This is a genomic window from Actinomadura monticuli (assembly GCF_041463655.1).
GTDB lineage: Bacteria > Actinomycetota > Actinomycetes > Streptosporangiales > Streptosporangiaceae > Spirillospora > Spirillospora monticuli.
The window spans coordinates 339852-561668 of record NZ_JAXCEI010000001.1; the positions used below are offsets into that span (position 1 = coordinate 339852).

At 71.9% G+C, this 221817-nt stretch carries 227 protein-coding genes, 2 tRNA genes and 5 pseudogenes (2 of these 234 running past the window's edge); 99 read left to right on the plus strand and 135 right to left on the minus strand.

What is annotated here, in order from left to right:
• Positions 1-82, plus strand: partial view of a hypothetical protein gene (locus tag SM611_RS01615; RefSeq protein WP_371946955.1) — the final stretch only. It extends 692 nt beyond the left edge of the window; only the last 82 of its 774 coding nucleotides appear in the window; its start codon lies off the left edge, out of view; the stop codon is at positions 80-82.
• A gap of 132 nt (positions 83-214) precedes the next feature.
• Positions 215-1084 (plus strand): hypothetical protein, encoded by an 870-nt coding sequence (locus SM611_RS01620; protein ID WP_371946956.1) that lies wholly within the window; start codon positions 215-217, stop codon positions 1082-1084.
• Positions 1085-1189: 105 nt separating this feature from the next.
• On the opposite strand, the gene SM611_RS01625 is transcribed toward SM611_RS01620, so the two are convergent.
• Both SM611_RS01625 and SM611_RS01630 read right to left on the minus strand, forming a co-directional pair.
• Positions 1190-1861 (minus strand): winged helix-turn-helix domain-containing protein, encoded by a 672-nt coding sequence (locus SM611_RS01625; protein WP_504230275.1) that lies wholly within the window; start codon positions 1859-1861, stop codon positions 1190-1192.
• A 5-nt stretch (positions 1862-1866) separates the two neighbouring features.
• Positions 1867-3078, minus strand: a complete 1212-nt coding sequence (locus SM611_RS01630) for a sensor histidine kinase (RefSeq protein WP_371946958.1) — start codon at positions 3076-3078, stop codon at positions 1867-1869.
• Between the two features lie 179 nt (positions 3079-3257).
• Between SM611_RS01630 and phoU the strand changes: the two genes are divergently transcribed.
• Positions 3258-3920, plus strand: coding sequence for a phosphate signaling complex protein PhoU (gene phoU / locus SM611_RS01635; RefSeq protein WP_371946959.1), 663 nt, complete (start codon positions 3258-3260; stop codon positions 3918-3920).
• 34 nt (positions 3921-3954) lie between these two features.
• Here the strand turns inward: phoU and SM611_RS01640 are convergent, their stop codons facing one another.
• From SM611_RS01640 to SM611_RS01650, 3 genes are all read right to left on the minus strand, one after another.
• Positions 3955-4482 carry a hypothetical protein gene (locus tag SM611_RS01640; protein ID WP_371946960.1) on the minus strand — a complete coding sequence of 176 codons (528 nt, stop codon included), beginning with the start codon at positions 4480-4482 and terminating at the stop codon, positions 3955-3957.
• A gap of 167 nt (positions 4483-4649) precedes the next feature.
• A complete protein-coding gene (locus SM611_RS01645; protein ID WP_371946961.1) occupies positions 4650-4922 on the minus strand; it encodes a DUF397 domain-containing protein in 273 nt (90 codons plus the stop codon).
• 26 nt (positions 4923-4948) lie between these two features.
• A complete protein-coding gene (locus tag SM611_RS01650) occupies positions 4949-5809 on the minus strand; it encodes a helix-turn-helix domain-containing protein (protein WP_371946962.1) in 861 nt (286 codons plus the stop codon).
• 148 nt (positions 5810-5957) lie between these two features.
• Between SM611_RS01650 and SM611_RS01655 the strand changes: the two genes are divergently transcribed.
• Together SM611_RS01655 and SM611_RS01660 are read left to right on the plus strand one after the other, a co-directional pair.
• Positions 5958-6218, plus strand: coding sequence for a hypothetical protein (locus tag SM611_RS01655; RefSeq protein WP_371946963.1), 261 nt, complete (start codon positions 5958-5960; stop codon positions 6216-6218).
• On the plus strand, positions 6215-6622 hold the full coding sequence (locus SM611_RS01660; protein WP_371946964.1) for an ATP-binding protein: 408 nt from the start codon (positions 6215-6217) through the stop codon (positions 6620-6622). The genes SM611_RS01655 and SM611_RS01660 overlap by 4 nt, the downstream gene beginning before the upstream one ends.
• A gap of 13 nt (positions 6623-6635) precedes the next feature.
• On the opposite strand, the gene SM611_RS01665 is transcribed toward SM611_RS01660, so the two are convergent.
• The 4 genes from SM611_RS01665 to mshA form a co-directional block, all read right to left on the minus strand.
• The gene (locus SM611_RS01665; RefSeq protein WP_371946965.1) at positions 6636-6995 is read right to left on the minus strand and encodes a hypothetical protein; all 360 of its coding nucleotides are present in this window, start codon (positions 6993-6995) and stop codon (positions 6636-6638) included.
• Between the two features lie 228 nt (positions 6996-7223).
• Positions 7224-8060 (minus strand): phosphoglyceromutase, encoded by an 837-nt coding sequence (locus SM611_RS01670; protein ID WP_371946966.1) that lies wholly within the window; start codon positions 8058-8060, stop codon positions 7224-7226.
• 29 nt (positions 8061-8089) lie between these two features.
• Positions 8090-8581 carry a type III secretion system chaperone family protein gene (locus tag SM611_RS01675; protein WP_371946967.1) on the minus strand — a complete coding sequence of 164 codons (492 nt, stop codon included), beginning with the start codon at positions 8579-8581 and terminating at the stop codon, positions 8090-8092.
• 49 nt (positions 8582-8630) lie between these two features.
• Positions 8631-9947, minus strand: coding sequence for a D-inositol-3-phosphate glycosyltransferase (gene mshA / locus SM611_RS01680; protein WP_371946968.1), 1317 nt, complete (start codon positions 9945-9947; stop codon positions 8631-8633).
• Positions 9948-10093: 146 nt separating this feature from the next.
• On the opposite strand from mshA, the gene SM611_RS01685 reads away from it, so the two are divergent.
• Positions 10094-10852, plus strand: a complete 759-nt coding sequence (locus SM611_RS01685; protein ID WP_371946969.1) for an SDR family NAD(P)-dependent oxidoreductase — start codon at positions 10094-10096, stop codon at positions 10850-10852.
• On the opposite strand, the gene SM611_RS01690 is transcribed toward SM611_RS01685, so the two are convergent.
• Complete coding sequence (locus SM611_RS01690) at positions 10831-11682, minus strand: class I SAM-dependent methyltransferase (RefSeq protein ID WP_371946970.1); 852 nt, start codon at positions 11680-11682, stop codon at positions 10831-10833. The two genes, SM611_RS01685 and SM611_RS01690, sit on opposite strands and share 22 nt — an antisense overlap.
• A gap of 116 nt (positions 11683-11798) precedes the next feature.
• Here SM611_RS01690 and SM611_RS01695 point away from each other — a divergent pair, with 116 nt between their 5' ends.
• The 3 genes from SM611_RS01695 to SM611_RS01705 all read left to right on the plus strand — a co-directional run bounded on the left by SM611_RS01695 (position 11799) and on the right by SM611_RS01705 (position 14794).
• Entirely contained in the window at positions 11799-13412 is a 1614-nt protein-coding gene (locus tag SM611_RS01695; protein WP_371946971.1) for an AMP-binding protein, read from the plus strand.
• A gap of 68 nt (positions 13413-13480) precedes the next feature.
• Positions 13481-14266, plus strand: coding sequence for a TIGR03084 family metal-binding protein (locus SM611_RS01700; RefSeq protein ID WP_371946972.1), 786 nt, complete (start codon positions 13481-13483; stop codon positions 14264-14266).
• A 63-nt stretch (positions 14267-14329) separates the two neighbouring features.
• Complete coding sequence (locus SM611_RS01705; protein ID WP_371946973.1) at positions 14330-14794, plus strand: universal stress protein; 465 nt, start codon at positions 14330-14332, stop codon at positions 14792-14794.
• Between the two features lie 22 nt (positions 14795-14816).
• Here the strand turns inward: SM611_RS01705 and SM611_RS01710 are convergent, their stop codons facing one another.
• The gene (locus tag SM611_RS01710; protein ID WP_371946974.1) at positions 14817-15338 is read right to left on the minus strand and encodes an O-acetyl-ADP-ribose deacetylase; all 522 of its coding nucleotides are present in this window, start codon (positions 15336-15338) and stop codon (positions 14817-14819) included.
• Positions 15339-15572: 234 nt separating this feature from the next.
• Between SM611_RS01710 and SM611_RS01715 the strand changes: the two genes are divergently transcribed.
• Positions 15573-16421, plus strand: coding sequence for an NAD-dependent epimerase/dehydratase family protein (locus tag SM611_RS01715; RefSeq protein WP_371946975.1), 849 nt, complete (start codon positions 15573-15575; stop codon positions 16419-16421).
• Between the two features lie 37 nt (positions 16422-16458).
• On the opposite strand, the gene SM611_RS01720 is transcribed toward SM611_RS01715, so the two are convergent.
• On the minus strand, positions 16459-17220 hold the full coding sequence (locus SM611_RS01720) for a dioxygenase family protein (protein WP_371946976.1): 762 nt from the start codon (positions 17218-17220) through the stop codon (positions 16459-16461).
• A gap of 94 nt (positions 17221-17314) precedes the next feature.
• On the opposite strand from SM611_RS01720, the gene SM611_RS01725 reads away from it, so the two are divergent.
• On the plus strand, positions 17315-17803 hold the full coding sequence (locus SM611_RS01725; protein ID WP_371946977.1) for a MarR family winged helix-turn-helix transcriptional regulator: 489 nt from the start codon (positions 17315-17317) through the stop codon (positions 17801-17803).
• A 128-nt stretch (positions 17804-17931) separates the two neighbouring features.
• Here the strand turns inward: SM611_RS01725 and SM611_RS01730 are convergent, their stop codons facing one another.
• Positions 17932-19029: a winged helix DNA-binding domain-containing protein gene (locus SM611_RS01730; protein ID WP_371946978.1), complete on the minus strand. Its 1098-nt coding sequence runs from the start codon at positions 19027-19029 to the stop codon at positions 17932-17934.
• Positions 19019-19657 carry a TetR/AcrR family transcriptional regulator gene (locus tag SM611_RS01735; protein WP_371946979.1) on the minus strand — a complete coding sequence of 213 codons (639 nt, stop codon included), beginning with the start codon at positions 19655-19657 and terminating at the stop codon, positions 19019-19021. The genes SM611_RS01730 and SM611_RS01735 overlap by 11 nt, the downstream gene beginning before the upstream one ends.
• A gap of 124 nt (positions 19658-19781) precedes the next feature.
• On the opposite strand from SM611_RS01735, the gene SM611_RS01740 reads away from it, so the two are divergent.
• Genes SM611_RS01740 through SM611_RS01750 form a run of 3 tightly spaced genes read left to right on the plus strand, consistent with a single transcriptional unit; the run spans position 19782 to position 22122 of the window.
• Positions 19782-20594 carry a class I SAM-dependent methyltransferase gene (locus SM611_RS01740; protein ID WP_371946980.1) on the plus strand — a complete coding sequence of 271 codons (813 nt, stop codon included), beginning with the start codon at positions 19782-19784 and terminating at the stop codon, positions 20592-20594.
• Positions 20591-21505, plus strand: coding sequence for a saccharopine dehydrogenase NADP-binding domain-containing protein (locus SM611_RS01745; RefSeq protein WP_371946981.1), 915 nt, complete (start codon positions 20591-20593; stop codon positions 21503-21505). The genes SM611_RS01740 and SM611_RS01745 overlap by 4 nt, the downstream gene beginning before the upstream one ends.
• A complete protein-coding gene (locus SM611_RS01750; protein ID WP_371946982.1) occupies positions 21505-22122 on the plus strand; it encodes a TetR/AcrR family transcriptional regulator in 618 nt (205 codons plus the stop codon). Before SM611_RS01745 ends, SM611_RS01750 begins: the two co-directional genes overlap by 1 nt.
• Before the next feature lie 24 nt (positions 22123-22146).
• Here SM611_RS01750 and trpS read toward each other — a convergent pair whose 3' ends face one another.
• A complete protein-coding gene (trpS, locus tag SM611_RS01755) occupies positions 22147-23181 on the minus strand; it encodes a tryptophan--tRNA ligase (protein WP_371946983.1) in 1035 nt (344 codons plus the stop codon).
• Between the two features lie 224 nt (positions 23182-23405).
• Here trpS and SM611_RS01760 point away from each other — a divergent pair, with 224 nt between their 5' ends.
• From SM611_RS01760 to SM611_RS01770, 3 genes are read left to right on the plus strand one after another with little or no spacing between them, the layout of a single operon-like run.
• On the plus strand, positions 23406-23894 hold the full coding sequence (locus tag SM611_RS01760; protein WP_371946984.1) for a MarR family winged helix-turn-helix transcriptional regulator: 489 nt from the start codon (positions 23406-23408) through the stop codon (positions 23892-23894).
• A gap of 48 nt (positions 23895-23942) precedes the next feature.
• Positions 23943-25409, plus strand: coding sequence for an MFS transporter (locus SM611_RS01765; protein WP_371946985.1), 1467 nt, complete (start codon positions 23943-23945; stop codon positions 25407-25409).
• Positions 25410-25423: 14 nt separating this feature from the next.
• Positions 25424-25891, plus strand: coding sequence for a PPOX class F420-dependent oxidoreductase (locus tag SM611_RS01770; RefSeq protein ID WP_371946986.1), 468 nt, complete (start codon positions 25424-25426; stop codon positions 25889-25891).
• Between the two features lie 49 nt (positions 25892-25940).
• Here SM611_RS01770 and SM611_RS01775 read toward each other — a convergent pair whose 3' ends face one another.
• From SM611_RS01775 to SM611_RS01790, 4 genes are read right to left on the minus strand one after another with little or no spacing between them, the layout of a single operon-like run.
• Positions 25941-26846: a M56 family metallopeptidase gene (locus tag SM611_RS01775; protein ID WP_371946987.1), complete on the minus strand. Its 906-nt coding sequence runs from the start codon at positions 26844-26846 to the stop codon at positions 25941-25943.
• Positions 26843-27226 (minus strand): BlaI/MecI/CopY family transcriptional regulator, encoded by a 384-nt coding sequence (locus tag SM611_RS01780; protein ID WP_371946988.1) that lies wholly within the window; start codon positions 27224-27226, stop codon positions 26843-26845. Before SM611_RS01780 ends, SM611_RS01775 begins: the two co-directional genes overlap by 4 nt.
• A 38-nt stretch (positions 27227-27264) precedes the next feature.
• Positions 27265-27924, minus strand: coding sequence for a response regulator (locus tag SM611_RS01785; protein WP_371946989.1), 660 nt, complete (start codon positions 27922-27924; stop codon positions 27265-27267).
• On the minus strand, positions 27921-29045 hold the full coding sequence (locus tag SM611_RS01790) for a sensor histidine kinase (RefSeq protein WP_371946990.1): 1125 nt from the start codon (positions 29043-29045) through the stop codon (positions 27921-27923). Before SM611_RS01790 ends, SM611_RS01785 begins: the two co-directional genes overlap by 4 nt.
• 134 nt (positions 29046-29179) lie before the next feature.
• On the opposite strand from SM611_RS01790, the gene SM611_RS01795 reads away from it, so the two are divergent.
• Entirely contained in the window at positions 29180-30346 is a 1167-nt protein-coding gene (locus SM611_RS01795; protein ID WP_371946991.1) for a glycosyltransferase 87 family protein, read from the plus strand.
• Positions 30347-30404: 58 nt separating this feature from the next.
• Here the strand turns inward: SM611_RS01795 and SM611_RS01800 are convergent, their stop codons facing one another.
• On the minus strand, positions 30405-31397 hold the full coding sequence (locus SM611_RS01800; RefSeq protein WP_371946992.1) for an aldo/keto reductase: 993 nt from the start codon (positions 31395-31397) through the stop codon (positions 30405-30407).
• Positions 31398-31517: 120 nt separating this feature from the next.
• On the opposite strand from SM611_RS01800, the gene SM611_RS01805 reads away from it, so the two are divergent.
• The 3 genes and pseudogenes from SM611_RS01805 (at position 31518) to SM611_RS01815 (ending at position 33760) form a co-directional block, all read left to right on the plus strand.
• The gene (locus SM611_RS01805; protein ID WP_371946993.1) at positions 31518-32366 is read left to right on the plus strand and encodes a helix-turn-helix transcriptional regulator; all 849 of its coding nucleotides are present in this window, start codon (positions 31518-31520) and stop codon (positions 32364-32366) included.
• 185 nt (positions 32367-32551) lie between these two features.
• Positions 32552-32845, plus strand: a pseudogene (locus tag SM611_RS01810) (carboxymuconolactone decarboxylase family protein); the annotation flags it as partial.
• A gap of 67 nt (positions 32846-32912) precedes the next feature.
• A pseudogene (locus tag SM611_RS01815) lies at positions 32913-33760 on the plus strand (aldo/keto reductase).
• Positions 33761-33841: 81 nt separating this feature from the next.
• Here SM611_RS01815 and SM611_RS01820 read toward each other — a convergent pair.
• On the minus strand, positions 33842-34687 hold the full coding sequence (locus SM611_RS01820; protein WP_371946994.1) for an SMP-30/gluconolactonase/LRE family protein: 846 nt from the start codon (positions 34685-34687) through the stop codon (positions 33842-33844).
• Positions 34688-34769: 82 nt separating this feature from the next.
• Positions 34770-35198 carry an organic hydroperoxide resistance protein gene (locus tag SM611_RS01825; protein ID WP_371946995.1) on the minus strand — a complete coding sequence of 143 codons (429 nt, stop codon included), beginning with the start codon at positions 35196-35198 and terminating at the stop codon, positions 34770-34772.
• A gap of 94 nt (positions 35199-35292) precedes the next feature.
• On the opposite strand from SM611_RS01825, the gene SM611_RS01830 reads away from it, so the two are divergent.
• From SM611_RS01830 to SM611_RS01850, 5 genes are all read left to right on the plus strand, one after another.
• The gene (locus SM611_RS01830) at positions 35293-36225 is read left to right on the plus strand and encodes an LLM class flavin-dependent oxidoreductase (RefSeq protein ID WP_371946996.1); all 933 of its coding nucleotides are present in this window, start codon (positions 35293-35295) and stop codon (positions 36223-36225) included.
• The gene (locus SM611_RS01835) at positions 36222-36908 is read left to right on the plus strand and encodes an alpha/beta fold hydrolase (RefSeq protein ID WP_371946997.1); all 687 of its coding nucleotides are present in this window, start codon (positions 36222-36224) and stop codon (positions 36906-36908) included. The genes SM611_RS01830 and SM611_RS01835 overlap by 4 nt, the downstream gene beginning before the upstream one ends.
• 4 nt (positions 36909-36912) lie before the next feature.
• Positions 36913-37587 (plus strand): winged helix-turn-helix transcriptional regulator, encoded by a 675-nt coding sequence (locus SM611_RS01840; RefSeq protein ID WP_371946998.1) that lies wholly within the window; start codon positions 36913-36915, stop codon positions 37585-37587.
• A 72-nt stretch (positions 37588-37659) separates the two neighbouring features.
• On the plus strand, positions 37660-37899 hold the full coding sequence (locus SM611_RS01845; RefSeq protein WP_067634493.1) for a ribbon-helix-helix domain-containing protein: 240 nt from the start codon (positions 37660-37662) through the stop codon (positions 37897-37899).
• Positions 37896-38285 carry a hypothetical protein gene (locus SM611_RS01850; RefSeq protein ID WP_371946999.1) on the plus strand — a complete coding sequence of 130 codons (390 nt, stop codon included), beginning with the start codon at positions 37896-37898 and terminating at the stop codon, positions 38283-38285. The genes SM611_RS01845 and SM611_RS01850 overlap by 4 nt, the downstream gene beginning before the upstream one ends.
• Here SM611_RS01850 and SM611_RS01855 read toward each other — a convergent pair.
• From SM611_RS01855 to SM611_RS01865, 3 genes are read right to left on the minus strand one after another with little or no spacing between them, the layout of a single operon-like run.
• The gene (locus SM611_RS01855; protein WP_371947000.1) at positions 38243-38776 is read right to left on the minus strand and encodes an isoprenylcysteine carboxyl methyltransferase family protein; all 534 of its coding nucleotides are present in this window, start codon (positions 38774-38776) and stop codon (positions 38243-38245) included. The genes SM611_RS01850 and SM611_RS01855 overlap by 43 nt on opposite strands.
• Complete coding sequence (locus SM611_RS01860; protein WP_371947001.1) at positions 38773-39822, minus strand: type III polyketide synthase; 1050 nt, start codon at positions 39820-39822, stop codon at positions 38773-38775. Before SM611_RS01860 ends, SM611_RS01855 begins: the two co-directional genes overlap by 4 nt.
• A 55-nt stretch (positions 39823-39877) precedes the next feature.
• The gene (locus SM611_RS01865) at positions 39878-42196 is read right to left on the minus strand and encodes an MMPL family transporter (protein ID WP_371947002.1); all 2319 of its coding nucleotides are present in this window, start codon (positions 42194-42196) and stop codon (positions 39878-39880) included.
• 71 nt (positions 42197-42267) lie between these two features.
• Here SM611_RS01865 and SM611_RS01870 point away from each other — a divergent pair, with 71 nt between their 5' ends.
• Positions 42268-42897, plus strand: a complete 630-nt coding sequence (locus SM611_RS01870) for a TetR family transcriptional regulator (RefSeq protein ID WP_371947003.1) — start codon at positions 42268-42270, stop codon at positions 42895-42897.
• Positions 42898-42962: 65 nt separating this feature from the next.
• Here SM611_RS01870 and SM611_RS01875 read toward each other — a convergent pair whose 3' ends face one another.
• From SM611_RS01875 to SM611_RS01895, 5 genes and pseudogenes are all read right to left on the minus strand, one after another.
• The gene (locus SM611_RS01875; RefSeq protein ID WP_371947004.1) at positions 42963-43328 is read right to left on the minus strand and encodes a DUF2516 family protein; all 366 of its coding nucleotides are present in this window, start codon (positions 43326-43328) and stop codon (positions 42963-42965) included.
• Positions 43329-43482: 154 nt separating this feature from the next.
• Positions 43483-43887 carry a hypothetical protein gene (locus SM611_RS01880; RefSeq protein WP_371947005.1) on the minus strand — a complete coding sequence of 135 codons (405 nt, stop codon included), beginning with the start codon at positions 43885-43887 and terminating at the stop codon, positions 43483-43485.
• Positions 43884-44387: a helix-turn-helix domain-containing protein gene (locus tag SM611_RS01885; RefSeq protein WP_371947006.1), complete on the minus strand. Its 504-nt coding sequence runs from the start codon at positions 44385-44387 to the stop codon at positions 43884-43886. The genes SM611_RS01880 and SM611_RS01885 overlap by 4 nt, the downstream gene beginning before the upstream one ends.
• A gap of 148 nt (positions 44388-44535) precedes the next feature.
• A pseudogene (locus SM611_RS01890) lies at positions 44536-44778 on the minus strand (YiaA/YiaB family inner membrane protein); the annotation flags it as partial.
• A 164-nt stretch (positions 44779-44942) separates the two neighbouring features.
• Positions 44943-46004 (minus strand): neutral zinc metallopeptidase, encoded by a 1062-nt coding sequence (locus SM611_RS01895; protein WP_371947007.1) that lies wholly within the window; start codon positions 46002-46004, stop codon positions 44943-44945.
• A gap of 42 nt (positions 46005-46046) precedes the next feature.
• On the opposite strand from SM611_RS01895, the gene SM611_RS01900 reads away from it, so the two are divergent.
• The 5 genes from SM611_RS01900 (at position 46047) to SM611_RS01920 (ending at position 50871) form a co-directional block, all read left to right on the plus strand.
• Positions 46047-47807 (plus strand): DUF2207 domain-containing protein, encoded by a 1761-nt coding sequence (locus SM611_RS01900; RefSeq protein ID WP_371947008.1) that lies wholly within the window; start codon positions 46047-46049, stop codon positions 47805-47807.
• Positions 47808-47880: 73 nt separating this feature from the next.
• The gene (locus SM611_RS01905) at positions 47881-48285 is read left to right on the plus strand and encodes a hypothetical protein (RefSeq protein WP_371947009.1); all 405 of its coding nucleotides are present in this window, start codon (positions 47881-47883) and stop codon (positions 48283-48285) included.
• Positions 48286-48448: 163 nt separating this feature from the next.
• A complete protein-coding gene (locus SM611_RS01910; RefSeq protein WP_371947010.1) occupies positions 48449-49198 on the plus strand; it encodes a FadR/GntR family transcriptional regulator in 750 nt (249 codons plus the stop codon).
• A complete protein-coding gene (locus SM611_RS01915) occupies positions 49195-50442 on the plus strand; it encodes a CynX/NimT family MFS transporter (protein WP_371947011.1) in 1248 nt (415 codons plus the stop codon). The genes SM611_RS01910 and SM611_RS01915 overlap by 4 nt, the downstream gene beginning before the upstream one ends.
• Before the next feature lie 42 nt (positions 50443-50484).
• On the plus strand, positions 50485-50871 hold the full coding sequence (locus SM611_RS01920; protein WP_371947012.1) for a hypothetical protein: 387 nt from the start codon (positions 50485-50487) through the stop codon (positions 50869-50871).
• Here the strand turns inward: SM611_RS01920 and SM611_RS01925 are convergent.
• Both SM611_RS01925 and SM611_RS01930 read right to left on the minus strand, forming a co-directional pair.
• Complete coding sequence (locus SM611_RS01925) at positions 50840-51820, minus strand: asparaginase (protein WP_371947013.1); 981 nt, start codon at positions 51818-51820, stop codon at positions 50840-50842. The two genes, SM611_RS01920 and SM611_RS01925, sit on opposite strands and share 32 nt — an antisense overlap.
• Positions 51821-51974: 154 nt before the next feature.
• A complete protein-coding gene (locus SM611_RS01930; RefSeq protein ID WP_371947014.1) occupies positions 51975-52802 on the minus strand; it encodes a beta-keto acid cleavage family enzyme in 828 nt (275 codons plus the stop codon).
• Between the two features lie 20 nt (positions 52803-52822).
• On the opposite strand from SM611_RS01930, the gene dtd reads away from it, so the two are divergent.
• Positions 52823-53248: a D-aminoacyl-tRNA deacylase gene (dtd, locus tag SM611_RS01935; RefSeq protein WP_371947015.1), complete on the plus strand. Its 426-nt coding sequence runs from the start codon at positions 52823-52825 to the stop codon at positions 53246-53248.
• A gap of 15 nt (positions 53249-53263) precedes the next feature.
• Here dtd and SM611_RS01940 read toward each other — a convergent pair whose 3' ends face one another.
• The 4 genes from SM611_RS01940 to SM611_RS01955 all read right to left on the minus strand — a co-directional run bounded on the left by SM611_RS01940 (position 53264) and on the right by SM611_RS01955 (position 56093).
• On the minus strand, positions 53264-53758 hold the full coding sequence (locus SM611_RS01940; protein WP_371947016.1) for a hypothetical protein: 495 nt from the start codon (positions 53756-53758) through the stop codon (positions 53264-53266).
• A gap of 80 nt (positions 53759-53838) precedes the next feature.
• Complete coding sequence (gene ygfZ / locus SM611_RS01945; protein ID WP_371947017.1) at positions 53839-54819, minus strand: CAF17-like 4Fe-4S cluster assembly/insertion protein YgfZ; 981 nt, start codon at positions 54817-54819, stop codon at positions 53839-53841.
• 10 nt (positions 54820-54829) lie between these two features.
• Positions 54830-55246, minus strand: coding sequence for a Fur family transcriptional regulator (locus SM611_RS01950; protein WP_371947018.1), 417 nt, complete (start codon positions 55244-55246; stop codon positions 54830-54832).
• Between the two features lie 361 nt (positions 55247-55607).
• Positions 55608-56093, minus strand: coding sequence for a heme-binding beta-barrel domain-containing protein (locus SM611_RS01955; RefSeq protein WP_371947019.1), 486 nt, complete (start codon positions 56091-56093; stop codon positions 55608-55610).
• Between the two features lie 203 nt (positions 56094-56296).
• On the opposite strand from SM611_RS01955, the gene SM611_RS01960 reads away from it, so the two are divergent.
• The gene (locus SM611_RS01960; RefSeq protein WP_371947020.1) at positions 56297-56659 is read left to right on the plus strand and encodes a DsrE family protein; all 363 of its coding nucleotides are present in this window, start codon (positions 56297-56299) and stop codon (positions 56657-56659) included.
• Positions 56660-56785: 126 nt separating this feature from the next.
• Here the strand turns inward: SM611_RS01960 and SM611_RS37620 are convergent.
• Positions 56786-57370, minus strand: a pseudogene (locus SM611_RS37620) (DUF2238 domain-containing protein); the annotation flags it as partial.
• A gap of 145 nt (positions 57371-57515) precedes the next feature.
• Between SM611_RS37620 and SM611_RS01965 the strand changes: the two are divergent.
• Positions 57516-58535, plus strand: coding sequence for a TerC family protein (locus SM611_RS01965; protein WP_371947021.1), 1020 nt, complete (start codon positions 57516-57518; stop codon positions 58533-58535).
• Between the two features lie 19 nt (positions 58536-58554).
• Here the strand turns inward: SM611_RS01965 and SM611_RS01970 are convergent, their stop codons facing one another.
• Complete coding sequence (locus tag SM611_RS01970; RefSeq protein WP_371947022.1) at positions 58555-59079, minus strand: DinB family protein; 525 nt, start codon at positions 59077-59079, stop codon at positions 58555-58557.
• Between the two features lie 92 nt (positions 59080-59171).
• On the opposite strand from SM611_RS01970, the gene SM611_RS01975 reads away from it, so the two are divergent.
• Positions 59172-60119: a helix-turn-helix transcriptional regulator gene (locus SM611_RS01975; protein WP_371947023.1), complete on the plus strand. Its 948-nt coding sequence runs from the start codon at positions 59172-59174 to the stop codon at positions 60117-60119.
• A gap of 3 nt (positions 60120-60122) precedes the next feature.
• Here the strand turns inward: SM611_RS01975 and SM611_RS01980 are convergent, their stop codons facing one another.
• The 3 genes from SM611_RS01980 to SM611_RS01990 form a co-directional block, all read right to left on the minus strand.
• Entirely contained in the window at positions 60123-60662 is a 540-nt protein-coding gene (locus SM611_RS01980) for a DUF1707 SHOCT-like domain-containing protein (RefSeq protein ID WP_371947024.1), read from the minus strand.
• Between the two features lie 107 nt (positions 60663-60769).
• On the minus strand, positions 60770-61288 hold the full coding sequence (locus SM611_RS01985; protein WP_371947025.1) for a group II intron maturase-specific domain-containing protein: 519 nt from the start codon (positions 61286-61288) through the stop codon (positions 60770-60772).
• Positions 61281-61556 (minus strand): RNA-dependent RNA polymerase family protein, encoded by a 276-nt coding sequence (locus SM611_RS01990; RefSeq protein WP_371947026.1) that lies wholly within the window; start codon positions 61554-61556, stop codon positions 61281-61283. The genes SM611_RS01985 and SM611_RS01990 overlap by 8 nt, the downstream gene beginning before the upstream one ends.
• A gap of 619 nt (positions 61557-62175) precedes the next feature.
• Between SM611_RS01990 and SM611_RS01995 the strand changes: the two genes are divergently transcribed.
• The 4 genes from SM611_RS01995 (at position 62176) to SM611_RS02010 (ending at position 66436) form a co-directional block, all read left to right on the plus strand.
• Positions 62176-63441 (plus strand): flavin-dependent oxidoreductase, encoded by a 1266-nt coding sequence (locus tag SM611_RS01995; protein ID WP_371947027.1) that lies wholly within the window; start codon positions 62176-62178, stop codon positions 63439-63441.
• A gap of 192 nt (positions 63442-63633) precedes the next feature.
• A complete protein-coding gene (locus tag SM611_RS02000) occupies positions 63634-63834 on the plus strand; it encodes a hypothetical protein (RefSeq protein ID WP_371947028.1) in 201 nt (66 codons plus the stop codon).
• Between the two features lie 512 nt (positions 63835-64346).
• Positions 64347-65369, plus strand: a complete 1023-nt coding sequence (gene xynA, locus SM611_RS02005; protein ID WP_371947029.1) for an endo-1,4-beta-xylanase XynA — start codon at positions 64347-64349, stop codon at positions 65367-65369.
• An 83-nt stretch (positions 65370-65452) separates the two neighbouring features.
• The gene (locus tag SM611_RS02010) at positions 65453-66436 is read left to right on the plus strand and encodes a zinc-binding dehydrogenase (RefSeq protein ID WP_371947030.1); all 984 of its coding nucleotides are present in this window, start codon (positions 65453-65455) and stop codon (positions 66434-66436) included.
• 55 nt (positions 66437-66491) lie between these two features.
• Here the strand turns inward: SM611_RS02010 and SM611_RS02015 are convergent, their stop codons facing one another.
• Complete coding sequence (locus tag SM611_RS02015; protein ID WP_371947031.1) at positions 66492-67823, minus strand: cytochrome P450; 1332 nt, start codon at positions 67821-67823, stop codon at positions 66492-66494.
• 130 nt (positions 67824-67953) lie between these two features.
• Here SM611_RS02015 and SM611_RS02020 point away from each other — a divergent pair, with 130 nt between their 5' ends.
• Positions 67954-68754: an SAM-dependent methyltransferase gene (locus SM611_RS02020; RefSeq protein WP_371947403.1), complete on the plus strand. Its 801-nt coding sequence runs from the start codon at positions 67954-67956 to the stop codon at positions 68752-68754.
• A gap of 4 nt (positions 68755-68758) precedes the next feature.
• On the opposite strand, the gene SM611_RS02025 is transcribed toward SM611_RS02020, so the two are convergent.
• From SM611_RS02025 to SM611_RS02035, 3 genes are all read right to left on the minus strand, one after another.
• Positions 68759-70195, minus strand: a complete 1437-nt coding sequence (locus SM611_RS02025; RefSeq protein ID WP_371947032.1) for a purple acid phosphatase family protein — start codon at positions 70193-70195, stop codon at positions 68759-68761.
• Positions 70196-70270: 75 nt separating this feature from the next.
• The gene (locus tag SM611_RS02030) at positions 70271-70981 is read right to left on the minus strand and encodes a type 1 glutamine amidotransferase (RefSeq protein WP_371947033.1); all 711 of its coding nucleotides are present in this window, start codon (positions 70979-70981) and stop codon (positions 70271-70273) included.
• Positions 70971-72221, minus strand: coding sequence for a Mur ligase family protein (locus tag SM611_RS02035; RefSeq protein WP_371947034.1), 1251 nt, complete (start codon positions 72219-72221; stop codon positions 70971-70973). Before SM611_RS02035 ends, SM611_RS02030 begins: the two co-directional genes overlap by 11 nt.
• A gap of 357 nt (positions 72222-72578) precedes the next feature.
• Here SM611_RS02035 and SM611_RS02040 point away from each other — a divergent pair, with 357 nt between their 5' ends.
• Both SM611_RS02040 and SM611_RS02045 read left to right on the plus strand, forming a co-directional pair.
• Complete coding sequence (locus SM611_RS02040; protein WP_371947035.1) at positions 72579-74261, plus strand: hypothetical protein; 1683 nt, start codon at positions 72579-72581, stop codon at positions 74259-74261.
• A 113-nt stretch (positions 74262-74374) separates the two neighbouring features.
• Positions 74375-75250, plus strand: a complete 876-nt coding sequence (locus SM611_RS02045; protein ID WP_371947036.1) for a flagellar basal body-associated FliL family protein — start codon at positions 74375-74377, stop codon at positions 75248-75250.
• Positions 75251-75271: 21 nt separating this feature from the next.
• Here SM611_RS02045 and SM611_RS02050 read toward each other — a convergent pair whose 3' ends face one another.
• The 12 genes from SM611_RS02050 to glf form a co-directional block, all read right to left on the minus strand.
• Positions 75272-75628 (minus strand): DUF5955 family protein, encoded by a 357-nt coding sequence (locus SM611_RS02050; RefSeq protein WP_371947037.1) that lies wholly within the window; start codon positions 75626-75628, stop codon positions 75272-75274.
• Between the two features lie 31 nt (positions 75629-75659).
• Positions 75660-77516 (minus strand): AbeC-like domain-containing protein, encoded by a 1857-nt coding sequence (locus SM611_RS02055; protein ID WP_371947038.1) that lies wholly within the window; start codon positions 77514-77516, stop codon positions 75660-75662.
• A 74-nt stretch (positions 77517-77590) separates the two neighbouring features.
• Positions 77591-80539 (minus strand): helicase HerA-like domain-containing protein, encoded by a 2949-nt coding sequence (locus SM611_RS02060; protein ID WP_371947039.1) that lies wholly within the window; start codon positions 80537-80539, stop codon positions 77591-77593.
• A gap of 124 nt (positions 80540-80663) precedes the next feature.
• On the minus strand, positions 80664-82685 hold the full coding sequence (locus tag SM611_RS02065) for a coiled-coil domain-containing protein (protein WP_371947040.1): 2022 nt from the start codon (positions 82683-82685) through the stop codon (positions 80664-80666).
• Positions 82686-82917: 232 nt separating this feature from the next.
• Entirely contained in the window at positions 82918-83808 is an 891-nt protein-coding gene (locus SM611_RS02070; protein WP_371947041.1) for a class I SAM-dependent methyltransferase, read from the minus strand.
• Positions 83744-85345 (minus strand): DUF2142 domain-containing protein, encoded by a 1602-nt coding sequence (locus tag SM611_RS02075; protein ID WP_371947042.1) that lies wholly within the window; start codon positions 85343-85345, stop codon positions 83744-83746. Before SM611_RS02075 ends, SM611_RS02070 begins: the two co-directional genes overlap by 65 nt.
• Entirely contained in the window at positions 85342-86442 is a 1101-nt protein-coding gene (locus tag SM611_RS02080; RefSeq protein WP_371947043.1) for a class I SAM-dependent methyltransferase, read from the minus strand. Before SM611_RS02080 ends, SM611_RS02075 begins: the two co-directional genes overlap by 4 nt.
• Entirely contained in the window at positions 86429-89092 is a 2664-nt protein-coding gene (locus tag SM611_RS02085; RefSeq protein WP_371947044.1) for an HAD family hydrolase, read from the minus strand. Before SM611_RS02085 ends, SM611_RS02080 begins: the two co-directional genes overlap by 14 nt.
• A gap of 63 nt (positions 89093-89155) precedes the next feature.
• Positions 89156-90049, minus strand: a complete 894-nt coding sequence (locus SM611_RS02090; protein ID WP_371947045.1) for an ABC transporter ATP-binding protein — start codon at positions 90047-90049, stop codon at positions 89156-89158.
• Between the two features lie 2 nt (positions 90050-90051).
• Complete coding sequence (locus SM611_RS02095) at positions 90052-90918, minus strand: ABC transporter permease (protein WP_371947046.1); 867 nt, start codon at positions 90916-90918, stop codon at positions 90052-90054.
• Positions 90915-92981: a glycosyltransferase gene (locus SM611_RS02100; protein WP_371947047.1), complete on the minus strand. Its 2067-nt coding sequence runs from the start codon at positions 92979-92981 to the stop codon at positions 90915-90917. Before SM611_RS02100 ends, SM611_RS02095 begins: the two co-directional genes overlap by 4 nt.
• Positions 92978-94147, minus strand: coding sequence for a UDP-galactopyranose mutase (gene glf, locus SM611_RS02105; protein ID WP_371947048.1), 1170 nt, complete (start codon positions 94145-94147; stop codon positions 92978-92980). The genes SM611_RS02100 and glf overlap by 4 nt, the downstream gene beginning before the upstream one ends.
• 130 nt (positions 94148-94277) lie before the next feature.
• Here glf and SM611_RS02110 point away from each other — a divergent pair, with 130 nt between their 5' ends.
• The 4 genes from SM611_RS02110 to SM611_RS02125 are packed head-to-tail and all read left to right on the plus strand — an operon-like array spanning position 94278 to position 99290.
• Positions 94278-95615 carry a hypothetical protein gene (locus SM611_RS02110; RefSeq protein WP_371947049.1) on the plus strand — a complete coding sequence of 446 codons (1338 nt, stop codon included), beginning with the start codon at positions 94278-94280 and terminating at the stop codon, positions 95613-95615.
• An 8-nt stretch (positions 95616-95623) separates the two neighbouring features.
• The gene (locus tag SM611_RS02115) at positions 95624-96811 is read left to right on the plus strand and encodes a hypothetical protein (protein WP_371947050.1); all 1188 of its coding nucleotides are present in this window, start codon (positions 95624-95626) and stop codon (positions 96809-96811) included.
• Between the two features lie 32 nt (positions 96812-96843).
• Complete coding sequence (locus SM611_RS02120; RefSeq protein WP_371947051.1) at positions 96844-97761, plus strand: glycosyltransferase; 918 nt, start codon at positions 96844-96846, stop codon at positions 97759-97761.
• Positions 97758-99290, plus strand: a complete 1533-nt coding sequence (locus SM611_RS02125) for a glycosyltransferase family 39 protein (protein WP_371947052.1) — start codon at positions 97758-97760, stop codon at positions 99288-99290. Before SM611_RS02120 ends, SM611_RS02125 begins: the two co-directional genes overlap by 4 nt.
• Here the strand turns inward: SM611_RS02125 and SM611_RS02130 are convergent.
• Positions 99272-100747, minus strand: a complete 1476-nt coding sequence (locus tag SM611_RS02130; RefSeq protein ID WP_371947053.1) for a family 43 glycosylhydrolase — start codon at positions 100745-100747, stop codon at positions 99272-99274. The two genes, SM611_RS02125 and SM611_RS02130, sit on opposite strands and share 19 nt — an antisense overlap.
• 116 nt (positions 100748-100863) lie before the next feature.
• Between SM611_RS02130 and SM611_RS02135 the strand changes: the two genes are divergently transcribed.
• Both SM611_RS02135 and SM611_RS02140 read left to right on the plus strand, forming a co-directional pair.
• Positions 100864-102369, plus strand: coding sequence for a sulfatase family protein (locus SM611_RS02135; protein WP_371947054.1), 1506 nt, complete (start codon positions 100864-100866; stop codon positions 102367-102369).
• 91 nt (positions 102370-102460) lie between these two features.
• Positions 102461-105601, plus strand: coding sequence for a beta propeller repeat protein (locus SM611_RS02140; RefSeq protein ID WP_371947055.1), 3141 nt, complete (start codon positions 102461-102463; stop codon positions 105599-105601).
• Between the two features lie 43 nt (positions 105602-105644).
• Here the strand turns inward: SM611_RS02140 and SM611_RS02145 are convergent, their stop codons facing one another.
• Both SM611_RS02145 and SM611_RS02150 read right to left on the minus strand, forming a co-directional pair.
• The gene (locus tag SM611_RS02145; protein ID WP_371947056.1) at positions 105645-106613 is read right to left on the minus strand and encodes a glycosyltransferase; all 969 of its coding nucleotides are present in this window, start codon (positions 106611-106613) and stop codon (positions 105645-105647) included.
• A 159-nt stretch (positions 106614-106772) separates the two neighbouring features.
• Positions 106773-108215 carry an LCP family protein gene (locus SM611_RS02150; protein WP_371947057.1) on the minus strand — a complete coding sequence of 481 codons (1443 nt, stop codon included), beginning with the start codon at positions 108213-108215 and terminating at the stop codon, positions 106773-106775.
• 125 nt (positions 108216-108340) lie between these two features.
• On the opposite strand from SM611_RS02150, the gene SM611_RS02155 reads away from it, so the two are divergent.
• Positions 108341-109282 carry a DUF6177 family protein gene (locus SM611_RS02155; protein WP_371947058.1) on the plus strand — a complete coding sequence of 314 codons (942 nt, stop codon included), beginning with the start codon at positions 108341-108343 and terminating at the stop codon, positions 109280-109282.
• A gap of 122 nt (positions 109283-109404) precedes the next feature.
• Positions 109405-110829, plus strand: a complete 1425-nt coding sequence (locus tag SM611_RS02160) for a DUF1266 domain-containing protein (RefSeq protein ID WP_371947059.1) — start codon at positions 109405-109407, stop codon at positions 110827-110829.
• A 33-nt stretch (positions 110830-110862) separates the two neighbouring features.
• Here the strand turns inward: SM611_RS02160 and SM611_RS02165 are convergent, their stop codons facing one another.
• Entirely contained in the window at positions 110863-111333 is a 471-nt protein-coding gene (locus SM611_RS02165; protein ID WP_371947060.1) for a hypothetical protein, read from the minus strand.
• A gap of 175 nt (positions 111334-111508) precedes the next feature.
• Here SM611_RS02165 and SM611_RS02170 point away from each other — a divergent pair, with 175 nt between their 5' ends.
• Complete coding sequence (locus tag SM611_RS02170; protein ID WP_371947061.1) at positions 111509-112303, plus strand: hypothetical protein; 795 nt, start codon at positions 111509-111511, stop codon at positions 112301-112303.
• 39 nt (positions 112304-112342) lie between these two features.
• On the opposite strand, the gene SM611_RS02175 is transcribed toward SM611_RS02170, so the two are convergent.
• The 10 genes from SM611_RS02175 to SM611_RS02220 form a co-directional block, all read right to left on the minus strand.
• The gene (locus SM611_RS02175; protein WP_371947062.1) at positions 112343-113920 is read right to left on the minus strand and encodes a MinD/ParA family ATP-binding protein; all 1578 of its coding nucleotides are present in this window, start codon (positions 113918-113920) and stop codon (positions 112343-112345) included.
• Positions 113921-113996: 76 nt separating this feature from the next.
• Positions 113997-114392 (minus strand): hypothetical protein, encoded by a 396-nt coding sequence (locus SM611_RS02180; protein WP_371947063.1) that lies wholly within the window; start codon positions 114390-114392, stop codon positions 113997-113999.
• 236 nt (positions 114393-114628) lie between these two features.
• Positions 114629-115993, minus strand: coding sequence for a S8 family serine peptidase (locus SM611_RS02185; protein WP_371947064.1), 1365 nt, complete (start codon positions 115991-115993; stop codon positions 114629-114631).
• A gap of 103 nt (positions 115994-116096) precedes the next feature.
• Entirely contained in the window at positions 116097-117362 is a 1266-nt protein-coding gene (locus tag SM611_RS02190) for a WXG100 family type VII secretion target (RefSeq protein ID WP_371947065.1), read from the minus strand.
• Positions 117363-117392: 30 nt separating this feature from the next.
• Complete coding sequence (locus SM611_RS02195) at positions 117393-117788, minus strand: hypothetical protein (RefSeq protein ID WP_371947066.1); 396 nt, start codon at positions 117786-117788, stop codon at positions 117393-117395.
• Positions 117789-117950: 162 nt separating this feature from the next.
• Positions 117951-118238 carry a WXG100 family type VII secretion target gene (locus tag SM611_RS02200; protein WP_371945021.1) on the minus strand — a complete coding sequence of 96 codons (288 nt, stop codon included), beginning with the start codon at positions 118236-118238 and terminating at the stop codon, positions 117951-117953.
• A gap of 42 nt (positions 118239-118280) precedes the next feature.
• Positions 118281-118601 carry a WXG100 family type VII secretion target gene (locus SM611_RS02205; RefSeq protein WP_346044929.1) on the minus strand — a complete coding sequence of 107 codons (321 nt, stop codon included), beginning with the start codon at positions 118599-118601 and terminating at the stop codon, positions 118281-118283.
• A 246-nt stretch (positions 118602-118847) separates the two neighbouring features.
• A complete protein-coding gene (gene eccB, locus SM611_RS02210) occupies positions 118848-120257 on the minus strand; it encodes a type VII secretion protein EccB (RefSeq protein WP_371947067.1) in 1410 nt (469 codons plus the stop codon).
• 9 nt (positions 120258-120266) lie between these two features.
• Complete coding sequence (gene eccD, locus SM611_RS02215) at positions 120267-121664, minus strand: type VII secretion integral membrane protein EccD (protein ID WP_371947068.1); 1398 nt, start codon at positions 121662-121664, stop codon at positions 120267-120269.
• Between the two features lie 214 nt (positions 121665-121878).
• On the minus strand, positions 121879-122673 hold the full coding sequence (locus tag SM611_RS02220) for a hypothetical protein (protein ID WP_371947069.1): 795 nt from the start codon (positions 122671-122673) through the stop codon (positions 121879-121881).
• Between the two features lie 350 nt (positions 122674-123023).
• Here SM611_RS02220 and eccCa point away from each other — a divergent pair, with 350 nt between their 5' ends.
• From eccCa to SM611_RS02240, 4 genes are read left to right on the plus strand one after another with little or no spacing between them, the layout of a single operon-like run.
• Positions 123024-127001, plus strand: coding sequence for a type VII secretion protein EccCa (eccCa, locus tag SM611_RS02225; protein WP_371947070.1), 3978 nt, complete (start codon positions 123024-123026; stop codon positions 126999-127001).
• 37 nt (positions 127002-127038) lie between these two features.
• A complete protein-coding gene (locus SM611_RS02230) occupies positions 127039-127344 on the plus strand; it encodes a hypothetical protein (protein ID WP_371947071.1) in 306 nt (101 codons plus the stop codon).
• A 1-nt stretch (position 127345) separates the two neighbouring features.
• Positions 127346-128551, plus strand: coding sequence for a hypothetical protein (locus SM611_RS02235; protein WP_371947072.1), 1206 nt, complete (start codon positions 127346-127348; stop codon positions 128549-128551).
• A gap of 28 nt (positions 128552-128579) precedes the next feature.
• Positions 128580-129548: a hypothetical protein gene (locus SM611_RS02240; protein WP_371947073.1), complete on the plus strand. Its 969-nt coding sequence runs from the start codon at positions 128580-128582 to the stop codon at positions 129546-129548.
• Positions 129549-129625: 77 nt separating this feature from the next.
• Here the strand turns inward: SM611_RS02240 and SM611_RS02245 are convergent, their stop codons facing one another.
• A complete protein-coding gene (locus SM611_RS02245; RefSeq protein WP_371947074.1) occupies positions 129626-130606 on the minus strand; it encodes a YbaB/EbfC family nucleoid-associated protein in 981 nt (326 codons plus the stop codon).
• 62 nt (positions 130607-130668) lie between these two features.
• The gene (locus tag SM611_RS02250; protein ID WP_371947075.1) at positions 130669-131844 is read right to left on the minus strand and encodes a S8 family serine peptidase; all 1176 of its coding nucleotides are present in this window, start codon (positions 131842-131844) and stop codon (positions 130669-130671) included.
• Between the two features lie 155 nt (positions 131845-131999).
• On the opposite strand from SM611_RS02250, the gene SM611_RS02255 reads away from it, so the two are divergent.
• Positions 132000-132488 carry a YbaB/EbfC family nucleoid-associated protein gene (locus SM611_RS02255; RefSeq protein WP_371947076.1) on the plus strand — a complete coding sequence of 163 codons (489 nt, stop codon included), beginning with the start codon at positions 132000-132002 and terminating at the stop codon, positions 132486-132488.
• A gap of 12 nt (positions 132489-132500) precedes the next feature.
• On the opposite strand, the gene SM611_RS02260 is transcribed toward SM611_RS02255, so the two are convergent.
• Positions 132501-133757 (minus strand): hypothetical protein, encoded by a 1257-nt coding sequence (locus SM611_RS02260; RefSeq protein WP_371947077.1) that lies wholly within the window; start codon positions 133755-133757, stop codon positions 132501-132503.
• Positions 133758-133777: 20 nt separating this feature from the next.
• Positions 133778-134080, minus strand: coding sequence for a hypothetical protein (locus tag SM611_RS02265; protein WP_371947078.1), 303 nt, complete (start codon positions 134078-134080; stop codon positions 133778-133780).
• Positions 134081-134163: 83 nt separating this feature from the next.
• On the opposite strand from SM611_RS02265, the gene SM611_RS02270 reads away from it, so the two are divergent.
• Genes SM611_RS02270 through SM611_RS02280 form a run of 3 tightly spaced genes read left to right on the plus strand, consistent with a single transcriptional unit; the run spans position 134164 to position 135991 of the window.
• The gene (locus tag SM611_RS02270) at positions 134164-134775 is read left to right on the plus strand and encodes a hypothetical protein (RefSeq protein WP_371947079.1); all 612 of its coding nucleotides are present in this window, start codon (positions 134164-134166) and stop codon (positions 134773-134775) included.
• Positions 134772-135374, plus strand: coding sequence for a hypothetical protein (locus SM611_RS02275; RefSeq protein WP_371947080.1), 603 nt, complete (start codon positions 134772-134774; stop codon positions 135372-135374). The genes SM611_RS02270 and SM611_RS02275 overlap by 4 nt, the downstream gene beginning before the upstream one ends.
• The gene (locus SM611_RS02280; protein WP_371947081.1) at positions 135371-135991 is read left to right on the plus strand and encodes a hypothetical protein; all 621 of its coding nucleotides are present in this window, start codon (positions 135371-135373) and stop codon (positions 135989-135991) included. The genes SM611_RS02275 and SM611_RS02280 overlap by 4 nt, the downstream gene beginning before the upstream one ends.
• On the opposite strand, the gene SM611_RS02285 is transcribed toward SM611_RS02280, so the two are convergent.
• The 10 genes from SM611_RS02285 to SM611_RS02330 form a co-directional block, all read right to left on the minus strand.
• The gene (locus SM611_RS02285) at positions 135873-137180 is read right to left on the minus strand and encodes a hypothetical protein (RefSeq protein ID WP_371947082.1); all 1308 of its coding nucleotides are present in this window, start codon (positions 137178-137180) and stop codon (positions 135873-135875) included. The two genes, SM611_RS02280 and SM611_RS02285, sit on opposite strands and share 119 nt — an antisense overlap.
• Before the next feature lie 128 nt (positions 137181-137308).
• A complete protein-coding gene (locus SM611_RS02290) occupies positions 137309-137617 on the minus strand; it encodes a DUF1416 domain-containing protein (RefSeq protein ID WP_347636376.1) in 309 nt (102 codons plus the stop codon).
• Positions 137618-137648: 31 nt separating this feature from the next.
• Positions 137649-138488, minus strand: a complete 840-nt coding sequence (locus SM611_RS02295; RefSeq protein WP_371947083.1) for a sulfurtransferase — start codon at positions 138486-138488, stop codon at positions 137649-137651.
• Complete coding sequence (locus tag SM611_RS02300; RefSeq protein ID WP_371947084.1) at positions 138485-138922, minus strand: DUF4395 domain-containing protein; 438 nt, start codon at positions 138920-138922, stop codon at positions 138485-138487. Before SM611_RS02300 ends, SM611_RS02295 begins: the two co-directional genes overlap by 4 nt.
• A gap of 80 nt (positions 138923-139002) precedes the next feature.
• A complete protein-coding gene (locus tag SM611_RS02305; protein WP_353070578.1) occupies positions 139003-139068 on the minus strand; it encodes an Ms5788A family Cys-rich leader peptide in 66 nt (21 codons plus the stop codon).
• Between the two features lie 116 nt (positions 139069-139184).
• The gene (locus SM611_RS02310) at positions 139185-139472 is read right to left on the minus strand and encodes a TlpA family protein disulfide reductase (protein ID WP_371947404.1); all 288 of its coding nucleotides are present in this window, start codon (positions 139470-139472) and stop codon (positions 139185-139187) included.
• 179 nt (positions 139473-139651) lie between these two features.
• On the minus strand, positions 139652-140371 hold the full coding sequence (locus SM611_RS02315) for an anti-sigma factor family protein (RefSeq protein WP_371947085.1): 720 nt from the start codon (positions 140369-140371) through the stop codon (positions 139652-139654).
• A complete protein-coding gene (locus tag SM611_RS02320) occupies positions 140368-140895 on the minus strand; it encodes a sigma-70 family RNA polymerase sigma factor (protein ID WP_443112123.1) in 528 nt (175 codons plus the stop codon). Before SM611_RS02320 ends, SM611_RS02315 begins: the two co-directional genes overlap by 4 nt.
• 35 nt (positions 140896-140930) lie before the next feature.
• Positions 140931-141638 (minus strand): LmeA family phospholipid-binding protein, encoded by a 708-nt coding sequence (locus SM611_RS02325; RefSeq protein WP_371947087.1) that lies wholly within the window; start codon positions 141636-141638, stop codon positions 140931-140933.
• A gap of 86 nt (positions 141639-141724) precedes the next feature.
• Positions 141725-141979, minus strand: coding sequence for a MoaD/ThiS family protein (locus tag SM611_RS02330; RefSeq protein ID WP_371947088.1), 255 nt, complete (start codon positions 141977-141979; stop codon positions 141725-141727).
• A gap of 220 nt (positions 141980-142199) precedes the next feature.
• Here SM611_RS02330 and SM611_RS02335 point away from each other — a divergent pair, with 220 nt between their 5' ends.
• On the plus strand, positions 142200-142916 hold the full coding sequence (locus tag SM611_RS02335) for a winged helix-turn-helix transcriptional regulator (protein ID WP_371947089.1): 717 nt from the start codon (positions 142200-142202) through the stop codon (positions 142914-142916).
• Between the two features lie 37 nt (positions 142917-142953).
• Here the strand turns inward: SM611_RS02335 and pstB are convergent, their stop codons facing one another.
• From pstB to mshD, 5 genes are all read right to left on the minus strand, one after another.
• Positions 142954-143730, minus strand: a complete 777-nt coding sequence (gene pstB / locus SM611_RS02340; protein WP_371947090.1) for a phosphate ABC transporter ATP-binding protein PstB — start codon at positions 143728-143730, stop codon at positions 142954-142956.
• A 19-nt stretch (positions 143731-143749) separates the two neighbouring features.
• Positions 143750-144655 carry a phosphate ABC transporter permease PstA gene (gene pstA, locus SM611_RS02345; protein WP_371947091.1) on the minus strand — a complete coding sequence of 302 codons (906 nt, stop codon included), beginning with the start codon at positions 144653-144655 and terminating at the stop codon, positions 143750-143752.
• Positions 144652-145629 (minus strand): phosphate ABC transporter permease subunit PstC, encoded by a 978-nt coding sequence (gene pstC / locus SM611_RS02350; RefSeq protein WP_371947092.1) that lies wholly within the window; start codon positions 145627-145629, stop codon positions 144652-144654. Before pstC ends, pstA begins: the two co-directional genes overlap by 4 nt.
• Before the next feature lie 89 nt (positions 145630-145718).
• The gene (gene pstS / locus SM611_RS02355; protein ID WP_371947093.1) at positions 145719-146822 is read right to left on the minus strand and encodes a phosphate ABC transporter substrate-binding protein PstS; all 1104 of its coding nucleotides are present in this window, start codon (positions 146820-146822) and stop codon (positions 145719-145721) included.
• Between the two features lie 256 nt (positions 146823-147078).
• Positions 147079-147939, minus strand: a complete 861-nt coding sequence (mshD, locus tag SM611_RS02360) for a mycothiol synthase (protein WP_371947094.1) — start codon at positions 147937-147939, stop codon at positions 147079-147081.
• A gap of 118 nt (positions 147940-148057) precedes the next feature.
• On the opposite strand from mshD, the gene SM611_RS02365 reads away from it, so the two are divergent.
• Complete coding sequence (locus SM611_RS02365; protein WP_371947095.1) at positions 148058-149737, plus strand: bifunctional metallophosphatase/5'-nucleotidase; 1680 nt, start codon at positions 148058-148060, stop codon at positions 149735-149737.
• Positions 149738-149861: 124 nt separating this feature from the next.
• On the opposite strand, the gene SM611_RS02370 is transcribed toward SM611_RS02365, so the two are convergent.
• From SM611_RS02370 to SM611_RS02390, 5 genes are all read right to left on the minus strand, one after another.
• Positions 149862-151028 (minus strand): inorganic phosphate transporter, encoded by a 1167-nt coding sequence (locus SM611_RS02370; protein WP_443112124.1) that lies wholly within the window; start codon positions 151026-151028, stop codon positions 149862-149864.
• Positions 151025-151642, minus strand: a complete 618-nt coding sequence (locus tag SM611_RS02375; RefSeq protein WP_132199943.1) for a DUF47 domain-containing protein — start codon at positions 151640-151642, stop codon at positions 151025-151027. Before SM611_RS02375 ends, SM611_RS02370 begins: the two co-directional genes overlap by 4 nt.
• Before the next feature lie 373 nt (positions 151643-152015).
• On the minus strand, positions 152016-152207 hold the full coding sequence (locus SM611_RS02380; protein WP_371947096.1) for a hypothetical protein: 192 nt from the start codon (positions 152205-152207) through the stop codon (positions 152016-152018).
• Positions 152208-152363: 156 nt separating this feature from the next.
• Positions 152364-156347 carry an EccA family type VII secretion system protein gene (locus SM611_RS02385; protein WP_371947097.1) on the minus strand — a complete coding sequence of 1328 codons (3984 nt, stop codon included), beginning with the start codon at positions 156345-156347 and terminating at the stop codon, positions 152364-152366.
• A gap of 102 nt (positions 156348-156449) precedes the next feature.
• Complete coding sequence (locus SM611_RS02390) at positions 156450-156971, minus strand: gamma carbonic anhydrase family protein (RefSeq protein WP_371947098.1); 522 nt, start codon at positions 156969-156971, stop codon at positions 156450-156452.
• 295 nt (positions 156972-157266) lie between these two features.
• Between SM611_RS02390 and SM611_RS02395 the strand changes: the two genes are divergently transcribed.
• The 5 genes from SM611_RS02395 (at position 157267) to SM611_RS02415 (ending at position 162451) form a co-directional block, all read left to right on the plus strand.
• Positions 157267-158280 carry a hypothetical protein gene (locus SM611_RS02395; protein WP_371947099.1) on the plus strand — a complete coding sequence of 338 codons (1014 nt, stop codon included), beginning with the start codon at positions 157267-157269 and terminating at the stop codon, positions 158278-158280.
• Positions 158281-158377: 97 nt separating this feature from the next.
• Entirely contained in the window at positions 158378-158908 is a 531-nt protein-coding gene (gene def, locus SM611_RS02400) for a peptide deformylase (protein WP_371947100.1), read from the plus strand.
• 95 nt (positions 158909-159003) lie between these two features.
• A complete protein-coding gene (locus SM611_RS02405) occupies positions 159004-159735 on the plus strand; it encodes a response regulator transcription factor (protein WP_371947101.1) in 732 nt (243 codons plus the stop codon).
• Positions 159735-161279 carry a sensor histidine kinase gene (locus SM611_RS02410; RefSeq protein ID WP_371947102.1) on the plus strand — a complete coding sequence of 515 codons (1545 nt, stop codon included), beginning with the start codon at positions 159735-159737 and terminating at the stop codon, positions 161277-161279. The genes SM611_RS02405 and SM611_RS02410 overlap by 1 nt, the downstream gene beginning before the upstream one ends.
• Positions 161280-161665: 386 nt before the next feature.
• Positions 161666-162451: a S1C family serine protease gene (locus SM611_RS02415; protein ID WP_371947103.1), complete on the plus strand. Its 786-nt coding sequence runs from the start codon at positions 161666-161668 to the stop codon at positions 162449-162451.
• Between the two features lie 135 nt (positions 162452-162586).
• Here SM611_RS02415 and SM611_RS02420 read toward each other — a convergent pair whose 3' ends face one another.
• Positions 162587-163423, minus strand: a complete 837-nt coding sequence (locus tag SM611_RS02420) for an oxygenase MpaB family protein (RefSeq protein WP_371947104.1) — start codon at positions 163421-163423, stop codon at positions 162587-162589.
• An 89-nt stretch (positions 163424-163512) separates the two neighbouring features.
• Here SM611_RS02420 and arfB point away from each other — a divergent pair, with 89 nt between their 5' ends.
• Both arfB and SM611_RS02430 read left to right on the plus strand, forming a co-directional pair.
• Positions 163513-163938, plus strand: coding sequence for an alternative ribosome rescue aminoacyl-tRNA hydrolase ArfB (gene arfB, locus SM611_RS02425; protein ID WP_371947105.1), 426 nt, complete (start codon positions 163513-163515; stop codon positions 163936-163938).
• A 232-nt stretch (positions 163939-164170) separates the two neighbouring features.
• A complete protein-coding gene (locus SM611_RS02430) occupies positions 164171-164740 on the plus strand; it encodes a Uma2 family endonuclease (RefSeq protein WP_371947106.1) in 570 nt (189 codons plus the stop codon).
• Position 164741: 1 nt separating this feature from the next.
• On the opposite strand, the gene SM611_RS02435 is transcribed toward SM611_RS02430, so the two are convergent.
• Both SM611_RS02435 and SM611_RS02440 read right to left on the minus strand, forming a co-directional pair.
• Entirely contained in the window at positions 164742-165098 is a 357-nt protein-coding gene (locus SM611_RS02435) for a hypothetical protein (RefSeq protein ID WP_371947107.1), read from the minus strand.
• Positions 165095-165526 carry an ATP-binding protein gene (locus SM611_RS02440; RefSeq protein WP_371947406.1) on the minus strand — a complete coding sequence of 144 codons (432 nt, stop codon included), beginning with the start codon at positions 165524-165526 and terminating at the stop codon, positions 165095-165097. The genes SM611_RS02435 and SM611_RS02440 overlap by 4 nt, the downstream gene beginning before the upstream one ends.
• Before the next feature lie 120 nt (positions 165527-165646).
• Between SM611_RS02440 and SM611_RS02445 the strand changes: the two genes are divergently transcribed.
• The 5 genes from SM611_RS02445 to SM611_RS02465 all read left to right on the plus strand — a co-directional run bounded on the left by SM611_RS02445 (position 165647) and on the right by SM611_RS02465 (position 168802).
• Positions 165647-166477, plus strand: coding sequence for a helix-turn-helix domain-containing protein (locus SM611_RS02445; RefSeq protein ID WP_371947108.1), 831 nt, complete (start codon positions 165647-165649; stop codon positions 166475-166477).
• Positions 166474-166665 (plus strand): DUF397 domain-containing protein, encoded by a 192-nt coding sequence (locus SM611_RS02450; RefSeq protein WP_371947109.1) that lies wholly within the window; start codon positions 166474-166476, stop codon positions 166663-166665. The genes SM611_RS02445 and SM611_RS02450 overlap by 4 nt, the downstream gene beginning before the upstream one ends.
• A gap of 51 nt (positions 166666-166716) precedes the next feature.
• The gene (locus SM611_RS02455; RefSeq protein WP_371947110.1) at positions 166717-167424 is read left to right on the plus strand and encodes a thioredoxin family protein; all 708 of its coding nucleotides are present in this window, start codon (positions 166717-166719) and stop codon (positions 167422-167424) included.
• A complete protein-coding gene (locus tag SM611_RS02460) occupies positions 167421-167888 on the plus strand; it encodes a hypothetical protein (RefSeq protein ID WP_371947111.1) in 468 nt (155 codons plus the stop codon). The genes SM611_RS02455 and SM611_RS02460 overlap by 4 nt, the downstream gene beginning before the upstream one ends.
• 122 nt (positions 167889-168010) lie before the next feature.
• The gene (locus SM611_RS02465) at positions 168011-168802 is read left to right on the plus strand and encodes an SAM-dependent methyltransferase (RefSeq protein ID WP_371947112.1); all 792 of its coding nucleotides are present in this window, start codon (positions 168011-168013) and stop codon (positions 168800-168802) included.
• Positions 168803-168883: 81 nt separating this feature from the next.
• Here the strand turns inward: SM611_RS02465 and SM611_RS02470 are convergent, their stop codons facing one another.
• From SM611_RS02470 to SM611_RS02480, 3 genes are all read right to left on the minus strand, one after another.
• The gene (locus SM611_RS02470) at positions 168884-169960 is read right to left on the minus strand and encodes a hypothetical protein (protein WP_371947113.1); all 1077 of its coding nucleotides are present in this window, start codon (positions 169958-169960) and stop codon (positions 168884-168886) included.
• A gap of 171 nt (positions 169961-170131) precedes the next feature.
• Complete coding sequence (locus SM611_RS02475) at positions 170132-170896, minus strand: crotonase/enoyl-CoA hydratase family protein (protein WP_371947114.1); 765 nt, start codon at positions 170894-170896, stop codon at positions 170132-170134.
• 8 nt (positions 170897-170904) lie between these two features.
• Positions 170905-171678 carry an SDR family NAD(P)-dependent oxidoreductase gene (locus tag SM611_RS02480; RefSeq protein ID WP_371947115.1) on the minus strand — a complete coding sequence of 258 codons (774 nt, stop codon included), beginning with the start codon at positions 171676-171678 and terminating at the stop codon, positions 170905-170907.
• A gap of 162 nt (positions 171679-171840) precedes the next feature.
• Between SM611_RS02480 and SM611_RS02485 the strand changes: the two genes are divergently transcribed.
• The gene (locus SM611_RS02485; protein ID WP_371947116.1) at positions 171841-172689 is read left to right on the plus strand and encodes an SDR family oxidoreductase; all 849 of its coding nucleotides are present in this window, start codon (positions 171841-171843) and stop codon (positions 172687-172689) included.
• 142 nt (positions 172690-172831) lie between these two features.
• Here the strand turns inward: SM611_RS02485 and SM611_RS02490 are convergent, their stop codons facing one another.
• The 4 genes from SM611_RS02490 to SM611_RS02505 all read right to left on the minus strand — a co-directional run bounded on the left by SM611_RS02490 (position 172832) and on the right by SM611_RS02505 (position 175942).
• Positions 172832-173596 carry a metallophosphoesterase family protein gene (locus SM611_RS02490; RefSeq protein WP_371947117.1) on the minus strand — a complete coding sequence of 255 codons (765 nt, stop codon included), beginning with the start codon at positions 173594-173596 and terminating at the stop codon, positions 172832-172834.
• Positions 173593-173838 (minus strand): BON domain-containing protein, encoded by a 246-nt coding sequence (locus SM611_RS02495; RefSeq protein WP_371947118.1) that lies wholly within the window; start codon positions 173836-173838, stop codon positions 173593-173595. Before SM611_RS02495 ends, SM611_RS02490 begins: the two co-directional genes overlap by 4 nt.
• Before the next feature lie 17 nt (positions 173839-173855).
• Complete coding sequence (locus tag SM611_RS02500) at positions 173856-174476, minus strand: nucleotidyltransferase family protein (protein ID WP_371947119.1); 621 nt, start codon at positions 174474-174476, stop codon at positions 173856-173858.
• Between the two features lie 71 nt (positions 174477-174547).
• Complete coding sequence (locus SM611_RS02505; protein ID WP_371947120.1) at positions 174548-175942, minus strand: glycoside hydrolase family 1 protein; 1395 nt, start codon at positions 175940-175942, stop codon at positions 174548-174550.
• Between the two features lie 777 nt (positions 175943-176719).
• On the opposite strand from SM611_RS02505, the gene SM611_RS02510 reads away from it, so the two are divergent.
• On the plus strand, positions 176720-177220 hold the full coding sequence (locus SM611_RS02510) for a C40 family peptidase (RefSeq protein ID WP_371947121.1): 501 nt from the start codon (positions 176720-176722) through the stop codon (positions 177218-177220).
• Positions 177221-177306: 86 nt separating this feature from the next.
• Here SM611_RS02510 and SM611_RS02515 read toward each other — a convergent pair whose 3' ends face one another.
• Entirely contained in the window at positions 177307-178380 is a 1074-nt protein-coding gene (locus tag SM611_RS02515) for an alkene reductase (protein ID WP_371947122.1), read from the minus strand.
• A gap of 101 nt (positions 178381-178481) precedes the next feature.
• Here SM611_RS02515 and SM611_RS02520 point away from each other — a divergent pair, with 101 nt between their 5' ends.
• Entirely contained in the window at positions 178482-181079 is a 2598-nt protein-coding gene (locus SM611_RS02520; RefSeq protein ID WP_371947123.1) for an ATP-binding protein, read from the plus strand.
• Between the two features lie 115 nt (positions 181080-181194).
• A complete protein-coding gene (locus tag SM611_RS02525; RefSeq protein ID WP_371947124.1) occupies positions 181195-181929 on the plus strand; it encodes an ADP-ribosylglycohydrolase family protein in 735 nt (244 codons plus the stop codon).
• Here SM611_RS02525 and SM611_RS02530 read toward each other — a convergent pair.
• Together SM611_RS02530 and SM611_RS02535 are read right to left on the minus strand one after the other, a co-directional pair.
• Positions 181909-182592, minus strand: coding sequence for a dienelactone hydrolase family protein (locus SM611_RS02530; RefSeq protein WP_371947125.1), 684 nt, complete (start codon positions 182590-182592; stop codon positions 181909-181911). The genes SM611_RS02525 and SM611_RS02530 overlap by 21 nt on opposite strands.
• A gap of 1 nt (position 182593) precedes the next feature.
• A complete protein-coding gene (locus tag SM611_RS02535; RefSeq protein ID WP_371947126.1) occupies positions 182594-182992 on the minus strand; it encodes a PaaI family thioesterase in 399 nt (132 codons plus the stop codon).
• Positions 182993-184013: 1021 nt separating this feature from the next.
• On the opposite strand from SM611_RS02535, the gene SM611_RS02540 reads away from it, so the two are divergent.
• Entirely contained in the window at positions 184014-184304 is a 291-nt protein-coding gene (locus SM611_RS02540) for a cytochrome P450 (protein ID WP_371947407.1), read from the plus strand.
• Between the two features lie 43 nt (positions 184305-184347).
• Positions 184348-184423: transfer RNA gene (locus SM611_RS02545), tRNA-Lys, on the plus strand.
• Between the two features lie 82 nt (positions 184424-184505).
• On the opposite strand, the gene SM611_RS02550 is transcribed toward SM611_RS02545, so the two are convergent.
• The 3 genes from SM611_RS02550 to SM611_RS02560 form a co-directional block, all read right to left on the minus strand.
• Complete coding sequence (locus tag SM611_RS02550) at positions 184506-185603, minus strand: integrase core domain-containing protein (protein WP_371947127.1); 1098 nt, start codon at positions 185601-185603, stop codon at positions 184506-184508.
• A gap of 150 nt (positions 185604-185753) precedes the next feature.
• Positions 185754-187298 (minus strand): plasmid pRiA4b ORF-3 family protein, encoded by a 1545-nt coding sequence (locus tag SM611_RS02555; RefSeq protein WP_371947128.1) that lies wholly within the window; start codon positions 187296-187298, stop codon positions 185754-185756.
• Between the two features lie 13 nt (positions 187299-187311).
• A complete protein-coding gene (locus tag SM611_RS02560) occupies positions 187312-189648 on the minus strand; it encodes a 2OG-Fe(II) oxygenase (protein ID WP_371947129.1) in 2337 nt (778 codons plus the stop codon).
• A 227-nt stretch (positions 189649-189875) separates the two neighbouring features.
• On the opposite strand from SM611_RS02560, the gene SM611_RS02565 reads away from it, so the two are divergent.
• A complete protein-coding gene (locus tag SM611_RS02565) occupies positions 189876-190493 on the plus strand; it encodes a Uma2 family endonuclease (RefSeq protein ID WP_371947130.1) in 618 nt (205 codons plus the stop codon).
• A 566-nt stretch (positions 190494-191059) separates the two neighbouring features.
• Here the strand turns inward: SM611_RS02565 and SM611_RS02570 are convergent.
• From SM611_RS02570 to SM611_RS02580, 3 genes are read right to left on the minus strand one after another with little or no spacing between them, the layout of a single operon-like run.
• A complete protein-coding gene (locus tag SM611_RS02570) occupies positions 191060-191794 on the minus strand; it encodes a hypothetical protein (RefSeq protein ID WP_371947131.1) in 735 nt (244 codons plus the stop codon).
• A gap of 18 nt (positions 191795-191812) precedes the next feature.
• Positions 191813-192469 (minus strand): response regulator, encoded by a 657-nt coding sequence (locus SM611_RS02575; RefSeq protein WP_371947132.1) that lies wholly within the window; start codon positions 192467-192469, stop codon positions 191813-191815.
• Positions 192466-193134 (minus strand): sensor histidine kinase, encoded by a 669-nt coding sequence (locus SM611_RS02580; RefSeq protein ID WP_371947133.1) that lies wholly within the window; start codon positions 193132-193134, stop codon positions 192466-192468. Before SM611_RS02580 ends, SM611_RS02575 begins: the two co-directional genes overlap by 4 nt.
• 72 nt (positions 193135-193206) lie before the next feature.
• Between SM611_RS02580 and SM611_RS02585 the strand changes: the two genes are divergently transcribed.
• Positions 193207-193323, plus strand: a tRNA-Ser gene (locus tag SM611_RS02585).
• 304 nt (positions 193324-193627) lie between these two features.
• Here the strand turns inward: SM611_RS02585 and SM611_RS02590 are convergent.
• Positions 193628-194114 (minus strand): annotated as a pseudogene (locus SM611_RS02590) (Dps family protein).
• A gap of 32 nt (positions 194115-194146) precedes the next feature.
• Here SM611_RS02590 and SM611_RS02595 point away from each other — a divergent pair.
• Positions 194147-194740, plus strand: a complete 594-nt coding sequence (locus SM611_RS02595) for a nuclear transport factor 2 family protein (RefSeq protein WP_371947134.1) — start codon at positions 194147-194149, stop codon at positions 194738-194740.
• Between the two features lie 267 nt (positions 194741-195007).
• On the opposite strand, the gene SM611_RS02600 is transcribed toward SM611_RS02595, so the two are convergent.
• Positions 195008-195436, minus strand: a complete 429-nt coding sequence (locus tag SM611_RS02600) for a DUF5997 family protein (RefSeq protein WP_371947135.1) — start codon at positions 195434-195436, stop codon at positions 195008-195010.
• A 55-nt stretch (positions 195437-195491) separates the two neighbouring features.
• On the opposite strand from SM611_RS02600, the gene SM611_RS02605 reads away from it, so the two are divergent.
• Both SM611_RS02605 and SM611_RS02610 read left to right on the plus strand, forming a co-directional pair.
• A complete protein-coding gene (locus SM611_RS02605; protein WP_371947136.1) occupies positions 195492-196181 on the plus strand; it encodes a LysR family transcriptional regulator substrate-binding protein in 690 nt (229 codons plus the stop codon).
• Positions 196182-196943: 762 nt separating this feature from the next.
• A complete protein-coding gene (locus SM611_RS02610; RefSeq protein ID WP_371947137.1) occupies positions 196944-197825 on the plus strand; it encodes an enoyl-CoA hydratase in 882 nt (293 codons plus the stop codon).
• A gap of 869 nt (positions 197826-198694) precedes the next feature.
• Here SM611_RS02610 and SM611_RS02615 read toward each other — a convergent pair.
• Entirely contained in the window at positions 198695-199171 is a 477-nt protein-coding gene (locus tag SM611_RS02615) for a MarR family winged helix-turn-helix transcriptional regulator (protein WP_371947138.1), read from the minus strand.
• A 147-nt stretch (positions 199172-199318) separates the two neighbouring features.
• Here SM611_RS02615 and SM611_RS02620 point away from each other — a divergent pair, with 147 nt between their 5' ends.
• Together SM611_RS02620 and SM611_RS02625 are read left to right on the plus strand one after the other, a co-directional pair.
• Positions 199319-200407 (plus strand): LLM class flavin-dependent oxidoreductase, encoded by a 1089-nt coding sequence (locus tag SM611_RS02620; RefSeq protein WP_371947139.1) that lies wholly within the window; start codon positions 199319-199321, stop codon positions 200405-200407.
• Positions 200404-201051 (plus strand): NAD(P)H-dependent oxidoreductase, encoded by a 648-nt coding sequence (locus SM611_RS02625; protein ID WP_371947140.1) that lies wholly within the window; start codon positions 200404-200406, stop codon positions 201049-201051. The genes SM611_RS02620 and SM611_RS02625 overlap by 4 nt, the downstream gene beginning before the upstream one ends.
• An 11-nt stretch (positions 201052-201062) precedes the next feature.
• Here SM611_RS02625 and SM611_RS02630 read toward each other — a convergent pair whose 3' ends face one another.
• On the minus strand, positions 201063-201566 hold the full coding sequence (locus tag SM611_RS02630) for a cysteine hydrolase family protein (RefSeq protein WP_371947141.1): 504 nt from the start codon (positions 201564-201566) through the stop codon (positions 201063-201065).
• Positions 201567-201642: 76 nt separating this feature from the next.
• Positions 201643-202509: an alpha/beta fold hydrolase gene (locus SM611_RS02635; protein WP_371947142.1), complete on the minus strand. Its 867-nt coding sequence runs from the start codon at positions 202507-202509 to the stop codon at positions 201643-201645.
• A gap of 104 nt (positions 202510-202613) precedes the next feature.
• Between SM611_RS02635 and SM611_RS02640 the strand changes: the two genes are divergently transcribed.
• Entirely contained in the window at positions 202614-203093 is a 480-nt protein-coding gene (locus tag SM611_RS02640) for a CGNR zinc finger domain-containing protein (protein ID WP_371947143.1), read from the plus strand.
• Here the strand turns inward: SM611_RS02640 and SM611_RS02645 are convergent.
• On the minus strand, positions 203075-203293 hold the full coding sequence (locus SM611_RS02645; protein ID WP_371947144.1) for a hypothetical protein: 219 nt from the start codon (positions 203291-203293) through the stop codon (positions 203075-203077). The genes SM611_RS02640 and SM611_RS02645 overlap by 19 nt on opposite strands.
• Positions 203294-203677: 384 nt before the next feature.
• Here SM611_RS02645 and SM611_RS02650 point away from each other — a divergent pair, with 384 nt between their 5' ends.
• The 3 genes from SM611_RS02650 to SM611_RS02660 are packed head-to-tail and all read left to right on the plus strand — an operon-like array spanning position 203678 to position 204688.
• Positions 203678-204007, plus strand: coding sequence for a PadR family transcriptional regulator (locus SM611_RS02650; RefSeq protein ID WP_371947145.1), 330 nt, complete (start codon positions 203678-203680; stop codon positions 204005-204007).
• On the plus strand, positions 204004-204360 hold the full coding sequence (locus SM611_RS02655) for a DUF1048 domain-containing protein (RefSeq protein WP_371947146.1): 357 nt from the start codon (positions 204004-204006) through the stop codon (positions 204358-204360). The genes SM611_RS02650 and SM611_RS02655 overlap by 4 nt, the downstream gene beginning before the upstream one ends.
• Position 204361: 1 nt before the next feature.
• Positions 204362-204688, plus strand: coding sequence for a DUF1048 domain-containing protein (locus tag SM611_RS02660; protein WP_371947147.1), 327 nt, complete (start codon positions 204362-204364; stop codon positions 204686-204688).
• Positions 204689-204946: 258 nt separating this feature from the next.
• On the opposite strand, the gene SM611_RS02665 is transcribed toward SM611_RS02660, so the two are convergent.
• Positions 204947-205084 (minus strand): hypothetical protein, encoded by a 138-nt coding sequence (locus SM611_RS02665; protein WP_371947148.1) that lies wholly within the window; start codon positions 205082-205084, stop codon positions 204947-204949.
• A 224-nt stretch (positions 205085-205308) separates the two neighbouring features.
• On the opposite strand from SM611_RS02665, the gene SM611_RS02670 reads away from it, so the two are divergent.
• Positions 205309-205695: a DUF1622 domain-containing protein gene (locus tag SM611_RS02670; RefSeq protein ID WP_371947149.1), complete on the plus strand. Its 387-nt coding sequence runs from the start codon at positions 205309-205311 to the stop codon at positions 205693-205695.
• Between the two features lie 25 nt (positions 205696-205720).
• Here the strand turns inward: SM611_RS02670 and SM611_RS02675 are convergent, their stop codons facing one another.
• The gene (locus SM611_RS02675) at positions 205721-206431 is read right to left on the minus strand and encodes a TetR/AcrR family transcriptional regulator (protein ID WP_371947150.1); all 711 of its coding nucleotides are present in this window, start codon (positions 206429-206431) and stop codon (positions 205721-205723) included.
• Positions 206432-206489: 58 nt separating this feature from the next.
• Here SM611_RS02675 and SM611_RS02680 point away from each other — a divergent pair, with 58 nt between their 5' ends.
• Positions 206490-206987 carry a cupin domain-containing protein gene (locus SM611_RS02680; RefSeq protein ID WP_371947151.1) on the plus strand — a complete coding sequence of 166 codons (498 nt, stop codon included), beginning with the start codon at positions 206490-206492 and terminating at the stop codon, positions 206985-206987.
• Between the two features lie 231 nt (positions 206988-207218).
• On the opposite strand, the gene SM611_RS02685 is transcribed toward SM611_RS02680, so the two are convergent.
• Positions 207219-207569, minus strand: a complete 351-nt coding sequence (locus tag SM611_RS02685; RefSeq protein WP_371947152.1) for a winged helix-turn-helix transcriptional regulator — start codon at positions 207567-207569, stop codon at positions 207219-207221.
• A gap of 70 nt (positions 207570-207639) precedes the next feature.
• Positions 207640-208068 (minus strand): RrF2 family transcriptional regulator, encoded by a 429-nt coding sequence (locus SM611_RS02690; protein WP_371947153.1) that lies wholly within the window; start codon positions 208066-208068, stop codon positions 207640-207642.
• On the opposite strand from SM611_RS02690, the gene SM611_RS02695 reads away from it, so the two are divergent.
• A complete protein-coding gene (locus SM611_RS02695; protein ID WP_371947154.1) occupies positions 208051-208473 on the plus strand; it encodes a hypothetical protein in 423 nt (140 codons plus the stop codon). The genes SM611_RS02690 and SM611_RS02695 overlap by 18 nt on opposite strands.
• Positions 208474-208594: 121 nt before the next feature.
• On the opposite strand, the gene SM611_RS02700 is transcribed toward SM611_RS02695, so the two are convergent.
• Positions 208595-209068: an RrF2 family transcriptional regulator gene (locus SM611_RS02700; protein WP_371947155.1), complete on the minus strand. Its 474-nt coding sequence runs from the start codon at positions 209066-209068 to the stop codon at positions 208595-208597.
• Positions 209069-209151: 83 nt separating this feature from the next.
• On the opposite strand from SM611_RS02700, the gene SM611_RS02705 reads away from it, so the two are divergent.
• Positions 209152-209895 (plus strand): SDR family oxidoreductase, encoded by a 744-nt coding sequence (locus SM611_RS02705; protein ID WP_371947156.1) that lies wholly within the window; start codon positions 209152-209154, stop codon positions 209893-209895.
• Between the two features lie 121 nt (positions 209896-210016).
• Positions 210017-210469: an NAD(P)H-dependent flavin oxidoreductase gene (locus SM611_RS02710; protein ID WP_371947408.1), complete on the plus strand. Its 453-nt coding sequence runs from the start codon at positions 210017-210019 to the stop codon at positions 210467-210469.
• Here the strand turns inward: SM611_RS02710 and SM611_RS02715 are convergent.
• The 5 genes from SM611_RS02715 to SM611_RS02735 form a co-directional block, all read right to left on the minus strand.
• Complete coding sequence (locus tag SM611_RS02715; protein ID WP_371947157.1) at positions 210385-211041, minus strand: PhzF family phenazine biosynthesis protein; 657 nt, start codon at positions 211039-211041, stop codon at positions 210385-210387. The genes SM611_RS02710 and SM611_RS02715 overlap by 85 nt on opposite strands.
• A 44-nt stretch (positions 211042-211085) precedes the next feature.
• Entirely contained in the window at positions 211086-211700 is a 615-nt protein-coding gene (locus SM611_RS02720; protein ID WP_371947158.1) for a carboxymuconolactone decarboxylase family protein, read from the minus strand.
• 104 nt (positions 211701-211804) lie between these two features.
• Positions 211805-212167, minus strand: a complete 363-nt coding sequence (locus SM611_RS02725) for an STAS domain-containing protein (protein WP_371947159.1) — start codon at positions 212165-212167, stop codon at positions 211805-211807.
• A complete protein-coding gene (locus SM611_RS02730; protein ID WP_371947160.1) occupies positions 212164-213303 on the minus strand; it encodes a cobalamin B12-binding domain-containing protein in 1140 nt (379 codons plus the stop codon). Before SM611_RS02730 ends, SM611_RS02725 begins: the two co-directional genes overlap by 4 nt.
• Entirely contained in the window at positions 213300-214841 is a 1542-nt protein-coding gene (locus SM611_RS02735) for a PP2C family protein-serine/threonine phosphatase (protein WP_371947161.1), read from the minus strand. The genes SM611_RS02730 and SM611_RS02735 overlap by 4 nt, the downstream gene beginning before the upstream one ends.
• Positions 214842-215387: 546 nt before the next feature.
• On the opposite strand from SM611_RS02735, the gene SM611_RS02740 reads away from it, so the two are divergent.
• Positions 215388-215543, plus strand: coding sequence for a hypothetical protein (locus SM611_RS02740; RefSeq protein ID WP_371947162.1), 156 nt, complete (start codon positions 215388-215390; stop codon positions 215541-215543).
• Here the strand turns inward: SM611_RS02740 and SM611_RS02745 are convergent.
• Complete coding sequence (locus SM611_RS02745) at positions 215529-216815, minus strand: MFS transporter (RefSeq protein WP_371947163.1); 1287 nt, start codon at positions 216813-216815, stop codon at positions 215529-215531. The two genes, SM611_RS02740 and SM611_RS02745, sit on opposite strands and share 15 nt — an antisense overlap.
• 150 nt (positions 216816-216965) lie before the next feature.
• On the opposite strand from SM611_RS02745, the gene SM611_RS02750 reads away from it, so the two are divergent.
• Both SM611_RS02750 and SM611_RS02755 read left to right on the plus strand, forming a co-directional pair.
• The gene (locus SM611_RS02750; RefSeq protein WP_371947164.1) at positions 216966-217934 is read left to right on the plus strand and encodes an ArsR/SmtB family transcription factor; all 969 of its coding nucleotides are present in this window, start codon (positions 216966-216968) and stop codon (positions 217932-217934) included.
• Between the two features lie 141 nt (positions 217935-218075).
• The gene (locus SM611_RS02755) at positions 218076-219293 is read left to right on the plus strand and encodes a cytochrome P450 (protein WP_371947165.1); all 1218 of its coding nucleotides are present in this window, start codon (positions 218076-218078) and stop codon (positions 219291-219293) included.
• Here the strand turns inward: SM611_RS02755 and SM611_RS02760 are convergent.
• The 4 genes in view from SM611_RS02760 to SM611_RS02775 are tightly spaced (each overlapping or abutting the next) and all read right to left on the minus strand, a layout consistent with a single transcriptional unit that may run on beyond the window.
• A complete protein-coding gene (locus tag SM611_RS02760) occupies positions 219277-220551 on the minus strand; it encodes a cytochrome P450 (RefSeq protein ID WP_371947166.1) in 1275 nt (424 codons plus the stop codon). The genes SM611_RS02755 and SM611_RS02760 overlap by 17 nt on opposite strands.
• On the minus strand, positions 220548-221192 hold the full coding sequence (locus SM611_RS02765; protein WP_371947167.1) for a GTP-binding protein: 645 nt from the start codon (positions 221190-221192) through the stop codon (positions 220548-220550). The genes SM611_RS02760 and SM611_RS02765 overlap by 4 nt, the downstream gene beginning before the upstream one ends.
• Positions 221173-221538 carry a DUF742 domain-containing protein gene (locus tag SM611_RS02770; protein WP_371947168.1) on the minus strand — a complete coding sequence of 122 codons (366 nt, stop codon included), beginning with the start codon at positions 221536-221538 and terminating at the stop codon, positions 221173-221175. Before SM611_RS02770 ends, SM611_RS02765 begins: the two co-directional genes overlap by 20 nt.
• Positions 221535-221817, minus strand: the 3' portion of a protein-coding gene (locus SM611_RS02775; RefSeq protein WP_371947169.1) for a roadblock/LC7 domain-containing protein. 131 nt of this gene lie beyond the right edge of the window; the window shows 283 of its 414 coding nt (coding positions 132-414); its start codon lies off the right edge, out of view; it ends in the stop codon at positions 221535-221537. Before SM611_RS02775 ends, SM611_RS02770 begins: the two co-directional genes overlap by 4 nt.

A 221817-nucleotide genomic window follows, 5' to 3' on the forward strand; every position in this document is an offset into this window, starting at 1 on the left:
CGGCGTCGTCACCGAGATCGTCCGCGCGCCGCGGCCGGGACCCGAGCTCGCCGGCCGGGTCAAGTCCCTCGGCACCGGCTGACCGGCCCCGCGATACGGCCTCGGGCGTGTCGGCCACCCCGAAGCGGGAAGTGCGCAAGGGTCTCGCTACGCTGCCCCTGGCGTATCTCACGCCACTCTCACTTGATGACACATCGCGAGGAGAACCGACGCCGTGATCCGAAACAGCCGTCGATTGGTCGTGCTCGCCGTCGCGGGTGCCGTCGCGATCGCGCCGGTGATCTCCGGCTGCGGCGCCGGCACGTCACCCCAGTCCGCTGCCCCGACCCGCCTGACCGAGGGCGTCAACGCGACGATCCCGCAGGACGAGAAGGCGGAGACGCAGATCAACCTGCAGAACATGTTCCTGCTGGGCGGCCAGGACGGCCAGCCGCTGAAGCCCGGCGCGGACGTTCCGCTCTACGGCGTGCTGATCAACCAGGTGCAGGGCAGGCAGGACCGGCTCGTCTCGGTCAGCTCGCCGGCCTTCGGCCAGGCGCGGATCGCGGGCGGCGGCCTCGTCCTGCCGCCCGCCTCGCCGGACGGGACGGGCAGCTTCGTGAAGCTGCTCGGCAAGCCGTCCGCAGCGACCCCGGCCGCGACGCCGTCCGGCCAGAAGAAGACCAAGCAGCCGTCCGGCACCGCCAGCCCGACGGCCAGCACCGGGACCGGCGCGACGCCGAACACGTCCACCACCCCGACGTCGGAGAACACGGGCGTCCCGGAGGAGAGCCTCCCGGTGACCCCCGGCACGGGCGACCAGCCGCTCGTGGTCCTCACCGGCCTCACCAAGGAGCTGATCGCCGGGGCGACGGTCCCCGTGCGGATGCAGTTCGAGCACGCCGGCGCCATCGAGTTCCAGGTGCCCGTCGCGCCGTACCAGGGGGACTTCGCCACCTACCCGCTGGCCACGCCGACCCAGCAGGCGCCCACCACGCCCGCGCCCGGGACGACGACGCCCGGGGCCACCGGGAGCCCGTCCCCCGGCGCGTCCGGTGAGCCGACGACGGGTGCGTCCGAGTCGCCCGGCGCCGGCGGCCACTGACCGCCTCACGCACGAGAACGGCCCGCCCCACACGACGGGCCGTTCTCTCGTATCCAGGGCCCCGCCGGAGCAGCGACCCGCATCTACCGAGTCACAGCGGGTCTGTCAGGGCTCGAACTTGTAGCCCAGTCCGCGCACGGTGACGATGTACCGCGGCGTGGACGGCGCCTCCTCGACCTTGGCGCGGAGCCGCTTGATGTGGACGTCCAGCGTCTTCGTGTCGCCCACGTAGTCGGCGCCCCACACACGGTCGATCAGCTGCATCCGGGTCAGGACGCGGCCGGCGTTGCGCAGCAGCACCTCCAGCAGCTCGAACTCCTTCAGCGGCAGCTGGACGGGGTCGCCGCCGACGCTGACCACGTGGCGTTCGACGTCCATCCGGACGGGGCCCGCCTCCAGCGTCGCGGGCGCCGGCTCGTCCACCTCGCCCTGGCGGCGCAGGACGGCCCGCATCCGGGCGATGAGCTCCCGGGTGGAGAACGGCTTGGTGACGTAGTCGTCGGCGCCGAGCTCCAGCCCGACGACCTTGTCGACCTCGCTGTCCTTCGCGGTCAGCATGATCACGGGGACGTTGGACCTGGCGCGCAGCTCCCGGCACACCTCGGTCCCGGGAAGCCCGGGCAGCATCAGGTCGAGGAGCACGAGGTCGGCGCCGTTGCGGTCGAAGACGTCCAGCGCGTCGGGGCCGGTGGCGGCGACCGCCACCTCGAAGCCCTCCTTGCGCAGGTTGTACGACAGCGCGTCGCTGAACGACTCCTCGTCTTCCACGACGAGCACGCGGGTCACTGTTCTGCCTCCCGGGCGGTGTTCTGTGGGGAATTCTCTGCGGTCCCGGCGGGGGGCCGGGGACGGCGCGGGGCGTCGAGCAGCGGGAGCCGGATCGTGAACGTCGACCCGTGCCCCTCCTTGCTCCACACCGTGACGTCGCCGCCGTGCTTGCCGGTGACGTGCTTGACGATGGCGAGGCCGAGCCCGGTTCCGCCGGTCTGCCGGGAGCGGGCGGGGTCGACCCGGTAGAACCGCTCGAAGATCCGGCCGATCTCGCCGTCGGGGATGCCGATGCCCTGGTCGGACACGTTGATCTCGACGTGCAGGTCGTCGGACCGCCGGGTCGACACGACGACCCGGGTGTGGTCGGGACTGTAGGCGACCGCGTTGTCGACCAGGTTGCGCAGCGCGGTGACGAGCAGCTCCTGGTCGGCCCTGACCTCCAGGCCGGCCTCGCCGCCGGACGCGAGCTCGATGTCCTTGGCGGACGCCTTGAACTGGCAGCGCTCCAGCGCCTCCACCATGACCTCGTCCAGGTCGACGGGCTTCAGGTCGGGCAGCGGCTCGGCACCCTGGACGCGCGACAGCGTCATCAGGTCTTGGACGAGGTGGGTGAGCCGCACCGACTCGTACTGCATGCGGCCCGCGAACCTGCGCACGGCCTCCGGGTCGTCGGCGGCGCCCTCGACGGTCTCGGCGAGCAGCGACAGCGCGCCCACCGGCGTCTTCAGCTCGTGGCTGACGTTCGCCACGAAGTCGCGGCGGATCGCCTCGGTGCGGTGCATGTCGGTGAGGTCTTCGGCCAGCACGAGAACGAGCCCGTGCGACCCGAGCGGCGCGACGCGGACGGCGAACCAGCGTCCGTCCGCGCGGCTGCGTACGCCGGACGGCACGACCTGGATCTCGGTCTCCCGGATCTCCCCGTCCCGGCGGACGAGCCGGGCCATGGCGAGCACCTCGTCCACGACCAGCCGGTCGCCGCTGACCAGCCCGTACGCCCGCGCGGCGGAGCTGGCGCGCAGCACCCTGTCCTCGCCGTCCACGACGACGGCCGAGGAGCGCAGGACGCTCAGCACCGAGGCGACCCCCGGCGGCAGCGCCCCCACGGGGACCGCCGGCGCCGGTGTCCGCTGGGCCCGCTCGCTCACACGCACCGCCAATCCCGTCGTGAGCCCGATCACGAGCCCGGCGAGCCCGACGAGGCTCGCCACAATCTCGACCTCCACACCTCGGATCGTAAGCGGCGTTCCCGCCTGCCCTTCCCGGCGGTCCAGGTCAGGAGGGTCTCGTTCCCCCAAAGTTCACCTTGCCATCCGGAAGCGTTCATGCCGGACGGGCAGAGTGTGGCGTGGGCGAGTCCGCCCCTCCCCCGACACCCCGGCCCCCTTTCCGCGAAGGACTTCAATTGCGCGACGCCTACCACGAGGAACTCGACTCCCTCACCGACAGCCTGGTGGAGATGACCCGCCTCGTCCGGTCCGCGATGGCCCGCGCGGTGACCGCCCTGCTGGACGCCGACCTGCGGCTCTCGGAGGAGGTCATCAGCGGTGACGAGCACGTCAACAAGATCGACGCCGACATCGAGGCGACGGTCTTCGACCTGATGGCGCGGCAGCAGCCCGTCGCGGGCGACCTGCGCACGCTGATCACGGCGCTGCGCATGAGCGGCGACCTGGAGCGGATGGGCGACCTCGCCGTGCACATCGCCAAGACCGCGCGCCGCCGGCACCCCGAGTCGGCCGTCCCGCCGGAGCTGCAGGCCACCGTCCTGGAGATGGGGCAGATCGCCGAACGCATGATCGCCAAGACGGGCAGCGTGATCGCGTCCCAGGACGTGGAGATGGGTCTGGAACTGGACGCCGACGACGACCAGATGGACCGGCTGCACCGCCGCCTGTTCGACATCCTGCTGTCCCCGAAGTGGACGCACGGCGTCGAGCCCGCCGTGGACATCACCCTCGCCGGCCGCTACTTCGAACGCTTCGCCGACCACGCCGTCCACGTCGCGGAGAACGTCGTCTACCTGGTGACCGGCCAGCGCCCCGAAGAGATCACCGACCTCCCCTGAGCGCGCCGCGAACGACCCTCGAGGACCGGACGGTCTACGACGACTGATCTTTCGGGAGCGCGTCCGGATGCCGGAAACACGGAGAGGAGACGTTCACGCCTATACGGTGCTCGCTCCCCCCTCCGGCGATGGGCGCTTCGAGAACCGCGCCATACCCTTTCTCCGGCGCGGCGACCCGCAACTGCCACGTCCCGCCGGGCGGCCGGCTGAACGCCGCGACCCGCCACCCCGCCCCCCGAAGATGCCCGCTGAGCCGAGTCAACGCCGCCGTGGCCTCCTCTTCGCTCCGCACGCTCATCCAGGTGTTCACGGTCATCAGATAGGGGCTGTAGTCGACATACCAGGGTTTCAGGTAGGGGTTGGCGTCAGGCGGGCCGGTTCTCCGCACACCTCTGCGGTCGGCTTCGTTTCCGCAAGGCAGTGGATTGACGCCGGCCGTTCTGCCGTCCGCGGGCGGTCCGACCCCGAGCCCCTTCTGTATCTGGCCGGTAAGAGCCTCGACCTTGCCGGCGACGTCCTTCGGATGCGCCACCGGCAGACCGTCGTTCCCTCGAACCTCCATGCCCCGCCCTCCGGGACCACCCGTCCCGCACCCGCCCAGAACCCCCGCGAATAGCGCTACAGCGACCACAGTGCATCGACGCAAGAATCCCGCCCCTCTCCGCGCACATACGCTCAAGAGCGAACCTGAGAGTCAGGTGGGCCTTGCTGAATACCGCACTTGCGAACTCAGGAAACGGGGGCGGCGAAGTCCGCGATCAGGCGCGCCGAGTCGAACTCGCGCTTGCCCACGCCGTCCAGGAACGCATCCCACTCGGCCACCGTGAACACCTGCGGCTCCCGCTCCGGATTCTTGCTGTCCCGGACCAGGACGACGAACTCCTCCCCCGCCTTGTTCGCAACCCCGCAGTCACACCCGCGCACCACAGCCACCTCGACACAGGCACCACCGTTGTTGCCGCTGAAGGAGCTCTTGCGCCACTTCCGAACGGTCGCGTCCATCCTCGACACCCCTTGCTAGATCCTGCCTACGCCAACTCGGTCGCCACCTGGCGCAACATCGCGATCGTCTCCTCGGGGCCGAGTGCTTGAGCGCGCAAGTGGTCGAATATCAGCCTATACCGGTCAACCTCGTGCGGCTTTTGGGTGTAGAGCCCACCGATCTGCTGCTCCATGTAGACCTTGTCGGGATCATCGGACGCAGGAAACTTCAGCAGGTAGAACATGCCGTGCATTGCGCCGTGTTCACCGACGGCGAGAGGAAGCACCTGAAGCGTCACGTTCTGGAGCCGAGCAACCTTGATCAGGTGCTCGATCTGATCGCGCATGATCTCGCGCCCACCGACCGTGCGACGAATCACCGCCTCATTCAGCACGAACCAGACCTCAAGGGGATCCTTTTCGGACAGCCGCGCTTGCCGCGTGCCCCGGACAGCGACCTTGCCGTCGATCCCCTCCTCACTGTCCGGGGACGGCGCCGTGGACAGGATTGCCCGCGTGTAGCCCTCGGTCTGCAAGATTCCGGGTACGAGCTCGGCCTCGTAGCCGAACACATGCGAAGCGGACGCTTCCAAGACGACGTAGACCTGGAACCACTCTGGAATCGCACCGGAGTACTGGTGCCACCAGTCGGGTTCCCGGGCCAGCCGGGCGAGTTCGAGGATCGCGTCCGCCGCCTCGTCCTCAACCTCGTACAGGGCCAGCAGGCGCTTCACGTCCCGGACCAGTACTCGGCTCTTGTCGTTCTCGATACGGGTCAGTTTGCTCTCGTTCCATCCCATCTGCTCGGCCACGGCCTCCTGACTCAGGCCGGTCCTCCCGCGGAGGCTTCGGAGTTCCCGGGCGAGACGGGTGCTGGCCACGGTCGGAACGTGCCTGCCTGGCGCCATCTGAGCCTCTCAATCCATCGAGCTATTTAGCGGCCTACAAATAGGCTCTTGCGTTCATGCTCCTCCGCGTGCATCCTAACGACGACAGATCGAACGCGCAGCGTGATTGCAAAATCACCCAAAGTGGTCACTGTGAGGAGAATGCCCGATGACGGGGCGCGAGGTGCAGTTGCTTCACCTGGTGGTGCTCGCCGTCGAGTTGGACGTCCTCGGGCGGTCCTGCGCGATCGCGCTCAACCGGTACGACGTGCCGGTCCTGTACGTGCCGAGGGGCACGGAGACATTGAAGATCAAAGCAGAACTGCGAGGCGACCAATGGTTCTACGCGTGGGGGCGGAGTCCCTCGAACCGGATTCCGGTGGACGGGCGGGCGGCACGAGGGATCGCCGCGACGACGGCGGCGCCGTGAGGGGACGCTTCCTCGGGCTCATCGTCTTCCCCGGGGCGGTCGAGGAGGTGCCGGACGCCCGGCATTACGTGCGGAGCCTGCTCGTCCGCAACGGGTCGCCCGCCATCGCCGACGACGCGGAGTTGCTGGCGTGCGAGTGCGTCAGCAACGCGATCCGCTTCACTCGCAGCGGCGCCGGCGGCGGCAGGGTGGCGGTCAAGCTGCTGGGGCTGGACGACGCTCTCCGGGTCGAGATCCTGGACGAGGGCGGGGCGACGTCCGTCCCGGCTCCGCGCGGCAGGCCCGACTCCGCCGAGGCGGAGAGCGGCCGTGGCCTGCACCTGCTCGACGCGCTCGCGAAGGAGTGGGGCAGCCTGCCTTACGGTCCCGGGGCCCTCACCTGGTTCACGATCGCCCGCACCTGACCGGCCGGTTCCGTCAGGCGAACCAGTCGGGGGCGGCGGAGAACGTGATGAGGTCCGCCAGGACCGGGACCGCGAGGGCGGTGGCGATCAGCGCGCAGCGGATGCCGAAGCGCGAGGGCCGCAGGGTGAACACGGTCGCGATCGACGCCACCACCGGGACGATGGCGATGCCCACGAAGATCTTGGCGAACAGCGGGCTGCCCGAGCAGGAGACCTCACCGCAGGAGTCCGGGCCCGTGAGCACCAGGGCTGACATCAGCAGGTTGAACAGCACCAGGACCCCGGCCAGCACGAACAGCACGGGCAGCGTGAGCGCGGCCCCCAGCGAGATCTTGTCGCTCTGGTCCGCGGGCGTCGCGGTCTGGTAAGCCATCCTCGTGCTCCTCGATGTCCGTGTGCGATCACGTTCATCGTCGCCCGGACAGCCGTAGCCGAGACAGGGCGCAAGTACTCAGTCCAGACGCCACACCTACTCAGCCGCCCCCAGGTGCGTTGACCTGCGGCGTGTTGTTGTTATCCGGCTATCCATAACAACAACACGCCGCAGGTCAACGGAGGGGGCGGGCGCGGGTGTGGGGGCTCGCTCGGCAGGCCCCGCGCGTTACTTTTTGCGGCCGCGCCTTGTTCTGCCCTTGGGCTTGGCGTCCTTCGCGTCCTTGGCGTCCTTCGCGGGGGGCTTCGGGGCGCCGGGCTTGGCTGCGCCCTGGTTCTTGACGGCCTCGATGGCGGCCTTGGCGGCGGCCGGGTCGAGGTACTCGCCGCCGCGCTTGAGGGGGGCGAAGTCGTCGTCCAGCTCGTAGACGAGGGGGATGCCGGTCGGGATGTTGAGGCCGACGATCGCCTCGTCGGAGATGTCGTCCAGGTGCTTGACCAGCGCGCGGAGCGAGTTGCCGTGCGCGGCGACCAGGACGGTCTTGCCGACGGCCAGGTCGGGGACGATCGCGTCGTACCAGTAGGGCAGCATGCGGTCGACGACGTCGGCGAGGCACTCCGAGCGGGGGATCAGCTCGGACGGCAGCTCGGCGTAGCGGAGGTCGTTGACCTGGGAGAGCGGGTCGTCGTCCTTGATGGGCGGCGGCGGCGTGTCGTAGGACCGGCGCCACGTCATGAACTGCTCTTCGCCGAACTCCTCGCGCGTCTGCGCCTTGTTCTTGCCCTGGAGGGCGCCGTAGTGGCGCTCGTTCAACCGCCAGGAGCGCTGGACGGGGATCCAGAGGAGGTCGGCGACGTCCAGGGCGATGTTGGCGGTGCGGATGGCCCGCTTCAGCAGGGAGGTGTGCACCACGTCGGGGGTGATGTCGGCGTCGAGCAGCAGGTCGCCGCCGCGGGTCGCCTCACTTTCGCCCTTCGCGGACAGGTCGACGTCCACCCAGCCGGTGAACAGCCCTTCCGCGTTCCAGACGCTTTCGCCATGCCGGAGCAATACCAAGGTCGCCATGGCATCAGAGCCTAGCGGCCTCGTGCGGGTCACTCGCGGTTGGCCGGGTCCGCGAAGGAGGCGAACGCCTGGAGGTTGGCGAGGCTCTCGCCGCGCTTGACGCGCCAGTCCCATTCGCGCTGGATGGACGTCTTGAACCCGCGTTCGAGGGCCTTGTCGAAGTTCTCGTCGGAGTAGGTGAGGACGCAGCCGAGGACGCGGTCGATCTCATCCGGCGAGATGCCCTCAAGGGGGAGCTTTCCGACGAGGTGGACGTCGCCCACGTCGTCCAGGGCGAACGCCACCCCGTACATTCGGCCGTTCTTCTCCAGGAGGAAGCGGTAGAACTCGGCGTGGTTCTCGTCGGGCCGCCGGCAGAAGAACGCCTCGACGTGCAGGGAGTGGTCACCGACGATCAGCCACGTCATGGTGGCCAGCTTGTGCTGCCCGGGGAGCCTGACGAAGAACGCCTTGTCGCGCGGCTCCTCGAACTCCAGCTCGGCCGCCTTGAGCGTCTCCCGGATGGTCTCGACGTGACTCATGCCTGCCTCCCGCGGGGGACGACCCCCCGCACCCCCCGGTTCGCTTCGCTCATGCCGTGGCCTCCGCGGTCATAGGGGCGGCGGGGATCGTCATGGCACCGGTATACACGTCGAGGAGGCGGTCGACGGTGGCGTCCCAGCCGAAGCCGTCCGCATGTCGGACGGCGCCGCGCGCGAGGCGGGCGTGCAGGCCCGGCTCGGCGTGCAGGCGGCGCAGGACGGCGGCGTAGTCGGCCGGGTCGTGGCCGGGGATCAGCACGCCGGACTCGCCGTCCGCGACGGCCGTGCAGAGGCCGCCGACGCGGGAGGCGACGACGGGCGTCCCGCACGCCTGCGACTCGACGGCGACGAGCCCGAAGGACTCGCTGTGGGACGGGACGACGGTGACGTCCGCGGCCCGGTACCAGTCGGCCAGCTCGCTCTGGGGGCTCGGCGGCTCGAAGCGCATGACGTCGGAGATGCCGAGCCGCGCGGCCAGCGACTGGAGGCCCTCGGGGCGGCAGCGGCCGGAGCCCGACGGGCCGCCGACGACGGCGACGACGAGCTTGGAGCGCAGTGCCGGGTCGTCGGCGAGCATGCGGGCGACGGCGCGGAGCAGGACGTCCGGCGCCTTGAGCGGCTGGATGCGGCCGACGAACAGCAGGACGTAGGCGTCGCGGGGCAGGCCGAGGCGGCGCCGGGCGGGGCCGGTGCGGTGCGGGAGGAGCCCGGTGCTGCGGGCGAGGATCGGCGACTCGGGGCGGAACAGGGACAGGTCGACGCCGGGGCTGACGGTCGCGACGCGCGCGGGGTCGGCCTCGTACAGGCCGACGAGTTCGTGGGCCTCCTTGGCGGTGTTCGCGACGAGCTGGTCGGACGAGGCCACGACCTGCTCCTCGCCGAGGACGCGCTCGGCGGGCTCGGGCTTGTCGTCGTCCGCGAGGGCCGCGTTCTTGACCTTGGCCATCGTGTGCATGGAGTGGACGAGCGGGATGCCCCAGCGCTGCTTGATCGCCCAGCCCGCCTGCCCGGACAGCCAGTAGTGCGTGTGGAGGAGGTCGTAGTGGCCGGGGTCGTGGGACGCCTCGACGCGCAGCACCCCGGACGTGAAGCCGCACAGGTGCCGGGGGAGTTCGGTCTTGTCCAGCTCCTCGAACGGCCCGGCGACGACGTTCCGGACGAGGACGCCCGGGGCGAGTTCGACGACCGGGGGCAGGGCCCGCGACGTCGCGCGGGTGAAGATGTCGACTTCCACGCCCCTCGCGGCCAGCCGCTTGGCCACCTCGACGATGTAGACGTTCATACCGCCCGCGTCGCCCGTACCAGGTTGGTCAAGGGGGGAAGTATGAACACTGACCGTCGCAACCCGGTTGATACGACGCGACACTGCACACCACCTCCGGTAGTGCAACCTATCGACCGCGTTGGGTGTTCCCTCAGCAAGGGGGACATTCGTGACTTGCCGCCACAGTGACCGACCTCACCGCGGCCCGCCCGCCGCCCCGTCCGCCCCCACCTGGGACCCTGGTAGGCATGCGTAAGACCGCGATAGTGACCGGAGCAAGCAGCGGGATCGGGGCGGCCACGGCGAAGCGCCTGGCCGCGGAGGGGTTCAACGTCGTCCTCGCCGCGCGGCGCCGCGACCGCCTCGACGCCCTCGCCAAGGAGATCGCCGAGTCCGTGCCGGGCGCCGGGCGGGTCGCGCCCGTCACGCTGGACGTGACGTCGCAGGAGTCGGTGGACGCGCTCGCGGCGGCGGTCGACGCCTGCCACGTCCTGGTCAACAACGCGGGCGGCGCCATCGGACTCGAGAGCGTCGCGACCGCCGACCTCGCCGACTGGCAGGCGATGTACGACACCAACGTGCTGGGGCTCGTGCGGGTGACCAAGGCGATCCTGCCGAAGCTGATCGAGAGCGGCGCCGGCCACGTGGTGAACATCACCTCGCTCGCCGCGCACGTCCCGTACGAGGGCGGCGGCGGGTACAACGCGGCCAAGCACGCCGCCTACGCGGTCAACGACGTGATGCGCCTGGAACTGGTCGCCGAGCCGGTCCGGATCACCGAGGTCGCGCCGGGGCTGGTGAAGACGGAGGAGTTCTCGCTGGTCCGGTTCCGCGGGGACGAGGAGCGGGCCGCGAAGCCGTACGAGGGCGTCCCGGAACCGCTGGTCGCCGAGGACGTCGCCGACTGCGTCGCCTGGGCCGTCACCCGTCCGCCGCACGTGAACATCGACCGGATCGACGTCCAGCCGCGCGTGCAGGCGGCTCCCTACAAGCTGCACCGCGAGTAGGGCGCGACCGCCGTCCAGGGGAGGGTGACCTCGCCGAGGCGCCACCGGGTCCGCCCACCGAACGGGGGACGTGTAAGGACCGGATGGGTCCGCGCCAGCAGCGACACCGCCTCGACCCAGCGCGCGCGGGGGCCGAACGCCGAGTGCGGCGCGGCCGTCGCCCAGCAGCGGTCGAACGCGGTCAGCAGCTCGTGGACGGGCTCGCCGGGCACGTTCCGGTGGATCAGCGTCTTCGGCAGCCGTTCGGCCAGCGCGGACGGACGTTCCAGCGACCGCAGATGGGCCGCGAAAGTGATGGTCTGGGGGCCGTCTTTGGTGAGGGTCACCCAGACCGCGCGCCGCCCGATCTCGTCGCACGTCCCTTCGACGAGGACGCCCGATGGCGCCAGGCGGGCGCGCAGGTCGTCCCATGCGCGCCAGGCGGCCGGCTCGTCGTACTGCCGCAGCACGTTGAACGCCCTGACCAGGACGGGCGGTCGCGGAACGGGCAGTTCGAACCCGCCGCGCCGGAAGGACAACCCTCCATAGAGGGCCGCGGGTTCGGGGGCCTTCCTCAGGGTCGCCAGCAGGGCGAGGCCGGCGGCGACCCGCTCCGGCTCTATCTCGATGCCGGTGACCTCCAGGTCCGGGGAGACGGCGCGGAGCCTGGCGTACAGCTCGAACGTCGTGATCGGGGAGGCGCCGTAGCCGAGGTCGACGGCCAGGGGGCGCGCGCCCGAGCGCAGCGGGCGGGCCTGGGTCGCGGCGATCCAGCGGTCGACGCGGCGCAGGCGGTTGGGGGCGGTGGTGCCGCGGGTCACCTCCCCCCGCGGCTTCCGGGCTGGGGGCACCCGGCAATTGTTCCTTCTCGTCCGCTATGCCTCGTACGTCCGACCACCCCACCGAACGAGGTTCGGTAAGTTATCGGTTACGGTGCTGCCGACGCCGTCCCCTGAGGAGAGTGCCGATGCTCGACCTGGCGACCCTGCACGAGGCCATCGCCGCCGCGGTCCCCGACCGCGAGTGCCTGGTGTGGCGCGACCGCCGCGCCACCTGGCGGGAGAACGCCGAGCGGACGCGGCGGCTGGCGAACGTCCTGCACGGGCACGGACTCGGCCTGCGCGGCACGGCGTCCCACCCGTGGGAGTCGCCGCACGACCACCTCGCGCTCTACCTGCACAACGGGCCCGAGTACCTGGAGGGCCTGGTCGGCGCCCACAAGGCACGGGTCGCGCCGTTCAACGTCAACTACCGCTACGTGGACGACGAGCTCGCCCACCTGTTCGGCGACGCCCGCCCGGCCGCGGTGCTCTACCACGCGCGGTTCGCGGACGCGATCGGGCGCGTCATCGACCGGCTCGGCGGAGGCGAGGGCGGGCGCCCGCTGCTGCTCCAGGTGGCGGACGAGTCCGGCGCCGCCCTCCTGCCCGGCGCGCTCGACTACGAGGAGGCCCTCGCCAAGGCGTCCCCGGACCCGCTGCCGGTGCGGCCCCACGCGCACGACCTGCACATCCTCTACACCGGCGGCACGACGGGCATGCCGAAGGGCGTGCTGTGGCGGATCGGCGACCTGATGCTCGGCCCGCTCGGCCTGCGGCGCCGCGACGGCGCGCCGGTCACCGACCTCGGCGAGGCCGTGGAGCGGGCCGTCCGCGGCGACGTGCGGGTCCTGGTCGGCCCGCCGCTCATGCACGGCGCGGGCACGTGGTCCTCGCTCGGCGCCTGGTGCGGCGGCGGCTGCGTGGTGTTCCCCGACCGGGTGGACGGCCTGGACGCCGCCGACCTGATGGCCACCGCCGAGCGCGAGCGCGTCACCCGGATGCCGCTGGTCGGGGACGCGTTCGCGCGCCCGATCGTCGAGGCGCTGGAGGCCCGCCCCCACGACCTGTCCGCGCTCCGCTCGTTCGTGAACTCCGCCGCCGCGATCAGCCCCGGTGTGAAGGCGCGGATGCTCGAACTCCTCCCCCACTCCCGGATCGTGGACGTCCTCGGGTCGTCGGAGTCCGGGTTCCAGGTGACCCGGAGCGGCGCGTCGGCGCGGACCTTCGCGGCGCAGCCGGGGACGGCCGTGCTGTCGGCCGACCGGTCCCGGCGCCTCGCGCCCGGCGAGGACGAGACGGGCTGGCTGGCCAAGGGCGGCGACTCGATCCCGCTCGGCTACCTCGGCGACCCGGAGAAGACGGCGGCCACGTTCCTGACGCTGGACGGCGAGCGGCTGGTGGTGGCGGGCGACCGGGCGCGGCTGCTCGCGGACGGCACCGTCGAGGTGCACGGGCGGGAGGCCACGACGATCAACACCGGCGGCGAGAAGGTGTTCGCGGAGGAGGTCGAGTCCGTGCTGCGCGGGCTGCCCGGCGTCGCGGACGCGCTGGTCGTCGGCCGCCCGAGCGAGCGCTGGGGGACGGAGATCGTCGCGGTGGTGAGCCCGGCCGGCGGCCCGTCCGACGACGAGCTGCGCGCGGGCTGCGCCGAGCACCTGGCCCGCTACAAGATCCCGAAGGCGTTCGTCCGCACGGACGGCGGCCTCCGGCTCCCCAACGGCAAGGCGGACTACGCCGCCGCCCGTGCGCTCCTCGACTAAAGAACCTCGTTCGGTTTTGTAGGCGGGGGTCCTGTACCGGCGGGGCCGCGGCGGGCGATCCTGGCGCAATGCCGGATCTGCACTCCCTGCTCGCCGACCTCGCCGCCGAGGGCGACTCCGTCGACGCCCTCGTCGCGCCGCTTCCGCCCGCCCGCTGGGCGGACCCGACCCCCGCCGAGGGCTGGACGATCGCGCACCAGATCGCCCACCTCGCCTGGACCGACGACCAGGCGATCGTCTCCGCGACCGATCCCGAGGCGTTCGCGGGACTGCTCGAACAGGCCCTCGCCGACCCGGAGGGCTTCGTCGAGGCGGGCGCGCGGGAGGGGGCCAAGGATCCGGCGGAGCTGCTCGCCCGCTGGCGCGACGGGCGCCGCCGCATGGTGGACGCCCTCGCCGCCGTCCCGTCCGGCACCCGGCTCCCCTGGTTCGGCCCGCCGATGGGCGCCGCGACGCTGGCGACCGCGCGGCTGATGGAGACGTGGGCGCACGGCGAGGACGTCGCCGACGCGGTCGGCGTCCGGCGCGAGCCCACCCATCGCCTCCGCCATGTCGCGCACATCGGCGTCCGCACCCGCGACTTCTCGTACCGGAACCGGGGGCTGGAGCCGCCCGCCGAGGAGTTCCGCGTCGCGCTGGAGGGGCCCGGCGGCGAGGTGTGGACGTGGGGTCCGGCGGACGCGCGCCAGTCCGTGACCGGCCCGGCGCTCGACTTCTGCCACGCCGTCAGCCAGCGCCGCCACCGCGCCGACCTCGCTCTCGTCGCGACCGGCCCGGACGCCGACCGCTGGCTGGACATCGCCCAGGCGTTCGCCGGCCCGCCCGGCGAAGGCCGCGCCCCGGCGTCCGGCTGAGAGATCCGCCACTGTGCGCGGCGTTCGGGTTCGAGCGCGAGTGATCTTGGACATGTCACCTATATGACAGTTCTCATCGCCTATGACGGTTCTGACGACGCGCAGGCCGCCGTCGAATACGCGGCGCGCCACCTCAAGTCCGAGCCGACCGTGATCATGACGGTGTGGGAGCCGCTGCTGACCCAGCTCAGCTGGGCGCCGCTCGCCGCCGCGGTGCCGGTCGCCGCCGAGGCTCCCGGCGACAAGTACGAGGAGGAGAAGCAGGCCGAGGAGCTCGCCCGCAAGGGCGCCGACCTCGCCCGCGCCGCGGGGCTGGCCGACGTGACGGTCCGGGCCGAGCGCGGCGGCGGGCCCGTGTGGGCCGCCATCGTGGACGTCGCGGACGAGTTGAACGCCTCCCTCGTCGTCACGGGCTCGCGCGGCCTCGCGGGCGCCCGGTCGGTCATCCTGGGCAGCGTCTCGACCCGCGTCCTGCACCACGCCCACCGCCCCGTCCTGGTCGTGCCCCCGCCCAAGGAGGACGACTAGCGACGGCGACCGGCGACGGCGCCTAAGGGCGGCTGGGGCTGGCCGCCGCCTCCTCGAAGGCCGCGTAGGCGTCGTCCCCGAAGAGGACGAAGCGGGCCTCGGCGACCAGGGTGGAGGTGGCGCGGACGGTGCCGACGGCGATGCGGGCGGCGTCGTCCAGGGGCCAGCCGTAGATGCCCGCCGACAGGGCCGGGAACGCGATCGACCCGACCCCCAGCTCGTCGGCGACGCGCAGGGACTCGCGGTAGCAGGAGACCAGCTGGTCGGAGCGGTCCTCGGTGGCGGAGTAGACCGGGCCGACGGTGTGGATCACCCAGCGGGCGGGCAGCCGGCCGGCCGCGGTGGCGACCGCCTGCCCGGTCGGCAGGCCGCCGCCGTAGTGGGAGGCGCGCAGCCGGCGGCACTCGTCCAGGATCTCCGGCCCGCCCCGGCGGTGGATCGCGCCGTCCACGCCGCTGCCTCCCAGCAGGGACGAGTTGGCCGCGTTCACGATCGCGTCGACCTTCTCCTCGGTGATGTCGCCGCGGACCAGAGTGATCTTCATGTGCGCTTCCTCCGCTGTGGCCGGACCCGTCCGAAACATGAATTCTCGCCCGCGCCGGAGGTGAAACGCGTTCGGGCGGTTCCCGGCGGTACGCTCAAGGCGGACGAGGTTCCGGTGGCGGGTGCGGCTCGTCCGACTTCGTCCGGCCGGACGCGGGGGCACTACCATGCCGAACGCCGGGCCCAGTGTTGACAGACGCTCTCACAAAGGCGTGACAGTCGCGGAGGTACCCCCTTGAAGATTCTCCTCGCCGGAGCGACCGGAGTCGTCGGTCGCCGGCTGATCCCGCTGCTCGTCCAGGCGGGCCACGAGGTCGCGGGGACGACGCGCCGTACCGAACGCGCCGGCCTGCTCCGCGATCTCGGCGCCGCGCCGGTCGTCGTGGACATGCTGGACGGCCCTGCGGTGCGCGACGCCGTCGCCGCCGAGCGCCCGGACGCGGTGATCCACCAGCTCACCGACCTCAGCGAGGAGGACTTCGACGCCAACTCGCAGCTGCGGATCACCGGCACCCGCCACCTGGTGGACGCCGCGCGGGCCGCCGGTGTCGAGACGATGATCGCGCAGAGCATCGCCTGGCTGTACGTGCCGGGCGACGCGGCGGCCGTCGAGACCGACCCGCTGGACTCGTCCCTGCCCCCGTACGCGGGGGTCGCGGCGCTGGAGGACGCGGTGGGCGAGATGGCGCACGGCGTAGTGCTGCGGTACGGCGCGCTCTACGGGCCCGGCACCTGGTACGCCCCGGACGGCGCGATCGCCGAGCGGGTACGCGCGGGCACCCTGCGCCCGGCGCCGTCGTGGACGTCCTTCGTCCATGCCGACGACGCGGCGTCGGCGGCGCTCGCGGCGCTGGACTGGCCCGCCGGGGCGGTCAACATCGTGGACGACGAGCCCGCGACCACGGCGGACTGGCTGCCCGTCTACAGCGCGGCCATCGGCGCCCCGCATCCGGGCAGCGCCGGGAAGCACGCCGCGTCGACGGGCCGCCCGGTGTCGAACGCGAAGGCGCTGAGCCTCGGCTGGAAGCCGCGGGTCACCTCGTGGCGCACGGGCTTCGCCCGGATGGACGCCGCGTCCGACTAGCCCCGACGGGCCCGCCCTACCGGCCCGCCATGGCCGGTCAGCCGAACTGGAACGAGCGCTTCGCCAGCCCGAGCCAGTAGCCGTCGATCACCGACCGGCGGTCCGACGCGTCGTCCGCGTCCGCGCCCAGCGCCATGAACAGCGGCGCGAAATGCTCCGTCCGCGGGTGCGCGATGCGCGCCGCGGGGGCCTTGGCGCGGAAGTCGAGCAGGGCGTCGATGTCGCCGCCCTTCACCGCGCGGTCGGTCCACTCGTCGAACTCCGCCGACCAGGCGGGCGGCGCCGCGTCCGGCTCCGGGCGGAGCTCCCGCAGGTTGTGCGTGGTGAATCCGCTCCCGACGATCAGGACGCCCTGGTCGCGCAGCGGCGCGAGGCTCCGCCCGATCTCGAACAGCCGCTCCGGTTCCAGCGTGGGCATCGACATCTGCAGCACCGGGACGTCGGCGTCCGGGTACATCTCCACGAGCGGGACGTAGGCGCCGTGGTCCAGGCCGCGCTCCTCGTCCTGACGCACTCCGGGAATCAGTTTCCGCACGTCGGCGGCCAAGCCGGCGGCGCCGGGCGCGTCGTAGCGGACGCGGTAGTAGTGCTCGGGGAAGCCCCAGAAGTCGTACACGAGCGGCACCGGGCGGGTGGCGCCGACGCTCAGCGGTGCCTCCTCCCAGTGCGCCGACACCATGAGGATCGACTCCGGCTTCGGCAGTCCGGCCGACCAGCGGGCGAGCTGACCGGTCCACAGGGCGTCGTCGGCGAGCGGCGGCGCGCCGTGGCTGAGGTAGAGCACGGGCATCCGGGCCATGTCATCATCCCCTTTATTTGAGGGTTCAACCATAACTCGCAAGTACTTGAACATTCAAGTCTTGAGTGTTCAAGCTTTTCGGTAGGATGGCGCCATGACCGAGACGCGTTGGCTGGACGACGAGGAGCAGGAGACCTGGCGCGCCTTCCTGTGGACGTCGCGGCTGCTCAACGAGGCCCTCGACCGGCAGCTGCAGCGCGACTCGGGCATGCCGCACGCCTACTACATGATCCTGGCGATGCTGTCGGAGGCGCCCGGCCGCGCGCTGACGATGACCGCGCTCGCCGAGATCGTCCACTCGTCCCCGAGCCGCCTCTCGCACGCCGTCAACCGGCTGGAGGAGGCCGGCTGGGTGAGCCGGTGCAAGCACGAGCACGACCGCCGCACCACGATCGCGCGGCTGACCGACGCGGGGTTCGCGGCCCTCGCCGAGGCGGCGCCCGGCCACGTCGCCGAGGTCAGGCGCCACCTGTTCGACCCCCTGACCCGCGACCAGATGCTCGAGTTCCGCGCGACCCTGCACGCCCTCCTCGCCTCCCTGGACCCGGCGCAGGAGGCCCCCTGCGCGCGCGGGGACGGCTGACCCCCCGGCGCCCCGCGGCGAGCGCCAAGGTTCACCGGGTGCGTTGACCTGCGGCGTGTTGTTGGTATGAGCGCGTCGGAAGCAACAACACGCCGCAGCTCAACGACGTGGTGACGCGGAAAACGAGGCTAGCCGAACTCCACCGCGTGCGACTTCGCCTCCGGGTGGGCGGCCGCGAGAAGGCGCAGGCCCTCCTCCTCAAGGGCGGCGCGGTCCCGGCGCGGGACCGGGGCGAACGGGCCGACGCGCAGCGTCGCCTCGCCCCGCTTCTTCTCGATCTTCCACATGCCGTGGACGAAGCCGTCCACGAGGAACGTCGCGCGGATGATGCCGTTGACCGTGAAGACCCGCTTGCGATGCTCCTCGCTGATGACGCGGGCGCGGTCGGCGTGCGAGAGCAGCAGGTTGTCGAAGTCCGGGACGAACCGGACGGGCGCCGGCGTATCGGGATCGGGGCGCGGCGCCTCCGGGAGGTCGTAGAGGGTGCGTCCGTTCCCGTCCCGGAACGTCACGAGCTTCGGCAGGAGGCGCTCGACGACCTCGCCGAGCCGCGTCAGGCCCGACCAGTGCTGGACGTCCTGGACGCTCGCCGGCCCGAACGCGGCCAGGTAGCGCAGCACCACGTCGTCCAGGGTGGTCGCCGAGACCGCCTGGCCGTCCAGCCACGTGTCGAGGGTCGTGTGCCGCGCGAGCCCCGACGCGCCCCAGACGCCGCGCGGCGGGACCTGCACCAGCGGCAGCCGGGTGCGGACGGCCCAGCCGAGCAGGGCGACGTCATGCTGCGGCCACCGTTCGGTCAGCAGTGCCCGGAGGTCCTTGTCGGAGCGCGGCTCCTTCTCCAGCAGCGCGCGGGCGTGTGCGGTGACCGCGTCCAGGTCGACGGCGGCGAGGTCGGCGGCCCGCGACTTCAGGTAGTTGTCGAGGATGATCTGGGTGTGCGGCCGCAGCGCGCCGGCGTCGCGGGCGCTGACCAGGTGCAGCGTGCCGCGCATCAGCACGATCCGCAGCGCGCGGCGCTCGGTCAGCAGCGCGCCGACGTCGTCGAACGAGAAGTCCGCGAGCCGGCTCCACAGCCCGACGTGCGGCGGGTTCGGCGCCTGCGCCTGCATCCCGACCAGATGCTCGATGGCGTCCAGGGCGGGCATGTCGTGCCGTTCGAGCAGCATCTGCCGCGCCAGCAGCGCCCGGTTCAGCGCCCTCGTGCCCAGTTCGCCGTCAGTCGTCATAGCGGCCCCGCAGCTCCTGCCAGGTGGGGGGCGGCCCGGGAAGCTCCTCTTCGCCCGTCAGGTGGAGGGCGTCCAGCATCAATTCGAGATAGCGGTGCTGGAGCCGGTTCATCCGCTCGTCGTCCCCGATGCGGACGCCGTGCAGGTATTCGAGCATGACCGAGACGTCGCCGACCTCGATCTCGGGACGCAGCGCGCCCGCCTCCCGCGTCCGCTCCAGCAGCCGCTCCGTCGCCTGGTGGATCTCCCTGCCCTTGCGGGCCATCTCCTCGGTGACCTCGAAGCCGCCCGCGAGCCGCATGGTGAGGGAGCCGGCGCCGATGTCCAGGCAGCGGCGCATGAACCCGGCGAACGCCTCCCACGCGTCGCCGTCGTCGTCCAGCGCCCGCTCGACCTCGGCGAGGTAGCGGTCCATCCCGTCGTCGGCGAGCTTCTGGAGCAGGTCCTCCTTGCTCTTGTACCGGCGGTAGAGGGCGCTGATCCCCACCCCCGCGTGCTCGGCCACCGCCGAGATCGGCGCCCCGGGATCCGCGGTGAACACCGCCCGCGCCGCCTCCCGGATCAGCTCGTCGTTCCGCGCCGCCTGCGCCTTGCGCCCGCTCAAGGGCGCCTGTGCCGTCGACTCCATGCCCGCATACTACCGGAACAGACAATTCCGTTCTAACGGTCCGGGTACGAGGTTCCCCGGCGCCCTTGACGGGGGCCACGATATGAACGTATGTTCATGAACAAGCGTTCATAAGGAGGGGGCCATGGCGGGCATCGTCAACACTCATCAGGCCGAGGCGTGGAACGGGTACGAGGGCGAGCACTGGGCCGGCCACTACGACCGGTACGACGCCGTGAACAGCGGCTTCAACGACGCCCTGCTGGACGCCGCGGCGATCGGCCCGCGCGACCGCGTTATCGACATCGGCTGCGGGAACGGGCAGGTCACCCGGCTCGCGGCGCGGCGCGCACGGCTCGGCGGCGCGACGGGCGTGGACCTGTCCGGGCCGATGCTCGCCCGCGCCCGCTCCCTCGCGCAGGAGGAGGACGTCGCGAACGTGGCGTTCGAGCAGGGCGACGCCCAGATCCACCCCTTCCCGGACGGCGCCTTCGACGTCGCCGTGAGCCGGTTCGGAGTCATGTTCTTCGCCGATCCGGTCGCCGCGTTCGGCAACGTCCAGCGGGCGCTGCGCGACGGCGGCCGGGTCGCGTTCCTGGTGATGACGCCGCCCGGCCAGTCCGACCTCGGGGCGGTGTTCGAGGCGCTGCCGCCGCGGGCGGAGCCCCCGATCGGGCACCGGGGGCCGCTGTCGCTGGCCGATCCCGACCACGTCCGCGAGGTCCTGGAGGGCGCCGGATTCCGGGACGTCGGCACGCACCTGGTGGACGCCGAGCAGATCTGGGGACGGGACGCCCGCGACGCGGCGGAGTTCTTCGCCGGCTGGGGCCCGATCCGCTTCAACTACGGCGCGGACGGCGAGCTGGTCGACACGCTCACCGAGGCGATGGCCCGGTTCGAGCGGGACGGCGCCGTCCGCCTGCGCAGCACCGCCCGGCTGATCCGCGCACGCCGGTGAATCGGGTCGTGGTACTCGGCGGGTACGGGGCGGTCGGCCGCGAGGTGGCGGCGGGTCTGCTCGGACACGTCCCGGAGGTGGTCGTCGCCGGACGCGACCTCGCCAAGGCCCGCACGGTCGACGGCGCGATCCCGATGCGCGTCGATCTGCGGAGCGACGACCCCGGCCGCATCGAAGCCGACGCCGTCGTCATGTGCGCGGAGACCGGCAACGCGCGGGTCGCGCGGGCGTGCCTGTCCCGGGGCGTCCACTACGTCGACGTGTCCGCGTCCTACGCGGTGCTCGCCGGGATCGAGGAGCTGGACGGACTCGCCACCGAGCGGGGCGCGGCGGCGGTGCTCAGCGTGGGGCTCGCGCCCGGCGTCACCAACCTGCTGGCCCGCGAGTTCGACGGCGCGGACGTCGACATCGGCGTCCTGATCGGCGCCGGCGAGCGGCACGGGCCGTCCGCCGTGGAGTGGACCCTCGATTCGCTCGCCGACCTGGGCGAATCGTGGCGGATGCGGTTCCCCGCCCCCTACGGCGTCCGGACGGTCCACCACTTCCCGTTCTCCGACCAGCACACCCTGCCCGGACGCGTCCGGACGGGACTGTGCCTGGACTCCCGCGCCATGACCGCCCTCCTCCCCCGCCTCGTGCGGTTCCGGGACGCGCCCCCGCTGCGGGCGTTGTTCCGCCGCGTGCACATCGGCGGGGACGGTTTCGCGGTGGCGGCGGCGTCCGGCGGGACGGTCCGGTCGTTCTCGGGGCGGCGGCAGAGCCGCGCGACGGGCCTGGTCGCCGCGATGGTCGTCCGGCGGCTGGACGGGCTGCCGCCCGGCGTCCGGCACATCGAGGACACCGCCGAGCCGGGCTTCCTCCCCGAACTCGCCGCCCACGGGTTCGAGCTCGCTCATTACCATTCGGGGTGATGACACCTCGAAGAGCGGCCGCGCTGCGCGCCGGCGACCGGACCCTGCGCGAACACCTCATCGCCACGGCCGAGCGGATGATGGCCGAGCGCGGGACGGCCGGGCTGACCGTCCGGGCGATCGCGCGGGAGGCCGGCGTGTCCGACGGCGTCCTCTACAACCACTTCGCCGACAAGGAGGAGCTGCTCGCGCACGCGCTGCGCGCACGCGCGGAGGCGGTGGCGGGCTCGCTCGGGGCGCTCCCCGAACCCGGCACCGGGACGGTCGAGGAGAACCTGCGGGCGTACGTCGCGCACGGCATGGCCGCGCACACCGCGCTGCTGCCCGCGCTGGCCGGCCTGATCGCGCAGCCCGAGGTCCTCGCCCGGTTCTCCGCGCTGAGCGGCGGGGAGGCGGACTGGCGGTCGCGGCTCGCCGGGTACCTGCGCGCCGAGCGCGACCTCGGTCGGCTCGCGGCGGGCGCGCCGGTCGACGCCGCCACCTCCATGATCGTCGGCGCCTGCCACGAGCCGGTCCTGTCGACGCTGTTCCAGGGCGAGGAGCTCGCGCGGCGCGCGTCCCCGGACGCGGTGGACGACCTGGTGGCCGTCGTCCTGCGGGGCATCGGCGCGCGCTGACGGTTCGCGCCGGACGTTCGGGCGCTAGGAGTTCATCGCCGTCCTGACCTCCTCAAGCGTGCGGTCGGCTACGGCGTTGGCGCGGGCGTTGCCCTCGGCGAGGACGCCGCGCAGGTACGCCCGGTCGGCGACGAGTTCGGCGCGGCGGGCGCGGATCGGGCGGAGGAACTCGTTGACCGAGTCCGTGACGACCTTCTTGAGCGCGGCGGCGCCGCCGTCCCCGATCTCGGCGGCCACGGCGTGCGGGTCGCGGCCCTGGCAGAGCGCGGCGAGCAGCACGAGGTTCGACACCTGCGGGCGGGTCTCGGGCTCGTAGGCGATCCGGCGTTCGGCGTCGGTCACCGCGCGCCTGATCAGCCGGGCGGTCTCGTCCGGTCCGGCGGACAGGGCGACGGCGTTTCCGCGGCTCTTGCTCATCTTCTGGCCGTCGGTGCCGAGGAGGCTCGGCGCGGCGGACAGCAGCGCGTCCGGCACCGGGAAGACCGGCGCGTAGCGCTCGTTGAAGCGGCGCGCGATCGTCCGGGTGATCTCCTGGTGCGGGAGCTGGTCCTTGCCGACGGGGACGAGGTTCGCCTTGCAGAACAGGATGTCGGCGGCCTGGTGGACGGGGTAGGTGAACATCAGCCCGCTGACCGCCGCCTGCCGGGACGCCGCGATCTCGTCCTTCACGGTGGGGTTGCGGCTCAGCTCGGCGACCGACACCAGCGACAGGAACGGCAGCATGAGCTGGTTCAGGGCGGGGACGGCGCTGTGCCGGAAGATCGTCGCCGCGGACGGGTCGATCCCGGCGGCGAGGTAGTCGGCGACGAGCCCCTCGACGTGCTCGGACAGGCGCTCGGCGACGTCCCGGTCGGTGAGCACCTGGTAGTCGGCCACGAGGACGAACAGCTCGACGCCCGCGCGCTGGAGCCGCACGCGGTTGGCGAGGGTGCCGAAGTAGTGGCCGAGGTGCAGCGGCCCGGTGGGCCGGTCGCCGGTCAGGATCCGGAACGCCGCGGGTTCGGCGGCGATGCGTTCTTCCAGTTCGCGGCTTCGTGCTTCGGGGGTGGTGGTCTCCATGGTCTCTCTCCTCGGTTCTGTCCGGGGCCCCCGCCGGACCGGCCGCGTCATCGGGAAAGAGAAAGGGCCGTCCGAGGGGACGGCCCGATGGCGTGCATGGTGTCGGCCGTCCTAGGACGGCCACCAGCTCGTGCACGCGGTGCGGTTCATGGGGCCAGCATAGACGACGCAATGCAGGTGATCATAGATAATCCGGAACGGAACCAGTTGGGTAGGCTGGGGGCATGACCTCGATGGCACCCGGGCGGACGAAACCGGACCTGTCGTTCCTGCTCGACCGCACCAGCTATGTCCTGCGCACCCGGATGACGGCGGCGCTCGCCGAAATCGGCCTGACGCCGCGTATGCACTGCGTCCTCGTCCACGCCCTGGAGGAGGAGCGCACCCAGATCCAGCTCGCCGAGATCGGCGACATGGACAAGACGACGATGGTCGTCACGGTGGACGCCCTGGAGAAGGCCGGCCTCGCCGAGCGGCGGCCGTCGTCCACGGACCGCCGGGCCCGGATCATCGCGGTCACCGAGGAGGGGGCGCGGGTCGCCGCCCGCAGCCAGCAGCTCGTGGACGGGGTCCACGCGGCGGCACTCGACTCGCTGCCCGAGGACGAGCGCGACGTCCTCGTGCGGGCCCTGAGCAGGCTGGTCGACGACCATCTCGCAACCCCGGTGGAGAGCCCGCAGCCGGCCCGCCGCGTCCGGCAGCGCACCAAATAAGTCCGTCAAGGATCGTCTCTAACAAAACTATCTGCTACGGTCTCTCCCATGAACGAGGAGACGACCACCCTTCCCTCCCTGCTCCGGTCCCGCTGGGCGGCGCTCGGCGTGCTGTCCGCGACGATGCTGATGACGATCCTGGACGGCAGCATCGTGACCGTCGCGGCGCCCGCCATCCAGCACGACCTCGGCTTCTCGCCCGCCGGGCTCAGCTGGATCATGAACGCCTACCTGATCCCGCTCGGCGGCCTGCTGCTCCTCGCCGGGCGGCTCGGCGACCTCGTCGGGCGCCGCACGCTCTTCCTCGCCGGCAACGCGGTCTTCACGGCCGCCTCGGTGCTGGCGGGCGCGGCCACCACGTCCGGCGTGCTGATCGCGGCCCGCCTCCTGCAGGGGATCGGCAGCGCGCTGGCCTCGGCCGTCGTGCTCGGCATCCTCGTGACGCTGTTCACCGACGCCCGCGAGCGCACCAAGGCCATCGGCGTCTTCAGCTTCACCGGCGCCGCCGGCGCGTCCATCGGGCAGGTGCTCGGCGGCGTGCTCACCGACGCGCTGAGCTGGCACTGGATCTTCCTGATCAACCTGCCGATCGGCCTCGCCACCATCCTGCTGGCCCTCCCGGCGCTGCCGCGCGACCGGGGCATCGGCCTCGCGGCCGGCGCGGACGTCGCCGGCGCCGTGCTCGTCACGTCCGGGCTCATGCTCGGCATCTACACCGTCGTCAAGGTCGAGGCCCACGGCTGGATCTCCCCGCACACGCTGGGCCTGGGCGCGGTGTCGCTGCTCCTGCTCGCCGGGTTCACCGCCCGGCAGGCGCGCGCCGCCACCCCGCTGATGCCGCTGCGCATCCTCCGCTCCCGCAACGTGTCGGGCGCCTACACCGTCCAGCTGCTCACCCTGTCGGCGATGTTCTCCTTCCAGGTGATCGTCGCCCTCTACATGCAGCAGGTCCTCGGCTACAGCGCCCTCGACACCGGCCTGGCGATGCTTCCGGCGGCCGTGGCGATCGGCGCGGTGTCGCTGTTCGTGTCCGCGCGGCTGTCGAACCGGCTCGGTGAGCGCTTCGTGCTGATGACCGGCCTCGTGTTCCTGATCGGCGCGATGGCCTGGCTCACGACCGTCCCCGTGGACGCCGACTACGTCACCGACCTGCTCCCGGTGTTCGTGCTGGTCGCCGGGGCCGGGCTCGTCCTGCCGTCGCTCACCGGGCTCGGCATGTCCAGCGCCCGCCCGGAGGACGCGGGGCTCGCGTCCGGCCTGTTCAACACCGTCCAGCAGGTCGGCATGGCGCTGGGCGTCGCCGTCCTGACCACCCTCGCCGCGTCCCGCACCGAGGCGTTCCGGGCGGACGGCCGGACGGACGCCGCCGCGCTCACCGCCGGCTACCACCTGGCCTTCGCGGTGTCCGCCGGCCTCCTGGTCGCCGCGCTCGCCGTGTCGCTCCTGGTCCTGCGGCGCCCGCGCCCTCCGGCCCCCGCCGAGGCGCCGGCCGAGTCCGTTCCCACCGACGTCTGAAGGAGAGATCGAAAATGACCGAGTACGGCCCCGGACAGGGACCCGGCCCCAAGCCCGTCAGCGAGGACGACCTGGTCCGCCTGCTCGGCGAGGGGCAGTTCGCCGTCCTCGCCACCAACAAGGAGAACGGCCACCCGCACGTGTCGACCGTCGTCTACGCGTGGGACCCGGACGAGCGCGTCGTGCGGATCTCCACGACCGCCGGGCGGGCGAAGGTCAAGCAGCTCCGGCGCGACCCGCGGGCGGCGCTGCACGCGTCCAGCGCCGACCACCTGTCGTTCGCGGTCGCCGAGGGCACCGCCGAACTGTCGGACGTGACCGAGGAGCCCGGTGACGCGACCGGGCGGGAGCTGCTCGCGATGACGCCGGGCTTCGCCGGCCGGGCGGACGAGCAGGCGTTCCTGGAGCAGATGGTCAAGGACCGGCGCCTCGTGATCCGCCTGCGCGTCACCCGCCTGTACGGCACCGTCCTCGCGGACTAGCGGGCAGGACGGGCCGGTGGAACAGGACGGGTCGGTCGGGCGGGACGACTCAGTGGGGCAGGACGAGCAGGAGCAGCGGCAGCCCGGCGACGACCGGCACCGCGACGGAGGCGGCGATGCGGCTCTTGCGGGACGCCGGCTGCGGCTCCAGCAGCCGGTTCACCCGCGCCATCACCGGGATGTCGCCGTGCGCGACCCCGAGGGTGCCGGACGGGACGGCGGCCGGGCGGGCGGCGGCGAAGCGCAGCAGCGCGGTCGCCAGCTCGCGCGGCGGCCGGCCGTGCCGGGCCCGGTCGTCGGCGGCCATCTCGATCAGCAGCTCCACCGCGTCCAGGCACCGTCCGACCAGCCGGAACTGCGGGAACACCTGGCGCAGCGACGCGAACGGCAGCAGCACCAGGTCGTGCCGCTCGCGGGCGTGGGCGCGCTCGTGCGCGAGGACCGCGGCCAGCTCGCCGCGGTCGAGCAGTTCGAGGGTTCCGGCGCTGACGACGACCTTGTGCGAGCGGACGCCCGGCACGCAGTACGCGGCGGCGCCGGGATGGTCGAGGACGAGGGTGCCGGGCACCGACGAGTCGCGGCGCGACACGAGCGCGAGCAGCGCCCGGTGCCGGTGCCGGGCCCGCACGACCCGCACCACCGCGAACATCAGCATGACCAGCAGCACGGCCGTCAGGCTGATCGCGCCGAGCAGCGCCGCGACCTGGACGGCGCCCAGCCGGGCGGCCTGGTCGTCGTAGAGGCCGGGCAGCCCGCCGAGGACGCCCTTGCGGTACGGGAGGAGGGCGAGGCCGAGGAGGGCGCCGATCGTGGCGACGCCCCAGCACAGCCCGAGGGCCTGCCAGAGCGCGATGCCGATGCGCGGCGTCCGCCATGTCCACCGGGCGCGGGACAGGAAGTGCGCCCCGCCGACGGCTCCGAGGGAGATCAATGCGAGCAGGGCGGTGCCGGTCATGCCGGCGGTTCCTTGCTCGTGAGGCCCGCGAGGGTCTCCCGGATGACGTCGATCTCGTCCCGCGAGACGGACCGGACGAAGTGCGCGAGCGCCGCGTCCCGGTCGCCGGTCTCGTTCAGGGCGCCCAGCATCAGCTCGGTCACGTACATCTCGCGGCTCGCGACGGGGTGGTAGCGCCAGGCGCGGCCGTCGCGCTCGCGCTCCAGGAAGCCCTTCTTGGCGAGCCTGTCCAGGACGGTCATGACCGTGGTGTGGGCGAGGTCCCGGTCGCCGGCGAGGGCGCGGCTCACGTCACGGGCGGTCGCCGCCTCGTGGCCGGCGTCCTCCCGCGCCCACAGAACCTCCATGACCGTGCGTTCAAGCTCTCCCAGACCCTTCACGCCCCCAAGGTTATCCGACCGAGACCAAGGTCACCACGTCAGGTAGTACTACCGCCTGTAGGAGGTGCGACGAGGCCCAGCTCGTAGGCGATGATGACGAGCTGGACGCGGTCGCGGGCGTCCAGCTTGGCGAGCAGCCTCGCGACGTGGGCCTTGGCGGTCGCGACGCTGATGTAGAGGTCGTCGGCGATCTCCCGGTTGGACAGGCCGCGTCCCACCAGGGTCAGGACCTCGCGCTCGCGCTCGGTGACGCCGGTCACGGACCGCGGCTCCGGGGCCGGTTCGGGACGGGCGGCGAACTCCTCGATCAGGCGTTTCGTGACGCTCGGGGCGATGAGGCCGTCGCCGTCCGCGACGACGCGGATCGCGGCGAGGATCTCCTCCAGGGCCATGTCCTTGACGAGGAAGCCGCTGGCGCCCGCCTTGAGCGAGCCGTAGACGTACTCGTCGTCGTCGAACGTCGTCAGCATCAGGACGTGGGCGGTGGTGATGCGCCGGGTGGCCTCGATGCCGTCCATGTCGGGCATGCGGATGTCCATGACGACCACGTCGGGCCGGACGTCCTCGACCAGTGCGACGGCCTCTCTGCCCGTCCCGGCCTCCCCGACGATCTCCAGGTCGGGGGTGTCGGCGATCAGCACGCGCAGCCCGGCGCGGATCAGCGGCTGGTCGTCGGCGAGGACGACGCGGACCGTCACCGGCCCGCCAGCGGGATGCGCGCCGCCACCCGGAACCCGCCCTCGGGACGCGGCCCGGCGCTGAACGCGCCGCGCAGGAGCGTGACCCGCTCGCGCATCCCGACGAGGCCGTACCCGGTGCCGACCATGCCGCCGGTCCCGTCGTCCGCCACCTCGATGGCCAGTACGCCGTCGCCGTAATGGAGGGTCACACGGCAATGGTCCGTGCCCGCGTGGCGGACGACGTTCGTGACCGCCTCCTGGACGATCCGGTACGCGGAGAGATCCACGTCCGGGGGCAGCGGGCGGCGCTCACCCTCAGTGCGGACGTCGACCCGGACGCCGGCGTCCAACGCGGCGGCGGCCAGGCCCGGCAGCTCGTCCAGGCCGGGGGCCGGGCCGAGCGGCGCCGCGCCCGGGTCGTCCTTGCGGAGCGCGGTGAGCATGCGCCGCAGCCCGGACAGGGCCTCGCGGCTGGTCGTCTCGATGGCGTCCAGCGCGTTCCTGGCCTCGGCCGGCTGCGTGTCGATCACCCGTCCGCCCACGCCCGCCTGGATCGCGATGATCCCGATGCTGTGGGCGACCATGTCGTGCAGCTCACGCGCGATCCGCAGCCGCTCCGCCGCGACGGCCTGCGCGGTGGCCTGCGCGTGCATCGCCTCCGCGTGCGTCCGCCGCACCCGGACCGAGTTGCCCGCCATCCAGGTGATGCCCATCGCCAGGACGGTCGTCATGAGGAGCTGGTCGTTCGCGGCACCGAACGCGAGGACGGTCAGCACCTGCACGACGAACGTCGCCGCGGCGACGGGAATCGAGATCTTCCGCGGACGGCTGCTCGCGATGTAGGCGACGGAGAGGTCGGTGAGCAGGATCAGCCCGCCGACGACGGTCCCGTTCTGCCTTTCGAGGGCGGCGAGGGTCCAGGCGACGACCAGGATCGCGTGGGCAGGCAGCGGACGCCGCCGCAGCAGGGCCAGGACCAGGACGGTGAGAAGGACCACGAGGAGGACGTCCGGCTCCCGGAAGCCCACCCGTCCGCTGGACAGCGTGACGAACAGCACGCCGGGATAGAGGACGGCGCCGCACCAGGCCAGCACCACCCCCGTGACGCGACCCACTCGGCTCAGCGGCAAGGCGGACATGCGGCGATCGTAACCGCGGGCCCTTACCCGGCACATTGGCCCGGAGGCGTAATCCCACGGGCTACAAACGCCCTTTCCCAATGTGTCCGGCGGCCCGATGACCGCCGGGCGGCGCCACCTGCACCTTTGTCAGCATGAAACGCTGGGCGTCATTGCTCCTGATTCTCGAAATCCTGGGAGTCGCCGTCTTCTCCATTGCCTACGACTCGCTCGACTTCCGCATCTACTGGCTGGGAGGGCGGGCGATAACGGACGGCGACGACCTCTACCAGGTACAGCTCGCCGACCACTGGTTCACCAACACGCCCTTTATGGCGGCCCTGTTCACCCCTCTTGCCGAGATGCCACTCGTTCTCGCGCGCCTGCTGTGGCAGTCGGCCTCGCTGGCGGCCTTCATCTGGGCATGCCGGACGGCGTTTCAACTGACCGGCCGCAGCATTCCTTTCGTGGTCGTGCTCGCGAGCGGTCTTCTTCTCGAACCGGTCTGGCACACATTCTTCCTGGGGCAGGTCAACCTTTTCCTTCTGGCCCTCGTCCTGGCCGACATGCACCGGGTGGCCCAGGGCCGTCCCGCCGGGATCGGGATCGGCATCGCGACCGCGATCAAGCTGACCCCGGCCGTCTTCGTCGTGCTGCTCCTGCTGACGAGGCGCACCAGGGACGCCGCCACGGCCACCGCGACCTTCGCCGTCTGCACGCTGCTCGCCCACGCCATCGCGCCGGACGCGTCCCGCCTCTACTGGCTGCACACCTTCTATGACACGTCCCGGGTGGGCGTCCCGTACATCAGCAACCAATCGCCGCTGGGCGCGCTGACCCGCATACTGCGCGGAACGACAGAGGTCGGCGACTGGTACGCCGCCATTCCGCTGACCATCGGCATTCTCGGTCTCGCGCTCGCGGCGGCCTGGGCACACCGGGGCGACTGGCCTGTGGCAATAGCGGTCACGGGCGTGACCGGGCTCCTGGTCTCCCCCGTCTCCTGGGCGCACCACTGGGTGTGGATCGTCCCCGCGCTGGCGGTTCTGCTCCGCGACGGCAACCGGAGAACGGCCCTGGCCGCGTACGTCCTGTTCGTGCTCTCGCCGCTCTGGTGGACGCCCCACAACGGCCACCCGCTCCAATACGGCTTCCACCTCTTCCTGACGCCCATCGCCAATTGCTACCTGCTGGCGGGCGTGGGCTTCCTCGTCCATATGGCCGTCCGGCTTCGCGGTCAGGACGACGCGTCCACGACCACGAAGGACCCGAGCATCCGCCGCAGCCGGCCGAGCGCGCCCGACTCGACCGGCCGGCGTTGATCTGCGGCATGTCGTTGTTATAGATACGCTCATAACAACGACATGCCGCAGGTCAACGTCAGTTGCCTACGCCGAGGCCGGACATGAACGCCGACGGGTAGCGGTCGCCTCGGGCCGCCCCCGGTGGCACCGCCTTCTCGATCTCGGCCAGGTCGTCCGGGGTCAGGTGGACGTCCAGCGCGGGCAGGGCCTCGGCCAGGCGTTCGCGGGTGCGGGCCCCCACCAGCGGGACGATGTCCGGGCCCTGGGCGGCGACCCAGGCGATCGCGAGCTGCGCGACCGTGCACCCCTTCGCCTCGGCGACGCGGCGCAGGGCGTCCACCAGGGCGAGGTTGTGTTCCACGTTGCCGTCCGAGAAGCGCGGGCTGTGGGCCCGGCTGTCGCCGGGGGCGGGGCGGCCGGCCGTCCAGTGCCCGGAGATCAGGCCGCGGCCGAGGACGCCGTAGGCGGTCAGGCCGATCCCCAGCTCGCGCAGCGTGGGCAGGACGTCCGCCTCCACCGCGCGGGAGATCAGCGAGTACTCGATCTGCAGGTCGGCGACCGGGTGGACGGCGTGCGCCCGGCGGATCGTCGCGGCGTCGACCTCCGAGAGGCCGAGATGCCGGACGTACCCGGCGTCGATCATCTCCTTGATCGCGCCCACCGTCTCCTCGATGGGCACCGCGGGGTCCAGCCGGGCCGGACGGTAGATGTCAATGTGGTCGGTGCCCAGCCGGGTCAGCGTGTACGCCAGGAAGTTCTTCACCGCCTCGGGACGGCCGTCGATCCCGCCGAATCCGGGGCCCGGCCCCCGCAGCATGCCGAACTTGACGCTGAGCCGGTGGCCGTCGCGGTTCCGGCCGCGCAGGGCTTCGGCGAGCAGCAGCTCGTTGTCGCCCATGCCGTAGAAGTCGCCGGTGTCGATCAGCGTCACGCCGGCGTCCAGCGCGGCGTGCACGGTGGCGATGCTCTCGGCCCGGTCGGCGCGGCCGTAGGCGCCCGACATGCCCATCGCGCCCAGGCCCAGCGCGGAAACGGACGGGCCGGTCGTGCCCAGGGTTCGCGTCTGCATGTGTCCTCCCGTTGTCGATGCCCCTACCCTGCGTCCGGGTCGGGGCGCTCGAAAGCGGAGCGTTCATCATGGGAGCGCCGCTCCCTGGCCGGCCCCGCCGCCGCGAGGAACGATGGAGTCATGCAACGCGAGCAGCTCGCCGACTTCCTGCGCCGCCGCCGCGAGGCGATCCGTCCGGCGGAGGTGGGCCTCACCGGCGGGCCACGCCGCCGCACCGCCGGCCTGCGCCGGGAGGAGGTCGCGATGCTCGCCGGCATGTCGGTGGACTACGTCGTCCGCCTTGAGCAGGGCCGCAGCAGCCAGCCGTCCGTGCAGCTGCTCGGCGCGCTGGCCCGGGCGCTGCGGCTGTCCGACGACGAGCGCGACCACCTGTTCCACCTGGCGGGCCACCGGCCGCCGCCCGCCGACGGGACGGCCCGCCTGGCCCGCGCCGGCCTGGTGCGCGTGCTGGACCTGCTCGGCGACGCCCCGGCCCTGGTGCTGTCCGACCTCGGCGAGATCCTCGCCCAGAACCGGGCGGCCGTCCTGCTGACGGGCGACCACACCGGCTTCTCCGGCGACCGCCGATACCCGGTGTACCGGTGGTTCACCGAGCCCGCCGCCCGCGCCACCGCCCCGCCCGAGGAGCGGGACCGGCACGCCCGCGAGCTCGTGGCCGACCTGCGCGCCACCGCCGGGCGCCGCTCCGGCGACCCCGCCGTCACCGGGCTCGTCGAGCGGTTGCGGGCCGCGAGCACCGACTTCCGCAGGCTGTGGGACGAGCATGAAGTGGCGGTCCGGCGCACCGACCAAAAGACCCTGCTGCATCCGCGCGTGGGCCGCCTGCTGATGAACTGCGAGACCCTGGTCACGCCCGACCAGGGCCAGCAGCTGCTGGTGCTCACCCCGGCGGACGCCAAGACCCGCGAACGGCTGGAGCTGCTCCGGGTGCTCGGCACCCAGGAGTTCCCGGCCGGGGCCCCGGACTGACGTTCACCCGCTGGACGGGTCCGGCAGGTCCATCGCCGCGAGCATGGCGGGGTCGCCCACGACCGTGATGGCGGCGATGCGGCCGCCGTCGACGGTGAACGCCATGACCGAGAGCGGGGAGCCGTCCTCGCGCCACGAGACCAACCCGGGAAGCCCGTTGACGAGACACCGGCCGGTGCAGCCCGTGCGTGTTCGCCGGGGTCCGCGCGGCGAAGAAGCACGGCGAGACCGACGAGCGGCTGCACAGTGTCGCCGCGTGGCGCGAGACGCCCTTCTTCACCGACGAGGAGCGCGCGGCGCTCGCGCTGGCCGAGGCCGCCACCCGGATCCAGGACGGCGCGCCCGGCGTGACGGACGAGATCTGGGAGGACGCGGCCGCCTGCTTCGACGAGAAGCAGCTGTCCGCGATCATCCTGGAGATCGCGATGACCAACTTCTTCAACCACACGATCCGGGAGCAGGCGGGCAAGACCTGGTGATCCGCGCACGGGCGTGATCTTGGATGGAGTGGGCTGTTACGGTTTCCGGCGAGGGGGACATCTGCCTATGACGTCCGGTACGTTCCGCATCGGGAAGGCGATCGAGGCACGGCGGCTCGGGTTCGGAGCCATGAAGCTGCCGACCGACGCCGGTTCCCGCGAAGGCTCCATCGCGGTGGCCCGGCGGGCCGTCGAGCTGGGCGTGACGCTCATCGACACCGCCTACCTGTACGGGTGGGGAGCCAACGAGGAACTGCTCGTCGAGGCCCTGCACCCCTTTCCGGACGACGTGCTCGCACGACGAAAGTGGGCGTGGTGCCGCCGGACCCGCCGCGCGACGCGGCACTGTGCGGACGGCCCGAGGTGCTGCGGGAACAGGTCGAGCGGGCCCGCCGCCGGCTCCGCGTCGACCGGCTCGACCTGCTTCAGCTGCACCGCGTCGACCCGGAGGTACCCCTGGCCGACCAAGTCGGGACGCTGGCCGAGCTGCGAGACGCGGGCAAGATCGCCCACATCGGGCTATCCGAAGTCACCGTCGCCCAGCTCGACCAGGCGCGGGAGATCGTCGACATCGCCAGCGTCCAGAACCGCTACAACGTGCTCGACCGCGAGCATGAGGCGGTGCTCGACGCCTGCACCGCGGCCGGGATCGGCTTCCTGCCGTGGCGGCCCGTCCATCCCGCGGCCTCGGAGCCGGTGGGCGAGATCGGAGCGGTGGCCGCCGAACTGGACGCCACCCCGGCGCAGGTGGCCCTCGCCTGGCTGCTCGCCCGTTCGCCGGTCATCCTGCCCATCCCGGGAACGGCGTCGATCGCGCACCTGGAGGAGAACGTCGCCGCCGCGAACCTGCGGCTGAGCGACACCCAGCGAAGCCGCCTCGACGCCGTAACGTCCCCGCCCGCCCCTGAACGTTGACCTGCGGCGTGTTGTTGATATGAGCGCCTCCATAACAACAACACGCCGCAGGTCAACGGAGCCCGGGGGGGCGTCGGCAGGTTAGGGCCGGCCGGCGCCTGGGACGTCGACCTCGGTGGCTAGCACTTGGCCGGAGGCGGGGGTGACCATCTCGGCGTCGGTCATGCCGCGCCACTCGGCGGCGGTGATGAACAGCGTCGTTCCGTCCGCGCCGCCGAGGGCGCACGCGAACGCTCCTCGGTCGAGGTCGACGGTCCGCAGGATCTCGCCGCCCTCCGCGACGCGCACGCAGTGCCGGTTGGGGACGTCGGCGTACCAGACGGCGCCTTCCGCGTCAACGCAGATGCCGTCCGGGGCGGCGGCCTCCCCCAGATCGGCCCACAGGCGGCGGTTCGCGAGAGTGCCGTCCGCACCGATGTCGAAGGCCACGAGGCTGTGGCCGTAGGAGTCGGCGACGATCAGGGTGGAGTTGTCGGACGTCACCGCCATCCCGTTGGGGAAGGCGATGTCGTCCGCCACCTGGCGCACCGTGCCGTCGGCGACCAGCCAGACCGCCCCGGGCCCCGCCACCTCTCCGGACATCGGGTCGAAGCCGACGGCGTTGACGTAGACGTTGCCGCGCCCGTCGGCCACGATGTCGTTCCAGGCGGCGGGGCCGAGGTCGGCGTGGGTGACCAGCGTGCCGTCCGGTTCGCGGCGCAGCAGCAGGCCGTCCGCCGACGAGACGATCACGAGCCGGCCGTCCGGCAGCCACGCCGTGCACAGCGGCAGCGACGTCACCCGCGCTACGACCTCCGCCGCGCCCGTCGCCGGGTCGACGGCGACCACCTCGCCCGCGGACCAGTCGGAGAAGTACAGCCGGTCGCCGTGCCAGCGCGGCGACTCGACCAGCCCGCGGCCGTCCAGCAGTGTCCTGACCTCGGTCATCGGTACCGCCCCTTCCCGGACGCCGGCCGGGCGCCGGCCGTCCTCACCCTCTACACGAACGGGCGGCGGGCGGATCGACACCTCAGAGGGATTCTCCGTTGACCACCAGCGCCACCTCGATGTTGCCGCGCGTGGCGTTGGAGTAGGGGCAGGCCCGGTGCGCGGCCCTGGCCAGGCCGGCCGCCTCGGCGGCGGTGAGCGACGGCAGCGAGATCCGCAGTTCGACGCCGAGCCGGAAGCCCCCGGCGCCGTTCGGGATCAGCGAGACGGCCGCGTCGATCTCCGCGTCGTCCGCCCGGCGGCCGGTGCTCTGGCCGAGCAGGTCGAGGGTGGTGCCGAAACAGGCCGCGTAGCCGATCGCGAAGAGCTGCTCGGGATTGCTCCCCTCCCCGTCCCCGCCCATCTCCTTGGGCATCCGCAGCTTCAGGTCGAGCGCCCCGTCGGTGGTGGTCGCCCGGCCGTTCCTGCCCCCGGTGACGTGCGCCTCCGCGGTGTACCGCGCCTCTGTCATCGTCGACACTCCCGTCATCGCTACTGGTATCAGAATCTTGCACTTCAAAAATAAGAAGTCAACAGTTAAGATCCTGCACTTACAAGGAGGCGGGATGGACATCGGCTACCTGCTGCCCACGCGCGACCAGAGCGCCGCGGGCGAGCACGACCTCGGGCGGCTCGTCGCCCGCGCGCGGCGGGCGGAGGAGCTCGGGCTCGACTCGGTCTGGGCGGGCGACAGCCCCGTGACCAGGCCCCGCGCCGATCCGCTGCTGCTGCTCGCCGCCGTGGCGGCGGCCACCGAGCGGGTCGCGGTCGGCACGGCGGTGCTGCTGCCCGCGCTGCGCCACCCGATCCTGCTGGCGCACCAGCTCGCCACCCTGGACCGGCTGTCGGACGGACGGCTCATCGCCGGCATGGGCGCCGGATACCCGATGCCCGCCACCGAGGCGCAGTTCGCGGCGGTCGGCGTCGGGTTCGCCCGCCGTGGCGCCCGGCTGGAGGAGGCGATCGAGGTCATGCGGCGGCTCTGGTCGGGCGAGGCGGTCTCCCACCGGGGCGAGCACTTCGCGTTCGAGGACGTCCGGATCGCGCCGCCGCCGTCCCGTCCGGGCGGGCCGCCGGTCTGGCTCGCGGGCGGCGGGCCCGCGCTGGCGCGCGTGGCCCGCCTCGCCGACGGCTGGCTGCCCTACCCGCCCGAGGCGGCCGCCTACGCGGCGGAGCGCACGGCCATCGAGGCGGACGCGGTCCGTCCGGTCACGCCCGCCCTGTACGCGACGCTCTGCGTGGACGACGACCCCGAGAAGGCGCACCACCGGATGCGGAGCAGCATCGAGCGGTACTACAACGCGCCGCTGGAGTTCGTCGCGTCCGTCCAGGCGATGTTCGCGGGCACCCCGCGCGACGCCGCCCGCTGGCTGGACGGCTACGTCGCGGCCGGCGCCCGCCACCTCGTGATCCGGCTGGCGACCGACGACCACGACACGGGCCTGGAGGAGTTCGCCGACCGGGTCCTGCCCCTCGTGCACAAGGAGAACGACCGATGACCACGTTCATGCTCGTCCACGGCGCCTGGCACGGGCCCTCGGCCTGGGACCGGGTCGTCCCGCTGCTGGAGGCCGCCGGGGCCCGCGCGGTGACCGTCGACCTGACCGGAGACCACGGGCTGCACGAGCACGCCGCGCTGGTCGCCGCCGCCCTCGACGGCGCCGGGGAGCGGGTCGTGCTCGTCGGGCACAGCTACGCGGGCCTGGTGGTCCGGGAGGCGGCCGACATGCGGCCCGGCTCCGTCCGCCACATCGTCCTGGTGGACGGATGGGCCGGGCCCGACGGCGCGAGCCTGTTCGGCCTCGCCCCCGCCGCCTTCGTCGAGGTCGTCCAGGCGCTGGCCGACACGAGCGAGGACGGGCGGTGGATCCCGGCGCCGCCCCCGGCGGCGTACGGCGTCACCGACCCCGGCGACGCCGAGTGGCTGGCCGCGCGGCTGGTCCCGCAGCCGCTGCGCACGTTCACCGAGCCCACACTGCTGGCCGGGGCCGTCAACCTGATTCCCGGAACGGCCATCTGCTGCACGCCGCTGACCTACCCCTTCGACCGGTTCGGCGAATCCGCCGGATACCGGACGCTCACCCTGGACGCACCGCACGACGTGATGCTGACCCACCCCGAGGCGCTCACCGGGATGCTGCTGGACGCGGTTCAGGAACAGGAAGCGCGAAGCCTACAGTGATGAAGTGGAACAGCGAACCTACAACCAGTACTGCGCGACCGCCCGCACCCTCGACCTCGTCGGCGAGCGCTGGACGCTGCTGCTGGTCCGCGAGCTGCTCACCGGCCCGAAGCGGTTCGGCGACCTGCGGGCCAGCCTGCGCGGCCTCGGCACCGGGCTGCTGGCCGCCCGGCTGAAGCACCTGGAGCGGGAGGGCCTCGCCCGCAAGACGACGCTCCCGCCGCCCGCCCGCACCCCCGTCTACGCGCTCACCGAGGCCGGCGAGGAACTGGCCCCGGCGATCCTGGAACTGGCCCGGTGGGGGATGAAGTGGGCGATGGGCGAGCGGCGCCCGGCCGAGACGTTCCATCCCGGCTGGACGGTCCTCGGCCTGCGCGCCTGCTTCGTCCCCGAGGCCGCCGCCGGGCTGCGCGCCGTCTACGAGTTCCGCGTCGGCGACGAGGTGTTCCACGCCCGCGTCGACGACGGGACGATCGAGGCGCTGCACGGCCCGGCCCAGCACCCGGACGCGACCATCACGATCGACGAGGACGCCTTCGTCGCCCTGACCGGCCAGGGCGGGACGTTCGCCGAGGCGATCGCGACCGGCGCCGCGTCGGTGTCCGGGGACGCGGAGGCGCTGAACAGGCTGAAGGGCCTGTTCCGGCTGCCGCCCGCACGGCCGCGGACGTCGTTCTGACCGTCGCGGGGGCCGACCCGGAGACCCGGCCAGTACACACTGGGAGGGCTTGGAGTGTGTATTCTGTGCGCCATGGCGAGACTCAACATCACGCTCCCTGATGAGCTTGCCGCCACGTTGCAGGGCCTCGCCGAGGACAAGAAGATCGCCTCGGTGTCCGGGTTCCTCGCGGACGGGGCGCGGCTCAAGCTGGCCTTCCTGCGGGACTCCTCGACCATCGACGACCTGTTCGGCCCGCCGAGTCCGGATGAGCAGGCCATGGTGGACCGGCTCGTCGAACGCGGCGCGCCGGACCGCCGGGACGTCGCGTGATCACCGGTCACGTCTTCGACGCGACCGCACTCCTGGACCTGGCGACCGGCAAGACGATCTACGTCCGCGCCCGGTTGCGCGCGTCCATCGCCCAGCACGCGACCATCGTGATCCCCGCCACCGCGCTCGCCCGCGCCTGGCAGATCGTCCCGGACCACGGCCGCACCGTCCTGGAGCGGCTGCCCGGCATGCAGGTCGTCCACGTCGACGACCTCGACGACGTGATCGCCCAGCAGACCGGGCTGCTCGTCACCACGATCCCCAACCTGGGGATGGACGCCGCGCAGGCCGCGTGGTCGGCCCGCTGGCGGCGCTGGCCGCTGATCACCGCCGACCCGGAGGTCTACGCGGCCGTCCCCGGCGTCCGGGTGGAGCAGATCCCGTAGCCGAGGGCCTCGTTCTCGATCCTGACGCGCATCCGCAGCAGGGAGAGGTTGGCCGCCGTGAACAGCAGCGCCGTCCGCCACCCGGTGTGGACGAGCGGCAGCGCGACCCCTTCGGCGACGACGGCCACATAGTTGGGGTGCCGGACGCGGCGGTAGGGGCCGCGCTCGACGAGCGGCATGCCCGGCACGACGATGACCCGGGTGTTCCACCGCTTCCCCAGGCTGGCGATGCACCACCAGCGCAGCGCCTGGGACGAGACCGCCAGCGCCAGCATCGGCCACCCGAGGGCCGGGACGAACCGGGTCCTGCGCGCCTCCAGCAGCGCCCCGCCCAGCAGCCCCGCGTGCGCGGCGGCGATCAGCGGGTAGTGCCGCCGGCCGTGCTCGACCCCGCCGTGCCGCATCGCCCAGGCCCGGTTGCGGCGCGCCACGGCCAGCTCGGCGAGCCGCTCGGCGGCGACGAGCGCGATCAGCCCCGCGTACCGGTTCACCAGCGCAGCAGGAGCAGCTCGGAGGAGAACCCCGGGCCGAGCGCCATCAGCAGGCCGGGTTCGCCGTCCGGCGGGCGGCGCCGCGCGATCGTCTCCTCCAGCACGTTGAGCACCGACACCGAGGAGATGTTCCCCATCGTGCGCAGCGAGTCCCAGGTGACGTCCAGGGCGTCCGGTTCCAGGTCGAGGCGCCGCTGGATGGTCTCGATCACCTTCGGGCCGCCGGGGTGGCAGACCCACGAGCCGACCCGGTCCGGGCTGAGCCCGTGGTCGCCGAGGAAGGCGGTCACGTCGCCGGCCAGCGTCGCGTCGACGTGGTCCACCAGGTCGGCGGCGAGGACGACGCGCAGGCCGTGGTCGCCGACGTCCCAGCCCATGAGCCGCTCGGTGGCGGGATAGAGCCGGCTGCGGGTCGCGACCACCCGCGGCCCCCGGTGGGCGCCGGTGTCGCGCCGGTCCCCGACCGCGACCACCGCGGCGGCCCCGTCGCCGAACAGCCCGCTGGCGACCAGGTTCGCCACCGAGCCGTCGTCGCGCTGGACGGTCAGCGAGCACAGCTCGACGCAGACCAGCACCGCCACCCGTTCGGGCCAGCCGCGCAGGTAGTCGTACAGGCGGGACAGCCCGGCGGCGCCCGCCGCGCAGCCCAGCCCGAACATCGGCACGCGCGTGACGTCCTCGCGCAGGCCGGCGCGCTGCGCCACGCGGGCGTCCAGCGAGGGCGTCGCGACACCGGTCGACGAGCAGAAGACCAGGTGGTCGACGTCGCGCGGGCTGCATCCGGCCCGGTCGAGCGCGTCCCCCACCGCGCGGGTCGCCAGCTCGACGGCCGTCTCGATGTAGACGTCGTTGGCGCCCGTGAAGCCGTCCAGCTTCACGTACTCGTCGATCGGCAGCGCCAGGTTGCGGCCGGTGACCTGGGTAGCGGCGTGGAAGCGGCGGACGAGTTCCTCCTTCGCGTCCGTGCGGCGCACGACCGCCTGCGTGATCTGGTCCTGGTCGTAGTGGTGATCCGGCACGACCGTCCGTACTGAAGCGACGCGCATGGGCCCCCCAAGTGTCCGCCCACGCAATACCCGTCACGGAGAAGAACACTCTGTGTCAGGTCGTCAGCTCCAGTTCGAGTTGCTCGGCGGCCGGTTCGGGCTCCGGTTCCGGGGGCGGCGGCACCGGACGGGACCGGCCGGGCCACCACCAGTTCGCGTGGCCGAGCAGGCTCATCAGCGCCGGGACGAGGACGAGCCGGACGATCGTGGCGTCCATCGCGACGGCGACCGCGAGGCCGAGCGCCATCATCTTGACCATCGGGTCGGGCTGCGGGACGAAGCTCGCGAACACGAAGATCATGATGAGCGCGGCGGAGGTGATGAGCCGCGCGGTGGCCCCGATGCCGGTCACCACCGACTCGTGCGGGTCGCCCGTCCGCTCGTACTCCTCCTTGATCCGCGACAGCAGGAAGACCTCGTAGTCCATGGACAGCCCGAAGATCAGGGCGAACATGAACAGCGGGATGAACGACATGATCGGGATGGCCTGGTCGACGCCGAGCAGCTCGATGCCCCAGCCCCACTGGAACACGGCGGTGACGACGCCGAACGAGGCCCCGATCGACAGCAGGTTCATGAGCGCGGCCTTCACCGGGACGACCACCGAGCGGAAGGCGATGACGAGCAGCAGCAGCGCGACGACGACGACCGCGACGACGACGGTGAGCATGCGATCCCCGACCGTCGCCGCGATGTCGATGATGGCGGGGTTCTCGCCGCCCAGGTAGATCTCCGTGCCCGGATTGGCGTCCCGCACGGCGCGGATCTCCACGTCCCGCAGATGGTGGACGAGGTCGGTCGTCGATTCCGCGTGCGGGGCGTCCCGGGGGACGACCTGCAGGATCGCCGTCTTCCCGGTCACCACGGGCTCCCCGACGGAGACGACGCCGGGCACCTCGGAAACGCGCGTCTGCAGTTCCTGTGCGACGAGGACGGCGTCCTTGTCGGGCTTCTTGTCCGGGTCCGGCGCGCCCTTGGGAAGGGCCTGCCGCGGCGGCGGGCTGGGCTCGGCCACGGCCGGGCCGGTCAGGCCGGTCAGCCCTTCGCGGCCGTCGACCGTGGGCACCACGCGCTTCGGCTTGACGCGCTTCTCCTCGCCGGGCACCTTCGCGACGATGACGAACGGGCTGTAGTGGCCGGCGCCGAACTCGCGGGCGACGATCTCGTAGGCCTGCCGCGCCTCCATCTTCGGCGACGACATGCTGTCCGCCATCACGCCGAACCGCAGGCTGAGCGTCGGCACGGACAGCGCCAGCAGGACGAGCGTCGCGACGATCGCGTAGGGCCAGGCGTGCCGGTCGACGTGCCTTCCCCAGGCCGTCCAGCGCCGCGAACTCCGGTCGGGACGGACGCGCGGCAGCCGGTACCGGTCGATGCGGTCCCCGAGCGCGCCCAGGATGGCGGGCAGCAGCGTCAGCGCGGCGGCGACCATGATGGCGACGGCGAGCGCGGTCGCGATGCCGATGCGTCCGATGAACTCGATCCCGGAGAGGAACAGCCCGCAGATCGCGAACACGACGGTGCCGCCGGCGAAGACGACGGCGTGCCCGGAATGGGCCATCGCGTGCCCGACCGCGGTCTCCACGTCGTCGCCCTCGGCGAGTTGCTGCCGGTACCGGGTGACGATGAACAGCGCGTAGTCGATCCCGGCGCCGATGCCGAGCATCGCCGCGACCATCGGCGCCGTCGGCGCGATCTGGAACAGCGACGCCGAGAAATGGATCAGCGAGTAGGCGACGGCCATCCCGCACATCGACACCAGGATCGGGATGCCCGCCGCGAGGTAGGACCCGAACGCCAGCAGCAGCACGACCAGCGCCAGCGCGATCCCGACGCCCTCCTGCGGCCCGCCCTTCGGCTGGTTGAGGATCATCGCGACGATGCCGCCGAACTTCACCTCCACCCCGGCCATCCGCGCGGGCTCGACGGCGCGGTTCAGCGCGTCGAGGTCGGCGTGGCCCACCTCGCTCATCGTCCCGGTGAAGTTGAGCCGGACGACCACCGCGTTGTCGTCCTTCAAGCCGCCCATGCCGGGCACGTACGGGTTCTCGACGAACGCGACCCGCTTCATCTTCCCGATGTTCTCGATCGACCGTCCGATCGTGAGCGCGACCCGCCAGTCGGCGGGGGCGGCCTGCGGCGTCTCGTGGAAGACGACGGTCGCGGTCGGGCCGGTCATCGCGGGGAAGTCCTGGCTCAGCGTGTCGATGGCGCGCTGCGTCTCGGTGCCGGGCAGCGTGCTCTGCTGGACGAACATGCCCCCGTACACGATGCCGAGGACGCCCGCGCCCAGCATGACGACGGCCCACAGTTCGAAGACCGCGCGCCGCCGCCGCACGCAGAGACGCCCCAGTGCGTCCAGAAATCGCGCCATGCTGGCAGAGAACACCGATCGCTCTAGTTTTGCAATAGATGCAACTTTGCAGTCATGGTAATGTCCGTCACATGGACGAGGAGCGGGCCAGGCCGGGCCTGCGGGAGCGTAAGAAGCAGCGCACCCGGCAGGCGATCGCGACCGCCGCGCTGCGCCTGTTCGCCGAGCGCGGCTACGAGGAGACGACGATCGCCGACATCGCCGCCGCCGCCGACATCGCGCCCCGCACGTTCTTCGGCTACTTCCCGTCGAAGGAGGACGTGGTCTTCGCCGAGATCGACGACCGGCTCGCCGAGGTGTCCGAGCGGCTGCGCCGCACCCCCGGCGAGACGCCGATGGAGACGATACGGCGCAGCATCGTGGACGTCCTCAACGCGGTCGTCGCCGAGCACGCCGAGTACGGGGCGATCCAGGTCGCCCTCGTCCTCGAACGGCCCGCCCTCCGCGCCCGCGCCCTCCAGCGCCTCACCGACGCCCAGGACGCGATCGAGGCCCTGCTCCGCGACCTCTGCCCCGGCATCCCGGAGATCGACGCCGTCGCCGCGTCCGGCATAGCGGTCGGCGGGATGCAGGCGGTCGTCGCGCACTGCCGCCGCGAGGGCTACGACCCCGTCTCCATGCGCACCGCCCTCGACCGCGCCGTCCACGTCGTCGAACACGGCCTGGTCTCGGTCGAGGCCCTCTCCCGTCCGTCCCCCTAGGACGCCCGGCACCGGGCGGCGGAGGCGCCCGCCCCCGGTGCCCGGCTCACCCGTAGGCGGTGGGCCTACCAGGGGCCGTAGGGGCCCTGCCGGGAACCGCCGCGGCCGCCGTTCTTCTTCCGGTACGGGCCGACCGCGGGACGGACGTCCGCCAGGTAGACGGCGGACGCGATGAAGGCCGCGACCGGGAGGATGCCGATCAGCAGCGCGATCGGGCTGGCCCCCAGGGCCGCGGGCGCGACCGCGTAGGCGGCGCCGACGACCGCCGCGACGATCAGGACGATCATCCAGAGCTTCTTGCGCCACTTGCCCGCCGCGGCGAACGCGCTCTCCGGCACGGTCAGCGAGTCGATCAGCGCCCACGCCTCCATGACGAACGCGATGATCAGCAGCAGCCAGAAGAAGTAGTCCACCACGTTGAAGTCCGGCATCAGCGCTCCTGCTCGTCTCGGACGGCGACTCCCTGCCGCGCACCCGGCGTACGTCTGCCCCAACCCTATGCGCACCGTCCAGCGGGACAGCCTGTTGGAACAGACGAAGAAGCCCGGCCGGGTGTTCCCGGCCGGGCATTCTACGGCGGTGCCGTTACTTCTTCGTGGTGGAGCGGCCCTGCCGGCCCGTCCCGGTGCCGCGCTGGGCGGTGCGGGTCCGCGTGGCGGGCTTCGCGTCGGCCTCGGTGATCTCGGCGACCTGGACGGCCTCGCGGTTGACGACCTTCTTGCCCCGCTCGGCGAGCTCGTCGATCAGCTCGACGGCGCGGGTGCCGAAGTGCGTCGCGTACGCGACCGCGGCGCCCGGCAGGTCCTTGGCGTCCACGCGCCGCTGGTACCGGGAGACCTCGCCGCGGTAGCGGTCGACGGTGCCGCGGACCTGCTCGCGGTAGCGGTCCACCTGGCCGGGGACCTCACGGAGCTTCTCCACCGCGAAGTCGCCGGCGCCGGCCACGGCGTAGACGGCCTTGTTCTCTCGAATGTTGCTGGCCAGCGTCATCCGACCTCTTCCTTTCCGTTGCGTGCGATGCGTTCGTTGCGTTCACTGCGTTCGTACGGCTCCGCTGGTTCCTGCGCCGCGCGGTCGGGCGCCGGTGCGTCCGGTGCGGGGCGGTCCGGGGCCGCGGCGCCGGCGAAATCGGCGCCGAGCACGCCCGTGGCCTCGTTCTCCTTGAGGAACGACGCGTAGATGTCGAGCAGGACCTGCTTCTGCCGCTCGGTGAGCAGGAGGTCGGCCCGGACGGCGGCCTGGACGTCGGTGTCGGCCTCGCGGTCCTCAAGGATGCCCGCCTGCACGTACAGCGCCTCGGCGGAGATCCGCAGCCCCTTGGCGATCTGCTGCAGGATCTCGGCGCTCGGCTTGCGCAGGCCGCGCTCGATCTGGCTCAGGTACGGGTTGGAGATCCCGGAGACGTCCGCGAGCTGGCGCAGCGAGATCTTCGCCCGCGTGCGCTGCTCCCGGATGTACTCCCCGATGGAGCCGACCTTGGAACTTGCCATGACTCCAGCCTGCGTCATGGTGCTTGCAATTGCAAGCGGGCCAGCTAGCACTTCGTGGTGAATCGCCTCACATGCCGGAAACGTCAGAAAAGACGGAAATGACGGAGCCCGGCGCCGTCCGGGCGACGGCGCCGGGCTCGGCGGGAGGTCACAGGTTGGAGGTCGAGTAGGGGTCGTGCTCGGCGAGCGGCTTGTCCAGCCGCGCCTGGTCGACGCGGTTGCTGATGGCCTCGTTCTCCTCCTTGTCGCGGACGCACTTGGCCAGCGTGAACGTCGACGTGATCACGTACAGCAGGCCCAGCGCGAGGAACGCGCGGACCCACGCGCTGACGGGCAGGTACGCGACGCCCACGGCGACGGCGGTGCTGGAGACGGCGAACGAGATCGCGGCCTGGACGAAGAACGCGGTGGTGCCGGCGGCTTCGGGGTCGTCATGGCACGAGTCTGCGGCCCGCCCGCGCCCCGGGCATGAGTACCGGTGCTCAGCCGCGCGTACGCGAACGACTCAGCTCACCGTGGAGGTCGACTCGCCTGGAGGTCGGCTCGCCCTGGAGGTCAGCTCACCGTGGAGGGCGGCGCGATCCAGGTGTTGCACACGGTCAGGTCGCGGCCGTTGAAGCCGGTGACCACCCAGCCCGCGTAGTGGCGGCCGAGGCCGTGGTCGCGCTCGTCCGGCGGCTTGCGGTCCTCGCCCCGGCCCCGGACGTCCACGATCATCGCGACGTACTGCTCGCGCGTCATCGGCAGCGTGGCCCGCTCGGAGCCGAGGAACGAGCCCGCGAAGCACTGCGCCTGCAGCTCGATGCGGCGGCCGGCCGCGTTGGCGGTAGCCCGGTCGCCGCTCTCGATCTGCCGGTCCCCGTACAGGAGGATCCCGGCCCGGTCCTGGACGTGGTGGCCGTACTCGTGCGCGATCACCCGCGCGTACACGGCGTAGTGCGACAGCGGCTCGCCGCCCGACGTCTCGACGACGTGCTCCAGGCCGACGTACATCGTGTTGTTCGCCGGGCAGTAGAACGCGGACGCGCCGGGAGCCGGGTAGGTGCCGCACGGGCTGCGTCCCGGCTCCACCCAGAACACGCGGTTCGGCTTGTCGAAGGCGATCCCGGCCTTCTGGAACTGCCGGGCCCACGCGGAGTCGAGGCAGTCGCTCAGCGTGTTCATGAACTGCCGCATGGACTCGGCGGACGGCAGGATGCCCGGCAGCCGGCAGCTCACCGACGTCAGCGCCCCGCTCTTGTACAGCTTGTTGTCGGTGGCCTTCTCCTTCGCCGACTGGGCCCCGCCGCCGGACGATGCGGGCGTCCGGGCGTCGGCGGTCGAGCCCCGGGTCGTCCCGCCGAGCAGGGACAGCCCCAGGATCGCGAAGACGACGAGGGCGGTCAGGCCGCCGAAGATGCCCGCGATCGTCCCGCCGGCGCTGCGCCGCGGCGGCGGGCGCATCGGGACGTACCGGTACTGCGGCGGTCCGTAGGCGGGCGGCCCGTACCCCGGCCCGCGCGGGGGCGGTGCGCCGTACGGCGGCCCCCCGTACGGGGGCCCTCCGTGCGGAGGCCGGCCGTACGGCGGCGCCGGTGGCCGCGGCGGTGGTGGCGGCGGGGGGTAGTGACCTGCCATAGCGCAGAATCATCGCACGCGTTGCCGATACTATTTGCGGCCATGTCTGCTCTTGCGGCGTTGTGCCGGTTCCGGCCGGTGGCTCTGACGGTGTCGGCCGCGGCCCTGATCCCCCTGCTGACCTCCTCTCCCGCGACGGCCGCCGCCGCCGGGACCGGGTCCGGGACGATCGCGGCGTCGGAGCGGGTGCTCAAGGACGAGGTCGTCCTCACCGCCGGCGAGGGCGGCGCCGTCAAGGTGAAGGAGACGATCGTCTACCGGTTCGCCGGTCACAAGGGATTCCGGCGGACGTTCCGCACCCGCGCCCACGAGAGCCTCAGCGAGGACCGCGTCTGGAAGCTCGGCAACCTGCGGGCGAGCAGCCCGGACGGCGGCCCGACGAAGGTCGACGCGTCCAGCGGCGACCTGACGACGACCGTCGAGGTGAGCGGCGCGAAGAACCTGACCGGTGACCGCACGGTCGTGCTGGAGTACGACCTGCGCGGCGCGATCACCCCGATGGGCGCGGCGGAGGAGCTGCGCTGGCCGGTGATCGGCGGCTGGAAGGTGCCCCTCGACGAGGCGAAGGCGACCGTCGACGGCGGCGCGATGATCCGCAGCGTCAACTGCTTCACCGGCCCGATCGGCAGCACGATCGGCTGCACGCAGTACTACACGAACCACGCGCACACGCAGGGCGTCTACGCGCAGCAGGGGATGCTGCCGGGCGAGTACATGACGGTCGTCGCCGGGCTGCCCGCGGGCACGACCGGCGGCCGCGCGGTCTACGAGCGCCGGCACACGGTCGCGACCGCGTTCTCGGTGAACGCCGTGACGCTCGGCGCGCTCGCCGGGCTGCTGGTCCTGCTGGTCGGCGGCGTCGCCGCCCTCTACCTGCTGCGCGGGCGGGACGCGCGGGTCGTCGGCAGGAAGGCCGCCGAGGGCGACCAGGCGCCGCTCGCCGGGGCCGAGTTCGAGCCGCCGGACGGGGTGCGCCCCGGCCAGATCGGCACGCTGATCGACGAGCAGGCCGACGTGATCGACGTGACCGCGACGATCGTCGACCTCGCGGTGCGCGGCTACCTGCTGATCGAGGAGGAGGACCGGGCCGTGACGGGGCGCCTCGACTGGACGCTGCGCCGCCTCGACCGCCCCCAGGTCGACCTCCTCCCCTACGAGCGGATCCTGCTGGACGCGCTGCTCACCGCCCCGGACGGGTCCGGCCGCGACGCCGTCAAGCTGTCGGAGCTCGGCGGGACGTTCGCGACGAAGCTGGCGCAGGTCAGGTCCGCGATGTACGACGACGTGGTGAAGCAGGGCTGGTTCGCGCGGCGGCCCGACACCGTCCGGTCCCGCTGGACGGTCGCGGGCATTCTCGTCACGCTGCTCGGCATCGCCGCGACGGTGGCGCTGGCCCTCACCACCGAGTGGGCGCTCGCGGGACTCGCGCTGATCATCGCGGGCGCGGCGCTGGCCTATGGCGGCCAGTACATGCCGGCGAAGACCGCGCGCGGCGCGACGGTGCTCGCGCACACGATCGGCTTCCGCGCGTTCCTGGAGCGCGGCGCCGTCCCGGACGGCGACGCCGCGGCGTCCCGGCAGCGGATCGCGCTGTTCTCCCGCTTCCTGCCGTACGCGGTCGTGTTCGACACCGTCCAGAAGTGGGCGGAGACGGTCAAGGACGCGGGCGAGCGGGCCGAGGGCGCCGACAACCTCTACTGGTACGAGGGCCCGGCCGAATGGGACCTGTCGAAGTTCGCGGAGTCGATGCGGACGTTCACGCTGGCCACGTCGGGTTCCATCTCGCAGTCGCGCGGCATGTGACCGGCGCCGGGCGGTGACCGGACGGTTAGCCGCCTGACGCCGGGTAAGGGCCGGGGCGAGGAGGTGGCGCCCCATGCTCGCCGGCGACGTGAATCCGACGGCTCCCCCCGGCGGCGTCGGAGACGCCTGGTTCCTCTACATCGGGCCCGCCGTGATCTTCCTCGCGGTCATCCTGTGGGTCGTGGTCACGCTGACGGCGTCCCGGATCCGGCCGCGCGGCCGGACGCCGCGGGGCGGTCTGCCGGGCCGCGGGCCCGTGCAGGGCGGCATCATCCAGGGCAGCCCGTCCCAGCGGTCGCGCCGCGACCCGGCGCCGTCGGTGACGCGCCGCGCGGTCATGGCCCACATCGAGGAGGAGCGCGCCCGCGAGGAGGCCGCGCGCGAGGAGGCCGCGCGCGACGAGCGGCGGGCGAGGACACGCGGCCGCAGGCGCCGGAAGAGGCGCCCGGGGCTGTTCGGCTCGCGCAGGGCCCGCTGACCTCGGCCCGGGCATCCGGACACGGCGTCCGCCGGTACCCACCCCGCACCCCGGCGGGCGCCGCCCGCGCCCGCGGTGGCCGCCGAGACCCCTCCCGGCGGTCATCGCGGGTCGTCCCGATCGCCTCTCGTAAGATGTCTGACGTCTTACTTTGGGAGGGTTCGTGGGGTTGAGTCCTATCGCCGGCGGATCGACGGTCGACGCCGTGCTCGAACAGCTCCAGGCACAGGTCAGCGACGGGTCCTGGGCGGTCGGCGAGCGGATCCCGGCCGAGCTGGACCTGGCCGCGCAGCTCGGCGTGAGCCGCCCGGCCGTGCGGGAGGCGATCCGGGCGCTGTCGCACGTCGGGGTGCTGGAGGTGCGGCGCGGCGACGGCACCTACGTGCGCAGCGGCTGCGACCCGCGCCCGCTGCTGCGCCGGGTGGCGCGGGCGTCGGCCCGGGACGTGTTCGAAGTACAGCTCGCCTACGACGTCCAGGCGGCCCGGCTCGCGGCCCGCCGCCGCACCACCGCCGACATCGCGCGGCTGGAGGAGCTGCTCCGCGCCCGCGACGAGGCCACCGAGCCGGACGCGTTCGGCGCCGCCGACGCGCGGTTCCACCTCGGCGTCGCGGAGGCGTCCCGGAACCCGGTGCTCATCGAGGCGATGCGGTTCTTCATCGGGCGGCTGCACGAGTCGATGCGCGCCGTCCGGCTGGACCGCGAGGTCCCGGAGGCGGGCCCGGCCCGGCACCGCGCCGTGCTGGACGCGATCATCGCGGCGGACCCGCAGGCGGCGGCCTCCGCCGCGGCGGCCGTCGTCGAGCCGACCCTCGCCGTCCTGGAAACCCTGCTGGACGGGGACGGGGACGCGGTGCCGGGCGCGGCCACGACGGTCGGCGCGGACGCCGCGGCCGACGGGGAGGGGCGGTGAGCGCGCGGCGCGCCGGGACGGCCGGTGCGCTGCTGATGATCGTCCTGGTGGCGGTCAACCTGCGGCCGGCGGTCGCGGCGGTCGGGCCGGTGCTGACCGAGATCAGCGACGAGTTCGGGCTGTCCGGGACGGCGGCGGGCGCGCTGACCACGCTGCCGCTCGTCTTCTTCGGCTCCTACGGGCTGGTCGCGGCGTTCCTGCCGCGCGCCCCGCGCGGCGAGACGCTGCTGGTCAGCGCGATGGCGCTGCTGGTCGGCGGGCTGGTGCTGCGGCTGCTGGACGGCCCGGTCGCGCTGTTCGCCGGGTCGCTGGTCGCCGGGATCGCGATCAGCATCGGCAACATCGCGATGCCCGGCATCATCAAGCGGGACCATCCCGCCCGGATCACCACCGTCACGTCCGTCTACACGGTCGCGGTGACGGCCGGGGCGGCGGTGTCGTCCGGGCTGTCCGTGCCGGTCGAGGACGCCTTCGATTCGACGTGGCGGCTGCCGCTCGGCCTGCTCGCGATCCCGGCGGCGCTCGCCGGGCTGCTGTGGGTGCCGCGGGCGCGGCGGGCGGCGCACGCCGCGCGGTCGGCGCCGCCGGCGGCCGCGTCGCGCGGCGTCGCGGCGCTCGTGTGGCGGTCGGGGCTGGCGTGGAACGTCACGGTGTTCATGGGCATGCAGTCGCTGCTCGCGTACGTCGTGCTCGGCTGGCTGCCGACGATCTGCCAGGACCGCGGGATGGGCGAGGCGCCCGCCGGCTACGTGCTGGCCCTGTCGGCGGCGATGCAGGCGGCCGGGTCGCTGGCCGTCCCGGTGCTCGCCCGCCGGGCCCGCGACCAGCGCCCGCTCGTGCTCGGGACGGTGGCGCTCACGCTGGTCGGGTTCGCGGGAGTGACCTGGGCGCCGATCGGGTCGGTCTGGGGCTGGACGGTGGTGCTGGGCTTCGGCCAGGGCCTCGGGTTCGCGACCGCGCTGTCGTTCATCGGGCTGCGCGCCCACGACGCGCACATCGCGGCGCAGCTGTCCGGGATGGCGCAGGGCACCGGCTACCTCATCGCGGCGACCGGCCCGCTCGCGGTCGGCGCGCTGCACGACGCCACCGGCGGTTGGAGCGTTCCGATGATCGGTGTGCTGGCCGTGACCGCCGCCATGGCGGTGCCCGGGGTGGCGGCGGGACGCCTCCGGGCGGTGGGTGCGCCCGCCCGCCCCACCCCCGACGGGGTTAACTCGGAAATCAGCGGACACATCCCTAATTGACCCCTCGTGGGGCCGATACACCATTCGGGAGGTGGACCGACGATGCTCTCCACGATCCTTGCCGACCCCACCCAGACCGTTGCCTTCAGATGGGCGTGGATCATCATCGTGGTGGCCACCGTCGGGATGCTCGCCTGGCTCTACCTGACCATCGCGGCCTCGTCCCGGAAGGTGCACCCGGAGCGCCGGAACGACCAGGACAACCACCGCGGCATGGAACAGGGCGGCCTGTACAGCTACCGGCCGGGGATGTTCTCCCACAGCTACCCGCCCGCGCGGCAAAGCCAGTGGGAGGAGTTCCGCAAGGACAACCCCCAGCCGGGACGCGAGCCGCGCAAGCCGTGGCCGGACGGCGTCCTGTACGAGCAGACGGTCTTCAAGGAGGAGTTCGAGGGGCTCAGACAGGAGAGCGGGATCCGCCGGGCGTGAACACGCCGGGCACGGGACGGACGGCGCCCACGACGCCGTCCCCGCCGCGCACCTCGACTACGGCCAGCTCGTCCAGCCCCGCCGCGTCGAGACCGAGCGCCCGCAGGAGCGCCACGGTGACGGGAGTCCGTGCCCGCATCGCGCCGTCGTCGATCTTGACGGCGCCGGCCCGCCCGTCGGCGAACGCGAACGCGTCCACGCCCTCGGCACCGCACTTGACGAGCAGCCCCGGGACCGCCTCCATGAGCTGCCGCTCCTCGCGCCGCGTACCGGACGTCCACTGCGGGTGCGTCCGCATCGCGTCGGCGACGCGCCGCTCGGGCGTGCCGCGCCCGGCCAGGACGAGCGCCCGGAACGCCCGCGCGACGCCGACCGTGGGCACCGCGAACAGCGGCGCCCCGCACCCGTCGACGCCGACGGCGGTCACCGGCGCGCCGGCCAGCTCCTCGATGACGTCCCGCACCGCGACCTGCAGCGGATGCCCGGGGTCGAGGTAGGAGTCGATCGGCCACCCGGCCGAGACGCAGGTCGCGAGCATCGCGGCGTGCTTGCCGGAGCAGTTCATCCGCACCCGGGACGGCCCACCGCCCGACCGCGCGACCGCCTGTTGCGCCTGCGGGTCGATCGGCCAGCTCTCCGGGCAGCGCAGGTCGCCCGCCACCAGCCCCGCCCCCGCGAGGATCTTCTCGGCCCCCTCGACGTGGAAGTCCTCGCCCGAGTGGCTGCCGGCCGCCAGCGCGAGGAGCTCGTCGTCCAGGTCGAGCCCGCAGCGCAGCATCGCGACCGCCTGCATCGGCTTGTTCGCCGAGCGGGGGAAGATCGGCTCCGTCGGCTCCCCGGTGCGCACCGCGACCGTCCCGGACGCGGCGATCCCGACGGCCGCGCCGCGGTGCCACGACTCCACGAACCCGGACCGCTCGACCTCGACCAGCACAGGATTGTTCTCCACAGCCCCACCTCGTCCGCACCCGCCACGAAGGGCCCGCCCGCCCGGCGGGCCCGCTGACTCCAGGATCAACTACCCCGCGGATCTCACGGGAGCCACATCGGAGTCTGTGGATAACGGCCGGTTTTCGTTGATCATCATCGACGACCGGGGCGCGTCAGCGGGGTTTGGTGTTCAGCAGCGTGCGGGCGTCCGCCGCGGACATGGGGGGACGCTGCGCCAGGGTCGCGGCCTGGGCGGCGCGCACCACGAGCTGGGCGTTCGCCGTCACCGGCTGGCCCTTCGCCAGGGTGACCGTGTCCTCCATGCCCACCCGCAGGTGGCCGCCCGCCGACAGGGCCGCGAACATGACGGGCAGGGACGTCCGGCCGATGCCGGTCGCCGACCAGGTGGCTCCGGGCGGGAGCGCCTCGACCGCCGCGACGAGCGTCCTGGCGTCGCCCGGCATGCCGCCCGGGACGCCCATCACCAGGTCGCAGTGGACGTGCCCGCCGTACGGGAGGCCGTACTTGTCCAGGAGGCGGTGCAGCGCCGTCACCTGACCGAGGTCGAACAGTTCGAACTCCGGGACGACCTCCAGTTCCTGGGCGCGCTTGTGCAGTTTCACCATGAACGGCCAGGGGTTCATGAAGACGTCGTCGCCGAAGTTGACCGTGCCGCAGGTGAGCGAGCACATGTCCGGCAAGGCGTCCAGGACGCGGAGGCGGTCCTCGTACGGATCGGTGACCGCGCCACCGGTCGACAGTTGGACGATGAGTCCCGTGCTCTCCCGCAGCGCCGTCACCGTGTCCCGCAACCGGGACAGGTCGAGCGTGGGCCGCGCGTCGTCGTCGCGGATGTGCACGTGGATGACGGCCGCGCCGGCCGCCTCGCACTCCTTGGCCGTCTGGACCAGTTCATCCAGGGTGACGGGCAGGGCCGGGACGTCCGCCTTGGCGGACTCCGCACCCGTGGGCGCCACCGTGATGAGCGTCGTTGCTCCCATAGGCGGCAGAATGCATGGTCATGCGTGCTGTAGTCCAGAGGGTGAGCCGGGCCAGCGTGTCCGTGGCGGGGCGTGTCGTCGGCGAGATCGAGGGGCCGGGGCTCCTGGTCCTCGTCGGCGTGACGCATGACGACGGCCCGGACAAGGCCCGCAGGCTGGCCGCGAAGCTGTGGGGCCTGCGCGTCCTGCGGGACGAGAAGTCGTGCTCGGACGTGAACGCGCCGCTCCTCGTCGTGAGCCAATTCACCCTCTACGGCGACGCGCGGAAGGGCCGCCGCCCGACGTGGACGGCCGCCGCCCCCGGCCCGGTCGCCGAGCCCCTGGTGGACGCGGTCGTCCATGAGCTGAGAGTTCTGGGCGCCAAGGTCGAGACCGGCGAGTTCGGCGCGGACATGGAGGTCGCGCTGGTCAACGACGGCCCCATCACCCTGGTCGTCGACGTCTAGAGGCGGCGCGGCGTCCTAGCGGAAGCCGTAGACCGTGCCGACCAGCACGCCCACCGTCCCCGCGGCGGCCAGCAGGATGAGCGCGCGGTCGGTCAGGGTGAGGCGGCCGCGGACGTCCGAGGAGACGACCACGACACCGGTCTCGTTCTCGTTCTCGTCCAGCGCGGGCGCCTTCTGGAACGGGTTGCGCAGGCCGGCGAGCCGCCACAGCGCGTCGTTGCGGAGCCGCTGGTGCTCGGGCCCGCAGGCGAACAGCCGTCCCCGGGTGCGCTCGGTGCAGGCGGCGCCCTGCTGGCTCAGGATGCGGCACATCGTCGGGACGAGCATGAACTGGTACAGGCACCAGGCGAGCAGGCCCAGCAGCGCCACCCGCCACGACTGCAGCCACCACGCGGCGCCGGCGAGCGCCGCGAACAGCGCCCACCACACCAGCGCCGACTCCCGGCGCGGGCGGCGCCGGCTCCCCCTCCTGGCCGCGGGAGGCTCCCGCTTCCCCAGGTTAGCGACCATCGGTAGGAATCCACCTTCCCCGGGCGGCGGCCGGTTAGAAATAGTCTATATCCGACGATATTCGCCCAGAGTGCCCGGTGCTACCCGTGTTTCGCCGGTCGGCGGCGCAGCGCGATCTGCGCGTTCGCGCCGGTGTCCGGGGAGACGACGACCTCCTGCGCCGCCGCGACCCCGCCGGCCAGCAGCTCCGCGTCCACCGGGACGTTCCGCTTGACCAGCGCCAGCGCCACCGGGCCCAGCTCGTGGTGCCGGGCCGCCGACCCCACGAACCCGATGGCGCGGCCGCCCGGGACCTCCACCGGGTCGCCGTGCGCGGGCAGCCGGTCGACGCTGCCGTCCAGGTGCAGGAACACGAGGCGGCGCGGCGGCCGGCCGAGGTTGTGGACGCGCGCCACCGTCTCCTGCCCCCGGTAGCAGCCCTTGTTCAAATGGACGGCCGTCTCCACGTAGCCCGCCTCGTGCGGGATCGTCCGCTCGTCGGTGTCGAGGCCGAACCGGGGCCGGTGCTCGGCGATCCGCAGCGCCTCGTACGCCCAGACGCCGGCCGGCGCGAGCCCCTCCGGGAACGCGCCGCGCGGGACGATCCGCGTCGTCGTCCCGGCGACGTCGGGCCAGGCGAGACGGTCGGAGGACGGCGGCCCGGTGACGACCATGTACGCGTCCGACACGTCGGCGACCGCGACGCGGAGCATGAACCGCATCCGGTCGAGGAACTCCACCAGGGACGGCGCCTCCCCCGGCTCGACGTGCGCCCACGTGGCCTCACCGTCGTCGATCACGAAGAGGTGGTGCTCGACGTGGCCCTTGGGGCCGAGCAGCAGCGCCTCGGTCGGCTCGAACGGCGCCAGCGCCTCCAGGTGCTGGCTGAGGAGGCTGTGCAGCCACTTCAGCCGGTCCGGCCCGGAGACCTTGACGACGTCCCGGTTGCTCCGGTCGACGAACGCCGTCCCGTCTTCGAGCGCGCGTTGCTCCCGGGACGGGTCCCCGTAGTGGGCGGCGACCTCCTGGTCGGGCGCATCGGCGGCGACGGCTCCGGGCGACTGCAGCAGCGGGCTCTCCATGCCGTCCAGACTATGTCGCGCCGCAGTCCTTGCACCGCCCGTAGACGGTGAGGTGGTGCACGTCGGTCTCGAAGCCGAAGTCGCGCGCCAGGACGTCGGCGAGCCCCGCCGCCGCGCGCGGGTCGACGTCCTCCACCGTGTGGCAGCCCCGGCAGACGAGGTGGATGTGCTCGGCCTCGGCGGCGATGTGGTAGTTCGGCGGGCCGTGCCCGAGATGGGCGTGCTTGACGAGCCCGAGCTCCTCGAGGAGTTCGAGCGTCCGGTACACGGTGGAGATGTTCACGCCGCGGGCGGTGCGCTGCACCTCGGTGCAGATCTCCTCGGGGGTCCCGTGCTCCAGGTTGGTGACCGCTTCGAGGACCAGCTGGCGCTGAGGGGTGACCCGGTACCCCTTGGCCCGCAGCTCCTCCTGCCACGACTCGCCCATGCCCCGAGTCTAGGTCCCGCCGGGCGGACGGCGCCCGCCCGCGGATTCAGCCGTGGGAAAACCTGTTTGCCTCGCCGCGGGAGCCTCACATAGCGTGCTGGGTACGCGCGAAAGGAGGTGGTCCAAGCAATGGTTGATTGTAGGACTCGCGAGGTGGCTGTCCGTTAGTCGCCGTTCCGCCTCGGAGCCGCCGTCCACTGGGCGGCGGTAGCCGGTCGCGACGGTGACCGGCGAATACCAGGCAGTTACCCGGTCCCCGGACCGATGGACCCGTCCTGTCCGTCGCCCCGCCACCCGGCGGGAGGTCCGGGGATCGTTCATTTCCGGGGGCCGTTCGTTTCGGGGGCTCGGCCGCGACCCGCTACGACACCTTCTTGAGCTGCGCCGACAGGTGCGACTGGAGCGGCTGCCCGACGGCCGCCATGTCGTACGCCCAGCCGAGGTCCTCGCCGATCAGCCCGTACAGGCGGTGTCCGGCGGTGACCTCCTTGGCCGACTCGGTCCGCGCGACGACGTCGGTCTGGAGCTCCACCCGGTTGAACGCGACGTTCCCGACGTAGATCTCGACGATGCCGGTGGGGTGCGCCAGCGTCACCTCCACCTGGTGGTCGGGACGCGGCCGCCAGTAGCCCGTCTCCACGGCCAGCGGACGCCCGAGCGTGCCGTCCGGCTCGATCAGCCAGGTGCGGCTCGCATAGCTCAGGAACGGCTTCCCGATGTGGGTGAAGGACAGCTCCTGACCGAAGTTGAACGACTCGATCGTCGGGTAGCCGCCGACGCCGGCGCCCTCCCAGGTGCCGAGCAGGAACTTCAGGGGCTCGCAGTCCGGGTGCAGCTCGAAATCCATGGACACCGAGGGTAGCGGCGCGCGCCGCCGCCCGCGTCCCCCGGAACGGGGCGGCCGGCGTCCTACTTCAGCCGGCCCAGCCGGATCACGAGGAGGACGGCGGCGACCGCCATGAGCCCGAGGGCGAGGACGAGGATCCCCGCGTTCACCATGCCACCCACACCGCAGGATGCTACGCGGGCCGCCCGCACTAGAGTGCCGTTATGGCGAGACCACTGGTGATCAAGGTCACGGCGGGGGCGGACGCCCCCGAGCGCTGCAACCAGGCGTTCACGGTGGCGGCCGCCGCCGCGGCGAGCGGCGTCCCTGTCTCCCTGTGGCTGACCGGGGAGTCGGCGTGGTTCGCGCTGCCCGGCCGGGCCGCCGGGTTCTCACTGCCGCACGCCACCGCCCTGGACGACCTCCTCGCCGTCGTCCTGTCCGCCGGACGCGTCACCCTCTGCACCCAGTGCGCGGCCCGCCGCGACATCGGCCCGGACGACGTCCTGCCCGGCATCCGCATCGCCGGCGCCCCGACCTTCGTCGAGGAGATCACCCTGGACGACGTCCAGGCGCTCGTCTACTGACCCGTCCCACGCCAGGTACACGGTCGTGTCGAGGCTCAGGGCCCGCATGGCGTCCCGCCGCCCGCCGGCCACCGGACGCCCGCCGGCCACCAGGCGTGCGGGAGCACCGTCGCGGCGGGTCACGGCGGCGGCGAGGACGCCCGCGAGGGCGGAGCCGGCGAGGCCGAGCATCATGTCGCCGATCGTGTCCCGGTAGATCGTGACGGTCTCGGGGGTGTCGAGGATGAAGACGGCGTACTCGAAGAACTCCCACAGGATGGCCGCGATCGCGCCGGCTCCCGTGCAGGTCAGCGCCAGCGTCCACGAGCTGAGGCCGCCCCAGCGGCGCAGGCCGACACCGGCGGCGGCGCTCAGCAGGGCCCAGTTCCCGAAGTGGCAGGCGTCGTCGAACCAGCCGACCGTGTCGTAGAGGTCGGCGGCGTTCCCGGCGACGTCCACCAGGAACGGGAGGGTGAGGAGCAGGTCGACGTCCCACGGGAAGGGCCGGCGCCGCGCGCCGCGCAGCGCCCAGACGAGGGTGACGAGCATGACGGCGGCGGGGTAGGCAGCGACGCGGACGCCCATCGCCTTGTCGGCGAACCGGTCCCATCCGGGGAAGGCGACGGCGAGGCCCAGCAGGGCCGCGAGGGCGGCCTTGGCGGCGAGGGCGGGCGGGCGCCAGCGGGAAGTGTCCATGCCGCGAGCCTGGCCTTCCACGGCGTCCCGCCACATCGGTGCGAGTACTCAGATGCTCCTAGGGCGGAAGCGCACCCCCGGCCCGCGCGTCCGACCGGGGGCGCCCTCCGCATCCCGTGCGGTAGAAGGGCCGCAGAACGGATATAGGTCTGCGGACACCCCGTCCAGGAGGAGCCGCCGGATGCTCGACGTACCCCTGTGGGCCTGGGGCGCGACGATCGGCCTGATCATCGCCCTGTTCGTCCTCGACTTCTTCGTCGCGGTCCGGCGGCCGCACGCGGTCCACATCAAGGAGGCCACGTTCTGGTCGGTCTTCTACATCGGCCTCGCGGTCGTGTTCGGCCTCGCCGTGTGGGCGCTCGGCGGATCCACGGCGGGCACCGAGTACTTCTCCGGCTGGCTCGTCGAGAAGAGCCTGTCGGTCGACAACCTCTTCGTCTTCGTGATCATCATGAGCCGGTTCGCGGTGCCGGACGAGTACCAGCAGAAGACGCTGCTGTTCGGCATCGCCGCCGCGCTGCTCCTGCGCGCGGTCCTGATCGCGGTCGGCGCCGCCGCGATCAGCCTGTTCTCCTTCACCTTCCTGATCTTCGGGCTGATCCTGATCTGGACGGCGGTGCAGCTCGTCCGGCACCGCAACGAGGAACCCGACGTGGAGGACACGTTCCTCGTCCGGCGGGCGCGCAAGATCCTGCCGGTGAGCGAGAGCTTCCACGGCGGGCGGATGCTCGCCCACGAGGACGGGCAGCGCGTCATGACGCCGCTGCTCATCGTCTTCGTCGCCATCGGCAGCACGGACGTGCTGTTCGCGCTGGACTCCATCCCGGCCGTGTTCGGCGTCACCAAGGACCCGTTCCTCGTCTTCTCCGCCAACGCGTTCGCGCTGCTCGGCCTGCGCGCCCTCTACTTCCTCATCGAGGGGCTGCTGGAACGGCTCGTCTACCTGTCGATCGGGCTGTCGGTGATCCTCGCGTTCATCGGCGTCAAGCTGATCCTGCAGTTCCTGCACGAGGACGTCACCGAGTCGATCCCGAAGGTGCCGACCACGCTCTCGCTGGGCGTCATCCTGGCGATCCTCCTGTTCACGACCGCCGCCAGCCTGGTCCGCGTCCACGCCCATCCGGAGGAGAAGGCGAAGGCGGGTTCCCTCCGCAAGCGCCGCGAGAAGAAGCCGCGCGAAGAGGAACCCGCCCGCAGCTGACGGTCGGCGACCCCGCGGGTCAGCCCATGCTCTTGGCGCCGTCCAGGGACTCACGGATGATGTCGGCGTGGCCGGCGTGCTGGGCGGTCTCGGCGACGATGTGCAGGAGGACGCGCCGGACCGACCAGTGGGTGTCGGTGAACCACGGGGCCTTGGGCAGCTCCTGGACGGCGTCCAGGTCGGGCAGGGTCGCGACCAGCTCGTCGGTGCGGCGGGCGACCTCCGCGTAGGCGTCGAGCACCCCGGAGAGGGTGTCGCCGGGCAGCATGCGGAACTCGTCCGCCCGCCGCTGCCAGTCCTCCTCGGTCATCTGGGTGAAGTCGCCCATCGCGGACGGGCCCTCCACGATGAAGTCGCCCCAGCCCCGCTCGACCGCGGCGACGTGCTTGATGAGGCCGCCGAGGCACAGCTCGCTCGCCGTCGTCCGCAGCCCGGCCTGCTCGTCGGTGAGGTCGCGGACGGTGAAGCGCAGGAAGTGCCGGTGCTTGGCCAGCATCGCCAGCACGTCGGCCCGCTCGCCGGTGAGCTGCTCGGTCATCGTCATGTCCTCCGCCTTTCGCCGTTCCTTCGGTCAGGAACCACGCTAGGAGCCTTTGCGGCCACTTCTTGACCTGAATTACGGCCAGAATCGAGAACATGGCGAACACGAGTTCCCGGACGCTGCGTCTGCTGTCCCTGCTGCAGACCCACCGGTACTGGCCGGGCCCCGAACTGGCCGAGCGGCTGGAGGTCTCCGTGCGGACCCTGCGCCGGGACGTCGACCGGCTGCGCGAGCTCGGCTACCCGGTCGAGGCGTCGCGCGGCGTCGACGGCGGCTACCAGCTGGCGGCGGGTGCGGCGCTGCCGCCGCTGGTGATCGACGACGAGGAGGCCGTCGCGCTGGCCGTGGGGTTGCAGGCCGCGACGCGGGTCGAGGGCATCGCCGAGGCGTCGGTGCGGGTCCTGGCCAAGGTGGCGCAGGTCATGCCGGCCCGGTTGCGCCGCCAGGTGGACGCGCTGCGCTCCATGACCGTGCCCGCCGGGTGGGGAGGGCCCGCCCCGAGCGGCATCGAACCGTCCGTCCTCACCGCGATCGCGCTCGCCTGCCGGGACGCCGAGCGGCTCCGCTTCGGCTACACCGCCGCCGACGGCCGGGAGAGCGACCGGCAGGTCGAGCCGCACCGCCTCGTCCCGCTGGGCCGCCACTGGTACCTGGTCGCCTACGACCTGGACCGGCAGGACTGGCGCAGCTTCCGGGTCGACCGGCTCACCGGCCCCGCCTCGACCGGCGCCCGGTTCCGCCCTCGCGAGCTGCCCGCCGCCGACGCGGCCGAGTTCGTCCGCAGCGGGCTGAAGGAGATGCCGCGCCCCCACCGGGTCGAGGTGCTGGTGGACGCCCCGTCCGCGACCGTCCGCGCGCGGATCGGCCGCTGGTGCACGGTCGAGGAGGTGGACGCCGGCCGCTGCCGCGTCCGCCTGACCACCGACGACCTGAACTGGACGGTCCTGGCCCTGGCCGTCGCGGCGGCCGACTTCCACGTCGTGGAACCGCCCGAGCTGCGCGACCGGCTGCACGTCCTGGCCGCCCGCTTCGCCCGAGCCTGACGTTCACCGGCGCGCGTGGCGGATCTTCACGCGGCCGAAGCCCATGGTGCCGGTGATCCGGATCTTCGGGCCGCCGGGGCGGGCGGGGCGCCGGGGCTTGTAGAGCGAGTCCTTCCACACGGTGCGCAGCCCCTCGATGTCGACGACCGCGTCGCGCGGGACCGTGATCTTCGCCCGGCCGGTCCCGAGCTGCAGCTCGATGTCGACGACCGGGTGCTCGATGACCGCCCGGGACAGGTCCAGGCGGACCCGCCCGAACGCGGACTCGACCTTGAGGATCCGGGGCACCCGCCACGCGCCGCGCCGCCGGATCCGCCCGCTGAGGGCGCCGATCGTGGACGCGTCAGGCTTCTCCTCCGGCAGGGAGGCGAGCGCCTCCGCGAGTTCTCCGTGCGTCTTCGCGGTGAGCGCCCGCTGGAGGAGCTCGTCCATCTCCTCGTGCGCGAACTGACCTCGGGCGTACGCCTGCTGCAGGCGCTCCACGGCCGCGTCGCGTTCTTCTTCGCCGATCCGTCGCGATGGGTCGTCCGGAAGGGGGCTCATTGGTAGTCAGGGGCGCGGTGCCGTGGAGGCCCGATTCCCCGTCCCCCTTTCAAGCTCGTACGTGCGGTTTTCCCGCATACGGCTTACCGATGATCTTCTTGACATGGCTACGCAGCTCCTGGGTAGCGGATGGTGCCTCGCAGGCGGTACAGGCCGTGCCCGTTGAACCACTCCTCGTTCCACTCAGCGGCTCCTCCGGCGCGCAGATTACGACCCCGTTTCCTGACCATCAGGTGGTGGAGCCAATAAACGACATACCGGTCGATCTGGCAGAACTTGGCGGCGGCGTTCCCGGTTCGGAAGTAGTTGCCCCAGCCGCGCAGGATCGGATTCAAGTCCGCGATCACCGCGCGGACATCCGTTCCCGACCGGCGGCAGTCGGTCAGCTCATGGACCCTGGACCAGAGTTTCTTCATCGCCGCCTGGCTCGGCCATCGGTGCAGGTAGTAGCGGATCTTCCCGTACTTCTCCCACACCCGGCCCGAGAAGCGGGCTCTGAAGTGGCAGCCGAGGAAGTCGAGTCCTTCCCGGCCCTCTCTGAGCTCAACGACCTTCGTCGTCCGTGCCTGTGCCATGCTGCGGCACAGCACCACGCCGTCGTCGGCATAGCGCACCAGCTCACCCACCCTGCGTCGCCGACCGCTTCGGCCCGAACCCATACGACACCGGCAAGAAGCCGGCCTCGAAGATAGGTTCCAGCACCAGCTTGACGGCTTGCTGAACCACACGATCGCGGACCGTGGGAACACCCAGTGGCCGTTTGCCACCCTGTGATTTCGGGACCTCCACACGCCTGGCAGGCGCGGGGCGATAACAACCTGCGCGAAGGTCATGCTGAAGCTCGGCGAGCATACGCTGGACGCCGTACTCCTCCTCCACCAACGCCAGGGTCACCCGATCAACCCCGGCGGCCCCTCTGTTGGCCCGGACACGCTGCCACGCCTCCCACAGCACGTCACCCCTGTGGACACGGTCATACAGGGCGTGAAAGCGCCGCCCCGGAGACTGCTTGGCCGCAGCCCATAGCTTGCGTTGAAGTCGTCTTCCGGCCCGATCCGTGCACACGTCCGCCCCCCATACCCCGGAAGAACCCGACGGGCTGACCCCGGAACAGAGCCCGCCGAACGTGGCCGTCGCCGTGAAGTGAACGGCTCGGCTTCTCCGCTGTAGTTGCGACGAGGCTGCAGGACTCACCGCAAAACGGCTACGGCCCGCGTGCTTGCTCCCTCCAAAGAGGCTCTCGACGCCCCCCTCAGCCCGCCGGATCTCTCCAACGAACCGGGGCCTGCTACCGGGCACTCCGGTGTCCACCCGGACGGGACTTCCACCCGCAGGATCGGACCAGCTTCCAGGACGCACCACCGGTTCACCCTACTGCCGCGTCTGCGATCCGGACGCCCGCGCCAAGTGGGGACAGTATGATGCCACGCCTTTCGCGGTTCCTCCTTTGATGACAGGCTCGGAATGAACTCGACGCGGGGTCGCCCGTCACCATTGGACGAGGGAATCGGTCATGCCAGTGATCATCGTGGGAGCCGGAATCGGCGGTCTGGTAACGGCTCTCCGGCTGCACCATAAGGGCATAGGCTGCGAGATATACGAGCAGAGCGAGCAGATCGGCGAGCTGGGCGTCGGAATCAACGCGCTGCCGAACGCGGTCAAGGAACTGGCCGAGCTGGGGCTGCTGGAGCGGCTGGAGACCGCGGGCATCGCGACCCGCGAACTCGTCTACACCCACCGGCGCGGGCAGGAGATCATGCGCAGGGCCTGCGGGCGGGACGCCGGATTCGCCTATCCGCAGATAAGCCTGCACCGCGGCCGGCTCCAAGGCGTGCTGCTGCGGGCGGTGCTCGAACGGCTCGGCCCCGGCGCGGTGCGGACCGGGCACCGGCTGACCGGTTTCGACGAGGACGCGGCGGGCGTCCGCGCGCACTTCGCCGACCGGGACGGCGGGGCGCTGCCCTCGGCGCGCGGCGACGTGCTGGTGGGGGCCGACGGAATCCATTCCACGGTCCGGTCGGTCCTCTTCCCCGGGGAGGGCCCGCCCCGCTGGAACGGCATCATGATGGCCCGGGGAGCGACCGAATGGCCGGAGTTCGGCACCGGCGGCACGATGGTCATCGCCGGCGGCACCGAGGCCAAGCTGGTCGTCTACCCCATCGCACCCGGCCGGCGTCCGGGCACCAGGCTGACGAACTGGGCGATCTGCCGGCGCACCGGGCGGCCCGGTGATCCGCCGCCCCAGCGCCAGGACTGGTCCCGCCGCGCCGACCCGGCCGGTCTGACCGAGCCGGTCGCCCGCTTCCGCCTCCCGATCCTCGACCACGCCGCGCTCATCGGGGCCTCCGCGGAGTGCTTCGAGTTCCCCATGTGCGACCGCGACCCGCTGCCCTACTGGACGCGGGGACGCGTGACCCTGCTCGGCGACGCCGCCCACCCGATGTATCCGATGGGCTCGAACGGCGCCGGGCAGGCCATCCTGGACGCCACCAGCCTCAGCGACCACCTGGCGAGCCGCACCGACCCCGCCGGGGCGCTGCTGGCCTACCAGAACGAGCGGCTGCCCGTCACCGGCGAGGTGGTGCTCCGCAACCGGGACGGCGGGCCGGAGAACGTGATCGACGAGGTGGAACGCCGCGCACCCGACGGTTTCACCCGTATCGAGGACGTCATCGACCGCGCGGAAATGGAGGCCATCGTGAACGGATACGCCCGGCTCTCCGGCGCCGCCAAGGACCAGGTGAACCGCGTGGGCGCGCCGACGACCGAATACCGGTAGACCGCCCAAGGAAAAGGAGACACCGGCCCGGTATTCCCGTTTGACACTCCTTTCGCATTGCTCTGATTCCCCCTGGGAGCCGGCAATGGACAATGCGCGGCGGCTCACCGTGGCGGTGGCCATCGCTCGACGGTGCGCGGCGGCGGGACGCGGGACGGGAAGACGGCGGACACATGCCGGGCTCGTGCACTGGTGGGCCGGCTCGATCCGGAGGCGGCCTACTTCGGCCCCGGCGACGGCGGGCGCCGCTGCGTCCTCGTCTTCGACATGCAGGACAGCTCCACGCTGCCCACTATCGCCGAGCCGCTCTTCCAGGAACTGGGGGCGAAGCTCAAGGTGCACCCGGTGATGAACAGGGAGGACCTGCGGAAGGGCCTCGCCTCCTTGCGGTGACGCGGAGCGAGCAGAGCCGCCGGGCAGCCCGCACCGCGGGTCGCCCAGTGCCTTCGAAAGCTCGGATTGAAGCACAGAAAGTTTCGAAGACAGGAACCTTCACCATGATCGCTTTTCCGGCACCACGTCCCAAAGTTCTGGACTTGGCGAAGCAGAACTCCAATTGACCAGGCGAAAAGCCCTCGCAAGATGATCAATGGTTTCGAAATATTTCCGAAACCATTGACAGCCCGGAGTCGGCGGACGAACACTGTCGCCATCGGCGGAGTCGGTCACCCCCGATCCCCGCCGAGCCGGGTCACCCGCCCGGCGCCCGCCCCTCCGGCCGTCCGCCCACACGGGCGGCCGGACCGCCCCCGCTCCCCCGCTCCCGAGACCGACCCCCGCCATCCACCCCCGCCGCGTTGTGCGACGCCGACGCGCGCCGGCCGCCACCCGGGCCGCCGACACGCCCGCCGGGTCGCAGCACGCCGCCTGGCCGCCCCGCCAGCGTTCACGAGTGAGGAACCCCCATGAGCAGTACCCGCACGCCCGACACCGCCGTCCCTCCCGAGAGCCGCCGACACCGCCGGACGCTCCTTCGCACCAGGCCGGTCATCGGCGCCTGCGCCGTGGCACTGGCCACCGCCACCGCGCTCCTCCCCGGCACCGCCAACGCCGACACGACGATCAGCTCGAACCAGACCGGCAGCGAAGGCGGCTACTACTACTCCTTCTGGTCGGACGGCGGCGGATCGTCGTCCATGACGCTGAAGGGCGGCGGCAGCTACAGCACCCAGTGGAGCAACGTCGGGAACTTCGTCGCCGGCAAGGGCTGGAGCAACGGCGGGCGCCGCTCCGTGAACTACTCGGGCAGCTTCAACCCGTCCGGCAACGCCTACCTGGCCCTGTACGGGTGGACGTCCAACCCGCTCATCGAGTACTACATCGTCGACAACTGGGGCACCTACCGTCCCACCGGGTCGTACAAGGGCACCGTCACCAGCGACGGCGGCACCTACGACATCTACGAGACCACCCGCACGAACGCGCCGTCCGTCGAGGGCACCAAGACCTTCCAGCAGTACTGGAGCGTCCGGCAGTCGAAGCGCACGGGCGGCACCATCACCACCGGCAACCACTTCGACGCCTGGGCGAGCAAGGGCATGCGCCTCGGCAGCTTCAACTACTACATGATCCTCGCGACCGAGGGCTACCAGAGCAGCGGCAACTCCAACATCACGGTAGGCGGCTCCGGCGGCGGAGGCGGCGACAACGGCGGAGGCGGGGGCGGATGCTCCGCGACGCTGTCCGCGGGCCAGCAGTGGGGCGACCGGTACAACCTCAACGTGTCGGTGTCCGGCTCCAGCAACTGGACGGTCACGATGAACGTCCCGTCCCCCGAGAAGATCATCGCCACCTGGAACACCAGCGCGAGCTGGGACTCCAGCGGCCAGGTCATGACCGCGCGCCCGAACGGCAACGGCAACAACTTCGGTGTCACCATCCAGACCAACGGCACCTGGACGTGGCCGACCGTCTCCTGCAGCGCCTGACCCCGGACCGCCGGCACTTGACCTCAACTATTGTCGAGGTTGTCTCCTGATGAGGACGCTGTCCCGGGAGAAAGGTGTTGCTCATGCGCGCGATCCAGGTGGCCTCGTTCGGCGGGCCGGAAGTGCTGTCTCCGGTGGAACTGCCCGATCCGGCCCCCGGGCCCGGGCAGGTGGTGGTGGGGATGGCCGTCTCGGACGTCATCTTCCTCGACACCCTGCTGCGCGGCGGCTGGGGCCAGGACTTCTTCCCCCGCACGCTCCCCTACCTGCCGGGCGGCGGCGGGGCCGGCACGGTGCTGCGGGTCGGCGAAGGGGTCGATCCGGCATGGATCGGCCGCCGCGTGGTCGTGCGGACGGACACCGGCTACGCCGAGCAGATCGTCGCCGGCGAGCAGGAGATCCTGCCCGTGCCGGACGGGGTGGCGGACGAGACGGCGGCGGCGCTCGTCCACGACGGGGTGACCGCCCTGAGCATGGACCGGCTCGGCCGGCCGGAGAAAGGCGAATGGGTGCTGGTCTCGGCCGCCGCGGGCGGGGCCGGATCGCTCCTGGTGCAGCTGGCCGCCGACGCCGGAGCGCGGGTGGTGGCCGCGGCGTCCAGCGAGGCCAAGCGCGAACTCGCCCGGACGCTGGGCGCCGAGGTCGCCGTCGACTACACGCGCCCTGACTGGACCGAGCGGGTGCGCGAGGCCACCGGCGGCGGTGCCGCGCTGGTCTACGACGGCGCCGGCGGGCAACTCGGCACGGCGGCCTTGAACGCGACGTCCGTCGGGGGCAGGTTCGTCACCTACGGCACGTCCGAGGGCTTCACCGTCCTCGACCCGGACGTGGTCGAGCGCCGCCGCATCCGCGTGTTCAGCCCGCTGCTGGACGGCCCGCCGGACCAGGACACCGTCCACGAGCTGCTGACCCTGGCCCTGGACAGGGCCGCGGCGGGACTGCTGCGGCCGGCGATCGGCGCCGTCTACCCGCTGGAGCGGGCCGGAGACGCCCACCGCGCGCTGGCCGCGCGCGCCACGGTGGGCAAATCGCTATTGCTGGCCGGCGCCGAACCGTCCGCGGACTAGTGCGGCGGCGGCGTGACCGCGCCATTCTCCGCACCGGACGCCGACGGTTGAGATTTCAATTTCCAGATGTGCGCGGGGTCAGGTCCATCAGGATGTCGTCGGCGGCCCATAGGACGAAACGTTCGATGGGCGTGACCGTTTGCCCGGGTGCCAGATCGAAATGGAACCGCTTCAGCAGGACGGCGAGGACGAGTTCGGCCTCGACCATTGCCAGCGTCGCGCCTTCGCAGCTGCGCGGGCCGAGCCCGAAAGGAATGTAGGCGAGCCTGGGACGTCCGGCCGACGCCTCCGGAGTGAACCGCTCGGGGTCGAAGACCCGCGGGTCGGGCCAGTACTCGGGGTTCATGTGGACGGCCCAGAACGGATAGAAGATCGTCGTCCCGGCGGGGACCGTGTACTCGCCGAGGACGACGTCCTCCGTGGCCTCCCGCGCCCCGTACGGGCCGGGCGGGTACAGGCGCATCGCCTCCTTGACCGCCGTCTCCAGGCAGGTGAGGTCCTTCAGGTCGCCGTAGCCGGGCGCGGCGCGGTCGCCCAGCACCCGGTCCAGCTCCCCGGTGACGCGCTCGGCCACGTCAGGGTGCGTCGCCAGCAGGTAGAGCGTCCAGGAGACGGCCACGCCGGTGGTGTGGTGGGCGGCGAGCATCGTCATCAGCACCGTGTCGCGGATCCGCGCCGGGGACTCGCCCGCGGCGGCCAGCGCAGCGATCATGTCGGCCCGGTCGGCGTCGTCCCCGGCGGGACGGCCGCGGTGCGCGTCGAGCACCCGGTCGACCGTCGCGCGCAGGTAGGCCAGGGCCTCCCGCGCCCGCGGGCCCGCCGGCTCCGCCTGCCCCATGTACTCGGTCAGGACGGTCTCGAACGCGGAGACGACCCGTCCCGCGGAATCCGCGTCCTCCAGACCGCCGCCGAGCGCGTACCGGCAGATCATGCGCAGCGACAGCTCGCTCAGGTCCCGCTGCAGGACGACCGGCCCCCCGGCGGCGGCCCAGCGGTCGGCCAGCTCGGTCGCCAGCTCCGTGAAGTGCGCGAAGTGCGCCTCGTGCGAGGGACGTCCCGCCAGGACGGACAGCATCGTCCGCCGCCACGGGCCGTGCTCCTCGGCCGGGATCGTCTGCAGATTGCCCGCCTCCTGCAGCGGCGCCAGGAACTCGAACAGTTTCTCCGGCCGTTTGTCGATCTTCGCGGTCGCCTCCAGCAGGACGGGATCGGCGACCGACACCGCCAGGCCCCCGCCGGGCAGCGGAAACCGCACCACCGGCCCGTACTCGGCGTGCAGTTCCAGCTGGTAGTTGTGCAGCCCGCCGGCCGCCGCGATGGCCTCGGCGCCGTCATTTCCGGTGGCCGGTCCGGGGATCTGAGATGGGGTGCCGCCGTCGCCTCGCATTTGCGCTCTCCCGCGTCAGCATCGTCGATTAGGTTGTTCCGGAGTTGATCACAATGCTTACATGTTCTCGGATACTTCGCGATAAGACCGGGCAGAAAAGCGCCCGCCATGAGAGGCCGGGAGAAGAGCACTGGACACCGTCGATCCGACGACGCCGAACGTCCCGCGGATGTACGACTACCTCCTCGGCGGCAAGGACAACTACGCCGTCGACCGGGAGGCGGTGGAGGAGGTCGTCCGGCACGCCCCGGACACGCCCTACCTGGCACGGGAGAACCGCGCCTTCCTGCGGCGCGCGGTGCGCTTCCTGGCCGGGTCCGGGATCCGGCAGTTCGTCGACATCGGGTCGGGCCTGCCCACCCAGGGCAACGTCCACGAGATCGCGCACGAGGTCGCCCCGGACGCCCGCGTCGTCTACGTGGACGTGGAGCCGGTCGTCCTGGCCCACGGGCGGGCGCTGCTGGCCGGCACCCCCGAGGTCACCGTCATCCAGGGCGACGCCCGCCGCACCGACGACATCCTCGGCGACCCCGGGCTCAACGAGCTCATCGACTTCGACCGGCCGGTCGCCGTGCTGATGCTGGCGGTGCTGCATTTCATCGGCGACGAGGACGACCCGCACGGCATCGTGGCGCGGCTCCGCTCCGCCATGGCGCCCGGCAGCTACCTCGCGGTGTCGCATGTGACGGCCGACTTCGACGCCGACCGCCGCGTCCGCGACGCGGGCGCCGTGTACGAGAAGGCCACCTACCAGATCACGCTGCGCAGCCGCGAGCAGATCACGCGGCTGTTCGACGGCTTCGACCTCGTGGATCCGGGCCTCACCACCCTGTCGATGTGGCGCCCCGACCCCGGCTCGACGATCCCGCCGCACGCCGACCGCCAATGGTGCTACGCCGGCGTGGCCCGCAAGAACGGCGGCCGCGGCTAGGCCCTCAACGCGCGGCCAGGCCGGAGAGGTCCCGGGTCATCACCGAGTTGCGGTCGGCGGGGCGGTTGCCCAGGGAGAGCTGGGGCCACTGGCCGGAGAGCTCCTGGCGGCTGCGCTCGCTCCAGGCCCGGGCCTCGGCGCCGCGCGTCTTGTAGAAGTTGAGCGCGTAGCCGCCCGTGTGGACGCGGAGGAGGGTGAATCCGCCCGGGTACTCCTTGACCGCCCCGACCTCCTGCTGGACGACGCGGGGAGCGAGCGGGAAGACCGAGCGCTGGTTGCGGTGGGTGTGGCCGGCGTGGTGGAGGAAGACGCCGGGCGTGCGGTTGTAGGCCGTGAGGATCCGCAGGGACTGGCCGGCGTCCAGGGAGTGGGTCCCGGTGATGGCGAGCGGGTCGTTCTCGGTGAAGAGCGGGTGGTGGCCGAACACGATGGTGGGACGGTCCGGGTCCTTCGCCAGCTCGGATTCGAACCATGCCGACTGGTCCGCGGAGAGGCCGCCGGAGTCGCCGCCGTCGCCCGGCTTGTCGTAGGTGTCGAGGCCGATGACGCGGAGACCCTGCAGCTCCTGGCTGAAGTACGTCCGTCCGGACGGGAAGAACGCGTCCTTGAAACAGTCGTTCCCCTGCCACGAGCCGGGACCGCACGACGCGTAGGGCTCCCCCGCGTGGGCGCGGTCATGGTTGCCGCGCGCCACCAGGTAGTCGGTGCCCAGGGCGCCGAACGTGTCGAGTATCCCCTTGGCGTCGCGGAGGTCGGCGGGCGCGGCCTCGCTGGAGACGTCCCCGGCGGCCAGGAGGTAGGCGGCGCCCCGGCTGCGGGCGTCCGCCATCAGCGCCTCCGCCATCACCTCGGGATAGGGCGGGTGGCCCGGCACCTGCTCGATGCCCTTGATCCACGGCAGCCGGCCGACGAGACCCGCGACCGTCTCACCCAGGTGGAGGTCGTTGCAGAGGGCGATGGAGAAGAGGTGGCGGCCCGGCGGCGGCTGCGGGGTCGTGAACGCGAACACGTCGCCTTCGGGACGGCCCGCCGCCGATCCGAAGGCCAGCCACGTCGGCGCCGCCGGTCGTCCCGCCGAGCGCGCCGTGTAGTAGTACGTGCGGCCCGGTTCGAGGTCCGTCAGTTCGACGTAGTGGTACGGGGTGCCCGCGGGGCCGTGCGCCACCGAGGTCAGCCGTGCCGGGTCCGTCCCGTACAGCACCTCGGCGTCAGAGGGGGCGGGCTCCATCCGGCCCAGCCCGTCGTCCGTGCCCGGAATGCCGGTGTACCAGGTCAGCACGGCCGTCGTCTCGGTGACGGTGACCAGTTCGAGGTTCACCGGCAGGACGGCGTCCGCCGCGCGGGCGGCCCCGGGCGGCGCCGTGGTCTCCAGCAGGGACGCGCCCGCGACGATCGCACTCCAGCGGAGCAGGGCCCGGCGGCTCGGACGGCAGCAGATCATGATCGCTACGGTGGCACCCGCGCCGCCGTCCGGCCAGACCCAAACTCGGCCGGCCGCCGCTCGGCCCGCGCCGGTTCAGCCGGCGACGGCACGGAGGCGCTCCTCGCGGAGGCGGCCGGCCCAGGAGTCGTCCAGCGGAGCCAGGGCCGTGCCGGTCGCCCAGTGCAGCAGCAGGTCGGCGAGGCCCGGGTTGCGGACGAGCGCCGGGCCGTGCATGTAGGTGCCGAGGACGCGCCCGCTGTAGGCGCCCTCGAACCCGTCGCCGTTGCCGATGCCGTGCACGACCTTCGCGAACGGCTGCGCGCCCGGCCCGAGGTGCGTGACGCCCTGGTGGTTCTCGAAGCCGGTGATGCGCGGGACGTTCAGCTCGGCCGCCACGTCCCCGACGATCTCGCCGACCGCCCGCTGCTCGCCGCGCCCGGACCGGATGTCGAGGAGGCCGAGGCCCGCGACGGGCTGGCCCTCCTCGCCGCCGAACTCGTGGCCGAGCAGCTGGTACCCGGCGCAGACCGCGAACACGACCGCGCCCGACTGGACGGCGCGGGCGAGCCCGCCGTCGCCGCGCAGCCGCTGCGCCGCGAGGATCTGCGGCCGGTCCTCGCCGCCGCCGAGCAGGTAGATGTCGCCGTCGGCGGGGACGGGCTCGTCCGAGCGCAGGTTGACGGTCTCGGTCGGGATGCCGCGCAGCGCCGCCCGCCGCTCCAGGACGATCGTGTTGCCCTGGTCGCCGTAGGTGCTGAGCAGGTCCGGGTAGATCCAGACGATCTTGATGCGGTCAGACGACACGGCCGTACCTCGTTCGGATGTTCTGGAAGGCGGTGTAGTTGGCGATCACGTCGAGGTGCCCCGGCGGGACGGCCATGACCGCCTGGTCGATGTCGTCCACGACGGTGAAGGACACGTCGGCGGCCTCCAGCCGGGCGGCGAGGTCGATGCGGCGCTCGCCGCTGACCCACACGGGGCGCCCGCGAAGGATGCGGTAGTCGACGTCCCACAGCCAGGACGTGTCGCGGCCGTCCGGGCCCTGCGCGTTGATCGACAGGGCGACGGGACCGGGCGCGGGCTGCAGGACGTCGAACGCCTCCAGCCACCCGGCCGGGTTCTTCGACAGCAGCAGCCGGATCGAGCGGCCCTCGTGCTCGACCGTCGTGTACCGCCCGGCGACCGAGGTGACCTGCGACAGCAGCGGCAGCGCCTGCTCGGGCGGGACGCCGAACTGGGCGACGACCGCCAGCGCGATCAGCGCGTTCGACCGGTTCGCGCGGCCCGGCAGTGACAGCCCGGTGAGGGGGTAGGACCGGCCGTCGGGCGCGGTGATCGTGTCGCCGCGCAGCGCCCAGTCGGGCCGGGGGCGGCGGAAGTGGCACTGGCGGCAGGCCCAGTCGCTGTCCTCGTCGGTGTCCTGCCGGTCGAGGGGGCCGCCGCACTCGGGGCAGCACCAGGAGTCCTCGCGCCAGTGCTGGCCGGCGGCGACCCACGTGACGCTCTTGGCGGTGGACGCGCCCCAGGTGACGAGGGGGTCGTCGCAGTTGGCGATGACGTGGCTGGTCGGGGACGCCTCCAGCGCGCGGCGCCACTTGCCGGCCAGCAGCCAGATCTCGGCGGCGCGGTCCATCTGGTCGCGGCTCAGGTTCATCAGCGCGACGAGGTTCGCCCCGGTCTCCTTCAGGACCATCGGGACGTACTTCTCGTCGCACTCCAGCACGCCGTAGCGCGCGGACGGCGCGGACGCGAGCGCCGACACGTGCCCCGTCGGCATGTTCGCGCCGAACGCGTTGGTGGCGACCTCTCCCAGCGGCGTCATCGCCGAGGTGATCAGCCGGGTCGTCGTCGTCTTGCCGTTGGTGGCGCTGACGAGGACGAGCTTGCGGTCCTTCGCGAGCCTGGTCAGCAGCTCGGGGTCGAGGCGGAGGCCGACCCGTCCGCCGATCACCGAGCCGTCCCCGCGGCCCGCCATTCGGGACATCTTGGCGGCCGTACGACCGAGCGCGACGGCCAGCTGCGAACGCAGCGGAAGATCGCTCATGGACTCCGTCTTCTCTGGATGCGCCGGGAAACCGCTCCGAGCCTAGCCGCTGCGCGCGGCGCTCGCGGCGCGCCGCCGCGGTTCGCGGACGCGGTCCGGGGTCAGGGTGCACAATGTGAGGATCATCACAGCCGGGCGGGTAAACCGGTCCGGACAATCTTGACCAGTACCGACATGTCATGATTCGGTGCGACCTCCGACTGCGGTGTGCCAGATTTCCATCCACGCGTCCGAGAACATCGGCACCCACTACTTTTGTCGGGAGCCCTGCTGGTTTCGCGGGGAGGCGGTGCCCGTCCCGGTCGGCGGGCCAGGACCGCAAGCGTGGCAAAGCGGCGATAAGGCGAGGTCTGAGCGATGCAGTGTCCGACGTGCGGTAATGACACGCCCGGGACGCTCGGCAAGTGTTCGCACTGCGCGGCGCCGATCGACGTGTACTCGGTCGGGCCCGCCGTTCCGCTGGGCGCGCCGGTCACGGACACGCCCCCGGCCGGCGGAGCCCTCGGGAGCGCCGACGTGCTCGGCGACCGGACGATGATGGTGCCGCCGCCCCAGCCGGCCTGGGCGCCGAGCTCGCAGCCGCCCGCCGTGCCCGACTTCTCGATGCCGGGCGAGCCCCTCGCGTCCCCGTCGCCCGCGTCCCACTCGCCCGCCGCGCCCGACTTCTCGTTGCCGGCCGAGCCCCTCGCGGCCCCGTCGCCCGCCTCCCCGTCGTGGACCGCGCCGGAACCGCCGGCGCAGCCGCCCCTGCGGCTGACGGCGGAGGCGTCGGCGGAGGCGTCGGCGGTGACGCCCGCGGCCGCGTCCCCGCTGCCGTCCGTCGACCCCGAGGACACCGCCGCCTGGACGTTCAACCCCGACGAGGACTCGGGCGCCTACGGCACCGTCCCGCCGCCGCCCGCCTGGGGCGCCGGCCGGTCCGCGCCGCCCGCGAGCGAGCCCGCCGCGTCCGGTGGCGCGGGCGCGAACCCGTTCGGCCTCGCCGACCACCCCGAGCCGACCGAGTCGATCGTCCCGGACTCGTGGTTCGCGCAGCCGCGCCGGCCCGAGGTCCCGGACGCGGACGCCACCCAGGTGTGGGGCCAGCAGGGCGGCGCGCAGCAGCCCGCCCTTCCGTCCGCCATGCCGCCGGCGCTGCCGGACGCGGAGGCGACGCAGATCGCCCCCGCGTCGATGAACCCCGGCCCGATGAGTCCGGGCCCGATGAACCCCGGCCCGATGAACCCGGGCGGCCAGCAGTTCGGCGGCCCGCAGTTCGGCGGGAACCTCGACCAGACGCGGATGGATCCGGGCGCTCTGGGCGGCCCTCCCATGAACCCGATGGGCCCGATGGGGCAGCCCGGCATGGCCCCGATGGGGCCGATGGGTCCGGGCGGCGACCCCGGGTACGGCGGCTTCCCGCCGCCGCGGGGAGGCAAGGCGGGCGGGACGAGCAAGCCGCTCATCGCCGCCGTCGCCGCACTCGTCACGGTCGCGGCGGGCGCCGTGATCTTCGTGGCGTGGCCGTCGGGTGACGGCTCGTCCGCGAGCACGAACCCGACCTCGGCGCCGTCCAGCAAGCAGGTCGCGCAGAAGAACGCGATCCCGCCCGAGACGAAGCAGCAGGCCGCGACCCTGAACAAGATCCTGGACGACAGCGTCGCCACCCGCCGGGTGCTCGCCGGGGCGCTCGGCCGGGCCGGCAAGTGCAAGACGCTGCCGCAGGCGATCCAGGGGTTCCAGACGGTCGCGCAGCGCCGGCAGGACCAGCTGCAGCGCACCCGTGACCTCAGGGTCGACAAGCTCGCCAACGGGGAGCGGCTGCGCGGCTCGCTGTCCGAGGCGCTGACGGCGTCGCTGCGCGTCGACCAGGTCCTGCTCCAGTGGGCGCAGGCGAACCAGTCCGGCTGCCGCGGCAAGCCGAAGCCGAGCGCGGCGCAGGTTCCCGGACGCGCGGTCCAGGAGCGGCGCGCCACGTCGGCGAAGAAGCAGTTCGTCGTCCTGTGGAACCCGGTCGCGAAGAAGACGGGCCAGCCGCAACGCAGCTGGAAGCGCGTGTAGCGGTCGCTTACGGCCGGTTACGGCCTGATTTCGACCCGGGACGAACTCGACGAACCCGCCGGGTCGCGCGTTATCTTGTGACCGTTCGAATTCACGGGGGCAGGGGAGCCGTCATGCGGTGTCCGAACTGCGGGACCGACACCACGTCGTCGTCGCCCGCCTGCATGCGGTGCAACGCGCCCCTGCCGCCGGACGGCGACGCGACGGCCCGCGACCCGTTCGGCGAGATCCCCGTCCCGCGCGAGCCGGTGCCGCCGCCGTGGGCCGGGCAGGGCCCCACGCCGTGGCCGTCGCAGGACGACTACACGACCCCGATGCCGCCGTCGGAGGAGCGGTCGATCTCGCTCTCCCCCGAGCCGTGGGCCGAGCCGGCGATCTGGCAGCCGCCGGCGCCGCGGGGCAAGAGCAGGCTTCCGTACTTCCTGGGCGCGGCGGGCGTCGTCCTCCTCATCGGGGTGGCGCTCGGGATCGTGTTCTGGCCGAGCGGATCGAACACGCCCGAGAATCCGGCCGCGGCGGTGCAGTCCGGGGCGCCGTCGGGGGACGCGTCCGCGGAGCCGAGCTCGGGCGCCGTGTCCGAGACCGGCGACTCCGGCGACCGCGACGCGCAGGCCGGTGCCGTCGACGAGCTGCTGCAGCGGATGGGCGCGACACGCTCCTCGCTCGGCACGGTCGTCGAGGAGGGCTGCACGACGAGCGGCCTGCAGCGCATACTGGACGAGCGGCGCGGCCAGCTGGAGTCGGCGCGCGAACTGGAGGTCGGCGCGCTCACCGACGGCACCCAGATGAAGGACGCGCTCATCCGCGCGCTGGAGGCGTCGACCGCGTCGAACCAGCGCTACCTGGACGTCGCGCCCGGCTGCCCGTCCGACGGCGAGGTCGCGGACGTCAACCAGCGGGCGAGCAGCGCCAAGAGCGAGTTCATCGGCTACTGGACCCCGATCGCCGAGCAGGCCGGCCTGCCGTCCCGCAGCGAGAGCGACATCTGACCGGCGTCAGCCCACTCGGCGTCAGCCCACTCCGAGGGCCGTACCGAGCGCCGCGACGGCCTCGGCGAGCACCGCCACCCCGGCGACGCGCCGCCCGAGGCGTCCGAGCGCGCCGCCCATGCGCTCGGGGTCGGGGTCGTCGGATTCGGCCTCCTCACCGATGTCGGCGAGGTCGCGGCGGGCGCGTCCCGGCTCGTCGAGGTCGCCGGCATGCGCCTCCAGAAGCCGCTCGACGCGGGCGAGGGCGTCCCGCACCTCCCGGTCCGGCTCGGATGCGATGATCTGCTGGTTCTGCGTCACGTTGTCGCCCGACGCGATCTGCCCCGAGACGTTGGCGTTGCCGCCGATCGTGATGCGCCGGTCGCCCTGCTCGCTCATAACGCCTGCCTTCCTGGGGTGGACCCCATGCCTAGGGGGTGGCGCGGCGGGCCTCGCCCTGCCGCTGGTCGATGCGCCCGCCCACGGCGACCTGCCCGCTGACGGTGCCGCCCGTCATGATCACGCCCTCGTTCATGATGACGCCGGCCTGCGCCCGGTACGCCGACACGTCGAGGCCGCACTCGTTGCCCAGGTAGTCGAGCAGCGCCTCGTTGACGCGCCACTCGATCAGCCGCGTGTACTTCTCGGCGTCCATCTCCTGGACGTAGGTGTCGAACTCGTCGGCGGCGCACAGCTCCCGGACGCTGATCCGCGCGCCGAAGTCGTGCAGCAGCAGCCGCGCGGACGTCTGCGCGGCGGTCGCCACGATCAGGCTGCGCACCACCGCCCAGCCGGTCGCGGCCACCCGGAAGCCGGGCAGCGCCATCGCGCCGAACGCGCCGCGCCGCCCGTGCGTGAAGGCCCGCAGCACCAGGCCCCCGGCGCCCCAGGCGGGCAGCAGGTCCACGACGCGGAACTCCCGCCGGACGGGCGGCAGGACGGTCGCGGCGAAGTGCCCGGACAGCATCCGGCCCTCGACGGCCAGGTGCACGAAGGCCGTGAGGGAGATGTCCTGCTCCTCGGCGGGCGCGACGACGCGCCCGTCGCGGCCGACGACCGCCTGCCCGTGCGCGCCGACGGTGATGCGCTGGAAGCAGCGGATGTGCGACTGCGGGTGCCTGATCAGCGCCTCGGCGGCGTCCTCCGTCGCCATCGAGAACGGGATCCCGTGCGCCGGGTCGATCAGCGGGTGCGGGGGCATCGCGACGGAGTTCGCCGGGTCGGCGGGACGGGTCCGCCGCACGCTCTCCCCGCGTCCGGCGATGTGCATGCCGGTGAGCAGCGCGGTGATCCGCTCGTTCAGCGGCAGCGGGTCGGCGCCCGCCTCGCCGGGCGGCCGCTCGTCCCGCATGGCGTGCAGCCGGTCGCGCACCCGCAGATGCATGATCATCGGGTCGACGGCGGCCGGTGCTCCGGCGCCGTCCCCGCGCTTGGCGAGGTCGACGAGGCCGGTGGCGGGACGGTCCAGTTCCAGCACGATCGACCAGGCGCGCGCCCACGGCGAGGTGATGTCGCCCGCGCCGATGAACGGGTTCGGGCCCGAGTGCAGGGTGATGTTGCCGCGCTGGGCGGACCGGACCCGGGCGAGGACGCCGGACACGCGCTGGCTGAACGTGCGCGGCCACGGCCGGGCGGCGCCGGGCGCCAGGTCGCGGGCGAGGACGGCGTAGACGGCGGCCTGATGCCCGACGACCGCCAGCCACAGCACCAGGACGAGGAGGAGGATGGCGGGGACGGCCAGGTCGGTCTGGAGCAGGTCCGTGATCCCCCTGCTCGGCTCCTGGTCGTAGGTGCTCAGGCCCGACTCCTCGATCTTCCGCTCGCCCGAGATGGCCAGTCGGACGCCGAGGACCGCCCACGAGACGAGGAGGAACGCCCCCCATCCGGCGGCCAGCCGCCACCCCCAGGCGAGCCGACGCCACGGGATCGCGAACAGGCCGGCGAGGACCAGGAGCAGGAAGAAGCATCCGACGGCGACGAACTGAAGGAAGACCAGCGCGCCCAGCCAGATCCCGCAGAGGACCAGGTCGCGGATGAGCCGGTAGCGGCGCGCCCGCAGCGCGTGCAGGAGCACCGGCTCCACGTCGAATCCGAAGGACGGGACGACGGCGCGGTTCTCGTCGTCGAGGAACTCGGAGATGACGCGGTCGCCGATCCGCCGGTCGAGGTAGACGGCGGCGCACAGGTAGCGGGTGGTGTTCTGCAGCGGCTGCCGCGACGTCTCCGCGGACGTCTGCGCGTGATGGAAGAACGGCGCGGCGCGGGAGGTCGCCTCGTCGACGGTCATGGCGACGAAATTATCCGCATCATGACCATGACACGTGACAAAGAACCGAGTCGTGACCTACTGGCCGCACTCGGTCACGGCGCGGCGGGCTCCTCGGGCGCGCGGGCCTGGCCGAGGAAGGGCAGGCCCTTGGACGGGTCGGCGAACGGGTCGATGAACCGCTCGAACCAGCTCAGCACCGGTTCGAGCCATTCGGTGACGCGCATCGTCTCGGCGACGTGGTCGATCTGCTCGTCCTCCTCGAAGCCGATCGCGACGACCGCCAGGTCCTGGTAGAAGCCGGCCTGGTCGTCGTCGCCGTAGAGGGCGGTGAGGGCGATCGGGCGGTTGCGCGCCAGCTCCATCGACAGCGGGTGGCGGCGCAGGGCGCGCAGCCGGTGACCGAGCTTGGCGTCCGGCGGCTGCTTGAGCCCGGCGAGCGGGTAGTCCAGCGGCGGCGCGAGGGTGTGCTTGTCGGGGACGGCGCCGCCGTAGGGGAACAGCCGGTCGAGCTCGTGCAGCCACTTGAGCTGCGGGATCATCCACTGCGGGCCGGGGGCGGTGCCGGGCGCGGCGCCGCCGAGCAGGCGTCCGGCGACCTCGGCGGCGGCGGCCGTGAGGTCGGCGGGCGGGTAGGCGGCGCGCAGCGACCGCGACCGCCGCGTCACGGCCCGTTCCAGGACGGTCGCCAGCGCGCACTCCCGCAGCCGCGGCGCCAGCCGGGACCACGCCCGCCCCAGCTCGGCCGGGACGGCGGGCAGCGGGCGGTTCACGACGTGCGCCAGCACCAGCGTGTCGGCCCACAGCCGCAGCCAGGCCCAGTCGGGGCCGCCCGCGACGAGGTCGGCCTCGCGCAGCTCGAACAGCGTGCAGGCGCGTCCCGACCGGCATTCGCAGCCGCAGGCCGCGGAGCGGCGGCCGTCCACGGGCGGCGGCGGGCCCGGCAGCTCGGCCTCCCGCCCCTCGCCGAGCGGAACGCGGACGCGGAGCGGGCGGTCCATGCCGTCCGCGAACACGGCCGCGACGCCCGGCCGCAGCGACACCACCTCGCGGGACTGGTCGCCGTCCAGGTTCATGGCCGCGCCGACCTGGTGCCGGTCGTCGTAGGCGGGCAGCCGGTGGACGACCTTCAGCGCCGTGTTCTTGATGACGTCCGGGACGAGCTTGGTCGGGATCTGCTCGGCGACGATGATGCCCTCGCCGTACGCGCGGATCTCGGCGAGCATCCCGGCGAACAGCTCGACCGCATGGGAGCTGCCGCGTTCGGGGCCGCGGTTGCGCAGCAGCCGGTGCGCCTCCTCGATGACGATGACGTGCCGCAGCGCGGGCCCGGTGGTCCGGTCGCGCTTGCGCTCCCGCATGCGCAGGTGCTCGACGATGCGGATGATGAGCGTCCCCATGAGGAACGCCTTGTCCTCGTCGTTCGCGACGTCCTCGATGGCGAGGACGATGTTGTCGCGGAGCATGCCGCCGATGTCGGCCGGGTGCCCGCCTTCGAAGAACCTTCCGGCGGAACCGATGCGCAACGACCTCAGCCGCACATCGACGAAGCCCTGCACGTCGGCCATCAGCTCGCGCCCGTACCCGACGTCCTGGATGACCTGGAGGGCCGCTTTCTGCAGTTGCTCCAGCGTCGGCACGGCGGGCTCGATGAGCGACCCCGGGACGCCGCCGCCCGTCACCACGTCCCACCCGTTGTTCTCGTACACCCGCTGCAGCGCCTGCGCCATGATCTGCGGGAACGGCTCCTCGGCGTCGAAGGCGGCCTGGAACAGGGCCCGCACCATGTCGATGTGCGCCTGCACCGGATACCCCGGCTCGGGCGCCAGCGGATTCACCGACAACGGCACCGAGTCCGGGTCGGACGGATTGACGACCGTGACCGGCCCGCCCAGGTCCTGGATGCGTCCCGCCATGGCCGCGTACTCCGACTTCGCGGGCTCGATCGCCAGCCACGGGATGCCGGCCCGCGTCAGCTGCTCCAGCAGGTGCCGGACGGTCTGCGACTTGCCTGCACCGGTCGCCCCCGTCACGAACACGTGCCGGTTGATGGTGGACCGGGGGACGGTGAGGCTGCCGACCTGCCTGTCCTGGCCGTCCAGGATGGCGCCCAGCTCGATCTGCGGCTCCCCCGCCTGCGGCGTGGTCTCGGACGTGACGTCGAAGTACCCGGCGTCCAGCACCCGCAGTCCGGGGACCTCCCGGCGCGGCAGCCCGGCCAGCGCCGCCAGCGCCCCCGCCGTCGCGACGAACGGGAACCGCTGGTCCGGCTCCGCCGCCGGCCGCGCCGGGACGGGATCGGTCCCGGGGCTCAGCATCTCGGCGAACGACCCGCTCCCGTGCCCCGACCGCAGCCGGTAGGGATGGTGCCCCAGCTCCATCGACCCGACGAGCACCGGCGCGATCTGCCCGAGCTCGTCCTGCGAGGCGGCCCCCGCGACGACCCGCACCCGCCACAGCCCGGCCTCGCGGAACGCGTCCAGCTCGGCGAGCCGCTGATCGGCCCGCGCGACCGCCAGCCGCGCGTTCTCGTCCTCGCCCCTGCGCAGCATGCGCAGCTCGTGGTGCAGCTCCCGCATCTCCGCGTCGAGCAGCCGCTCCTCGCACGGGTCGGCGACGACGAACCATCCGAACGGCCGCTCCATCAGCGTGACGAGCGTCGCCTCGAACAGCCCGGGGCCGCCGCCGGCCCCCTGCGGCGCGAGCCGTCCCGGACAGCGCGTCCACGCCATCCGCTCCGCCTGCCGCAGCCACCCGTCCCCGACCGGGACGCCCCGCGCCCCGCTCGGGAACAGCAGCCCGTGCGTCTCGGCGCCCGGCTCCGGCGTCCCGATCGGCCCGGCGTTGGTGATCAGCTCCAGCGGCGCCCCGCCGCCCGCCGACAACCACCCGACCACGAACGGCCGGCGCGACCGCGCGGCCGACAGCGCCGCGGGCAGCACGCTCACGAAGTCCCACTCGGCCGACGCCTCCCGCTGCGGCGCCGGGATCGCCTGGATCCGGTACCAGGGCCCCGGCAGCGCGAACCGCTCCGGAGTCCGCATGGCGGCCGGCGGCCCACCCGGCGGAACACCGGTCCCCCCGCGGTAGGGCGGCATCGGGGGCATACCAGGCGGCGAAGTCACCCCAGCATCCTTCCGCGCGCCCGCGCTCCGCGCCAATGCGCCATCAGGAAGAGGGGTCGGCCTTGTGGCGGCCGTTGGGCTTCAGCGGCGGGACGATCCGGGCCGGGCGGGAGGCGCCGCGCGGGAGGGCGTGGCGGGCGGCGCGCCGGGGCGCGGGGACGTCCGGAGGCTCCGGCGCGGGGCTCTCGGGGACGTCCTCCTCCGGCTGGACGAGGGACTCCTGCTCGCGCAGGTACTCCTCGAACTCCATCGAGTGCGCGGTCGGAAGCGTGATGATGCCGGGGTTGGCGTCCACGAGCAGGGTGCGGCGGCCGGTCGCTCCCGAATGGGTGAACACCATCGCGGTCGGCGGCAGTTCCTGGAGCTGCGGCGGTTCGACCAGCAGTTCCCGGAAGCGCTGCTTGTCGGTGCGGCGGTCGGCGACCGTCCGGCCCCAGGCGGTCGCGGAGCTGATGCCCTCCACCAGGACGGAATCGTCGGCGGCGGGCGCGGGCAGCGGCGACCAGACCGGGTCGGTGAGGCCGTCGCCGCGCGGGCGCGCGAACGCGACCGTGCTGGCGTAGCTCTCCCCCGCGACGTCGAACAGGGTCTCCCCCGCCGCGTCGGTGATCTCCGCGACCAGCAGCGGCTGCCCGGCGCCGATGTGCTCGGCGGCGACGCGGGCGTCCTCGGGGTTGCCGAGCCGCATGAACCCGACGGCGGCGTGCCCGCGCCGTCCGAGCCGCTCGCGGACGTGGTCCGGGATCGACCGGTACATCAGCACGAGGCCCGTGCCGGTGGCCTCGCACGCGTCGATGAGCCGGTCGAGGACGTCCCCGCGCAGCTTCTCGGCCCCGCACAGGAAGAGGGTGTGATCCCAGCGTCCGCCGGGCGGCGCCGCACGGACGCGGTGGGTGAGGGCGGTGGTGACGTACGTGCCGAGGATGCGGTTGGTGAGGACGCCGGCGCGCCGGTCCATCGACACGACGTGGAGCCTGGACGGCGGCAGCCCGACGGGCTCGGTCGCGAGCTTGTCCAGCTTGCGGAGCTGCGCCTCCAGCGCCCACGCCCGCCGGACGACGATCCGGTCCGTGGCGTCGCGCCCGAACAGCGTCGCGATGCGCTCCAGCTGCTCGTCCGTCAGCAGGCCCTTCCGCAGGTCGTCGCGGGGGTCGCCGACCTGGGCGAGGACGCGGAGCGCCGCCGTGATGCGCGGGATGGTGGCGTCCGGCCCGAGCACCTCGATGATCCGCTCCAGGATCGAGTTGTCGAACGACAGGTCGCGGGTGCCGCCCTCCTCCTCGCCCGCGCTGACGACGAGCGAGAGCACGTCGGCGAGGGCCTCGCGGTTCAGGCCCCGCGTGACGTCCAGCCGGGGCAGGTCGTTGGGCAGCACCCAGACGAGCGGGTCGTCGCCGCGGTCGGCCGCGAGGCGCAGCAGATCGTGCGCGACCGCGCCCTCGGACAGGTCGATGACGGTGAGCCGCGCGCCCACCGCCAGCCGCGCCGCCCCCATCGTCGTGACGGCCGCGGACCACCCGGCGAGCGTCCCGCCCACGACGTCGACCCGGTCCACTCCGGGCGGTACGGCGACCGGGTACCACTCGCGCTGGCTCTCGTAGGCGGCCCGGCGGCGCTCCCACTCGGCCCTCGCCTTCGCGTACGCCTTCTCGGCGGACTCGCGCTCGCGCTCGCGCTCGGCCCGCAGCCGCTCCTCCTGGAACCGCTCCTGCGCGAGCCGCTCCCGGACGCCCCGCTCGTCCCGCCAGAGCCCGCCGCCGACGATGACGAGGACGACCAGGCACGCGAGCAGCGCGACGCCGGCGAACGCCCACGGGATCACCCCGAACAGGCCGCAGACCAGGAACAGGACGACGAACACGATCGTGCCGCCGACCGCGATCCGCAGCGGCCGGCCGGCCATGTGCTCGCCGGGCCGCCGCACGGGCGGCGCCAGCGGCACCCGGTCAGGCCGCGCGGGCGCGTCCGGGGGCGGCCCCGGATCGGGGTGCACCTGCGCGTAGCGCCAGCCCACGTGGACGCGGTCGGCCTGTGTGAGCCGCGCCATCGCGGACCCGCTCGCCATGTCCGTCACGTCGAGAGACCCCTGGGAGTCGCGGGAATAGGGGGAACGCCTCGGGGTTGCCGGTTCGGTTGCCTACACAGCCCAGGGTAAAGACCTTCCCACCTCCCCGCGCCACGTTCAACGGAACAGTCATGTGATGACTCACTACGTCCGACATTTCGGACACCACACCCAGCTACGACAAGATCAGACACCCCACCCCTGACCACACCCGGCCACCGGCGCGCCGGACTCAGCCGGCCGGGCCGGTTTTCACCGGCAGGAAGGCCTCCAGCTCCATGGTGGGGTGCGGGTACTTCCACTCCAGGCCGTCGAACGGGATGTACATGCCCTCGGGCTGGCCGGCCAGGAAGTAGTTGCCGTTCCACTCGTTGGGGAACGTCACCGGCGCGTCCGGCGGGAAGTTCGCGCCGATGGGCTCGTATTTCACTCCGACGCCGAACATGGCGTGCACGGCGGCGTCCACGAAGTTGAGGTACCTGATGTCGCCGCGGAGATGGGTGGCCTGGATCGCCAGGGAGTGGACGCGGTCCCGGGCGAAGTAGAGCGAGCTGAGGTCCTTGACGACCTGGTCGAACCTGTGGGCCCCGTCGTGGTGGACCAGCGCGCGCGTCTGGGCCTCGCCGGTGAGCACCCGCTCCACGTAGGTCGCCAGGTCGCCGTGGAACATGCGGACCCGGGCCATGGCGCGCGGGAAGGCGCGCCGCAGCCGCTCGTGCGTGAACCGCAGATAGGCGTCGTTGACGTCGACGAGGTCGAGTTCGAGCCCCATCGGCTCGACGCAGCCGGCGAGGACGGCGGCGGAGCCGCCCATGAAGACGCCGACGTCGACGAGCCTGGACAGGTCCCCGTGGCAGCGCTCGACCCGGGTGAACAGGTCGAAGTAGTGGTAGGCGCTGCACTGGTCCTCGTAGGCGAGGTCCACGCCCTCGATCCTGGCGATCGTCCGGTCGAAGACCGCGTTCTTGCCCGCGAAGACCCCGAAGTTCGCGTGGTGCCCGCCCTGGATCGGGATGTTCAGGACCTCGTGGGGGGCGCGGGCCTCGGCCAGGGCGGGGTCAGGGTCCAGGAACGTCCCCCACGTGCTCTGGTGCATCGCCACGGTCGCGACGTAGTCGGTCATCTCCAGTTCCCTCTCTGAGAGGCGTGTCCCCGGACGGTGCGGACGTGGCCAGCCAGGCCACCGTCCCCAGCGCGACGAGCCCGGCGACCGCCGTCCCGAGCGCCGTGGCCGGGCCGAGGGACGGCTGCCAGACGCCGTTCAGCGGGTTCACCGCCGGGACGGGGGCGTAGAGCCCGTGCTGGTACCGGATCATCGTGTACGCCAGCCCGACCAGCTGGGCCGGAAGCACCAGCACGGCGAGCCAGCGGGTGGCCGAGCGCGCGAACCGCGGCGAGAAAGGGGCCCGGTCGTCGACGATGTGCGCGGCCAGGATCGCGGCGCCGACCGCGCTCGGCAGGATGTAGCGGCCCTGCGCCATCATCCCGTTCTCCTTGGCGCCGGTGACGTCCATCCACAGCGGCAGCGCGAAGGCCCCGCCGACCACCAGGGCGAGCCGCAGCCGGTCGGCGCGGCCGCCGGCGGCCAGCGCGGCGAGGACGAGGAAGCCGGCCGCGGCGAACCAGACCGCGTAGTAGGCGTCGGGCATCTCGACGTCCACCCAGCCGAACTGCCCGACCATCGACTTCAGGTAGAAGGACGTCCGCTCCACGATCACCAGCCGGAGGGCGTCGGCGGCGCCGAGCCCCGCCCCGCCGGGGACGGGAACGAGCTCGGTGGCCTCCATGGCGAGCGTCCAGGCCGCCGAGAGGCCGCACGCCACCACCGCGACGCTCCCCAGGATCCAGGCGCCCCGGTCGCGGACCAGCGTGCCGAGCCGCGCCCGCCCGGCGGTGGCGGCCAGGATCGTCAGCGCGAGCGCGACGCTCAAGGGCCCGTCCGGCCGGGTCCACGCGACCGTCACCGCGGCCACCCCGGCCAGGATCAGCAGCCGCCGGTCGGGCGGCCCGTCCGCGCGGACGAGCGGGACCAGCGCCGCCCACATCGCGATCGCCGCCGTGACCTCCAGGCCGTTGGCGTTGATCACACCGGCGAGATGCAGCGCCATCGGAGTGGCGGCGATCAGCAGGCCGGCGAGCAGGAACGGCCGCCGGGACCAGGCCAGCACGGCGTGCACCGCGGCGGCCAGGAAGCCGGCCGACAGCGCGGCGCTGATCAGCCGGGCGGCCAGCAGCCCGCCCTCGCCGGGCCACCACCTGAGCGGCCAGCCGACCAGGGCGTAGTACGTGGGCTGGTACCGGCCCGCGCCCGCGGTGAACTGCTCCACCGGCTTGTGCGGCGACGCGGAGCCCTCGTGCACGCAGTCCGCGGGCTGCTGCGGCTTGAACGCGAAACATGGCGGCGACGGGTGCGCGACACCGTCCGGGATGGTCTGGTACGTCCCGGCCAGCGGCCGCTCGATCTCCGGGACGGACAGGTGGATCGGCGGTGCGGCGAAGTCCCCGCCGACGACGCCCGCCGCACGGGTGATGTGCGACTGCTCGTCGGGCCCGCCGTCCCAGGGCATGGCGATGGCCCACCCGGCGCCGACCGCGAAGAAGCCGAGGAACGCGAGGATCGTGATCAGCCGAAGCCGTTTCGGGGAGTCCGCGACGGTCATCTCGGCGCGCCCGGCGTCCTGCGGATGCGTGCGGAGAGTGCGCGCCCGAGCCGGGACACGGCCACGCCCAGCTCCTGGTCCGGGCCGGGCGGGGCCTGCGACCCGGCTGACTCCGCGCGCAGCGCCTGCAACTCCTGGCGCCGGGCGGCGTTCTCGGACCGCGACCGGTTGAGCTCCGAACGCAGCTCGGCGAGTTCGCGCTGCTGCGCGGTGACGGTCTCCGCCAGGCGGTTCGCGTCGTCCGCGCGGGCCGTCGCCTCGTACTGGAGCTGCAGGATGCGGGTGTAGAGCGCGATGCGGTTGTTCTCCATGGCCGCGAGGAGCTCCGAGGACGTGTACGGCCGCAGCGCCTCGAAGACCTCGGCCGCGGCGGGCGCCTCCGCCCGCATCAGCACGCCGAACCCGAAGACCGCCGGGACGATCGCGAACCGCCAGCCGACGGCGTCGCCGAGCGCGTCCTCGACGGCGGTGAGGACGCCGTTGCGTTCGCCGCCCGCGTGCGCCGCCACCGTGAACGCGCCGTCGCCGACGAACCCCGCCGGGGTGACGACGTCGTGCCAGACGGTCGGACCGTCCGCCGTGGCCGGGTGGACGTCCTCGGGCGCCAGCGGGGACGGTTGGTAGTAGAAGTCGCGCCGCCCGCACGGCCACAGCACGTCGTTCATGACGACCACCGCGTCCGGGGCGTGCTCCATGATCCACGCGAGTTCGGCGCGGACCACGGCGTAGTTGTGGTCCCCGTCGAGGACGTACATGTCGGCCACCGGCAGGTCGCCGAGCACCGCCGGGGACAGGCCCTCGACCAGGTTCAGCCGCGGGTCGCCGCCGAGCACGGCCCGCAGCTCCTCGCCGGGGGCGGGCTCGACGCAGTGGACGGCGGTCGCGCCGAGATCGGCGTACAGGGAGCTGACCTGCCCCGACTCCACCCCGACCTCGACCACGGTGCGGATCTCCCGGCACTCGAAGATCGCGGCGAAGAGCTCGCGGAACGCCGACATCGAATGCAGCAGCGGCGGCAGCTCCCGCGCGGCGCGGGCCTGGGCGTGCGGGTCGTCGCGGGAACCGGTCGCACCGGCCCCGAAGTCAGCGGGTGTCACCGAGCTTCCTCCTCGCCACGCGCCTGGCCCCTTCCGCGACGCCCTTGACGCCGGCCGTCCGGTACTCCTCGCGCATCCGCTCGGTGAGCCGCGCCGCGCGCGCGGCCCGCTCGGCCCGCCGGTCGACCGGCATCCGCGGCGCCATGCCGGTCGCCGACTGCGGCAGCATCGCGAACGCGATCGTGACCTGGCCGGACGACACCGTGGGCGTCCCCGCGCGGCGGGCGAGCGGCAGCCACACCGCCGCGTAGGACGTGTCGAACTCCATGAGGTTCCCGCCGAGGTAGCGGCAGTCCGCGTAGTGGAGTCCGACGAAGTCCTCGGGTTTGTCCCAGCGCAGCACCCGCTCGCGCCGGCGGCCGCCGGCGATCACCTTGGCCTCGATCCAGTCGACCCGGACGATCGCCGGGCGGCCCGGGATCGCGAGGGAGATGTCGACCGTGTCGTGGTGCTCGAAGTCGATCCGGGCGAACGACAGCCCGTTGTGGTTGATCCGCACGCGGCGGCGGACGGGCTCGTGCCATCGGTCGTCGGCCGTCCGGTACCGCAGTCGCGTCTCGTACGGCTCGCCGGCCGGGTCGAACGCCTCCGCGTCGATGGCGCCGTCCGCGATCGCCCGGGCCATGGCCCCGAGCCCGGTGTCGGACGCGGCGATCAGCGCGGGCCAGAAGGAGTCCCGCATGTTCAGGTCGCCGAGGTCGCCCGGCGACAGGTACGGCACGGCGGGCTTCAGGTCGGCGGGCAGCAGGGTCGTGACGAGGGACGAGCCGAAGTTGTCCTCGTGGGTCCAGTTGCCGAAGACGGCCGCCTCGTCGGCGGTGGGCGACTCCAGCGCGGCCACGAGGATCCGCGCCAGCCGGTCGCGCGCCGCCTGCGGGCGGGCGAGGTCCGGCCAGGTGCCGCCGGACGCGGCGACGTACCTGTTCCACATGTGCTGGAACGCGAGGATGCCGTCCTGCACGGTGCGGCGCTCCGCGTTCTGGGACGGCGCGTCGGAGGTGTCCGCGAGGATCGGCTCGGCGTCCTCGGAGAACCCGATCAGGGAGCCGCACAGCGCGTTGACGCACTGCTCCACGATCTCCGGGCTGCGGGTCACGGTCGCGGCGACGTGCGCCGGATGCCCCGCCTGCGCCAGGTAGCCCTCGGCGCGCAGCCCGGCCAGGTACACCCGCTCGGACCGGTGGTCGGTGGCCAGGTAGAGCCCGGACACCGGGACGTCGATGCGCGCGATCTCCAGCGCGCGGGCGAGCTGCCGCTGGATCGTGCCGCCCCAGCCCAGGTCGACGAGGGTCAGTTCGGGGCCGTCGAGGGCGCCGGTGTCCCGCAGCGACTTGATCATGCGTTCCCGGGCGGCGGTGACGGTCACCGCGAGCCGGTTGCACAGATGCGGCGTCTCGGTCAGCGCCCGCGCCACCCGGTCGGCGATGTCGCCGTTGTCGATGACGGTGTCCAGCTCGGTGGCGAGTCCGGGCACGTCGCCGGGCCGCAGGTCGAGGACGGACAGGGCCTGCCGGACGGTCAGCCGGTACCCGGTGCGGATGAAGGCGTGCACGGCGTCGGTGTCGTGCGGGTCGAGCCCGGCGAGCGACGTCACGAACCGCGACAGCCACACGGGCCGGGCCTCGACGTCCCATCCGCGCGCCGCGGCGGCCTCGTTGATCAGGGTGGAGAGCAGCTCCCCTTCGCGCATCGAGCACCACAGCCTGCGGGTGCCGGCCTCCTGCGCCTTCCACGCCGCCCACTCGGCGAACCCGGTCAGCACGGGCCCGAAGACGCCGGCGCCGTACCGCCACGCGACGTCCAGCGCGGACGTGGTGAACGGGACGCCCGAGTGGACGGCCTTGGCGCGCAGGCTGGTGAGGCCGAAGTCGCCGTGCCGGTCGTCCAGGTCGGGGGCGTGGTCGCCGGAGGGGCCGACGGGCTCCTTCTCCCGGCGCAGGACGTCCAGGTAGGCGTCGTCCAGCCGGCGGTAGTGCACGGTGCGGACGCCCAGCTCGGACGGCACCCGGTGGTCGGCGACCTCGTGGTCCCCCACGTGCACGATCTGCTCCGGGCTGCGGCCCAGCTCGCGCAGCACGATCTCCCAGAGGCCGGACGCCTTGTCGGCGCCGTGCTGGTTCGACCGGAAGATCCGCACGGTGTCCATCGGGCCCAGCTCGGGGCGGTCGAGGAGCCGCGACAGCTGGTCGCCGGTGAAGTAGGTGTCGGACACCAGGACGATCTCGATGTCCTGCTTCCTGGCGGCCTTCACGACGTCGGCGACGTCCAGGTCCACGATGGTGAGCTCGCGTTCGAGCCGCAGTTCGGCCTCGACGAGCTGTTCGAGGGGCGCCGGCCCGAAGACGCCGTCCGGCATGGCGCGCCAGATGTCGAACAGCGAGACCTCGGTGCCGAGGGTGTCGCGCCCGTGGCGGGCCGCGTCCTCGGCGGCGATCCGCATCCGGCGGAACGTCGCGTCGGTCACCCACGCCGGGGCCAGCCCCGCCTCCCGCAGCCGGGAGCCGAGCAGGCCGAACGCGTCCGCGGGACGCGGGACGCGGCGCCACAGCACGGTGTCGAAGACGTCCAGGGACAGCACGGCGCAGGCCTTGTCGGCGATGATGCGGTGGACGTTGTCGAGCAACGGGCAACCGGCTTCCTGCTTCGTCAACGCCGCACCTCTCCCCTGGAACCGGACCGGCTCGCGCGGCCCCCGGCCGCGGCTCGGGACACCCTATCCACCGGTATCTCCCGCCGTGGACCGCGTCCGAGCCGCGCCGCTCGGGCCGCTCGGGCCGCTCGGGTCGCTCGGGCCGGTCGGGTCTGTCGGGCCGGTCGGGTCTGTCGGGCCGGTCGCGGCGGCGCGGCGGGCCGCGCGGTCCTCGCGGACGAGCCGGCCGGCCTCCTCGGTCGCCCCGTCGAAGATCACCCGGCCCTGGCGCATCGTGATGCCGCGTTCGCAGAGCCCGACGAGCATCCTGATGTCGTGCGCGACGACGACCATCGTGCGGCCCTCGCCGCGCAGCTCCCGGATGCGCTCCAGGCACTTCTCCCGGAACGGCGGGTCGCCCACGGCCAGCACCTCGTCGATCAGGAACACGTCCGGCTCGGTGTGCGCGGCGATGGAGAACGCCAGCCGCATGAACATGCCGGACGAGTAGAACTTCACCTGGTCGTCCAGGAAGCGCTCGACGCCGGAGAACTCGGCGATCGCGTCGAACTTCCGGACGATCTCCGCGCGGGACATGCCGAGGATCGCCCCGTTGAGGAAGACGTTCTCCCGGCCCGTCAGCTCGGGATGCAGCCCGGCGCCCACGTCGATCAGCCCGGCGACGCGGCCCCGGACGCGTACCGACCCCTCGTCCGGCTGCATGACCCCGGAGATGAGCTTGAGGAGGGTGCTCTTGCCCGACCCGTTCAGCCCCATCAGCGCGACGGTCTCGCCCTGGTCGATGGTGAGGCTCACCTCGTCCAGCGCCCGGAAGCGGTCCGACAGGCTCTGCCGGCGCAGCGCGCGGACGCTCATCTCCTTGATCGAGCGCGCGTGCCGCAGCGTGAAGTTCTTCGTCACGCGGTCGATGACGATGGACGGGGTCGGCCGGGCGGGGGGCGGCGGCGAGGGGGTCACGGCTACAGCTCCTGCGCGAAGCGCTTCTGCATGCGGGCGAACGCCGCGTGCCCGGCGGCGAACACCAGCGCGCTCACGGCGAGGGAGACGCCGGCGCGGGCGTACAGATCGGGCGGGAAGGCGAAGTCGCCGGCCGTCCCCGGGTACCAGAAGGCCCGCTGGAACAGGGAGACCGCGCTGACGAGCGGGTTGGCGAGGTACACGTCCAGCACCCAGCCGGGCGCGTGCGTCCGGACGTGCGTCCACGGATAGATCATCGGCACCGACCAGGTGATGACGATCATCGAGATGTCCACGACCTGCTCCAGGTCGCGGAAGAACACGTTCACGGCCGCGCACAGCAGGCCGATGCCGAACCCGAGCACGACGATGATCGTGAACCCGAGGACGGCCGCGCCCAGCCCGGCCGGCGAGGGGCGCCAGCCGGCGGCCGCCGCACCGCCGAGCAGGATCAGCAGCCCGGGCAGGAAATGGACGAGCGAGACCAGGGCCGACGCCGTCGGGAACAGCTCCCGGGGCAGGAAGACCTTGCGGACGAGCGGCGCGTTCCCGGTGACCGACCGGGTCGTCGAGTGCAGCGTCTCGGTGAACAGGTTGACCAGGACCATCCCGGCGAACAGGTAGACGGGGAAGTGGTCGACCTGGCGGTCCATGCCGAGGAACACGCCGATGACATAGAAGTAGACGGCGAAGTGCACGGCGGGCCGCACGTACGACCAGCCGAGTCCCAGCAGCGAGCCCTTGTAGCGGGCGCGCAGCTCGCGGCGCACCAGCAGCCGCAGCAGGTACTTGCTCCGGAGCGTCTGGCGGAGCCCGCCGTCGGCCCCGGGCGCCCGGAGACCGTCCACCGGGATCCGCGTGGCGGTCATTCCCGTCCGCCTTCGGATCCCCCGGGCCCGGCCGCCTCGAACGTGGCGCGCCACGCCTCCGGCGACGCGAGGTCGGCCATGGCCGACCGGTACCGCCGGCTCAGCTCGGGCCACTCCCGGCTGAGCCGGGCGTGCAGCAGCGAGGTGCGCTTGAGCAGCGTCCGGAAACGCTCGGGGTCGCGCTGGTACCAGGCCACCTTGGTGCCGTCGGCGGAGGAGACCAGCGCGCTGTCGATCTGCGCCAGCAGGCTCCAGTGCCGGTCGATGTGCGGCACGACGAGCTGCGGGTTACCGCGCGCGGCCGGGTCCACCGGACGCAGCTGCTTGACGGTGCCGAGCATCGCGCTCGCCAGCACGTTCACCTTGCCGCGCGGCGGCTTGAACCCGCGGCCGCGCTTGGGCGGCCTGGTCCGCCGCACGCGCGGGAACTCCTCGTGGCTGACGCGGTTCTGCGCGTCCGGGAAGGCGGCCCGGAACGCCATGATCTCCGGCAGCTTGGCGGCGATCCCGGCGTGCATGTGCTCCGGCCCGCTCAGCACGTCCTCGATCGCCGACAGCATCAGCTCGGCGGTCGAGTACTGCATGGCGAGCGCGTGCTTCACCGAGATGATGAAGCTCTCCTTGACGAGGTTGCCGCCCCGCTCGTAGGGCGAGTGCATCAGCGCGGTGACCAGCCGGTTGCGCTCATGGAAGTAGGCCTGCCAGTCGATGCCGTCGTCCTTGTCCTGCCACGGGACGTGCCACGCGGCCATGCCGGGCAGCGACACGGTCGGGAAGCCGGCCTCACCGGCGCGGACGCAGTACTCGGCGTCGTCCCACTTGATGAACATCGGCATGGACAGGCCGACCTTGCGCACCACGTCGACGGGGATCAGGCACATCCACCAGCCGTTGTAGTCGACGTCGACCCGGCGGTGCAGCCACTTCGTCTTGCGCAGGCTTCCCGAACTGGGCCGCGTCCGCGGATTCGCGGCCGTCGACGGGACCTGGACCTGGACCTGGCTCGGCGGCAGCGCGAAGTCGTGCTCGCGCCTGGTGTGCGGGGCCTCCTCCCACCACCAGCGGTACCGCCCGATGGTCTCGCCGTAGGCGTGCAACTGCGAGCGGACGAACAGGTTGAACATGTGCCCGCCCACGATCGTCGGCGTGCGGGCGTGGTCGGCGAACGCGACGGCGCGCAGGACGCCTTCGGTCTCGGTGACCACGTCGTCGTCGAGGAGCAGGACGTAGTCGCTCGCACCGGCCCGGACCGTCTCGTCCATCGCCCGGGAGAAGCCTCCGGACCCGCCCAGGTTGGCCTGCTCGATGACGTGCAGCCTGGCGCCGAGCGCCTCGGCGGCCCGCGCGAAGCCCGCGTCGTCGCGGACCCGGTCGGTGCCCTGGTCGACGACGTAGACGGCGTCCACCACGTCCAGGACCTCGGGCGCCGCGCCCAGCGCGATGAGCTGGTCGACGCAGAAGCCCGGCCGGTTGAAGGTGGTGATGCCCAGACTGACCCGGCCCTGCCGGACGTCGCCGGACGCTTCCCGGTCCGCGCACCAGTCGGCCCGTTCCAGGACGGCGCTGCCCTCGCCGGCCTGAACGTCCATCCAGTACCAGCCGCCGTCGATGAACGGGCGCAGCGGCAGCCGGAACGTCTCCTCGCGCGAGGCCGCCGAGTCGATCCGGACGGAGTCGACGCGCTGGATGTGGCCCTTCGCGCTGGACCGGTAGACGATCACGGTGGCCTGGCCGCGCATCCGCACCCGCAGGACGACCTCCTCCACCGACGTCCAGCGCCGCCAGTAACTCGCCGGGAAGGCGTTGAAGTAGGTGGCGAACGAGACCCGCCGCCCGACCGGGACGACCACGGTGCGCCGGCCCACGACGTCGGCGGGGCCCGCGCCGGCGGCGGCCTCGGCGGCGGCCTCGGCCGCGAGCGCCTCGGCGCCCCGGGCGATGTCGCCCTCGACGTACAGCTTGAGGACGTCGAGGTCGCGGTCCACGGGCATCACGACGCGCTGGAGAACGCGCAGGTCTGCGGGGGCCTCGTTCCCGGGGGCCGTCCCGGCGGTTTCGCTCACTCGTCCACACCTCCGCTTATGAGACGCGAACCCAGGGCGAAATGGGGACGCAGCTTGTTGTCGAACATGCTGAGGGCGCTCGCGATCGCCATGTGCATGTCGAGGTACCGGTAGGTTCCGAGCCGCCCGCCGAACAGCACGCCGTCCTCGCGCGCGGCCAGGTCGCGGTAGGCGAGCAGGCGGGCGCGGTCGGCCGCGGTGTTGATCGGGTAGTAGGGCTCGTCGCCGCGGGCGGCGGCCCGCGAGTACTCCCGGACGACCACCGTCTTGTCGGGCGGGTAGTCCTCGCGCTCGGGATGGAAGTGCCGGAACTCGTGGATCCGCGTGTACGGGACGTCCTCGTCGGCGTAGTTCATGACCGGGGTGCCCTGAAAATCGCCGGTCGGCTCGACGCGCATGTCGAAGTCGAGCGTCCGCCAGCCCAGCTCGCCCTCGGCGTAGCCGAAGTAGCGATCGAGCGGCCCGGTGTAGACGACGGGGACGTTGCCGACGACGTCGTCGCGCAGGTCGAAGAAGTCGGTGTTCAGCCGGACCTCGATGTTCGGATGGCCGGCCATCCGCTCCAGCCAGGCGGTGTAGCCGTCGACCGGCAGGCCCTCGTGGGTGTCGCTGAAGTAGCGGTTGTCGAAGGTGTACCGCACCGGCAGCCTGGTGATGATCTCGGCGGGCAGGTCGCGGGGGTCGGTCTGCCATTGCTTGGCGGTGTAGCCGCGGATGAACGCCTCGTACAGCGGGCGCCCGATCAGCGAGATCGCCTTCTCCTCCAGGTTGGCCGGGTCGGACACCTCGGCGGCCTGCTCGGCGACCAGCGCGCGCGCCTCGTCCGGGGTGAAGGCCCGGCCGAAGAACTCGCAGATCGTGCCGAGGTTGATCGGCATCGAGTAGACCCGGCCCTTGAACGTGGAGTACACGCGGTGCCGGTAGCCGGTGAAGGCGGTGAACCGGTTCGCGTACTCCCACACCCGCTCGTTGGACGTGTGGAACAGGTGCGCGCCGTAGCGGTGGACCTCGATGCCCGTCTCCGGCTCGGGCTCGCTGTAGGCGTTCCCGCCGATGTGGCCGCGCCGGTCGAGGACCAGCACGCGCAGGCCGAGCTCGGCCGCGCAGCGTTCGGCGACCGTGAGCCCGAAGAACCCGGAGCCGGCCACCACGAGATCAACGTTCAACGGTGTCCATCCCGTGCGGGGGGAGCGGAGGACCGGGCCGCGCGTCGGCACCAACCGGTCCGTACGTATGGATTCCGGCTAAGATACCCGGGGTTTCATCGGTACCAAGGCAGGAATCCCAAGGATCGCGGTGGTCTCCCCCACGCTCGGCGGCACGGCGCACGGCGCGCGCCCAGCGGTCTTCCTGCACGTCGGAGCCGCGAAAAGCGGGACGACGTTCCTCCAGCAGGTGCTGTGGCACAACCGCGAACGGCTGCGCGCGAACGGCGTCCTGTATCCGGGCTCCGACTTCTCCGCCCATGTCAGGGCCGCCTTCGACCTGCGCCGGACGTTCTTCCGCGAGGCGTCCGACCCGCGCACGCGGGGGGCCTGGCGGGACCTGGTGGACGAGGTCCGCGACTGGTCCGGGAACGCGATCATCTCGCAGGAGCTCTTCGCCCCGGCCCGGCCGGAGTGGATCCGGCAGGCCATGGCCGACCTCGACTTCGCCGACGTGCACGTGGTCTTCACCGTGCGCGACCTCGGCCGGCAGATCCCGGCGCACTGGCAGGAGGACGTCAAGAACCGGTTCACCACCCCGTTCACCGAGTTCGTGACCGCCCTCCGGCGGCGCAACTGGCGGACGTTCGAGACCGCGCGGCTGTTCTGGGGCCTCCAGGACCCGGTCGCGGTGCTCGGGCGGTGGGGAGCGGGCCTGCCGCCGGAACGCGTCCACGTCGTCACGCTGCCCCGGCCGGGCGCGCCCCGCGACCTGCTCTGGCGGCGGTTCTGCACGGCGACCGGGCTCGGCCCGGACGACTACGACCTCTCCGGCACGTTCGCCAACCCTTCGCTCGGCCTGGCCGAGACCCAGTTCCTGCTCCGTCTCAACACCGCGCTCGGCGAGCGGGTCGGCTGGGACGTCTACAACGACGACGTCAAGCTCTTCCTCGCCCAGCACGTCCTGGCCGGGCGGCCGTCGCCGGTCCGGATCGAGCTGCCGGCCGAGCATGTGCCGTGGGCGACCGAGCGGGCCGTCGAGACGGCCGAGGAACTGCGCGCGGCCGGGTACCACGTGGTGGGCGACCTGTACGAGCTGATGCCGATGGCCGCATCCGGCCCCGCGCTCGGGACGCCGCCCGCGCCCGACCCCGACGATCCGCGCTGGGCGGAGATGGCGGATGTCGGCCTCGATGCCATCGCGGTGCTGCTGCGGCGCGTCCAGCAGAAGGAGGACGACGCCTCCGCCGTCCCCGGCGCCGAGGTGCCCGTCCGCGACCGGATCGCGATGCTGCGGCGGGACTCGGCCGACCTGGTGGAGACCACCGGCCGGCTGGCCCACGACGCCGCGCCGCTCGTCGAGCGGGCGGTGCGGACCGCGGGCGACCGCTACCCGGCCGTCCGCCGCCTCCGGGGCGCCTACCGGAGGGTGCAGGGCGGGGCGGCGCCGCCGGCGCCCGGAACCGAGACCGAGACGAGAACGGGGTGAGCGCGCTCATGGGCGAACGTCGGTCCGGCAAGGCGGTCTACCTGCACGTCGGTGCGCCCACCGCCGGGACGGCCTTCCTGCACCGGGTGCTGTGGGACAACCGGCGGCGCCTCGCCGACGCCGGCGTCTGCTATCCGATCGCGGGGCCGCAGGAGCACTTCGGCGCCGTGATGGACCTGCGCGAGATGAGCTGGGGCGGACGCCGCGACCCGAGCTGGGACGGCGCGTGGCGGCGGATGGCCGAACGCGCGCTCGACTGGGACGGGCCCACCGTGGTGTTCTCCCAAGGGCTGCTGGGCGGCGCGACCGAGCAGCAGGTCAAGCGTGCGGTGGCGGCGCTGGAACCGGCCGAGGTGCACGTGGTGTTCGCCACCCGCGACCTGGGCTGGCAGCTGATCCTCGACTGGCAGGAGCAGATCCGCCATGCGCACATGATCCCGTTCGAGCGCTTCGTGGACGACCTCGTCAGGCTGGGCATCAAGGCCCCCGAACCGTACGGCGAGATGTTCTGGGGGCTGCACGACCCGGTGCGGGTGCTGGCCGCCTGGGAGTCGGCCGTGCCGCAGGAGCGCGTCCACGTCCTCACCGTCCCCGGCCCCGGCGGGGAGGCCGGCGTGTTGTGGGACCGGTTCCGCGACCTGACGGGCATCGGTGCCGGCGTGTGCGACATCGGCGGGATCCCGGCGGACGAGCCGCTGACGGCGGTCGACGCGGAACTGCTGCGCCGGCTGAACGAGCGGATCGGTCCCGCGCTGGGCGAGGACTACGAGCACGCCGTCCGCGAGCACCTCCTCGGGCACGGCCGCACCGGCGGAGCCGCCCGCGCCCGGATGGTCCTGCCCGCCCGGCACGCGCAGTGGGCGGCGGCGCGCACCCGGGAGACCGTGGCGTCGCTGCGCGCCTCCGGCTACCACGTGGCCGGCGACCTCGCCGAACTGGCGGCGTCCCCGGACCCCGCGCCGGGCCTCCTCCCGGGCGAGGTCCCGGACGAGCTGATCGCGACCGTGTCCGTCGAGGTCGTGGCGCACCTGCTGGAGGAGCTGACGATGGCGCGCGAACGCATCGGGCTGGCCCATCTCCACAGCGAGCTGGCCGACGTCCGGGAGAACCTGCGGGAGCTCATCGAGGCCGCCGCGGACCCGTCCCCGGCGCTGCAGCGCGCGGCCCGCCGCGCCGCCGGGAGGCGCGGCCGGTGACGGCCGGCCCCGGGCCGCGGGCGGATGCGTCGGTGACCGCCGTGGTCGTCACCTACAACCGGCGCGACCTCCTGGCCGTGGCGCTGACCGCGCTCGGCGCCCAGACGCGCCCGCCGGACCGGGTCGTCGTGGTGGACAACGCCTCGGCGGACGGCACCGCCGCGATGGTCGCCGAGCGCTTCCCCGGCGCGGACCTGCTCACGCTTCCCCGCAACATGGGCGGGGCGGGCGGGTTCGGCGCCGGCATGGCTCGCGCGCTCGGCGGCGGAGCCGACCTCCTCTGGCTCATGGACGACGACACCGATCCCGAGCCCGCCGCCCTGGAAGAGCTGCTCGCCGCGCGCGACGCGGCGACGACCGCCGAGGACGGGCCGCCCGCGCTGGTGGCCGGACGGGTCGTGTGGACGGACGGCCGCGCCCATCCCATGAACACACCGCGCCCGAAGCCCCGCGCCACGGCCGCCGAGACGCGGGTCGCCCAGGCGGCCGGGTGCGTGCCGATCCGGTCCGCGTCCTTCGTGTCCGTGCTGGTGGACGCGGCCCTGGTCCGGGAGCGCGGGCTTCCGGTCGCCGACTACTTCCTGTGGAACGACGACTTCGAGTTCACGACCCGGCTGCTGCGCGGACGGCGCGGGCTGCTCTGCCCGCGCAGCGTCGCCGTCCACCGCACGAAGGAGTTCGGAGGCGCCGACGCCGACCCCGGCGACCGCTTCTACTACGAGGTCCGCAACAAGATCTGGCTGTTCACCGGCAGTCCCGGGCTGGCGCCGGCGGAGCGCGTCCTGTACGCGGGTTCCACGCTCCGCCGCTGGTCCCGCACCTTCGCCGGATCCTCGGACCGGTCGGTGCTGCGCCGCGCGATGGCGCGCGGGATCAAGGACGGGCTGACCGGCCGCCCGCGGCCCACGGCGGCACTGCTCCGGGACGTGGGAGTCGAGATCCCGCCATGACCACGAGGCCCCATGACCTCCCGGAGACCGCCGAGGACGCGGACGCCCCGGCCGAGCGCCGGCGCGCCTTACGGTGGCTGCCGCTCGTCCCCGCCGCGGTGACGCTCGGCGTCACCCTCACCGGGATCCGCGGGCCCTCCTTCTGGCTGGACGAGGCCGCGACGGTCAGCATGACGACGCGGCCGGCCGGCGACATGGTCCGGGTCTTCGACCATCTCGACCTCGTGCACGCCCTCTACTACCTGATGATGCGGCCGTGGGTGCTGGTTTTCGGTCCGGGCGAGCTCGCGATGCGGGCGCCCAGCGCGCTCGCGATGGCGGCCGCGGCCGGGGGCGTCGCGGTCATCGGCCGGAGATGCCTCGGCGCCGTCCCGGGGTTGCTGGGCGGCCTGGCGTTCGCCGTCTCCGTCCCCGTCACCCGGTTCGCGCAGGAGGCCCGCTCCTACGCGATGGTCACGGCGGTCGCCGTCCTCGCGACGTATCTGCTCGTCCGGGCGGCCGGTGACGACGAGCGGCGCCCCTGGCGCTGGTTCGCCGGGTACGCCCCGGTCGTCGTCCTGCTGGGGCTGCTGCATCTGAACGCCGTCCTGCTGCTGGCGGCGCATGGCGTCACGCTGCTGACCGCGCGCGCCCGCGCCGGTCTGCTCGCGCGCTGGCTGGTCTCCGCCGGACTCGCCGCGGCACCGCTGACGATGTTCGCGCTGGCCGCGCAGGACCAGAAGTTCCAGGTGGAGTGGCTGCCCGAACCGTCGTGGACCACGGTGCGGGTGCTGGCCGAGTTCGTCGCGGGCGGCCGATGGGCGGTCCTTCCCCTGCTGGCGCTCGCCGCCGCCGGCGCCGCCGCGGGCATCCGGTCGCGCGGCACCGCGTCCCTCACCGCCGTCGCACTGCCCTGGCTCGTCGTCCCGCCCGCGCTCATGCTCGTCATGTCGGTCCTGGCCGACCCCGTGTTCATGTACCGGTACACGGTGTTCTGCGTGCCCGGGGCGGCGCTGCTCGCCGGGGCGGGGCTCGCCCGGCTCGCCGCCCTGGGCCGTCCGGCGGCCGGCGCGGCGGTGCTGGCGGCGGCCGCGGCCGCGCTGGTCGTCCCGACGCTGCCGGAGCACGCGCACGCCCGGCGGCAGGACAGCCGGCCGGACGACACGCGCGCCGCCGCGGACGCCGTCCGGGCCCGCGCCCGCCCCGGCGACGCCGTCGTCTACCTCGCGGGCGCCGCCCGCTGGAGCGCCTCCGCCTATCCGGACGCCTTCGGCGGGCTCGACGACGTCGGCGCGCGCCGGTCGCCGGTGGCCGCCGCGAATCTCAAGGGACGCGACCTCCTCCCCCGCGAGCTGGGCCCGCGGCTGGCCGGAGCCGGGCGCGTGTGGGTGATGGACCACCGGGCCCTCTACCCGCACGAGCCGGTCGTCGACCGGCGGGAGGCCGCCGTGCGGGCCGCCGGGCCCTGGCGCATCGCCGGGACCTGGACGTTCCGGGGCGGGCGGCTCGTCCTGTACGAGCGGACGGGCCCCTACCGGACCTCGAAGTAGTCGATCTGCCCCTGGCCCTGCCCGTCCAGCCGGCGCAGGCTGAGCGTGTTCCAACCTTCGGCCAGCTCGGCCTGCGCGGTGACAGAGGCCCAGCCGGCGCCCTTCGCCGCGCTCAGCCGCACGGGCGGCGCGGCGGACCCGTTGACGAAGAACTCCAGGAAGGCGTCGCCCCCCGAACCGTTCGCGTACCGCGTCCGGACCGTGTACTTCCCGGCCGCCGGCGCGAAGACCGGCACGTCCACGCGGCAGTCGGCCGAGGCGAACGGGCCGATCACACTCCCCCCGGACGCGTCCCGCCGCCCGACCGCGGACACGCAGCCGTTCAGCCGCGCTCGCTCCGCCTCGTAGCGGACCGGGACGCCCCGGGCGACGGGGCGCGCACCGTCCCAGCCGAGCCGGGCGACGTACATGCCGCGCGTCACCCGGGAGCCGCCGTGGTGGTCGAGGATGCCGTGGAAGACCAGGTAGTCGCCCGTCCCGTCGCTGAGGACGTCCGCGCTCCCCGGCCCCTCGACCGCCCCGCCGTACTGGCCGGTCGACTGGATGGGCCCGCCCTTGGTGTACGGCCCCTCGATGGACGGCGCCGTCGCGTACCGCGTCTGGTAGTTCGACTTGAAGTACCAGCCCGCCGCGTAGAGCAGCACGTACCGGTTCCCGCGCCGGACGAGGTCGGGCGCCTCCACCAGGACGGGCTCGTCCGCGCCGCGGCCCATGATCTGCTTCGCCGGGCCGGCCAGGCGCAGCCCGTCCGGGCTCAGCCGGACCAGGTAGATCGCCGCCGTCGCCCGCGCGTCGCTCTTGTAGAGCAGGTAGCGCGTGCCGTCCGCCTCGATGTGGGAGGCCGGGTCGATGGCTCCGCCCAGATCCAGCGGGCACACCAGCGGCCCGCCCTCCAGCGGGACGAACGGGCCGGCGGGCGAGGAGGCCGTCGCGACGCCGATGCACTGGTGGTCACTGTCCTTGCGGCGCGCGGAGAAGTACAGCACGTAGGACCGCGAACCCCCCTGCGGCGGGACGACCTCGGGCGCCCACGTCCAGCCCGCGGCGGCCCAGCCGGGGAGCCGCGCGAGGCCGTCGCCCGGGGACGGCGTCCACGGCCCGGTCGGGGACGGAGCCGTCGCGACGGGCATCGTCGCGTCCGCGTTGTTGGTGCCGTAGGCGAAGTACCTCCCGGCCACCTTGATCACGGTCGGGTCGGCGAACGACCCGTCGATCACCGGCTTGACCGGCGAGTAGCCGGGCGGGTCGAGCGGCGCCGGGGATCCGGCCGGGCTGGGGATCGGGGGCCTGGACGCCCCGGCGGGCCCCCGCGAGGGCCGCGTGGCCGTCCCGTCGGCGGACGGCAGGCAGGAGACGGCCAGCCCGATGACCAGCGCGATCACGGCGCTGATCGCGGCCCCCGCCACCAGCGGCGTCAGGGCCGCGAGCGTCGGCAGTTCCCCGTCCGTTCTCCTCATCTCAACCGGCATCATGCCAACAACCCGTGCGGCCCGGCGAACCTCGCCGGATGCGCGCTCCCGCGTCCGGATCGTTACGCTTGCCCGGCGAGTGCATCGTGGAGGGGGCGCGAACGGTGATCCGACATCGGCGGCTGGCGGCCGTCCTGTGCCTGATCGCCGCGGTCGGGCTGGGCGGTTGCAGCCTCCAGGACGACGGCCCCTCCGGCGACGCGAAGAACGGGAGGGCGACGAAGGCGCCGAAGAAGCCGAACATCGTCTTCGTCCTCACCGACGACCTCTCCTGGAACCTGGTGGCGCACATGCCGCAGGTGCTCCAGATGCAGCGGGACGGGCTCACGCTCGGCAACTTCATCGTCGCGGACTCGCTGTGCTGCACCTCCCGCGCCACGATCTTCACCGGCCGGTACCCGCACAACACCGGGGTCCGGACCAACTTCCCGCCCCTCGGCGGCTACGAGGTGTTCAAGAGGAACGGCGGCGAGCAGGCGTCGTTCGCGCCGTCCCTGCAGAAGTCCGGATACCGCACCGCGCTGCTCGGCAAGTACATGAACGGCTACCAGCCCGACGACACCGGGGGCGGCACGAAGCCCTACGTGCCGCCGGGCTGGAGCGAGTGGTACGTCAGCGGCAACGGCTACCCGGAGTACGACTACAACCTGAACGAGAACGGCCGGCTCGTCCACTACGGCGCCCGGCCGCAGGACTACCTGACCGATGTGCTGGCGGGCAAGGGCGTGGACTTCATCAAGCGGTCCCGGGGGTCCGCGCAGCCGTTCTTCATGGAGATAGCGACGTTCGCGCCGCACGGGCCGTTCGTCCCGGCGCCGCGGCACGCCGGGCAGTTCGCCGGGCTTCGGGCACCCCGCTCGCCGTCGTTCAACGAGCCGGACATCCGCGACAAGCCGTCCTGGCTGCGATCGCATCCGAAGCTGCGCAGGCCGGGGATCGGCCGCATCGACGCGGGCTTCCGCGACCGGGTCCGGATGGTCCAGTCGGTGGACGAGATGGTCGGCCGGATCCGGACAACACTGAAGGAACTCGGCATCGATCGCGAGACCTACGTGGTGTTCGGCTCCGACAACGGCTTCCACATGGGCGAGCACCGGCTCGCCGGCGGCAAGATGACCGCGTTCGACACCGACGTCCGGGTGCCGTTCGTCTTCACCGGGCCGGACGTCCCGGCCGGCCGCACCGCCGGGCAGATCGCGCAGAACACCGACCTCGCGCCCACGTTCCAGGAGATCGCCGGCGTGCGCCCGCCCGCCGAGACCGATGGCCGGTCGCTCGTGCCGCTGCTGCGCGGCGGCACCCCGCCGGACTGGCGCGAGACGGCGCTCATCGAGCACGTCAAGCCCGCGCCGTCCCCGCAGGACCCCGACCGACAGGACTCCGCGCCCGGCGCGCCCACCACCTACAACGCGCTCCGCACGCACGACATGCTCTACGTGGAGTACGCCGACGGAGAGCGCGAGTACTACGACCGCGCCCACGACCCGCACGAGCTGACGAACATCGCCGGATCGCTGCCGGAGCAGCGCCGGCGCCATCTGTCCGATCTGCTGTACGCGCTGACGCACTGCACGGGCGCGAAATGCGCCGACGCCGGCCGGAGCCGGTGAAGGCTCGCGTCCCTTATGCGCCGCTATCATCGCTGACGACTGCGGCGACGCAGGCGGACGTACAGGGTGAGCGGATACGGGGAGAACGGGCGTGACTCCAACCGGAAAGCCGGACGACGGCCACGAGGCGGAACGTCCCGACCCCGGGCAGCCGGCTCAGCTCCCGCCTCCACCGCCGCGCTGGCTGGACGACCAGGGCGCCCCCGCCGGGCCGCTCCTTCCCGGGGACGACGAGCCGGTCCGGGGACGTCCGGCCGAACCGCCCGCCGCCGAGGCCGAGGCCCCCGCCGACGACGCCGGCGAGGCGGAGGTCGCCGACCGCACCATGCTCGAGTTCAGGTTCGAGCAGGACGGCGGCGCTCAGGCCGCTCCGCAGGCGCCCGCCGAGATCCCCGCGCCGCCGCCCTTCCCGTTCGCGCAGGAGATGCCCGACGCGACGCAGGTGCAGCCCGCCCCGCAGGCACCCGCACAGCCGCCGGCACCGCGGCCGCCGACGCCGCCGCCTCCCGCGCCCCAAGCCCCCGCGCCCCAGCCACCGGCGCCGCTGCCACCGGCCCCGCAGCCGCCCGCCCCGCCGGCACCCCCCGCGCAGGCACCCCCCGCGCAGGCACCCCCCGCGCAGGCTCCGCACGCGCCGGTGCCGGCTGCGCGGCCGCCGGCCGCGCAGCCCCCGCCCGCGCAGAGCCCTCCGGCCCACGAGCCGTTCCCGTGGGCGCAGGAGATCCCCGCCGCGCCGGCGCGTCCCGCCCCGGAGCCGTTCCCGTTCGCGCAGGAGATCCCCGGTGCGCCGAGCACGCCCCCGGCGGCCGAGCCGTTCCCCTGGGCGCAGCAGGTGCCCGCCGCGCCCGCGGCCCCGCACGAGAGCGCCCAGCCCGCCGCACCGCCGCCGGTGATCGACGAACCGTGGCGGACGGCGCAGGGCAAGCCGAAGAAGCCCCGCAGGAGCCTCAAGAAGCCTCTGCTCATCGGCACGGCGGGACTCGCGGTCGTGGCGCTGGTCGCCGCCGCCGCGGTCGTGGTGCCGGGCCTGCTCGACTCCGACCCGGACGGCGGCGGCGAGGGCGCCAAGCTGGCCGGGGCGATGTTCCCCGTCGACGGCGCGGCGGGCACCGACGGCCGCGACCAGCAGCTCACCGGTGCCGCGGCGATCGGCTCCACCGTGGTCGCGGTCGGCGGAGAGACCGACCCGCAGAACGCCCGCGGCCTCTTCCTCGTCTCCGTCGACGGCGGCCGCACCTTCGAGAACGTCCCGCAGCAGGGCACCGACGGCGGTGTCGCGCCGCCCGGCGGGGTGCCGGCGGCGGTCGGCGGCTCGTCCCGCGGCTGGGTCGCCATCGGCAGCAGCGCCGGAGGCGGCGGCGCCGTGTGGACCAGCGACGACGGACGCGAGTGGCGCAGGCAGCCCGACGCCGTCGGCGACGTCTTCGGAGCGAACGACCGGGTAAGCCGGATCGTCGGTACCGGCAAGGGGTTCATGGCCATCGGCGAGCATTCGCCGAAGGGCGACTTCAGCGACGCCCAGCCGGGCGTGTGGCTGTCCGCCGACGGCCGCCGGTGGGAGGCGCGCATCGGCGACCAGACCGGCCTGGACGTCCAGGAGGCCGGGCTCTCCCTGGTCGAGGCCGCCGCGAGCGGCGACGTGATCCTGCTGGAGGGCCTCGTCACGCCCGACTCCAAGAAGCCCGGCCCGTACCGGAAGGTGTGGCGCTCCGACGACGGCGGCCGGACCTGGGCGACGTCGGAGGTCCCGGTGCCGAAGGGCAGCCGCGGGCTGATGATCGGCGGCGGCGCGGCCGGCTTCGTCGCGATGCGCGAGATCAAGGCGTCCGGCAAGCTCTACGGCCGGGCGTTCCTGTCCAAGGACGGCAAGAGCTGGTCCGAGGCCGGAAATCTGACCACGTCCGGATACCGCAGGACCAGCGGGATCGCCGTCGACGACCAGGGCTTCACCGCCCTGGTCGTCCGGGGCGGCGACACGCTGCTCTCGCGGAGCACGGACGGCCGGAGCTGGCAGGACGCCGGTACGGCGGAGTCGAAGCCGGGCCGGGAGATCGCGGGCGCGGCGGTGTCCGGCGGCCTGGCGGTCGTCGTCGGGCACGAGCCGGGCGGCGGCGACACCAACGCGGTGCTCGGCGCCTGGGACGCGGGCGGCACCGCGGTCCCCCTCGACCTCGCGAAGATCCCCGGCGCGGTCCGGCCCGACCACTCGCTCCGCTCCGTCGGCGCGACCGGGAGCCTCGCCGTCGCGGTGGGCAGCGCGAGCGGCGACGCCGCCGTGTGGACGTCGCAGGACGGCGGCACGTGGAAGCAGGCGCAGGGGCTCGGCGCCGCGTTCACCCGGCCGGGGCCGCAGCAGTTGAACGACGTCGCCGCCGGCACGTCGGGGTGGGTCGCGGTCGGCTACGACCAGGCCGCGCCGCGCCGCCCGCTCGTCGTCACCTCGAACGACGGCGCGACGTGGCAGGCCGCCGACGCGGCCGCCGCGTTCGGCGCCGACAAGTCCGGCCAGCCCGTCACCTACGCGGCGGCGGCCGGCGCGAGCGGCTACGTGGTCGTCGGAGTGCAGGGCTACTCGGTGGCCACCTGGTTCTCGTCCGACCTCAAGAACTGGGCGCACGGCACCGGCGCGGACCCCGAGATGATGACGGGGGGCAAGGGCACCCCGCGCTGGATGCTGGACGTCGCGTCCGGCCCGTTCGGGTTCGCCGCCGTCGGCGGCAGCCGCGACGGCCAGGGCAACCACCCGTCCGTGTGGATGTCGCCCGACGGCAAGCGGTGGACGCTGCAGCAGCTCGATCTGCCGTCCGGGGTGACCGAGGCCCACTTCACGCACGTCGCCGCCCGCGAGAGCACGATCGTCGCGGCGGGCATCGCCGCGACGTCGAAGGGACTGGACTGGCTCGGCTACGTCTCCACCGACGCCGGCCGGACGTGGCGCCCGATCACGTCCCCGAGCGCCGGGACGCTCGTCAACGTCACCGCGCTCGCGGCGACTCCCAAGGGGTTCGCGGCGACCGGCACGACCGGGCGTCCCGGGGCCACGGACGTCGTGTCGTGGACGTCCCCGGACGGCGTCGCGTGGAAGGCCGAGACGCCCGGCGGCACGGGTCTGGAGGGTGTCGGCGACCAGCAGATCACCGGTCTGGCGTCCTTCGGGAACACACTGCTCGGGGTGGGGCGCAGCGCCGACGCGAACGGCGACCAGCCCGTCCTGTGGTCGCGGCCGAACTGACCCGCCCGGCCCGGCCGCTCGCTCAGCGGCGGCGGCCGGGCGCTCAGCCGCCGGGCTGAACCGGCGGCTGGGTCGGCGGCTCCACGAGCGTGGACGGGGGCTGGTCGGGGCGGCGGGCGTGGCGGGGGATGTAGCTGAGGGCGCCCGCCGGGGTGCCGTCGCGGTCGCGGGAGCGGTTGCGGCGGGCGCCGTAGGGGGCGACGACGGCGCGGTAGAAGGGCTTGCGGATCGCCGTGGGGACGAGCCGGTAGCCGCCGCGGACCATGACGTTGCGCCAGTACTGCGGCTGGGAGATGAAGCCCTCGCGGAGCATCTCGCGCTGCAGCCGCAGCTCGGAGCGGAGCAGGTCGCGGCCGCCGCGGCGCTCGTAGGCGCCCTCGCCGACGCGGTAGTAGACGAGGGGCTCGGCGACGTTCACCATCCGGGCGCCGTTCGCGATCATGCGGACGAACAGCCAGTAGTCCTCCATCAGCGGGAGGTCGCCGTAGCCGCCGGCGGCGACGACGGCGCTGCGCCGGTAGACGACGGTCGGGTGGTTGAACGGGTCGTGGAGGCGCGAGTAGCGGGCGATGTCGGCGGGGTCGCTCGGCGGGATGCGCTGGCCGACGATGTCGGTGACGTCGGTGCCGAACTCCAGGAGGCCGGCGCCCACGAGGTCGGCGCCCGCGCGCACGAGCGGGACCTGGGTCTGGAAGCGGTGCGGCATGGAGACGTCGTCGGCGTCCATGCGGGCGACGATGTCGTGCTGGGCGGCGTGCAGGCCGGCGTCGAGGGCGGGACCGAGGCCGCGGTTGTGCCGCAGGTGGACGAACTCGACCTTCACCGAGCTCCCGGCGACGAGCTCGGTCAGGCAGTCCGCCAGTTCGGGCGGGACGGGACCGTCCTGGACGAGGACTACCTGGTCAGGACGCAGGGTCTGCAGCTGCACGGCGCTGCGGAACGCGTCCCGGACATGCTCCGCCTGGTCGCCGCCGTAGACGGTCATCAACAGGGTGAATGGTTCGGGCTGCATGCGTCCGTTCCGGGGAGCTGTGCGGCCGGCGGAGCACGGTGCGGGGAGGGCGGCTCGTCGGACCAGGGTCGGGGGGTAAGAGCTTGGCCGTCCTAGTAGGGACGCTTTGGTCGCGTTAATGGTTGGCGCGGGCCAAGATACCGGTGTTGCGCGGCCACATCAGGTCCGAGCGCAGATGTCGCGGTCCGCCCGGATCTCGCCGGCCAGTTTCGGCACGGCCGCCTTCAGCCCGCGCAGCCGGGCGCCGTCATTGCCGATGACGAGGTACACGTAGCCGGGCCGTGCGGACCGCCAGGGACGCGGCGGGTGCCCCGGGACCGCGATCGCCAGCCGCGCGGCCTGCCGCTCGGCGCCCGCGCCGTAGAGGATCATGGTGCGGGAGTACTTCTTCTTGCTGCTGCCGACCTTGACGACGCGGTAGCCGCGCTCGCCGAGCTGGTCGGCGGTCCGCTGGGCGAGGCCGGTCTCGCCGGAGGCGTTGAACACGCCGACCCTCACCTGCTCGGGCGGGACGGGCTGCACCGCGTTCTGCGCGGGCACCGGCGTGGCGGGGGCCGGGTCGGGGAGCTTGTTGTCCTCCCGGACGGCCTTGAACAGCGGCTCCGCGAGCGCCTGGTCGAACTGGACGCGGTTCTTGTCCTGCGGGTACGCCTGCACCGGCACGGTGACGAACCGGACCTTCCCGGCGCTCATCCCGCGCAGGGACCCGGCGAGCTTCTGCATCACCGACAGCGTGAGCCGGTCGTCGGCCTTGATGGACTTGGTGGCGGCGGAGAGGAAGTCGTAGGTCCGTCCCGGGTCGGTGAGCATGCCCTTGTCGGTGGCCTTCTTGACGACCGAGGCCATGAACGCCTGCTGCCGCTTGATCCGGTCGAGGTCGGAGCCGTCGCCGAGCACGTAGCGGGTGCGGACGTAGCCGAGCGCCTGGTCGCCGTGCACGACCTGCCTGCCCGCCCTGAGGTGCAGTTCGGCCTTGGGGTCGTCGATGCGGCGCGGCACGCAGATCTCGACGCCGCCGAGCGCGTCCACGACCCGTTTGAAGCCGGCGAAGTCGACCTCGACGTAGTGGTCGATGTGGATCTTGGTGAGCGACTCGATCGTGCGCCAGGTGCAGGCCGGGCCGCCGTTGGAGAACGCCGCGTTGATCATCCCGAACTGGGCGGGGACCGTCGTCCCGTTCTTCCTCTTGCACGGCGGCATCTGCACCATCGAGTCGCGCGGGAAGCTGATGCCGATGGCGCTCTCCCCGCCGGGCGAGATGTGCAGCAGGATCGTCGTGTCGGAGCGCTGCCCGGCCTCCTCGCCGTAGCGGGCGTTCTCCCCGGCGCGGCTGTCGGACCCCATCAGCAGGATGTTCAGGGAGCTGTTCAGCTTGGGCGGACGGTTCTCGCCGAGCCTGCCCTCCACGTGCTCGCGGTCGATCTGGCCGTCCAGCCGCCGCCAGAACCCGTACGCGGTGAGGCTGCCCGCCACGAGGGCGACCGACAGCACGACCGAGAGGCCGCCGAGCACGCGCCACAGACGCCCCCGCACCGGCGGCTCCGGTGGCGGCGGGGCGTTGTCCGCGTAGTACACGCGGGAGGGCGCGGCGGCTCGCTGCATCCGTAACATTTCAGCACAGAATGGACAGGGGTCACGGGGGCCACGGAAAACTCCGCGGCCCCGGCGATCCGGCCGCCCGGCCGACCGGCCGCGGACCCGCTCCGGTGACTAGACTCCCGGTCGAGATGAGCACCGTAGACGCGCTGACCGACCAAGCGATGGTCGTCCTCCAGGACCGGCCGGTCGTACCGCTGAGCGCCTGGCTGAACCGGGCCCTCGGCGAGTGCGCCGAGTCCGGCCGAACCCTGCAGCTCGTCACGCCGCTGGAGTCCCGGCTGACGCTCCCGATGCGCACCGCCGCGTCCGGCGACGACGTGCAGTGGATCGTGCGCAACGGCGACGGCTACTACGAGGGCCTGACCGGACGGCCGATGAAGTGGGGCGGGCGGACGTTCGTCCCCGTCCCTGAGGCCCGCGACTACGCGCCCGGGTTCACCACCCGCCCGACCGCGCCGATCGGCTCGCAGCTCACCCTCGTCTACCGGGTCAGGCACGGCGCCGAGGGCGACCTCGCCGGGACGGTCGAGCGCCTCCTGCAGCTGCTCACCGGCAAGTACCCGGCCGGGCTCGGCCCCGCCGAGCCGCTGGAGCACCCGTGGCGCCGCGACCGGCTCACCGAGTACGCGCGCGGACGCTCCACCGTCCGCCTCGTCGTCGGCGGCGACGGCCCGCGCCCCGCGCAGGCGATCTGCGACTACACGGCGGGCGAGGGCGGCGCGGTCGCCGAGGTCAGCACCGTCACCGTCGGCTACGCGCCCGAGGACCCGCCGCCCCTGCAGCACCTTCCCTCGCTCGTCGGCGCACTGGCCGCCGACCAGCCGATCTCGTCGCTGTTCGTGCAGGTCACCCCCGGCCGCGCCGACCTGACCACCGAGCCGCGCTGGACGGGCGCGCCCGCCCCGATCGCGCTGGCCGTCGCGGGCGCCGCGACCGGCCCGAACGGCATCCCCGGCCAGCAGGTCGGCCCGCCGCGCGCCCCGCTGACGTTCTTCCCGCTCGGCGACGGCCGCTCCCCGGACGGCTGGCAGCGGCACAGCATGCTCATGCAGCATCTCCAGGCGTCGTGATCCCGCGTCTCCGGGCGTCCTGAACCGGCCACCGGTGCCGGTCACCCTCAGAGGAGACAAACGCCGCACATACCTCGGCGGGCCGATGATCTACCCGGAAGTGATGATGTACGGTCCTGCCCATGGGGATGCCCGGTGGGCTCGACGCGCTTGAGCAGGCCGTCGAGGGGACGCTCGCCGAAGGGTCCTTCGAGTTCGACGACGACGAGGCCGTCCTTCGCATCGAGGGGTCCCTCGTCATCACCACCGGCTGGTTCCTCGGCTTCGTCATCGGCGGCGTGGCGCTGCTGCTCGGCGGCGCCGTGCTGTCCCTCGCCGGGCTCCAGGACGAGGCGCGCTGGGCGCTCGCGCCCGGCGCCGCGCTGCTCGGCGTGGTGGGCTGCTTCCTGCTGCTGTGGCGCTTCACTCCGTTCGCCGAGCTGTGGTCGTACCTGGAGCTGCGGTTCGACGAGCAGGCCCTCGTCCACCGGCGGACCCGCATCCCGTTCGGCGACCTACGGCCAGAGCACCTGGTGTGGAAGAACGGGCCGTTCTTCCGGCGCCTCTACGTCCGGCACCCGTCGCTGCGCAAACAGGTCGCCGGGTTCTTCGACAGCGAGGAGCGGCAGGCCGCGGAGTTCCAGCGGCGGCTCTGGGCGCTGATCGCCGGCACCGGCCCGACCGGCGTCCCGCCGCACGGCGGCCTCACCCCGGTGCAGCGCTGGATCATCGGGGCGGGCGCGCCCTACGGCGCCGTCAACGGGTTCCGCGTCGACCGGCTCGGCACCGCGCCCGGCGAGTCCGGCACCGCCGCCGACCGCCGCACCGCCCACGAGCTGCTGCAGGACCCGTGGGGCGCCTACGACCTCGAACAGCTCCTCGCCGCGGTCAACTGGCTCGTCCAGGACGGGCACCGCGCCGGCTTCGCACACGACGCCCACCTCGCCGACCGGTCGCCCGCCGCGCAGGAGGAGTACGGCGCGCTGCTGCGCGAGGTCGACGACCTCATCGCCGGCGACCGGCTCGAACCGCCGTTCGTCGAGCGGCTCATCGAGCTGGTCCGCGTCCGGTACGGGGACGAGGGCGGCTCGTACGCGCGGCTCGTCCCGGCGCTGCTGCGCGACGAGCCCGGCGCGGACGCCAGCGAGGAGGGCGCCGAGCTGGCCCAGTTCCTCCACCAGCTCTTCAACGACCGCAGCCACGCGACCGAGGAGCTGCACCGGCTGGAGGCCCTCGCCGACCCGGCGCTGCGCGCCAACGTGGACCGCCTCCTCATCTGGGACTACGGTCGCGCCCTGATGCTCTACCGCTGGGGCCACATGGTGGGGTGGCTGACCGAGGAGTACTGCTGGGAGCGGATGCTCCCGCTGGCGATCGACATCCAGCGGCGGTACTCGTCCTGGCGGGACATGGGCACCTGCTACCTGCAGGGCCGGATGCTCTGGTCGGGCAGCGCCGCGGGCGGGCAGGCCGACTACGAACGGCTCGTCGACGACCTCGCCACCGAGCCGCGCAGCCCCTGGAACCTCGTCCCGTGGGACCTGGACCTGACCCGCGACTGGACCTGACCCGCGACTGGACGTGACCTCGCGGAGGCGCGGTCAGCCGATCACGCCGCCCTGGTAGGCGTCCCCGGGCAGGCCGCCGGGCGACGGGGCGCTGCCGACGGGGTCGTCGCCGTGGTCGGACGCCCGCCAGCTGCGCGCCGGGGCGTCGCTCGCGCCGTCCGGGTAGACGGTCCCGCCGCACCAGCGGACGAGGGAGTCGGCGAAGGCGCGGGCGACCCGCATCGCGTCCGGCAGGTCGGCGACCGCGCGGACGTCCACCCACCACACCGGCACGCCGACCCGGTCGGCGAACTCGGCGCCGAGCAGGCGGCGGATCTCGCTCTGCGCGGAGACCTGCACCGCGTCCTCGATCGAGACGAGCAGCCGGCCTCCGGCGTCGTACAGCAGGGTCGGCTCGGGCTCCCCGCCGCGCAGCTCCAGCGGCTCCCCCATGGCGATCATGCCGTCGGCCACGGCGTGCACGTCCGGGCTGCGGCGTACCAGCGCCACCAGGTCACTGCTCATCGGTCACCTGCCTCCCCTCTCCCCCGCAACTTTATGAGAGATCCGGACGCACTGCCCACGGGACGAGGGTGCCTCCCGCGACATAACTACCATTCATCGCGATAAAGCCATGTTCCGCCCGGTACTCTGGGCCGATCTTTCCGCCACCCCGCATGAGTACCGGCACGGAGCGACCATGTACCCCCCTCAGCACCCGGGCCCGCCGCCCGGCGGACCGGGCTTCCCACCCGGCCCGCCCGGCCCGCCCGGCCCCTACGGCGCCCCGGGGTTCCCGCCGCCACCGCGCCGCGGCGGCGGAGGCGCCCTGGTCCCCCTGCTGATCATCGGCGTGGTGGTGGTCCTCGCCGTGATCGGCGTCGGGACGTTCCTCATCGTGAGCGGTGACGACGACGGCCGGACGACCGCGTTCCCCAGCTACACGCCCTACTCGCCGCCGACGCCCACCTACTCCCCCGCGCCGACGCCCACCCGCTCGGCAGGGACGACCGGGGACCTGTCCGAGGTCCTGTCGACGACCATCGAGACGGCGAAGGGCAACACGTTCACCCGGGCCGGTACCCGCACCGCATCGTGCACCGGCCGCGCCAACGCCCGGCTGCGCACGGAGTTGCGCTCGCACCCCTGCACGGGGCCGATGTACTCGGCCGTGTACGCCGACCCGGCCAAGAAGATCATCACGTCGGTGTCGATCCTGACGCTGTCCAGCCCGTCGGCGGCGAGCAGCGTCAGCCGGGCCACCGAGGACAAGGGCTGGCCGCTGCTGCTCACCCCGTCCGACGCGAGCGGCCTGCCGCAGCCCCGGCCCGACCCGGCGTACTGGACGCGGTCGTGGACGCAGGGCTCGCGCGTGATCTACGCCCAGTCCTACTGGGCGACGGGCGCCGCGACCGGCGGCCGCACCGGCAGCGTCTTCGCCACCGCCGGCGAACTCGGCGTGGAGGTCACCAACGTCCTCATCTGGACCGGCTGAACGGGCGGGAGCGGCGGGAGCGGCGGGAGCGCGCTCAGGTCAGCGTCCCGCGCCGGCGGTCAGCACCCGAGCGAACACCTCGTGCACGACGCGGGTCACCGAGGCGCGGGCGGCGGCGGACACCTTCGTCATGTCGACCGAACTGCCGGTGGCCAGGTGCCGGTCGTACGGCACGAACACCACGGGCAGGCCCCACGCGGCGAGCATCTGGTGCGCCCGGTGCAGGTCGGCGCCCACCTGCGGGGCGTGCGAGACCATCGCGATGACCGTCCGGCGCAGCAGGTCCTGCTGGTCGTTGGCGGCGTACCATTCGAGCGCGCCGCGCGCGCTGAGGGCGCCGTCCACCGTGCCCGGCGTGACGAGGACCAGGCCGTGCGAGTGGGCGACGACGCCGCGGTTCAGCTCGGTGAGGATGCCGGCGCCGCAGTCGATCACCACGGAGCCGACGTAGCGGGTCACCACGTTGAGGGCGTTCTGGAACGTCTCCAGGGTGAACTCGCCCGCGATGCGCCCGCCCCGCGTCGACGACAGCACGAACAGGCCCTCGGGGGTGCGCGTGAGGTACCGCGCCGCCTCCTCGAAGGTGCGCGGGTTCTGCCCCGCGAGGTCGAACAGCGACAGCTGCGTGCGGACGCCGAGGCGCAGCGGCAGCGAGCCCAGCTCGGCGTCGGCGTCGGCGGCGAGCACCCGGTCCTGGCGGTGCCGGGCCAGCTCGGTCGCGACCAGCGCCGCCATCGTCGTCTTGCCCGCGCCGCCGCGCACGCTCGCCACCGCGATCTGCCGGGTGCCCGGCACCGGCTGCCGCATGAGCTCCTGGAACGCGGACATCTCCCGCGCCTCGCGGGACCCGCCGCCGACGGCCCTGCGGACGTTGCGGCCCATCCGGCGCGCCAGCGGGTCGCCGTGCTGGTTCTTGCGGACCAGCTCCTCCGCCGGGACGGCCGGCGCCGCACCCGCGGGGCCCTGCGCCTGCGGCAGCGGGTCGGCGGGCGCCGGCACGGCCGGGCTCGCGGCGTCCTGCTCACCGGCCGGGCCGACGGGGACGTCCGTGGTGTCCACTCCGATGAGCGGGTTCACCGCCGCCGCCCAGTCGAAGTCGAAATGCGTCGGCGGCGCGACCGCCGGCGGCTGTTCCGGCTGGAGCTGCTCGGGCTGGGGTGGCTCGGGCTGGGGTGGCTCGGGCCGGGGCTGCTCGGGCGGCGCGTCCACGGGCGGCTGCGGAGGGGCCTCGGGCATGATCGGGGCCGGCGGCGGGGGCTCGACGTCCTCGTGGCCCGGCGGGGAGAACGAGGGCGGGGGAGGCGGCGGAGGCGGGATCTCGGCACCCGCCTGGGAGGGCGCCTCGGCCTGCGGAGGGAACGAGGGCGGCGGAGGCGGCGGGGGCGGCTCGGGGGCCGCCTGGACCGGCGCGGGCTGCGGCTGAGGGGCCATCTGAACCGGTTCCGGCATCACGCCGGGGGCCACGGCGGGCTGCGGCTCCGGAACCGGCAGAGGCGGCGACTCGGCGCCCCAGGCGGGCTGCCCGGACACGGCCGTCACCGCGTCCGGTACCTGCAGTCCCCGCTGCGCGAAGCCCAGATCGCGCAGGACGGCCTGCTGCCAACTAGAGTCCGGCACCCGGCCTCCTTTCCTCGCACGACAGCCTACGAGGTCCGGGGGTCACCGCGGCCTCCCGGCGTTCGGGGAATGCGCGTCAGCCTCCCGCCGGGAGCGTCGGCCGGTTCTGCGCGAAGCACTGGGCCGCGTCCTTGTTGACCTGCTCGTCACTCTTGCCGTTCTTGTCCGTCGGCGCCATGACGGGGTTCCCCGGCGTCACCTCGGGCATACCGTAGCCCTTCTTGACCATGCAGTCCCGGAGCTTCGTCAGCATCTCCCGCTGCACCGGGGTGAGCGTCGCACCGTCCTTCGGCGTCCCGCCGCCGTTGTCGGTCGCGCTGGGAGCGGGGGTGGCGCCGCCCGTCTGGGTCGCCGACGTGCTCGCGGCGGTCGGGGGCGCCGCGTCGCCCGCATCGTCGTCGGAGCCCCCGCACGCACTGACGCCCAACGCCAGCGCGGCCGCGGCGACCGGAACGAACAGGACCTTCTTCATGGCCTCTCCCCTGCCGACTTGACTGCACATCCATGTGGTGGACGACCGCGTTGGAAAGGCGAATTCAACAGGACGACCAGAACCGCCCGCCCCCGGTCAATGAGCGCTCATGATGTCACGAACCAGGAAGACTGCGCGGTAAATCGTGACAATTAACGAAACCGCCTTTGACGAACGCCGTCATCCCGCCCACAGGCGCCGTCCGCCGGTGCCGGTGGGCTGCTCTGCCGCCTGCGCTACCGGGGCGGCGCCGGCGGGCCGCCCTGGCCCGGGTGCTGTCCCGGCGCAGGCGGATGCGGCTGGAACTGGGGCTGCCCGCCCGGCGGGGGGCCTTGCGGCTGGCCGCCCGGAGGCGGTCCCGGCGGATACTGCCCGCCCGGTGGCTGCTGCTGCCCGAATCCCGGCGGAGCCCCATAACCGGGGCCGGGACCCATCGGGGGCGGCGGCGGCCCGCCACGCTTACGCCGGGTGAAGAAGAACACGACAACGCACATCACCAGAAGGCCCGCGGCGATCGCGCCCCACACGATGAAGACGGACGAGGAGGACGAGTCGTCTTCCTTCGACGCCGCCGGAGCACCCGACTTGCCGCCCACCGGGTGGTGGACCTTCATCCACCGGTCGAACTCGTCGAACACCGGATTCGCGCCGCTCTTCGGCGCCTTCCCCGCGAGCGGACGGTACGGGCGGATGATCCCGTACCCGGTCTCGTCGTCCTTGCCCTTCTCATGGACGTCCATCGCCGAGGCGATGAGCTGCCGCACGACCTCGCGGTTCTTCATATCGGGATGCTTCGCCCGAATGATCGCCACGGCCCCCGACGTCACGGCCGCCGCGTCACTCGTGCCACGACCTCGATAAAGCTTCCCGTCCCTGAGGACGACGCGCATGTCGACGCCGGGGGCGGCGACTTTCACGTACGGCTGTCGTTGCGTCTTCTCCCACGGCTTGAAACTCGCGTCAACCGCGCCCACCGAAAGAACGCCCGCACAGTTGGCGGGAGAAGTACTCGAATTAGCCCCGTTGCCATCGTTGCCCGCCGACGCGACGATCACCGCATCCTTGCCCAACGCGTAAGCAATGGACTCCTGCACGGCCGTCGGGCAGGAGCCGGGAAGCCCCTGCGAGATGTTGATCACCTGTGCGTCATGGTCCACCGCGTACCGGATGCCCTTGGCGTAGGCGGCCTGGCTCTGCGCGACGATCGGAAGGATCTTCGCGTCCGGCGCTACTCCGACGAGTCCAGTACCGCTTCCTTGGGCGGCGATCAGGGACGCCATCGCCGTACCGTGGCCGGGAGACTCTTTGAACGGGTCCACGTCCTGCCGGCCGTCGCCGCTGCCGTCCTCCGCGTTCGTGCCGGGCAACACGACGCCCTGCAGATCCGGCAAGTTCGCCTGGACGCCCGTATCGATCAACGCGACCGTAACGCCCTTGCCCGTGGACAGCGGCCATAGGTGGCTCTGAACCCCCCAGGACTTGAACCACCATTCGTCCGACCGCGGCTGGGGAGCTGCTGCCGCTACGCCAGGCCAGGCGACCGCACCCAAGATGAACACGGCCACGGTCGAAGCGGCCATCTTCCGAGCCCGTCGCAGCATCAGCACTCCTCGCCCACTGCCTTCCGTTTACAAACGCATCGGCAGACCAGGTTAGACCTGGCCTGCCGATGCGTCATGCTCGTCACCTGACGTCTCTACCGCGTCAGCCGATCACCGGTGGTGCGGTGTCGTCGTCGCCGCCCCAGACGTCCTCGTCCTCGGTCAGCCACGTGCTGCGCTCGTGCTCGTTGCCGTCGCCGCCACCGCGAGCACCGGCACCGCCCATCGGCATTCCCATTCCGGCCATGCCGCCCTTGCCCGCGAGCGCGTTCTTGCCGAACGCGCCGGGGCCCGCGCCGAAGGCGCCCGGGCCGGCGCCGAGGCCGCCGCCCAGGCCACCTGGGCCGGCGCCTGGACCCCCACCGAGGCCGCCGCCACCGAGGCCGGGGCCACCGCCGGGCATCCCGCCGCCGCCGAGGCCGGGACCGCCGCCCGGGCCGCCGCCCGGAGGCAGGCTGGCCAGGTCGGTGCCGGGGATACCACCGCCGGGCCCACCGGGCCCGCCAGGCAGGTCCGGACCGCCCGGGCCGCCCGGGAGGCCGGGTCCGTTCGGTCCACCGGGGATGTCCGAACCAGGGCCACCTGGAGGGCCACCTGGGATGTCACCCGGACCACCGGGCCCACCGGGGCCGCTGGGAAGGTCGGGGCCGCCAGGCCCACCCGGAACGTCGCCGGGGCCGCCGGGGCTGCCCGGGCCGCCCGGCATCTTCGGGGAACCGGGAGGCTTGCCGGTCCCCGGGGGAGTTATGGGGTCCGTCTCCCCGAGCCGGGGGTCGGCCTGCGGCATGTCCTGCACGATGCCGCGGGGGAAGTTGTTGTTGGAGTCGACCGTGCCGTTGTTGATGGCGTTCATCGCGTCTTCGGCACCGTAGTTGTTCCCGATGAGGCTGCCGATCGCGGCGGGTGCGGTGGTCGGGTTGAGGGCGAGCGCCCGCTCGCCCCAGTTGACCGCGTCCTTGACCCAGCTGTCCATGGCGCTGCCGCTGCCGTACGCCTGCTGCCAGCCCCGCTGGGACTTGGCGTGCGCCGCCAGCGCCTGGCTGGTGGTGCTGGACTTGGTCTGGATCTCCTGGGCCTGACGGTAGGCCTTGTTCATCTGGTCCATGGCCTTCTCGGCGTCCTTGCCGCCCCAGGCCTCGACCATCCGCGTCGCCTGGTTGTAGATCAGGCCTACGGAGTCGTCCATTCTTTTGGCGACAGCGCCATAGGTCGTCGCGGCAGTGTCCACCTTGGCGGGCTGCATGCTGTCGACGACCTTCTTGACCTTGTCAAAATGGTCTTCCCAGACCTTGAGCTTGTTGAAGAAGCCGCCAGTGCCCTCGTCACCGGTCTGGATCCGATCGAGTCTGATCTTCTGTTCTTGGCCCACTGGTGATCACCCTCTCCCGTCGTGTGTCGATCAGATCGCCGTGTGCGGGGAGCCGGCCGCTCTCACACCCTGCTCGGAAGCGTCGTCGGCCTTCTTGTGGGTCTTGTCCGACGCCCGGATGGCCTCGATCACCTGCTCGTAGGCGGTGATGAACTGGTTGAACGTGCCCCCGATGGAGTCGCGGGCCGCCGTCACGGTGCCGTAGATACCGCGGCCGGCGTCATAGTCGCCCATCGCCGCCTCCGGCGGCGTGTCGTCCTCGATCTTGTCGCTGTAGCGCTTCGACTTCAGATCGTGCAGGTCCTTCTCAAGCTTCTTCACGATGTCGTTGAGCGTGTCGTGGTTGATCTTGATCTCTGCGCCGCCGGTCGTGGGCAGGCTCTTCGGGTAGGAACCGCCGCCACCGCCTGGTGCCTTGGGTGCCATGTGCGCTTACCTCCTGTCAGTCTCGTGCTCTTCGACTGTCCGGGACACAGGACGGCACTTCTCCCCCGTCGGGCCCGGTGCGGCGAAGCAGGCCCTGGCCGCGTGCACGGCCAGGGCCATCTCACCCAGGAGTTACAGGGTGAGCCATCGTCGAACGTCCGATCAGCCCCAGATGCCCTGGTTGCTGCGCTCGGCCTGCTGGTAGTTGTCGTGGGCGTCACGGATGGCCAGACCCAGCTGCGCCACGACGTTCTGCATGTCCTTGGCGGCGCCGTCCCACTGCTTCTGAAAGACCCAGTAGGCCTCCTGGGCGGAGCCCTCCCACTGGTTGAGCTTCGTCCGGAGCTTGCCCTCCAGGTCGTTCAGCTCGTCCATCAGGGCGCGCGCGGCCTGGCTGAACTGGGCCTCACCCTCGCTGAGGCCGCCGAAATTGGCTCTCGTGTAGCTCATGTTTCTCCTTCTCCAGCCTTTGTCACCTAATTACAAGCCCGGTCAGGTCGTGCCGTTGAGCAAGGACTGGACCTTGTTCACGGCCTGCTCCGACATCTCTTCCTTGGACTCGTAGGTGATCTTCGTCTGGACGAGGCTCTGATGCATGCCCTCCAGCGCCCGAAGGACCTTGCCGAAGTCCTCGTTGAACCGGTTGAACACCGACTCGAAGGCCATGGAGGCGTTACCCTCCCAGGCCGAGCGGACCTGCTGCTTGTGTCCCTCGAGCTGCGTCTGCAGCCCCTTGATGATGTTCGCGGATGCGTCGATGTCGTCCGCGGCCTGCTTCATTGCCGCTCTGTCGACGGCAGACTGCTGCCCCATCAGTCACCTCCAGTGACTCGTATCGTCCTGACCCGCGAGGCGGTCCGGAACAGAGGCGCCGGGCCAACACCAACTGCCCCCGTTTCGGCAGCGCTTTCCAACCCTGTGGCCCATGAAGGCGGGGGGTCGCACCGCAGAGTGCCTCCTACCATAGGATCATCCTCGCCGGGTGTCCATCCGTTCTTCCTCAGTCACAGACGCATTAGCGCCCATTCCGGTTTCATTGAATGTGAAATCACCGGCCGTTCAGTTCCCTGCCTGGGCATTCGTGGTCTGGGTCGAGGAAACCGCCGCCGGATCGAGCACCGGGCCCTGGACGATCAGGTCGAGCACCCCGGCCGGCACCTTGGACGCGTCCCCGGGCAGCGAGTAGCCGAGCTTCTCCGCCGTCTCGTTGTCCTTGATCGGGAACCGCTTGCCCTCGGCGACGAGGTAGTAGGTGTTGACCTGGTCGGCCTGCCCGGGGCTCGGCACCCGCCCCGCCAGCGCGGCGCTGCCCGGCGGGAAGGCGAGCTGGTCGGCGCCGCTCGCGCTCGCCGTCTCCGGAGGCGCGGGGAGCGAGCCGTTCAGGGTCAGGGTGGCGTCCTCGTTGCCGCTCGGGTCGGCGTAGAGGGCGCACAGCGGACTCGTCCCGGTGAAGGGGACGATCTGCGGGGCCTTCCCCTCAAGTTTCTGGTCCCGGATCTGCTGCGCGGACCGCGGGACGGCGTTGACCTGGCCCGCGTTGATGTCGATGGCCTGGACGCCGCCCGAGCCGTACGCCTTCCGGATCTCCGGGTCGGCGACCAGCAGGTCCCGCTGGATCGGGGTGATGGGCGCGAGCCCGTCCGCGAGCAGCACGAACGAGGAGGAGACGCCGGACGCGGTGCTCAGGTTGAAGACCTGCCCGACCCGCGCGTTGCCGGCCGGCCCCTGCGCGGACTGCCCCACGCCCTGGATCTTCGGCGCGGCGAAGTCCGGGCCCTGGGTGACGGAGTTCAGCCACTTCCCGGCGATCTGGACGGGCGTCGCGCCGAGCGTGGTCAGCGCGTACTGGGGCATCCGCATCCGCGCGTTGCGCCACAGCAGCCAGTTCTGCCCGTCCGCCTTCACGGCGATCGCCTGGCCGTCCGCCAGCGGTGTGCCGCCGACCTTGCGCCCGGCGGTGAGCGTGACGAGCGACCTGCGGCCGAGCGAGGTCCCCTCGACCGTCCGCACGCAGACGGCCCACGGCGCCTTCGTCAGGTCGCCCGCGTCGGGGAGCGTGTTCGGCGCGCCCGGGATGCCGATGGCGGGGCCGCGCTCGAACTCCTTGAGGGACGAGCTCGACACGGTCCGGCGGCTCTTGGCGTCGGTGCCGGCGACCAGGCGCGCCGACACGTAGTTGCTGACGGGGCAGAGCTTGCCGTTCTCGCACCACACGTAGCGGGCGCCGGTCTCCTTCTCGACGATGAGCATCCCGGCCTTCTCCAGGCCCGTGGCGCCGCCCGGCCGGATGATGCCGTAGATGCCGAACCCCGCCATGCACAGGATGCCGATCATGATGCCGCTGAACGCGGCGATGTTCATCCGCCGCATCGGCAGTTCGGGGTTGTCCGGCTCACCGGAGATGAGCGCCAGCGACGCGCGCTGGCTCATCAGGCGGTGGGCCTGCAGCAGGTCCTTGCGAGTCTGCACGCGGGACTCCTAACCGGCGAGCCCGCGCATGTACGCGAACAGACCGCACTCTCCGAGGGCCAGCGGGATCAGCGCGATCAGCATGAACATCTCCAGGATGTCCCCGGCGCGGCTCCAGAACGGCGACGGCCGGTGGCCGGGCAGCCAGAGCCCGACGCCCACCACGGTGGCCGTCACGGCGACCAGCGGGAGCAGCGCGCCGCCCGCGAGAGCCGCCGGCGAGGCGTCCCAGGCCCGGGCGACCACCAGCGCGCCGATGCCGAGCATCCCGGGCACCAGCAGGTTCAGCCGCTGCGCCCGGCTGCGGAACAGCCGCGACCGCAGCAGCAGCAGGACCGAGATGACCCCGGCCGTGGTCGGGCCGAGCCAGCCGTCGTCGAACGCGGACGGGACGAGCCCGATGAACGCGATGACACCGAGCCCGGCGGTGAACCCGGTGATGAAGCGGTTGGCGCGGCCGGTGCGGGTCAGCACCTGCTGCCCGTCCACCATGATCGTGTCGCGGCGCAGGTCCTCGGCGCTCTGCGGCACCGGCGGAAGTGTCACCTTGGAGAAACGGAAGGCCAGCGTCGGGGTGAGCGGGGTGAGCATCATCGCGACCACGACCGTGACCGCCGCGATCCCGCCCGCGGACAGGTCCTCGAACAGCAGCGCGACGAGCGAGCCGACCGCGCCGAGCAGCCCGCCGACGACCATTCCCCAGAAGACCGACGCGCCGCCGGTGACGCCCACGACGAGGATCACCGCGGCCAGCACCAGGGTGCCGAAGCCGGCCAGCGCGTTGAGCGCGTCCAGGCCGGAGAACGCGGTGTCGCGTGCGGGGGCGAGCAGGCCCGCGAGGAACGCGTGCGGCAGCGCGGCGAAGCCGAGCACGGTGCCCGCGCGCTCGTCGTTCGCGGCGCGCGATACCGACACCGCCGCGGCGACGTACAGCAGGCAGATGACGCCGGCCGCGGCGGCCGGGACGATCCAGGACGGCCCGGCGAGCAGCACCACGGCGGCCGCGACCGCGGAGGCGCCGCCGCCGACCGACAGGGAGAACTGCCGCGTCCACTCGGGCCGCCAGCGGTCGCGCCGGTCGTTGATCGCGGTCGCCACCACGTCCGCGACGTCGTCGAACGCCAGCTCGGGCAGCTGGGACATGCCGGGCCGCAGATAGAGGACCTCACCGTCGCGGAGCCCCGCCTGCGCCGGCGTCATCCCCCCGTCGAACGGCGCCTCGTCCAGCCGCTGCAGGACCCATCCGCCGTGCGCGAGACCGGCATCGGCCATCTGCGCGCCGGAGTAATGCAGGATCGCCGGGAAGAACTGGGCGAACGGCACGTGCGCGGGAAGCGAGATATCGATGCGGCGCTTCGGGGCCACCACAGTGACCCTGCACAGCTCCGCCCCGGTGACTGAAGCCACTGTTCTTCCTCACCTGTAAGCATGGCTCCTGGGGAGCGTCCGGACACCGGCGAAACCATAACCGCGATAATTGTTACATCGCGCGCCTACGGGGTCGTTCCACCGTCGAGGACGGTATCAGCATCATCCGTCCCGCAGCAGCGAACGCCTCCCGCCGATCGTCCCGTCACGATGTGGAACGGGCGACCGCGAGACGCAGCCGGAGCGCTGAGGGTCAGGGCGAGGCGGCGGCCGTCCGCTTCCTTCTGGCGGCCCGGTCCCGGTGGAAGAGGTACCCGCCGCCCGCGAAGAGGAGCACGATGATCGCGGGAGGGAGGATGAGCCGGAACGTGAAGGTCGCGGCATGCGTCTCGGACACGCGTACCTCTACGGTCTTGCCGGCGTCGCCTTCGCCGGCACCTGCGATCTTGCCATGACCCGTGGTCCCGTCCGGGAGCGTCCAGTCCCCCCGGCAGACGGTGTTTCTGCTCCCCCGTTCAGGGCCGCAGTCCTCCACCGTCGCCGTGGTCGCCGCGCCGGTCGCGTACCACCACAGGGGACGTCCCATGTAGAAGAGGGCCACTGGCAGTGCCACGCACAGGAACGCGGCCAAGAGCCATTTTCGCAGAGAGTTCCGTCCCCATCTCGACGTCCACCTCGACACGACGTCGTCCACAGCCGGCTGGGCGCGGGCTTCAGGGCCGAGGGGTTCGTCGTCAATGGCCCGGATCCACCTCGGGAGCATGCGGCGCGGCGGGTGGATGGCGTAGACGGCGGTGATGACGATCCCGACCATGGCGAGCACCACCCCCAGCACCGTCAGCAGAGGCGGTGCCGGATCGAGCAGGAGATCGAACCCCACCAGTGCGGCCACCAGCAGGAGGGTGCCCGCGAACCACGGTGCGGCGAGGGGCTTGTAGTTCGCCTCCCAACTGCCCGTGTACCACGAGCGCCAGTGACCGGTGAAGGCCAGCGTGCCCGCGACGAGGATTCCCACCAGGACGAGCAGCGCGACGATGAGCAGGGCCACGCGACCGCCGGACAGGTTCAACGAGTCCTGCCGTGTCGGCGTCGCGGCCACCGCGAAGGCGAGTGCGGTCATTCGCCGGTGTCGCGGAGGCCGAGCTTGCGGTGCAGCTCGTCCATCATCTGCTGGGACTGGCGCAGCGGGTCCCCGAGGTCGAGTCCGTCCGGTCCGAACATCGTGGTCTCCGAATTCCCTCAGATTGCATTCGGATGGAAGATGGGCGTCTCTCGCGGCCGAGGCACCGCGCCGACCGTCCGATTCGCCATAGCCTGCTGTCCGGAAAGCCGCGGGGAGCGCTTTATCCGTATGATGTCGGGCTGCGACGACTGACGGCCAGAGGGGAGCCCGGTCCAGTGAGCACGGTACTGGTGCGGCGCAAGGAACGCCGGAAGCCGCCGGAGATGCCACGGGGCGAGGTCCTGCTGGAATCGCCGCCCGAACTGCCGGAGATCAGCAACGACGGGTTCCGCAGCGTGCTGACGTACCTGCCGATGGCGGCGGGGTCGGGCGCGATGGCGTTCATGTTCCTGAACCCCAACTCCAACCCGCTGCAGATGGTCGCGGGCGGGATGATGGGCCTGTCGATGTTCGGCATGATGTTCAGCCAGGTCGGCCAGAAGTCCGGCGAGCGCAAGTCCAAGCTGAACAGCGAGCGGCGCGACTACCTGCGCTACCTCGGGCAGGTCCGGTCGAAGGTGCGCAAGGCCGCCTCCCAGCAGCGCGAGGCGCTGGAGTGGTACAACCCGGACCCGACGCGGCTGTGGTCGATCGCGATGAGCTCCCGGCTGTGGGAGCGGCGCCCCGAGGACGGCGACTTCGGCCAGGTGCGGGTCGGCGCCGGGCCGCAGCGGCTCGCAGTCCAGCTGATCGCGCCGGAGACCAAGCCCGTCGAGGACCTGGAGCCGATGAGCGCGGGCGCCCTGCGGCGCTTCGTCCGGACGCACTCGACCGTCCCCGCGCTGCCCGTCGCGATCAACCTGCGGTCGTTCTCGCGGATCTTCCTGTCCGGTGACGTGGAGGCGGGCCGGGCCATGGTCCGCGCCATGATCATGCAGGTCGCGGCCTTCCACTCCCCCGACGACCTCCAGGTCAGCATCTGCACGTCCCAGGAGCAGCTCCCGCACTGGGACTGGACGAAGTGGCTGCCGCACGCGCTGCACCCCACCGAGCACGACGCCGCCGGGCAGGTCCGCCGGATCGCGCCGACGATGTCGGAGCTGGAGGTGCTGCTCGGCCCGGAGGTCAAGGACCGGTCCCGGTTCGTGGCGGGGCGCCCGTCCGGTGAGCTGCCGCTGCACGTGGTCATCGTGGACGGCGGCATGGCGTCCTACGACTCGCAGCTCGCCGCCGACGGCATCGAGGGCGTCTGCGTCATCGACCTCGGGCAGACCGTCGGCCACACCACCGAGGGCGGCACGCTGCGGCTGAACGTCGCCCCCGGCAAGGTCCACATGCTGAAGAAGGACCGGACCGGCAAGGACGTCCCGTCCTCCATCGGCGCCCCCGACAGGGTGAGCATCCCGCAGGCGGAGAGCCTCGCCCGGCAGCTGTCGCCGTTCCGCAGCAGCGCCAGCGACACCACCGAGGAGGAGGACGTCCTGTCGGGCAACATGACGCTGACGTCCCTCCTCGGCGTCGACAATCCGTACGAGGTCGACCCGGCGCGGGTGTGGCGGCCGCGCGCGCAGCGCAACCGGTTCCGGGTGCCGATCGGGCTGGATTCGGACGGCCGTCCGATCGAACTCGACATCAAGGAGTCGGCGCAGGGCGGCATGGGGCCGCACGGCCTGTGCATCGGCGCGACCGGTTCCGGCAAGTCGGAGCTGCTGCGCACGCTGGTGCTGGGCCTCGCCATGACGCACGCGCCCGACATCCTCAACTTCGTCCTCGTCGACTTCAAGGGCGGCGCGACATTCCTCGGGATGGACGGCCTGGAGCACGTCTCCGCCATCATCACCAACCTGGAGGACGAGCTCCCCCTCGTCGACCGCATGTACGACGCGCTGCACGGCGAGATGGTGCGGCGGCAGGAGTACCTCCGGTCGATGGGCAACTACGCCTCGCTGCGCGACTACGAGAAGGCCCGGCTGGACGGCGCCGACCTGCCGCCGATGCCGACGCTGTTCCTCGTCCTGGACGAGTTCTCCGAGTTGCTGTCCGCCAAGCCCGACTTCGCCGAGCTGTTCGTCATGATCGGACGCCTCGGACGGTCGCTCGGCGTGCACCTGCTCCTCGCCTCGCAGCGCCTGGAGGAGGGCAAGCTGCGCGGCCTGGACACCCACCTGTCCTACCGGATCGGCCTGCGGACGTTCTCCGCGATGGAGTCCCGCGTCGTCCTCGGCGTCCCCGACGCCTACGAGCTGCCCCCCGCGCCCGGTAACGGGTACCTGAAGTTCGCGACCGAGCCGATGGTGCGGTTCAAGGCGGCGTACGTGTCGGGTCCCGTCGACGAGCAGCCGAACAAGCAGAGCAGCGGCCAGCAGACCGGGCAGGTCGCCGCCCGGGTCGTCCCGTACCTGCCGGGGTACATGCAGCCGCAGGTCATCGAGCAGCCGTCCGAGCAGCAGCCCGAGCCGGCGGAGAACAAGAACAAGGACGCGCTGTTCGACGTGGTGGTCCGGCAGCTCGCCGGCCACGGCGGGAAGGCGCACCAGATCTGGCTGCCGCCGCTGGACGACCCGCCCGCGCTGAACGAGATGCTCCCGCCGCTGCAGGTGACCCGCGAGTACGGGCTCACGACGGCCGGCTGGGAGGGCCGCGGGAAGCTGTACGCCATGGCCGGCATCGTGGACAAGCCGTTCCACCAGCGCCGCGACCCGTACTGGCTGGAGCTGTCCGGCGGCGCCGGGCACGTCGGCATCGCGGGCGGCCCGCAGAGCGGCAAGTCGACCACGATCCGGACGCTGATCGCGTCCCTCGCGCTCACCCACACCCCCGCCGAGGTGCAGTTCTACTGCCTCGACTTCGGTGGCGGCGCGCTCGCATCGCTGGGCGAGCTGCCGCACGTCGGCGGCATCGCCACCCGCCTGGACGCCGACCGCGTCCGCCGGACGGTCGCCGAGGTCAGCGGCCTGCTGGAGCAGCGGGAGCGGGAGTTCGCCGAGCGCGGCATCGACGGCATCGCCACCTACCGGCGGATGCGCGCCTCCGGCGAGCACCCCGGCGACGGCTACGGCGACGTGTTCCTCGTCGTCGACAACTGGCTCACCCTCCGCCAGGACTACGAGGCCATGCAGGACACCATCACCCAGCTCGCCGCGCGCGGCCTGGGGTACGGGATCCACGTCATCGCCTCGTCCAACAAGTGGACCGAGTTCCGCAGCAACGTCCGCGACCTGTTCGGGACCAAGCTGGAGCTGCGGCTCGGCGACCCGTACGAGTCGGAGATCGACCGCAAGCTCGCCGACAACGTCCCCGAGGGACGTCCCGGCCGCGGCCTGTCCCGCGACGGGTACCACTTCCTCACCGCCGTCCCGCGGATCGACGGCGGCGCCGCCGACGAGTCGCTGAACGACGGCGTCCTGAAGATGGTGCAGGCGGTCAACGAGTCGTGGACCGGGCCGCGCGCCCCGCAGGTCCGGATGCTCCCGGACGTCCTGCCCGTGTCGCAGCTGCCGACCCCGTCCGAGACCGGGATGCGCATCCCGATCGGCATCGACGAGGAGTCCCTCTCCCCCGTCTACCTCGACTTCACCCAGGATCCGCACTTCCTGATGCTCGGGGACGCCGAGTGCGGCAAGTCGAACCTGCTGCGGCACATCGCGACCGGCATCACCAGCCGCTACACGCCCGAGCAGGCCCGCATCATCTTCATCGACTACGGCCGCTCGCTGCTGGACGTCGCCAACACCGAGCACCAGATCGGCTTCGGCGCGTCCGCACCGGCGGCGACCTCGCTGGTCAACGACGTCCGCGGCGCGATGATGCAGCGGCTCCCACCGGCGGACCTGACGCCCGACCAGCTCCGCTCCCGCTCCTGGTGGACGGGCGCCGACCTGTTCCTCATCATCGACGACTACGAGATGGTCGCCACGTCCGACAACCCGCTGCGGCCCCTCGTGGAACTGCTGCCGCAGGCCCGCGATATCGGCCTGCACATCATCCTCGCCCGCGCCATGGGCGGCGCCGGACGCGGCATGTTCGACCCGGCCATCACCCGCATCAAGGAGATGGCGTCCCCGGGCCTGCTCATGTCCGGCAACAAGGACGAGGGCATCCTGCTCGGCAACATCAAGCCCCACAAGCTCCCGCCGGGCCGCGGGTACCACATCGACCGCCGCACCGGCACCCGACTGATCCAGACCGCCTACCGCGACGACCCCGTCCACTGACGCATCGACGGCATGACGACCAGAAGGAGCGCCCGGCTTGGGACAGGACGACTTCCAGCACCGGACCGACACCATCCGTGCCCTCGCGGACAAGCATGAGGCGAAATGCGGTGACCTGCTCAAGGAAGCCCGCTATGCCTTGAACGGGGCTCCGCGCGAGGTCAGCACGGGCGCCTTCACCATGTACGGCTTCGAGCTGGCGACCGCGCACGCCATCGCCACCGAGTGGGCGGACCAGGACCTCAAGACCAAGGCCCAGGAGCTCGGCGAGTTCCGGCAGAAGCTCCACGTGGTCGCCAAGTGCCGTGACGCCGCGGAGGCGGCGAGCACGATGAAGGCCTGAGGTGCCGCAGTTCGCGGCGCTCGCCACCCTGGCCGCCGCCGTCGCCTGCGCGGTGGCGGCCCGGGTCTGGTGGCGCAGGCGATGGGCGGGCCGGGCGGGCGTCCCCCGGCGGACGCCCGGCGCGAAGGGCGCATCGGAACTCCGGCTCACGCTGGGGCCGCGCGCCTACCGGTGGCCGTTCGCACTGGCGGTGGCCGGCCCGGTGGTCGGCCTGGCCCTCTGCGCGAGCACCTTGCCGAACGAGGAGGCGTGGGAGTCCGGCGCGGTCGCCGGGACCCTCGTCTTCTACGGCGGCGGCGGGCTGCTGGTCGGCCTGGCCGGCGCCGTCTGGGCACTCGCCGTGCACCGGGGTCGCCTGATCGTCACCATCAGCGGGGACGGCATCGCGCTGCGCCGCCGGGACGGCGAGGCGACGATCCCGTCCGGCGCGGTGCGCGCGGTCGGGCTCACCTGGCCGATCAGCGACCCGGTCTGGACGACCTGGTACGACCCCGCGGCGGCGCCGGGCGTCGACGCCGTCACCAAGGTCGGCCGGCGGGCCCCGGAGGAGTCGGCGGCCACGCTGCTGCGGGACCGGTCGCTTCCCGCCGGCTGGCTGGAGGAGGTGCGCGCCGCGACGACCGAGATCCTCGGCGGCGCCTGGCGCGTCCTGGACGAGCGGGGCCAGGAGGTGCCGGGGCCGCCGCCGCGCGCCCTCTTCGACGCCGACCGTGTTCTCGTGGACGGCGAAGGTCGCTACCGCAACGAACGCGGAGGCGCCCTTCTCGCCCAAGCCTGCGGAACCCTGGAGAGGAAGTCGACGCAGGGAGCGAGCTTCTTCGCCGTCAACCCCAACAAGAAGCGCAGGAGCATCGTCCTGCGCGACCCCCACGCGCGCACCGTGCTCGTCCTCAACAGGTCGTCCCGGACGCTCGGCGGGGAGCGGATGACCGTCCTCGACGCGGACGGGAACCGCCTCGGCGAACTCGGCGGGCGGGGGCGGATGTCGCTGCGCTCGGCCGACGGCACGCCGCTCGGCACCGTCCGGCAGGACGGCGGCCGCTATGTCCTCACCGACGCGACCGGCCGCGAGGCCGCGTCGCTGCGGACCAAGAGCGGCGCCGACAACAGCCGCATGTGGCTGGAGTTCGCGCCGGGATGCCCGGAACCGCTCCGCCCGCTGGCGCTCGCGCTGCCGATCGCGGTGCGCATCACCCGCCAAGTCTGACCAGTCCGTCACCACCGAGGGGGCCGTCATGTGTGGAATCCTGTACTTCAAGACCGCAGCCCAGATCGCTTACTTCAGCTCGTCCGCGTCCGCCCTGCTGATCCCGAACGCGTGGCCCGCGGTCTCGGTGATCTACGAGGGGCAGGGCGACCCCGACCAGGTCTTCCACGCCGCGATGGACTGGTGGAAGGTCAACGAAAAACTCGGCGAGGCCGGCACCGCCAGCCAGCAGCTGCGCAACGAGCCCACCCCGGAGGACTGGACGGGCGGCGACCGCGAGGCCTACAACGAGAAGCTCGACCCCTACGAGCGGCGCTGCATGTACTCGAGCATGCACGCGGCGGCGATCAGCATGTCGATGTACGGGGTCATGGCCATGCTCATGATCTTCATCACGCTGATGTGCATCGTCGCCGCCATCCTGTTCGCGCTGGCCGTCTACCTCATCTATGTGGCCGCCAGCACCATGGGCACCGGCTTCGCGGCCGCGCAGGCGCAGGCCAACATCCACGCCGGCCGCTGCTACCAGGTGCTGAAGAACGTCAGCAACGTCTACGAACAGATCATGAAGGTGGCGGCGGCCGTGGTCGGCGGGTTCTCCGGCCTCGCCGCCGTCGGCAACGTGGCGGACGGCGGCGGATGGCGCGCGCTCGGCGACATCGGCGAAGGGCTCTTCCACTCCGTGGACGACATCGTCGCGGGCGCCCTTGGCAAGCTCGACCAGTCCATCAACGCGGGCCTGATGAAGGGGCGGATGGGCGGCCAGAACCTCTTCGGCTGGACCGTGCCGACCCGGTCCCTTCCCCGCGACATGCGTCCGTTCATCGCGCCGCTGGTCGGCATCAAGGGCATCCCCGAGGTGGGTTTCACCAGCCCCTGGAAGCCCGAGGACCAGCAGGAGTGGGGAGCCGGCGCCCCGATCGGGCTCGGCAGCATGTACCCGCAGCGCCAGTACGGCAACGAATACGTCGACAAGACGCACCCGGAGACGCCCTGAGCGGCGTCCTGACGGCCCTCGCGTAACGGCGAGGTGGTGCCCGGCTCGGTGCGGGCGCCACCTCGCCGTTTGACGAGTCAGCGGTACCGCGGGCCCTCGTACGGGTCCTCGTCGTCCCGGTCATCCGGCGTCGCGCGAGGCCCCGGGCCGCCGCCCTCGATGTGACCGCCCGGCGACCAGCCCGGCGCGGGGGGAGCGCCCTGCACGTGACCGCCCGGCGTCCACTCGGGCGCGGACGCGGCACCGCCCTCCACGTGACCGCCCGGCGACCAGCTGGGCGCGGGGGGACCGCTCGGGGCCTGCCCGCCCGGCGACCAGCTGGGCGCGGGCGGGCCGCCCTGCACATGCCCGCCCGGCGTCCAGCCGGGCGCCGACGGAGGACCGCTCGGGGCCTGCCCGCCGGGCGCCCAGCTGGGCGGCGGGGGCGGGCCGGGCGGCGGGGGCGGAGCGGGGCTCGGGTTCGGGTTCGGCGTGCTCGCCGGACGTCCACCCGAATACGCGCCACCCGGATACGCGCCACCCGAGTGCGCGCCACCCGAGTGCGCGCCGCCTCCCTGCGAAGCACCGGACTGCGGGCCGGCGGGCGCCGGACCGCCCGCCATGCCCTGCATGGCCCGCCGGACCTGGTCGAGCATCCCCTCGACCTCCTTGGTGGCGCCCTGGAAGATCTTCCCCATGTCGCCCAGCGTCTGGGTGATGCCCTGCGGGTCCTCGACGAGGTCCTTCAGGTCGGCGGGGCTGAAGTCCTGCTGGGCGAACGACTCCTCGGTGACCTCCTTGACCTGCCGTTCGAGATCGCGCTTGGCCTCGTAGGAGACGGTCAGGATGGTCTCCTGCAGCTCCGCGGCGTTCATCCGCAGCGCGCGCGGGTCGAGCTGGAGGTCGGCGAGCCCCCGGTCCTGGTCGTAGACGGCCTTGACCCTGCCGTCGGAAGACTCCGCGCGGCCCTTCAGCTCGGCCAGCCGGCGCTGCAGCTCGGCGACCTGGTCGAACTGGGCGCGCGCGTCGCGGAACATCAGCTCCGGGTCGAGGGCGTCATCGGCTCCGAAGTCCGGCATCGGCGCTCTCCGTTATCTCCCGCTGAGGGGGTCGTGCTGGCTGGTGGTCAGGGGCCGGGACGTCAGGGGCGGCGGCGGGCGGCGGGGACCACGACGGCCGTCACGCCGACGATGGCGGCTAGGGCCAGGGCCAGCGCGGCGATCGCCAAGGCCATGGTGCGGCCGAACCGGTCCTCGGGGACCGGCTGGTCGATGGACACCCGCTGGACGCCCGCCGCGGGGGCGGCGCTCGCACCGCCGCCGCCCGTGCCGACGGTCGTGACGGCGCGGAGCGGGTTGACGACGCCGGAGCCGGTGCCCTGGGCCTGGGCGCCGTCGGCGGTGGTTTCGATGCGCTGCTTGACCTGCTGGTAGTTCAGCGTCGGGTTGAAGGCGCGGATGAGCGCGGCGGTGCCCGCGACATAGGGGGCCGCGAGGCTCGTGCCGTCGTCGAGCTTGTAGGAGTCGCGCGGCCAGGTGCTCACGACGGACTGGCCCGGCGCGGTCACGGTGACGGGTGTGACCGTGTTGGAGAAGTTGGCGAGTGTGCCGTCCTTGGAGAGGGCGCCGACCGAGATGACGCCGGGGTAGCTCGCCGGGTACGCCTTCTGCGGGGTCTGCCGGGTCTGGTCGGTGAGGTTGCCCGCCACCGAGACGATCACCACGTCGCGCTGCTGAGCGTAGTGCACGGCCTGCCGCAGGTCGGGCAGGTCGGGCGACTGGGATGAGATGTTGATGACCTTCGCGCCGAGGTCGACCGCCTTCCTGATCGCCTGCGCGGCCCATCCGGACTGGTTGCCGCTGGCCTTCACGGCCATCTTGACCGAGATGATCTCGGCCTCGGGGGCGACGCCGACGAACGGGATGCCCCGGTCGCGCATGTCGGCGGCGCCGATGACCCCGGCCACCGCGGTGCCGTGGCCGACGCAGTCCGTGAGGCCGCTCTTCGTCACGTCGTAGGCCCTGACGTGGCCCCTTAGCTGCGGGTGGCTGGTGTCCACGCCGCTGTCGACGACGGCGACGCGCACGCCCTTGCCGCGGGTGTGCTCCCACACGTCGGTGAAGTTCAGCCGCTCCTGCGGCCAGAGCTGCTTGGGCAGCTCCTTCGCGGGGCTGCCGTAGACCAGTTCCTGCTCGCAGGGCGCGGCCTTGGCGGGCGCCTTCGCGGCGGCCCTCGCCGGCGCCTCCTGGAGCGGAGGGGCGAAGACGGCGCCCAGCGCGATGACCGACGCGAGAGCGAGTGTCGACGAACGCCGCACCACCGTTCCTCCAGAGCCCGAATCGCGGCATGAGCACCATGCACCTTACCGGGATGCGCCGGGACCGACATGTCGGCGTATTAGCATCTGGCGGACGCCGTCCACGGCACCGGTCCGTCACCAGCCGTGTCGTCCCCCAGTGAACAGGAGCAATGATGCCCGAGTTCAGCCTCGGACCGGAGTTCGAGCGCTTCCAGCGCGATCTGCAGGAGCAGATGGGCGACTTCACCAAGGTGCGGGAGTCCGTCCGGGACGCCGTGGGCCGCGGTGAGGCCGCGGGAGGCCGCATCGTCGCCGAGTACGCGGCGGAGGGCGGCGTGACCAAGCTGGAGATCGACCCGCGTGCGCTGCGGCTGCCGGCCGCGGAACTCGCCGAGGAGATCCGCGCAGCGGTCAACGGCGCCGCGGGCGACTTCCAGCGCAAGGCCCGCGAGGCGAGTACCGCCCTGTTCGGCCTGCCGGACGACCCGCGGGACGGTCTGGACCCGGCCAAGGCCCTCGCGTCCCTCGACAAGATCGCCAACGGCTTCGCCGGGCAGATGCGGGATCTGGCGCGCGAGCTGAACGTCCAGCAGCAGCGCGTGGCCGACGCCATGAACGACCCTCGGGGCCCGGGAGCCGCCGGCTCGCCCGGCCCCCGCTGAAACGTCCGGTGGTCAGGCCTCGGGCGTTCCGTAGGTGCCGACCGGCGTGTCCACCGAGCCGGACGTCGTCGTCCCGTCGTCGCCGCCGTACTCGACGTTCCCGGTGCCCTTGACGACGTCGCCGCCGTTGGCCTGGACGCCCGCGGAGCCGGAGACGTTGCCCTCGCCGGTCTCGAAGTCGTGGCTCCCCTCGATGCCGACGGAGGCGCCGGCGTTCGGCAGGGGCACGTCGGCGCCCGTCCCCCCGGTGGGCGCCGACCCGGGCGTCTCCACGCTGACCCCGGCCCCGTAGTCGATGCTGCCGGCGTCGCCGCGGAAGACGCCGTCCTCGTCGGTGTAGCCGACGCTGCCGTTGACGCCGACGCCGGCGGGGGTCTTGACGCCGCCGGACAGGTCGCCGCCGGCGAATCCGTGGTCGCCGTACTTGACGTGGCCGCCGCCGGTGATCTCCGTCCCGCCGGGGGTCTCGTAGGTCGCGCCGCCGCCGATCGTCCACGTGTGGTCGGCGTTCCGGTCGGCGTCGAGGTCGACCCCGGAGACGGACAGGCCCTTCCCGGCGCGCGCCCCGGCGACCGCGAGGCCGCCGTTGATGACGTTCTGCCCGAGGTTGGCGAGGGCGGCGGCGGAGCCGGTGACCTGGGCGGTGGCGAAGTCCGACAGCGCCTGGTCATTGCCCTTCGCGGTCTCGGCGACCGCGGCGAGCATCGAGCCGGCCTGGAACACGACGGCGGCGAGCTGCGCGGTGGCGGCGAGGACGCCGGTGGCGACGATGGTGATGGTCAGGCAGGTCGCGGCGATCGCCTCACAGGCCGCGGTGATCTCCGCGGTGACGATCCCGGCGAGCGCGGCGGCGGCGACGGCGGCCAGCGCGGCGAGGAAGGTGCCCATCGCGACCGCGAAGATCGCGTAGATCATCAGCGCCCACGCGAGGACCGTCAGCGCGATGGCGACCGCCTGGCAGTAGACGAGCAGGATGTCGAGCTGGGCCGCGAACTCCCCGGCCTTGCGCTCGTAGGCGTCCCGGTCGTCCGCCGTCCAGTCCTTGGCCGGGATCGCGGACACGCGCTCCCGCAGCAGCGTCCTCGTCCGCTCGACGGACGCGGCGGCGTCGTTCCACGCCTGCGCCGCCTTCTCCAGGTTGGCGGGGCTGCCCTTGCTGAGCTTGAACTGCAGCGCGACCATCGCGGCCGGCGGAAGGATGAACTGGGCGGCGCCGGCCTCGACGGCGGCGGTCCCCATGAGGGTGTCGTAGGAGTTGAAGGCGCTCATCTGGGCTGTCCCGCTCCGCTTCAGACGTAGGTGATCGTGCTGGCGGTCTCCGCGGCGCCGTAGGTGCCCGCCGTGGTCGTCAGGTTCTGCGCGAACCCGTCGAGCATCTCCAGGTGGGTGTTCAGGTCCTCGTAGACGAACTGCAGGCCCATCGGGTAGGCCATGGACGCCATCGTGCCGGTGACGCTGAAGTCGCCGCCCTCGATCGTCCCGTTCTCGTTCAGCGCCGTCCGCGCCTTCTCCAGGGCCGGACGGACCGTGCTCCTGATCTCCTTGGCATGCTGGCCGATCCGCTCCGGGGTCACCGAGATCTCGCTGCCCACACCGCCGCCCTTCGTTCGTTCGGTCGGGTACGGCAGGATAGATCATCACATCGGACCGGTGTCGGCGTATTACCATCTGGCGAATGCAGTCGACGGCGCCGGTCCCGCCAGCGTCCCAGCAGCGAGCGGGGGCTGGGCGGCGGTGGGTCGTGCCGGTGGGCGTGTCCGCGGTGGTGGCCGTGCTGGTGCCGGTGGTGTGGGTGCTGGGCGGGTTCAAGGAGACGCCCGAGCAGCCCGCCAAGAAGGCCGGGGAGGCGCTCGACCTCGGGTTGTTCACGGTGACCGTCCGCGACGCGCGGATCGGGCTGGCCGGTGAGACGTTCGGCAGCGGCCGGAAGCGGTTCCTCATCGTGCGGATGCGGGTGCTCAACAAGGGCAAGGAGACCAGGTCGCTGGGCGGCGCCGGGCTGTCGAAGGGCGTCGTCGCGCTGACCAGGACCGGCAAGTGGATCGAGCCCGAGCGGATCGACGGGGTCGCCGGCGGCGCGCGGACCGACGTGGTGCAGCCGGGGCTGCCGGTCGAGGCGTCCGCGATGTGGGAGATGGGCCCGGCGGATTCGCCGACGAAACTGACCGTGGGCCTGCGCGAGTGGAAGTACGAGCACGGGTTCACCGACGCCTCCTACAACTGGATCGTGTCGCCCGGCGACGACACGCTGGTCGGCCGCATGACGCTGCCGGTGAGCCCGTCGTGAACGTCCGTCAGGTGCTCCTGCGAGGCGGCGCCGGGGTCGGCGGGACGGTCCTGCTCGCCGGCGCCATGTGGCTGCACTCCGTCCGGCCGGAGGTCAGGGCGGGGGCGCTGGACCCGATCCGGACCGGCGGGACGGTCGGCGAGAAGGTCATGACCCGCGACTTCGGCGTCCGGGTGGAGAAGATCACCGCGGCGCGGTCGCTGGAGCCGACCTTCTCGCTCGGCGGCAAGCCCCCCGTCGGGACGGACGGGGTGTACCTCGTCGTCCAGCTCAGCGCGACGGCGCGGCGGGAACCGCTGCAGCTCAGGTCCGCCGAGCTGGAGACGCCGGGCGGCTACACCTTCCGGGAGGATCCGCGCACCTCGGACGTGTCCATCAACCAGCCGACGTTCCAGCCGCTGCTCTGGTCGTCCACGAAGCTCGTGTTCGAGCTGCCGAAGGAGCGGGTGGAGGGCGCGCACCTCGTCGTCGGGACCGGCGGGCTGCTGCCGCAACTGTCGTCGGCGGCCGACATCGACCTCGGCCTCACCAAGGACGGGACGGCCGCGCTCATGCGGGCCGCGACGGACCGGTACCAGGTCAGGGAGAACGCTCCGTGACGGCCTCCGACACCCGTCCCGACGGGATCCCGCTGCCTGGCCAAGCCGAGCCCGAGCCGTCCGGACGGGCCGGGACCGGGATACGTCCCCGCGACCGGCGGATCGTGCAGGCCATCGCGCTCGTGTGCGCCATGGCGGCGATGCTCGTCCTGCCGTGGACGGACGAGACCGCCAACGTCCGGAAGTCCCTGAAGCCGCCGGAGAAGGTGACGACCGTCCCCGAGGGCCGGATCGGCGAGCTGGTCGGCGCGAAGTGGAAGGTCTACGACCGGCGGACGGCGGCGCCACTGGGCGTCGCACAGGCGGGCGGGCAGGCAGGCGGGCAGGGCGACGTGGTCGAGTTGCGGTTGCAGGTCGCCGTCCTTCCGTCGGACGCCGCGAGCGCCAAGGCGGTCGGCTCCTACGGCCTCCTGTACCGGCTCCACGACGACGACGGCCACGTGTGGTTCGCGAGCGGGGTCCGGACGGCCGAGCCCAGGGCGGGCGCCGCGATGCGCATCACCGTCCGGGGGACGGTGCCTCGCTCCAAAGCGGAGGCGCTGGAACTGCGGATCCAGGCGCCGAAGGAGTCGCGGAAGCCGGAGGACCCGCTGGTTTCGCTGCGTTTCGCGCGCTGACCCGCGCCATCACGAGGTTGAACGCCGCCGCGAGCAGGCACACGCGCAGGATCTCGAACACGAGGCCCGTCCCGTAGCCGATGGCCGGGAGCCACTGCATCCACCACGCCACCTCGTGCGGGCCGATCAGCTCGTACACCAGGCGGCGGAACGCGTCCTCGCCGACGTGCAGCCCGGCGAACAGCAGGGCGAAAGTGGCGAACGGCATCATCCCGGACCTACGGACGAGCCGCAGCCCGTACCAGGCGGGCAGCCACATCTCCCGGAGCCCGCGGGTGAGCAGCTCGCGGGGGCTGTTCGTCCGGTCGATCCCGCCGGCCCGCGCGAGCCGCCGCGCCGCCCGGCCGCCGCCGAGCACGACCCGCTCGTCGCCCGCGTCCAGCCCCAGGATCACCCCGGCGATGACCAGCCAGATCAGCGCGCCGAGCACGGCGTCCTTGAACGGCCCCCACAGGTCGAACGCGGGCCCGGCGACGCCGTTCAGCCAGGCCCACGCCTCCCGCCCGGTGAACCAGTCGACGCCGAGGCCGCGCAGGTGGTCGATGGTGAAGATGCCGAACAGTGCGAAGTTGATCTCCAGGAAGGCGACGAGCGCGCCGATGGCGCGGGGCAGCCGCTGCTCCAGCCGCCACTCCGCCAGCACCTTCAGCACGAACAGCCCGGCGGTGAGGCCGATCGCAAGGCCGATGTGCTTCTCCAGCGAGAGCAGCATCCCGGCGCCCTCGATCTGCCCCTCGATGCCGCCCTCGGCGAACCCGCGGCTCGCGGCGCTGGACGCGAACTCGCGGGCGTCCTCGCTCTGCAGCCCCCACGCCAGGTAGAAGATGACGAACGGGAGCGCGGCGCGGCCGATCGCGCCGATCACCGGCTCCTCGTTGCCGACCGCCCATGGCGTCAGATCGCCGTCCGATTCGCGGGCGTGCACGACGTCCAGGCCCTCCCGGACGCTGTGCACCATCAGCACCGTGACCGTCAGCGTGATCACCACGAGCAGGCCGATGGTGACGATCGGCGCGACGGACGCCGCCGTGCCCTTCATCGTGCCGAGCTTGTAGCCCCCGTACATGGCGCCGTAGCGGAGCAGCTCCCCCACGGTGAACCACAGGGACAGCGGCAGGACGAACCGTCCCGCGAGTTTCAGCGCGGCCCACGGGAGGATCAGCGGCGAACGCGCGGACGGCCAGGCCATGGCGCCCGATCGTAAACGATCCGCGGACCGGCGGCGGCTCGCGCCGCCCGCCGGGAACCCCCTGCGGGAACGCCGAACCCCGCCGTCCCGGATGGGCGGGACGGCGGGGTTCGGCGGCCGTGCTCAGGTCAGATCGCGACCTGCAGGCCGGCGACCTCGCCGGTCTTCGCGGTGACGGTGTTGTCGACGCTCACGCCGCCGGCCGCGAGGACGCGCACGGTCCAGTCGCCGTCGGCGGCGAAGAACCGGAACACGCCCTCGTCGCCCGTGACGACCTCGGCGGTGAACTCACCGGACGAGTCGAGCAGGCGGGCGTAGGCGCTGGACACCGGGGCGCCGTCACGGGTGACGGTGCCCTGGATGACGGCCTCGTTGGTCAGGTCGACGGTCGCGGGCAGATGGGCGGTCTGCTCGGGCGCTGCGCAGCCCTGGGTCATTGCTCCTCCTACGGTGGGAAGGTCGGCCGGGTTACTTGGGGGCGCCGAGCTCGATCGGCACGCCGATCAGCGAGCCGTACTCGGTCCAGGAACCGTCGTAGTTCTTCACGTTCTCGATGCCGAGCAGCTCGCGCAGCGCGAACCAGGTGTGCGAGGAGCGCTCGCCGATGCGGCAGTAGGCGATCGTGTCCTTGTTCAGGTCGACGCCGGCCTCGGTGTAGAGCTCGCGCAGCTCGTCGTCGGACTTGAACGTGCCGTCGTCGTTGGCCGCCTTCGACCACGGGATGCTGCGCGCGGTCGGGATGTGCCCGGCCCGCTGCGACTGCTCCTGCGGCAGGTGCGCCGGGGCGAGCAGCTTGCCGCTGAACTCGTCCGGCGACCGGACGTCCACCAGGTTCTGCTTGCCGATCGCGTCCACGACCTCGTCGCGGAAGGCGCGGATGCTGAGGTCCTGGTCCTTGGCCTTGTAGTCGGTCGCGGGACGGGTCGGGACGTCGGTGACGAGCTCGCGGGAGTCCAGCTCCCACTTCTTGCGGCCGCCGTCGAGCAGCTTCACCTTGTCGTGGCCGTACAGCTTGAAGTACCAGTACGCGTAGGCCGCGAACCAGTTGTTGTTGCCGCCGTACAGGATCACCAGGTCGTCGTTGGCGATGCCCTTGGCGGACAGCAGCTGCTCGAACCCGGTCTTGTCCACGAAGTCGCGGCGGACCGGGTCCTGCAGCTCGGTCTTCCAGTCGATCTTCACGGCGCCACGGATGTGGCCCTTGTCGTAGGCGGACACGTCCTCGTCGACCTCGACGAGAACCAGGCCGGGCGCGTCCAGGTTGGACTCAACCCAGTCGGTGTCCACCAGGACGTCTGAGCGGCTCATGCGGGAACCTCCCTCTCGGAGCGAACTTTCGCGGTGACACGTCGGATTAGTAGGTACATCTCGCAGCCGAGGCAGAACCCGAACACCGCGTTCAGGAACGCCGCCGCCAGCGCGAGGGCGGTGGCACCGATGCCGAGCCAGGTGGTCCCCGTCACATATCCGACCGTTCCCACCAGGGCGAACACGAGTCCGACACCCTGCGCGAAGCGGGGCGCGGCGGCGTCCTCCAGTTCCCTGGGCGGAGCGAGCCGAGGACGGATCAGCACTTTGTACGCCAGTCCGTACGGGGCGAACCGTAGGCCGAGGAAGGTCGCGAGAGCGAACACGACGGCCTGAGCGGCGAGCAGTGCCCAGCTTCCGGTCACCAGGACCACGATGAGGACGGCGGTCGTGACGGCCGCACCGAAGCGCGGCCCACGCGGATCAACCTGCATCGGGGTGCTCCTGGCGGAGTGGAAGCGTGCGTACGAGCTGGAAAATCGGAAAGTGCTCGGGGGCGGACGGGCTCGATGCCTCAGGCCGGGCGACAGAGCGAGGCGGCCACGCGGCAGAAGTCCACCGCGCGGCGCTTCGTGAGCATCTGCTCTGTCCAGTAACGCACGGACTCGATGTTAAGCGGCAATCCACGCGGTGTCACATCCGTCTCGCCTTCCGAGACGGTGACATTCGTCTTAGCGCAGGTCGCGCGCGTGCGCCTCACGGGATGACCTCGCCGAGAGCCGCGATGACGTCGGGCTTGCGGGGCGCTCCGGTGGCGCGCCGGACGACGCGCCCGGCACCGTCCAGGACGAGGACGGTCGGGGTCCGCACGATGTTCAGCCGGCGGACGAGGTCCAGGTGGGCCTCGGCGTCGAGTTCGACGTGCGCGACGCCGTCCACCATCCCGGTCACCTCGCCGAGGACGCGGCGGGTGGCGCGGCACGGCGCGCAGAACGCGCTGGAGAACTGCAGGAGGGTGGCCTTCTCGCCGAGGTCGGCGCCCATCTCGTCCGGCCCGACGGTCTCGGCCACGTCGTCACTCCCGTTCCGCCGCCGGGCGCGCAGCACTCCGTCACGGTGCCGCCGCACGAGGCCGAACACCGTGGCCGCGAGGAGGACCGCCGCGGCGATCAAAGCTCCGTTCATCGTCATGGGGAACCCGGGAGGGCCGTGTTTTCTTCCGCTCAGGTGGGGATCGTGAGGAGCGGCCGCCCGTCCAGTCCGACGATCTCGAACGAGAAGAGCTGGCCGCGCGGGAACATCGTCGACCCGCGGTACTCACCGTAGCCCTCGTCGTAGGGGACGTACCAGCTGCCCAGCGCGTCGCGGCGGCCGTCCCGCGCGATCACCAGCAGCCGGCAGTGCGACCCCTTCGGCACGCCGGCCAGGTGCAGCTCGACCTCGGTCCCCCACTCCTTCTTGCGGAGCACCACGTAGCCCTTGATGTCGCTCGCGGGGTTCGCGGCGCTGATCCGCTCGGCGGTCGCCGTTGGGGACGCCGTCGCGGACGGCGGGGGCTTCGCCGTCGCGCCGTCCGGCCCGATCGGGAGGACGAACCCGCCGAACAGGCCGCCGACGACGAGGAGCAGGCAGGCGGCGGCGGCGAGCGGGGCCCATCCCCCGGGGCCCCGCCGGCCGGCGAGGCGGCCGAGCCATCCCCTCCGTCGCTCGGCCGCCCTCGCCAGCAGCCCGTCGAGCAGCTCGGGCGGCGGCCCGGTCATCCGTTCGAGCTGCTCCGCCTCGACCCGCCCGAGCATCGCGGGCAGGCCGGCGAGCCCCGCGAGCTCGTCCCGGCAGGCGGGGCAGCGCTCCAGGTGGCCCTCCAGCCGGCTCCGCTCGCCGGGGTCGAGCGCGCCGAGCACGTACACGCCGAGGGACGTGCGCACGTCCGTGCAGTCGTTCATGGCGCCAACCCCCGCTCCTCCAATGCGAGCTTGAGCGCCCGCAGCGCGTAGAAGGTGCGGGACTTCACGGTGCCGGGCGGTATGCCGAGGGTCTGCGACGCCTCCGCCACCGACCGGCCCTTGTAGTAGGTCTCGACCAGGACCGCCCGATGCGACGGGCTGAGCCCGGCCAGCGCCTCCGCCACCGTCCAGGACTCCAGGGCCCGGTCGATGTCGTCGGAGCCGTCCGCGGTCATCATGACGTGCTCGTCGATGCCGGTCTCCGGCGGACGGGCGCGCTTGGCGCGGTGCGCGTCCACGACCAGGTTCCGCGCGACCGTGAACAGCCACGGCCGCACGGGACGCCCCGCGAGCGCCTGGGGGTGCCGCCAGGCGCGCAGCAGGGTCTCCTGCACGACGTCCTCGGCCTGGGCCCGGTCGCCGCCCGTCAGCCGCAGGACGTACCCCAGCAGGGGACCCCCGTGCTCGCTGTACAGGGCGCGAAGCAAACCCTCATCCGCGGTCGGACCCACATCACCTGACACGTACGGTCACGCGGACCGGTTCACGCCCTGCGGATTCATTTCTGCGTCGACTGGAGGTCGTTCAGCCGGACGTTCTCGGCGGTCGCGGCGACGCGCAGCCCGTCCGGCGTCGGCTGGATCTGGCTGATCCGCGACCCGACGGGCAGGTCGGTGACCGGCACGACCCAGGTCAGCTGCTGCTTCACCAGCGCCAGCGGGATCTGCCGGGCGCCGTCCGACCCGACCGACACCGGCGTCACGGCGATGCCCTTCGCGGTCGGCTTGACCTCCACGACCGCGGTGCCGGTGACGGCGAAGCCGAGGAGGTTGCCGGTCATCTCCACCGAGAGGTCGTCGCCCTTCGGCTTGATGGACGTGACCTCCTTCGGCGCCTCCTTCTGGATCACGTCGTAGGGGACGACGGCGGACGCGGTCGCCGTCCGCGCGGTGACGTTCGCGGCGCTGCCCTTTTGGACCTCCGACAGCGGCGCCTGCACGCCCCGCATGTCGACCTTGACGCCGGTGACGGTGACGCCCTGCTCCGTCCAGTCGCCGATGCCCACCTCGATGTGCTTGTACTCGCCGCCGACCGCCTGCGTCAGGAACGGGATGCCGTGAATGGTGACGTCCGGCTGCTGCCGCAGGTCGTACTGCGCGGCCACCTGCTCGCCGATCTTGTCCTCCGCGATCCGGACCCCGATCCGGTCCGCGGCGACCAGCACCACGGCCGCGAGCATCAGCAGCACCAGCAGTACTTTCCGCATGTCTCTCCTTCGGGCTGCGGCATGCGATCGCCACACCTTAATGGGCATTCACCCCATACCGAGTCGCGCTGGAGGATGACCTCGCGTCACCCGCCCGCGAACGGCGGCAGCACCTCCACGACGCCTCCGTCCGGCAGCGCGACGGACTCGTGCGGCCGGCTCCCCACCGGATCCCCGTCGACGAGGAACGAGCTGCGCCGGACGACCCGCGCGAACTCCTCGTCCCGCGTCCCGGCCGCCGCCGCCAGCGCCTCCGCCAGCGTCCCCGCCTCGTAAGGCTCCTCGTGGGTCCCCGCGGCGGCCTTGGCCGCCGCCCAGTACCGCATCGTCCCCTTGGCCATGCGTCCAGTATTCATCGCCGCGCCCCATGCCCCGGACGCCGACCGAGGCCGCGGCCGAGACCTGCGGAGACGGTTCCGTTATGCTCTGGGGTGAGGGATCCGGGCGACGAGGCCATGGAGTTCATCCGAAAGACTCTGGCCGCCTTCTCCTCGAGCCGGTGGTCACGGGCTGGGGGATGAGCCGCCTGGGTCCTAGGTCATTTCGGACGGGAGGCGGCACTTGAGCAGCCTGCTCTTGCTGACCAACGCGTTGGAGCCCTCGGACGAGGTTCTTCCCGCGCTCGGACTTCTGCTGCACTCCGTGCGCGTCGCGCCCGCCGAGGCGTCCGCCCTCATCGACGCGCCGCCCGCCGAGATCCTGCTGGTGGACGCGCGCCGCGACCTCGTCCAGGCCAAGAGCCTCTGCCGGCTGCTGCGCACCACCGGCCTCGACTGCCCACTCCTCGCCATCGTGACCGAGGGCGGCCTCGCCGCCCTCAGCCCCGAATGGGGCCTCGACGACGTCCTGCTCCAGACCGCCGGTCCCGCCGAGGTCGAGGCCCGCCTCCGCCTCGCCACCGGGCGCGCGGCCGCCGCCGGCGGCGAGGACGAGGTCCCGGGCGAGATCCGCAGCGGCGACCTCACGATCGACGAGGCCACCTACACCGCCCGCCTGCGGGGCCGCGTCCTCGACCTGACCTTCAAGGAGTTCGAGCTGCTGAAGTACCTGGCCCAGCACCCGGGCCGCGTCTTCACCCGCGCGCAGCTCCTCCAGGAGGTGTGGGGCTACGACTACTTCGGCGGCACCCGCACCGTGGACGTCCACGTCCGCCGCCTGCGCGCCAAGCTCGGCGCCGAGTACGAGTCCCTGATCGGCACCGTCCGCAACGTGGGGTACCGCTTCGTTCCCGACCACCGGCCCGGCGACGCGGAGGAGAAGGCCCCCGCCCGCACCTGACGCCGAGGGGCGGCGCGATGAACGAGCAGGACACCGCTCACCCGAAGCGGCCGGTGATGTAGTCCTCGGTGGCCTTCTGCTCCGGGTTCGCGAAGATCTTGCTGGTGTCGTCGATCTCGATGAGCCTGCCCGGCTGGCCCGTCCCGGCGATGTTGAAGAAGGCCGTGCGGTCGCTGACGCGGGCGGCCTGCTGCATGTTGTGGGTGACGATCACGATCGTGTACTGGGTCTTCAGCTTGTCGATCAGGTCCTCGATCGCGAGGGTGGAGATGGGGTCGAGCGCGGAGCACGGCTCGTCCATCAGCAGGACCTGCGGCTGGACGGCGATGGCGCGGGCGATGCACAGGCGCTGCTGCTGGCCGCCGGACAGGCCCGCGCCGGGCTTGCCGAGGCGGTCCTTGACCTCGTTCCACAGGTTGGCGCCGCGCAGCGACTCCTCGACGATCTCGTCCAGCCGGGACTTGCGGCGCACGCCGTTCAGTTTGAGGCCGGCGGCGACGTTGTCGTAGATCGACATGGTGGGGAACGGGTTGGGCCGCTGGAAGACCATGCCGACGACGCGCCGCACCGCGACGGGGTCGACGGACGAGTCGTACAGGTCCTCGTCGTCCAGCATGACCTTGCCCTCGACGCGGGCGCCCGGGATGACCTCGTGCATCCGGTTCAGCGTGCGCAGGAACGTCGACTTTCCGCAGCCCGACGGGCCGATGAACGCCGTCACCGAGCGCGGCTCGATCGTCATCGAGATGTCCTCGATGGCGTGGACGCCGCCGTAGTAGGCGTGCAGCCCGGAGACGTCGATCCGCTTGGCCATGGGGTTTCCTTTCTGAGGGTCAGCGGTGCGCGGGCGCGGTGCGCCGGGCGACGAGGCGGGCCACCAGGTTGAGCAGCATGATGATCCCGATCAGCACGAGCGCGCCGGTCCAGGCGCGGTCGATCGAGTGCTGGTTCGGGTCGGCGGCCTGCTCCCAGATGAAGGTGGGCAGGGACGCCTGCGGCCCGTTGAACGGGTCGTTGTTGATCGCCTTGGTGAAGAAGATCGTGAGCAGCAGCGGCGCGGTCTCGCCCATGACGCGGGCGACGGCGAGCATCACGCCGGTGATGACCCCGGTCATCGCGGTGGGCAGGACGACGAAGCAGACCGTCCGCCAGCGCGGCACGCCGAGCGCGTAGGACGCCTCCCGCAGGTCGTTCGGGACGAGTTTCAGCATCTCCTCCGCGGACCGCACCACGGTCGGGATCATCAGGATCGTCAGGGACAGCGCCCCGGCGAACCCGGAGAAGCCGAACTCGAACGTCAGCAGCCACAGCGCCAGCACGAACAGGCCCGCGACGATGGACGGGATGCCCGTCATCACGTCCACGGTGAAGCTGATGATCTTGCCGAGCCGCCCGTTGCCGGCGTACTCGACCAGGTAGATCGCGGTGAGGATGGCGAGCGGGACGGCGATCACGGTGGTGATGGCGACCTGCTCCAGGGTGCCGATGATGGCGTGGTAGGCGCCGCCGCCCGGGTCGCTGCCGCTGACCGCGTTCATCGAGAACTGGAAGAACGTGAGGTCGAACCGTTCGGCGCCGTTGACGGCGACCGTCCACAGCACCGACACGAGCGGGACGACCGCGAGCGCGAACGCCAGATAGACCAGCCCCTGGGCGAGCCGGTCCTTGATCTTGCGGGCGGGCGACACCGAGGTCAGGCTCCCGCCCCCCGGCCCGGCGGCCTTGGCCGGCGTGCTCACGCGAACTCCTTCCGGCGCGCGACGACCGCGCGGGCGACCATGTTGACGACCAGGGTGATCACGAACAGCACGAGGCCGGAGGCGATCAGCGCGCCGCGTCCGGTGACGGACGCCTCGGCGAAGCTGTTGGCGATGTTCGCGGCGAACGTGGCGCCGCCGTTCTCCAGGATGTGCCAGTTGATGCCGGGCACGAAGGTCAGCACCATCGCGACGGCGATCGTCTCGCCCATGGCCCGGCCGAGGCCGAGCATCGAGGCGCCGATCATGCCGGACCGCCCGTAGGGCAGCACCGACATCCGGATCATCTCCCAGCGGGTGGCGCCGATCGCGAGGGCCGCCTCCACGTTGGCGCGCGGCACCTGCAGGAACACCTCCCGGGAGATCGACGAGATGATCGGCAGGATCATGATCGCCAGCACCACCGAGGCGGTGAAGATCGAGTTCTTGCCGGGGCTGTCGCCGCCGAACAGCGGGATCCAGCCGAGCGTCCCGTTGAGGAAGGAGCTGATCCCCTCCATGTGCCGCGACAGGAACGCGAGGCCCCACAGCCCGTAGACGATGCTGGGGACGGCCGCGAGCAGGTCGACGATGTAGCCGAGCCCGGATGCCAGCCGCCGCGGCGAGTAGAACGAGATGAACAGCGCGATCCCGATCGCGACGGGCGTCGCGATGAGCATGGCGAGCAGCGACGAGATCACCGTGCCGAACGCCAGCTGCGCGATGCCGAACTCGGGCGGCGTCGCGTTGGGGTTCCACTCCTCGCTGGTGAGGAAGTTGGCGTCGTTGGCCTGGAGCGCCGGGATCGCCTTCCAGACGAGGAACGCGGCGATCGCGGCGACGATCGCCAGCACGGCGATGCCGGAGCCGCGGGCGGCCCCGGCGAAGACGCGGTCGCCGGCCCGTCCGGTGCCCATGGATCCGGAGGCGCCGCGCCGGGTGGCGGCACGCGCCCCGACACCGGTCTCGGTGGTCATGGGGGAACCTCCTTCGGTCACGCCGGAACCCGCGCGGGCCCCGCCGCCGAGGTCGTCGGCGACGGGGCTGCGGGTCTCGACTTCGTCGGTCAGGACAGTGCCTTCACGGACGTCTGGACCTTGGTGAGCACGCTCTGCGGCAGCGGCGCGTACCCGTGCTCGGTGAGGATCTTCTGGCCGTCCGCGCTGGAGGTGTACGTCAGGAAGGACTTGACGAATTCGGCCTGCTCGGTGGGCAGCCCCTTCTCGCACGCGATCTCATAGGTGACCAGGACGATCGGGTAGGCGCCCGGCTCCTTGGTCGCGTAGTCGATCTTCAGTGCGACGTCGTTGCCGGTGCCGACGACCTCGGCCCCCGCGACGGCCTTGGAGGCGCTCTCCGGCGACAGCCGCGTGAACTCGCCGGCGCCGTTCTTCACCTGCGCGGTCTGCAGCTTGTTGTTGGTCGCGTACGACATCTCCACGTAGGAGACCGCGCCCTCGGTGCTCTTCACCTGGCTGGTGACGCCGTCGGACTTGGCGGCGCCCTGGCCGGTGGAGTTCGGCCACTTCTTGGCCTTCTCCCACGTCCAGACGTCGGGCGCGACCGTGTGCAGGTAGTTCGTGAAGTTGTCGGTGGTGCCGGACTCGTCCGAGCGGTACACCGGCTTGATGGCGGACGCGGGGAGCGTGGCCCCCTCGTTCTCCTTGGCGATCGCCGGATCGTTCCACTTTGTGATCTTGCCGGAGAAGATCTTGGCGATGTTCTCGGGCGACAGCTTCAGCCCGTCCGCGCCCGGCAGGTTGTAGACGACCGCGACGGGGCCGACGACCATCGGCAGGTTCAGCGCGGCGCCCCCCTGGCAGCGCTGCTTGGCGGCGGTGGCCTCCTCGGGCTTGAGCGCCGAGTCCGAGCCCGCGAACGCCACCTGGCCGCCTGTGAACGCCTGGATGCCGGCGCCCGAGCCGCTCGGGTTGTAGTTCAGGTTGGCGCCCGCGCACTTGCTCGCGTAGACCTTCGTCCACTCCTCGATCGCGTTCTTCTGCGCGCTGGAGCCGGCCGCGTTGACGCTGGCCTTGGCGCAGTCGATGTCGCCGGACGGGGCGCTGCCTGAGCTCGCCGTCGTATTGTCGTCGCTCCCGCAGGCGGACAGGGCCAGCACGCCCGCGACGACCACGCCGCCAAGGGCGGCGAGTCGGGAACCGTTCTTCACCGGAGGGTCTCCTCTTAGTTTCGGGGGCGGGTCCCCCCGTCCCGTGCCTCGGCCGGACGGTGGGTTCGCCGTCGAATGCGACGCTAGGCAGGCGAGGTGACCAGCCGCCCCGATCCAGGTGAACGACAGATGAACGGAGACGCGCAGAGTCGCGAAGAATGCCCCGATTTGCCATGGACGCCGGGTTAACAGCGCAGCTCAGACAGCCGAAAACCCGGTCGAGACTTGCTCAACCGGGTTTGGGGACGGCTCGGCCTCAGGCGTACATGACGTCCACGGCGTACCTGGTGAAACCCAGGTTCTCGTACAGCCGGACGGCCGCGACGTTCGATTCGTCCACGTAAAGCATGATCTGCTCCATGCCGATGTCACGCAGGTGGTGCAGGCCCCTCAACGTGAGGGCCCGGCCCAGCCCGAGGCCCTGCGCGTCCGGGTCGACGCCCACGACGTAGACCTCGCCGATCTTCTCCGGATGGACCTTCGTCCAGTGGAAGCCGACGAGCCGGCCGTCGCGCTCGGCGAGGAAGAAGCCCGCCGGGTCGAACCACTCCTCGGCCTCGCGCTCGCGGACGTCGTCCAACGTCCAGGCGCCCTGCTCGGGGTGGTCGGCGAACGCGCGGGCGTTGACGTCCAGCCACGCCCGCTCGTCCCGTCCCGGCTCGAAGGCGCGGACGGTCACCCCGGCGGCGACGCGCACCTCCGGTAGCGGATCGGACGCCGGGCGCCGCATCTGGAACAGCGCGCGGACCCGCGCCATCCCCTCCGAGGCCGCCAGCGCGGCGGCCGCCGGAAGATCACCGTGCGCCCACACCCGTAGCGGGGCCTCGTCCCGCAGCGCCCGCAGCAGCGCACGCCCATGCCCGCGCCGCCGATGATCCGGATGGACGACCAGCTCACCCGCCGCCGGCTCCTCCTCGGTCGCGGGATCGAAGTGCGCGTAGGCCACGATCGTCCCGCCATCGAAGATCGCCAGACCGGACCGTCCGCCCCGCAGCGCCAGCAGGGCGTGCTCGGACAGCGGCCCCACCCCGTCCGCCCGCTCCGCCGCGCCGGCCAGCGCCAGCGCCTCCGCGGCCTCGGCGTCCCCCAGCGTCCCGCGCGCCCGCAGCTCACTCACATCCGCAACCCTATGCGGCCGGACGGACGCGAAGATCACTTGAGTCCTGATCGATTTGTCACAGAAACGTCATCATGCCGCCGGAATCCGTATGCCGGGCGAACCTACCGTCCACAGAATGACTCGACGACGCACCATCCTGGCCTGCGCCGCGGCGGGGCTGACGGTCGTGGGCCTGGCCGCGCAACCCGCCGCCGCACGGCCCGTACCGACCGCGTCCGTGCGCCTGCTCGCGCTGAACGACTTCCACGGCAACCTGGAGCCGCCGTCCGGAAGCTCGGGCAGGGCCATCGACGAGAACGGCGACACCGTCCTCGCCGGCGGTGCCGCCTACATCGCCGCCCACCTCAAGCAGCTGCGGAACCGAGACACGCTCACCGTCGCTCAGGGCGACCTGGTCGGCGCCTCGCCGCTGATCTCCGCCGCCTACCACGACGAGCCGTCCGTGCAGTTCTTAGGCGACATGGGCGTCACGGCGTCCGCCGTCGGCAACCACGAGTTCGACGAGGGCTACCAGGAGCTGCTGCGCCTGCAGAACGGCGGCTGCCACCCCGTCGACGGCTGCTCGCCCGCCGGCCCGTGGCGCGGCGCGAAGTTCGACTACCTCGGCGCGAACGTCCTGCTGAAGCAGGAGGACCGGCCCGCCATCAGGCCGTGGACGATCCGGCGCGTCAACGGCGTCCGCGTCGGGTTCATCGGCATCGTCACCAAGACCACGCCGAGCATCGTCACCCCCGAGGGTGTCAAGGACCTCCGGTTCGACGACGAGGTCGCCGCCGCGAACCGCGCCGCGCGCGAGCTGAAGCGCCGGCACGTCCGCGCGATGGTGCTGCTCGTCCACGAGGGTGACCAGGCCAAGGCCGACGAGCGGCCGGACGAGTGCGGCATCGCCCCCGGCGCCGGCTCCCGCATCGCGCAGGAGGCCGACCCGGAGATCGACATGGTCCTCTCGGGCCACACCCACCAGCAGTACCTCTGCTCGGTGAAGGACCCGGACGGCGACTCCCGCCTCTTCGCCTCCGGCTCGTCCTTCGGCCGCGTGATCACCGAGGTGAACCTCAAGGTGAACCGCCGCACCGGCGACATCGTCCGCTCCTCGGTGCAGGCGGACAACCACGTCGTCACCCGCGACATCGCGCCGGACCCGGCGACGGGGGCGTTCGTCCAGACCTGGAAGGACCGCGTCTCCGCCATCGCCGACAAGCCCATCGGCAAGATCACCGCCGACCTGACCCGCACCCCGTCCGCCGCGGGCGAGACGGCGCTCGGCGACGTCATCGCCGACGCCCAGCTCGCCGGCACGCAGGACCTCGGCGCGCAGGTCGCGCTGATGAACCCCGGCGGCGTCCGCACCGACCTCACCTACGCGGCGAGCGGCTCGGAGGGCGACGGCGTCGTCACCTACGGCGAGGCGTTCGCCGTCCAGCCGTTCAACAACGTGATGGGCGTGACGTCCCTGACGGGCGCGCAGCTCGACGCCCTCCTCGAACAGCAGTGGACGTCCGCGGGCGAGAAGATCCTCCAGCCCTCCGCGAACCTGCACTTCACCATCGACCGCGCCAACCCGGTCGGCGACCGCGTCTCCGCCATCACGATCGGCGGCGCCCCCGTCGACCCGTCCACCACCTACAAGGTCGCGGCGAACAACTTCCTCCTAGGCGGCGGCGACGGCTTCACCGTCTTCACCGAGGGCACGGGCCAGGTCCTAGGCGCCATCGACCTGGACACCTTCGTCACCTACTTCAACGCCCAGGGCACCATCACCCCCCCACCCCTCAACCGCATCTCCGGCCAGTAAGCCAAGCGTGGCCCGGCTCCCAATCAGCCGGGCCACGCTCACCACACTGGCACCAGCGACACGATGAAAGATCGCCTGGCTCGCGAAAGGGGTTCCAGAGGTCGCCCCCTGGGCCAACACAGCCTCACGCCCCGAAGAAGTGCACCACGTAGTAGACGACGGCGGCGACCGCGGCGGCGGCGGGCATGGTGAGGACCCAAGCCACGAGGATGTTGCCGGCGACGCCCCAGCGGACGGCGGAGAGGCGCTTGGTGGCGCCCGCTCCCATGATCGCGGACGTGATCGTGTGGGTGGTGGAGATTGGAGCGTGCCAGATGAACGCGGTGGTGTAGAGGACGACGGAGGCCGTCGCTTCGGCGGCGAAGCCCTTCGGCGGGTCGACCTCGATGACCTTGCGGCCGAGGGTGCGCATGATGCGCCAGCCGCCCGCGTACGTCCCGGCGGACAGGGCGCCCGCGCACGAGATGACCACCCACCATGGCACGGTGCTGCCGTCCGCGTGCCCGGTGGTGACGAGCGCGAGGACGATGATGCCCATCGTCTTCTGGGCGTCCTGCAGGCCGTGCCCGAGCGCCAGGGAGGCGGCGGACATGGTCTGCGCGATGCGGAACCGGCGGCCGACCCGGGACGGGTTGGCGCGGCGGAAGATCCACAGGATCGCGACCATCACCAGGTAGGCGAAGCAGAAGCCGACGACGGGCGAGGCCACCATCGGGATCGCGACCTTGTCGATGACGGTGGCCCAGTTCACCGAGGACAGCGACGCCAGTCCGGCGCCGACGACGCCGCCGATGAGGGCGTGCGAGGACGACGACGGCAGCCCGAAGTACCAGGTGATGAGGTTCCAGGTGATGGCGCCGAGCACGCCGGCGGCGACCACGGTGAGCCCGTGCAGGCCGGACGGCGGGGTGATGACGTCGCTGACGGTCTTGGCGACGCCCACGCCGAGGAGGGCGCCGATCATGTTCATGGCGGCGGCCATGCCGAGCGCGACGCGCGGTGTCAGGGCGCGGGTCGACACGGCCGTGGCGATCGCGTTGGCCGCGTCGTGGAAGCCGTTGGTGTAGTCGAAGACGAGCGCCACGATGACGACGAGGACGAGGACGGCCATCTGCGCGTCGGACCGGAGCCCGAGCGCGCCGCCCGCCATGACCAGGAGGATGCCGGCCAGCAGCAGCAGCCAGGCGCGACCGGTGACCCGGCGCGTGGCCTGCTCGCCAAGGGAGGCGGCATCGTCCTCCGCGGACGGGTCCCGGGTGAGGGTCCCGCCGGGGTCCTTGACCGGGCTCATGATTCCTTGACCGCGATGGTCTCGACCGTGTTGGCGACGTGCTCGAAGGCGTCGGCCGCGTCCTCCAGCCGGTCGATGACCTGCTTCAGCTTCAGCACCGTCAGGGTGTCGTACTCACCGCTGAACAGCTGCGCGAGGAGCTTGCGGTACACCTGGTCGCCCTGGTTCTCGAGCCGGTTGATCTCGATCCAGTACTCGTTGAGCTCCTTCATCGAGCGCAGCCGCGGCATGGCCTCGGCGGTCAGCTCGGCGGCGCGCTCCAGCACCTCCACCATGTGGACGATGCCCTTGGGGAACTCGTCGATCTTGTAGAGGACGACGAGGTCCGCGGCCTCCTCCATCTCGTCCATCACGTCGTCTATGGTCGACGCCAGCCGGTAGATGTCCTCGCGATCGAAGGGCGTGATGAACGTTTCGTTCAACCGGCGCATGATCGCATGGGTGCATTCGTCGCCCGCATGCTCGCAGGCGCGCATCTTCTCCGCGATCGCCGCCCGGTCGGCGCCGTCGCTGATGAGTTCCACGAGCAACCTGGCGCCGGTGACCAGGTTGTTCGCCGAGTCGGCGAACATGTCGTAGAAGCTGTCCTCACGCGGCGTGAGACGCAAGCGCACGTCGTTCTCCTGATGTGCCGGAACAGTCCGCAGAGGATCGTAGGCGCTACCCGCCGTAAAAAGAACCTTTGCCCCAGCTTCGACTGGTGTCACCCATCCTCTCACCTACAAGATTGCCCTAGATCACCAGGTACATACCCCTTGCAGGGGCCCCTATCTGGAGGAACGCCCGCCGGTTCGGCGCCCACAGCCGTCACCTGCGGCGGGACACCTGGCCGGGAAGTGACATTCGTTACACCACTCAGCGTGGTCACACGTCCGGGCAAGGCTCGTGTAGCCGCTCGGGCACGCCGTCCACCAGGCTCTGACCGGCAGAAATGACGAACCGGGGACGCCCGAATCGGCGTCCCCGGCACCTGCGAGCCCGCGGGAACTAGTCCTGCGGCGTCAGCTCGCGACGACCGGCAGCGTCGGAACGTACCCCGAGCACCATGTCGATTTCCGCGATGGTCAGCGGCCGCTCCGCCGCCGCCACCGCGCTGAGCATCTCGGCATAGAGTTCGATCTCGTCCAGCGCAACACGGTCGTGGACGCGCAGATCGAGATTCTGGCGCACCGCGTCCACCTCCGTTCCTCCCCACACCCAAGTCGAGGCTACGCGCCCCGCCCCGGCGGGCACATGACCCAAGAGGGCCATTCGCGGGCCACCTTGACGACTGGTCTTCCCGGGTGGTGCCCATCTGACGCCCCACCAGCCCGACCGGGGGCGTCCGACGGGATCTCACCCCCCGGCGCGGAAGTCGCCGAGGAGCTGCTCCAGCGGCGTTTCGGGCAGGTCGCGGGCCGTCAGGCGGGCCACGGTCGCGGCGTTGACGTCGGCGCCCGCCAGCCGGGCCGCCTGCCGCGCGACCGTCTGCTCGAACAGCGCGCGGACGGTGCGGGCGTAGGCGAACCGGGGGTCTTCGCGCATCGTGGCCAGCCGGGACAGCAGCTCGACGCGCAGCTCCTCGTCCAGCATGTAGAGGTCGCGTTCGGCGTAGCTCTGGAAGAGCCGCACCATGTCGCGGTCGCCCATCCCGGTGAACTCCAGGATCCGGCCGAACTCGGCGCGGAACGCGGGGTTGCCGGAGAGGAAGCCCTCCATCTCCGCCGCCGGGCTGGAGCAGACCACGATGAACCGGCCCTCGCCCATGCGGCGCAGCAGCTCGTCCACGACGGCGGGCGTCCGGTCGAGCCGGAACGCCTCCTGGATGAGCAGCACCCCGCCGAGCGCCTGGTCGACCATGCCCGCGACGCGGTTGCGGGTGTCGACCTGGTCGCGTCCCGCCAGGTGGACGGGACGGCACGCCACCACATGCCCGGACCGCAGCAGCCCCAGCGCGGCGTAGACGCCGCCCACGAGCCCCGCCACGGTCGTCTTGCCGGTGCCGGGCGGGCCGGTGAAGACCAGATGGCGCGGGTCGCCGCCGGACACCCCGAACCGCGCCCGGTCGGCGGCGAGCGCCGCCTCGTCGGCCAGTTCGCGCACCGCCGTCTTGACGTCCTCCAGGCCGGTGAGCTGGTCGAGCTGCCGCAGGTAGCCGGCGATATCGCCGGGCGGGCGCAGCGCGGGCTCGATGCCCTCCGCGACGCCCGCGAGGTCGTCCGGGGTGAGGACGAGCCGGTCGTGGGACGCCCCGGCGCGCTCCATGTTCCGCTGGGCCGCCTGGTCGAGGTACGCCTCGACGAGGCGGGCGTTGACCAGGTCGCCGGGCCCGCGGAGCCGTTCCAGGTCGGCCCGGACGGTCTCCAGTGCGGACGCGCCGATCGTGACGCGCCGCTCGTCGGCGAGCAGGTGCAGCAGCGTCATCCGGTTGTCGAGGTCGCTGAAGTCCGGCAGCCGGTGGACGCGGAACGCCTGCACGAGCTTCGGATGCTCCTGCAGGAGGCGCCGGTAGGCGCGCGGCTCGCACGTCGCGATCACCGGCGTCGTGTTCACCGGGTCGCGGCGGGCGCGGCGCACCGCCCCGACGACCGCGCCCGGGTCGGCGGCGTCGGCGATGGCCACGTCCAGCCGCTCGAAGAGGATCACCGGACCGGGCCGGCCGAGCAGCTGCCCGATCCGCTCCGGCGGCGCGTCGCGGACGTCCTCGGCGTCGTGCGCGCGGATCGACCCGTCGCCGAGGCCCGCGTTCGCCAGCGTCAGCGCGATCATCCGGGACAGCCGGCGCTGCCCCGAGTGCGGGTCGCCGACCAGCAGCACGCCCGGCACGCCCGACTTGATCGCGCTCGGCGCGCCGTCCACCCGGGTGGCCTCGATCTCGTCGCCGGCCGGTGCGTTCCACTCGTCGGCCTGCGCGCGGACGTCGCCGAGCAGCACGGACGCGTCGTACTCGCCGTAGACGAACCCGAACCCGAACCGCTCCAGGACGCGGCGGGTGCTGCGGTCGCTCGGCGGCGGGATCTCGTCGACGGGACGTTCCGGGGACGGCGTGTCGTCCAGGAAGTCGAAGTCGCCGACCATCGTTTTGGACATGACCTTCGTTCCCGGGCCCCCGGCGGGGACGGGCGACGGCGGGGGCGCGGCGGGCTCGTCCTCGATGTCGCCGGGCCCCAGGATGCGCGTGCCGGGCGGCTGGTTCGGCGCCGCAGGCGGTGCGGGCGACGCGGCGCGCCCCTCGACGCGGGTCGCGGGCGCGTCGAACGTCGTCGCGTGCGGCTCCGGCGCTCCGGCCGGGGCCGGCGCGGCGGGCACGGGCGGCGGCACGGGCGGCCCCTGCCGGGCGCCCTGCCGGGGCGACGGCGGAGGCGGTGCCGGGGAAGGGGAAGGAGGGGCGCCGGCCGGCTGGTAGCCCAGCTGCGTGTAGGGCGGCGCGAAGTTGTCGTCCTGCGTCTCCTCCTCTGGCGGGGAGAACCCGCCGAGCTGCGGCTCCGGCTGAGGCGGTGCCTGCGGTTCGGGCGGCGCCGGAGCAAGGTTCGCCTGCACCGGCTCCGGCTGGGGCTGGGGCGGCGCGGGGCTCTGCATCGGCGCGGGCTGCGCGGAAGCGGCGGGCTGGAAACCGAGTTCGGTGTAGGGCGGCGCGGCGCTCGCCTGGTCGTCCTCGCCGGAGGGCCCGCTGATCAGCGGGTCCGGCGGGGCGAACGCGGCCTGCTGGCCGGGTCCCGGCATCTGGTTCTGCGCCTGCGCGGCGGCGGGCCCGGGCGCGTTCTCCAGCCCCGGCTGCGCGGGCGGCTGGACGAACGGGCGGTCGGGCCCGGACGGCGCCCCCTGCTGCTGCGGCGGCGTCCCCGGGGCGACGCCGGGCTGGCTCTGCATGTGGAAGGGCGCCGGCTGGGCGGGCGCGGGGTTCGGCGGCGGCGTGGCCGTCGGGGCGGCGGCCGTGGCGCGGGCCCGGTTCCGCCCGATGATCCCGGCGATGATCGCGGTCGGCACGGGGAAGCCGCGGGGACGGGCCGGCATCCCGCCGAGCCGGCACCACGCGAGGTCGACCTCGTACATCGCGGCCAGCAGCGACTCGGCGCCCGCCCCGGACCCGGCCGCGGACCGCAGCGGCTCCGGGAGGCGCATGTCCTCGGGCCAGAGGCGGCGCAGCGGGTGCCCCTTCTGCTCCGCCACCGCCTGCACCGTGTAGCGGATCTCGGGGTCCAGCCAGGGGACGATGGTGCCGACCATGTCCTTGCGGACGACGTTCAGGTCGGCGGCGAGCAGCGCCGCGGCCACCAGGCGGGGCTCCAGGTAGGCGGGGTCGGCCGGATCCCCGGACAGGTCGGCTATCAGCTCGCTGAGCGTGTAGAAGGCGTGCCGGAAGTTGTCCCCCGGCGAACTCTCGTTCCGCAGCGACGGGACCAGGTTCGGCGGGCACCGCGTGAGCCACTGCTGGACGATCGCCTGGTCCCCGTACGGCAGCGCGCCGTAGTCGACCGTCGGGTTCGCGAGCGTGGTGCCGAGGATGGACAGCAGCGCGTCCGCCCGGATCTGGAATCGGACGTCCTCGCGGAGCGCGCTGGCGACGGCCCACATCGTCCGCAGCACGACGACCGCCGCGTCCACCCGGCTGGCGCGCAGCCGTTCGGCGTAGAGGGCGACGAGCGATTCGAGGGTGGGCGGGGTGAGCCAGCGCGGGCCGTCGACGTCGGGCAGGGGCCTGGCCCGGTAGGGCTTCCAGAGGTCGAGCATCTGCGCGTCGAGGCGCGCGTCGTAGGCGGGGGCGGCCGAGCACCACAGCATCACGCCCCAGGCGGCGGCGACCGTGGACGGCGTCTCGCTCGTGAACTCGGGCCACCAGTGCGGGTAGTCGGGCGCCGGGAGCGCGGCGGCCGACTCCAGGGTCTGCCGGACGCGCGACGTCAGCTCGGTCGCGAACCCGTGCCCGACGAACGGCAGCCCCGCCGGGGGGTCGTAGGCGAAGTCGGGCCCCGCCGGGACCACGTGCGGCGGCAGGTTCGGCACCTGCCCGGCGCCCTGCTGCGCGGGCCGCGCCGCCATCCGGACGGCGGGCGTGCGGGGCGGCGGGCACAGGTACCACTGGCCGTCGGACGGGTGCAGCCGGTACCAGCGGGCCCACGCGCCGAACAGCCACCACGTCCCGTCGGGGAGCACGAGCATGCGGCCGCCGATGGCGTGGTGGCGCTGCTGCGGAGGCGCGGAGGGCCACCACGCGGCGGCCACCATCGCCCGCGTGTCGCGCTCCGCCTCCGCGAAGGGATCCGCGAACGGCCCCCGCCCCCGCTGCGGGCCGGCCGGCGGAGCACTGCCATAGCCCGGTCCCCACACCACGATGGTCATCGTAGTCAGCAGAAATCGCCCGGGGCGTCCCTGACCGGCGCAGAAGCCGCGTCACCCCAGGTCAGCGAGCTCCTAAACCGACCTTGACGGCATGCCGGGGCGCTACTGCCAGTCGGCGGCGCGGTGTTTCGCGGCCTTCTCCACGTACACCGAGGGCGTGTACTCCAGGACGAGCCGGTCGTCGTCGTTCAGCTCGCGGACGACCTTGCCCGGCGTCCCGGCGACGAGCACCCCGGACGGGATCTTCTTGCCGGGCGGCACCAGCGCGCCTGCGGCGATCAGCGTCCCAGCCCCGATCCGGGCGCCGTTCAGCACGATCGCGCCGATGCCGATGAGCGCGCCGGCCTCCACGTGCGCGCCGTGCACCATCGCCTTGTGGCCGAGGCTGACGCGGTCCTCCAGGACGGCGGGCATGCCCGGGTCGCAGTGCAGGCAGCTGAGGTCCTGGATGTTGCACTCGTCGCCGACGACGATCTCCTCGTCCTCGCCGCGCAGCACCGAGCCGTACCAGACGCTGGAGGCCCGGCCCAGCGTCACCCGCCCGACGACGACCGCGCCCGGCGCGACCCACGCCTCCGGGTGGATCTTCGGCCGGTCCTCTCCCAACGCTCCCAGGTAGCTCATGGCGCCGAGCCTAGGACCCGCCCCCGGCGCGCGGCGGACGGCCCCCGTCCGGGCGGGTCCGGTCCCGGTTCGCGACACGGCCCCGCCGAGGGCGCGGATTTCGCCCGGATTGGATAGTTTGTCGAGTCCATCCAGATGAAGAAACGGCAGCAAGAACCGCGTTCCGGTTGCGCGAATGGGTGGACCGGACAAGAGTCGTCCTGACGTTTCCATGTGGGCCCGCTCAGGCGGGTGAGGCTTATCGCAACCGACCCTGACGGGGTGATGACCCCCGCCAACGACCCCCCAAGGCATCATGAGCAACGAAGCCGAGATCCTGCCGAACCTCCTCCAAGACGAGTCCTTCGAGATCGTCATGCGCGGCTACAACCGCCGCCAGGTCGACGACTACATCGCCCGCGCCCAGCAGAAGCACCGCGAACTGGAGGCGCGGCTCGCCCGCGCCCAGGACGACGGCGAGCGCCTCCGCCGCGAGATGGCCGAGCTCCGGGAGGCGCGCAAGCCCACCGGCGACGACCTGAGCGACCGGCTCCGGCAGATCATCAACCTCGCCGAGGACGAGGCCCAGGACAAGGTCGCCGAGGCCGAGGCCAAGGGCGCCGAGATCCGCGAGGACGCCGAGCACGAGTCCAAGCGGATCATCGACGAGGCCCGCGCGCACGCCGACAAGAACCTCGCCCAGGCGCAGGAGAAGGCCGACCACGTCCTCGCCTCCGCGAAGAAGGAGTCCGACAGCGTCCTGTCGTCGGCGAAGCAGGAGGCCGAGCAGACGGTGACGAGCGCGCGGCTGGAGGCCGAGCGCACCCTCACCGCGTCCGAGCGCCGCGCCAGTGTGATCAACGAGGGCGCGACGCAGCGGCTCACCGCGCTGACCAAGAACCACACGCAGGCCCTGCAGCGTCTCACCGAGATCAGCGACACGCTGCACCGGCTGCTCAGCGCCGAGAACGAGGCCGGGCCGCTGGAGAAGATGGTCGAGGACGCCGTCCGGCAGAGCGCCCCGCGCAAGCAGGCCCCGCCCGCGCAGCCGTCGCCCGCCCAGTCCGGCCCGTCCGCGCCGTCCCGGCCGGCCGCCGCGAAGCCGATGCCGGCCGCGGCGCCCAAGCCCGCCCAGGCCCCCGGGCCGAAGCCGGTCCCGGCCGCCGGCCCGCCGGCCGCGCCGTCGCTGAGCAAGCCCGAGCCCCCCTCCGCCGAGCCCCCGGTCCCGCCCGCGCCGCCGCAGCCCAAGCCCGCCCGGCCGGCCGAGGACACCGCCCCGGCGCACCCCCCGGTGCCGCCGCAGCAGCCGCGCGGCCCGATCGAGCTGTAGGGCCCGCCTTTTCACCAGGCTCCGGGAACGTCAGGCGGGGCGTTCCGGCCTTCACGGCCGGAACACCCCGCCTTTCCGCCTTTATAGGATTTCGCGGGTGAGGAAGCGGAGACATGCGCGGGGCGGCACGGTCCGCCCGGTCAGGCTGCTCGGCGATCCGGTGCTGCGGACCGAGTGCGACCCGGTCCGGGCGTTCGACGCCTCCCTGGAGCGGCTCGTCGACGACATGTTCGTCACGATGTACGACGAGGACGGCGCCGGGCTGGCCGCGAACCAGATCGGGGTCGGCCTGCGGCTGTTCGTCTACGACTGCGAGGACGACGAGGGGCGCCGGCACATCGGCCACGTCGCCAACCCGGTGCTGGTGGCCGCCGACGGCGAGCAGCTCGTCGAGTCGGAGGGCTGCCTGTCGGTCCCCGGCCTGCGCTTCGAGACCCCGCGGTACGCGCACGCCGTCGTCGAGGGCGTCGACATGAAGGGCCGGCCCGTCCGCGTGGAGGGCACCGGGTACTTCGCGCGCTGCCTCCAGCACGAGTGCGGCCACCTGGAGGGCGGCGTCTACATCGACGTCCTGTCCGGGGACGCCCGGCGCGAGGCCATGCGTGCCATCCGCGCACTCCAGCGCTAGCCCCGGCCGCACTCGCCGGATCCTCCGCGGGCATTCAGGGGACGTTCAGGTTCGGCTGTCATCCTCTGCGATGATGTGGAGGGGGACTGTGCAAATTGTCTGAACGTACGGCGAACGGCGGCGGCAGGGCGGCGGAGGCGACCCTCCTGGTCGTCGAGGACGAGCCCAACATCCTGGAGCTTCTCGCCGGCAGCCTGCGCTTCACCGGGTTCGACGTGGTCACGGCGACCAACGGGGCGGACGCGGTGCGGTCGGCGCGGCGGCACCGCCCGGACCTGATCGTCCTGGACGTGATGCTGCCCGACATCGACGGGTTCGACGTCGCGCGGCGGCTGCGCTCCGGCGGCGACCACACCCCCGTGCTGTTCCTCACCGCGCGGGACGGCGTGCAGGACCGGATCAAGGGGCTGACGATCGGCGGCGACGACTACGTCACCAAGCCGTTCAGCCTGGAGGAGGTCATCGCCCGCATCCGGGCGGTGCTGCGCCGGTTCCGCGGCGGCGTGAGCGAGCCCCCGCCCCGGCTGGTGTTCGCGGACGTCGAGCTCGACGAGGACAGCCACGAGGTGTGGCGCGGCGGGCGCGCCATCCAGCTGTCGCCGACCGAGTTCAAGCTGCTGCGCTACTTCATGGCCAACGCGGGACGGGTCGTGTCGAAGGCGCAGATCCTCGACCACGTGTGGAACTACGACTTCCGCGGCGACGCGGGGATCGTCGAGTCGTACGTGTCGGCGCTGCGCCGCAAGGTCGACAACGCCGAGCCGCGCCTCATCCACACGCTGCGCGGTGTGGGGTACGTCCTGCGCGAGCCGTCGAGATCGGGCTGATGGCCACGCGCGCCCCGGCGTCCGTCCCGGCCCGTCCGGGAGTGCCGGCCCGGGAGGACGTCCCGGCCGGCGCGCCGTCCCGGCCGCGGCACGGCACGCTGTCGCGGGTGTGGGGGCGGGCGTCGCTGCGCGTCAAGCTGCTGGCCGGGATGCTCGTCCTCGTCACGCTCGGGATGACGGTGATGAGCGCGGCGGGCGCGTCGGTGCTGCGCCAGTACCTGGTCGGACGGGCCGACGACCAGCTGCGCGGCTCGGTGGGGCGGGCGATCGAGCAGGTCATCCCGCAGTTGCGGCGCGGCGAGGAGAAGATCGAGGTCCGCATCCCGAGCGAGATGTACGGGCAGGTCCGCACGAACGACGGCCAGGCGCTGGGGCAGAACCCGGCGTGGAGCGAGACCGGCCATCCGCGGCTCCCCGCGGATCTGAGCGAGCACATCGACCGCCCGTTCACGGTGCGCGGGACGGGCGGCTCGCAGTGGCGGATCCTGGCCGAGCCGATCCCCGGCGGCATGATCGTCCTCGCGTTCAGCCTGGACGAGGTGGACCGCACCGTCCAGCGGCTGGTGGTGATCGACGCGATCGTCGGGCTGCTGGTGCTCGGGGTCCTGATCGTGCTCGGGGTGTGGGTCGTCCGGGCGAGCCTGCGCCCGCTCGCCGCCGTGGAGGAGACGGCGGGCGCGATCGCGGCCGGCGACCTGTCCCGCCGCGTGCCGGAGGGCGATCCGCGGACCGAGATGGGGCGGCTCGGCCGGTCGCTGAACACGATGCTGGGGCAGATCGAGGCGGCGTTCGGCGCGCGCGCCGAGTCGGAGGCGGCGGCGCGGCGCTCGGAGGAGACGGCGCTGCGGTCGGAGGAGCGGATGCGGCGCTTCGTCGCCGACGCCAGCCACGAACTGCGCACCCCGCTGACCGCGATCCGCGGGTTCGCCGAGTTCTACCGGCAGGGCGCGGCGCGCAGCCCGGCGGAGCTGGACCGGCTGATCGGCCGGATCGAGGAGACCGCGTCCCGGATGGGGCTGCTCGTCGAGGACCTGCTGCTGCTCGCCCGGCTGGACCGGCAGCGTCCGATCGAGCGGCGCCCGGTCGATCTGCTCGCCGTCGCCGCCGACTCTGTCCAGGAGGCAAGGGTTCTCGCACCTGACCGCAAGATAGACCTCTCTGTCGAGGGCGGGCTGGCGTACCAGGTGCGGGGGGACGAGCCGCGGCTGCGCCAGGTGCTCGGGAACCTGCTGGCCAACGCGATCGCGCACACCCCCGAAGGCACGCCGGTCGAGGTGCGGCTCGCGCCGGGCACGCTGCGCGGCGCTCCCGCGGCGATCGCCGCGGTCGCCGACCAGGGCCCCGGCCTCTCCCCTGAGCAGGCCGAACGCGTCTTCGAGCGGTTCTACCGGGCGGACGACGCCCGTTCCCGCGACTACGGCGGCGCCGGGCTCGGGCTCGCCATCGTCGCCGCGCTCGTCGCCGCCCACGACGGCGTGGTGGAGGCCGACTCCACCCCGGGCGAGGGCGCCACGTTCCGCGTCGTCCTCCCCTTGGACGACTAGTGCGTTGACCTGCGGCGTGTTGTTGGTATGAGCGCGCCGGAAGCAACAACACGCCGCAGATCAACGACTTGGCGCCTTCGGTCGCGGTTTTCTCTGCCATGTCGGCTTTCAGCACACTTTCAGGTTGGATCCAGGCGGCCTGCAGTCCTGCGGCGCATTCTCGGCGGTGAGTGAGCGACAGGGGGATCCGAATGAACACCGACCGGCCGCGGCCGCCATGGGAATCGCAGAGACCGGACTTCGCCCCGCGGGGGGCCGCGCATGGAGCTCCGCACGGGGCCGCGTACGAGGGTGCGCGGGGGCAGTGGTCCTGGGAGGGCGCACCGCCGCCCGGGCAGCCCGTCCGTCCGGGTCCGTTCGGCACGGCGCGGGCGCGGCTCGCGGCGGTGGGGGCCGCCACGGCGCTGGCCCTCGGGGCGGGCGGCGCGGGCGCTGCGGCGACGCTGGCGCTGACGCACGAGAAGACCGTCTACGCGAGCCCGACGGCGGTCTCGGGGGCCTCGGCCGGCGGCACGACCGCGCAGGTGGCGGCCGCCGTCCAGCCGAGTGTGGTGTCGATCCAGGCACGGACGCCGTCCGGCACCGCCGGCGGGTCGGGGGTGATCCTCCGCTCGGACGGGGTGATCCTGACCAACGCGCACGTGGTGTCGGGGGCTCGGGAGACCGCGGTGAAGTTCAGCGACGGCAGGACCGCGGCGGCGGAGGTGCTCGGAGCCGACACGGGCGACGACATCGCCGTGCTCAAGGCGCAGGGCGTGTCGGGCCTCAAGCCCGCGACGCTCGGCGACAGCGGCGGGCTCGCCGTGGGCGACGAGGTCCTCGCCGTGGGCAGCCCGCTCGGCCTGGACGGCTCGGTGACGTCCGGCATCGTCAGCGCGCTCGGCCGCCGGATCCAGGAGGGCGACTCCGAGGAGCAGCCGCCGCCCGGCCTGCGCGGGCGGCTGTCCGAGCAGCGGCAGACCGTGATCAAGAACGCCATCCAGACGGACGCCGCGATCAACCCGGGGAACTCCGGCGGCGCCCTGGTGAACGCCTCGGGCCAGGTGATCGGCATCAACACCGCCATCGCCACGTCCGGCGGCAGTGACGGGAACATCGGGGTCGGCTTCGCGATCCCGATCGACTCCGCCAAGAAGACCGCCGACACGATCATCGCCGGCGCCTCGGTCTGACCCGGGATCGCCGTCCGGCCAGGGCTCTGGGGGGAGCGGGCGGACGGGCGGCGGAACCGGGCAGAAGGTCCTCCCGGCCGGGCCGGGTGCGGGAGGACCGGCAAGGGAGAACGGCCGCGCGACCCGCCTGTGGGGTCACGCGGCCGTTCTGCCGCGCACGCTGATCGCCGGCCGGCGCTTCACCTTCGACAGCATCTTCCGCGTCGAGCGCAGGTAGTACTCCCTCGGCAGCGTCCGGACCCGCAGCGGCAGCCGCGGGTACACCGCGGCCAGCACGCCCCCCAGCATCCGGAACCGCAGCTCCCGGCCCCTGCTCCACTCCCACCCGTACTGGACGCGGATCGGCTCGGGCATCAGCCCGGCGGTGAGCAGCCGCATCAGCGCCATTCCGGGCGCGTTCAGCACCCCGCCCGGCATCTTCGGGTTCAGCACCTGCTCCGCGACCGCGCGCGACGCGTCGCTGATCTCCAGGCTGTTGAGCATGTCGGCGTAGTACTCGCGGAACTCGCGGTAGGTCGCCGGCATCCGCTCCTCCGGGCACCCCAGGATCGTCGCGTAGATCTTGGTCTGCTGGTAGAACTCCGCGAGCTCGGCCTCGCTGAACGTCCGGCGGAAGAGCAGCTGGTAGAACTGCGTCGCCACCGCGAACAGCGTCGCCGCCACCCACACCTGCAGCTCGGGGTCGTTCGCCTCGTAGTCGGGGCCGGTGACGGCCTCGTGCCCCTTCGTGACGAGCGCGCTGACGGTCTCGGCCTCGTCCCGCGTCCCGAACTGGACGACGTAGAGCCACCCCATGGTGTTGCGCAGCCGGCGGAGCGGATCGTCCGCGGTGTAGCTGTGGTCGTACACGCCCTGCGCCACCTTGGGATGCGCCGTCTGCAGCAGCGACGCCGCCCCGCCCGCCGCGATGAGCGCGCCCTCCTGCGTGATGACGCGGATCAGGTCGCCGTCCTTGAAGATGCCATCGGTCATGGCGATCAGTGTAAGTAAGTACTTGCAGTTGACGCTACCGGAGGGTAATCCAGACGACAGAGATCACACGCCCCTGCGACAATGGGGGCATGTCCGCCGAGATCCATGTCCGCGGCTCGGTCTCCATCCCGGAGTCCGAGCTCAGCTGGCGCTTCTCCCGCTCCTCGGGTCCGGGCGGGCAGCACGTCAACACCAGCGCCACCGCCGCCGAACTCTCCTTCGACGTCGCGAACTCCCCGTCCCTCCCCGAGCACCTGCGCGCCCGCGCCCTCGACCGCCTGGCCGGACGCCTCGTCCGCGGCGTCCTCACGATCCGCGCGGAGGAGTACCGCTCCCAGCAGCGCAACCGCGACGCCGCCCGCACCCGCCTCGCGACCCTCCTCGCCGACGCCACGGCCCCGCCCCCGAAGAAGCGCATCCCGAAGAAGGTCCCCCGCGGCATCAACGAGCGCCGCCTGGAGAACAAGAAGCGCCGCTCCGCCGTGAAACGCCAACGCTCGTCCCGCTGGGACTGACCGCACGCGGAAGCGCACCCCAAGAAGCGATGATCCGGGTTCTGGAGACCTCGTCGCCAGGCCCGGAGGTGTGTTGCCGAGCAGTGGCTCACAGTCACCGAGCAATCGGACGAGCGAGTGTCATATGGCCTAGGCTGGCGCTCAACCCCACAGGGATCGTTAACAGAAGACTGTGTCGACGAGGTCGTGGAAGCACGGCTCCTCGATACCAACTGACTGTCGAGGACGGAGCATGAGGGCATATGACCGGCTGCGCCCCACGGCGATCGCCATCATGGAGCGCCTGGACGCGTACGGCGTGGAACTGGACGACCAAGGCGTGCACGTCATGATGAGCCCGGTCAACCGGCACGAGTTGGCGATCGCACATCTGCGGTGGCAGTTGGAGCGTCAGCTCAGTCCGGGCCTGATGGCCCATGCCGGTACGCCCGAAATCGATGATCCGGCTACGGGCAGGTTGCGGAGGCCCGATCTGGTGGTGATCCCCCTGGCTGCGCTAGAGCGCCCCGGTCGGGCCTACCTCCGGCCCGATGACGTCGAACTGGTCGCCGAGGTCGTCTCTGCGCCCAACCCCGAGAACGACTATGAGCGCAAGACGGTCGACTACCCCGCCATGGGAATCCCGACGTACGTCATCATCGACCCGCGCAAATCGACGGTGACGGTGCTCAGCGATCCCGGCTCGGGACCGGAAGGCGCCCGCTACCGCACGCGGCACGACTACATGTTCGGTGACCAGATCGCCGCCGGCGGATACACCATCGACTCTGACGCCTTCCTGCCCTACGAAGGCGACGACTGACCTACCAGGTTCCCGGGAACATGCGGCGCTTGAGGACGCGGGCGACCGCCTCGGCCGCCGCCCCGGCGTCCCCGCACTCCGAGAGGAATGCGGCCCGTCCACGCTGAGCCTCGTGGTAGCCCCACGCTCCGCCGGGGATGGCCAGCACACTCACCGCGAGCCCTACATCGCGCACGTACACCCATAGCAGCGGCACCGGAATCGGGAACTCCTCCGGCCGGTAGAGCCGGACGAGCCGCCACCCGTCCACCTGGAGGTCGGCCGCGAGCGCCTCCAGGTACCGCACCGCCACCTCGGGCCGCCGCCGCGTCCGCCACCGAAGGACGCTCCGCTGGACCGCCTGCCGCGAGAGCGTCATCGGACGTCCGCCTTGAGCGCCGCGCACACCCACTTGCCGCGCGGAGGCGTCGGATCGACCCAGCACCGGGCGGCCAGACTCTCCACGATCGAGAGCCCCCACCCGCCGTTGTCGTCGAAGCGCTCCGGGCACAGGTCGAGCGTCTCCAGCGACAGCTCGACCCGGCGCGGGACGGGCCGGGCGGCGCACCCGTCCCACACCGCCAGGACGATTTCGCCGGGCCCGCACCCGACATGCACCTTGATCACGTCCGCCGCCCGGGACACCTCCACCGCATTCGCCATGAGTTCCCCCACGACCAGCACCGCGTCCGAGACGAGGAATGACAGCCCCCATCCGCGCAGCGCCCCCGCAACCAGATCCCGAGCCAATCCGGCAACGACCGAAGAAGCAGCAAATTGCCGGGACACGCCCGTTTCATCCTCCATCAACACGGCGACCTCGCCTTTTTGTGTTTCCTGTGAACGAGGTCACACGCTGCCTCAAGGTTTGCCCTGTGTCGTGCATACGCTGCGCCCTAGAGACATCAGGAGACAAAGGAGGTGGCAATGGGCCGGAAACGATCACCTGACGAACTACCGAAGCCGCAGACGAACATGTGGGACTTCGCCGCCTACTACGTGCGGTTCCAGCGAACGCAGCGGGGGATGTCAGGGGAAGCGCTCGGGCGGGTCATCAACGTCAGCAAGGCCCAGGTGTCCCGCATCGAAACGGGTGTCCAAAGACTGGACGCGAAACAGGCGATCGCGCTCGACAAGCTCTGGAACACCGGCAGGCTCTTCTACCTGCTCGTGTGGTATGCCTCGATCGGCCACGACCCCCAGTGGTTTGCACAGCACCTCAAGATCGAGCAGCGATCGGCAATGCTGAGGATCTACGAGGCGAACGTCATCCCAGGGCTGCTCCAGACGCCTGAATACGCCGAAGCACTGCTGCGCTCAAGCATCGAGGTGGATCCCGACCAGGTGCTCGCCGACCGCCTCCAGCGACAGGACCTGCTCCTACGGGACGCTCCCCCGCATCTCACCGTCCTGCTCTCCCAGAACGCACTGGACTGGCCAGTCGGCTCTCCCGAAATCATGTGCGGGCAACTCACCCGGCTTCTGGAAGAGGCGCAGCGGGACAACGTCATACTGAGGGCGCTTCCGAGGACGTGGGCGACCGGGGCACACGCCGGCCTCGGCGGCTCCTTCAAGCTCATGAGCGGCGACGACTTCGGAGAGGTTGCCTACACCGAATCACCAGGAGCAGGACGTTTGGTGTCATCTCCAGCAGACGTGAGAACGTACGGAATACGGTTCGAGCGGATCAGCGCGAAGGCACTCGACGAGGGCACGTCCTTCGAGCTGATCCGGAAGATTATGGAGGAGATGCGATGATCCGTCCGTCATGGCGGAAGTCCAGCCACAGCGGTCCCGAGCAGGGCGATTGCGTCGAAGTCGCCAACCTATCTTCCGGCGTGGCGATCCGGGACAGCAAGAACCCCTGCCTCGCCCACCTCACCCTCACCCCCCGAGCGTTCGCCGCCCTCCTGGCCCGCGCCAAGCGGGACGAACTCGACCTCTGAACCCGCCCCCTCGCGAGCCCCGGCCACAACCGCCGGGGCTACGCCACGTCCATGCCGAAGGTCGAGGCGCTGTGCGATGAACTCGCGCTGATGCCCGCACCGTCTGCTCCGGCGAGCAGGTCCGGCTTCTTGCGGCGGGGTGAACGGGGTTCTACCGGAGTGGTCGGATCGGTATTCTTGGGCGGTTCCTTGATCGACAGGAGTTCGCCCCCCATGCGTGTCAAGCCATTTCTCGTGCTCGCCTGCGGTTTGTTCGTCCTGGCGGGCTGCGGTGACGCTGGTTCCCCCGTGTCGGCGACACCGGCCGCTACCCCGGCGGACGGGGCGTCAACTGCTCCTTCTCCCTCAAGGTCCGCGAGCAGCGAGCCTCTGCCGGACGGCTATGACCCGACGCGCAATCCCAAGGCCGATATCGTCGCCGCACTGAAGAAGGCGAAACTCGATGGGCGGCCCGTGCTGCTCGACTTCGGCGCGGATTGGTGCCCGGACTGCGTCGTCCTGGGGCGCACTTTCCGGACCAAGACGGTCCGGCCGGTCATCGCGGGCTACCACGTCGTCTCGATCGACGTCGGGCAGTTCGACCGCAATCTCGGCGTCGCCCGCAAGTACGGCCTCGATCTGCAGAGAAGCGGGATTCCGGGGCTGGTCGTCCTTTCGAGCAGCGGCAAGGTCAAGACCAGGACGAACGACGGGTCGTTCGCCAGCGCGCGCACGATGAAACCGGCGCAGGTGGCCGCCTTCCTGAAGCGCTGGCGATGAGGTGGGCGGTACTGGGAGGGCTTCTGCTGCTGGCCTGCGGGTGCGGGCGGCAGAGCGCTCCGCCGGCCTCGGCCGGCTTCACCGAGGGCGGCGTCGAGGTCTCGATCAGCGTGTCGGAATCGGAGGTCACGGCCGTCTTCCGGCCGGAGCGGGCCGGGTTTCACGTATACAGCGTCGACCTGCCGGCGGGCGGCGTCGACGGGCTGGGCATTCCGACCAGGCTCGGTGTGCGCGGTGGCTTGGCGGCGGCGGGACGGGCGAGTGCCGATGAATCCGTGCGGATGCTCGACCTTCCGTCCCTCGGGGTGAAGTTGCCGGTCTATCCGGACGGTCCTGTGGCGGTGTCCCTGCCGGTGAAGAGGACGGGGAATTCCGCCGAGGTAGTGGTCTCCTATGGCGCGTGCAGCGCCGGGACGTGCCTTCCGCCCGTCATCGACCACGTCACCCGCGTCACGCTCGATTGAATGCGGCGTCCTCCGGGTGCGTCGGCCACCCGGGGGCGTCGCGGGCCAGGCATGGCCAAAGTGCCCGGGAAGGAGTGGAGAGCCGGGAGGATGGGGTTCTCCTCCTGAAACGGGTGGTTTTCATGGCCAATGGTGTACCGGCGGAGATCGACACGAGCGTGCCGCATTCCGCGCGGATCTGGAATTACTGGCTGGGCGGCAAGGACAATTACGCGGTCGACCGGGAGGTCGGCGCGCAGGTCGCGGAGGTGTTCCCGGGCATCGTGCTCGCGGCGCGGACGTCCCGGATGTTCCTCGGACGGGCCGTCCGCTACCTGGCGGCGGAGGCCGGTGTGCGCCAGTTCCTCGACGTCGGCACCGGGCTGCCGACGGTGGACAACACCCACGAGGTCGCGCAGCGCGCCGCCCCCGACGCGAGGATCGTCTATGTCGACAACGACCCGCTGGTGCTGGCGCACGCGCACGCCTTGCTCACGTCCACCGAGGAGGGCGCGACCCGCTACGTCGAGGCCGACCTGTACGACCCCGGCTCGATCCTCGCGCTGGCGCGCGGGCACCTCGACTTCGAGCGTCCGGTGGCGCTGATCCTCAACGGGATCGTAGGGCACGTGGCGGACGACGGGCAGGCGCGCGCCATCATCGGCACCCTGCTGGACGCGCTGCCGTCCGGCAGCTACCTCTCGCTGTCGGACGGGACGGACACCGACGCCGCCTCGGTGGAGGCGCACCGCCAGTACAACGAGTCCGGCGCGATCCCCTACAACCTGAGGTCGCCCGAGCGGATCGCGGCGTTCTTCGAGGGGCTGGAGCCCGTCCCGCCGGGCCTGGTGACGTTCACCGAGTGGCGGCCGGAGCCGTCGCCGTGGCACGAGCAGAAGGTGCCCGGCCTGTGCGGCGTGGCCCGCAAGCCGTGAGGCGGGTCCCGGCGCGGTAGGCGGTCGAACGCGGACGCCCGCCCCGCCGGTGCGGCGGGACGGGCGTCCGTGGGGTCCGGGTCAGCTGAAGTACTCGATGAAGGGGACCCTCTTGCTGGGCTCGGACGCGGTGCCGGTGCTCACGATGGCGGTCGTGCCGGGGCGGGCGTCGGCGTCGGACGCCTGGACGGTGCCGGTGCGGGCGGGGCCGTTCAGGGTCGTCCAGGACGAGCCGTTGTAGTGCATGTACTGGCTCTTCGTGCCGGTCGTGATCGGGAGCATGACCACGCCGCCCTGGCCGTCCGACGACAGGCCGATGCCGGCCGCGTTCAGCGGGGTGTTGATCGTCTTCCAGGAGGTGCCGTCGTAGCGCTGGATCGCGTTGGTGATCTGGGCGTTCTGGCGGACGCGCAGCACGTAGACGTTCGTCGGCGAGTTGGCGACGATGCGGTGCAGGGTGCCCTGGTAGCCGGGGACGCCCAGGGAGCCGGGGACGTCGATCTTCTTCCAGGACGTGCCGTTGAAGTGCATCACCAGCCCGGTGACGGACGTGCCGCTGGCGGACGTGGTGCCGGCGAGCCACACGTCGTTCGCGGAGCGGACGTCCACCGCGGTGATGGACGAGGACGCCGGCAGCGGGACCTTGGGGTCGACCCAGGCGCTGCCCGTCCAGCGCAGGATGGCGGACGGTCCGCCGGCGGCGGCGTCGACCCCGGCGACGGAGTAGGCGGTGCCGTCGGGGGCGGCGGACACGGCGGTCGGGAAGCCCACCATCGGGTAGGCGACCTGGCTCCACTTGGTGCCGTTCCAGTAGAGGCCGAGGGTGCCGCCCAGGTTGTAGCCGATGATCCAGGCCTTGGACGCGCTGGAGACGGCCACGTCGGTCGGGGTGAAGCCGACCGGGCTCGCGTCGGCGGCCCACGCGGAGCCCGTCCAGCGGACGATCTTGGCCTGCGGGCTGAAGAAGGAGCCGGCGGCGCCGACGGCCCAGCCGGCGTTCTTGGCGCCGAAGTCGACCCGGTCGAGGCTGCCGTCGTAGCTCAGCGCCCCGCTGGAGATGTTCTTCCAGCCGGCGGCGTTCGCCGGTGCGGCCACCGCGACCGTCCCGGCGCCACAGGCCAGGACGGTGGCGACCACCAGCGCCGCGTTGCGTCTCATATGCTCCCACTCCCAAGATCACAGGCAAGCGTGCGCAAAAGAGTACGGCATTACTTACCGCACGGTAAGAGGAACCCCTGACCCGACCAGATCAGGACGCATCAGGCACATCAGTCACAGACGTCAAGACGCCCGGAACCAACCGGTTCCGGGCGTCTCGCGACGGTCGGGCTACTCGCCCTTCCAGTTCGGCTTGCGCTTCTCGGCGAAGGCCGCCGGGCCCTCCTGGGCGTCCTTGGACGTGAAGACCGGCAGCGTGATCTCCTGCTGCTTCTTCCACGCCACGTCGTCCGTCCAGTCCGCGGACTCGACGATGACCTTCTTGGTCGCCGCGAGCGCCAGCGGGGCGTTCTCGGCGACCTTCAGGGCCAGCTCCTTGGCCGCGGCGAGCGCGCCGCCGGGCTCGGTGAGCCGGTTGACGAACCCGAGCTCGGCCATCCGCTCCGCCGGGTACTTGTCGCCGGTGAGGGCGATCTCCATGGCGATGTGGAACGGGATGCGCTGCGGGAGGCGGAGCAGGCCGCCGCCCGCGGCGACCAGGCCGCGCTTCGGCTCGGGCAGCCCGAACTGGGCGTCCCGGGCCGCGACGATCATGTCGCAGGACAGCGCCACCTCGCAGCCGCCGGCGAGCGCGTAGCCCTCGATCGCGGCGATCAGCGGCTTGGCCGCCGGGCGCTCGACGATACCGGCGAACCCGCGCCCCTCGACGATCGGGTTGTCACCCGTGAGGAAGCCCTTGAGGTCCATGCCGGAGCAGAACGTGCCGCCGGCGCCGGTCAGCACGCCGATGGAGAGGTCCTTGCGGGAGTCGAGCTCCTCGATGGCCGCCGCGATCCCCCGCGCCACCTCGCCGTTGACCGCGTTGCGGGCCTCGGGACGGTTGATGGTGATGATGAGGACGGCGCCGTCTTCTTCCGTCAGAACAGCGTCGGACATTCAGGGCCTCACTTCGGCTGGAAGCGGATACCGCCGTCGAAGCGGATGGTCTCGCCGTTCATGTAGTCGTTCTCGATCAGGGACTTGACGAGGTGCGCGAACTCCGCCGCCGTGCCCATCCGCTTCGGGAACGGGACGGGCGCGGCGAGCTTGGCCTTGAACGCCTCCGCCTGCTCGCCCGAGCCGTAGATCGGGGTGTCGATGATCCCCGGGCAGATGGTGTTGACGCGGACGCCGATCGCGGCGAGGTCGCGCGCCGCCGGCAGCGTCATGCCGACGATGCCGCCCTTGGACGCGGAGTAGGCGATCTGCCCGGTCTGGCCCTCCAGCGCGGCGACGGACGCGGTGTTGATCACAACGCCGCGGGCGCCGTCGGCGTCGGCGGGCTCGGTCTTGGAGATGGCCGAGGCGCCGATCCGCATCAGGTTGAAGGTGCCGACGAGGTTGATCCGGATGACGGTCTCGAAGGAGGCCAGGTCGTGCGGGCTGCCGTCGCGGTTCACGGTCCGCGACGCCCAGCCGATCCCGGCGCTGTTGACGATGACGCGCAGCGGGGCGCCGGTGTCGACGGCGGCCTGGACGGCGGCCTGCACCTGCTCCTCGCTGGACACGTCGGTCTTGACGAAGACGCCGCCGACCTCGTCGGCGAGGGCCTTGCCCTTGTCCTCGTTCAGGTCGGCGACGACCACCTTGGCGCCTGCGGCGGCCAGCGCGCGGACGGTGGCCTCACCGAGGCCGCTCGCGCCACCGGATACGACGGCGGAAACTCCGTTCAGGTCCATAAGCGACACCTTACGTGAGGGACCGAATGTGGTTCGGGGTGATGCTATCCAGACGTCGTCACGCGCTCCGCTCACACCCCGGCGGAGCGCGGAGCGCGTTATTACTCACCAGTTACAATAGGGGCAGCGTTTGCTTCCCGCAGCTACGGGCACCCGCCGAACATGAACGAGCGCCCGCCCCAGAGCCAGTCCTACCCCGGTCGGACGGCGGAGATGGCACCCGAACCGCGCGACGAGATGCGCGACTACACCGGCGGCGACCTGCTGCACGGCCGCCGCGCCCTGATCACCGGCGGCGACTCCGGCATCGGCCGCGCCGTCGCCGTGGCGTTCGCCAAGGAGGGCGCGGACGTCGCGATCACCTACCTGGAGGAGGACGACGACGCCCGGCACACCGCGAGCCTCGTCGAGGCCGAGGGCCGCCGCTGCGTCACCCTCGGCGGCGACATGGCCGAGGCGCGGCACTGCCGCGAGGTCGTCGAGCACACCGTCCGCCAACTGGGCGGGATGGACGTGCTCGTCCTGCACCACGGCACGCAGACTCCGGTGAAGGACGTCCGGGAGATCGACGACGGGCAGCTCCGCCGGACGTTCGAGGTGAACGTGTTCTCGGTGTTCTGGACGATCCAGGAGGCCCTCGACCACATGGGGCCGGGGTCGTCCATCGTCGTCACGGGGTCCATCAACGGGCTGCGCGGCAACAAGTCGCTCATCGACTACTCCGCCAGCAAGGGCGCCGTGATGTCGCTCACGGCGAGCCTCGCCCAGAACCTCATGGAGCGCGAGATCCGCGTCAACTGCGTCGCGCCGGGGCCGGTGTGGACGCCGCTGATCCCCGCGACGTTCGACGAGGAGCGCGTGGAGGGCTTCGGCAAGAACGCGCCCATGGGACGTGCCGCCGATCCCGACGAGATCGCGCCGTCCTATGTGTTCTTCGCGTCCAACCGCCAGTCGTCGTACTACACCGGGCAGACGCTGGTACCCGCCGGTGGGGAGATACATCCGGGCTGATGGAGCCGCAACGCAGCGACACCGGAGAGCCGGGCTACGGGCGGTGGTGGGACGACCGGGAGATCACTCCCCTCCTCGCGATCTCTCGATCGTCCACCGGCCCATCCTCGGAGCCGAACGCGATCGGCCCCCCTGGCGAACGTCACCAGGCCGACACCCGTTCCCGGTCGCGCCGGCCGTCCGCGCTTTCCTGCGCCTCCAGGCGGTACACGGCGTAGGCGTGCTGGATCACCGGCAGCGCCACGTTCCTGACCCGCACCCCGCCGGACGTGAGGCCCTTCTCCGTCCCCTTGTGCGCGTGGCCGTGGATCGCGAGGTCGGCGCCGGCCGAGTCGATCGCCTCCCCCAGCAGGTAGCTGCCGAGGAACGGGTAGATCTCCGGCGGCTCCCCTTCGAGCGTGTCGGCGCACGGCGAGTAGTGCGTGAGGGCGATCCTGACGTCGGTGTCCAGGTCCATGAGGGACGCGTGGAGCCGTCCGGAGAAGTCCCTGGTGTGCCGGATGAACGCCTTCATCTCGGGCTCGCCGAAGTCGCTGGCGCAGCGGCCCTCGAACCCGCCGCCGAACCCCTTGCCGCCCGCGACGCCGAGGCTCGTCCCGGCGCAGTCGAGGACCGTCGCGTCGCCTTCGAGGACGGTCACGCCGGCCTCCCGCAGCACGCCCCCGATCTCGTCCTCGGCGTCGGAGTGGTAGTCGTGGTTGCCGAGCACGGCGACCACCGGGAGCCCCAGGTCGCGCAGCTCGCCGGCCGCGGCCAGGCCCTCCTCGACCGTCCCGTGCCGGGTCAGGTCGCCGGCCACCAGCAGCACGTCCGCCTGGTCGGCGAGCGCCGCCAGCCGGGCCCGGTACGTCCCGGCCGCCGCCTCCGGCCCGACGTGCAGGTCCCCCGCCGCCGCGACACGGATCATGAGATGCGCTCCTCTCCGTCCGGTTCGGGCACCGCGACGACGTGCAGCTCGTTGCAGATCTCGCGGCCCTCGGCGGCGACGCGGGCGGCCTCCTCGACGGCCCGGCTCCGCTCCTCGCTCACGACCTCGCCGCGCAGGTGGACGACGTCGCCGCGGACGTCCACCCGGATGCCGAGCTCGTAGGCGTCGGCCGCGAGCCGCTCCTGGATGTGCGCGGCCAGATACCCGGACATGTCGGTCATGGCCCGCCCCCTTTCGGTCACAGCACGTTCCCCTCGATCACGTCCAGCCGGGCCAGCAGCGCCAGGAAGGCGTACGCGTACGGGGACCCGGCGGTCTCCGCCGCCACCCGCCGCCAGTCCACCTGCTCTCGCAGCGCCCGGCCGACGTGCAGGAACCCGCTGAAGTCGCAGGCGGTCTCGGTGAACGCCAGCAGCCGCATGACCATCAGGTCGGTGGCGGGCAGGACCGGCATGAGCACCGCCCCGACCGTCATCTCCTCGGCGCGGCCCAGCAGCTCCGCGTCCACCGGACGGCCGGACGGGGTGTGGATCAGGTCGATGACGTGCTCGCCGTCGTACGCCTTCTCCAGCCAGTTCTCCGGGCTCTCCAGATGCGTCATGCCGGCCGCGCGGAGCGCGTCCAGGGCGGCCTGGAGATCGCCCACACGCACCACGAAGTCGACATCGTGCGTGGACACGGCCGCGCCATGCGCGTACGCCGCGAAACCGCCCGCGAGCGCGTACCCGATGCCGGCGTCGCGGAACGCGGCGGCGGCGCGCTTCAGGGCGTTCAGGAGGCCGTCGGCGACGCCGCCCGAGCCCGGCCCCGCTCCAGTGGTGCCGGACCCGCGCGTCGCGATCCTCGGCTCCGTCTGCACGTCCCCCCACGCGTTTCCCCTGGCCGATTGCGGTCGCGGTGGCGGTACCCGGGGACGCGCGGGTCATTCCCTCACGCGGGGGCGCGGTAGGCGGCGGGCGGTGTCGGAGTCGTCCCGAGACAGGTGGCGACGGGGTCCTCGATCGAGCACCAGCCCGGCTTGCGCACCGGCACGTACCCGGACCGCACGCCCCGGTTCGCGATGATCGATCGATACGTGGGGACGGCGTCGGTCGGACGCCGTTCGAGCGTCGGGTCCGTCAGCGCGTCGACCGTGTAGAGGCCGAACCGCGGCCGGTAACTGCCCCACTCGTAGTTGTCGGTGAGGCTCCAGTAGTTGTAGCCCATCATCTTCACGCCGTCGGCCATCGCGCGCTGGATCCAGTAGATGTGGTCGCGGAGATGGTCCGAACGCGTATAGCCGTCCTTGCGCGGCTTGCCGTCGTCGGTCGGCATACCGCTCTCGACGACGTAGACGGGCAGGTGCGGTAGGCGCCGCTGGTAGTTCTTCAGGACGTAGTACAGCCCCTCCGGCTCGGGGTCGATCTTCCAGAACTCCCCGGTGATCGCGTACACCGCGGTGAAGTTCTGCAGGTTGGCGCCGTAGTAGTAGTCGATGCCGATGAAGTCGAGCTTGTCGGCGGCGTCGTTGAACAGGGCCGCGTCGAAGATGCCGTTGATGGCCGTCCCGTAGGCGACGTTGCTCGACACGGGGGCGCCCGGGTCGACCTTGTGGATCATGTCGTAGGCGGCGCGGTGCGTCTTGAGGAGGGCGTCGCGCATCTCCAGCATCTGCCCGAGATCCATCGGACGGGTGGTGAGCTCCTTGTAGATGTAGGCGCTGGCCTCGTTGAACGTGATCCAGATGACGCCCTGGTCCTTGTAGCGGTCGACGACGAACCGGGCGTTGCGGAGCCAGTCGTCCTGCGTGCGGGGGTTGTCCCAGGCGCCCTGGTCGGCGACCCATCCCGGGTACACCCAGTGGTCGAGCGTGAGCATGGGCCGCATCCCGTTCGCCTTGATGCGGCGGATGAGGTCGTCGTAGTAGGCGAGCGCCTTCGGGTCGCGGTAACCCTTGCGGGGCTCGACGCGGGCCCACTCGATGGACGTCCGGAAGACGTTCACCCCGAGCCCCTTGGCGAGCTTGAGGTCGGACGGGTAGCGGTGCCGGAAGTCGACTGAGTTGCCGTACGGGTCGGTGACGCCGTTCGCCCTGCGGTCGGCGTACCTCGTCCAGTTGCTGTCGGGGAAGTACCCCTCGCTCTGGAAGCCGGACGTGGACACGCCCCACAGGAAGCCCGGCGGGAACTGGAGTGTGGCGGGCCCGCTCGCGGCGTACGCCGACGGCGCGGCCAGCAGCCCGGCGATGAGGACGGCGACCGACAGCAGCCGGACCGCCAGGGAGCGGACGAGTCGGGGGACGCGGACGGGCCTTGGTCTGCGGGGTCTGCCTGGCCAGCCGGACACGGATCTCCCTCCGGGAGCGGAACCTGCCTGTCCCTCGGACTACAGGCGGCCGGACCCGGCCAGTCAACCCCTCGACCTGGCCGGATCCGGCGATCTTTCTCGTCCGCTGACCCGTAACACACACGGACGATTCGAGACATAGCCCACATTTATCGATACGTGATACACGCCACAAGCGCGCGCTCGCGGCGGCCGAGTTTTCCACAGAACGCGGTTCCGGCTCCCGTCCGGCCCGGGGCGCGCCACCATGGAATCGATCTTCTTTCGGCAATTCGTGACCCAGTTCACACTTTCTTCGAGCTGCCCGGAATAAGCGCAGGCCAAGCGAGGGGCGAACGTCGGCTCATCGGCGTCCGCCGCTCCCGGAACGAACGGATGGATTTGCCATGGTCACCCGAGTCTGCATACGTTCCTGCCCGGTTCATGCGGCACAGAAGCCGCTCAGAAAACAGAACACGCACCCCGACGCGCGGCGGCGGCGCGCACGGCCGTCAACGACCGGCCGGGCGCGGCCCCACGGCCGTCCCCCCGCGGACCCCGCTCGAATGCCGCCGTCGGAAGCCGAATCCGTGCCGCCGATAGGCACGGAACCGGAAAGCGGCCACGATTTCCCCGGCACCCCGTCGAATGGCGTCGCGGAATGGCCGCCGCATCCCGATCCCGCTGTGCGGACCACCGCGGGTGACGGCTGCCCGGTAGGCATCACCCGCAAGATCTGGAGTCATTCTGCATACCCCCCGAAACACTCTGAAGGCTGGAATCACCACCGGTGGCCTCGTGCTCACCACGACCGCGGCGCTCGGCGCGTCCGTCCTCGCGGCGGGCTCGGCCGAGGCGGCGGCGCCACCGCGGCAGGCCGCCGTCGTGACGGCGGCGAAGGTCTCCGCCACGCAGTCCCGGGCCGCCGAGCAGAAGAAGCGCGCCGCCTACGCGGTGAAGTACGCGGCGAAGCAGATCGGCGACCCGTACCGCTACGGCGGCACCGGTCCCGGCTCGTGGGACTGCTCCGGCCTCGCCGGCGGCGCCTGGCGCAAGGCCGGGGTGAAGCTCCCCCGCACCAGCCAGCAGATCTACCGGGCCGTCAAGAAGAAGGTCTCCTGGAAGGGCGCCGTCAAGGGCGACCTCCTCTTCTTCTACGGCGGACGCACCCACATGGGCGTCTACGCCGGCCACGGCTACATGATCCACGCGCCCAGCTCCGGCAAGCGCGTCAAGAAGATCAAGTTGACCAAGTACTACAAGCGCAACTTCAGCGGCGGCGTCCGCCCCGGCCTCTGACCCCGCGCGAACACGACCCGTGGGCCCGCACGGCTCCCCCGTCCCGTGCGGGCCCACGTCCGCGCGGGACGGAGCGGGCGTCCGGGTCACGGGAGGGGCGGGTAGTCGGTGTAGCCGCGGTGGTCGCCGCCGTAGAACGTCGCGCGGTCGGCCTCGTTGTAGGGGCCGCCCGCCTTGACGCGGGCGGGCAGGTCGGGGTTGGCCAGCCACAGCTCGCCCAGCGCGATCGCGTCGGCCACTCCGTCCCGCAGCGCCTGCGCGCCGAGCTCGGGCGTCGCGGGGAAGGAGTCCGCGGTCGGGTGCGGGTTCAGGATCAGCGTCCCCGGCCACGCGGCCCGGATGCGGCGGGTCATCTCCCGGTTCAGCTCCTCCATGACGTGCAGGTAGGCGAGGTCCAGCGGGGCGAGCGCCGCGATCAGCGCGGAGTACAGCTCCGGCGTGTCGCTCTCGCTGACGCCGCTCGACGTGCCGCCTGGCGAGACGCGGAGGGCGACGCGTTCCGGCCCGATCGCGTCCGCCGCCGCCTGCACGGCCTCCACGGCGAACCTGATGCGGTTCGCGACCGTCCCGCCGTAGGCGTCGGTCCGCACGTTGCTGCCGTCGGCGAGGAACTGCTGGATCAGGTAGCCGTTCGCGCCGTGCAGCTCCACCCCGTCGAAACCGGCCGCGACCGCGTTGCGCGCGGCGACGGCGAAGTCCTCCACGGTCCGCGCGATGTCGGCCGTGGTCATCTCCTGCGGGACGGGGTGGTCGAGCATCCCGTCCGGCGTGTACAGCCGGTCGCCGGACGCGATCGGCGACGGCCCGAGCGGCAGGCCCCCGTCCGGGTACAGCACGGGGTGGCCGACGCGCCCGGAGTGCATCAGCTGCGCGAAGATCCGCCCGCCCTCCTCGTGCACGGCCCCGGTCACCGCGCGCCACGCCGCCACCTGCGCCTCGGAGTGCAGGCCCGGCGTGTCGACGTACCCCTGGCCCCGGACGCTCGGCTGCGTCCCCTCGGTGATGATCAGCCCGGCGCCCGCGCGCTGCCGGTAGTACTCCGCGGTGAGGCCGGTGACGGTGCCGTCCGCGCCGGCCCTGCTGCGGGTCATCGGCGCCATCACGAGGCGGTTGGGCAGTTCCAGCTTCCCGGCCGAAAGGGGCTCGAACAGTTCCTTCATGGCGTCCTCCTAGGGCGTCGTCGCTGGTCAAGAACGTACGAGCCGCCGGGTACGGGGCGAATCCGTAAGGTTTCGGTACTTGGACCCGTAGGTTGGGATCCGTGCTCTACGGGCGGAACGACGAACAGGCGCGGCTCACCTCGCTGGTCGACGCCGCGCGCGACCACCGCCGCAGCGCCGCGCTCGTCCTGCGCGGCGAGGCCGGCATCGGCAAGTCGGCGCTGCTCGCGGAGGCCGCCGCCGGGGCCGCGCGGGTCCTGCGCGCCACCGGGGTCGAGGCCGAGTCCGGGATCGCGTTCGCCGGGCTCAACCAGTTGCTGTGGCCGGTCCGCGACCGGGTCGGCGCCCTGCCGGGGGCACAGTCCGCCGCGCTGGGCTCGGCGCTCGGCTCGGCACTCGGCTCCGCGCCCGGCGACACGTCCGCCGGGCACGGCCGCTTCGCCACCGGCCTCGCCGTGCTCACGCTGCTCGCCGACCTCGCCGACGAAGGCCCCGTCCTGTGCGTGGTCGACGACGCGCACTGGGTCGACACCGCGACCGTCGACGCGCTGCTGTTCGCGGCGCGGCGGCTCGCGGCCGAGGGCGTCGTCATGCTGTTCGCCGCGCGGGACGACGGGTTCACCGGGACGGGGTTGCCCGAACTGCGGCTCGACCGGCTCTGCCGGGCCGACGCCGAACGGCTCCTCGCGGCGCGCGACCTGGCGCCGCTCGTCCGCGAGCGGGTGCTGCGGGAGGCCGCCGGCAACCCGCTCGCGCTGCAGGAGCTCGCCACCGCCGGGGAGCGCCCGCCCGAGGCCACGCCGCTGCCCGTCGCCGACCGCGTCCTCGGGTCGTTCCAGGCGCAGATCGCCCGCCTGCCGGAGAAGGCCCGGCTGATGCTGCTGATCGCGGCGGCCGAGGGGCGCGGCCACATGGCGAGCCTGCTCGCCGCCGCCGGCACGTTCGGCGTCGGGCTCGCCGACCTGGAGGGAGCCGAGCGCGCCCGGCTGGTCGAGGTCACCGGGCGCAGCATCACGTTCCGGCATCCGCTGATCAGGGCCGCCGCGTACCAGGGCGCGACGGCGGCGCGGCGCGTCGCCGTGCACCGGGCGCTCGCCGAGTCCGCCGACGACGCCGACTGCCGCGCGCGGCACCGCGCGGCCGCCGCCCTCGCCCCGGACGAGGACGTCGCCGCCGCACTGCAGGAGGCCGCCGAACGCGCCCGCGTCCGCGCCGGCCACGGGCCGGCGGCGTCGCTCTACCGCCAGGCGGCCGACCTCACGCCCGGCCGGGCGGCGCGTGCGGCGCGCCTCGCCGCCGCCGCGTCCCTCACCCTCCAGGCGGGACGGCTGGACGAGGCGGAGGACCTCGCCGTCCTCGCCGAGAAGCTCGATGCCACAGACCTGGCCGGGCTCGCCCGCGTCCACGCCGCCGTCGAGTACGAGCGCGGCGACCCGCGCGCCGCGGCCCGCATGATGGTCGACCGCGCCGCCGGAGCGGAACGCGCGGCGATGCTGCGGACCGGCGCCATGTACGGGTGGACGTCCGGCGAGCTGCCCGCCGTGCTGCGCGCGGCCGGACTGCTGCCGGACGACCGCACGCTCCGGGGCCTCGCGCTGCTCGCGGACGGCGACCCCGCGGCCGGCCTGCCGCTGCTCGCCGAGCAGGTCACCGCGGCCCGGGACGGCGCCGGCGACCGGCTCCGCGGCGCCCAGCTCGCACTGATCATCGGCGCGGACGCGGCGGCGCTCGAACTATCCGCCGCCGAGGTCGCGCACTGCCGCCGGCACGGCCTGCTCGGCGAGCTGCCGACGATCCTGCAGGTCCGGGCGCAGGCGCTGATCGCGGCGGGGCGGCACGCCGACGCCGAGGCCACCGTCGCCGAGGCGATCGCGCTGGCCCGCGACACCGGCCGTCCGCACCGCGAGGGCCGCCTCGCCGCCGTCCTGGCCCGCGTCGCGGCGATCGAGGGCGACGGGTCCCGGCTCCGCGAGCTGACCGCCGCCGCCCCGCCCGGCCTGGCCGACGGCCCCCTCGCCCTCCTCGACGTGGGCCTCGGCCGCTACGACGACGCGACACGCCGCCTGGAGGAACTCGCGCACGGGCCGCACCGGCACGGCGACGTCCTCTCCGCCGCCGACCAGGTTGAGGCCGCCGTCCGTGCAGGTGAGGCTCCGCTCGCGCACACGGCCTTCACCCGGTTCCGCTCCTGGGCCGAGGCGGGCGAGCAGCCCTGGGCTCAGGCGGTCGCCCTGCGCTGCGAGGCCCTGCTGACGGACGACGAAGAACCGTACCTCCAGGCACTGCGCCTCCACGAACGGTCGGCACGCCCGTTCGAACGCGCCCGCACGGAACTCCTCTATGGCGAATACCTGCGCCGCGCCCGCCGGCGCTCGGACGCACGGATCCCGCTCCGCTCGGCGGCGTCCGTCTTCGAGCGCCTGCGCGCCGCCCCCTGGCTGGATCGCGCACGCGCCGAACTACGGGCGACAGGCGAGTCCGGCGCGTCCACACCGACCGCCCCGGACCTTCTCGACCGCCTCACCCCGCAGGAACTCCAGGTCGTCCGGCTGGCGGCATCAGGCACCAGCAGCCGCGAGATAGCCGCGCAGCTCTTCCTGAGCCCTCGCACGGTCGAATACCACCTCTACAAGGCGTACCCGAAGCTCGGCATCTCGTCCCGCAAGGAGCTGTCCCACTTGACCCTGGAGCCCGCGTGACCTCCCACGCCTCCCTGCGAGCCCTCGCCCTGGGGGACGCCCTGGGCTCGCAGTTCTTCGTTCCAGCGAACCGCGCCGCCTACGAATCCCAGACCCTCCCGCCTGGGCCCTGGCAATGGACGGACGACACCGAGATGGCGCGTCCATCTACCTCGTCCTGACCCGCCACGGCTCCATCGACCAGGACGCGCTGGCCGAGAGCTTCGCCGAACGGCACGACTTCGACCGCGGCTACGGCCCGTCCACAGGCCGCCTGCTGCGGCTCATCCGCGAAGGCGGCGACTGGCGCACGCTCGCACGGGAACCGTTCGACGGCACCGGTTCCTGGGGGAACGGTGCCGCGATGCGCGTCGCGCCCCTCGGCGCCTGGTTCGCCGACGACCCCGACGAAGCGGCCCGCCAGGCCGCGCTCTCGGCCGAGGTCACGCACCCGCACCCCGAAGCGATGGCGGGCGCGGTCGCCGTGGCCGTCGCCGCGTCCATCGCGCCCGCCAAGCCACCGCCGGGCAGGTTCATCGACGAGATCCTCCGCCACGTCCCCGACGGGACGGTCCGCGAAGGGATCGCCGAGGCCCGGCGCCTGCTGACCATCGCCGACCCGTCGACGGCGTCCGCCGTCCTCGGCAATGGACGGCAGGTCGCCGCACACGACACCGTCCCGTTCGCGCTCTGGGCCGCCGCCCGCCATCTGGGGGATTTCAAGCGCGCCTTCTGGACGACGGCCGCGGCCGGCGGCGACATCGACACGACCTGCGCGATCGTGGGCGGCATCATCGGGACGGCGCCCCCAGACTGGCTGCCGCACTGCGAACCGCTGCCGTCCTGGGCGCTAGGACAAGGTTCGCCCTAGGAAGTCCTCCGTGAGGCGCCACGCCCGTTCGGCCGGCTCCGGCTGGTAGAACATCGGCGCCTTCCGGTTGTGGAAAGCGTGGCCGCCGTCCGCCTGGACGTGGATCTCCACGTTGGCCCGTCCGTCCACGGCCTCCTCCACGCGGGCGACGTCCTCCCTGGGGATGTACGCGTCGGAACCGCCGAAATGGAACTGCACCGGGGTCCGGATGGCGTCGAGCTGGTCCAGGGCCCCCGGCACACCCGACCCGTAGTACGACACCAGGGAATCGACGTCCGCCTGGGCGGCGAGCAGGTATGCCAGCGTCCCGCCGAAGCAGAACCCGAGGACACCGACCTTGCCGACCTCTGGCAGGCCCTTGAGAACGTCGAGGGCGGCCTTGGCGTCCTCCACGCCCTTCCCCCAGTCGAACTGGGAGACCATCGACATGCCCTTGGGAAGGGCCTCCTCGTTGTGGACGGTCGTCCAGTTCGGTTCGATCCGCCAGAACATGTCGGGTGCGGCCACCACGTACCCCAGCGCGACCAGGTCCGCGGCGACGGCCTCCATGTACTCGCCCACCCCGAAGATCTCCTGGAGAAGCAGGACGCCCGGCCCGCGCTCACCCCATACCCTCAGGTCGAACTCGCCATCCGGAACAATGACCTTCTCAACGCGCGTCATATCACCCGATGATGGCGTAAACGGCACTGGCGTGGGCCACCGTCGCCGAATCCACCGTCATGTCGATCTCCGCGAACGCCAGCGTCCGCCCGAGCTTGCTCACCTCGACCTCGATGCGCACGTCCCGTCCGACCACGGGCCGCTGGAACGACGTGCTGAGCTGCACGGTCGTCATCGGCACGAACCCGCCCTTGGCCCCCGAGACCGCCAGCACCACCGCCGTGTCGGCCGCCGCCATCAGCGCCTGCCCCGACAGCGCGCCGCCCTCCCGCGCCAGCCGGTCGGACCACGGCAGCCGCAGCACCGCCGTCCCGTCCCCCACCTCCTCCGGAACGAGGCCCAGGTCCAGCACCCAGGGCGCGAAGTTGGCACGGAGGATCTCATCAGGCTTCAACGTCACCCCGACATGATGCACGCTGATGGCATGCACGAGGAGATCTTCCTGCCCGCCACCTACGCCGCCGGGGTCCCCTACGACGCCTTCCGCAGGCTGCGCGCCGAGTCGCCCGTCACCTGGGTCCCCGAACCCGCCGTCGGCCCCTGGCCCGCCGGCCCCGGCTACTGGGCGGTCTTCCGGCACGCCGACGTCAAACACGTCCTGCGCTCCCCGGGCCTCTTCTCCTCCAACCTCGGCGCCACCCAGATCCGCGACCCCGACACGCCCGAGGACCTCGCGTTCGTCCGCGCGATGATGCTCAACCAGGACCCGCCCGACCACTCCCGCCTGCGCCGCATCGTCGCCGCCGCCTTCACCCCCCGCGCCGTCCGCGCCCTCGAAGAGACGATCGACGCCCGAGCCCGCGCCCTCGTCACCTCCGCCCTCGGCGACGACACCGACTTCGTCGAGCTGGCCGCCGACCTCCCCGTCTGGACGCTCGCGCACATCATGGGCGTCCCCGACGCCGACCGCCGCCTCCTCTACGACTGGGCGTCCCGCGTCATCGGCTACCAGGACGACGAGTACGCCGGCCTCTCCACCGCCGACGCCGCCACGATGACCCCCATGGCCCAGAAGGCGATGGACCACCGCCCGACGTCCACCACCCACCCGGACGGCCGCCCCGTCAACCCCCGCTCCCACACGGCCCTGGCCGACATGCTCACCTACGCCCACGCCCTCGCGGCCGAAAAGCGCTCCCACCCGTCCGGCGACGTCATGTCCCGCATGCTGGAGGGCGGCCTCACCACCCCCGAGTTCGAGAACATGTTCTTCCTCTTCGCCGTCGCCGGGAACGAGACCCTGCGCAACGGCATCCCCGGCGGCCTCCTCACCCTCCTGGAACACCCCGCCGAACTGGCCCGCCTCCGCGCCGACCCGTCCCTCCTCCCGTCCGCCGTCGAGGAGATGCTCCGCTTCTGGCCCCCCGTCATGGACTTCCGCCAGCACCGCCACGTCCCCCGTCACCCTCTCCGGCCAGAAGATCGACGCGGGCGACAAGGTCGTCGTCTACCACGCCTCCGCCAACCGCGACGAAACCGTCTTCCCCGCCCCCGACCGCTTCGACATCACCCGCACCCCCAACGACCACGTCAGCTTCGGCTTCGGCCCCCACTTCTGCCTGGGCGCCCACCTGGCCCGCACCCAGATGCGCGCCATCTTCCGCGAGCTCCTCCCCCACGACCTCTCCCTCACCGGCACCCCCGTCCGTCTGGCCTCCAACTTCCAGAACGGCCTGAAGCACCTCCCCGTCCACCTGACCCCCACCCCCTAACCCCGTCGCAAACCCCCCGCCGATCTCGGTACCCTTGCGAGACGGGTCGCTAGCTCAATTGGCAGAGCTCCGGACTTTTAATCCGTAGGTTGTGGGTTCGAGTCCCACGCGACCCACCATCCCTGACCAGGGCAAACGCGAGGATGCCCCGGTTTGCCCCCCGCCCGACATTGCCCCTGCCGAAAACTCCGTCCGTGCAGGTCAAGCCGCATGTTCGTACTCGTTGAGGATTCCGCCCAGCCGTTGCCTTCTTCGGATGCTCAAGTGGGCGATCTGGTCTGGTTCGGTGATCGGTGGAGGCAGCGGCTTCAGCGGGCGGGCGTTGGCGATGCCCTGATGCGGGCGATGCTCGTTGTAGAAGGTCTCGAACTCGCGGAGGGCGTGGAGCAGGTGCCGCTGGTTCCAGATCAACGTGCGGTCCAGGAGCTCACGGCGGCAGGTCTGCACCCACCGCTCCATCACCGAGTTCATCCTCGGCATCCGCACCCCGGTCAGCACCGCCTGGATACCGGCATCGGCCAGAACGGCGTCGAACAGCTCAGGGAACTTGCCGTCCCGGTCGCGGATCAGGAACCGTGCCCGGCAGCCGGCGTCTTCTAGGTCCATGACCAAGTTCCGGACCACCTGGGTCACCCAAGCTGCCTTCGGGTGGGCGGTGGCGCCCAGAACCCGGATGCGGCGGGTGTGATGTTCGATGACCGCGAACACGTACATGCGGGCGCCGGTGAGGGTTACGGTCTCCAGGAAGTCACACGCCAGCAACACCTCGGCCTGCGAGCGCAGGAAACCGCCCCAGGTGGCGGCGGAACGCTCGGGCGCCGGATCGACGCCAGCGTCGTTGAGAATCTCCCAGACGGTAGAGGCCGCGACCTTGATGCCGAGCACCAGCAACTCACCGTGCACCCGCCGGTAGCCCCAGCTCGGATTCTCCCGCACCAGACGAAGTACCAGCAGCCGGATGGAACGGACGGTGGGTGGTCGGCCCGGCCGCTTGGGTTCGGACCGGACAGCGTGCCGACCCGCGACCAGGTCCCGGTGCCAGCGCAGCAGCGTGTCCGGCCGCACCAGCAGCCGCATCCGCCGCAGCGCGCCGGAAGGTAACCGGTGCAGCAGCGCCGCGAGCAGCGCCCGGTCCGCCGCAGTGAACCGCACCCGCTTCCCGGCAAGCTGGCGCTCCAGCACAGCGATCTGATGCCGCAGCACCAAGATCTCAGCGTCCTTCTCCCGATCGGTCATCGGAAGCAGACGCAGCACCGCGAACGCGTTGGTCACGGTCATGTAGGCCAGTCGCAACAGCACAGCCGCCCATCATCCCTCGGCAACCGCCTCGCCGCAGCCTGTCCTTAAGACTGATCAAGCCCCCATGCCGGAGCCCACCCCTGCACGTCTCACCTGCACGGACGTAATTTTCGGCAGGCACAGGGCTGCCGGACGGGCCGGGGGGAGCGTTCATGCGTGCTTCGTCAGGCGGGTGGAAATCTCTTCGAGATTGAACGGGCGGGTGGGGTAGGACGTGCCTTCGTCCGTCCAGGAGTCTTCGATGGGGCTGTCGCCGTTGCCGGCGGTACAGGCCGGGTAGATCGTGTTGGGGTCGGCCGGAATGATCTTCTGGAGGGTGATCTCGTGGCGCCATTCGTCGCCGAGGTCGTACACGTAGCGGAGCCTGGCGGACGGGGTGGGGAGGACCTCGCAGATGCGGACCCCGCCGCTGTCGGAGGCGTCGAGGTCGGCGCGGAGCAGGTCGCTGTAGCGGCGGCCGTCGGGAGCTGTGAATAGGTGCAGGTGGTCATCGTCCCAGTCGAAGACCGTCTGGATGATCTGGTGAAGGTCGTAGAGCGTGGCGGTCGCGCGTACCATGACGCGCCGCCAGGCCCCCCAGCCGGTCAGGGAGATCTTCAGTTGGCATATCCGCGGGCGGGACGTCCGCGCGGCGAGAGCGGTCAGGGCCGTGAGGACGGCGTCCCGTTCCGGGTGGCCGGACGAGGCGACGACGGTGAGCCTGTCGTCGGCGGCGCGGCCGGGCAGGTCGTGGAACCGATCGAGCACGTACGCCGGGTCGGCGTCGAGGTTGACGGCCATCTCCTCGACCGTCATCCAGATGTCATCCTCGGGCGGGACCTCGTTGCGGAGGCCGTGTTCCCACTGCCACCGGCGTGCGGCGGGACCGAGCACCGGATCGGCGGTGACGTTCTGCCAGGCGGCTCCCGCGAAGGGGAGGCCCTCGACCAGGTCGAGGGCGGTGGCTCGGCGCCGGGCGGCGCTCGAGGCGGCCTCGGCCAGTAGTTCGGTGGCGGCGGCGGCCGAGGGGCGCGCATCCAGCCAAGGGGCGGCGAGGTCGGCCGCGGTGTCGTGGTGGCAGTCCTCCAGGGCTGAGAGCAGTTCCCGCACCCCCATCGACGGAGTGATCACCGGTGGGCGGAGACGCATGAACGCCCACCGTCCGGCGGGAGTGAGAGCGGTATCGGAGGCCATGCCCAGAACACCGAGCAGGGCCAGCGCTTCGGGGACCGGGTCCTCGAAGTACCGGAAGGCCTCCCGGTGCTTCCAGGGCCGGGCACGGAGCGCCTGATCCGTCCTGTCGCAGACCTCCTCCAGGTCGACGGGCGCCGGATCCTCGGCGAGTGCGGCGGCCACGGTCAAAGTGACGAACTCGGCATCGCCGCTGATCGCCTCACGGACCCCCGCGAGCCACCGGTCCGCAGCGTCGTCGCAGGTGTCAGGTGCCAGGCCGGTCGCCTTGGCCGTCTTCGGCCCGACCTCCACCAGGCCGGTGGCGACGGCGATCCGCCAGGCCCTGTGCAACTCGGGCACGTAGGCCAGTCGGTTGACCTTCGCCGGGGTCGGGATCGACACCGCCCGGCCGAGCAGCGGGATATCGGCGGGCCTGGGCATGCCGGAAGCGGTGACGGGGACGGCGTCCGCGGCCCAGTCGGCGACGCGGCGGGTCAGGACGAACGCGGGGGCGTTCCAGGCGTGCGGAGGTTCGGTGTTCATCGGGCTCTCTCTGTCAGCACGGGAGGGCGTCGCTTTTCGGCGTCCAGTTCTCGGTGATCCAGGCGAGGTCCGCCCGGTGGCGTTCGCGGATGAGGCGTTCGGTGTCGAAGAGCGCCTCGGTCTTGGTGAGAACAAGGGTGTAGGGACGGCCTTGGCGGCGGGTCTGGTGCCGGACGGGCAGTTCGGCCGCGTCGATCCGGGAGTGGATGTGGGAGCGCCCCTGTTTGGCGAGCGGCCATTCGAGGCTGCGGCTCGCACGGTCCCGGAGGAACGCGGCGAGGGTCTCGCACAGTTCGCAGGAGCAGGCCTCGGGAGGATCGATCGACCAGTCGCCGGTTGCCCGCTGCGGCCGGGCGAGAGCGTTCTGGAGGTGTCCAGCGCATCCGGCGGCCAAGTCGCCGAAGACGGCGCCCCGGCCGTTTCCTGTGGCGTGTTCCCCGGCGGCTCGCAGCGCGGAGACTACGAGGAGGGCGGTCTGGTCACTCGGGGTCCGTCCGAGCCGGACGGCCTCGTCAAGGACGCCGTGCGCTTCGGTCTGCGCCGCGGCAGTCAGGATCCCGGCCAGGGGCCGACCCAGATCGCTCAGCCAGGTGTCGCGGCTGCTGGTGGACGGCCCGGTCAGCCAGGGACGGACCTTGCCGGCGAACAGGTTCCAGGCCTGTTCCAGCAGGCGGTGAGCGGTGATCTTTCCGTCGGGCCCGGCGGCGAGAAGAGCCGCGGCCAGGAGCGGGAGTTCGCAGAGCCAGTCCATCACCTCTGTCCGGTAGGAGTGTGCGCCGCGCCGCCAGGACTCGAACCAGACGCGCTGAAGGTCGCCCATCCAGGCGTCCCCGTAGTGCCCTGCCAGACCCGCGAGCAGCGGCGCGTGACCGGGGGCCAGTAGTACGAGCTCGAATGGACGCAGGAGCGCAGTGGCCGTCTCCGGTTCGTCGAGCCCACCGACGGCGCGGAGTGTCGCCGCGAGGGGAGCACTCTTCGAATCGGAGCGGATCGCGGTGTCCCAGAACGGCAGCAGGGTCCGGGCCACTTCCTGCGCTTCGGACGTGTTCCCCGCGCGGATCATCCGTTCGAGTTCGTCCATCGCCCATTTGGGGGTGGCCTGGGCCCGGTTGGAGAACCTTCGGGCACGCGGCCAGATGACAAGGGCGGCCCGCCGGTACCAGCGGTCCAGGGTGTTGCCATAGTTGCCCATGTAGCCCTCGTACTGCGCCTCATACGGCGTCAGATGGGAGGACGGGGTCGTCACGGCCACCTCGTGGTCGCGGATGGTCAACGAGACGTCCTCGGGACGGCTGCCCTCTTCCGGCGCGGTCCAGCGGGCGAGCGTGATCGAGGAGTCGAGCAGGTCCTGGAGGACGTATTCCCCGTCGTCCCCGGGATCTTCCGTCTTGTGTTCTTCCTCGCCCTCGTAATAACTGTCGTTCCAGGGGTCAGGGTCGAGAGCGTCCCAGGTCTCCTGGATCTCAGCGAGGGCGAGGACGACGTCACATCCGGCCCGGTCGGCCGCCGCTCGCAGGAGCGCGGCGCGCTGGGCGTCGGATCCCTTGAGCCGGGACCAGCTGAAACCGCTGGCGGTGTACTCATGGTCGAGGAGGTAGGCCAGCCGTATGGGCGGTTCCGCATGGCCGCGGCCGTAGAGGAGTCTCGCCGGGGTGGCGAAATGCTCGGTGAGGCAGGCGGCGAGTTCCTCGGTGAGAGCGTCCTCGGTGAGGGCGGCGCCGGGGCCGGTCAGGAACAGGTTGTAGGTGAGGGTGATCCGATTGCCGGTCTTGATCGGCAGGACCTGGTGGCGGCAGTCGGCATAGAAGGCGACCAGGGAGACCGCGACCTTCGATCCTCGGTACTCAGCGGTGTCGCCGAGGTGCTCGATGACGAGTTCGCCGCCGGTGTGCACTGATGGCAGCGTCACCACCAAGGTTCCGACCATGGTGTCGTCCTTCTCGGAGTCCTGGTGGGTGACGAAGAACTGGCCAGTCTCGTACAGGAGCATCGAGTGCAAATCCGGGGTGAGTTCGCAGTGCGCCGGCAACCCCAGCCCATCACGGATCACCGCGAGTGCGGCATCGAAGGCCTCGGTCCACTCGACACTCACCAGTTCCTTGGGGATCTCCCAGGTGTCGCGGACCGTCGGATCGGTGAGGGTTTGCCGCCCGCGTCCGAACCGTGCCCGACGGCCGAGTTCCCGCAGCCAGGCGGTCTGCTCGTCCGGGACGGGGAACCGGAGCGGGCCGATCCCGTCCACCGCGACCGAAAGGTCGGACATGAAGAGCTTGAGGTAGACGCTCGACGCTGGAGGCTCCGCCAGGTCGCCGAGCAACTCGGCAAGTCGTTCACGGGCCGTCCCGGTCACTGTTCACCCATTCCCGTCTTTCTCCCGGCGAACAAGCCTATGCCGAACGTCGCACGTGCTCGGCTCGTCCGTGGAATCGTTCCGAGGACGACCGGCACCGGCACCCTGAGCAGTGCAGCCGGCGGAGGGTGTCGTGACTGCCCGGCTTTCGCCCAGGAAGTATGATGACCTGGTTGAGTCCACCGACCCCCGCCACCGTTCCGGTGGCCGGACCTGGCAGGAAGTCGATGACCACGGCTGAGCCTTCTCCTTCGCGACATGTCGCCCTGGAGGAGTTTCTGGCGACTGATCCGCACGCGTTCGGGGCGCGGTACGAGATCGTCGACGGTCTGGTCGTGCACGCGATGGCGCAGTCTCCTGCGCATGACCGGGTGGTGCGCCGTCTGGCGGATGCGCTGGAGCGAGCGATCGACCCGGACGGGCCTTGTCGTGAGGTCAACTCTGACACCGCCGTGCGACTGGCGGACGGCGGTTCGGTTGACGCTTCCCGGAGGCTCAACGTCCGCTTCCCGGACCTGATGGTGCGTGACTGCTCTGAACCCTATGACGCCGCAACGGTGGCTTCAGGAGCGCTACTGGTCGTCGAAGTCACCTCGGAAGGAACCATCGACGCCGACACGACCATCAAGCGCCGGTTGTACGCCCGAGCGGGAATCCCGACCTACCTGATCGTCTATTTCGACAAGGACTGGGAAACGATCAGCGAGGTCGAGGAACTACGTCTGGACTGGTCGGGTGTCCGTTACGCTCCGTATCAGGTGCACCGTGATGCCCTCGTGCTGACCCAGCCGGTCTCGCTGGCGGTCACGTTCACCGATCTTCAACGGCGACTGCCCCGACGGTAAGTGCCGTCCGGTCAGGCCGGCATCATAGACCCTACTCTGGCACCTGAACCCGGGCCTGCGCATCCCGATGATCCCATACGCACAGGGTGGGCAGGACCCCGACGAGGGAGCTGCAAGATCGTCAAAGACCGTGTCGGCTCGTTGTCGGCTCGGCGGTTCCGAACCGGACCGGCACGCGGCGGCATTTGCCGACATATAAGTTGGGCTCGATGCGGACAGGCTGGCACAAAATGACACCCAGAACACCATCCTGATACGGCAGTTTTGGACTTTTAATCCGTAGGTTGTGGGTTCGAGTCCCACGCGACCCACCCAGCTTGACCAGGGCAAACGCGAGAATGTCCGGCTTGTCCGCCGCCGCATTTGCCCCGCTTCATCTCCATGCCGGCTCGAGGACGGCTCGGCGGCCCAATCCAGGCCCCACTTCCCTCTGGTCGCGCCTCCAGGCCCGGCAGCCCGCACACACTCAAGCCGGTCATACCGCCTACAGAACCGACGGCCAGGCCTGGGACGCCCGCTGGTCGACACGGTGCAGGGTTCGAGGGGCCCGATCTACGCTTCGGCCGTCAGTCCGAGGTCCGGATCTGCTCCAGGTACGTCAGAGATTCCCGGCGGAACTCCATGAGCTCCCGCAGCGCGTCCTTCTCCGCCGTGGTGATCACAACGTCCTCCTCCGACAGGGCGCCGACGAGCGTCGGGATCGCCAGGTCCCAAGCCCCGGCGCCTCCGGCGGTCAGGACGATCGGCCGGTAATTCGGGCTGATCTTGGGTGCGAGCTGGTCGGTGATCCGGCGGCTGAGCCGGTAGAAATCGATGACTTCCATGGGTCTCCCGTGGGTTCGGTGGCTAGGCCGGCGGGTTGGTGGTGACGCCCTCGCCGCTGACGGGGAAACCGCCGGAGACTTGTCCAGGGTAACGACGCAGGTGATGCCGTCGCGGGTGCCGCTGACGACCCAGCCGTCGCCGTGGGGACGCGCCTGAGGCCGGCTGTCGGGGTTGGCGGCGATGCTCGTGAACCAGCCCTCGACCTGCGCCTTGGTGGTGCCGGGCGGGAAGAGCGTCTTGCCGGGCTCGGTGGACGAGGGCTTGTGGTTGCCACTGCCCATGCCGTCGCCGTCCCAGATCTTGTCCATCGCCCCGTCGCCCATCTGACCGAAGCGGTGCATGTCGTACTTGGCGTCGGTGAAGTCGGGGTCGTCCCAGGGGTTGGTCTTCTTGGGCGCCTCGGGCTCGGCTGTGTCGGCGCCCTTCGGGCGGCCCTCCTCGGCGCGCTTGATGCCGTGCTGCTGGGCTGGTCCCACGCGCTTACGGCTCGGCTGCTATTCGTCTCCCAGTGCTCGGTCCAGGGCGACGAGTCCCTGTTGGAGGCCGAAGATGGCGGCCTGGGTGCGGTCTTGGAGGCCGAGCTTGGTCAGGATGTTGGAGACGTGGGACTTGACCGTCTGTTCGCTCAGCGAGAGGGTGCGGGCGATCTCGCGGTTGGACCGTCCCCGAGACAGGGCGGCCAGCACTTCGCGTTCCCGGCGCGACAGGACCCGCAGCGGGCCCGGGTCGGGCTCCTCGCGTACGCGCTTGACCAGCAGGGCCGCGACGCCCGGATCCAGGACGCTGCCGCCGACGGCGGCGGCCCGTACCGCCTCCACCACCCGGTCGACCGCGGTGGTCTTCGGCAGGTACGACAGCGCCCCGGCGTGGACGGCCTCCATGGTCCGGTCGTCGGCCAGGAACGAGGTGAGCACGATCACCGCGGGGTCGGGCGGGCGGTCCCGGATGGCGCGCAGCACGCCCAGTCCGTCCAGGCCGGGCATGACCATGTCCAGCAGCACCACATCGGGCAGCATGGCCTCGATCGCGCGCACCGCGTCGTGCCCGTCGGCGCACTCGCCGACGATCGCGATGTCGGGTTCCTGTTCCAGGACGAACCGCAGGCCCTGCCTGACCACCTCGTGGTCGTCCACGATCAGTACCCGGATCATGACGCGCCACCCGGGATCCGCACCCGCACCGTGGTCCCGCTCCCGGGGGCGCTGGCCAGGTCGAACGTGCCGCCCAGTTCGGTCACCCTCTCCCGCATCAGTGCAAGGCCCATGCCGTGCCGGGCTCCGGCCCGCACCGGATCGAAGCCGCGGCCGCGATCGGATATCGCCATGACCACGTGGCCCTCGACCTCCGCGACGCTCAGCTCGATGTCCTGGGCGCCGCCGTGCCTGGCCGCGTTGCCCAGCGCCTCCTGCGCCACCCGCAGCACCGCGAGCTCGACCGCGGGTTCGACTTGGAGGTCACCGACGTCGGCCGAGATCTGGATGCCCAGGCGTGCCTCATAGGCTCGGCACAACTCTTGCAGCGCCGCCACGAGTCCCGCGTCCTCCAGCGCGACCGGCCGCAGTTCCAGCAGCATGGCCCGCATCTCGCGCATGGTGTGGTCGACGGTGCGCTCCATCGCCTCGGCCTGCCGGAGCAGCGCCGAATCCGCGGGCAGCGCGCGGCGCATGCCTCCGGCGAGCAGGCTCAATGAGAACAGGTCCTGGGATACCGAGTCGTGCAGTTCCCGGGCGATCCTCGTCCGCTCGACCCTGCACTTGCCGAAAACTTCGTCCGTGCAGGTCAGCCGAGGGCGCCGCCGAGCGTGCCACGAGATCACCAACGGTCCATGGCGGCTCGTTGTCGGCGCGGCAGTTCTGAAACGAATCGGCATGTAGTGACATTGGCAGCAGGGAAATCGGGTGAATTGAGGACGGATCGGCATTCAATGCCACTGTGCAATCCGTTTCGACACGACGATTTCGGATTTTTAATCCGTAGGTTGTGGGTTCGAGTCCCACGCGACCCACTACCCCTGACCGGGGCAAACACGAGATTGCCCTGCTTTGCCCCATGCCAGCTTGGTCCGACTTCGTTCCCGTGGTTGCTCGATGGATGCTCGCGGGCACGGATCGGGCCTGGTCAACCCCGCTTCCACGACGGCCGCCCGCACCGTGACCGGATCGCTTCACCTGTCGGTCCATGCCACCGTCTTGATCACTTGCTCCGGCCGGCCGCGCATACGGTTTGGCGTCTACCGCGCTGAGGGGGCCGTCCCTCGGCTGCACCGAGCCGGCAGGTCCGCGAGGCTCGGTGCAGCCGTTGCCGGGCGTTCAGATACGGACCAGCGGAGTGTCGACCAGGTGTTCGACCAGGAACCAGGACTGCTGTTCGCCGGTTCTGATCACCTGGGAGACCAGCAGGTCGTTGCCGCCGTCGTCGCCCATCTCGGCGGTTCGGGTGGCGGCGTCGTGGGCTTGGACGAGGATGGTCTCGTGGGCCTCCAGCAGCCGTGACAGCATGGCCGGCATTTCCGCGACGCCGTCCGGAGGCCGCGGGATCGAGGTGATCTCCGCGATGTGCCTGGCATCGCCCACCGCGACGCCGCCCAGGGACTGGATGCGTTCGGCGATGGTGTCGACGATTTCGAGCTGCTCGCCTGCGTGCTTGTCCAGGACGAGGTGCAGCTGGTAGAAGGTCGCGCCGCGCATCAGCCAATGGTGCTTCTTATTAAAGGCCGTACAGGATCTGAGTGTCGGCCAAGACCTTGTTCAGCCGCTGGCAAGCGTACATTGCTCCACGGGTACCGAACCGTTGGATGCGCTGACTTCAGCCCCTGCGGGGAACCCGGTGTGACAGTGCTGGCCGACGTGCCGAACGCCGAGCGGGAGGGACGCCTCGGAAACCAGAACGCGTTCTTGTCAACGGCCGCGGTGAAGAGCAAGCTGCCTCGCATGGATCTGAATGCCCTGGAAGAGATCCGTCAGGTGAAGTACCGCTACTTGCGCTGCCTAGACCTGAAGGACTGGAACGGGTTCGCCGACACCCTCACCGAGGACGCTCTGGGCGCCTACGGAACCCGCGCGGTCGGCGAGCCGCTGCGCTTGGAAGGCCGCGATGCCATCGTCGACTACATGCGTGACAATCTCGGTCCCGAGATCACCACGGTGCACTGCGCGGGCCAACCCGAAATCCGGGTCGACGGCGACAGAGCCGAGGGCACCTGGTGCCTGGAGGACACCGTCATCGCCAAGGCATTCCGGGTGCTGATCCGCGGATCCGCCTTCTACGAGGAGACGTATCGGCGCTGCGCGGACGGCGGGTGGCGCATCAGTGCCATCGGCTATGAACGCACCTACGAATACTCGATATCGCTCGACGACGTGCCCAGCTTCAGGCTGCTGGCAGACCGCTGGGCGCACTCGCCCTCGCAGCCGGGAACCTGACCTGTATCAAGAGTCAGGCTTGATGCGTGCCATCGCCCGTCGTCAACGCCTCGTGGACGAGGTAGGGCCGTCAGTGGAGTCGGCGGTGGAGGGGCATGGCCAGATCAGTGGTGGTCAGGACCAGGGCGACGATGTGGTCGCTGAGGTGGTCGCGGAGCGGCTGCGGCCTCGGCACGGCCATCCGCGGAACCCGACCGCCTGTATGAGGTGTACGCGGCCTCGGGCGCTGCGCTTGCTGAGAGTGCAGGGCGCCTTGACCCACGCGTCCTACTTGCGAGCAGCGGTGCGCGCGGCCGGGGCAATCCCGTCTGTCAGGCCTTGGGCACGCTGCTGCTTGAGGCGGAGTTCCTCCTTGCGGACCTCGGCTTGGACGGCTTGCTCGCGTTCCAGCCAGTCGGGCCTTTCGGCCTTCAGGTTCTCGATCTCGGCCGTCGTGAGGGGGCCCGTGACGCCGGCGCGGGCCAGACCTGAGACGGAGACGCGGAGCTTGGCGGCGATGACCTGGCGGGGGTGGGGCCCCTCACGGCGCAGGTTCGCCAGCCATGAGGGCGGGTCGGCTTGGAGCGCGTTCAGTTCGTCCCGGGAGACAGGACCTTCCTGGAACTCGGCGGGTGCCGCCGACAGCAGGATTCCCAGCTTCTTGGCCGCGGTCGCGGACTTCATGGTCTGCGGGGTCTTTGCTTTGGACGTGCCCATGACCTCAAGGGTAGCCAGCGGGAGGGAGCTGCCTGGACGTGACTAGGGTGGCGGTGTGACCGATGGGGAGTTCCGGCTGGCCTACGTGCCGGGGGTGACGCCAGGGAAGTGGGCCGGGGTGTGGGCCGAGCGGGTCCGGGAGGTGCCGCTTCGCCTGCTGCAGATGCCGGCGACCGACGTTGTCCCCCTGCTGTGGAACGGTGGCGTGGACGCGGCGTTCGTACGCCTGCCCGTCGACCGCGAGGGCCTCCATGTTATCCCGCTGTACCTGGAGACGACCGTGGTCGTGGTCCCCAAGGACCACGCGGTGGCCGCAGTGGAGGAGGTGGAGCTCGCCGATCTCGCCGACGAGGACGTGTTCGAGCCACTCGACGAGGTCTTGACCTGGGATGACCGCCCCGGGCAGCCTGCCTTCACCCGTCCTGAGAGCACCGCCGGCGCGATCGAGCTGGTGGCGTCGGGAGCCGGTGTCCTGCTGCTCCCGCAGTCTCTGGCCCGCCTCCACCATCGCAAAGACCTCACCTACCGAACCGTGACCGACGCTCCTCAGTCCCAGATCGGCCTGGCCTGGCTCGCGGCCGTGACAACCGACCTCATGGAGGAACTGATCGGCATCGTCCGCGGCCGCACCCCCAACAGCTCCCGTGGCCGCAATCCCCGGCAACAGCCCACCCGTCAGAAGCCACCGCCACCGCAGCAGCGCTCCGCCTCCAAGCACCGCCGCCAGAAGCGCCGTCGGCGGTGACGAGAGCCGTACTCACCGACAACACCACGCCATCTCCCAGGTGGAGGGGGCATCCAAGTTGATCGAGATCAACTCAGATCGGGTGGTGTCCGTGGAACGGGGCAAGCTCGATCCGTTGAGCCATCGAGGACCAATGCGCCGCCGATGACCGCGGACAGCACGGCCTCATGGCATGCGGCGGCACATCCGGACCGACTCGCAGCATTGTCCCGCGCTGGCGGCATGTTCGGCCCGGTCCCGTCGTCCAATTCGGCCGCAAGGACGCCTCAATGGCGGTGTCGGTCTCGGACGTCTTGCCGCTGCGGCCGTTGGGTAGTCCGGAGTCGGCGCTGGGGCCTGCGAGGCCGCCAGGTTGGGTGTGGCCGGGCAATTCGGTGACGGTCGCGCCGGATGAGTGTCCTGGGTGCTGGTCGGCGTTCAGGACGATGGCGGCGTCTTCAGCGGATTGACGGGCCAGTTGGGGCAGGAGGGCAGAACGCAGGCGATGGCGCGGGTACGGGGGGCGCGTCCTGAGAGCAGGCATCCCGCACCACCTCGGGGTCATGCGCCTGCGGACAACTGGCGTCCCAGGACGGCCCCACTTCGGAATAAGTGTCTGCACAGGCAGGTTGTTCGGGTACTCCAGCGACGAGGAAGGGCGATCTCCATGGGTCTCCTCGCTCATCCCGACGCCGGCGTCCTGGTGGCGCACGCCCGGGAGGCCGGTCGCCACCGCGAACGTGAGGGGCCCAGCGCCCGCAACACTGCGAAAGGACGGATCACATGACCGGCAGCACCCTGCCCGAGCCGGTGAAGCTCGGTGACCGCGTGACCTACGACGTCCCCGCCGAGCGAGTCGCCCGTGCGACGCTCACCCGGTCCGAGACCGGGAATCTGCAGGACGTCCACCTGCTCTACCAGCTCGACGCCGCCTACCGGCGTGCCGCGGCCGACGACTCGATCTCCGTGTTCGTCCTCGCCGCGGAGGGCCAGGACTTCTCGATGGGTCACGACGTCGATGGGCTCTTCAGCACCGACGGCATGGACCAGGTGACGTTGGAGGGCGGACTGGGGCTCGGCGGCGTCGAGGGCGATATGGCCTGGGAGAACGAGGTCTTCCTGCAACTGCACTGGCGCTGGCGCAACTTCCCCAAGCCGAGCATCGCCGCGGTTCAGGGGCGTGTGTTCGCCGGCGGATTGATGATCATGTGGCCCACCGACCTGATCGTGGCCAGTGAGGACGCGCGCTTCGCCGACCCGGTCACGGCGTTCGGGATGAGCGCTGTCGAGTTGTTCATGCATCCGTGGGAGTTCGGTGCGCGCCGTGCGAAGGAGTTGCTGCTCACAGGCGACGTCTTGACGGCGGCGGAGGCCAAGGAAATCGGCATGGTCAGCCGGGTGGCCCCCCGAGCCGACCTGGAGTCGGTCACGCTGGCCCTCGCCGAGCGGATCGCGACCCGCCCCACTGCCGGGCTGAAGATGGCCAAGAGGGCCGTGAATCAGACCCTGGAGTTCCAGGGTCAGTGGAACGCGCTGCAGGCGGCCTTCAGCCTGCACACCCTCGGCCACGCCAACAACCGGATCGTGAACAACGGCTCCTATATCGACCCCGCGGGCTTTCCGCTGGTCGCTGACATCTGGGAACTGCCGCAGACGGATTCCTGAGTTCTGTGAGGCGAAATTCGCGGACGGGAGGAGCGAGTGCCGGGGCGAGCGTGGGGCCGAGTGCCACGGGCCGCGATGACGCATGGCGCCCGCCGGCGTGTTCGGCGAGTTCGGTGATCGCCTCGGGACCCGAAGGGCAGCGAAGGGAGAATTCCATGAAACAGCATCATTCGGCCACCAGGGCTCCGAAGGGGCTTTCGCCTCATGGTGACGCCGCCCACCTTGGCGCAGTGGCACCGGGAGTTGGTCGCCAGGAAATGGACCCACCCGCGTAAGGCGCCCGGCCGGCCACCACTCCGGCAGAAGATCCGCCAGTTGGTGCTGCAGTTGGCCGGTGAGAACCCGGCTGAGGTCACCGGCCCGTCCACGGCGAGCTGATCGGGCTCGGCCGCCGGATCTCCGCGGCTACCGTCTGGCGGATCCTGCGCCGCGCCGGTGTGGAGCCGGCACCACGCCGGTCCGACAACCTTCTGGAGCACGTTTCTGCGAGCCCAGGCTTCCGGCGTGCTGGACTCCACCCGCGACCCGACGGGCGCGTGGGCGGCGCAACGGGCCCGGAATCTGCTGATGGACTGGACGACCGCGCCCAGCGGTTTCGGTTCCTGAAGATCTGCGCCGATCGCATAACGACCACCACATCCGGAACCACACGGAACCCCGGGCCAAAGCCCAGGTTCGGATATTGAAGCCTCACAGGAATAGTCAGGCCGGTGCCGCGCTCAGTAGTGGCGGCTCAGGTACTCGACGGAGTCGGCGCCGCCCCTCCACGAGGCCAGCACCTTGGGCCACACGTCGGCGAACAACCCGGGCGGCAGCGCGATCACCCGGACCGCAGCCGGTTTAGGGGGCTGGTCGCTCGCCGACCCCGCCTACGTTTCCGCGGCATCGAGGCCGGCGCCCTCGTCGCTCTCCGACCCGAGGCGTGACCAGATCCGCGTGAGGTCGCGCAGGTCGTCGTCATCGAGGCGGTCGAGGAAGAGTCGGCGCACGTCGGCATGCTGCCGCTTCCATGCCTTGCGCAGGAGGTTGCGCCCATCGGGTGTCAGGACGGCGACGTAGCCGCGCCCGTCCCCGGCCACACGCTGACGCTCGATGAGCCCGCGGCGCTCCAGCCGGTCGGCGAGCCGGGTGAAACCACCGGTCGACATCAGCCGATCCCTGGCCAGCTCGGACATCCGCATGCCGGAGCGACCGGCTCGGCCGAGCAGGGACAGGACGCTGTACTCGGCCATGCTCACGCCCAGCGGCGCGATCCCTGCCTCGATCTCACGCCAGATGCGGTCGTGGGCATAGAGGAAGCCCTGCCAGGCCTCGTTCTCAAGGTCGCTCAGAAGTGGAGCCGCCACCCCCGAAGCGTACCGCGACCGCGTCCTCATCGCCGGGCGTATATGTCTGCGCAGGCAGGACGTCCGGGGGAATATCTGCCTGCGCAGACATCTTGTTATGGTCAGGACACCGAACGGCGTCCGCACGAGGACCGTGAGGAGAGCACGTTGCCCACCACCGTCGCCGGGGAGCGATCCCCCTTCGAGATCGGCTTCATGACGTTCGCCGAGATCACCGCGGACCCCGATACCCGCACGCTTCCCTCCGCGCACCAGCGCGCCCGGGAAACCATCGAGCAGGCGCGGCTCGCCGACGAGGTCGGGCTCGACCTGTTCGCCGTCGGCGAGCACCACCGCACCGACTTCGTCGGCTCGGCCCCCGCCGTCGTACTGGCCGCGGCCGCCCAGGCCACCACGAGCATCAGACTGACCAGCGCGGTCACCGTGCTCAGCTCCGACGACCCGGTGCGGGTCTGGGAACAGTTCGCCACACTCGACCAGCTCTCCGGAGGCCGGGCCGAGATCATCGCCGGCCGCGGCTCCTACACCGAGTCCTTCTCGCTCTTCGGCTACGACCTGGCCGACTACGCCGACCTGTACCGCGAGAAGCTCGACCTGCTGCTACGGATCCGCGCGCAGAACCCGCTCACCTGGAGCGGACGGTTCCGCCCCGCACTGGACGCCGCCGACATCGGTCCTCGCGCGATGCAGGAGGAGCTGCCGATCTGGGTCGGCGTCGGAGGAACCCCCGCCTCCGCCATCAGCACCGGCCGGCTCGGCCTCCCCATGGCCATGGCGCTGCTGCTCGGGCCGATCACAAGTCACCAGCAGACCATCGACCTGTACCGAGAAGCCGCACAGCAGGCCGGGCACGACCCCGCCACGTTGCGCACCAGCATCAACCTTCACGGCTACGTCGGACGTACGAGCCAGGGCGCCCGCGACACGATGTACCCCTACTTCGCGCAGGGCATGATGGCCAACAACCACCAGCGTGGCCGCGGGTTCGCGATGCCGCGGGCCGCCTTCCAAGCCCAGACCTCCCCCAACGCCGGACTCGTCGTCGGCAGCCCGGGTGAGGTCATCGAGAAGCTGCTGGCCTACCACGAGATCTACGGCCTGGACCGCGCCCTGATCCAGATCGGCTTCGGCGGGATGCCGCAGAAGGACGTCCTCGAGGCGATCGAACTCCTCGGCACCGAGGTCGCCCCCGTCGTACGCCGCGAGGTCGGCTCCCGAAAGGAGCAGGCGGCATGACCACCGCCGTGAGCGACCAGCGGGCTCTCATCGACGGCCGCACCGGCCGTGCCCCCTCCCAGGAGGAGGCTCGGACACTGCGGGTGGTGGTCGTCAACGGCAGCCCGAGCGAGAAGTCCAAGACCGTCGGACTGGTCGGCGTCGTGCTGCGAACACTCACCAGTGTGCTCGCCGCCCACGACGTCGCGGTCGAGCACACCCGGATCGACGTCTACCGGCTCGGCCCCGCCTTCACCGGAGCCTTCGAGAGGGAGGGCATCGCCCCCGAGATCGAGGACGCGCTCCGCCGCGCCGAGGAAGCCGACCTGCTCGTAGCCGCCACCCCGGTGTTCCGCGGCTCATATACCGGCCTGTTCAAGCACTTCTTCGACCTGGTCGACCAGTACGCCCTCGCGAACAAGCCGGTCTTCCTCACCGCCACCGGCGGCGGGGATCACCACGCGCTGGTCCTGGAACACGCCCTTCGCCCGTTGTTCGGATTCTTCCAATCGATGACCCTCCCGGTCGCCGTCTTCGCATCCTCCGGCGACTTCGACGGCACCACGCTCCTCACTCCGCGCGTCTACAGCCGCATCGAGATGGCCGTCGAGGACGTGAGCGACATCCTCACGCTCGTGGCGACTCGCGGGAGGCCCGCTGACTGACACCAGCCGCGTCACGGTGACCGCAAGGGCCACAACCAAGGAGAAAGTGATGGACGGTGGATGACGGGAGTGTCGCCGAGGACCTGGGCGAGTTCGGGGTAGGGAGGACCTGCGGGAAAGTCCTCGGGAGCGGCGGTGACGATCAGCGGTAGGTGGAACAGCTTCGCGGTCTTGGCCAGCGCGAGCGTGCCGTTGAGGTTCTCTTCGGAAGCCGTGTTATCGACGCGACCCCGGACAGCAGGCCGCGCCCGGACGCGGGCCACGCCGGTTCGGGGCGCGGAGCGGTCGACCGGCGCCGCACCAGGCCCGCCCGAGTGCGGCTCGGCGCCGGGCGGGGCCAGGCACCACACCAGCCGCGCGCAGCAGGTATGCGGCGATCTTCTCTGCGGCGATGTGCGCGACCTCCGGTAGCACGGAGGTGTGGCGTTCCCGGACACCACGATCTTGGCCTTGCGGCCGGTGGTCTTCACTCGGGAAAGTGCTCCAGAACCCGGCGCGGACAGGACCTTCAGCAAGCCCTGTACTCCCAGTTCTGGAGCACTTTCTCATGTGAACGACCAGCCGGAATCAACCTGCCGTGAAAGCGGGAGGTCAGCCCAGCACGCGCCCGAGGAAGCCGCGCAAGTAACCCGCGACGACGTCCAGGTGACTCTCCAGCAGGAAGTGGCCGCCGTTGATCAGGTGCACCTCGGCGTCCTTGGCGTCGCGGGCGAAGGCCTGCGCGCCGGCCGGGCCGAAGATTTCGTCGTTGCGGCCCCATACGGCGAGCACCGGGACCTGGCTGGTGCGCAGGAACTCGTGCAGCAGCCGGTAGAGCGGGCGGTTGTTGTGGTAGTCGCGGAACAGCGCCAGCTGGACCTCGTCGTTGCCTTCACGGGAGACCAGGGCGAAGTCGTGCTCCCAGGTGTCCGGGCTGACCAGGCTCGGGTCGGGCACGCCGTGCAGGTACTGCCAGCGGATGGCGTCGATGCCCAGCGCGGCGCGGACGGCGGGTTCGGTGTCGGGGCCGGGGTTCGCCCCGTAGGCCCACACGTCGGTCCAGAACGACTCGACAAAACCGTCCTCGTAGCCGTTGCCGTTCTGGGTGACGAGGGCGGTGATCCGTTCGGGGTGCCGGAGTGCGAGGCGCCATCCGATGGGGGCGCCGTAGTCCTGGACGTAGAGGGCGTAGCGGTCCAGGCGCAGGTGGTCGAGCAGTGCGGAGGTGAGGTCGGCGAGGGCGTCGAAGGTGTAGGTGAACTCGTCGGTGAGGGGGGCGTCGGAGAGACCGAAGCCGAGGTGGTCCGGCGCGATGACGTGGTACTTGTCGGCCAGCAGCGGGATGAGTTCGCGGAACATGAACGAGCTGGTCGGGTAGCCGTGCAGCAAGACGATCGCGGGGGCGTCGACGGGGCCGGCCTCGCGGTAGAAGATCTCATGGCCGTCGATGGTGGCGGTCCGGTGGTGCACCGAGCTCATTTCTAACCTCTTTCCAGGCTTGATGTGGTTAGGTATTCGGCATGCAAGCACGTGATGAGCTAACCTGTCAAGCGACCTAATCTGGTTAGAGAAGGTGGTATCCGATGGACGCCCTGCTGGACCTGCTCAACAGCAGGCCGCTGGTCAGCGGAAGGGAGCAGGACGCGCTCGGCGACCCTGCCACGGGCACCCGCTGGGCGCGCGAGCACGGCGGCGACGGCAGCCTCGCCGAACTGGCGCTGCTGCGCGCGGCCCGGGACGCCCTGCAAGACGTCGTACGCGGGGAACGCGCGCCCGACGCGCTGAAGCCGCTGCTCGATGGGGTCCGCCAGACTCCGGAGATCACTTCGGACGGTCTTGAATGGACGGTCCAGGCACCCCCGCACGCCCGGCTGGCCGTCGAGATGGTGCTCGCCTGGGCCGCCACCGAGAAACAGCTACCCGGCCGACTACGCCCCTGCGCCAACAGCGAGTGCCAGCTGTTCCTGCTCGACCGCAGCCGCGCCAACCGCGCCCGCTGGTGCTCAATGGCCGTCTGCGGCAACCGCGAAAAAGCCCGCCGCCACTACGAACGCACCCGCTGATCCACACTCACTGGCATTACCGTCGGGATGCCGTGCACGGCGATCGCCGCCTGTTCGCTGACGGCGTTCGGCTGCACGTACTTGTTGAACACCACCGTGCCGCGGCGGTCCACGGCCGTGATCGTGCGCGGGGCGGCGACGCGACCGAGCACCGGCCGGATGCATATGGCATGCACCGCCGGGTTCAACAACAGCGACATCCGTCGGATGTGCCCCCAGAGGCGGATGGGCCTCGACCTGCAACGCCGCCTGCCCGAGTCCACCCAGCACCACGCCGTGGCGATCGCACCGCTGGGCCTGGGGCTGGTCACCGCAGCCGGTTCCACGCCCGCAGGTCATGACCACCCATCCCCTGGACTGGGGATTGTTCAAAGCCCCTGGCCCTGGGGCACCGCCATGGACCTGCGCGAACGCACCCGCCGCTACGAACTCCCCGGACAACGCCCCATCGTCGGCTCACCACCCGCCCGCGCTCACGCGCATGCAGTCACGGCGCGCGAGCTACTCGGTGTTGCTATGTACCGGTAATGAGTGATACTTTGTACCGGTAGTCAGCGCTACTGAGTAGCTGAGAGGGGGTGGTCATGGACAAGCAGATGACGGAGATGCTCAAGGGCACGCTTGAGGGCTGCGTCCTCGAAATCATCGGCGGCGAGGAGACCTACGGGTACGCCATCACGCGCCGGCTGAACGACCTCGGCTTCGCCGACGTCGTCGAAGGAACGGTTTACACCATCTTGCAGCGGCTGGAGAAGAACGGACTCGTCCAGGTGACGAAACGGCCGTCCGAGGTGGGCCCGCCGCGCAAGTTCTACGCGCTCAACGACGCGGGGCGCGAAGAACTCGCAACGTTCTGGGCGAAATGGGAGTACGTCACATCGCGGATCGACAAACTCAAGGAGGGCGGCACATGAAGTTCTGGGAGACCGTGACAGGCAGCGATCTCACCAAGGAATGGAAGACCTTCGAAGCCCGGGCCGAGGCGCTGCCCGCCGACTACCGGGCGGCATGGGAAGAGATCAGGGGCCACCTCGACCACTACTCGGACTTCACCGGCCGGAACCTGATGCCGATTTTCGACGCGGCTCTGGGGCTGCTCGAAGAGGCGGCGGCCGAGGGGCAGATCGTGCAGGAGGTGCTCGGCGACGATATCGCGGGGTTCAGCGCGGCGCTCGCCGGCGGAGAAGGGGCTCGGAGCTACCGCGACCGGTGGCGCGAGCAGTTGAACAGGAACGTCGCAAGGAAACTCGGCCGGCTGGGAGGCTGACGTGAGCATCCGGGACATCATCGAGGGCAAGAAGCAGTGGCGGGCGCACATGGCACGGGTTGACGCGCTCCCGCCGGACTACCAGATCGTCTACAAGGAGATCCAGCGGTACTTCTTCAAGGTCGGACCCGTCGACCTGGCCGACGGGAATCTGCTCGGGGGGCTCGTCGATTTCTTCGAGGAGGGCGCCGCGTCCGGAAGGCTAGTCCTGGAACTCATCGGTGAGGACGTCGCCGCCTTCTGCGACGACCTGATCAAGGACTCGCCGACCTACGCGGACGTCTATCAGGCATCCACCAAGAAGAAGACCCGCACGACCGGGAAGTAGCGGCACCCACCCCTCGACCGGCGCCCGCCCGGTCCTTCGGTGGGCAGCCGACGCTGAACACCGGCCCCGCGCGCGTCGGCCGTCTCCCCGCCGGAGCCGCCATCGCGGTCGCGCCCGCCTTCAGCGGGCGGCCGGGCGGCGAAATCCTCGGCGCGACCATCTGGCACGGCACTCGCCCCTGCCGGCGCAGCCCGCATTCCAATCGCCGAGTCGGCCTTCCGCCTCATCGGCATCGACATCCCGGCCGCCTCTCGCCGGTCAGGCGAACACTTCGCTGTGGCGTACGTCGACCCGGTCGGCGACACCGCCGGCCTCGACGTTGCGGGCGGCGTCCGGGGCGATCGACCCTGCATGGCTGATCTTGACGCCGAGACCAAGCGTAAGCTGGGCGCGCACGCGTCGGCCGCCGGGCCGCAGGACTCGGCGCGGACCCGCTTGGTGTGCCCGCGCCGGCCAGGCGTATCGGGTCACCGGCGCCGTCGGCGGGTGCGGTGCGTGTGCCATATGGGACTCCGCCTCCCGCGGCCAGAGCCGGATGCCTTCGCCGTCCGGCCGGTCGAGACAAGCGTTCCCCAGGGCGGGGTCGACTGTTGCCGACGGCATTGACCTGAGGAGATGGCGTGGAGTTCGAGGGGGCGATCGAGGTCGTCGGGAAGGCGGTCGACATCGCGGGAGTGGTCGTCATGATCTGTGGCGCCCTCGCTGCGACGGGACTGTTCGCGCGATGGCTGGTGCGCCGTGAAGACGACTTCGCCGTCGCGTACCGGCGATACCGGCAGAGCCTCGGACGCGCGATCCTGCTCGGGCTGGAGTTCCTGGTCGCCGGTGACATCATCCGCACCGTCGCGGTCTCCCCCAGTTTCTCCAGCGTCGGCGTCCTCGCGGCGATCGTCGTGGTCCGGACCTTCCTGAGTTTCTCCCTGGAAGTCGAACTCGAAGGGCGATGGCCGTGGCAGCGGCCCACGTCCGCCGGGCTGCGGCAGCCGGACACCCGATCAGCGGGATAGAACGGCTGCCGCCGCGGTCGCCTCGCTATGTGTCATCGTCGTCCCGTACCGGGTCTCCGGGCACGGGCCTGGCCACGTCGAGGCCGAGGCCATGGTGCATGTGGTCGGCGATCCAGGCGGTGTACTCCCGCTCGCCCCAGCCCCGCGCCCGGACCAGGGACCGGTAGTGGGAAGGATCGTTGAACATCCAGACGACGTCCACGGCGCGATCGCGATCGAGGCGGTACGACCCGGGCGCGATTTCGGCAATCCGGTCGATCACCATGGCGGCTCCAGCGCGCCGGTTGCGCTCCATCTCCTCCCAGAGACCCGCCAGCTCGGGGCCTTCGTCCGCAGCCTGGCGCACTACCTCGAAGACGTCCGCGGCGCGCCCGCCGATGATGCGGCAGACCTCGGCATAGGCGGCCAAGACCGCCTCGGGCGTCCGCCCTTCCCGCACTGGCCGGAACCAGGGCCGATCGGCGACCGGTACCGGCTCGTCGTCGCCTGCCAGCGCCTGGTCCACCACCTCCCGGAGCAATGCGGCCTTGGACCCGAACGCCGCGAAGGCGGTCGGCCGTGCCACCGAGGCGTGCGCGGCGATGTCGGCGAGGGAGGTACCCGCATAACCTCGGGCGACGAAGAGCCGAGTCGCCGCCGCGACGATGGCTCGCCGGGTCTGCCTGGCCTGCTGATCGCGCAGCGGCGACTCATACCGTCGCCGCCCACGGCCGGCCGAACCGCTGTTGACGCCCATGGCCCAGCATACTAGCGTCATATTGACTAGACACGGTCTCTTGAAAGAGGAGGCGGCCATGCCTTCCACCAACCGTCCCTATGTCCTGGGAAGCGCCGAGGGCCAGGCGATGTGGTTCCTCGGCAACCTCGTCACCGTCAAGGCCGCGGGAGCACAGACCCGAGGCCGGCTCACCGTGGCAGAATTCCTCAACCCGGCCGGCTTCGCTCCGCCCCTGCACCGGCATCTGGAAGAAGACGAGATGTTCTACATCCTGTCCGGCACGGCGCGTTTCCTGTGCGACGGAGAGGAACTCACAGCCCACCCCGGAGACTTCGTCCTTCTACCGGTCGGACTGCCCCACACCTTCGTCGTCGACCCAGGGGAACCACTGCGCTGCCTCCAGATCACCACACCGTCCGGCTTCGAGGACTTCGCCGCCGACGTCGGCGCGCCGGCCCACGAACGCCGCCTCCCCGACCCGGGACCGTTCGATCCCGCGGCCCTCGGCCACGCCGCCGCACGCCACCACATCGAGATCCTCGGCCCGCCGCCGAACACCCACGACCACTCATAGCCGCGGCCAATCGGTCACCGTGAGCGGACTCCCCCGTACCCCGCAACCCGCACCAACACCTCGACCGCGGACTTGCGGTGTCACCACCCCAGCGGACCGGACGTCGACGGCCGTCCGCGCCGACCCATTTCCCGCGCATACCAGCTGCCATGACTACGCTCAGCCGCCAGCCGCCGAAAAGCCCCCACGACCGGCACTCCTCGAAGTTCCCGAGCACGGCCACGACGTCGGTCAGTCGGGGTCTTCGTCCTCCTTGAGGTGGGTCGCCCAGCGGTCCGCCCAATGACTGAGGCGCAGGAGCTCCTCAGCGAGGTCTTCGCCATCCGGGGTCAGGACGTAGCCGCGTTCCGCGCGTTGGACGATGCCCGCCTCGGTCAGCTCACCAAGCCGCTGGGACAGCACGCTGGAGGAGACGTCGTCGCAGTGCTGCTGGAGTTGACGGAAGGTGGCTCCCGGTGCCTGGACCAGTTCCCATACGACACGCAGGGCCCAGCGGCGTCCCAGCAGATCGAGTAGCGCCATGATCGGCCGGCCGCTCGCCGAGTTGCGAACCGACCGGCCCGGCAACGGTGCCGAAGCCATCTCTCCCCGTCCCGTCGAACAGCTTCACTAATCGAAGCATACGGGTCGGGCCCCGGCCCATCTCCTGGAGCTACGCGGCTCCTGTCAAGAGTCGGCGGGTGCGCGCACGGGAGGACGGGGGCAGGCCGGCGAGGACGTCGGCGAGGGAGGTTTCGCCGAGGCTGCTTCGCCAGGCTTCGTGCGCCCGGGCCATTTTCGCGGCGAGTATGCAGGCGTCCCGGCACTGTTCGGGGGGCAGTGCCCCTCGTCCTTGCCGGCGGATCTCGCGGCAGTCGTAGGGCGAGGACGCGCCGTCGACCGCCTCGACGATGTGCAGGAGTGTGATCTCGGAGGCGGGACGGGCCAGCCGGAACCCGCCGCGGGGACCCGTCGTCGCCGCGAGGACGCCGCCCTTGACGAGCGCCTGGAGCTGCTTGGCCAGATAGGCCGCCGGCCCTCCAACCTCAGCGAAAAGTCGCCCCCTAGAGGAGTAGCGGTCATCATGGAGCCCGACTCTCACAACTCCTTGTTCGGCATCTGGCTGCGTCGGCCGGTGCAATCCTCAGCGTTCGCGTTCTTGCTGCTGCTGCTGATCGTGGCCCCGAGCGCTCACCTTCTCGGTGCCGGAGTGTCCGACCACGGCTGGGCGACCGCCCTGGTGTTCGTGACGATCCTGACTTCCCCTGCGCTGACCTTCTTCATCTACCGCAAGAAGGTTCACCGAATACCACCGGCTCAGATGATGGCATTGCTGTGGTCCTACGGGAACCTTCCCTGGCTGGTCGCCTTCTTCCTGCTGCTCCTCGGTGCGGCGACATGGTCTTTCTGGGTGGCGGTGATCGGGGTCGGCGTCCATCTCGGCTGGATGGCATGGGTTTCGCCCGTGATCGGAGCTGCCCGAACCGAGTCCGACCCGACGACATGACGACATGACGCCGCTCTTCGACCGGGGTGCAGCAGTCTCCTGGTAAGTGGGCACGCCCGACCATCCGCACTTTGCCGCCGGACTTCAACGGCGGGTGTTCACCGGCGGCGAGCCCGCCGGGTTACGTCGTGTCCGTCATGCGTTGGCGGGTGCGGGCATGGGCGGACGGGGGCAGGGCGTCGAGGATGTCGGCGAGCGAGGTGCCGGCCAGGCTGCGCCGCCACGCCTCGTTCGCGCTCCTCATCTTCTCGGCGAGGATGCAGGGGCGTCGGCACTCCTCGGCGGGCAGCGCCCCTCGTCCTTGCTGGCGGATCTCGCGGCACTCGTACGGTGCGGACGCGCCGTCGACCGCCTCGACGATGTGCAGGAGTGTGATCTCGGAGGCGGGTCGGGCCAGCCGGAACCCGCCCCGCGGCCCCGTGGTCGCCGCCAGTACGCCGCTCTTGACGAGCGTCTGGAGCTGCTTGGCCAGATAGGCCTGCGGCAGACCGTGGTACTGCGCGAGCTGGGCCGCCGAAGCCGTGGCGCCCGGACCGAGCTGGGCCAGCGTCGTGGCGCAATGCAACAGCCATTCGGTGCTCACCGGCAGCTTCATGACGCAGATTCTAGTGGAGTTATTGCGGATCTATGAAGTCCGAGATACCGTCCGATCGAACGCGGGAGATGAGGAGAGACACCATGCGGATCGCAGTCGCCGGCGCGACCGGGAACATCGGGGCCCTTACCGTCGCCGCCCTCCAGCGGGCCGGGCACGACGTCGTGCCCCTCAGCCGCTCGCTCGGCATCGACCTGGTGACCGGGCAGGGGCTCGACGCAAGCCTTGCCGGGGTCGAGTCCCTCGTCGACGCCACGAATTTCTTGGCGGCCGACCCCGCGAAGGCGGTGGCCTCCTTCGGCGCCGCCACTCGGAACCTCCTCGCCGCCGAGGAACGCGCCGGGGTCGGGCACCACGTGCTGCTGTCGATCGCCGGGGTCGGCCGTGTCGAGGGCAACGCGCACTACGCCGGAAAACGAGAGCAGGAGCGCCTGGTCGCCGCGGGGCCGGTGCCGTGGACGATCGTCCCCGCCACGCAGTTCCACGACTTCGCCGCGAGCGTGGCCGGCTGGACCGAGCAGGACGGGGTGGCCGCGATCGCGCCGCTGCTCATCCAGCCGATCGCGCCCGCGGACGTGGCCGACATCCTCGCCGAGATCGCCACCGGCCCACCCCAAGGGCGGTACATGGACATCGCCGGGCCCGAGCCGCAAGACCTGGTGGACATGGCCCGGCGCACCCACGCGGCGCTCGGCCGCACGGTGAAGCTGGTGCCGACGTGGGCGACGATGTTCGGCCCCGCGATGGCGGGTAACGCGCTCATGCCCGGCGAGGGCGCCCGCATCGCGCCGACCACATTCGACGAGTGGCTCGCGACACAGCGATAGGACCGCCGGAACGGCGGCGGCCTGGGCGATGGCGCGGATACGGCGGCGCCTTCGGAAAAACGACTCGAGGAGGCTCTCGATGCCGGACACGCTGGTGACGCCCTTGTGCCTCCGCCTGGGGATGGAGTTGCCGATCGTCCAGGCGCCCATCGGATCAGCCGTCACCCCGGAACTGGTCGCAGCGGTCTCGAACGCGGGGGGCCTGGGCATGCTGGCGTTGACCTGGGTCAGCGAGCAGGAGGCGGTACGGCGGATCCAGCGGGTCCGCGAGCTGACAGACCGGCCGTTCGGCGTGAACCTGGTGCTGGACTTTCCGGTCGACCACCTGCTCACCGCGTGCTTGAAGGCGGGCGTGGCGGTCGTCTCGACGTTCTGGGGGCACCCGGGGTCCGTGTCCGAACGCGTTCGCCCCGTCGATCGGCGTTCCCGAGGACATCGCCAACGCCAACGGTACCGCCGGCCTGGCCGCCCACCTGGCGCACCAGGGCTTCACCGAACTGACCGTCGACATGGGGGACCACCTATCATGCGGGCCGCGGTGCGCCCCTCTGCTGTGGGCACCGTGTTGAGGTAGCAGCCGAGCAGGCCGAGCCGATCGCATGCCCGGCGCAGACGCCCGAGATCCGGGCTGACGGCCGCCAGGCCCGCGCGGCTCGGGACGGGGATGAGCATCCGGGGTCGTCCCACGAATGCGACGACGGGCGGCCCGGCGGGCGCCGGGAAGAGGGGAAGGACCAGGTCGCGTTCGGACGCGGTGGTCTCCCGGAGCGTGACCGGACCCGGGTCGAACCGTGCCTCGAATGCTCCGGCGCGCCGCACGGCTCGGCCGGCGAATGAACGGCCGCCCGCGTGCAGGGTGGTCCGGTACTCCGGAAGGCCGGACCGGTCGGCGAGAACGGCCAGCGCCGCGACCGTCCCATGGCCGCATGCGGGCAGTTCACCCTTCGCGGTGAAGAACCGGAGCGACGCCCGTCCATCTCGCGCGGAGACGAACACGGCATGCGATGTGCCGCACGCCACCGGAACCGCGCGGCGTTCCTCGGCGGTGAACGGGCCGCCGTCCAGGACGACGGCGGTGGGGCTGCCTCCGGCACCGCCGCGTGAACAGGCGCGCACGATCAGCGCCCGCCGAGGATCCGCTGTCATTTTCGTACCCGTGGGCGAATCGTCTGCACCAGGCCACCTGCTCTCTAACGAGCGGTCTCGCCGCGGTCTCGGTGGCCGTGCTCGGACGTGACCGGGACTGGCGGGAGGGCCGGGGTACCGGGCTCGGGCGGCAGGCGCAGGACGCGGGCGGCGAAGGAGATCGCGTGGTACCAGCCGCACAGGAGCAACAGGTCGACGGCGCCCTCCTCGCCGACGGCCGCCACGAGGTCATGCCACTGATCGTCCTGCAGGTCGTCGGTGCCGTACAAAGCGTCCACGGCACACAGGACCGCGCGGTCGGACGGGTCGGTCCAGCATGCGTCGCCAGGGCCGCCGGTGGCGATGGAGCGGATCTGCTCGTCGTCGAGGCCGGCCTTTTCGGCGAACTCCGCGATGTGGACGCCCCATTCGTACTCGGCTCCACAGCGCGCGGTGGTGCGGTCGATCACCAGCTCACGGTGCCGCAGCGACAGCGCCGACCGGCGCGACAGGTAGTACCGGCCCCAGTGGTGGATGCCCGCGGCCCGGTCCGGCCGCCGGGCGAACACGCGGAACAGCGCGATCGGCGGGCCCAGCGCTTGCAGGGCCTGGGCGGTGTCGGCGTCGTAGGGCGGTTCGACGGGAGCCAGGCGCGGCACCTGCTTCGATTTCAGATGCATGCCGGCAGGCTACCCACTCTGCTTCGATTTGAGAAGCACTGGTCGTGGGAATGAGGGAGAGATCGCCCCGGCACCGCGCCGGGAGCGGCCGGCTCACATCTCGATCACGTCCGGGGCGCGGGCTCGGCCGATTCGCCGGTGAGATGGTGCAGGGTCCCCGTCAGGTCCAGAAGCCGGTCGAGTCGCGGGCTCCGGTCCGTCAGGCGGAGGCGGGCGCCGGCTGCGGCCGTACGGCGCCGGATCATCAGCAGGGCGGACAGACCGGCCGAATCGCACATGCCCATCCGAGTGCAGACCAGTTCCAGGTCGTCGGTGTCCGGGTGGTCCTCCAGATGCGCGCAGACAGCGGTCACCAGCGTGTCGGCAGTACGGAAGTCCAGCACGCCCTCTATCCCGATCCGCAGCGATCGCGCGCCGGCCACCGTGGCGAGGACGCGCAACGGAACATCGGGAACGAAGGCCGTCATGCGGTCCTCTCTTCGAAGAGGCCGCCCACGCCTTCGGACGGGGTGCCGGTGGGCTCCGGCAGCGGCGACCGCACGGTGTCCCGCGCGCGCGACAGCAGGTCCGCGGCGCGGGGATAGTCGACGAGTTGTTCCGCCAGCAGATCCAGTGCGGGCAGCAGGCTGTGGACGGGCACGTCGCGTGCGGCCAGGATCCCCGCGATCCAGCCGGCGAATCCGGTGAACAGGTCCGGGTCGTCCACATAGAGGGCGGCACCGAGGAAGTCGACGATGTGGGCGATGTCCTCGGCGGTGTGGCGCCGTTGCCGGTCGGTGTAGTCGGCCATCGCCGGGAACCGGGACTCCAGTTCGGCCAGCACGTGGCGCACCAGCCCCGGCGCCGTCCGCGTGATGTGCGTGTACTCCTGGTCGGCGAGATGCGGAAGATCGTCGACGGCCTGGTGGACGGGCGGCGGCTTGGGCAGCGGCCCCTCGGCCAGCCGGGCGGCGGCGGCGCGGGCGTCGGGAGCCCAGCCGTCCGCGCCGAGCAGGGAGGCGTAGCGGCCGCCCGGCCCGTACGCGGCGCCGCCGACCATGACCGGGGTCCCGGTCACCTGGCAGGCGGTGATGGCGGCGTGGGCGGCCGGCAGCCGGGTGGCGATCGAGGACGACAGCGCCACCACCGCCGGGTTCGTGCGGTGGACGTGCGAGATCAGGTGCGGCGTCGGCACCTGCGCCCCGAGGTAGTCGACCTGCCAGCCGCGCAGCCGCAGCACCTCGGCCAGGATCCGGGCGGGCAGCGCGTGCCACTCGCCGTCGATGCAGGCCACCGCCACCCGGCCGCGCGGTGCCCCGGCACGCCTCTGCATGCCCCGGCGGACGGCCGGATGGTACGCCATCGTCCCGATCACCCGTTCGTTGATCGCCGTGGCGGTGTGCTCCTGCGCGACGGTGAGCCGGTTCGCCGCCCACTCGCGGCCCACCCGGGCCTGCAGCGGTGCGATGACCTCCAGCAGCAGCGTCTCGGCGGCGGCTCCCTCGTCCAGGGCGGCCGCCATCGCGTCGGCGGCGGCGTACTCGTCGCCGCCGACGATCGCGTCCCAGAGCGCCTTCGCCCGATCATCGAACTCGGCGGGCGGCTCCTCTGCGGTGCGGATCACGTCGTGCGCCTCCCAGGTTCCCGGCCCCCGACCGCACCGGGGCTGGTGCGCCGCGGAGCGGCGATGGCGATCACGGCCATGTCGTCGTGCACGCGGGTGCCCACCCACTCCGCGGCGAGCATGTGCACCCGTTCGACCAGGGCCTCCGGGGGCATCCCGCCACAGCCTCGCAGTTCCTCATGCAGTCGCTCGTCACCGAACATCTCGTCGCCCAACGGGCCGCCGACCGCCTCGGTGATGCCGTCGGTGTACAGCAGGCACGCGTCGCCCGGTTCCAGCAGCACCGTCGCGGTCGTGGACGTGATGTCGTCCAGCACCCCGATCAGCGAGCCGTGCGTGTCGGCGGATTCGACCTCGCCGCCGGCACGCACGATCAGCGGAGCGGTATGGCCCGCGCTGGTCAACCGCAGTCGCACGCGCTCGCCCTCCCGGACGAGCGAGGCCAGTACCAGGGTGACGAATCGGGTTGAGTCGCCGTGCAGCAGCGTCCCGTTCAGCAGCTCCAGCACACGCTGGTGGTCCCCGGTCAGCGGCACCAGAGCGCGCAGCGTGTTCCGGATCTTGCCGGTGAGGACGGCGGCCTCCAGCCCCTTGCCGCACACGTCCCCCAAGACCACCAGCGACTCCGGCGGCGCACCGGGGTCGTCGGCCGCCGGATGCAGATCGTAGAAGTCGCCTCCGACCCGCTCGCCGTCGCCCGAGGGGCGGTAGCGGGCCGCCAGCTCCGCCTCGGGCAGTTCGATCGTCCGGGGCGGCAGCAGCTCGCGCATCAGCGTGTCGGTGATGGACGCCTGCTCGGCGTACACGCGGGCGGCCGACATGGCCGCACCGGCTCGCGCCGCGAACAGGCGCGCCACCATCTCCTCGTTCTCGGAGAACGCGCCCTGTCCGCCGCGCCGGAGCAGCATCAGCGCCCCGGCCGGAATCCCGTGTCCGGGCAGCGCGGTCACCACCATGGCGGCGAGTTCACCCAGGTGCTCGCGGGCGACCCAGGCGGGCGCGGCGGCGGGATCGATCCAGCGTGACGGCACCGGCGGGAACCCCTGCATCGCCTCCGCGAGCCCCGGAACCTCCGCCGGATCCACGAGGAGTTCCTGATGCTCCACCTCACCGTCCGGGCCGCAGAAGGAAACGGGATGGGACCGCCCCGATCCGGGAGCGATCACCAGTGCGGCGTCGGCGAGATGCCGCGCGGCCAGCCGCACGGTCACCTCCATGCACCGCTCCAGATTCAGCGACGCGAGCAGCTGGCTGGACGCGTCCGCAAGGAAGGACGTCCGCTCGCGTTCGGCGGCCAATTCCCGCGCCAGACGCCGGTTCTCGGTGACATCGAACAGCCACCAGATCGTCCCGGCCGAGTGGCCACGGGACACGCGGGGATCGGCGGGTCCTCCGTCCGGCACCGCATGGGCCGCGAAGAACCGGTCGCCGACCGGACCATGCGCGATCGGCTCCAGCGGGGAACGGCCGGGCTCCGCACGGGCCGGGGCAGGACCGGCGGCCAGCGCGTGGTGGGCCTCTGCCAGCCACCCTGGCACCTGGTGGTCCGACACCCCGCCCGGCACCGCGCCGAGCAATGGGCGAGCCGCGTCATTGAGTCGTGTGACTGCCCCCGCCGGATCCAAGGCGAGCACCGGATACGGGGCGGAGGCCAGGGCCGAGTCGAAAACACCGGGAGGACCATCAGTACTTTGAGTGAGTTCCATCACTTCAGAGGCTGCGGCGAGACCACTTCCCTTCCTGAGAAAACCGCCTGACGAGGAAGCTACCCCCCGCATCACACCGTAACAACACGAAGGTACTTGACGGAAGGCAAGGAAGCGTCCCTCCCCGCCCGCGGGATCGGCGCACCCGCGACGATCTCCCGGGTCCGCTGGTCACCGCTGGTTCGCGAGGCCGGAGACGTGCCGGCGCCGCGCATGATCGGTCGAATCTTCCGCGGGTAGCGTTAACGCAACGAGAGTTCGCTTATCGGCGATGGACGCGACACGAAAAATGCGGCTCTTGCGAAATCAGCACGATTTCCCATTGCACTGCGTCGCCGAGCCGCTCGGCCACCTGCCTCGTACGACGACATCATCGGCATGCACCGGCAGTTCGCCCGCTCACTGGGCGTTTCGGCGGAGGGCTGGCTGGACGAGGCGCGGAAGATCACCGCACTCCTCTTCGACGGCCTGTGCCACCGCGCCCCCGGGCGACCTGAACCGGAGGACGCGGGCGGCGTCCTATGGGCGGCGTAGACGCGCCTCGATGTCGGTGAGGGCGCCGGGCGTGAAGGTGCGCAGGAACGGGACGATGATGACCGCGGTCGACACCGCGAAGACGCCGAACGCCACCTTGGGCCCGAACCACTGCGCGAGCACTCCGGCCAACGCGGTGCCCAGGGGGATGGCACCCCAGCCGAACAGCCGGGCGGCGGCGCTGTACCGGCCCATCATGTCCGGGCTCACCAGTGTCTGGCCGATGATGCGGGAGTTGACGGTCCAGAGGCCGCCCCCCATGCCGCCGAGGAAGGCGGCGAAACCGACCGCCCACACGTTCGCGGTCACCGCGGGCACCGCCACCATCCCGCAGGTCAGGAACACGTTGGCGAACATCACCCGGCGGCGTCCGAACAGCCGGTTCGCGGCGCCCACGGCCAGCGCCCCGGCGAGGCCGCCGACGCCCAGAGCGGCGACCAGCGCGCCGTATTCGCCCGCGTTCAGGCCCATCATCCTGGTCGCGACGAGTGGCATGAGGGCGAACCACGCGCCCCAGCAGCTGACCAGCACGGCGACCGTCAGGGCCAGCATCCGCAACAGGCTCTGGCGCCACAGGAAGCGCACGCCCTCGACGGCCTGTTCGCGGACGGACGGCGCGGGTTCGCCGACGGCGCGCTGAACCCGGAACCGGCCGGCGAGGAACACGAGGACGACCATGGCGAGCAGGTAGCCGCCGACGGTGGCGCCGAGCGCGATCGCGGCGCCCGCCACCACGAGCAGGCCGCCCAGAAACGGTCCGGCGAACTCGTTGCACAGCGTCTCGGCCGCGCTCATCCAGGTGTTGACGCGCTCCCGGCCGGCCGGCGCCACCGCGTCGGGCACGATGGCCGCGGCCGAGGTCAGCGCGATCACCTCGGCGACGCCGAGCGCCGCCCCGCCCGCGTAGAGCATCGGCAGCGCCATCCGTCCGGTGGCCAACAGGGCCAGCAGGCCGAGAACGGCGGTCGTCCGCAGGCCGTCCGCGAGCCACAGCAGCCTGCGCCGGTCGGCACGGTCCACCAGAACGCCCACCGGCAGCGCGATCAGCAGCCACGGCAGCGACAGGGTCAGCAGTACTCCGGAGACCAGCGCCGGAGAGCGGGTCAGCGACGTGGCGATCATCGGCAGCGTGATCTTGGTGATCCCGTCCGCCAGGTTCGTCAGGGTGGTGAACACCACCAGTACCCACGCGTTACGTCCGCGCCGATCCGCCGGCGCGGACCGCCCGCCCCGCTCGTCCACGGGCCCGCCGGCGACGACCGATTCCGCCACGACAACTCCCTGTCCAGGTTCACACCACGTCACGGCGGAACGCCCGGCGCCCCCCGTGCGAGAACTGTTGTGATCGTCGCGGCATGACAGGCCGAGGTCCGAATGATTTGATGAGGTCCAAATGGACCATGTGGATGTGGATCGGGGCCGATGATCCGGATTGACCTGGGTCCGGACGGACTGGCCCGGACGAGGTTCGCGATCTCGCCCGTGCGCGCGGCGAACGAACTCCTCTTCATGCTCTGGCACCATCCGCACCTGCTCGGCAGGCAGTGGCAGCGGCGAGCCGGCGAGGCCCTGCGCGTCCACCGGCTGGAGTTGCTGGCCGCCGTCAGCGGCCGAGGGCCGTACTGCTATTCACCCGACTTCGTGAGTCCCGTGCCGGAGGCCTACGAGCGCACTCCGGAGGCGGAGCTGCACCGGGTGGCGGTCACCTCGATGGAACGGGTCGGACGCGAGATGGGCAACGCCCTCGACCGGAGCGGGGACGTCGGAACGTCGCGGACACTGGTCCGGAATGCCCTGGACCGCGGAGAACGGCACTTCGCCGAGCTCCTTGCCGGCCAACTGGAGCAGTTCTGGACGGCGGCGCTCGCTCCGCACTGGCCCCACATCAGGGCACGGCTGGAAGACGACGTCGCCCACCGGGCCGACGCGATCGCCAGGGACGGCTTCGCTCAGATGATCGAGGGGCTCGGCCCCACCGTGCGCTGGCGGGAGGGCGGCCTGGACATCGACCGTCTCCACCGGCGCCGGATCAGCGCCGAGGCCGCGGTCTTCACGCCGACCGTCTTCCTGCACCACACCATGTACGACGTCCATAAGGACGACCTCGCCCCGCAGACACCGCTGATCAGCTATCCGGCGATCTCCACGGCGTCCGTTCCGCCCCGGCCGCTCGACGAACTCGTCGGCGCCACGCGGGCATGGCTGCTGGCCGAACTCGCCACGCCCCGCTCCACCACGGAACTCGCCGAACGCCTCCACCTGACCCCCGGGACGGTGTCCTACCACCTGCAGGTGCTGCACCGCGCCGGCCTCGTGCACCGCACCCGCCGATCCAGGCACGTGCTGTACCAGAGGGTGCACAGGGCCAGGGGAGCCACGGTCCAAGAGTGACCGCTTTGACCGGCGCCCTCACGCGGCCTCCGATAGGTTTCGGTCGGTTGATCACGCGTCCGAAACCTGGGTTTTCTGGACTTTAACCCCGTGGGTTTCTAACCTCGACAATGGTGACCGAATCACATTCATGGGAGTGGAATGACCACGAGTGCGGAGCTTCCCGATATCCTGGCGGACGGATTCGCCGCCGATCCCTACAGCGCCTATCAGGTGCTGCGCGAAAAGGCGCCGCTCTACTGGCACGAGGGAACGCAGAGCTACGTGATCTCGCGGTACGAGGACGTGGCGCGGGCCTTCCGGGAGCCGGTGTTCACGACCGCGAATTACGACTGGCAGCTCGAACCCGTGCACGGGCGGACGATTCTGCAGCTCAGCGGCCGGGAGCACGCGGTGCGGCGGGGCCTGGTGGCGCCCGCGTTCCGGGGCGACGAACTGCGGGAGAAATTCCTGCCGGTGATCGAGCGGAACGCACGCACCCTGATCGACGGCTTCCGCACGGCGGGCAAGGTGGAGCTGGTCGGCCAGTTCAGCGCCCACTTCCCGATCAATGTCATCGTCGACATGCTCGGGCTCGACCAGGCGGATCACGCGCGGTTCCAGCGGTGGTACACCTCGATCATCGCGTTCCTGGGGAACCTCGCTCAGGATCCGGACGTGGCGGAGGCCGGGCTGCGGACGCGGGAGGAACTCGCCGCCTACATGCTGCCGATCATCGCGCGCCGCCGCGAGGAGCCCGGAGACGATCTGCTGTCGCGGCTGTGCCTGGCGGAGATCGACGGGACGCGGATGAGCGACGAGGACATCAAGGCGTTCGTCAGCCTGCTCCTGGCCGCGGGCGGTGAGACGACCGACAAGGCCGTCTCCGCGCTGTTCGCGAACCTGCTCGCGCATCCGGACCAGCTCGCGGCGGTGCGGCGGGACCGTGATCTGATACCGCGGGCGTTCGCCGAGACGCTGCGCTACTCGCCGCCCGTCCACATGATCATGCGGCAGCCGGACGAGGACGTGGCGGTGACCGGTGGAACGATCCCCGCCGGCAGCACGGTCACCTGCCTGATCGGCGCGGCCAACCGGGACCCCGAGCGCTACCGGGACCCCGAACGCTTCGACATCTTCCGCGATGACCTGACGACCACGAGCGCGTTCTCCGCCGCGGCCGACCATCTGGCGTTCGCGCTGGGACGGCACTTCTGCGTCGGCGCGCTGCTGGCCAAGACGGAGATCGAGGTCGGGACGAACATGCTCCTGGACGCCATGCCCGACGTCCGGCTGGCCGAGGGGGCCGACCCGGTCGAGCGCGGTGTGTTCACCCGCGGCCCCGCCCACCTGCCGCTGGAGTTCACGCCTCCGGGGTGAACGGCACCGCCCCGCCCCTGCGGGCGGCCGGACTGAAGGTGACCGGGAGCGTGTGCAGCCCCCGCATCCAGAAGGACGGCCGCCACTCCAGGCCGTCCGGCGGGACGGCCAGCTCGATGTCCGGCAGGCGGTCGAGCAGCACCTCAATGGCCGTCCGCGCGATGACCTCGGCGTGTTCCGGGGCGGGGAACGGGCAGCCGTGCTCACCGTGCCCGAACGACAGGTGGGCGCGGTTGCCGGTGGCGGCGCCGGCCTCGGGCCGCACCTGGGGGTCGGCGTTCGCCGCGGCCAGGCCCAGGACCAGTAGGTCACCGGAGCGGATGTCGCGTCCCCCGAGCCGGCAGCCGTGCACGGCCCAGCGGCCGATGAAGTTCTGGGTGGGGGTGTCCTCCCAGAGCACCTGGGTCAGCGCCTGGTCGACGCTGCTCCTGCCGCCCTGGAACGTCATGGAGAAATGGTCGTCGACCAGCATCAGCCGCAGGGCGTTGCCGATCCAGTTGCCGGTGGGCTGCTGCGCGGCGGCCATCACCACCAGCAGATCGATGATCACCTCGTCGGCGCTGAGCCCGGCCGGATGCGCCAGCAGCCGGGAGGGGAAGTCCGGTCGCGGGCGCAGCCGCCGCTCGGCCACCAGGTCCGTCATGCGCTGCTGGATGCGCTGATGGGCGGCGACGGCCTTCTCGTCGGCGTCGAGGGACTCGGCGACGTCCTGGACGAGCGCGGGCACGTCGGAGTCGGGCAGCCCGAACAGCCGGGCCATGACCAGCAGCGGGATGCGGTGGGAGTACTGCCCGACCAGGTCGGCCTCCCCGTTGCCGGCGAACTCGTCGATGAGCCCGTCGGCGAGTTCTTCGCAGACGGCGGCGAGTTCGGTGCGGTGGACGGCGTCGAGGGCGTCGCCGATCGCGCCGGCCCGCCGCTGGTGCTCCTCCCCCTCGGCGAACATCACCGACGGCGTCCACCCGACATAGGGCATGAGCGGCCAGTCGTCGGGGACCTGGTCCCAGGCGTTCCAGCGCCGGCAGTCGCGCGCGAACAGCATGGGGTTGCTGGTGATGTGGTTGACCTCCCGGTAGCCGACGACGAACCACGCGGGGACGTCGCCGTCCAGCAGGACCGGTACCACCGGGCCGTGGTCCCGGCGCAGCTCACGGTAGAACTCGGCGGGGTCCCGGGTGACGGTGGCCCCGTACAGCCGCACGGGGGTGTCGGGGGCGTCCCCGGCGGGCGCGGACCGCGGAATGGACGATTCGGTCACGGTGCGACCTCCTGGGCGGCGGACGGTTCGCGGAGATGGGCGAGGTGCCGGACGAGCGTGATGAGCACGGCCTTGGCGGAGTCGCGGGAGCGGGCGTCGCACTCGATCAGCGGGATGCCCTCGTCGAGGGAGAGCGCGTCCCGGACCCGGTCCAGCGACGGCCGCGGGCCCTCGAACCGGTTGACCGCCACCACGAACGGCATGGCGTGCGCCTCGAGGCGGTCGACGCTGTAGAAGCACTCCTCCAGCCGGCGCGTGTCCACCAGGACGATGGCGCCGAGACTCCCTGAGAACAGCTGGTCCCACAGGAACCAGAACCGCTCCTGGCCGGGCGCCCCGAACAGGTAGAGCACCCGCTGCTCGTCCAGCGAGATGCGGCCGAAGTCGAAGGCGACGGTGGTGGTGCGCTTCGTCTCGACCCGGCCCGGGTCGTCGATGCCGATCCCGGCCCGCGTCATGGTCTCCTCGGTGCTGAGCGGCCTGATCTCGCTCACCGAGCCGACCATGGTGGTCTTGCCCACGCCGAACCCGCCGACGATCACGATCTTCAACGCGTCCCGGGCGGTATGCCGCAGGGGCGTCCCGGCGCGCCGGTCGGCGGGCTGCGCGCCCGGCGTCGGGTCAAATGCTTTCGAGTCCAACGAGCACCTGCTTCAGCGTTTCCAGGTCGGCCGTGTACGCGGCTGGTGCGGCGGCCGAGGACGGATGGCGGACGGTGATGCGGCCCATGTCGCGCAGGTCGAGCAGCAAGATCTTCATCACGCTCACCGGCAGCCGCAGCCGGGCGGACAGTTCGACGACCGCGACCGGGTTGTGGCGGCAGAGCCGCAGGATCGTGGCGTGCTCGGACTGCATGCCGGGTTCGGCTTCGTCCTCGGCGACGATCAGCGCCACCAGATCGAGCGTGTCGTCGCCCGCCTCGGAGCGGCCCCGGGTCACGGTGTAGAGCCGGTCGGGGTCCTCCCTGTCGAGAGGGCGGCGGTTCATGTGCGGGCGTCGTGCTCAAGTCTGCGAGGCGCGGCCGTCAGGTACCCGCCGATCTGCTCGACCAGCTCGTTCATGCAGTGCCCCACGAGGCCGACGTCGGCGACCTCGTCCGCGACCACGGCCAGGTGCGCACCCTGGCCCGCCGGGACGATGAGCAGCACGCCGCCGGCGAACTCCACCATGGACTGGCCCGCTCCGAGGCCCTCGCCGAACTCGGCGGACGCGCTCAGCGACAGGCTCTGGATGCCGGACGCGATGGCGGCGAGCTGGTCGGCCCCG

What these genes read in the sequence shown, in the direction of transcription:
- SM611_RS01930 (WP_371947014.1), bottom strand. Translation starts at nt 52,802, where the DNA reads ATGGGAGCAACGACGCTCATCACGGTGGCGCCCACGGGTGCGGAGTCC.
- SM611_RS01820 (WP_371946994.1), bottom strand. Translation starts at nt 34,687, where the DNA reads ATGACCGAGGTCAGGACACTGCTGGACGGCCGCGGGCTGGTCGAGTCG.
- SM611_RS01670 (WP_371946966.1), bottom strand. Translation starts at nt 8,060, where the DNA reads ATGGCGACCTTGGTATTGCTCCGGCATGGCGAAAGCGTCTGGAACGCG.
- SM611_RS01975 (WP_371947023.1), top strand. Translation starts at nt 59,172, where the DNA reads ATGGCGAACACGAGTTCCCGGACGCTGCGTCTGCTGTCCCTGCTGCAG.
- SM611_RS02485 (WP_371947116.1), top strand. Translation starts at nt 171,841, where the DNA reads ATGAACGAGCGCCCGCCCCAGAGCCAGTCCTACCCCGGTCGGACGGCG.
- SM611_RS01900 (WP_371947008.1), top strand. Translation starts at nt 46,047, where the DNA reads ATGTCTGCTCTTGCGGCGTTGTGCCGGTTCCGGCCGGTGGCTCTGACG.
- SM611_RS01920 (WP_371947012.1), top strand. Translation starts at nt 50,485, where the DNA reads ATGCTCTCCACGATCCTTGCCGACCCCACCCAGACCGTTGCCTTCAGA.
- SM611_RS01775 (WP_371946987.1), bottom strand. Translation starts at nt 26,846, where the DNA reads ATGACCGGCACCGCCCTGCTCGCATTGATCTCCCTCGGAGCCGTCGGC.
- SM611_RS02055 (WP_371947038.1), bottom strand. Translation starts at nt 77,516, where the DNA reads ATGACCGTCGACGAGGCGACCTCCCGCGCCGCGCCGTTCTTCCATCAC.
- SM611_RS02065 (WP_371947040.1), bottom strand. Translation starts at nt 82,685, where the DNA reads ATGGCGAGCGGGTCCGCGATGGCGCGGCTCACACAGGCCGACCGCGTC.
- SM611_RS01865 (WP_371947002.1), bottom strand. Translation starts at nt 42,196, where the DNA reads ATGGCGCGATTTCTGGACGCACTGGGGCGTCTCTGCGTGCGGCGGCGG.
- SM611_RS02645 (WP_371947144.1), bottom strand. Translation starts at nt 203,293, where the DNA reads ATGTCGCTGTTGTTGAACCCGGCGGTGCATGCCATATGCATCCGGCCG.
- SM611_RS01705 (WP_371946973.1), top strand. Translation starts at nt 14,330, where the DNA reads ATGACAGTTCTCATCGCCTATGACGGTTCTGACGACGCGCAGGCCGCC.
- dtd (WP_371947015.1), top strand. Translation starts at nt 52,823, where the DNA reads ATGCGTGCTGTAGTCCAGAGGGTGAGCCGGGCCAGCGTGTCCGTGGCG.
- SM611_RS02770 (WP_371947168.1), bottom strand. Translation starts at nt 221,538, where the DNA reads ATGAACCGCCGCCCTCTCGACAGGGAGGACCCCGACCGGCTCTACACC.
- SM611_RS02655 (WP_371947146.1), top strand. Translation starts at nt 204,004, where the DNA reads ATGAAGTTCTGGGAGACCGTGACAGGCAGCGATCTCACCAAGGAATGG.
- SM611_RS01770 (WP_371946986.1), top strand. Translation starts at nt 25,424, where the DNA reads ATGACCGAGTACGGCCCCGGACAGGGACCCGGCCCCAAGCCCGTCAGC.
- SM611_RS02145 (WP_371947056.1), bottom strand. Translation starts at nt 106,613, where the DNA reads ATGCAGCCCGAACCATTCACCCTGTTGATGACCGTCTACGGCGGCGAC.
- SM611_RS02260 (WP_371947077.1), bottom strand. Translation starts at nt 133,757, where the DNA reads ATGAGCGCCTTCAACTCCTACGACACCCTCATGGGGACCGCCGCCGTC.
- SM611_RS02495 (WP_371947118.1), bottom strand. Translation starts at nt 173,838, where the DNA reads ATGACCGACATGTCCGGGTATCTGGCCGCGCACATCCAGGAGCGGCTC.
- SM611_RS02240 (WP_371947073.1), top strand. Translation starts at nt 128,580, where the DNA reads ATGTGTGGAATCCTGTACTTCAAGACCGCAGCCCAGATCGCTTACTTC.
- SM611_RS02680 (WP_371947151.1), top strand. Translation starts at nt 206,490, where the DNA reads ATGCCTTCCACCAACCGTCCCTATGTCCTGGGAAGCGCCGAGGGCCAG.
- SM611_RS02025 (WP_371947032.1), bottom strand. Translation starts at nt 70,195, where the DNA reads ATGATCTGCTGCCGTCCGAGCCGCCGGGCCCTGCTCCGCTGGAGTGCG.
- SM611_RS02555 (WP_371947128.1), bottom strand. Translation starts at nt 187,298, where the DNA reads ATGAACACCGAACCTCCGCACGCCTGGAACGCCCCCGCGTTCGTCCTG.
- SM611_RS02710 (WP_371947408.1), top strand. Translation starts at nt 210,017, where the DNA reads ATGGAGTTGCCGATCGTCCAGGCGCCCATCGGATCAGCCGTCACCCCG.
- SM611_RS02325 (WP_371947087.1), bottom strand. Translation starts at nt 141,638, where the DNA reads ATGCGGAAAGTACTGCTGGTGCTGCTGATGCTCGCGGCCGTGGTGCTG.
- SM611_RS01940 (WP_371947016.1), bottom strand. Translation starts at nt 53,758, where the DNA reads ATGGTCGCTAACCTGGGGAAGCGGGAGCCTCCCGCGGCCAGGAGGGGG.
- SM611_RS02155 (WP_371947058.1), top strand. Translation starts at nt 108,341, where the DNA reads ATGAGCACCGTAGACGCGCTGACCGACCAAGCGATGGTCGTCCTCCAG.
- SM611_RS02330 (WP_371947088.1), bottom strand. Translation starts at nt 141,979, where the DNA reads ATGGCCAAGGGGACGATGCGGTACTGGGCGGCGGCCAAGGCCGCCGCG.
- SM611_RS02450 (WP_371947109.1), top strand. Translation starts at nt 166,474, where the DNA reads ATGATCCGTCCGTCATGGCGGAAGTCCAGCCACAGCGGTCCCGAGCAG.
- SM611_RS02715 (WP_371947157.1), bottom strand. Translation starts at nt 211,041, where the DNA reads ATGACAGCGGATCCTCGGCGGGCGCTGATCGTGCGCGCCTGTTCACGC.
- SM611_RS01825 (WP_371946995.1), bottom strand. Translation starts at nt 35,198, where the DNA reads ATGACAGAGGCGCGGTACACCGCGGAGGCGCACGTCACCGGGGGCAGG.
- SM611_RS02125 (WP_371947052.1), top strand. Translation starts at nt 97,758, where the DNA reads ATGACCACGAGGCCCCATGACCTCCCGGAGACCGCCGAGGACGCGGAC.
- SM611_RS02475 (WP_371947114.1), bottom strand. Translation starts at nt 170,896, where the DNA reads ATGTCCGACGCTGTTCTGACGGAAGAAGACGGCGCCGTCCTCATCATC.
- SM611_RS01655 (WP_371946963.1), top strand. Translation starts at nt 5,958, where the DNA reads ATGACGGGGCGCGAGGTGCAGTTGCTTCACCTGGTGGTGCTCGCCGTC.
- SM611_RS02290 (WP_347636376.1), bottom strand. Translation starts at nt 137,617, where the DNA reads ATGACCCAGGGCTGCGCAGCGCCCGAGCAGACCGCCCATCTGCCCGCG.
- pstB (WP_371947090.1), bottom strand. Translation starts at nt 143,730, where the DNA reads ATGGCCAAGCGGATCGACGTCTCCGGGCTGCACGCCTACTACGGCGGC.
- SM611_RS02445 (WP_371947108.1), top strand. Translation starts at nt 165,647, where the DNA reads ATGGGCCGGAAACGATCACCTGACGAACTACCGAAGCCGCAGACGAAC.
- SM611_RS02705 (WP_371947156.1), top strand. Translation starts at nt 209,152, where the DNA reads ATGCGGATCGCAGTCGCCGGCGCGACCGGGAACATCGGGGCCCTTACC.
- SM611_RS02040 (WP_371947035.1), top strand. Translation starts at nt 72,579, where the DNA reads ATGCAGTGTCCGACGTGCGGTAATGACACGCCCGGGACGCTCGGCAAG.
- SM611_RS01665 (WP_371946965.1), bottom strand. Translation starts at nt 6,995, where the DNA reads ATGGCTTACCAGACCGCGACGCCCGCGGACCAGAGCGACAAGATCTCG.
- SM611_RS02385 (WP_371947097.1), bottom strand. Translation starts at nt 156,347, where the DNA reads ATGACCATCGTGGTGTGGGGACCGGGCTATGGCAGTGCTCCGCCGGCC.
- SM611_RS02575 (WP_371947132.1), bottom strand. Translation starts at nt 192,469, where the DNA reads ATGATCCGGGTACTGATCGTGGACGACCACGAGGTGGTCAGGCAGGGC.
- SM611_RS02625 (WP_371947140.1), top strand. Translation starts at nt 200,404, where the DNA reads ATGACCACCGCCGTGAGCGACCAGCGGGCTCTCATCGACGGCCGCACC.
- SM611_RS02675 (WP_371947150.1), bottom strand. Translation starts at nt 206,431, where the DNA reads ATGGGCGTCAACAGCGGTTCGGCCGGCCGTGGGCGGCGACGGTATGAG.
- SM611_RS02075 (WP_371947042.1), bottom strand. Translation starts at nt 85,345, where the DNA reads ATGACCGTCGCGGACTCCCCGAAACGGCTTCGGCTGATCACGATCCTC.
- SM611_RS02600 (WP_371947135.1), bottom strand. Translation starts at nt 195,436, where the DNA reads ATGGGCACGTCCAAAGCAAAGACCCCGCAGACCATGAAGTCCGCGACC.
- SM611_RS02130 (WP_371947053.1), bottom strand. Translation starts at nt 100,747, where the DNA reads ATGAGGAGAACGGACGGGGAACTGCCGACGCTCGCGGCCCTGACGCCG.
- SM611_RS02720 (WP_371947158.1), bottom strand. Translation starts at nt 211,700, where the DNA reads ATGCATCTGAAATCGAAGCAGGTGCCGCGCCTGGCTCCCGTCGAACCG.
- ygfZ (WP_371947017.1), bottom strand. Translation starts at nt 54,819, where the DNA reads ATGGAGAGCCCGCTGCTGCAGTCGCCCGGAGCCGTCGCCGCCGATGCG.
- SM611_RS02515 (WP_371947122.1), bottom strand. Translation starts at nt 178,380, where the DNA reads ATGAAGGAACTGTTCGAGCCCCTTTCGGCCGGGAAGCTGGAACTGCCC.
- SM611_RS01725 (WP_371946977.1), top strand. Translation starts at nt 17,315, where the DNA reads ATGACCGAGACGCGTTGGCTGGACGACGAGGAGCAGGAGACCTGGCGC.
- SM611_RS02255 (WP_371947076.1), top strand. Translation starts at nt 132,000, where the DNA reads ATGCCCGAGTTCAGCCTCGGACCGGAGTTCGAGCGCTTCCAGCGCGAT.
- SM611_RS01995 (WP_371947027.1), top strand. Translation starts at nt 62,176, where the DNA reads ATGCCAGTGATCATCGTGGGAGCCGGAATCGGCGGTCTGGTAACGGCT.
- SM611_RS01790 (WP_371946990.1), bottom strand. Translation starts at nt 29,045, where the DNA reads ATGTCCGCCTTGCCGCTGAGCCGAGTGGGTCGCGTCACGGGGGTGGTG.
- SM611_RS02455 (WP_371947110.1), top strand. Translation starts at nt 166,717, where the DNA reads ATGCCGAAGGTCGAGGCGCTGTGCGATGAACTCGCGCTGATGCCCGCA.
- SM611_RS02365 (WP_371947095.1), top strand. Translation starts at nt 148,058, where the DNA reads ATGACTCGACGACGCACCATCCTGGCCTGCGCCGCGGCGGGGCTGACG.
- SM611_RS01950 (WP_371947018.1), bottom strand. Translation starts at nt 55,246, where the DNA reads ATGGGCGAGTCGTGGCAGGAGGAGCTGCGGGCCAAGGGGTACCGGGTC.
- SM611_RS02245 (WP_371947074.1), bottom strand. Translation starts at nt 130,606, where the DNA reads ATGCCGGACTTCGGAGCCGATGACGCCCTCGACCCGGAGCTGATGTTC.
- SM611_RS01695 (WP_371946971.1), top strand. Translation starts at nt 11,799, where the DNA reads ATGCTCGACCTGGCGACCCTGCACGAGGCCATCGCCGCCGCGGTCCCC.
- SM611_RS02430 (WP_371947106.1), top strand. Translation starts at nt 164,171, where the DNA reads ATGAGGGCATATGACCGGCTGCGCCCCACGGCGATCGCCATCATGGAG.
- SM611_RS01895 (WP_371947007.1), bottom strand. Translation starts at nt 46,004, where the DNA reads ATGGCAGGTCACTACCCCCCGCCGCCACCACCGCCGCGGCCACCGGCG.
- SM611_RS01800 (WP_371946992.1), bottom strand. Translation starts at nt 31,397, where the DNA reads ATGCAGACGCGAACCCTGGGCACGACCGGCCCGTCCGTTTCCGCGCTG.
- SM611_RS01740 (WP_371946980.1), top strand. Translation starts at nt 19,782, where the DNA reads ATGGCGGGCATCGTCAACACTCATCAGGCCGAGGCGTGGAACGGGTAC.
- xynA (WP_371947029.1), top strand. Translation starts at nt 64,347, where the DNA reads ATGAGCAGTACCCGCACGCCCGACACCGCCGTCCCTCCCGAGAGCCGC.
- SM611_RS01685 (WP_371946969.1), top strand. Translation starts at nt 10,094, where the DNA reads ATGCGTAAGACCGCGATAGTGACCGGAGCAAGCAGCGGGATCGGGGCG.
- SM611_RS02695 (WP_371947154.1), top strand. Translation starts at nt 208,051, where the DNA reads ATGGAGCCCGACTCTCACAACTCCTTGTTCGGCATCTGGCTGCGTCGG.
- SM611_RS01700 (WP_371946972.1), top strand. Translation starts at nt 13,481, where the DNA reads ATGCCGGATCTGCACTCCCTGCTCGCCGACCTCGCCGCCGAGGGCGAC.
- arfB (WP_371947105.1), top strand. Translation starts at nt 163,513, where the DNA reads ATGTCCGCCGAGATCCATGTCCGCGGCTCGGTCTCCATCCCGGAGTCC.
- SM611_RS02650 (WP_371947145.1), top strand. Translation starts at nt 203,678, where the DNA reads ATGGACAAGCAGATGACGGAGATGCTCAAGGGCACGCTTGAGGGCTGC.
- SM611_RS02640 (WP_371947143.1), top strand. Translation starts at nt 202,614, where the DNA reads ATGGACGCCCTGCTGGACCTGCTCAACAGCAGGCCGCTGGTCAGCGGA.
- SM611_RS01830 (WP_371946996.1), top strand. Translation starts at nt 35,293, where the DNA reads ATGGACATCGGCTACCTGCTGCCCACGCGCGACCAGAGCGCCGCGGGC.
- SM611_RS02045 (WP_371947036.1), top strand. Translation starts at nt 74,375, where the DNA reads ATGCGGTGTCCGAACTGCGGGACCGACACCACGTCGTCGTCGCCCGCC.
- SM611_RS02015 (WP_371947031.1), bottom strand. Translation starts at nt 67,823, where the DNA reads ATGCGAGGCGACGGCGGCACCCCATCTCAGATCCCCGGACCGGCCACC.
- SM611_RS02420 (WP_371947104.1), bottom strand. Translation starts at nt 163,423, where the DNA reads ATGACCGATGGCATCTTCAAGGACGGCGACCTGATCCGCGTCATCACG.
- SM611_RS02530 (WP_371947125.1), bottom strand. Translation starts at nt 182,592, where the DNA reads ATGACGCGCGTTGAGAAGGTCATTGTTCCGGATGGCGAGTTCGACCTG.
- SM611_RS02470 (WP_371947113.1), bottom strand. Translation starts at nt 169,960, where the DNA reads ATGAGACGCAACGCGGCGCTGGTGGTCGCCACCGTCCTGGCCTGTGGC.
- SM611_RS02010 (WP_371947030.1), top strand. Translation starts at nt 65,453, where the DNA reads ATGCGCGCGATCCAGGTGGCCTCGTTCGGCGGGCCGGAAGTGCTGTCT.
- SM611_RS01970 (WP_371947022.1), bottom strand. Translation starts at nt 59,079, where the DNA reads ATGACGATGACCGAGCAGCTCACCGGCGAGCGGGCCGACGTGCTGGCG.
- SM611_RS01805 (WP_371946993.1), top strand. Translation starts at nt 31,518, where the DNA reads ATGCAACGCGAGCAGCTCGCCGACTTCCTGCGCCGCCGCCGCGAGGCG.
- SM611_RS02050 (WP_371947037.1), bottom strand. Translation starts at nt 75,628, where the DNA reads ATGAGCGAGCAGGGCGACCGGCGCATCACGATCGGCGGCAACGCCAAC.
- trpS (WP_371946983.1), bottom strand. Translation starts at nt 23,181, where the DNA reads ATGGAGACCACCACCCCCGAAGCACGAAGCCGCGAACTGGAAGAACGC.
- SM611_RS01980 (WP_371947024.1), bottom strand. Translation starts at nt 60,662, where the DNA reads ATGAGCCCCCTTCCGGACGACCCATCGCGACGGATCGGCGAAGAAGAA.
- SM611_RS01795 (WP_371946991.1), top strand. Translation starts at nt 29,180, where the DNA reads ATGAAACGCTGGGCGTCATTGCTCCTGATTCTCGAAATCCTGGGAGTC.
- SM611_RS01675 (WP_371946967.1), bottom strand. Translation starts at nt 8,581, where the DNA reads ATGAGTCACGTCGAGACCATCCGGGAGACGCTCAAGGCGGCCGAGCTG.
- SM611_RS02285 (WP_371947082.1), bottom strand. Translation starts at nt 137,180, where the DNA reads ATGGCCTGGCCGTCCGCGCGTTCGCCGCTGATCCTCCCGTGGGCCGCG.
- SM611_RS02295 (WP_371947083.1), bottom strand. Translation starts at nt 138,488, where the DNA reads ATGAGCCGCTCAGACGTCCTGGTGGACACCGACTGGGTTGAGTCCAAC.
- SM611_RS02115 (WP_371947050.1), top strand. Translation starts at nt 95,624, where the DNA reads ATGGGCGAACGTCGGTCCGGCAAGGCGGTCTACCTGCACGTCGGTGCG.
- SM611_RS01885 (WP_371947006.1), bottom strand. Translation starts at nt 44,387, where the DNA reads ATGGCAAGTTCCAAGGTCGGCTCCATCGGGGAGTACATCCGGGAGCAG.
- SM611_RS02410 (WP_371947102.1), top strand. Translation starts at nt 159,735, where the DNA reads ATGGCCACGCGCGCCCCGGCGTCCGTCCCGGCCCGTCCGGGAGTGCCG.
- SM611_RS01960 (WP_371947020.1), top strand. Translation starts at nt 56,297, where the DNA reads ATGGCGAGACCACTGGTGATCAAGGTCACGGCGGGGGCGGACGCCCCC.
- SM611_RS01835 (WP_371946997.1), top strand. Translation starts at nt 36,222, where the DNA reads ATGACCACGTTCATGCTCGTCCACGGCGCCTGGCACGGGCCCTCGGCC.
- SM611_RS01645 (WP_371946961.1), bottom strand. Translation starts at nt 4,922, where the DNA reads ATGGACGCGACCGTTCGGAAGTGGCGCAAGAGCTCCTTCAGCGGCAAC.
- SM611_RS01650 (WP_371946962.1), bottom strand. Translation starts at nt 5,809, where the DNA reads ATGGCGCCAGGCAGGCACGTTCCGACCGTGGCCAGCACCCGTCTCGCC.
- SM611_RS01860 (WP_371947001.1), bottom strand. Translation starts at nt 39,822, where the DNA reads ATGCGCGTCGCTTCAGTACGGACGGTCGTGCCGGATCACCACTACGAC.
- SM611_RS02150 (WP_371947057.1), bottom strand. Translation starts at nt 108,215, where the DNA reads ATGCAGCGAGCCGCCGCGCCCTCCCGCGTGTACTACGCGGACAACGCC.
- SM611_RS02310 (WP_371947404.1), bottom strand. Translation starts at nt 139,472, where the DNA reads ATGGGCGCCGACCTCGGCGAGAAGGCCACCCTCCTGCAGTTCTCCAGC.
- SM611_RS02395 (WP_371947099.1), top strand. Translation starts at nt 157,267, where the DNA reads ATGAGCAACGAAGCCGAGATCCTGCCGAACCTCCTCCAAGACGAGTCC.
- SM611_RS01730 (WP_371946978.1), bottom strand. Translation starts at nt 19,029, where the DNA reads ATGACGACTGACGGCGAACTGGGCACGAGGGCGCTGAACCGGGCGCTG.
- SM611_RS02610 (WP_371947137.1), top strand. Translation starts at nt 196,944, where the DNA reads ATGACCGGCAGCACCCTGCCCGAGCCGGTGAAGCTCGGTGACCGCGTG.
- SM611_RS02205 (WP_346044929.1), bottom strand. Translation starts at nt 118,601, where the DNA reads ATGGGGCAGCAGTCTGCCGTCGACAGAGCGGCAATGAAGCAGGCCGCG.
- SM611_RS02755 (WP_371947165.1), top strand. Translation starts at nt 218,076, where the DNA reads ATGACCACGAGTGCGGAGCTTCCCGATATCCTGGCGGACGGATTCGCC.
- SM611_RS01905 (WP_371947009.1), top strand. Translation starts at nt 47,881, where the DNA reads ATGCTCGCCGGCGACGTGAATCCGACGGCTCCCCCCGGCGGCGTCGGA.
- SM611_RS01875 (WP_371947004.1), bottom strand. Translation starts at nt 43,328, where the DNA reads ATGCCGGACTTCAACGTGGTGGACTACTTCTTCTGGCTGCTGCTGATC.
- SM611_RS02750 (WP_371947164.1), top strand. Translation starts at nt 216,966, where the DNA reads ATGATCCGGATTGACCTGGGTCCGGACGGACTGGCCCGGACGAGGTTC.
- pstC (WP_371947092.1), bottom strand. Translation starts at nt 145,629, where the DNA reads ATGACCACCGAGACCGGTGTCGGGGCGCGTGCCGCCACCCGGCGCGGC.
- SM611_RS02185 (WP_371947064.1), bottom strand. Translation starts at nt 115,993, where the DNA reads ATGCTGCGACGGGCTCGGAAGATGGCCGCTTCGACCGTGGCCGTGTTC.
- SM611_RS02740 (WP_371947162.1), top strand. Translation starts at nt 215,388, where the DNA reads ATGCACCGGCAGTTCGCCCGCTCACTGGGCGTTTCGGCGGAGGGCTGG.
- SM611_RS01845 (WP_067634493.1), top strand. Translation starts at nt 37,660, where the DNA reads ATGGCGAGACTCAACATCACGCTCCCTGATGAGCTTGCCGCCACGTTG.
- SM611_RS01750 (WP_371946982.1), top strand. Translation starts at nt 21,505, where the DNA reads ATGACACCTCGAAGAGCGGCCGCGCTGCGCGCCGGCGACCGGACCCTG.
- SM611_RS02435 (WP_371947107.1), bottom strand. Translation starts at nt 165,098, where the DNA reads ATGACGCTCTCGCGGCAGGCGGTCCAGCGGAGCGTCCTTCGGTGGCGG.
- SM611_RS01880 (WP_371947005.1), bottom strand. Translation starts at nt 43,887, where the DNA reads ATGACGCTGGCCAGCAACATTCGAGAGAACAAGGCCGTCTACGCCGTG.
- SM611_RS02685 (WP_371947152.1), bottom strand. Translation starts at nt 207,569, where the DNA reads ATGGCTTCGGCACCGTTGCCGGGCCGGTCGGTTCGCAACTCGGCGAGC.
- SM611_RS01765 (WP_371946985.1), top strand. Translation starts at nt 23,943, where the DNA reads ATGAACGAGGAGACGACCACCCTTCCCTCCCTGCTCCGGTCCCGCTGG.
- SM611_RS02525 (WP_371947124.1), top strand. Translation starts at nt 181,195, where the DNA reads ATGGACGGACGACACCGAGATGGCGCGTCCATCTACCTCGTCCTGACC.
- SM611_RS02160 (WP_371947059.1), top strand. Translation starts at nt 109,405, where the DNA reads ATGGGGATGCCCGGTGGGCTCGACGCGCTTGAGCAGGCCGTCGAGGGG.
- SM611_RS01955 (WP_371947019.1), bottom strand. Translation starts at nt 56,093, where the DNA reads ATGGATTTCGAGCTGCACCCGGACTGCGAGCCCCTGAAGTTCCTGCTC.
- SM611_RS02465 (WP_371947112.1), top strand. Translation starts at nt 168,011, where the DNA reads ATGGCCAATGGTGTACCGGCGGAGATCGACACGAGCGTGCCGCATTCC.
- SM611_RS02070 (WP_371947041.1), bottom strand. Translation starts at nt 83,808, where the DNA reads ATGACCGACTACGTCGCGACCGTGGCGATGCACCAGAGCACGTGGGGG.
- SM611_RS02170 (WP_371947061.1), top strand. Translation starts at nt 111,509, where the DNA reads ATGTACCCCCCTCAGCACCCGGGCCCGCCGCCCGGCGGACCGGGCTTC.
- SM611_RS01710 (WP_371946974.1), bottom strand. Translation starts at nt 15,338, where the DNA reads ATGAAGATCACTCTGGTCCGCGGCGACATCACCGAGGAGAAGGTCGAC.
- SM611_RS02165 (WP_371947060.1), bottom strand. Translation starts at nt 111,333, where the DNA reads ATGAGCAGTGACCTGGTGGCGCTGGTACGCCGCAGCCCGGACGTGCAC.
- SM611_RS02370 (WP_443112124.1), bottom strand. Translation starts at nt 151,028, where the DNA reads ATGAGCCCGGTCAAGGACCCCGGCGGGACCCTCACCCGGGACCCGTCC.
- SM611_RS02440 (WP_371947406.1), bottom strand. Translation starts at nt 165,526, where the DNA reads ATGGAGGATGAAACGGGCGTGTCCCGGCAATTTGCTGCTTCTTCGGTC.
- SM611_RS02270 (WP_371947079.1), top strand. Translation starts at nt 134,164, where the DNA reads ATGCAGTCGACGGCGCCGGTCCCGCCAGCGTCCCAGCAGCGAGCGGGG.
- SM611_RS01735 (WP_371946979.1), bottom strand. Translation starts at nt 19,657, where the DNA reads ATGGAGTCGACGGCACAGGCGCCCTTGAGCGGGCGCAAGGCGCAGGCG.
- SM611_RS02460 (WP_371947111.1), top strand. Translation starts at nt 167,421, where the DNA reads ATGAGGTGGGCGGTACTGGGAGGGCTTCTGCTGCTGGCCTGCGGGTGC.
- SM611_RS01760 (WP_371946984.1), top strand. Translation starts at nt 23,406, where the DNA reads ATGACCTCGATGGCACCCGGGCGGACGAAACCGGACCTGTCGTTCCTG.
- SM611_RS01965 (WP_371947021.1), top strand. Translation starts at nt 57,516, where the DNA reads ATGCTCGACGTACCCCTGTGGGCCTGGGGCGCGACGATCGGCCTGATC.
- SM611_RS01720 (WP_371946976.1), bottom strand. Translation starts at nt 17,220, where the DNA reads ATGGCCCGGATGCCCGTGCTCTACCTCAGCCACGGCGCGCCGCCGCTC.
- SM611_RS02315 (WP_371947085.1), bottom strand. Translation starts at nt 140,371, where the DNA reads ATGAACGACTGCACGGACGTGCGCACGTCCCTCGGCGTGTACGTGCTC.
- SM611_RS02095 (WP_371947046.1), bottom strand. Translation starts at nt 90,918, where the DNA reads ATGACCGCCACGCGGATCCCGGTGGACGGTCTCCGGGCGCCCGGGGCC.
- SM611_RS02035 (WP_371947034.1), bottom strand. Translation starts at nt 72,221, where the DNA reads ATGAGCGATCTTCCGCTGCGTTCGCAGCTGGCCGTCGCGCTCGGTCGT.
- SM611_RS02480 (WP_371947115.1), bottom strand. Translation starts at nt 171,678, where the DNA reads ATGGACCTGAACGGAGTTTCCGCCGTCGTATCCGGTGGCGCGAGCGGC.
- SM611_RS01640 (WP_371946960.1), bottom strand. Translation starts at nt 4,482, where the DNA reads ATGGAGGTTCGAGGGAACGACGGTCTGCCGGTGGCGCATCCGAAGGAC.
- SM611_RS02200 (WP_371945021.1), bottom strand. Translation starts at nt 118,238, where the DNA reads ATGAGCTACACGAGAGCCAATTTCGGCGGCCTCAGCGAGGGTGAGGCC.
- SM611_RS02565 (WP_371947130.1), top strand. Translation starts at nt 189,876, where the DNA reads ATGACCACGGCTGAGCCTTCTCCTTCGCGACATGTCGCCCTGGAGGAG.
- SM611_RS02060 (WP_371947039.1), bottom strand. Translation starts at nt 80,539, where the DNA reads ATGCGGACTCCGGAGCGGTTCGCGCTGCCGGGGCCCTGGTACCGGATC.
- SM611_RS02195 (WP_371947066.1), bottom strand. Translation starts at nt 117,788, where the DNA reads ATGGCACCCAAGGCACCAGGCGGTGGCGGCGGTTCCTACCCGAAGAGC.
- SM611_RS02300 (WP_371947084.1), bottom strand. Translation starts at nt 138,922, where the DNA reads ATGCAGGTTGATCCGCGTGGGCCGCGCTTCGGTGCGGCCGTCACGACC.
- SM611_RS02390 (WP_371947098.1), bottom strand. Translation starts at nt 156,971, where the DNA reads ATGAGCTACCTGGGAGCGTTGGGAGAGGACCGGCCGAAGATCCACCCG.
- SM611_RS01870 (WP_371947003.1), top strand. Translation starts at nt 42,268, where the DNA reads ATGGACGAGGAGCGGGCCAGGCCGGGCCTGCGGGAGCGTAAGAAGCAG.
- SM611_RS02180 (WP_371947063.1), bottom strand. Translation starts at nt 114,392, where the DNA reads ATGAAGAAGGTCCTGTTCGTTCCGGTCGCCGCGGCCGCGCTGGCGTTG.
- SM611_RS02490 (WP_371947117.1), bottom strand. Translation starts at nt 173,596, where the DNA reads ATGATCCGTGTCGCGGCGGCGGGGGACCTGCACGTCGGGCCGGAGGCG.
- SM611_RS02700 (WP_371947155.1), bottom strand. Translation starts at nt 209,068, where the DNA reads ATGAAGCTGCCGGTGAGCACCGAATGGCTGTTGCATTGCGCCACGACG.
- SM611_RS02725 (WP_371947159.1), bottom strand. Translation starts at nt 212,167, where the DNA reads ATGACGGCCTTCGTTCCCGATGTTCCGTTGCGCGTCCTCGCCACGGTG.
- SM611_RS02635 (WP_371947142.1), bottom strand. Translation starts at nt 202,509, where the DNA reads ATGAGCTCGGTGCACCACCGGACCGCCACCATCGACGGCCATGAGATC.